Origin of the sequence: Geothrix sp. SG200 (assembly GCF_022808935.1) — a bacterium.
GTDB lineage: Bacteria > Acidobacteriota > Holophagae > Holophagales > Holophagaceae > Geothrix > Geothrix alkalitolerans.
Map to the genome: position 1 here is coordinate 55,321 of NZ_JAKZFR010000004.1, position 227,273 is coordinate 282,593.

The window sequence follows — 227,273 nt, forward strand, 5'->3', positions numbered from 1 at the left end:
TCTGGACGAAGGTCTTGCCCTTCGCGCCCTCCGCCTTCTTCTCGTGGGTGAGCAGGAAGAAGGCCGCGGCCATGATCAGCAAGGCGATCGCATAGAGCTTCGGCAGCATGCGCCAGGCTTCCAGGTTCGCTCCGCCCGCCGTGAGTTTCTTCAGCAGGAAAGGGGCGCCCATGCTGGTGAGGGCCGAGCCCGCGTTGCCCGCGCCGAAGATGCCCAGGGCCGTGCCCTGGCGTTCCTTGCTGAACCAGACACTGGAATAGGCGATGCCCACGGCGAAGGCCGCCCCCGACAGGCCGAAGCCGAGCGATGCCAGGAGGAATCCCTGGTAGCTCTGGACGCTGCCCAGCAACCAGGTGGGCAGGGCGGCCAGCAGGAGGAGGATGGCGTAGACCTTCCGCCCGCCGAAGCGGTCCGTGAGCAGGCCCACGGGCAGGCGCATCACCGAGCCCGTGAGCACGGGGATGCCGATGAGCCACCCGATCTGGGCCGTGTCCCAGCGGAAGAGGCCATTCTCCACCAGGAAGGTGACGAGGACGCCGTTCAGCGTCCACACGGCGAAGCAGAGGGTGAAGGCCAGGGTGCTCATGGCCAGGGCGGTGGCGGCTCGGGATCGTTCCGACATGGACGGCTCCGGGTTTGGAGGAAAAGCGGATTTAAATATCCTAAAATAATTCATGAACTCGATTTGAGATCGTGATGGGGATCACGCGCTCTCGAATATCTATACGGGGGCGGCCACCGCGAGATCCGGGTCCTCGGGCGGCCTGGGGGCGGACCGGGCCGCCTGGAGATCACGCAGCGAGGTCTGGGCCAGGACCCGGGTGAGGAGGGTCTGGAGGACGTCCCAGGCGGGTCGGATGGGGCAATGGCAGTCCTCGCCCACCGCGGCGCGGCCCAGCAGGCAGTCCTCGAAGGGCTCCGGCCCCTCCATGGCCAGCACCACCTCCCGCAGGGTGATGTGCTCCGGGGCGCGGGTCAGGCGGAAGCCCCCCGTGGGACCCCGGAGGGACTCCAGGAGGCCCGCGTGGCAGAGGGTCTGGAGGATCTTGGCCAGGAAGGGGCCGGGCAGGTCCAGCTCCGTAGCCAGGTTCCGGGCCAGCCGGTAGGTGCCGTCCCCGGGCATCCGCACGAGGGCCTGCAGGGCGTAGCGCGTGGGGGCATGGAAGAGGCTGCGCGGGTGGGGACAGCCGGGCTGGGGATGGTTCATGGACCTTCCGGAAGTGAAATAAAAAGAATTTGTAGTCTGAATATAGACCACTCATAAACCGGCGCCATGCCTGAATTTTGCGAATTGGCAATCACGCAGGCGGGGAGCGCCCTCGCCTCGGGATCTCGAGTAAGACGGAGTCTCAAGATTGCGACAAATGTCGATATTCATATTTAATTGCTAATAATAATTATTTTGTTTAAATTTCTGATTTCCACAACTTCTGAGTGAACCCCCCTTGCGCGGTCAGGGGAGGTGGAGCCATACTTGGCCGAATTTCAGAACAATCATTCCTAAAACTGCCGCGCCCCTCGCGCCGGCTGCTCCCTCGAGGAGGTGTTGTGTTCCCCAGGATCACGCCAAGGCAGGTGCTCGCCTGGATCCTCCTCGCCGTCCTGGCTCCGACCTTGGCCCCGGCCCTGGCCGCCCAGGACGCGGAGGCCCAGTTCCGCAAGAGCTGCATGAGCTGCCACACCATCGGAGCGGGCCGGAAGGTGGGTCCCGACCTCAAGGGCCTGGGCCAGCGCCGGCCCCACGAGTGGGCGGCCAAGTTCATCCAGATGCCCTCCGCCCAGCTGGACGGCGGGGATCCCACGGCTGCGGCCCTCCTCCGGGAGTTCAACGGCACGCGCATGCCGGACCTGGGGGTGACCGCCGCCGAGGCCCTGGCCCTCCTCAAGCTCATCGACGACTACACGGCCGCCGGAAGGACTCTCGGCAGCGCGGCCATCGCCCGGGCCGCCACGCCCGCCGACATCCGGAATGGCCAGCAGCTCTTCATGGGCTTCACGCGGTTCGCCTCGGGCGCGCCCGCCTGCATGTCCTGCCACAACGCCCAGGGGCTGGGCGGCTTCGGGGGTGGGCGCCTGGGGCCTGACCTCACCGGGGCGTCCGGGAGGCTGGGCGTGGGTCTCGTGCCCGCCATCGAGAACCCGGCCTTCCCCACCATGCAGGGCGTGTTCCAGAAGACGCCGCTCACAGCGGATGAGGCCTTCCAGGTGGGCAGCTTCATCAAGAGCCTCGCGGCCCAGCCTCCGGCCCGCACGGACATGGCCTTCCCCGTCCTGGGCATCGTGGGCCTCGTCTCCGGGATGCTGCTGGCCGGCCGCCTGGGCCGCCGGCGCTTCCGCGGCCTGCGCCGCAACCTCAAGCCACGCGCCTGATCCGGAAGGAACCGAGACATGACCGAGCGCAAGCAGAGCCACTGGATCACCGACATCGTCGATCCCGAAACCCGCTCCTGGGAGGAGTTCTATCGGAACCGCTGGGCCCACGACAAGGTCGTGCGCAGCACCCACGGCGTGAACTGCACGGGGAGCTGTGGCTGGAACATCTACGTGAAGGAGGGGATCGTCACCTGGGAGATGCAGGTGGTGGACTACCCCCTGCTGGACGAGAAGGTGCCGCCCTACGAGCCCCGTGGCTGCCAGCGCGGCATCAGCTTCAGCTGGTACCTCTACAGCCCCCTGCGGGTGAAGTTCCCCTACATGAGGGGCGCCCTCATGGACCTCTGGGAGGAGGCCAAGGGCAGGCACCAGGATCCCGTGGCCGCCTGGGCCAGCATCCAGGCCGACCCCGAGAAGCGCTCGCGGTACCAGCGCGCCCGGGGCAAGGGCGGCTTCCGCCGGGCCTCCTGGGACCAGGTGGGTGAGCTCATCGCCGCCGCCAACATCCACACCATCAAGACCCACGGGCCCGATCGCATCGCGGGCTTCAGCCCCATCCCCGCCATGTCCATGCTGAGCTACGCCGCGGGCTCGCGCTTCCTCCAGCTCATGGGCGGCACCAACCTCAGCTTCTACGACTGGTACTGCGACCTGCCGCCCAGCAGCCCCGAGATGTGGGGCGAGCAGACGGACGTGCAGGAGAGCGCCGACTGGTACAACGCCAAGTTCCTGGCGGTCATGGGCTCGAACCTGAACATGACCCGCACGCCGGACTGCCACTTCGCCGCCGAGAGCCGCCACAACGGCACGAAGATGGTGGTGTTCAGCCCCGACTTCAACCAGGTGGCCAAGTACGCAGACGAGTGGATGCCCGTCCACCAGGGCCAGGACGGCGCCTTCTGGATGGCGGTGAACCACGTGATCCTCACGGAGTTCCACCACCAGAAGCAGGTGCCCTTCTTCCTGGACTACCAGAAGACCTACACGGACGGGCCCTTCCTGGTGGAGCTGGTGGAGGCCGAAGGCGGGCTCCGTCCCGGCCAGCTCCTGCGGGCCGGGCGCCTCGCGAAGTACGCGGACGAGGAGCACGGCGAGTGGAAGTTCCTCATGTGGGACGAGGCCAGCGGCGTCCCCAAGATGCCCAAGGGCGCCGTGGGCCATCGCTGGGGCACCAAGCAGGGCCAGTGGAATCTCCTGCTCCAGGACGGCAAGGACGACAGCCCCATCGCACCATCTTTGACCTTCCTGGGCGGCGAAGCCGCACAGGTCCAGTTCGACGACTTCGCGGGCGGGAGCACCTGCCTGCGCGGCGTGCCCGTGCGGCGCGTAAAGCTGGCGGACGGCACGGATGCCACGGTCACCACGGTCTACGACCTGCTCATGGCCCAGTTCGGCGTGGCGCGTGGCCTGGGGGGCGCCTATCCCACGGACTACGACGATGCGAACGGCGTCTACACGCCCGCCTGGCAGGAGCGCATCACAGGCCTCTCGCGGCAGAACGTCCTGCGCTTCGCCCGGGAGTGGGCCCGCACGGCGGAGCTGACCCGGGGCAAGTGCACGGTCATCATCGGCGCGGGCATCAACCACTGGTACCACAACAACCTCATCTACCGCGCCGCCCAGCATGCGCTGGTCTTCTGCGGCTGCATCGGCACCAACGGCGGCGGCCTCGCCCACTATGTCGGCCAGGAGAAGCTGGCGCCCGTGGCCTCCTGGTCCGCCATCGCCATGGCCCGGGACTGGGTGCCCGTGAACCGCCTCCAGAACGGCCCGAGCTGGCACTACGTCAACTCGGACCAGTGGCGCTACGAGCGCGAGTTCAAGGCCTACAACACCGTGCCCGACGGCAGCTCATTGGTGGAAGGCCACTGCATGAACATGCAGACTCGCGCCGTGCGCAGCGGCTGGCTGCCCTTCTATCCCCAGTACAACGAAAGTCCGGTGGCCGTGGTGGCCGAGGCCCGCAAGGCCGGGGCCAAGGACGAGGCCGCCATCATCGCCAGCACCGTGGACCGGCTGAAGAAGAAGGACCTCCGCTTCTCTGTGGAGGACCCTGATGCCCAGGAGAACTGGCCCCGGGTCTGGTTCATCTGGCGCGGCAACGCCATCGGTACCAGCGCCAAGGGCCACGAGTTCTTCCTCAAGCACTACCTCGGCACCCACAGCAACACCATCGCCGAGGAGGTGGCCGAGGGCACGCTGAAGGACGTGACCTGGCGGCCCACCGTGACCGGGAAGATGGACCTGGTGGTGGACATCAACTTCCGCATGGACACCTCGGCTCTCTACAGCGACATCGTGCTGCCCACGGCCACCTGGTACGAGAAGACCGACCTCAACTCCACGGACATGCACAGCTTCATCAATCCGCTGTCCGCGGCAGTCCCGCCCTGCTGGGAGTCCCGGAGCGACTGGGACATCTTCAAGGACATGGCCAAGCGGGTGAGCGAGCTGGCCGCCAAGCACCTGCCCGAGCCCATCGAAGACCTCGTCTCCTCGCCCCTAACCCACGACAGCCCAGCCGAGATCGCCCAGCCCCACATCCGCGACTGGATGGCGGGCGAGTGCGAGGCCATTCCCGGCAAGACCATGCCGGGTCTCAAGGTGGTGACGCGGGACTACAAAGCCATCTACGAGAAGTTCATCGCCCTGGGCCCCCTGGTGCGCGAGCAGGGCCTGGGCGCCCACGGCGTCAAGTATCCCATCGAAGACGTCTACGACCGCATGCTGGAGACCCACCCCACCGTGGAGGTCGGCGGCCAGAAACGGCCCAGCCTGGCGGAGGACGTCCACGCCGCCAACGCGCTGTTGCACCTGGCGCCAGAGACCAACGGCGAGCTGGCCTACCGAGCCTACCAATACATGGAAGGGCGCACGGGCCTGCCCCTGAAGGATCTGGCCGAGCCCTACCGGGGTGTGCGGCGCAGCTTCAAGGACCTGCTGTCCCAGCCCCGCCGCGTCATCAACAGCCCCTGCTGGTCCGGGCTGGTGGACGACAAGCGACCCTACTCCGCCTTCACCTACAACGTGGAGCGCATGGTGCCGTGGCGCACGCTCACGGGCCGCCAGCACTGCTACCTGGACCACGAGGGCTACCTGGCCTTCGGCGAGCACCTGCCCACCTACAAGCCCACGCCGCCGGCCCAGGTGCTCGGCGACCTGCGCTGCTCCAAGCGCGAGGGGAACACCCTGGCGCTGAACTTCCTCACGCCCCACGGGAAGTGGCACATCCACTCCACCTACGGCGACACCGAGCGCATGACCACCCTGTCGCGGGGCCAGGATCCCCTCTGGCTCAGCGAGGAGGATGCGGCCTCCATCGGCCTCAAGGACAACGACTGGGTGGAGATCCACAACGACAACGGCGTGGTGGTGGTGCGCTGCTGCGTCAGCGCACGCATCCCGCGCGGCGCCTGCATCCAGTACCACGCCACGGAGCGCACCTACAGCGTGCCCAAGTCGCCCCTGCGCGGCATGAAGCGGGCGGGCATGAACAACAGCCTCACCCGCGCCCGTCTGAAGCCGAACCTCATGGTGGGCGGCTACGGGCAGTTCACCTACCACTTCAACTACTGGGGACCCACCGGCGTGAACCGCGAAACGGTGGTCTACGTCCGCAAGCTCGGCCAGCTGGTCTGGTAGGAGGACCCGACATGGATATCCGCTCCCAAGTGGCGATGGTGTTCCACCTGGACAAGTGCATCGGGTGCCACACCTGCTCCATCGCCTGCAAGAACGTGTGGACGGACCGCAAGGGCGCCGACTACATGTGGTGGAACAACGTGGAGACCAAGCCCGGCACCGGCTACCCCACCCAGTGGGAGAACCAGGAGGAGTACAAGGGCGGCTGGGTGGTGAAGGACGGCAAGCTCCAGCTGCGCCTCACCTCCAAGGGCAAGTTCCTCCAGAAGATCTTCCACCAGCCGTCCCTGCCCACCATGGACGAGTACTACGAGCCCTGGACCTACCGCTACGAGGACCTCTTCAACGGTCCCGAGCAGGACGACCAGCCCACGGCCATCCCCGTCAGCAAGGTGACAGGCCAGTACATCGACATCGAGGCGGGCCCCAACTGGGACGACGACCTGGGCGGCTCGCCCCTCTACGCCCGCAACGACGTGAACCTCTCGGCCCTCAGCGAGGAACAGCGGCTCCAGCTGCTCTCCATCGAGACGCTGGTGATGTTCTACCTGCCGCGCATCTGCAACCACTGTGCGAACCCGGCCTGCGTGGCGGCCTGCCCCAGCGGCGCCATCTACAAGCGGGGCGAGGACGGCATCGTCCTCATCAACCAGAACGTCTGCCGCGGCTGGCGCTACTGCGTGTCCGCCTGCCCCTACAAGAAGGTCTTCTACAACTGGAGCACGGGCAAGTCCGAGAAGTGCCTGCTCTGCTACCCCCGCGTGGAGACAGGCCAGGCTCCGGCCTGCTTCCACTCCTGCGTGGGCCGCATCCGCTACATGGGCGTGCTGCTCTACGACGCGGACAAGATCGAGGCCGCGGGCCTGCGCCCGGACGCCGAGCTGGTGACGGCCCACCGGGACCTGCTGGTCGATCCGAACGACCCCGCGGTCATCGAGTCCGCCCGGAAGAACGGCGTCAGCGAGCAGGTGCTGAAGGCCGCCCGCCAGAGCCCCGTCTACCGCTTCGTGAAGGACTGGGGCCTGGCCCTGGCGCCCCACCCGGAATACCGCACCTTCCCCAGTCTCTTCTACGTGCCGGCCCTAGGTCCTGTTACCTACTCGGTGGAGGACGGCGTGGCCCTGAACCCCACCTCGACGGAGGAGATCTTCGCGCCCCTGGACCAGGCCCGCCTGCCCATGTCGTACCTGGCCAGCCTCTTCGGGGCGGGGCAGGAGGCCCCCGTGCGCTACGCCATGAAGAAGATGCTGGCCATCCGCACCTGGAAGCGCGCCACGGAGGTGGGTGACGTGGACCTGAAGGTGGCCCTGGCGGGCCTCCGCGAAGCGGACTGCGATCCCGAGCAGGCGGAGGCCATCTACCGCCTCACCAGCCTCTGCGGCTTCGAGGACCGCTTCGTCATCCCGGCCTCCCACCGGGAGCAGGCGGTGGAGGTGCTCACCAACCCGCTGGAACGGAAGGGGGCCGCGGGCTTCGGCTTCCGCGAAGCGCCCCAGAGGGGGTTCTGATCATGCGCATTCCGACGCACCTCATCCCCGGCATCGCCGCCCTGCTGCGCTATCCCGACGAACGCACCCAGGCCCTCGCGGCCTCCCTGGCGGACGCGGCCATGGCCACGGGCCATCCCTGCCAGGAACACCTGGAGGCTTTCGCCCTCACGGCCCGCGGCCTGGACCTGCGCGAGCTCCAGGAGCTCTACACCCGCGCCTTCGACCTCACCCCCGAGGGCACGCTGGACATCGGCTGGCACCTCTTCGGCGAGACCTACCAGCGTGGCCAGTTCATGGCCATGATGCGGCACCACCTGCAGCTCCACGGCCTCGAGGAGGGGGGGAACCTGCCGGACCACCTTCCGAACCTGCTGGACCTGGGCATGCGGCTGGAGCGCCAGGACGCCATGGACCTGGTGGACGACTGCCTCCTACCGGCCCTGGAGAAGGTGATCCCGGCCCTCCGGGAGAGCCCCTACCACCACGTGCTCCAGGCCCTCTTCCTCATCTTCACCGTCGATCGAATGCCATCCGAGGGGGACCGCCCGGGCCGTGCGGCCCTCTGCGTCCCCCCCAGCTCCCCCCACGCCCGGCCCGGGCAAAGCCCGGACCAGTCGTCACCTGCGGAGGCGGCCTGTGCTGACTAACTTCCTCTTCGTGGGCTTCCCCTACGTGGCCCTGGTGCTGGCCATCGTGGTCAGCATCCTGCGCTTCACCTGGCGGCCCTTCAGCTACTCCAGCCTCTCCAGCCAGTTCCTGGAGTCCGAATCGCTCTTCTGGGGCTCGGGTCTCTGGCACTGGGGCATCCTCTGGGTGCTGTCCGGGCACCTCTTCGCCTTCTTCCTGCCCGAGGCCATCCTGGCCTGGAATGCCCGTCCCCTGCGGCTCTACCTGCTGGAGATCACCGGGCTCTCCATGGCCCTCCTGGCCCTGGTGGGCGTGGTGGCCCTCCTCGTCCGCCGCTTCACGGACCGGCGCGTGAAGGTGGTGACGAGTCCCCTTGACCTCGTGCTGCTCGTGGTGCTGCTCTACCAGGTGGCCAGCGGCATCGACGTGGCCATCCGCTACCGCTGGGGCAGCGCCTGGTTCTCCACCAACGCGGCGCCCTACCTCTGGAGCCTGATCAAGCTCGCGCCCCGTCCCGAGCTCATCGCGCCCCTGCCCTGGATGGTGAAGCTCCACTTTCTGAGCGGCTTCACCGTCATCCTCCTGCTGCCCTTCACCCGTCTCGTCCACTTCCTCGTGGTGCCCATCTGGTACTACTGGCGCCGGCCCCAGGTGGTGATCTGGAACCGGAAGGGGCTCCGGTGAGGATGCGGACCATCGCCATCACGGGCGCGGTGTCCTTCGGCGCCTCGCTCATGATCTTCGCGCTGAGCCTGGACACGCGCCTGCTCGGGGACCAGAGCGGCTACAAGCCCGCCCAGCCCATCCCCTACTCCCATGCCCTCCATGCCGGCGAGCTGAAGATGGACTGCCTCTTCTGCCACACCTCGGCGGAGAACAGCCGCCACGCGGGTATCCCGCCCCTCAGCACCTGCATGAAGTGTCATGAGACGGTGCTGAACCGGGCGGGCACGCCCGTGGGCAAGTCGGATCCCAGCCCCGAGATCCAGAAGCTGCGGGACGCCTACGCGTCGGGTCGGGGCTTCGCGTGGGTCCGCATCCACCGCCTGCCCGCCCACGTCACCTTCCCGCACAGCCGTCACGTCCGCGCCGGCGTGGCCTGCCAGTCCTGCCACGGCGAGGTGCAAGGCATGGAGCGGGTGGAGCAGGCCATGGCCCTGACCATGGGCGAGTGCCTGGCCTGCCACCGCCTCGAGAACCAGAAGCAGCTCCTGGCCGGCCGCCCGCCCCAGGCGCCGACGGACTGCTCGGCCTGCCATCACTGAGGAGATCCTATGAAGACCTGGAAGAGCCTCGGGGAACGGCGCGGGACGGTGCGGGCGCGGAAGGCGGAGTTCGAAGAGGAGCTGCCCGTGGGCGAGAGCGTCCGGCAGATCAGCCGCCGCGACTTCTTCCGCTTCTCCGGCCTGGGCTTCGCGGCGGGCCTGGCCCTGGGCTGCAAGAGCAAGGTGGTCGAGAAGGCCATGCCCTACCTCAACGCCCGGGAGGGCCTCACGCCCGGTGTGGCCCAGTGGTACGCCACCACCTGCGGCGGCTGTGCCGCGGGCTGCGGCGTCCTGGCCCGCAGCCGCGACGGCCGCCCCGTCAAGCTGGAGGGGAATCCCGACCATCCCGTGAGCCGCGGCGGCCTCTGCGCCATCGGCCAGGCTCAGACCCGGGGCCTCTACGACGAGGATCGCCTGCGCGGTCCGAAGCTGGCCGGAAAGGCCGTGGACTGGGCCGTCCTGGACGCCGACCTCCAGCGCCGCTTCGCCGAGCTGCGTGCTTCCGGCGGTGCCATCCGCGTGCTGGCGGGCACCATCCTCAGTCCGACCCTGCGCGCCACCGTGCAGGGCTTCATCGGCACCTTCAAGGACGGTCGCCTGGTGGAGGCGGATGCCCTCAGCTGCGCGGCCCTGGCCGCTGCGTATGAGCGCACCCACGGACGGCGGATGGTGCCGCACTACAAGCTGGAGGAGGCGGACCTCGTCGTGGGCATCGAGGCGGACTTCCTCGGCACGTGGATGGATCCTGTGGGCTTCACCCGCGCCTACGCCGACCGGCGCGGACCCGACAAGCCCCGGCCCATGTCGAAGCACATCCAGGTGGAGAGCGGCCTCTCGCTCACGGGCAGCAACGCCGATGAGCGCGTGCGCCTGGCGCCCTCGGAGGCCGTGCCCTTCCTGGAGGCCCTGGCTCGGCACCTGGGCCTGTCCGTGGAGGGCGGGGCGCTGCCGACGGCCCTGGCGGCGAAGGCGCAGGCCCTCGCCCACGAGCTGGAGGCGCACCGGGGTCATGGCATCCTCCTCTGCGGCCTCAATGATCTGCGCGCCCAGGAGCTCGTCGCCCGCATCAACTACGCTCTCGGCCACGAAGGCACCACCGTGGATCTGGCCCGCCCCAGCCTCCAGAAGCGGGGGGATGACCGGGCCCTGGAGGCCTTGGTGCGCGAGATGGCCGAAGGCCGGGTCGCCGCCCTCCTGCTGCTGGGCTGCAACCCCGTCTATGAGCAGCCGGCGGTGTTCGGCGACGCCTTCGCCAAGGTGCCCCTGCGGGTGTCCCTGGCCCTCATCGAGGACGAGAGCGCCGCCGCCTGCACCCACCTGGCCCCGGACCACCACTGGCTGGAGGCCTGGCGCGACGCGGAGCCCGTGACGGGCACCGTCTCCCTGGCCCAGCCCCTCCTCCAGCCCCTCTTCGCCACCCGCGACGCCGTGGAGAGCTTCGGCGCCTGGGCCGGGCGGCCCGCGCCAGCGCTCCAGGTGCTGCGCGAGCACTGGAAGACGGCCGTGTTCCCCCGTCAGAAGGCGGTGGGCGACGTCGAGGCGTTCTGGAACGCGGCGCTCCAGAAGGGGGCCGTGCAGGTGGATGCGGGGCCCGCGCCCCGGTACCGCGAGGGCCGCGTGGAAGGCGGGCCGCGCGCCGCGCGCACGGACGGCTATGAGCTGCTGCTCTACGCGAAGGTGGGCCTGGGCGACGGCCGCCACGCCCACATCCCCTTCCTCCAGGAACTTCCGGATCCCATCACCAAGGCCACCTGGGACAACTACGCCCAGGTCTCCCCGGCGGCGGCGGCGCGGCTGGGCCTGGAGCAGGGTGACCTGCTGCGCCTGCGGCCCGAGGGCCATGCCCTGGAGCTGGAGTTGCCCGTGGTGGTGCAGCCGGGCCTGGACGACCGCACCGTGGCCGTGGCCCTGGGCTACGGCCGCACGGAGGGCGGCAAGGCGGGCCTGAGCGTAGGGAAGAACGTCTATCCCTGGCGGACGTTCACGTCAGGCTTCCTGGCCGCCGAGGCCGCACCTCTCCAGGTGCGGCGGGGCCAGGGCCGCGTGGACCTCGCCTGCACCCAGGACCACCACAGCCTGGAGGGCCGGGAGCTGGTGCGGGAGATGGCCCTGGCGCCCTACCTGCGCGATCCCGCCGCGGCCCGTCCCCACGAACAGCCGGGGCCTTCCGTCTACGGCGAGCACCCCCACGGCGCCCATCGCTGGGCCATGGTCATCGACCTCAGCGCCTGCACGGGCTGCTCCGGCTGCGTGGTCGGCTGCCAGGTGGAGAACAACATCCCCGTGGTGGGCCGGGACGAGGTTCGGCGCAAGCGCGAGATGCACTGGCTGCGCATCGACCGCTACTACACGGGCTCCGAGGCCGAGCCCGGCGTCGTCCACCAGCCCATGATGTGCCAGCAGTGCGACCAGGCCCCCTGCGAGAACGTCTGCCCCGTGCTGGCCACGGTGCACAGCGAGGAGGGGCTCAACCAGCAGGTCTACAACCGCTGCGTGGGCACCCGCTACTGCGCCAACAACTGCCCCTACAAGGTCCGCCGCTTCAACTGGTGGGAGTATCCCCACGCCAGCGAGCTGGAGCGCCTGGGCTTCAACCCGGATGTCACCGTGCGCAGCCGCGGCGTCATGGAGAAATGCTCCTTCTGCGTGCAGCGCCTCATGGAGGCCAAGATCACGGCGAAGAACGAGGGCCGCGGGCTGAAGGACGGTGAGGCCCTGCCCGCCTGCATGCAGAGCTGTCCCGCCCAGGCCATCGTCTTCGGCGACATGCAGGATCCGGACAGCCGCATCAGCCAGGTGCTGCGCGATCCCAAGCGCTTTCTGGTGCTGGGCGAGCTGGGCATCGGGCCCGCCGTGAGCTACCTGACCAAGATACGAAACGTCACGCCAGAGGCGAACCGGGGAGGCCACCATGGCGCATGATGCCGACGTGCTGACCGCCGGCGGGATCCCGGCCGCCGAGGCCGAGCGCTACGGCCACAACCTGCCCCTCATCGACGGGAACAAGACCTACCGCCAGGTCACGGAGGAGGTCTTCGCGCCCACGGAGCGCCGCCCACCCCTGCGCTGGTGGCTGGCCCTGGCCATCACCCTCTCCATGCTCTCCCTGGGCGCCTGGGCCGTGGTCCAGACCCTCACCCGGGGCATCGGCACCTGGGGCCTCAACCGCACGGTGGGCTGGGCCTTCGACATCACGAACTTCGTGTTCTGGGTGGGCATCGGCCACGCGGGGACGCTGATCTCCGCCATCCTGTTCCTCTTCCGCCAGCGCTGGCGCACCTCCATCAACCGCGCCGCAGAGGCCATGACCCTCTTCGCCGTCATGTGCGCGGGCACCTTCCCCATCATCCACATGGGCCGGCCCTGGCTGGCCTTCTGGGCCACGCCCTACCCCAACACCCGCGGCTCCCTCTGGGTGAACTTCAAGAGCCCGCTGCTCTGGGATGTGGTTGCCATATCGACCTACTTCATCATCTCGCTCACCTTCTGGTACATCGGCCTCATCCCCGACCTGGCCACCCAGCGTGACCGCGCGAAGACCAAGCTGAAGCGCGCGATCCTCAGCGTGTTCTCCCTGGGATGGAACGGCTCGAATCGCACCTGGAGCCGCTACGAGATGGTCTACATGCTGCTGGCGGGCCTCAGCACACCTCTGGTGGTCTCCGTGCACACCATCGTGTCCATGGACTTCGCCACGTCGGTGATCCCCGGCTGGCACGCAACGATCTTCCCGCCCTACTTCGTGGTGGGCGCCGTGTTCAGCGGCTTCGCCATGGTACTTACCCTCATGATCATCGCCCGCTCGGTGATGGGCCTTCAGGAATACATCACCACCCGCCACCTGGAGGCCATGACCAAGGTGGTGCTGGCCACGGGGATGATCGTGGGCATGGCCTACGCCACGGAGTTCTTCACGGCCTGGTACAGCGGAAACCCCTACGAGCGCTACGTCTTCCTCAACCGGGCCCTGGGGCCCTACCAGTGGGCCTACTGGACCATGGTGGGCTGCAACGTGCTCAGCCCCCAGTTCTTCTGGTTCAAGCGGGTGCGCACCACGCCCTGGATGATCTTCGTCCTCACCATCTTCGTGAACATCGGCATGTGGTTCGAGCGCTTCGTCATCATCGTGACCAGCCTCCACCGCGACTACCTGCCCTCCAGCTGGGCCATGTACCGGCCCACCTTCATCGAGGTGGCCATCCTCATCGGCAGCTTCGGGCTCTTCTTCACGCTGTTCCTGGTCTTCACCCGGGTGCTGCCCATGATCGCGGCGAGCGAAGTGAAGGGAGTCCTCAAACATGGCGACCACTGAGCTCCGCAACTCCCGCTTCCGGGCCTCCTTCACCGATCCGGAGCAGCTCCTCCGCGCGGTGGCGTACCTGCGGGCCGCCGGACACCGCGTGCTGGACACCTACACGCCCTTCCCCGTGCACGGCATGGACGAGGCCCTGGACCAGCGCCCCTCGCGGCTGCCCCGGGCCTGCCTGGCCTTCGCCGCCCTGGGCCTCGCCCTCGCGGCGGGCCTCCAGATCTGGACCTCCGCCGTGGACTACCCGCTGATCATGGGCGGCAAGCCCCTCCTGGCCATCCCTGCCTTCATCCCCGTGGCCTTCGAGCTGACGGTGCTGCTGGCGGGCCTGGGCGTGGTGGCCAGCTTCTTCCTCGTGGCCCGCATGCGGCCGCGGTGGCGCGTGCCAGACCTGCATCCGGGCGCCAACGACGACCGCTTCATCCTGGCGGCGGAGCTGGCCACCGATGTGCAGTTCCCCGCCGTAGCCCGCGACCTGGCGGACCTGGGCGCCCTGGAATCCAGCCTGCTGGTGGAGGACCGCTTCCAGCGGGGCGGATCCTTCTGGGATCGTCCCGCAGGCGTCGGCGCCCTGCTGCTGGCCTGCCTTCCGGCCTTCCTCATCCTGCTCCTGGTGCCTGTGCTCAACCGGGACTTCCAGCGCCGGAACCTGGCCTGGGACGGCGGCATGGGTGCGCCCCTCTCGGCCCAGGCCTTCGACGCCAGCGGCGTGCTGCCCGGCGGGAAGGTGCTCCAGGCCCCGCCGCCGGACACCCTGTCGCGCCGCGGCGAGCCGCCCCTGGCCTACGGGCCGGGCAAGGCCGAGGCGGATCGCGCGGGGCGCGAGCTGCCGAACCCCTATCAGCCCACCCAGGCCCGCTTCAATCGCGGCAAGCTCGTCTTCGAGCGGGTCTGCGCCACCTGCCACGGCCGGGAAGGCGACAACAACGGCAGCGTCATCGTGGCCCGCGGCGCCTTCGCGCCCACGGTGCTCGTCTCCCCCGTGGTGCGGGACATGCCGGACGGCCGCCTCTTCCACATCGCCACCTTCGGCGGCCCCACGAAGATGAAGGGCTACGGCGACCTCCTCAGCCGCGAGGACCGCTGGAACGTGGTGCTCTACATCCGCGAGCTGCAGAAGGCCGCCCGGCCCGGGCCCACCGCCTCGACGCCCGCTTCCACGGGAGCCCAGCCATGAGCCAGACCTTCACCGTTCCCGTCCGCGACCTCACCAAGTCGGGCATCCCCACGCTGGCGGACATCGGCGAGCGTCTCCGGGGCGGCGCCTGGGCCTTCGTGCTGCTCGGCGCGGGGCTTCTGGGCCTGGGCCTGGTCCTCCAGGCGGAGCGGGGCTGGGGGAACCTGCTGCTCACGACCTTCAATTTGGCTTGCGTGGGCCTGGGCGGCCTCTTCCTGCTGGCCATCCAGTCCATCACGGGGGCCCGCTGGAGCGACCCCATCCTCAAGGCCCACCGGGCCATGCCGGCCCTCCTGCCCCGGGCGGGCCTGCTCATGCTGCTGCTCTGGTTCGGGGCCGCCACGCTCTACCCCTGGGCCCGGCCGGACGCGGCCACCCACGAGGCGCTGCATGGTCGCCTGGGCTGGCTGAACCCGCCCTTCTTCTTCGGCCGGGTGGCCCTCATCTTCGGCGCCTGGATCTGGACCGGACGCCGGCTCACCCAGCAGGGGAAGGGCGCGGCCCCCTTCATCCTCGTCTTCGGCCTCACGTTCTCCGTGGCCAACTTCGACTGGCTCATGTCCCTGGAGCCGGTGTGGTCCAGCACCATCTTCGCCATCTACGGCTTCTCGGGGATGTTCCTCCAGGGCATCGCCATCGTCACCATCAGCGCCATCGTGCTGCGGCGCGTGGGCCTGCTCCCGGCGGTGTCGAAGGCCCAGAACCACGACCTGGGCAAGCTGCTCTTCGCCTTCAGCTGCTTCTGGGCCTACATCTTCCTCAGCCAGTTCCTGCTCATCTGGTACGCCAACCTGCCCGAGGAAACCGGCCCCATGCGCCTGCTGCTCCAGGGCCGCTGGATGCCCCTCTTCTACCTGAACCTGATCCTGAACTTCGGCCTGCCCTTCGTGCTGCTGCTGGGGCGGAAGGCCAAGACCAGCGAGGCCGTGCTGCTGGCCACCTGCGCCCTCCTGTTGGCGGGCCGCTGGCTGGACCTCTACCTCCAGATCATGCCCCCCGTGCTTCACGGCCTGACCCCGGCCTTTGGTCTCGCCGAGCTGGGCGGTATCCTCCTCCAGCTGGGCCTGGGCCACCTCTCCTGCTGGCCCGTCTTCATGAAGGACGCCAACCCCGCCCAGGAGCTGCCCCAGGGCGGGTGAATGACCCTCGGGAAAGATCAAAGCCTCCACGAAGGACACGAAGACGCCCCTCGGGCGCAGGAAGAACACGAAGGAGCAGGGCCTTTCGAAAAACTGGAGAGTCCCTGCCGCACTGGCCTTCGTGTCCTTGCCTTCCCTTCGTGTCCTTCGTGGAGATCCTTTCTCCGTTTCTCCGAGCTGCCGATCCCTACTCCTTCGGCCCGTGCTCCACGGTGCTCCGGAAGGCCAGGAAGAGCGCGATGGCGCTGAGGGCCAGGGAGACGAAGAAGGCGCCGGGGAGGACGCTGCGCTGGCCGTCGAGGACGGCGCCCAGGACGGTCTCGAAGAGGTAGAGCTGGATCACCAGCAGCACCAGAATGACGCCCAGGGCGGCGGGGGAGATGCGGACGCGGGAGGTGGGGGCCGGATTCATGCGGTCACCTCGCTCTTGTCGCGGGGGCAGGCCGCGCGGTGGTCCAGGGTCTCCAGGGTGGGCTTGGGCAGCTCGCCCACGGCCCAGAGGCTGCCGTCGGGGCGCACCTCCAGGGCGATGGCGGCCAGGGGCCGGCTGGGCGGGCCCTGCACGGGGAAGCCGCGATCCGGTTCGAAGAAGCCGCGGTGGCAGGGGCACTCCAGGCGCTCGCCCGCGTAGCGCACCGCGCAGCCCAGGTGGGTGCAGGTCTGCCGGTAGGCCCGCAGCTCGCCCTTGGGGGTGCGCAGCAGGATGCAGGCGTCGTGGGCATCGCGGAACTTGAAGAGGCGGCTCTGGCCGGGCTGAAGATCGGCGGCCAGGCCCAGGGCCACGGGCAGTTCGGCGTGCCTGGCCTCGGGATCGGAGGCGCCCTCCAGGGGCGTCTTCCGCCACCAGAGGTAGCCGATGCCGGCGGTGAACCCGGCGCTCACCACGGCCAGGAAGCGGGCGAACTCGCGGCGGGAGAAGTGGCCCTCCTCGGCGAGCTCCAGGGGGAAGGCGCGGCGCCACCAGGTCATCAGAGGCCTCCATCTATAAGCAAAGCCGCATCCAGGTGCAGGGGCGTGTCCGGATCGGGCACCATGATGGCGTTCTTGGTCTTCACCCGCACACTGCCGATGAGGAAGTCACGCAGGGGCTTGTTGTGGCGCAGGTTGGCCACCTCGTCCTTGCGGACGAAGAGCAGGGCCTGGCTGGGGCAGACGGTGGCGCACATGGGTTTGTGGCCCACGGAGGTGCGGTCGTAGCAGAGATCGCACTTGAGCATCTGCTCCAGGCCCGAGAACACGATGGGTACGCCGAAGGGGCAGCTCAGCTCGCAGTTCTGGCAGCCGATGCAGCGGGGTTTCTGGGCCGCGTGCACCACGCCGTCCTCGCTGCGCTTGATGGCGTCCGATGGGCAGACCTGGGCGCAGATCGGATCCTCGCAGTGCATGCAGACCGTGGGCACCGTCTGCGGACTGTCGAAGCGGTCCATCTCGTCCAGGTGGATCATGGAGCGGCCGCGGTGGGTGCCGCACTCGGCGCAGGCGCCCACGCAGGAGCGGCAGCCAATGCAGCGCTGCGGATCAATAAAGAAGCCGTAGTCCTGGGGCACCATCAGAACACCCGCTCAGGCATCTGGGACTGGGTGCTGCGGGCCTCGAAAGCCATGCGCTGCAACTCCGCCAGCTCGGGGGAGAACTGGTCCTTGGTGGTCCTCTTCAGCCGCACGGCGCTCACCTTGAACTCGGGGATCTTCGAGACGGGATCCAGGTGCCGGGCCGTGAGGCGATTGGCCGACAGGGCCCCGGCCCAGTGGTAGGGGATGAACACGGTATCGGGGCGGATGGTCTTCACCACCTTGGCGGGCAGCACCATGGAGCCCCGCCGGGAGGTGATCTCCACGGCATCGCCTTCCGCCAGGCCGTATTTCTCCGCCAGGCGCGGGTGGATCTCCAGGTAGGGGTGCGGGCACTGCTCCACCAGGAAGCCGATGCGCCGGGTCTGGGTGCCGCTCAGGTAGTGGAAGACCACGCGGCCCGAGGTGAGCCAGATGGGGTACTCGTCATCCACCACCTCCGCGGGCGGTCGCCAGGGCGTGGGGATGAACTTCGCCTTGCCGTCGGGGTGGAAGAACTGCCCGCCTTCGAAGAGGCGCGGCGTGCCGGGGTGATCTTCGGTAGGGCAGGGCCAGAACACGCCCATGTTCTTGACGATCTTCTCGTAGGTGATGCCCGCATAGTCCGCGGTACCGCCTTTCGACGCCACCCGCAGCTCGTTGAAGATGTCCTCGGGCGTCTTGAAGTGGTCGAAGTACTTCCCGCGGCCCAGCCGCTTGGCCAGCTCCACCATGATCTGCCAGTCGGGGCGGGCGTCGCCGGGGCAGTCCACGGCCTTGTTAATCTTGATGACGCGGCCCTCGGCGCTGGTGGTGGTGCCTTCATCCTCCTCGTGGAGGGCCGAGGGCAGCACGATGTCGGCGTGCTGCGCGCTCTCGCTGAGGAAGAAGTCCAGGCAGACGAAGAACTCCAGCTTGCTGAGGGCCTCGCGGGTGAACTGCGAGTCCGGCAGCGAGACCAGCGGGTTGAAGCAGAGCAGCAGCAGCCCCTTGATCTCGCCGGCGTGGATGGCGTTCATGATCTCCTGGGCGCTCTGGCCCACGCCGGGCAGCTCGTCGTCCGTGCAGCCCCAGACCGAGCAGATGTACTTCCGGTGCTCGGGGTTGCTGATGTCGCGGTTGCCCGGCAGCTGGTCGCACTTGTGGCCGTGCTCGCGGCCGCCCTGGCCGTTCCCCTGGCCGGTGATGGTGCCGTAGCCGCAGCCGGGGCGCCCGATGCGGCCGGTAGCGAGCACCATGTTGATGCAGCCCAGCACGTTCTCCACGCCCTTGCTCTGGTGCTCGATGCCCCGGGCATGGAGCAGGAAGCTGGTGCGAGCCTCGCCCCAGATGCGGGCGGCCTTCTCGATGGCGTCCACGGGCAGGCCCGTGACCTGGCTGGTCCATTCCGGCGTGCAGTCCTTCACGGCCTCGACGGCCTGCTCGAAGCCGCTGGTGTGGGCGTTCACGAAGTCCCAGTCGATGAGCTTCCACTTGTTCAGCAGGTGCAGGATGCCGTTGGTGAGGGCCGTGTCCGTGCCGGGTTTCAGGGGCAGCACCAGGTCGGCGGTGCGGGCCAGGGGCGTGATGCGGGGATCCACCACGATGAGGAGGGCGCCGCGGTCCCGGGCCCGCCAGATGTAGTCGGTGGTGATGGGCGAGCACTCGGCCACGTTGGAGCCGGCCACCCAGATCACCTCGGCCAGCTCGATGTCAGCCCAGGAGTTGGCGGCGCGGTCGACGCCGAAGGCCTTCTTGTTGCCCGCGCCGGCGCTCACCATGCAGAGGCGGCCGTTGTAGTCGAGGTTCTTCGTCTGCAGGCCCAACCGCGCGAACTTGCCGGCCAGGTAGCTCTTCTCGTTGGTCAGCGACACGCCGGACAGCACGGCGAAGGCGTCCTTGCCATGTTCCTTCTGGATGCGCTGGATTTCGGAGACGGTGCGGTCCATGGCCTCGTTCCAGCCCATGGGCTCGAAGCCGTGCTCCGTGCGCTTCATGGCCTTGGTGAGGCGGTCCGGGTGGTTGCCCTGGAGGTAGCGCTTCACGCCCTTGGGGCAGAGCTTCCCCTGGTTGAAGGGGAACTCCTCCCAGGGATCGAAGCCGATGACCTTGTTGTCCTTCACCTTGAGCTTGATGCCGCACTGCTGGCCGCAGAAGCAGCAGTGGGTCTCCACCACCTTGTCGGGGGTGGGATCGGACAGCCAGCCCCCGGGAGGGGCGAGGTTCAAGTGGGGGCCGAACTGGGCGCGGAGCTGGTCCTGTGAGAGGGGAAGCGTGCTCATGGTCAGGCCTTCAGCGAGGTGGGATCGGGGATGGGCTCGGCATGCACCGGGATGGTGGCGAAGGGATCGAAGGCCCCGTGGAGCCGGTCGCCCTGGGCCTTGGCCACCAGGCGCCGCTTGCACCTGGGGCACAGGTCCAGGTGGTGGACGGACGCACTGTGCCGGGCGCCATCCAGCTCCAGCACCTTCCACAGCTCGCCGAGGTCGCGGCGCTGGTTGGCCCGGATGAAGGGCGCGCCGCAGCCCTTGCAGGCCAGGCGGCCCTCGGCCTCGCCTTCAGCCTTGTAGATCGTCACGCCCAGCTGGGCGGGCCGCTGCACCACGTGGAAGAGCTTGCCGAAGGGCAGGCCCAGCAGCAGGAGGATGACCGTCAGCTCGTGGAGGAAGGCCAGGGTGGCGAAGTTGCGTCCCTGGAGCCACTTCTCCGAGGCGGTGAGCATCAGGCCCGTCATGCTCACGGCGATGAGGAGCACCAGGGGCAGCAGGTCCAGGTCGAAGCGCTGGGTGGCGGTGTCTCCTTCGTCCTGCTTGCGGCGGATGAGGCTCAACACGCAGCCGGCGATGACCATGACGGCGGCCAGGTCGAGGATGTGGAAGCTGCAGAAGGCGATGAAGCTGTCGAGGGGGAAGGAGCCCGCGGGGAAGCCCAGCACCCAGGCCTGGTAGCGGGTGGCGTCCAGGCCCTCGCTGGTGAACCGGACCCAGCCGAAGACCAGCGGGATGGTCACCGCGAAGCCCAGGAGGCAGCCCCAGGCCAAGAGGGCGTGAGCGCCCCAGCGCTTGATGGAACGCTTCTCGATGAACCGCTGGAGGAGGATCTGGTCCAGGGCCAGCAGGGCCATCTTCGGCAAGGCCTTGAAGACCCGGGGCGAGAACAGGGTGCGCAGGGTGTGGCGGAAGTACATCCGCGTGGCGGGCCGCTCGATCCAGGAGACGTAGCGGTAGGCCACGCCGAAGCAGGCGAAGAGGGTGGCCAGCAGGTAGCCCAGGAGGGCCGGATCCAGCCAGCGCCCGCCCCGGCTGCCCAGGGCCACGGCCACGCCAAGGGCCAGGGTGGCGAGGGCGGCTCCCAGCAGGGGCCGGGCTTCGAGGTCGAGTTCGGCGAGGAGGCTCATGGCTGGGCTCCAGGGGCATGCGGGGTGGAAACGGACCGATAAGTCCTAATTTAGGGCAAAACCGGGGCGATTCAAGGCGCAGGATCCAGATCCAGGCCTGAGCTCAGGGCTTCTCGCAGGGCGGCCGGCCCTTGCCATCCTTCTGGTGCCGCAGGTCCATGAGCTGGAGGTCCCGGATGGTGGCCTCGGTCATGGACGTGGCGACCTGGGCTTTCACGGCGCCCCAGGCCTCGTGCAGGGGGCAGGGGTGGTCGCCGCCGCAGGTGGGGAAGCCCATGATGCAGCCGTCCATGGAGTTCGGACCTTCCAGGGCCACGACCACCTCGCCCACGGTGATGCGGTGGGAGGGACGCAACAGGCGGAAGCCGCCCTTGGGGCCCCGCACGGATTCGAGGATCTCCGCCTGCACCAGGCCCTGGAGGATCTTCGCCAGGTAGGGGCCGGGGATCTCCAGACGGGACGACAGGTCCTTGGCCAGGCAGAAGCTTCCATCCTCGGGAAGGGCGGCGAGGGCACGGAGGGCGTAGCCGGTGGCGGTCGAGAAGATCATTCCGGAATATTACTTCCGATTTGTAGCTCAGGAGGGGTGATTCTGGAGTCCATCCCCAGTTGTGATCGAGATCAGAGCAGGGCCCGCCAGAGGAGCAGCAGGCCCAGCACGCTCAGGCCGCCCTCCCGCCAGCCCAGGGTGCGGGCCGGGAGGGGTCGGTAGGGGGCCAGGGCCCGGAGGTAGAGCAGGCCGGTCCAGGCGGTCCAGACGAGCCCGAACGTTCCACGAGGGGCCAGCAGCAGGGTGGAAACTCCGATCAGCAGGAGGTGGAGGACGTGGACGGGAACCCTGCGCCGGTCCAGTTCCTCCGCGGCCAGTTTGTGGGCATGCCCGAGGAGACGCCGCACATGGGCGAGGTTGGCGCCGCCCACCAGGGCCGTCAGCAGCCAGGCCCGGCCGGCTTCGGGAAAGGAACTCCCTCCGGCCGCGAGGATGGCGGCGGCCAGGCCCGCGAAAGCGCCCTGGGCGGCCAGCTCCACGGCCAGGGAACGCACGGCCCGCTGGAGGTCGGCCCGGAGAGCGAGGAAGACCAGGGGGGCCGCGAGGGCGAGGGGAATCAGGAATCGCGGGCCCGAAAGCCAGAGGGCAATCCCTCCGAAGGCCCCTGCGAGGCATCCAAACATCAGCAGAGCACGGACCTGGAGAGGATCCCGCTGCCCCGTGAGCACCCGCCGGAGGGGTGGCCGAGCCAGGAAGAAAGCCAGGGTGGCCAGGCCCAGGCCCAACCCGGCCAGGCTCGGCCGGACCAGAAGCCCCAGCACCAGTGGGAATCCGAGCATGAACCAGCTCCCGTGCTCGGCGGGCAGGAGGGTGCGCATGGGGGGCAGGATTCGGGACATTTCGGCCCTTTCAGGTCCGAAATAGAGTCTGACCTCAGATCCTGCTCCTGGCCATGCCGAAGGTCACAGGAGGGGGATAAAGAAAGAACGGAACGCGAAGGGCGCGAAGAAAAGCGCGAATGACGCGAAATAAGGACCTTGGGCTCTGCGAGGAACCCTCCGTGCCTGGGGCGGCGTGGTGCAGTTCGGGAAGAGGTGTTCACCGCAGGGCGATATCCCTTCGCGCGCTTCGCGTCCTTCTTGGCGCTCTTCGCGTTCCAGCCCTTGTCGTTACTGTTCTGTGGCGATGAGCCGCAGGCCCTCCAGGGCCTCCTCCATGGTGAGGAAGACGGGGAGGCCGGCCTCCCGGAGGCCCTGGCGGTAGGCGTCGTAGATGGCGCCGCCTTCCACGGCCACGCCTACCCACTTGCCGCTCTCCCGGGCCAGCTCGGCCAGGGCCTTCGCGAAGGGGCCGAAGGCCGCCGGGTCGGCGGTGCCCAGGCGGCGGGTGAGAGGCACCAGACCCACCACCACGGCGTCGGCCTCCGACTGGAGCAGCAGCCTGGTGCCGGCCAGGTAGGCGGCCTCGTCGGCCATGGGTGTGAGGTCCAGGGGCAGGCGGGGGCTCACGAGGCCCGTGAGACCGTGGGCCTCGATGGTGGCCGTGAGGGCTGACGTCTCGGCTTCCGTAAGCTTCGCGCCCCGGAAGGGGCCCGTCAGCAGATCCGCCGAGGCCACGGACTCGAAGCCCGCGTTGGTCACGATGGCCACGCGACGGGGTGTGCCCTCGGCGTAGGCCGCCAGCCAGGAGAGGGCCGCGTCGAAGGCCTCGATGCGCTCGGCGAGCATGGCCCCCGAGCGGCGGAGGACGCTGGCTTGCAGGGCGTGGTCGCCGGCCAGGGCGCCGGTGTGGCTGCTGGCGGCGGCCATGCCCTCCTGGCTGCGCCCGCCCTTGTAGAGGAGCACCCGGCGGCCGGAGGCCCGGAGCTGCTTCGCGGCCTCGGCCGTGGCCCTCAGGTCCCCGGGGGCGAAGCCCTCCAGGTAGGCGCCCACCACCTTCACCGCCGGGTCCGAGCCGAAGCCCGCCAGGAAGTCCGAGCAGCGCAGGTCCATCTGGTTGCCGATGGCCACGGCGGCGCGGAGGCCCAGCTCGGGGCGGCGGCTCAGGCGCGTGATGAGGAAGGCTCCGCTCTGGCTCACCAGGGCCGCATGACCTCGGTGGGGCCGCAGGGGCAGCTTCTCGTCGGGGATGAAGAGGGTGTTCAGATCCTGGTCGGGGCTGTAGAGCCCCAGGCCGTTGGGGCCCACCAGGGCGGGGGTCCACTTGCCGGCGCGGCGGTGCTCGTCGAGGCAGGCCACCAGCCGCTTCCCGAGACCCTCGGTGTCCGCACCGTCCCCCAGGCCGCCGGCCACCACGTAGACGACGGTGGCGCCGCCCCCCTGGCGGCAGAGCTGCTCCACCACTTCCAGCGTCAGGGGCGCGGGCAGGGAGAGGATGAGCTGGTCCGTGGGGGCCGTGGCCAGGTCCGCGACCGAGCCGAGGCAGGGCAGGCCCAGGAACTCCGTGGCACCGGGCTTGATGAGGCGGATGGTCCCCGCGGGGAGGGCGGAGCGCTGGACGTTCTCCAGGATGATCCGGCCCACGGTGCCCTCGCGGCTGGAGACGCCGGCGATCACCAGGTCGCGGGGCGCCACCAGGGCCCGGTACCAGGCGGGATCCGGTGTCGCGGGCGGTTCGATCGCGGCCGCCTCGAGGGTGCCCACGCCGTCCAGGGCCGTGGGCAGACCCTCGCTGTCCAGCACCACGGGGTTGAGCTCCAGGAGGGTGACGCCTTCGCGGGCCAGGCCTTCGGCCGCCTTCCACAGGCCCTGGAGGAAAGCCAGGAGCTTCGGTTCGTCCGTGAGCGCCTCGGCGCCCCGCTGGCGGCCCAGCCACGTGCGGCCCAGCCAGTGCTCGCCGAGATCCGCCAGGGCCTGCTCCGGTGTGCAGAGGGCCAGGGGCCAGATCAGGGGCGGGGCCAGGGCGGCCCAGGCGTCGGCCTGGAGGCCTCCGATGCCGCAGACCACCAGCCAGCCGGCCTCGGGATCGCGCTTCAGGGAGACCAGGGCCTCCGTGGGCAGGCCGGCCAGGCGCTTGAACGCGACTTTCTCGCACACCAGCCCCCCGATCCAGGGATGGCCGGAGACACGCTGCTTCATGGCGGCCGCTTCGGCCTTCAGGGCTTCGGGCTCGAAGGTCCCGAAGTGGACGGCGCCCTGGTCGGACTTGTGCCAGAGCTGGTCGGCGATGCCCTTGAGGACGATGGGCTCGCCGGGGGCGAAGGGCAGGGGCCCGGTCTCCAGGAAGCCGTGGCGGGGTACCCGCAGGCCAGCGGCGGCGAGCAGGCCGTAGGCCCGCCCCTCGTGGAGGAATCCCGTGGTCGTGTGCATGTCAGGCTCCTACGGGGTCGTGGATCAGGCCGCGTCCGGCCTCGAAGGCCTCGAGGTTCTTCTCGGTGACGCGGGCGCCCTTGGTCTCGAAGCGCTGGGCGATGACCTCGCGCCATGTGTCGTCCTCGATGGGCAGGAAGCGGGAGGCCATGCCCAGCAGGGCCATGCCTCCGGCCTGGCGGTGGTTGAGGCGCCGGGCCAGGTCCTCGGTGTCGACGAGGTGGGCGCCGCGCACGGCCTTGAGAGCCGCATAGACGTCGTCCAGGGGCGGGTAGCCCGCCATGTCCATCTGGGGCTCCTCCGAGACGACCAGGTGCCCGTCCATGCGCACCATGGACACGTAGCGCAGGGCCTCCAGGGGTTCCAGGGCGATGAGCAGGTCCGCGCCGCCCTCGTCGAGGATGGGCGAGGTGAGGGGCACCTTCGAGTAGCAGACCTGGGCGTGGACGCTGCCGCCCCGCTGGCTCATGCCGTGGATCTCGGATTGCAAGGCGTGAAGGCCGCTGCGGCGCAGGGCCTCCAGCAGGATCTGCGCGAGGGAGAGCACGCCCTGGCCGCCGACGCCAGACAGGACGATGCCGTGAATGCGGGACTCGCTCATGGACGCACCTCCGCGCCGCAGCAGGCGGTTTCCTGCCGGGCCTTCTCCTCCCGGTCGTGTTCCTTCAGCACGCCCCGGCGGATGGACTGGATGCACTCGCGACGGAACACCACCACCGAAGGGCCGGGATGTCGCAGGGCCGCCACCATGGCGGCCACGTTGGCCTCGTGCTGCTTGGGCACGGGCAGCAGCACCTGGAGCTGGTCGTCGGCGATGCCCATGCCGCGCACCATGCGCTCCACCTGGTCGAGGGCCTGGCTGGGCTGCTGGCCGGTCATGCCCACCACGCGGTTGTCGAGGATGACCACGGTGACGTTCACGCCCGCGTCCGCCGCCGTGAGCAGGGCCGGCAGGCCGCTGTGGCCGAAGGTGGAATCGCCGATGACGGCCACGGCCGGGGTCTGGCCTGCCAGGGCGGCGCCCACCGCCATGCTGATGCTGGCGCCCATCTCCACCACCGCGTGGATGGCGGCCATGGGTTCCTGGGCAGCCAGGGTGTAGCAGCCGATGTCCCCGAAGACGCGGGCATCCGGGGCGCCCACATTGGCCAGGGCCTGCTGCACGGCCCCGTAGGCGTCCACATGGCCGCACCCGTCGCAGAAGCGGGGGGCGCGCACGGGCAGGTCCAGGCTGATGGCCGCCTTCCCGGTGGGCGGCTCCAGGTCCAGGGCTCTCTTCAAGAGGCGGGGGGACAGCTCCCCGGTCCGGGGCAGGGCGCCATCCAGGCGGCCCCGGACAGCGGCCGTGCCGCGAAGGCCCAGGCGCTCCTCCAGCACCGGGTAGTCCTCCTCGAAGACCACGACCTCGTCCACCTGGCTCAGGAAGGCCTGTTCCAGGGCGGGGTCCACGGGATAGGCGGCGATCTCCAGGCGGGGCAGGGCGGAGAGCCCGGGGTTCTCGTGCAGCAGCTGGCCGAAGTAGGCCCGTCCCATGCCGGCCAGGGCCACGCCACGACGGACGGTACCGGGAACGAGGCGGTTGAGGGGAGTGGTCTCGGCCATGAGGCGGGGCTGCTTGTCGAGCAGGTCCACATAGCGGCGGCGGGCGTTGGAGGGGATGAGCACCCAGTCCTGGATGGTGGATTCAGGCGCCAGGCCGAGGGTGGCGGGCGGCTGGGTGGCCCGGCGGGCCAGGGTGGCCCGGCAGTGGGCCAGGCGCGTGACGATGCGGAGCATCACGGGCACCTGGAGGGTTTCGGACAGCTCGAAGGCCCGGAACGTGAAGTCGTAACACTCCTGGACGGTGGAAGGTTCGAGGCAGGGCAGCCAGGCGAATTCGGCCAGGCGGCGGCTGTCCTGCTCGTTCTGGCTGCTGTGCATGCCCGGGTCGTCGGCCACCAGGAGGACCAGGCCGCCCCGGACGCCCGTGAGGGCCGAGTTGGCGAAAGCGTCCATGGCCACGTTCAGGCCCACATGCTTCATGGTCACCAGAGCGCGGTGCCCGGTGTAGCTCAGGCCCAGGGCCAGGTCGTAGGCCACCTTCTCATTGGCCGCCCACTGGGCCACCCGGCCGTCCCGGGCGCCATGGATGAGCAGCTCGACGGCCTCGAAGCCCTCTGTGGATGGCGTGCCCGGGTAACCGAACGCGCCCTTGATGCCGGCATCGAAGGCGGCGCATCCCACCGCCTCCACCCCCAGCGCGAGGGTGCTCTGTGTCATTGAAAACCTCCAACCTTTTCCAAGCCGGAAGTATGCAGAGTCGCGCCAGTGCCCGGGGTCACAGGGAGCGTGGTCCGACCAGAGGAAGCAGACCGGATGTCCGGGAGCGGACACTTGGCCCCGTATTCCGCGAACCTGGGGTTCCCATGCCAGAAATCCGGCCTCGAAGGCGGGAACCTTCACCCAGTGGCAAAGGTCACAAGTTTGTCCCAGCAGGGGGATATTCTTGAGGCGTGAATGTTTTTTACAATTTTTTTTTGTTCATGGTGTCGAAACAAACAACAATAAAATCATATTTTAGGATTAAATTGTTGTAGTTATAAACCAAATAAAATAATCATGTAGTCATTAAAGAATTGAACATTTTCACCCTTGAGGTCGCCAGAGTGAGGGCTATAGTTTTGTTTCTGACGCCAGGATCAGCTTTTATGGCGCCGAGGCCCGCGCTGGCAGGCCTTTCGACTGACTCAGGCTCTGCTCCTTCTGCCATTCCACCCCGGTCCATTCACGCCACCGCATGAGGCGAATCATGAAGCCACGAACCCAAGTGGTCCTGCTTGCCACCCTGATGTCTGCCACGGCCTGGGGCCAGGAGGTGAGCCTCTACGGCACCACCATGGCCCAGATGTGGAAGCAGGAGACGCCGGGCTTTGACAAGGCCACCTTCACCCCGGCCACCCAGTACCTGGGTATTGATGCCACCAAGCTGGGCATGGACAACCTGTCCCTGCACCTCTTCGGCTGGGGCCGGACGGATCTCCGTGACGCCAGCAACTTCGACGGTTCGAAGTCCGGCGGCTACCTGAACTACGGCTACCTCCAGTACCGCTTCGACCAGGCGAACGCCGAGATCAAGGCCGGGCGCTTCACCACCAACCAGGCCACCGGCTTCGAGCAGGTGGACGGTGTCAGCGTCCGGACCGACCTGCGGGGTGGCTTCACCCTGTCGGCCTTCGGCGGGAAGCCCGTCTACTACAAGACGGTGGATCCCCGGAACCAGTCGGACTACGAGTACCAGCGGGACTTCATCTTCGGCACCCGCCTCGGCTGGCGCGTCGCCCAGACCGCCGAGGTCGGCGTCTCCTACCTCCAGGATGGATCGAAGGCCGCCAAGGATCTCGACATCCCGTCCCCGACCGATTACACCCGCAAAATGCTGGGCGCTGATGTCCACTTCGGCGCCGGCTCCCTCCTGGACTTCCGCGGGCGGACGGTGTTCAACGTCGCCAACGAGAGGACCAACCTCGCCGAGCACGACTACACCGCCACCGTGAAGCTGGGCAGCCAGGTCACCATGACCGGCAACTATGCCGAGCGGGATTTCGTCAACTACTTCGCCGGGACGAACCTGCCCTCCCTCTTCCGCCAGGACGAGAACGACCTGTTCCGCGGCTTCGGAGGCAGCATCACCTGGAACGCCCCCACGGGCGTCCAGCTGGTGGCCGACTACCGCCATATGCACCGCGAGACCTTCGGCGACGTGAACCGCGCCGGCGGCGAGTTCCGTTGGTCCACCAGCGAGCGGACCTTCCTCGGCGGCATCGGCGCCCACTGGGTGAACGCCGCCAACACCAAGTTCGTGGATCCCGCCACCCCCTACCGGAGCCTGAGCCACAAGGAGGCCCGCATCTGGGGCATGGTCAACCGGGGCAAGCTCTCCGCCAGCCTGGACGGCATTCTCCAGCGCTACGAGAACGATAATCCCTACCTCGTCGGAATCCGGAACCTGTATGAGGTGGTGGGCTCGCTCGGGTACCAGGCCACCTCGAACGTGAAGGTGTCCGGCGATGTCAGCTACGGCAGCACCGCCGTCGCCAAGCACGAGACCCGCGGCCTGCTGCGGGCCGAGTACCGCTTCGGCTTTGCCAAGAAGGGAGGCCGCTAATGGCCCGGAAGACCGTATTCCAGATCATCGGCATCGCCCTGGGGCTCGGCGTCCTGATGGCATGCAGCCTCATCTCGCCCGAGGCGAGCTTCGCGGCGACCCACCCCCAGGAACTGGGCGCGGGCCGTCCCATCTGCTCCGAGTGCCACAGCAACGATGTGGCCAAGGGCGCGCAGAAGCCCTTCGCCGCCTTCGATCACACGCCCACCTTCGTGAAGGACCACCGCTTCCAGGCCAACCAGGATTCCAACACCTGCGCCGCCTGCCATGCCCAGTCCTTCTGCACAGATTGCCACGGCGGCAAGGTGCCCATGAAGCCCGCTACCCGCTTCAGCGACCGGCCTGACCTGCAGTCGCCGCACCGAGGCGACTTCATGACCCAGCACCGCATCGAAGGAAAGATGGATCCGTCGAGCTGCTACGCCTGCCACGGCCGAGCCAACAACGACAAGTGCGCAGCCTGCCACCGGTAGTGATCCGCATCGCGTCCAAGGGGAACACCATGAGCCGAATGAAACTGATGGCCGGAAGCTGCTTCGCGCTGGCCCTCGCGCTCCTCGCCTGGGGCTGCGCCGGGACCGCGAGCAAGGCCGCTCCGTTCAATCCCACCACCGGGCAGCACCCCGCGAACTGGATCCAGGTCCACTACGCGGAATATGTGAAGGCCCCGGACCAGTGCCGAAGCTGCCACGGATCGACCTCCGATCCCGCCCAGGCCGGCGGCATCTCCAAGGTGAGCTGCTTCAGCTGCCACACCAGCGTGGATCATCCCGCCGGATGGGCCGACCCCAGCCAGCACGGACGCCTCGGGGCCCAGGCCGTTCCGGCCGTGACCCAGCTGGCCGGTGGGGCGGTGGTCGATGGCGCCGGCTTCGCCTACTGCACGAAGTGCCACGGCCCCAACTACACCGATGGCCTCGCCGTCTCCTGCAAGTCCTGCCACACCAAGGCACCGCACCCCGATGCGCCCTGGCGCGGTCCCACGTTTGTTTCGCCCAGCCATGTCAACACGAACAGCGGGAATGCCCCGGCGTGCGCCCAGTGCCATGCCAACGGCGCCAATTCCTCGCTGAAGCCCGTGACCCCGGCGCCCGCCGGCACCGCGCCCGGCTGCTTCAACAACACCCTGTGCCACGGCACGAGCTTCCAGTAAGGAGGTGCCTATCCAGCCATCTCTTTCAATGATCCATCCACCGCTCTCTCAACCGAAGTCCAACTCCCTCTAAGGAGAATGCAGCATGCAACACCGACCTCTGAAACAGCTCTGCGGAGCCGTCGCCGCGGCGGCCGTCGCCCTCATGGTGATCGGCTGTAACGGCAAGACCGGCTCCGCCGGCGCCAATGGCATCAATGGCACCAACGGCACCAACGGCACCAATGGCACCAACGGCACCAACGCCGTCATCACCGTCAATGCCGCTCAGCTCACCACTGCCGAGTGGGGCCAGCTCACCCTGGATGGCAACATCACCAGCGTGACCATGGGCGCCAAGCCCGTCGTGAACTTCACCGTCGTCGACGGCAAGGGCACGCCCGTCAGCGGCCTGGGCTTCACCAGCAAGTCCTCCACCGCCTTGGCCGCCAGTTACCCGAACTTCGGGTTCAGCATCGCCAAGCTGGTGCCTGGCACCAGCGGCAGCCCCAGCAAGTGGGTGAACTACATCGTCACCACGATGCCCACCACCACCACCGCTGCGGCCCCCGGCAGGCCCTCCACCGACAACACCGGCACCTTGGTGGACCACGGGGATGGTTCCTACACCTACACGTTCTACCGGGACATCACCGCCACCCAGGCCTTCCTGGACAACTACACCTTCGACGCCACGAAGAACCAGGTCCGCGATGATCTGGGCAACGTGAGCTACGAGCCGAACCTGGTGCACCGCGTCACCATCCAGATCGGCGGCAATGCCCGCGGCACCAGCACCAACACGCCCACCGGCGTCAACAGCGGCGTCACCGGCGTGCCCGTCCTGACCCCCGCCAACATCATCTCTGACTTCGTGCCTGCCACCGGCGCCGCCCCAGCGGCCACGGACGTGCAGCGCAACATCGTGGACACCTCGTCCTGCAACAAGTGCCACACCAAGTTCAACGGGTTCCATGGCAGCACCCGCATCAAGGCCGAGTACTGCGTGGTCTGCCACACCGACCAGCGCAAGTACGGCAACCCCGAAGCCGCCACCACGGCCACCGGCTACACCGGCAACACCAACAAGATCAATGGCCTGGCCGTCGGCGACTTCCCGGCCTTCATCCACCGCCTGCACATGGGCGAGGAACTCTCCAAGACGGGCTACCTCTACGCGGGTGTCCCCTTCAACGAGACCACCTACCCGCAGGACCTGCGGAACTGCTCCACCTGCCACACCGCGTCCATCGCTGCCACCCCCCAGGGTGATGCGTGGAACACCAACCCCAGCCGCATGGCCTGTGGCGCCTGCCACGACGCCATCGACTGGAACTCCGGCGCCAACCACGGCGGCGGCGCCCAGACCAGCGACCTGCAGTGCTCCGGCTGCCACGGCTCCGCGGGCATCAAGCTGAACCACATCCCCGTGTCGCCCCTGAACCCGGCCTTCGCCACCGGCGGCTACGTCAACGGCTCCTACCTGGCCGGCGATCGCAACAACCTGCCTCCGGGCGCCATCAAGATCGACTACGACCTGAAGAGCGTTACGCTGGACGCCACCCGGCACCCGGTGTTCACCTTCAAGTTCAAGCAGACCCTCAACGGCACGACCTCGGACGTGGTCTTCAACACCTACGCGGCCGGCACGGTCACCGAGATGATGGACAACTTCGTGGGCAGCCCCAGCGTCTACCTGGCCTTCGCGGTGCCGCAGGATGGCATCACCGCCCCGGCTGACGTGAACGCCACCGCTTCCGCCTACATCAAGAAGGTCTGGAACGGAACCGCCACCGGCACCGGCGTCGGCACCCTGACCGGCCCCGATGCCAGCGGCTACTACACGCTGACCATGACCGGCGTGGCGATTCCCGCCAACGCGGTGATGCTGCGCGGCGGTCTCGGCTACACCTACAACAAGAACAGCCAGCCCCTGACCCAGACCAACGTGCCGAACCTGGGCACCACCAGCTTCGCCTACGATCCCGTCACCATGTTGGGCGGCTTCAGCGTGCCCGCGCCCAACAAGTTCATGACGGTCACCGGCTTCTCTGCCCGCCGCAACATCGTGGACAGCGCGAAGTGCAACGATTGCCACAAGACTCTGGGCGTCTTCACCGCCTCCGCCTACCACGCGGGCGAGCGCAACAATGCCGAGTCCTGCCACTTCTGCCACAACCCCAACCAGACCAGCAGCGCCTGGAGCGCCAACGCCAGCACCTTCCTGCACGGCATTCACGGCGCCAGCAAGCGCACCGTGGCCTTCAACTGGCACGCCCCGTCCCCGACGGACACCTTCGCCAACGTGACCTACCCGGCGATCCTCAACAACTGCGAAGCCTGCCACGTTCCGGGCTCCTATGACTTCAGCAACAGCGCCAACGCTGCGGCCATCCCGAACATGCTCTTCAGCACCGTCGCCAAGGGCACCTACAACACGGATCCCACCACCAATCCCACGGGCTACTTCTCCATTTCGCCCTACGTGGATGGCACCACTGCGACCAACTACGGCACGGGCCCGAGCTACAGCGCCGCCACCGGCACGCTGACCCAGGACGTCGCCGGGACCAACCTCGTGATCTCCCCGATCACCGCGGCTTGCGCCTCCTGCCACGATTCCTCCGCGGCAGTCGCCCACTTCAAGGGCAACGGAGGCTCCTTCTACGACACCCGCGCCACCGCCCTGCTGAAGGTCGAGCAGTGCATGGTCTGCCACGGCTCCGGCCGCACGGCCGACATCAAGGCCGTCCACATGACCTTCAAGTGATGTCCCCCGCCGGGATGGGGCTCCGGCCCCATCCCGGCGACCTTTGAGCACCACCGAAAGGACCCGGACGCTTCTCGCTCCGGGTCCTTTCCCATTTCCCGCCCTCATGGCCGATTGACATGGCCGCCACCGCGGCCGGAGAATTCGGCCTTCGGTTCACGAGGTCCCCATGAAGCACCCTCTTCTGAAGTTGACCCTGGCCGCCATGGCCCTCCTCTCTCCCGCCCTTCAGGCTCGAGCCCAGGAGGAGACCGACCCGCCGCGAAAGGTCGAATCCAAGAGCGCCAAGGCCGCCAGGGAAGCCAAGACCAAGACCAATGCGGCCAAGGTCAAGGCCCGGGCCAAGGCCAAGGCCGAAGCCGAAGCAAAGGCCATCGACATCAACAGCGCCACCAAGGACCAGCTGAAGACCCTTCCTGGCATCACGGACGCCTATGCCGACAAGATCATCGCGGGCCGTCCCTACCTCTCCAAGGCCTTCCTGGTGACGAAGAACGTCCTGCCGAACGACCTCTTCCAGACCCTTCGGAAGCGCATTGTGGCCCGACAGCCCGGGGTGAAACCCCAGGCCCGCTAGACCCAGGCCTCACCGCCAGACCAGCCCCCGGGGAGGACCCGGGGGCTTTTTCGTGCCCGGACCTCCGAGCCCGATTCATTGTCATGGGCTGTGTGACAGAGGTCACAAGGTCGGTTGACTCTATAAATTACCGGAGGATCCTCATTGACGAAATCCTGATGGAGTAGCTGCTCAGGAGGTGTGTGCTCCTCATGCCACAGACCACCGGCCATGCACTGATCGTCGTCCTCCCCCACCCGGAGGATGGCGGGCGCCACCTGGCCCGCTAGCGCTCCTGGCACCTCGTCCCATCCACGCATCCGATTCACTCAAGGAGGATGAACCATGCAACACCGGCCCTTGAAACACCTCTGTGGCGCCATCGCGGCCACCACCCTGCTCCTGGCGCTGATCGCCTGCGACGGCAAGACCGGACCGGCCGGAGCGAACGGCGCCAACGGCATCAACGGCACCAATGGCACCAACGGCACCAATGGCTCCAACGGCACCAACGCCGTCATCACGGTGAACGCCGCGCAGCTCACCAGTGACCAGTGGGCGAAGCTATCTCTCAAGGGGTCCATCAATAGCGTCACCATGGGCGGCGCGCCTGTCGTGACCTTCACGATTACGGATGGCACGGGCACTCCGGTGAGCGGCCTGGCCGTCAAGAACGCGAGCGGGAACTACCCCAACTTCGGATTCAGCATCGCCAAGCTGATCCCCGCCGCGGCGGCCACGGGAACCCCCAGCCGCTGGGTGAACTACGTCGTCACAGAGACGCCCGCCGCCGGACAGACCGCCGTTCCCCACTTCGCGGAGCATGAGAACGACGGAACCCTAAAGGACAACCTCGACGGCACCTATACCTACACCTTCGCCTTGGACATCACCAAGGTCAAAGGCTACGTGGATGCGGCCACGGTCTACGATGCCACCCACCTCAAGGCTGACCTGGACGACCTGACCTACGACCCGACCCTCACCCACCGGCTGATCATCACGGCGGGCGGGAACCAGCCCGGCACCACGATCCAGACGCTGGATTCCGCCAACCTGGCCTACGACTTCATCCCCTCCACGGGCAAGGCCGTCACCGCCACGGATCCCCAGCGGGTGATTGCCGACCAGGCGGCCTGCAACAGCTGCCATACCAAGCTGTCCTTCCACGCCAACTACTTCCCGCCCATCCATGACGTCCTGCTGTGCGTGGTCTGCCACACCGAGCAGCACAAGTACGGCGCCACCGAATCCCTGCCCGCCACGGGCAACGTCCTTGTCCCCGGCGCCTACGGCATCTTCACCGCGCGACTCCAGGATCGCGCGTTGCCCAACTTCCCCAACATGATCCACAAGATCCACACGGGTGAGCTCCTCACCTACCAGGGCTACAACCAGTTCGGCACCCAGTACAACGAAGTGACCTACCCTCAGGACCTGCGGAACTGCACCAAGTGCCACAGCGCTTCCGCGGCTCCCCAGGGCGGCAACTGGGCCACCACCCCCAGCCGCCTGGCCTGCGGCGCCTGCCATGACGCCATCATCTGGGCCACCGGTGCCAACCATGCCGGCGGCGCCCAGATGAACGACCAGAACTGCGCCGGCTGCCACGGGGCCTCGCAGATGCAGGTCATCCACACCCCGCTGGTGGCCCCCAACAGCAACTGGGGCCCCGGAACCCACACCAACGGGTCGTACGTCGCGGACTACAAGGACATCCTGCCGGCCGGCGCTCACCAGATCACCTACGACCTGAAGAACGTCACCCTGAACAGCAGCGCCCAGCCGGTCTTCACCTTCCGCTTCCTCAAGGACGGCGCTCCGGTGGCATTCAACACCTACGCGGCCGGCGTCACCACGGAGCTCATGGACGGGTACGTGGGCAGCCCCAGTCTCTACCTGGCTTACGGTCTGCCGCAGGATGGCATCACAGCTCCGGCCGACTGGAACGCCACCACGAGTGCCTACCTGAAGAACATCTGGAACGGGACCCAGGCCACCAATACTTCTGGATCCTCGAGCGCCGGGACCTTGACCGGACCTGATGCGGACGGTTACTACACCGCCACCCTCACCGGCGTGATGATTCCCGCCAACGCCACGCAGATCACGGGAGGCATCGGCTACGTCTACAGCTACGGCACCCAGCCCCTGACCCAGATTGACCTGCCGGATGCCATCTTCGCCTACGATCCGGTCACGACCAAGGGCGGCCTGAGCGTTCCGGCGCCCAACGTCACGAAGCTGGTCAGCGGGACCCTGCCCGCCGGCTTCGCGGTCCAGAAGGCCCGCCGCTCCATCGTCTCCAATCAGAAGTGCAACGACTGCCACGCCTATCTGGGCGTGTTCACCGAGAAGGTCTATCACGCTGGCGAGCGCAACGATGCGCCGACCTGCACCTTCTGCCACAACGTGAACCGTGTGAACAGCGGCTGGGGCGTGAACATCAAGGATGCCGTCCACGCCATCCACGCGGCCGACAAGCGGGCCAACAAGTTCTCCTGGGAAGTCTCCGCGGGCGACTACTACTGGGAGGTCACCTACCCGGCCATCCTGAACAACTGCGAGGCTTGCCACGTGGCCGGCTCGTACGACTTCAGCAACAGCACCAACGCCGCCGCGCTGCCGAATCTCCTCTGGACCACCGTGGCCACCGGCACCACGCCCGCGACGATCAACTACGTCAAGGGTGACGGCACCGACGTCCTTCCGGGCACCTACTATTCGCCCTTCGTGACCGCGGCGACCACCTACGGCTCCGGCTACGCGTTCAATGTCAACGCCGGCAACACCGGTGCGAACTACACCAACGCGGCGTCCACGACGCTGGTGAGCTCGCCGATCACAGCGGCCTGCTCCAGCTGCCACGATTCCGCGGCGGAGATCGCCCACTTCCGGGGCAACGGCGGGGCCTTCTATGAACCCCGCGCCACGGCGCTCCTCAAGGTCGAGCAGTGCATGGTCTGTCACGGCCCCGGCCGCACGGCGGACATCAAGGCTGTCCACATGACGTTCAAGTGACATGAGGGGCCAGGCCCTCGGCTCTGGCCCGCCACTCCACCCCTTCCGGGACTCGGCGCCTTCAGGCTTCGGGTCCCGGTTTTCATCTGGTCGACCGGAAAAACCACGCGCCTGAGTCTCAGCGGAGAGTTGGGAAATCTGCTGCCGTGGAGGTCCTCTATGCATCTTATTGCTACATAGGAAGAGATCTATCGTTTCGATGTCCACCATTTGATTTTCCAAACAAGGATTCGGTGGTGACTCGAGTCACAAGGGCGGTTGACTCATTAAATTACCGTTAGATCATCATTGACGAATCCCTGACGGAACATTCCTACCGGGAGGTGTGTGGTGTCCATGTCACAGGCCATCGCCCGTGCGAGGCGCGCCCTTCCCGGAAGGCGTTCTCCAGTGCTCGTGCTCGCAGGAGGCGACGACTGCGCTGATACGACGGAATCCCTTTCCAACCCCTACCCCACAACGCAGCTCGACTCCCTGAAAGGAGCATGAAGCATGCAACAGAGACCTCTGAAACAGCTCTGCGGAGCCCTCGTGACGGCCGCGGCGCTTCTGACGCTGATCGCCTGCGACGGCAAGACCGGTCCTGCCGGCGCGAACGGCCTCAACGGCACGAACGGCACCAACGGCACGAACGGGACCAATGGCACCAACGGCACCAATGCCGTTCCGCTTGTCGATGTCGCCAAGCTGTCCCCTGAGCAGTGGGCCGCCCTCAAGCCGGTGGGCCAGATCACGGGCGTCACCATGGGCGCCGCTCCGGTGGTGAACTTCACGCTCACGGACGCCGCCGGCACGCCCATCGTGGGCCTCGGCGCCGTCACGTCGAAGAGCACCGTCCCCGATCGGAGTGGGAACCTCGCCACGCTGACCGGCTATCCCAACCTGGCCTTCGCCGTCGCGAAGCTGGTGCCTGAGGATGCCACCACCAAGGCTCCCAGCAAGTGGGTCAGTTACATCGTGACCTCCGTGCCGGTCATCAAGGCCTCCACCGGCGCCGCGATCGCGGCCGGCCCCACCACGCCAACCACCGACAACACCGGCACGCTGGTGGACAACGGCGACGGCACCTACAAGTACACCTTCTACCGTGACATCACCAAGACGCAGGCTGCCCTGGACGCGGCGACCTACACCGCTCCCAGCGTCAAGGCCGATCTGGGCGACGTGACCTATGCGCCCACGCTCGTCCATCGCATCACCCTGCAGTTCTCGGGTAACGCCCCCGGCACCGGCAGCAACACGCCTGATGGTGTGACGCTCACTCCGGGTGTCGCGTTGGAGAACCCCATCAACGTGATCTATGACTTCGTGCCTTCCACCGGCGCCGCTGTGGCGGCCGGCACGGACATCCGCGATGTCGTCTCCATCAACCGCTGCAACGAGTGCCATGGCAAGCTGGCCTTCCACGGCGGCGGCCGCGTCGAAGCCCGCTACTGCGTGGTCTGCCACACGGACCAGCGCAAGTTCGGCCGCGCTGAAGCCACCACCACGGCCACCGGCTACAGCGGCAGCACCTACAAGATCAACGGCAAGGCCGCTGGCGACTTCCCCACGATGGTGCACCAGATCCACATGGGCAAGGAGCTGACCAAGACCGGCTACAACTACGCGAACGTGCTCTACAACAACATCGGCTACTCCATCCTCGATGGCGGCCAGAAGATGTGCCTGAAGTGCCACTCGGCCGTGCCCCAGTCCACGAACTGGAACACCAAGCCGACCCGGCTGGCCTGTGGCTCCTGCCACGACCAGGTGGACTTCGCCACCGGTGTGAACCACATGCCCGGGACCAACGTCCCCCTGACCGACGACCAGGCCTGCACCATCTGCCACACGTCCGATGCGATCACGACCTACCACATGGCCAACAACGTGACGCCCAACAACCCGAGCATCCCCGCCGGGCTCAAGAACGTCACCTACGAGATCAAGTCCGCCGCGGCCACCGACACGACCGCGACCGTGGTCTTCAAGGTCAAGGTCGACGGCGCCGACGCGACCTTCCTGGCCCCCGCGGCCGGCATGGCCAACCCCCTGGATGGCTTCACGGGCTCCCCCAGCTTCCTGCTGGCCTACGCGCTGCCCCAGGACGGCGTGGCCGCCCCCGCCGATTACAACAACCTCGGCAGCGGCGCCTCCAACTTCCAGCCGATCAGCGTCTCCATCGCCAACCTGCTAGATCCCAACTACGCCGCCACCCGTGGGACGCTCGCCGGCCCCGACGCGGACGGCTACTACACCGCCAACCTGGTGGGCACGAAGATCTTCCCCGTCGGGGCGAAGATGCGTTCCGTGTCCCTGCAGGGTTACTTCACCCAGGTCATTTCCACGGGTAACGTGGCCCGCCACGCCATCTCGGTCATCAAGCCCGTGACCGGCGACACGGTCCGCCGCACCGTCATCGATTCCGCCAAGTGCGCCAAGTGCCACGAGTGGTTCGAGGGCCACGGCGGCAACCGCGTCTACGAGGTCCAGGTCTGCGTCCAGTGCCACGTTCCCGGCCTGACCACCAGCGGCCGCGGCATCTCCGACGCCGCGCTGAACGCCTATGCGTTCTCCACTTCCGACCAGGCCATCCTCACCGCCTGGCAGTTCGACAAGACCCTGCCGAACGCCGCCCTGGCGTTCCCGCAGGTCACCAACAACTTCAAGGACATGATCCACGGCCTGCACGCCGGGAAGGATCGCAACGACTCCATCAAGATCGCCCGCGATCGGACGCCGTCCGCGATCAACCTCATCGACGGGGCGAACATCGGCTTCCCTGGCATCCTGAACAACTGCCAGAGCTGCCACACCCCCACCGGCTACAGTGGCGTGCCCGCCAACGCCCTGGCCTCCCGCCAGGAAGCAGACAACGGCGTGTTCCTCAACGGCACCAACCGCGCGCCGGCGGACGCCAAGGCCGCGCTGGCCACCAACAACGCCAATGACCTGGTGACCACGCCCTTCACGGCCGCCTGTGTCAGCTGCCACGACAGCACCATCGCCAAGGCCCACATGAACCAGCAGGGCGGGCAGGTCCTGGTGCTCCGTAGCGGCCTCAACCTGGCCGGGGAATCCTGCGGCACCTGCCACGGCGCCGGCGCCACGTTCGATCCCGCCAAGGTGCACTAGACAGCCACCACAGCCTGGAAGGGACGGGTCTCCCGTCCCTTCCACCACCCATTCGACCCGGAATCCGCCAAGGATCCGGGTCGAATTCTTACGAAAGGGGCTGGGGTGGATCTGTGTTTTTTTACAATCTCCATCCAGATGGTGACGAAGATCACAAGGATGGTTGACTCGTTAGATTACCGACGGATCCTCATTGATGAGGCCTCAATACAACCCTCTTCATGGAGGTGCGTGTGCTCCCCTTGTCACAGACCACCGGTTACGCGCTGCGCGCCATGCGATGCCTCCAGGAGCCCGGTGGGCAACCGGTCCTGGTGGAATCCGTGGCGGACTACACCGGCATCCCGAGATCCTACCTCTCGAAGCTGGTCCACAAGCTGGCCAAGAAGGGCCTGGTGACCGCCCGTCGCGGCCATCACGGCGGCGTCGTCCTGGCCAAGCCCTCGGCTGAGATCACGCTGGAGGACCTTTCTGAAGCCATCGACGGCGTGGCCTGGCGCAAGCGCTGCCTGATGGGCCTGGCCGGGTGCACGGAGGAGACGCCCTGCGTGCTCCACGAGTACTGGAAGCAGACCCTGCAGGAGATCCTGGTGCGGCTGCGCTCCGTCACCCTGGCGGACATGGCCCGCCATCAGGATCCAGGCGTGGAACGCTTCCGCGCCGACCATGGCTTCCTGGCCACGGCAGAGGCGGAACGGAATCACGCTCCGGTCTGAAGACCCGGAGCGGATGATTCGGGGCGGGGGATCAGGCCTTCTTCGCGGTGGCCTTCGCGGCCGCGGGCTTCCGGGCCGGCGCCTTCGCCCCGGCCGGCTTGGCGGCCTTCCTGGGCTTGGGCTTGAGCTTCTTCTCGGGGAGCGCATCCGCCAGGCGCCAGGTGCGGCTCTGCTGTTCGAAGGCGCGGATCTCCTCCAGGGAGATGTCCTTCAGGCAGCGATGGATGTGGTCACGCTCGGACTTCCAGAAGGTGTGGGCGGGGCAGGCCCGCTCGTCGCTGCACTCCTTGAAGCCCAGCAGGCACTGATTGCGCCACTCGGAGCCGTCCACGGCCTCGGCGATGAGGTCCAGGGTGATCTCCTTGGCGGCCAGGGCCAGCACCACGCCGCCCTTGTTGCCGCGCTTGGCCAGCACCAGACCCACCTTCGCCAGCTTGTGGATCATCTTGGATAGGTAGGGCCGGGGGAAGCCTGTGCGGGCCGCCACGTCCACCACCAGCGTGGGCTTGCCGCCGGGATCCTCGAGGCAGCTCATGGCCAGGACTGCGTAACCGGAGGACTGGGACAGTGGGAGCATGGTCACCTACGCAGAAATGGAAGATGATTCGATCAAGAATGATAGACGATCTTCAGGTCAATCACATCCAAAGAGTGTGATTTCTTTCACAATGGCCAAGGCCCCCGGATCTCCGGGGGCCTTGTGGGTAAAAGAAGGCACTAGGCCTTCCATCCATTGAGAATCCGCATGTAGTTCGCGCGAGTGAAGGCCTGGGCGCTGGGGCACTTCTGGAGGCTCATGCTGCCGCGGGCCTGGGCCAGGGATTCGTACTCATGTTCGTCCAGCCACTCGTCCAGGGTGGCGCGCGACTGGGCCAGGCGCTCGGGGCCGTGGATGAGGAGGGCGGAGACCATCTGCACGGCGTCCGCGCCTGCCATGACGGCCTTGAGGGCGCCGATGCCGTCGTGGACACCGCCGGTCACCGCGAGGCTGCCCTTCACATGGCTGCGCAGCACGGCCAGCCAGCGAAGCCGCAGGAGCAGTTCCTCGGGGCTGGATAGCTGGAGGTTCGGCTCCGCGGTCAGCTCCTCCACATTGATGTCGGGCTGGAAGAAGCGGTTGAAGAGCACCAGTCCGTCGGCCCCCGCAGCCTCCACCTCGCCGGCGAAGTGGGCCAGGGAGGAGAAGAAGGGCGAGAGCTTCACGGCGACGGGGATCTTCACCTGGGACTTCACGACCCGGATCACGTCGAGGGTGCGCTTTTCCACCGCGGCGGCGGATTCCTTGGGATCCGTGGCCAGGTAGTAGACGTTCAGCTCCAGGGCGTCGGCGCCGGCCTGTTCCATGAGCTTGCTGTAGTGCAGCCAGCCCGCGGAGGTGGTGCCGTTCAGGGACGCGATGACCGGGACTGAGACTGCCGTCTTGATGCGGCGGATCTGCTCGAGGTACTTCTCGGGCCCAAGGCGGAAGTCGTCCGGCTGCGGGAAGTAGGACAGGGCCTCAGCGCTGGAGTGCGAGCTGAGCTGCATGTCCATGATGGTGCCCTCTTCCTCGCGGGTGATCTGCTCCTCGAAGAGCGAGTGCATCACGATGGCGGAGGCACCGGCATCTTCGAGGCGCTTGACCATGCCCATGTCGTCGACCATGGGCGAGGCGCCCGCCATCAACGGATGGGCCAGCTTGAGGCCGAGGTAGGTGGTGGAGAGGTTCATGGATTCCCCCTTCAGCTTTCCTTGCCTTTGATGGAGAGCTTCGCGAGCTGTTCATAGACCGAGAAGCGGTTGGTGGTGTCGTGCTGGGCCTGGGCGAGCAGCTTCTTGAAGTGCTCGGGATTCTGCTGCTCGATCATGCGGTAGCGGGTCTCGTTGCGCACGTACTGGCCGAGCTCGATCTTGGGCGCGCCGGAGTCCATCTGGAGCGGGGTCTCGCCCCTGTCCATGCGGCGGGGGTCGAAGCGGAACAGGGGCCAGTGGCCGGAATCCACGGCCATCTTCTGCTGGTCGGCGCCGTGGGCCAGGTCGTAGCCGTGGGCGATGCAGTGGCTGTAGGCCAGGATGAGGCTGGGTCCGTTGTAGGACTCGGCTTCCTGGAAGGCCTTCACGGTCTGCATGTCGCGGGAGCCGAAGGCCACCTTGGCCACGTAGATGCCGCCGTAGGTCATGGCGATCATGCCCAGGTCCTTCTTGGGCATGGCCTTGCCGGCCATGGCGAACTTGGCGCCGGCGCCCATGGGCGTGGACTTGGAGGCCTGGCCGCCCGTGTTGGAGTAGACCTCGGTGTCGAGCACGAGCACGTTCACGTTGCGGCCGGAGGCGAGGACGTGGTCGAGGCCGCCGTAGCCGATGTCATAGGCCCAGCCGTCGCCGCCCACGATCCAGACGCTCTTGTTGACCAGGTAGTCGGCCAGGTCGTAGAGCATCTTCGCTTCGTAATCCTTTAGGCCCGCCAGCTTCTGCTTGAGGGCTTCCACCCGCTCGCGCTGGGCCTTGATGCCGGCCTCGGTGGTCTGGTCGGCGGTGGCGATGCCGGCGATCAGCTCGTCGCCGAGCTGCGCGGCCAGGCGGTGCATCAGCTCCAGGGCGAACTCCTGGTGCTTGTCCACCGAGAGGCGCAGGCCCAGGCCGAACTCCGCGTTGTCCTCGAAGAGGCTGTTGGCCCAGGCGGGACCCCGGCCGTCCTTGTTGACGGTGTAGGGCGTGGTGGGCAGGTTGCCGCCGTAGATGCTGGAGCAGCCCGTGGCATTGGCGATGAGGGTGCGGTCGCCGAAGAGCTGGGTGAGGAGCTTGATGTAGGGGGTCTCGCCGCAGCCGGAGCAGGCGCCGGAGAACTCGAAGAGCGGCTCCAGGAACTGGGTGCCCTTCACGTCCAGCTTGACCGTGGTGCGGTCGGCCTCGGGCAGGTCGAGGAAGAACTGGAAGTTCGCCGCCTCGGGCTCGCGCAGCGGGGCCTGGGGCACCATGTCGATGGCCTTGTGCTTGGGGTTGCTCTTGTCCTTGGCGGGGCAGACCTCCACGCAGAGCGTGCAGCCCGTGCAGTCCTCGGGGGCCACCTGGATGGTGTACTTCTGGCCCTTGTACTCGGGGCCCTTGTAGTCCACGGCCTTGAAGGTGGCCGGCGCGCCGTCCAGCTCGGAGGGATCGTAGACCTTGGCGCGGATGGCGGCGTGGGGGCAGGCCATGGCGCACTTGTTGCACTGGATGCAGATGGAGGCGTCCCACTCGGGGATCTCCAGGGCGATGTTGCGCTTCTCCCACTTGGTGGTGCCCACGGGCCAGGTGCCGTCCACGGGGAAGGCGCTGACGGGCAGCAGGTCGCCCTTGCCCTCCATCATCACGGCGGTGACGCGCTTGACGAAGTCCGGGGCCTCGTCGGCCACCATGGGCGGGCGCTTGCGGGTGGCGGTGACCTTGCCCGGCACCGTCACCTGGTGCAGGTGGGCCAGGGTCTCGTCCACGGCCACGAAGTTCTTCTGGACGATGGCGTCGCCCTTCTTGCCGTAGGTCTTCTTGATGGCCTTCTTGATCTGCTCGATGGCCTCCTCGCGGGGCAGCACGCCGGAAATGGCGAAGAAGCAGGTCTGCATGATGGTGTTGATGCGCACGCCCATGCCGGTGTTCTTGGCCACTTCGTAGGCGTCGATCACGTAGAGCTTGAGGTTCTTCTCGACGATGGCCGACTGCACTTCAACGGGCAGGGTGTCCCAGACCGTCTCGGCGCTGTTCGGGGTGTTGAGCAGGAAAGTGGCGCCGGGGACAGCGGTCTCCAGCATTTCGTACTTGTCGAGGAAGCTGGTCTGGTGGCAGGCGATGAAGTTGGCCTTGGTCACCAGGTAGGCGCTCTTGATGGGGCGGGGCCCGAAGCGCAGGTGGCTGATGGTGATGGCGCCGGACTTCTTGGAGTCGTAGACGAAGTAGCCCTGGCCGAAGTTCGGGGTCTCCTCGGCGATGATCTTGATGGAGTTCTTGTTGGCGCCCACCGTGCCGTCGGCGCCCAGGCCGTAGAACAGGGCGCGGGTCACGTCGGCGGGTTCCACGTCGAAGTGGGCGTCGTAGGTCAGCGAGCTGTGGCTGATGTCGTCCATGATGCCGACGGTGAAGTGGTTCTTCGGCGCGTCCTTGGCCAGGTTCTCGAAGATGCCCTGGACCATGGCCGGCGTGAACTCCTTGGAGGACAGGCCGTAGCGGCCGCCCACGACGATGGGGTCGAGCTTGGTGTGCCCTTCCTCGCGGCCTTCGCGCAGGGCGGCGATCACATCCAGGTGCAGGGGGTCGGCGGGGGCGCCGGGTTCCTTGCAGCGGTCCAGGACGGCGATCTTCTTCACGGAGGGGGGCAGGGCGCGAACGAACTCGGGGATGGCGAAGGGCCTGAAGAGGCGGACCTTCAGCACGCCGACCTTCTCGCCCTGCTTCATGGCCCACTCGACGTACTCGTGGGTGACGTCGCAGCTCGAGCCCATGGTCACGATCACGCGCTCGGCCTCGGGGTGACCGAAGTAGTCATAGAGGCGGTACTGGCGGCCCGTGAGGGCGGCGAAGCGGTCCATCTCCTGCTGCACGATGGCCGGGAAGGCCGCGTAGTAGGGCGTGCAGGCCTCGCGGGCCTGGAAGAAGGTGTCGGGGTTCTGGGCGGTGCCGCGGATCATCGGGTGATCGGGCGTCAGGGCCATCTTGCGGAAGTTGGCCACCAGTTCGTCGGGCACCATGTGGCGCAGGTCCTCGTCGTTGAGGATCTCGATCTTGGCCACCTCATGGCTGGTGCGGAAGCCGTCGAAGAAGTGGAGGATGGGCACCCGGCTGCGCAGCGTGGCCGCGTGCGAGATGGCGGCGAAATCATGGGCCTGCTGGACGCTCTCGGAGCTGAGCATGGCGAAGCCGGTCTGGCGGCAGGCCATCACGTCCGAGTGGTCGCCGAAGATGCTCAGGGCGTGGGCGGCCAGGGTGCGGGCGGTGACGTGCATGCAGAAGGGCGTCAGCTCGCCGGCGATCTTGTACATGTTGGGGATCATCAGGAGCAGGCCCTGGGACGCCGTGAAGGTCGTCGTGAGGCTGCCGGCCTGGAGGGCCCCGTGCACGGCCCCGGCGGCGCCGCCTTCGGACTGCATCTCGATGACCGAGGGGATGGTCTTCCAGACGTTGGTCTTGCCCTGGGAGCTCCACTCGTCGGCCCACTCGCCCATGTTGGAGGAGGGCGTGATGGGGTAGATGGCGATGACTTCGCTGAGGCGATGGGCGACCGAGGCGGTGGCCTCGTTCCCATCCAGGGTCTTCATCAAGCGCTTGCTCATGGTTTCGCTCCTTCCGGCGTGCTTCTTCGGGGCGCTTCCGGGGATAGGTTTCAGGACAGGCAATCCAGAATCAGGACGGGCAACAAGGCAGGCCCATCATATCTGATGGATCGGTCAATATTCATCACAAGATGGTCCAGTGGTCAGACCGCAGCCTGGGGCTCCCCCATGAGCCGGCGGTGCATGGCCGCGGCGGCCCGGCGGCCCTGGCCCATGGCCAGGATGACCGTGGCGCCGCCCGTGATGACGTCACCGCCCGCGAACACGCCGGGCAGGGAAGTCTCGCCGGTTTCGTTGTCAACGACAACAACCCCGCCCTTGAGGGTCTTGAGGCCCTTGTCGGTCTGGGCAATGAGGGGGTTCACATCGAAGCCCAGGGCGACCACCAGGGTGTCGCAGGGGATCATGATGCGCTCGTCGGTCATCCTGGGGCTGCGGCGGCCGTCGGGGCCGGGCTCGCCCAGCTCCATGACCGCGCACTCGGCATGGGTCATCCAGCCCTTGTCGTTGCCGTGGAGCTGCACGGGCGTGCAGAGGAACTTGAACTCGACGCCCTCCTCCTGCGCGTGCTCCAGCTCCTCCTTGCGGGCGGTGGATTCCTTCACCGTGCGGCGGTAGACCACCGTGACCTTCTCGGCGCCCATGCGGCGGGCCGCGCGGGAGGCGTCCATGGCCGTGTTGCCCGCGCCCACGATGATGACGTTCTTGCCGACGGTCACCGGCGTGCCGTACTCGGGGAAGAGGTCCGCCCGCATGAGGTTGATGCGGGTGAGGAACTCGTTGGCGGTGTAGACGCCCTTGTACTCCTCGCCGGGGATGCCCATCATCTTGGGCAGGCCGGCGCCGGTGCCCATGAAGATGGCGTCGTGGTCCCTGCGCAGGTCATCGAGGGTCATGCTGCGGCCGACGAGGGTGTTCATGATGAACTTCACGCCCAGGCGGCGGAGGGTCCCCACTTCCTGGTCCACGATCTTGTTGGGCAGGCGGAACTCGGGGATGCCGTAGAGCATCACGCCGCCCGGCTTGTGGAGGGCGTCGTAGACCGTGACCTGGTGGCCCTTCTTGATGAGCTCGCCGGCGACCGTGAGACCCGCGGGGCCCGCGCCGATGACGGCCACCTTCTTGCCCGTGGGAGCCTCGACCGGGGGCAGCTCATCCGAGCCCAGCATGGAGTCGGAGGCGTAGCGCTCCAGGCGGCCGATGGAGACGGGCAGGCCCTTGATGCCCACCACGCACTTGATCTCGCACTGCTTCTCCTGCGGGCAGACGCGGCCGCAGACGGAACCCAGCGAGGAGCTCTCCTTGATGATGCGGGCGGCGCCCTGGGGATCCTCGTGGACGATCTCCATGAGGAAGGCGGGGATGTTGATGTTGACCGGGCAGCCCTCGATGCAGGCGGGGTGCTTGCACTGGATGCAGCGGGCGGCCTCGAGCCGGGCCTGTTCGGGCGAGAGGCCCAGGCTCACCTCGTCGAAGTTGCACACGCGCAGCTCCGGCGGCTGGCAGGCCATCTCCTGGCGGGGGATCTTCATCTTCTGGCTGGGCTTGATGGTGTTCAGGTCCAGGTTCTGCCAGTCCAGCTCGGTCACGGGCTCGTTCAGGTACTTGGAGTAGTCCACGGGTCCGGTGGCGGCCACGCGGCCGATCTTGCACTCGGAGGGATCGCAGGCGTCGTGCTCCTCCGACTTGTACCAGTCCTGGCGCATGCGGAGCATGTTGAAGTCCACCTGGTGGCCGTCGAAGTCGGGACCGTCGAAGCAGGCGAACTTGGTCTGGCCGCCCACGCTCACGCGGCAGCCACCGCACATGCCCGTGCCGTCCACCATGAGGGCGTTGAGGCTCACGAGCGTGAAGATGCCGTGGGGCTTCGTCAGGTCCGAAACGGCCCGCATCATGGGCAGGGGGCCCACGGCGACCACCTGGGCGACCTTCTCCCGGGCGATGATGTCCTTGAGGGCGTCGGTCACCAGCCCCTGGCGCCCCAGGGTGCCGTCGTCGGTGGTGACGATGAGCTCCGCGGAGGCGGCGCCCAGCTCGTCGGCCAGCAGCACGCGCTCCTTGCTGCGGCCGCCCAGGATGGTGATGACCCGGCGGCCCTGGACATGGAGCTCCTCGGCGGCGGGCAGGATGGCGGCGGAGCCGTAGCCGCCCGCCATCAGCACGATGGTGCCTTCCTCCACCAGCTCCGTCGGGGTGCCCATGGGGCCGGCCACGGCGAAGAGGCGATCGCCGGCGCTGAGCCTGCCCATGGCCTTCGTGGTGGCGCCCACCTCCTGCATGATGAAGTGGATGTAGCCCTTCTTCGCGTCGCCGCCGGCCAGGGTGAGGGGGATGCGCTCGCTTTCGGGGAAGGGGGCGACCATGAAGAACTGGCCCGGCTTCCGGCCGCGGGCCACCTGGGGGGCCTGCACGATGAAGGACCAGGTCTCGGGCGCGATGAGCTTCTTCTCGAGGATGAGGTAGCCGTCCTGGGTCTCCTCATCGGACCAGTACATGGACCTGCCCTTGAGGAGGGGCAGCATGAGCCGCTCTTCCATCTCGATGTGGTCGCGGACGAGGTCCACGAGCCGCTGCCCCTGCAGCGTGAGGGCCTGGGGCGCCCGGACCTGGCCGTCGTTGATCTCGGACAGCAGCTGGAGGGTCAGGTCCCACATCTGGCGGTGCTCGTCCTGGATGCGCTGCACCAGGGCCTCGGCCCCGAGCTCCTCCAGCAGGGGCAGCAGCTCGCGCTCCTCGGCCTCGTTGTGGGGCTTGAGCTCCTCATAGACCCACCGGGCCCCGAGGTCCACGCGCTTCCAGTCGCCGGCCCCGATGGCCTTGGCCATGTCAGTCAGCTGCTTCTGGGCTTCCTGGTGGGTGGCATGCCAGTGCGGCGCGGGCAGGTTCTCGGCGGTGATGAGCGGGCGGGCCGTGTCGGACATGGAAGCCTCCAGATCCGTTCAGCATGCGATGACCGCCCGGGGAATTCTGTGTCTAAAAACCTAATCGGGGACACTTGTGACTCATGCCACAGGGGCCTGGAATCATAAGGACTTAGCTAGAGTATCAAGCATTCTGTATGGATTATCTGGTTGTTAATATCCGGCCCTCTCCACCAGGCGGCCCCTGACCTCGGGTCAGCAACTGGCGGATCCGGAAGGGCTTCGGGAGAACACCCCCAGGCGGCGGAACAGCGGTGTCCTTTGGGATCTCCGCCTGGTCCCGGTTGTGGAGCGGCCGTGGAGCGGCTGGGGGGATGCGATGGGATCGAGACTCTGAATCGATTCTGTTTCTCAGCCCCCATCCCCAGAGGGACGTGCAGCCGCGGCATGCCGCATGGAATGGCGCCCCGGGAGAGGCCGGGCCTGCGGTAGGGTGGAGGCCCCGGAGGCCTCCCTGTGGACCAGCTCGACGAATTCCTGCCCTACGCCCAGAGCTGCCTGAAGCATGCCTCGGAGCGGGCCCGGCTGGCCGCCATCCTCACCCTCTGGGTGGCCAAGTGGCGGGGGAAGCACCGGGTCTTCGACTACTCCCGCAGCCACCACGGGGCCTTCTTCCACTTCAACCAGCTCATGGACGGCAAGTGGGTCCAGGCCTTCACCTTCGTGGCCACCCGCCGCGAGGGCGTCTGCCTGCGCGGGCCCGATCCCGACCGTACGCGGAAATCCCACAAGCTCCGCCGCAACGCCCTGGACGCCGCACCGCTGGACGCCCTCTTCGAGGCCTGGTCGCAGCACCCCGAGGCCCGGCCCGCCGGCCATGCCGTGGAGTTCTTCCTGGACGAGACCCCCGACGACGTGTGGGCCGCCTGCCTGGCGGAGGCCTTGGCCCAGCTCGGGGCCTGAAAACCAAAGACGGAACGCGAAGGGCGCTAAGAAAAGCGCGAAGGCAGGAAGGGAGTTCTTAATGGACAGAGCATCTGTTCGCGGTCTTCGCGCCTTCATTCGCGCCCTTCGCGTTCCATGGAATCTCCTTGCAGGCCAAGGGCTTTTCCGGCAAGGTGTCTAGACCGTGATGACCGCCGCCCGCGCCTTCTTCTTTAGCTTTCGCACCCCGGGTGCGAGGGTAGGCGGCGTCTAGAACCGGAACCGCTTCGAACCATCGCCCCCGAGACCGCCAGGCTCGGGGGTTTTCGCATTCCAGGAGAACCCCATGACCGAGATCCCGTCCCTCCCCGGCCTCCGCCAAGCCATCGACGCGGTGGACGACCAGGTGCTGGCCCTGCTGAACCGCCGGGCGACCCTGGCCGCGGAGGTGGGCCGCCTCAAGGCCGCGGCCGCGCCCGACGCCCTCTTCCATGCGCCCGCCCGGGAGCGGGAGGTGCTGGCCCGCCTGGAGGCCGCGAGCGCCGGACCCTTCCCCGCCCCGGCCGTGCGCACGGTCTTCCAGGAGATCATGAGCGCCTGCCTCAGCCTGGAGAAGCCGCTGCGGGTGGCCTTCCTGGGCCCCGAGGGCACCTTCACCCACCTGGCGGCGCGCCACCAGTTCGGCGGCTCTGGCCAGGCCCTGCCGCAAGGCACCATCCAGGCCGTGTTCCAGGCCGTGGAGCGCCAGCGCGCCGACTACGGCGTGGTGCCCGTGGAGAACGCCACCGAGGGCGCTGTGGACTCCACGCTCGACGCCTTTCTCGACAGTTCCCTGGCCATCTGCGCGGAGATCCTCCTGCCCGTGGACCAGGCCCTGCTGATGCGGCCGGAACTCGAGGTCGGCGGCGTGCGGCGGGTCTACTCCCATCCCCAGGCCCTGGGCCAGTGCCGCCGCTGGCTGGAGGCGCACCTCCCGGGGGCGGACCGCATCGAGGCGCCGTCCACGTCGGAAGCCGCCCGCCTGGCCCGGGAGGACGCCGAGGGCGCGGCCGTGGCCTCGGAGCTGGCCGCGGACCTCTTCGGCCTGCGCGTGGCTGAGACGAAGATCCAGGACCTGGCCGCCAACGCCACCCGCTTCCTGGTGCTGGGGCCCAGGTCCGCCGAGCCCACGGGCCGCGACCGCACCACCCTGCTGGCCATGGCCCAGGACGGCCCCGGCGCCCTGCTGCGCCTGCTGGAACCTCTGGCCCGCCGGGGCCTGAACCTCAGCCGCATCCAGAGCCGGCCCACCCGGCGCAAACTCTGGGAATACGTCTTCTTCCTTGATGTCGAGGGCCACGCGGCGGATCCGGCGCTGGCGGAGGCCCTGGAGGAGCTGCGGGGCGTCTGCGCCTCGCTGAAGGTCCTGGGCAGCTATCCCCGGGCGCTGGAGGTGGCGCGATGACTGGCCGGACCTGGACCCCCGATTCCTGGCGCGGCCTGCCCGCGGCCCAGCAGCCGCACTACCGCGACGCCGCGGGGGTGGAGGCGGCCCTGGCGGAGCTGCGGGAGCTGCCGCCCCTGGTGGTGGCCGAGGAGGTGGACCACCTCCGGAGCCTCATCGCCGAGGCCGCCGCGGGAAAGCGCTTCCTCCTCCAGGGGGGCGACTGCGCCGAGGCCTTCGCGGACTGCCGTGGGCCGATCATCCAGGACAAGCTGCGCGTCCTGCTCCAGATGTCCGTGCTCATCACCCACGGCGGCCGCACGGGCGTGGTCCACCTGGGCCGCATCGCGGGCCAGTACGCCAAGCCCAGAAGCGGGGACACGGAGCTGGTGGACGGTCATCGCGTGCCCGTCTACCGCGGGGACCTCATCAATGGGCTCGATCCGGCCCAGCGCGAGGCCGATCCCCGGCGACTCCTGGAGGCCTACCACCGCGCCGCGGCCACCCTCAATCACCTGCGGGCCCTGGTGGACGGCGGCTTCGCGGACCTGCACAACCCCGAGCACTGGGACCTTCCCTGGAGCCGCGAGGACGCGGGCCACTACCTGGAGACGCTGGAGCAGGTGCGGGCCTCCCTCGACTTCGTGAGGTGCCTGGGCGGCCTGCCCGAGCACCTGCGCACCGGCGAGCTGTTCACCAGCCACGAGGCCCTGCACCTGCCCTTCGAGACGGCCCTCACGCGCTGGGTGCCCGAGAAGGGGGCCCACTACAACCTGGGCGCCCACTTCCTCTGGATCGGCGAGCGCACCCGCCAGATGGACGGCGCCCACCTGGAGTACATCCGGGGCCTGGCCAATCCCATCGGCCTGAAGGTCGGCGCCGCCATGACGCCGGACCAGCTGCGACAGGTGCTGTCCAAGCTGGATCCGGAGCGCCAGCCGGGACGGCTCACGCTCATCACCCGCTTCGGGGCAGGGAAGGCGGGCCGCGTGCTGCCGGGCCTCATCGAGGCCGCGCGCGCCGAGGGTCATCCCGTGCTGTGGAGTTGCGATCCCATGCACGGCAACGGGCGCACGACCAAAGGAGGGCTCAAGACGAGGGACTTCGGCGACATCCTCCAGGAGCTGCGGGAGGTGGCCGACCTCCACCGCGCCCACGGCTCGAAGCTGCGCGCCGTCCACTTCGAGCTCACCGGCGAGCCCGTCACCGAGTGCACCGGCGGCGTCGAGGGCCTCGTCGAGGCAGACCTCGAGCGCGCCTACAAGAGCGGCTGCGACCCCCGCCTCAACCGCAGCCAGAGCCTGGAGATGGCCTTCCTCATCGCGCAGATGATGCGAAGGGCGTGAGGCTACTGCGCCACGCTCCACGCCATCTGGCGGCGGTAGTCGGTGACGAAGGCCTTCTTCTCGGCGCTGTAGTTGCAGCCGCCGCCGGTGGTGCTGGGGCCGACGGCGACGAGGCCGAGGTCGATGGTGGGGGGGAAGGCCCTGAGGGCGCGGTCCACGGCCTCCTGGGCGGGGAGGCCCCGGGCCAGCAGGTCGTAGGTGGTTTTCGCCACCAGGTGCTTGATGATGTCCTCGCCGTTGCCGGTGCAGGCCACGGCGCCCTTGGGGCCCGCGTAGATGCCCGCGCCGAACATGGGCACGTCGCCCACGCGACCGTAGAAGGTGATGGTGGTGCCGCCGGTGCTGATGGCGGCGGCGAAGTTCCCCTTGGCGTCGCGGGTGACGCAGCCCACGGTGTCCGAGGGTCCCAGCGCTTCTTTCAGCGGCGTGGGGAAGTTCCAGGCCTTCTTCCAGTCGTAGCGCTTCCAGGCCTCGATCTGGCGAGGGTCCGAGCCCTTGAGGATGGCCTGCACGCGCTGGAAGCGGGCCTTGTTCTCGGCGCAGGTGGGGTCGTAGTCGGGAAAGCCCATGGCCCGGGCGAAGCGGGTGGCGCCTTCGCCCACGATGAGGAGGTGGGGCGTGTCCATGACCTTGCGGGCCACCAGCACGGGATTCCTCACGCGCTCGATGGCGGCCACGGCGCCGTAGCCGCCGGTGGCGCCATCCATGCAGGCGGCGTCCATCTGGATGGTCCTGCCGTCCAGGCGGATGTTGGCGCCGGTGCCGGCGTTGAAGCGGGGATCGTCCTCCAGCACCACCACGCCGGCCAGGGCACCGTCCAGGGCGCTGCCGCCGGCCTTCAGGGTCGCCAGGGCCTTCGCCGCGGCCGGATCCGTCCCGTCCATGCGGGCGCGCGGGCTGCCGGCGCCCCCATGGACGACCGCCGCGGGAGGCGCCGCCAGGAGGCCCGCGGCCAGGAGGAGGATCGCGAAGGGGGGGCGGATGCGCATGGGGAGCCTCGGGGATCGGTTCGCAGGCCGGGTGTCATCCCCCCATGCGGGACATTTCCACCTTGGGGAGACCGGGCGTGGCGGCGTGACGGATCTCTGAATAGTGATCGCCCCGCCGCTTCCAGTGGAAGCCCAGCAGGGCCGTCAGGCCCGGATCGTCATGCCCGTTCCGGAGGAACCCCTTCAGGTCGAGACCGTCTCCGGCGAAGAGGCAGGTATAAAGGCGGCCTTCCGCCGAGAGGCGGGCGCGGTCGCAGCCCCCGCAGAAGGGCTGGGTCACGGAGGCGATGAGTCCCACCTCGCCTTTCCCGTCGCCATAGCGCCAGGTGCGGGCCACGGCGTCGCCCTCGGCCTCCACGGGCTCCAGGGGCCAGTGGGCATGGATCAGGGCCCGGACCCGGGAGGCGGGCACCACTTCCTCCATCCGCCAGCCGTTGGTGGTGCCCACGTCCATGAACTCGATGAAGCGCAGGGTGTGGCCTTCCTCGCGGGCGAAGGCGGCCAGGTCGAGGATCTCGTCGTCATTCACGCCGCGCTTGAGCACGCAGTTCAGCTTGACGGGGCCGAAGCCCGCGGCCCGGGCGGCCGCCACGCCCGCCAGCACACGGTCCAGGGGCAGGTCCGTGTCGCTGATGGCCCGGAAGCGGTCGGGGCGCAGGGTGTCGAGGCTGACGGTGATCCGGTTCAGGCCGGCGTCCTTCAGGGGGCGGGCTAGGTCGGGCAGGAGCACGCCGTTGCTGGTGAGAGCGAGATCCTCCAGGCCGGGCAGCGCCGAGAGCATGCGCACCAGGACCGGCAGCTCCCGGCGCATGAGGGGCTCACCGCCCGTGAGGCGGATCTTGGTGACGCCGAGGCGGATGAAGATCCGCGCCAGCCGGGTGATCTCCTCGAAGCTGAGCAGGGCCTCCCGGGCCAGGAAGGGATAGTCCGGCCCGAAGACATCCTTGGGCATGCAGTAGGTGCACCGGAAGTTGCAGCGGTCGGTGACCGAGATGCGCAGCGCCTTGAGGGGGCGGCCCAGGGTGTCGCGAGGCTCCATTCCCCAAGCATAATTTCATTTAATGCGTCAGAATGGACTGTTTGATTGGACCGCTGAATATGGGCTTTTTCGATCGCTTCCGTTCCCGCGCCGACGAGGCGCCCCTGCCGTCGCTGGCCACCCTGCTGGAGACACGGGGCCTGCCAGCCTCCCTGCCGGGACTGGAGGCGCTTGTGCCGACCTTCGAGGCCCATCGCCGGGCGGAGGAGCGTGAGGCCTGGGCGGATGCGGTGGCGGAGACCCACCGGCTGGGCCTGCCCCTCCCGGAGCCGTGGATCGATGCCCAGGACCACCTACTGCCAGAGCTGGTGCCCACCTGGCGGGCCGAGCGCGAGGGCCGCTGGAGCCACGCCTTCATCGATGGCCTGACAACTCGGATCCGGGTGGCTGAGGTGGTGATGCCTGCCGCCTGGCTCCGGATCTGGGACCAGCCCGCCGAGGACGTGCTGGATCTGGCCCTGGACCAGCTGCGTCACCGCAGCGAGGGGGCCTTCGTGCGGCTGCCCTCGGGCATCTACCAGGCGCCCTGGCACGACGGGGCCGACGCGGCCCGCCTGCTGCTGCCCGAGGTCTGGCATGGCCTCTTCAAGGACCAGCATCCCTTCCTGGCCATCCCCATGGCGGACACCCTGCTGGCGGCGCCCCAGATCCTCCTGCCCAAGCTCATGGAGGAAGTGGGCCGGGCCCTCCAGGCCAAGAGCCAAGCCGGGAGCCAGGCCGGCGCTCCGCCCCTCCAGCTCGCAGTGCTGGAGCGCATCGGCGACAAGCTGGTGACCGCCCGGCTCCAGGAGCCCCATCCCATGTCGGCCCCCCAGCGGGAGCTGAAGAACATGGACTTCCTGGAGGCCCTCCGGAACCAGGAGAAGGACCTGGATCCCGAGCTGGGGCGCCCGGCTCCGGTCCTGCTGCTGAAGACCGCCCAGGGCAAGCCGCTCACCATGGCCACCTGGACCGGCGGGGCCCCGACCCTGCTCCCCGAGGCCGACCTCATTGGCTTCGCCGGCCCGGATGGCGAGCCGCTGGGGATCTACTGGCGCCAATCCCTGCCCCGCATGCACGAGGTCCGCGGCACTGCCGTGGACATCTGGGGGCCCCGGCGCGTCCGCTACGAAGGCTTCCCCACCGCCGAGCAGATCGCCCGCCTGGAGCCCTTCGCCACGGCCGAGCAGATGAAGTCCCTCCAGGCCCAGCCTGGGGCCCAGCCAGGTGCCCAGCCAGGTGCCCAGCCGGGGCCCCGGCCCTCCGCGCCGAAGGCAGTGGCCCCCGCCGGCGCCCCGTTCAGCGCCCAGGGCGCGGCGCCCCTGCCGAAGCATCTGCGGGGGGCGGGCCTGGGCGTGCAGGACAAGGACTAGCTTCACCCGCCCAGCGGAAAGATTGGGAACGCGAAGGGCGCTAAGACGCCATGCGGACGCGCGAAGACCGCGAAGAAGCTTCGAGCCATCCTGGGCATCCTTTGGTGGGCTGGGCGCGACCGGGGGGCCGAAGGCCCAGATCCTGCACCGGAGCAATGGAGGCGCCTTCGCGTCCTTGCCTTTCCCCTTCGCGTTCCCGTCTTTCACATTCGGTCAAATCAAAAACGGCGGCGGCCTTTGGGGACCGCCGCCGTCTGCCGACCCCTTCCAAGGGCGTGCAGGTCGATGATGCTTACACTTCCACGGCGGCGCTCTTCATGCCGAGGCGCTCGCGGATGAGGCCTTCCACCTCGTCTGCCAGTTCGGGATTGTCGGTGAAGAGCTTCTTCACGTTCTCGGCGCCCTGGCCCAGTCGGCTGTCCTTGTAGCTGTACCAGGAGCCGCTCTTCTGGATGATCTCCAGCTGGGTGCCCAGCTCCACCAGCTCGCTGGTGCGGCTGATGCCCTCGCCATACATGATGTCGAAGGTGGCGACCTTGAGGGGCGGGGCGACCTTGTTCTTGACGACCTTCACCTTGGTCTTCTTGCCCACCACGGAGGAGTCCTCGTCCTTGGCGGCCACCAGGGGATCGCCCGTGTTGCCCTTGATGCTCTGGATGCTGCGGACGTCCAGGCGCACGGAGGCGTAGAACTTGAGCGCGTTGCCGCCGGTGGTGGTCTCGGGGTTGCCGAACATCACGCCGATCTTCATGCGGATCTGGTTGATGAAGACCACGCAGCTGCGGGTCTTGCTGATGGTGCCGGTCATCTTGCGGAGGGCCTGGCTCATGAGGCGGGCCTGGAGGCCCACGTGGCTGTCGCCCATCTCGCCGTCGATCTCGGCCTTGGGCACCAGGGCGGCCACGGAGTCCACCACGATGATGTCCAGGGCGCCGCTGCGCACGAGCTGGTCGCAGATCTCCAGGGCCTGCTCGCCACTGTCCGGCTGGCTGATGAAGAGGTTGTCCACGTCCACGCCCAGCTTCTTGGCGTATTCGGGGTCCAGGGCGTGCTCGGCGTCGATGTAGGCGGCCAGGCCACCCTTCTTCTGGGCCTGGGCCACCATGTGCAGCGCCAGGGTGGTCTTGCCGCTGGCTTCCGGCCCGTAGACTTCGACGATGCGGCCCTTGGGCACGCCGCCGACGCCCAGGGCGCTGTCCAGGGCGATGGAGCCGGTGCTGATGACCTCGAGGCCCTCGGCGGGGCTCATGCGGTCGCCCAGCTTCATGATGGAACCCTTGCCGAAGGCCCGCTCGATGTCGGCCACGGTGCGGGACAGGGCTTTCAGGCGGTCATCTTGTTCGGCTGCGGCCATGGGGTCCTCCGGAAGGGGTGCTTTCCAGGATGGATTCAAAAAGCGAAAAAAACAAGAAAATCTTTTCGGCCGCCCGCGAGAGGCGGGTCCACCAGCCTAGCGCAGCTTGACGTCTCGCCCACGCCAGTGGTTCACCCCCCGGAGGCGGTCCGCGAAGGCCCAGGCGGTGCCGGCCGTAAAGACCAGGGCGTCCAGGGGCCAGAGGGCCCAGAGCAGGTCCATGGGCCGGCCGGTCATGCGCTGCTGGACGTCCCCCGCCAGGGCCGGCACCAGCAGCCAGAGGAAGAGGGCCAGGCCCGGGTGGCCGGCGAAGGGCAGCCAGAGGGGGGCGAGCATCACCAGGGCCACGGGCGGGAGGAGCAGGGGCAGGAGGCCCCAGGCGGGCAGGGCGGCGGCGTTCTTCCGCATGGCCCGCACCAGCTCCCCCAGGCCGTGGTACATCCGCAGGTGCAGGTCCGGGCCGCCCCGGGCCACTCGGTTCACGAAGCCGGCCCGCTTCATCCGCCGGGCCAGCATCATGTCGTCGATGGCCTCCAGGGGAGCCGCCGCGTGGCCGCCGGCGGCCTCGTAGGCCTCCCGCCTCACCAGGGTGAAGCCGCCCACGCCGCAGAAGGCGGGATGGCGGGGGTTCGGCACCTGGTGGGGGGGCACCAGCAGCTGGAAGGCCGAAGCCGCCAGGGGCAGCACCACCCGCTCCGCCGGGTCGACCGCGTCCACCCCGGGGATGAGGGCCAGGATGTCCGTGGGCTGGGCCAGGGCGAAGGCCACGGCCCGCCGGAGGAGATCCGGCGAAGCCTGCACGTCCCCGTCCGCGAAGAGCAGCCATGCGGCGCCCTGGGCTTCGGGTTGGCGGGCGGCCAGGTCCAGGGCGTGGTTCTTCCCCAGCCAGCCGGCGGGCAGGCTGTCGTTCCGAACGACCCGGAGACGGTCCGGCCGGCCGGCTTCGCGGCCCTGGAGGATCTCGGTGCTGCCGTCCGTGGAGCCGTCATCCACCACGACGATTCGCAGGGCCGGGTAGTCCTGCGCCAGCCAGGAGTCGATGGCGGCCGGCAGCTCGAGGGCCTCGTTCCGGACGGGGATGCAGAGGCACACGGAGGGCGGGTCCGCAGGCAGGGCGGGATCCGGGGTCAGGGCGGGCAGCCGGGCCCAGTGCCGGCGCAGGAGGACCAGCCCCGCGAGAAGCAGGGTGGTGGCGGTCCAGGCGGCAGCATCGATCCAGGGCATGCCTCAGGCTAGCCCGAACGGCCTGGCTGGCGGGGTGGGTTAACCTGAAGAGCCATTTCCGGGAGCGCCATGGACGACCGTTGCCCATCCACCCCCGTAATGCGCCTTCGGACCCCGGGAGACATACCGGGGATCCAGGCCTTGATGACCCGGGTTTATCCCCCACCCCACGGCCCCGAGGCGGTATGGTCCGCAGAGAACCTCATGCGCCACATCGAACGGTTCCCAGAAGGCCAGATGGTGGTGGAGGCCGGGGGGAGGATCGTGGGGACGGCCACCGCCGAGCGAGTGCCGATGGCCGCGGCGCTGGCCCCCCACTCCTGGTCCGAGATCACCGGGCGCGGCAGCCTTTCCACCCACGATCCCGGAGGAGACGCCCTCTACGGCGTGAACATCGCCGTGGATCCGGCCTGGCAGGACCAGGGCATCGGGCGGCTCCTCTACCAGGGCCGCATCGAACTGGGCCGGCGCCTGGGCTGCCGCGCCTTCGTGGCCGGGGCCCGCATCCCTGGCTACCACCTCGAGGCCCACAGGATGAGCCTCGAGGCCTATGTGGAGGCCGTGGTGGCCGGCCGGATCTTCGACTCCACCCTGTCCAAGCAGCTCCGTGTGGGGTTCCAGGTCCGCGGCGTGCTCCGGGACTACGCTCCGGACCCGGAGACCCTGGGCCACGCGGCTCTCATCGTCATGGAACTCTGAGGAGGCGACGGCATGCGATTCAAGGCTCCCACCCCATTCCTGTCCCGTCCCGTGCGGGTCTGCGGCATCCAGTACGCCCTGCGCCCCGTGGCCGACTTTGCCGCCTTCGCCACCCAGGTGGAGAACTACGTGGATGTGGGCGACGACTACGACGCCGATGTCATCGTGTTTCCCGAACTGCTGGCGGTCCAGCTGCTGAGCTGTCTGCGGCCCGGCTTCCCGCCGCCGGAGGCCATGCGGGAGCTGGCGGAGCGGTTCACGGTCGACTACGAGGGACTGTTCCTCCACCTCTCGCGGAAGTACGACCGCATCATCGTGGCGGGCACCCATCCCCGCTTCGTGGACGGGAAGCTGCAGAACGTGGCCTCCATCTTCGTGCCGGGCCACGGGCCGGTCCACCAGCCCAAGCTTCACCTCACCCCCACGGAGCGGAACGTCTGGCGCTTTGAGCCGGGCCAGGAGATCCACATCATCGACACGGACTTCGGCCGGATGGGCGTGTCCATCTGCTACGACGTGCAGTTTCCCGAGGTGGCGCGGATCCAGGCGGAGCAGGAGGTCCAGCTGCTGGTGGTGCCCTATCTCACGGACGACCGGCGGGGCTACAGCCGCGTCACCACCTGCGCCCGGGCCCGGGCCGTGGAGAACCAGATCTACGTGGTGACTGCCGGTATGGTGGGCAGCCTGCCCCTCATCACGGATCTCACGGCGCAGTACGCCCAGAGCGGCGTCTACACGCCCTCCGACTACCACTTCCCCATGGATGGCATCGCCACCGAGGCCGCCCCGAACTCCGAGATGGTGCTGGTGGGGGACATCGACTTGGCCGTGCTGGACCAGACCCGGGCGCGGGGCTCCGTGCTGAACCACCAGGACGCCGCGCGCGACGGGCTTCACGTAACCTTCGAGGGCCGCATCCATGTCCACCACCTGCCCTGGCTGAAGCAGGGCGAGGGAACCGGTACGGCAGAGAGCTGAGGGTGCCCATCCGCTGGTGGTGGCCCGTTGTGGCTCCGGCTGAGCGGGAATGTCCATGAACCGTGGGGTATCCTCGGGTCACACCATTTCCCGAGGTACCGGATGACCCTGGCCTTCCTGGTTCACGACCCCCTCGCCGGCACCCTGATGCTGCTGGCGCTGCTGTGGCTCTCCGCCAAGGTGGGTGGGGAGCTGGCCGTGCGCCTGAAGCTGCCCGCGGTCACCGGCGAGCTGGCCGTGGGGCTGGCCCTCACGGCCCTCCACCGGGCCTGGCCCCTGGTGCCGGAGGTGGCGGCCTCCCCGGCCGCCGAGCTGCTGGGGGGCCTCGGCGTGGTGGTGCTCATGTTCGCCGTGGGGCTGGAATCCACCGTGCCGCAGATGATGAAGGTGGGCGCGGCCTCGCTGCGGGTGGCCTCCATCGGCGTGGTCGCGCCCATGGCCGCGGGCCTGGCGGGGGCCTGGCTCCTGCTGCCCGCGGGCTCGCCCTTCGTGCTCGACCTCTTCATCGGTGCCTGCCTCTGCGCCACCAGCATCGGCATCTCCGCCCAGGTTCTGCGGGAGAAGGGTGCGGCGGATTCCGTGGAAGGCCGCATCATCGTGGGCGCCGCTGTGGTGGATGACGTGCTGGGCCTGCTGGTGCTGGTGGCGGTCTCGGGTCTCGTGGGGGCCTCGGCCACGGGCGGGCTGGGCGGACCAGGCGGATCCCTGGGTTCCGAGCTGGCGAGAACCCTCCTCCTCGCCCTGGGCTTCCTCGCGGCGGCCCTCACGCTGGGTCGCGTCGCGACGCCGCGCCTCTTCCGCCTGGCCAGCCGGTTCCGAGGCGAGCAGGTGCTGCTGCCCCTGGGCCTCGGCTTCGCCTTCCTGCTGGCCTGGCTGGGCAGCCTGGCGGGCCTGGCCTCCATCGTGGGCGCCTACGCCGCGGGCCTCATCCTGGAGCCCGCCCACATCGTGGACCTGGAGCACCGGGAGAAGCACTCCCTCGAGGAACTGGTCCACCCCCTCGTGACGGTGCTCTCCCCCCTCTTCTTCGTGCTCATGGGGGCCAAGGTGGATCCCACGGCCCTCTTCCGACCCAGGACCCTGGGCTTCGCGGCCGTGCTGGCCCTGCTCGGCGTGGTCGGGAAGTACGTGGCGGGCTACACGGGAGGCCGGGGCACCCGCGCGGCGGTGGTGGGCTGGGGCATGGTCCCCCGCGGCGAGGTGGGCCTCATCTTCGTGGCCACCGGCGCTCAGCTCCAGTGGCATGGCACCCCCCTGCTGAGCCCCGACATCCAGGCCGGCATCATCGGCGCCCTCCTGCTCACCACCGTGGCAGGGCCCGTGGGGCTGGGGTGGGTGCTGTCCCGGCAGGCGCCGAAAGCTTGAAACAGCCTTTCACCGCAAAGAACGCGAAGGGTGATCTTCTTCCCTCCGCGTTTTCTGCGGTGAATAGACCGCTCAATCCTGTGGCAGCTCAGGCACCAGGGACTCGACGAACGTGGCCTCCACGCGGAAGACCTGGCGGATGAGGTCGGCGGTGAGGACCTCGTGGGGCCCGCCGTTGCCCACAAGGCGGCCCCGATCCAGGACGAGCACGCGATCGAAGCGATAGGCGGCGCGCAGGTCGTGGAGGCTCACCAGGACGGTGCCGCCGCCGTCCGCCCGGCGTCGGGCCAGGCGCATGACCTCCAGCGCGTGCCGCACGTCCAGCTGAGCCACAGGCTCGTCCCAGAGCTGGATGGGCGCCTGGGTGGCCAGGGCCCGGGCCAGGGCCACTCGGTGGCGTTCGCCGCCAGAGAGACGCGTCGCCGGGCGGTCCGCCAGGAACGTCAAGTCCAGTTCCGCCAGAGCCTCGGCCACACCCGTGGGATCGTCGCCCCAGGCGTAGCGGCCCTGGGCCACCACCTCGCGCACCGGGAAGGCGAACTCGAAGTGGGCCTCCTGTCCCACCCAGGCCAGGCGCCGGCCCCGCTCTGCGGCAGGGATGTGCGACAGCGATTGGCCATTCCAATGGATGGCTCCGTGGGCCGGCAACAATCCTGCCAGGGCCTGGATCAGCGTGGACTTGCCCGCCCCGTTGGGCCCCACCATCGCCACCAGTTCACCGGGGCCGAGATCGAGCGACACGGCATCCAGCCGGCCCGGCACGGACAATCCAGCGGCATGGAGGGCGGGCGTGCTCATGGCGTCGCCTCCGTGTCCGGGCTGAAGACTGAGGACTGTGGACCGGGGACTCGCCTCACCGCGGCCTCCGCAGCAGCCACAGGAAGAAGGGGCCGCCCACCAGGGCCGTGACGACGCCCAGGCGCAGGCCGATGGGGAAGGTGCGGGTAACGAGATCGCAGGCCAGGAGGAAGGCCGCGCCGCCCAGCATGGAATGGGGAAGCAGGCGCCGGTGCGCCGGACCGAAGGCCAGTCGGAGGATGTGCGGCACCACCAGGCCCACGAAGCCGATGACGCCGGCCGTGGCCGTGGCCAGGGCCGTGAGCACCGTGGACAGGGCAATGAGCTGGCGGCGCAGGCGGCGCACGTCCACGCCCAGGCTCTGGGCGCTGTGCTCGCCCAGGCTCAGCAGGTCCATGGCCCGCCCCAGGGGCAGCAGGAGGAGGCAGCCCGCAAGGATGGCCGGCACGCCCATCCAGACGTGCTCCCAACTGCGGCTCTCCAGGCCGCCCATGAGCCAGAAGAGGATCTGGGCGTTCACCTCGAAGTGGCCCACCGTGGTGGTGAGCAGGAAGCTGGTCCCCGCGCCCAGGAGAGCGTTCAGAGCCACGCCGGAGAGCAGGAGCCGCTCGGTGTCCGCGCCCCGCTGGGCGAGCATCAGCACCGCACCCGTCGCACCGAAGGCGCCCAGAACCGAGGCCGCGGGCAGCGCCCACAGCGTGGCGGAGGCGAAACCCAGCATGGGGCCCAGCGCCAGCACCGCCACGGCGCCCAGGGCGCCCCCGCTGCTCACCCCCAGGAGGCCGGGGCTGGCGAGCGGGTTGCGGAAGAAGGCCTGCATGACGACGCCACTGGCGCCCAGGGCCGCGCCCGCCGCCATGCCCACCAGGGCGCGGGGCAGGCGGAAGTCGCGTACCACCGTCCGGGCGATGTCATCGCTGCCGCCGCCCAGGGCGGCCACGACCTGCGAGAAGGACAGCCGCAGCTCGCCGAAGGCCAGCGAGGCCAGGAAGGCCATGACCAGCAGCGTCACGAGAATGGGGATGGCCAGGCGGGTTCTCACCGGAAGCGTTCCGGATGGAGGCCCCTGGCCAACATCTCGTAGGCGTCGATGCGGCGGTGGGAGACGCTGGACATGAGGGCGCCGGGGAGAACCACGAAGCGGCCGGCCTTGAAGGCGGGCAGGACGCGGTAGTGGGGGATCTCCGCCAGGCGGGCGCGCGTATCTGATGCGTCGGCCCGGTCCCCGGAGATCACCAGCACCTCGGCGTTCCAGGTGAGCAGCCTTTCCGAAGGCGTGGGCGCGTGGCCCTTGAGCCCGGCCTCGGCGGCCACGTTGATGGCCCCGGCGTGGTCGCAGAGGTCCTGGAAGGTCGTGCCGGAGCCGGCGGTGAAGGGATAGGCCCCGGCGGTGAGGACGCGGACGGGACGGACGCCCCTGAGGCGTCCCGCGAGGGCCTGCACCCGGCCGCGGCACTGGGCGATGAGGGCCTCGGCGCGGGCCTCCTGGCCCAGTTCGCGACCCAGGATCCTGATGCTGGCGTAGACATCTTCCAGCGTGTCGAAGCGGTCCAGCACCACCAGCCGGACCCCGGCCCGCCGGAGCAGGGCCAGGGTCTCAGGGCGGGTGAAGCTGGCGGCCAGCACCAGGTCGGGCCGGAAGCGGAGCACGCTTTCCGCGTCGCTGTCCTTGAGGGCCGGGAACCGCTGGGCCTCGCTGGCCGCCGCGCTGAACCGCGCGTCCCGGCCGATGTGACTCAGGGCGGCGATCTGGCCGGGATCCGCCAGGGCCAACAGCAGCTCGTCCGTGCCGACCGACTGGCTCACCACCCGCTGGGGTCGCGCGGCGAGCAGGGAGACGGTGGCGATCAGAAGAAAAAGAAAACGTCTCACCGCCAAGACGCCAAGAAGGGCTTTGCTTGGCGTCCTGGCGCCTTGGCGGGGATCCGTTCCGTGTTTCACGCCTCGCCTCCGTCACCACTTCCAGGTCGCGGCCAGGGTCCAGCGGGGGCCGGGGGCGGGGAACCCGTAGACCAGGCTGGCGTCGCCGTCCTGATCGTAGCGTCCGCTGAGCCAATCCTGGACGGTCTGCTTCGGCTCCAGCAGGTGTTCGCCGCGAAGGGCCAGGGTGAGGTGCTTCACGGGCTCATGGCGCAGGCCCAGGCTGAGGTCGCGGTAGGGTCTGCGTGTGGAGAGCACCTGGTACGTGGTGTCGTTCAGGTCGTAGCGGGGGCCCACGCGGGCGAAGCGGAGGTCGGCGCGCCAAGTGCCGGACTGGACGAAGGCCGCCAGGGCAGCCGTGAAGAAGGGGTGGCGCAGGATGGCAGAGGTCTGGGCGCCGAAGCGGTCGGCTTCCGTGTTGTGGTCCAGGTCGCGGGTCTCCTGGCTGCGGAGGATCACGTCCCAGCCGTAGGCCACGGTTTCGCCGCCGCGCCAGCCCAGGGCGCCTTCCAGACTCTGGGCCCGGATGGAGCCCTGGTTCGCGTAGTGCGAGGTGAAGAGAGGCGGAAAGGCGAAGCTGGTGTCGTAGACGTAGCCCAACAGCTCGGACACGCGCGTGCGCTGGGCCTCGAGGCGATACTCCCAGTGGTCGCCGAACTGGCCCGTGGCGCCGAGCTGAACGGTGCGGCTGCGCTCGGGGCGGATCGGGTAGGCCGTGTTGTCCTGGCTTTCCGCCTGGGCGTTCAGGGCGAACTCGGTGGTGTTGGGCATGCGGAAGCCCTGGCCTGCGCTGGCGTAGAGGCGAAGCGCCGGCGCCACCACCCAATTTAGGCCCGTGCGCCAGGTGCCCGCCCCGGCGCTGCCCGCGCGGCTGCGGAGGCCTGTGTCCGAGCGGGTGAGGTCCCGGTGGCCCGCGTCGCGGCGCAGGCCCGCGGTCCAGTCCAGGCCTTCGGCCAGCATCCAGCGCAGCTCCAGCGCTCCGGCAAGGTCCGTGCCCTCTCCCCGGTACTGCACAGCGGTAAAGGTGTCGGGGTCGTAGTAGTTCCGGGCATGGCTGGTGTCCTGGCGGCCCTCCAGCCGGCCGGAGAGGCGGAAGGCGGGGGCTGGTGTCCAGTGCAGCGTGAGCTGGTCCTCCACGCGGCGGAAGTCGCGGTCCGTCTGCTGGCGCTTGGGCCCGCTGGGATCGCCCGTCCGGCCCTCCAGGGCCTGGAGTGTGTTCTCTAGCGCCAGCCCGGGCGCCAAGGCCCAGTGCAGCCTGGCGCCCCAGCTCTCCTGCCGGGCGCGCATCTCGCGCTGGGGTTCGTAGCTGCGGGCCGCGGGCCAGCCGGAGGTGGTGAAAGGGATGGAAGCCGTCTGGCCGCTGTTGCGATAGAAGGCCGTCAGGTCGGCCCCGCCGAGCTTCGTCCCCATCCTCAGGAAGCCGCCGGCCTGGCGGAAGGCGTCGTCGGGGAAGCCGCTCTCCTGCTTCTGAGCTTCGGCGCCGGCGGCGATCCAGCCGCGGCTTCCGGTCACCTGGGCCTGGGCGGAGCCGCCCAGCAGGCTGTCGGTGCCCGCCTTCAAGGTGGCCTGGCCGTGGCAGCCTTCGGCGCCGCGCCCTGTGCTGGTGAGGGCGATGACGCCGCCGATGGCGTCGCTGCCGTAGAGGACGGACGAGGGCCCGAGGATCAGCTCCACGCGCTCGATGCCCACGAGGCTGAGGGCGCCCATGTCAGGCGAGAGAGCCGTGGGGTCGTTGAGCCGCAGGCCGTCCAGGAGCACCACCACGTTGCGGCTGAGGGTGCCGTTGAGGAAGGCGGAGGCCTGCTTGCCCGTGCCGCCGGTGCCCATGACGGCCCCGGGCTGGAGGGTGTCCAGTAGGTCGGCCAGGGTGCGGGCGCCAAGGCGGGCCAATTCCTCGGCCTCCAGGATGCGGACGGGGCCCGGAGTCCGGGTGACCTCCACGGGCTGGGCCTCGGCGCTGACGGTGACCGTGGCCTCGGCGGGCTTGCGGTCGGCCTCCGCGGCCACGGAGAGGGCGGATACGGCCGCCAGGGAGAAGAGAATGCGGGCAGAACCCATCATGCCTCCACGCATGAGGTCGCGGCGGCAGGGCGTCCCGCAGGGGGAAGGCCCGGCCCGTTCCCGCGACGGGGGGTGAGGTGCGGGACCGGTCTCCGGGCTCGCACGCGACAGGAGCCTTTCGGCGCCCTCCGAGCCTTCCCGGGACGATCCCAGTGACTCGGACTTGAGGTCTCACACCCGGTGACACGTGGGCGTGGTGCATACCGTTGCGGGGCAGCGCAGGAGTCTCACCTGCTTCCCGTGCATCCAGCACGAAATTGTCAAACTTCAGAGAACCACGGCGCCGGTGGATTCCGCAAGTACAATGGCCGCATGCGAGCACCCATCGGCATCATCGGCGGCAGTGGACTCTACCGGATGGAAGGGCTCTCCCTCGACCGGACGGAGCTGGTGCAGACTCCCTTCGGTGCCCCCTCGGGGCCTGTGCACCTCGGCGCCCTGGACGGCATCCCCGTGGCCTTCCTGGCCCGCCACGGCGAAGGCCACCGCTTCACCCCCAGCGAGGTGAACTACCGCGCGAACCTCTGGGCCCTGAAGTCCCTGGGCGTCGAGCGCCTCATCTCCGTCTCCGCCGTGGGCAGCCTCCAGGCCCGCCACAAGCCAGGCGAACTGCGCCTCGTGAGTCAGTTCATCGACAAGACCCGCCATCGGAAGGACACCTTCTTCGGCGAGGGGCTGGTGGCCCACGTGAGCTTCGCGGAACCGGTCTGCGCCCACACGACCGCGGCCCTGCTCAAGGCTGGACAGGCCCTGTCCATTCCCATCGAGGGGGGCGCCACCTACGTCTGCATGGAGGGGCCGGCCTTCTCCACCCGCGCCGAGAGCCGCCTGCACCAGAGCTGGGGCGCGGACCTCATCGGCATGACCCAGGTGACCGAGGCCCGTCTGGCCCGCGAGGCCGAGCTCTGCTATGCCTGCATCGCCCTGGTGACGGACTACGATGCCTGGCGCGAGGAGGAGGAGGGCGTGGACGCCGCCTCGGTGCTGGAGGTCATGCACGCCAACGTGGACAAGGCCCAGCGCCTGCTCCGCGCGGCGGTGCCCGATCTTTCCGGGGCCCCGCGGGCCTGCGCCTGCGGCGATGCCCTGAAGGCGGCCCTCTTCACCGCCCCCGACGCGGTCACCGAGGACGCCCGCAAGCGGCTGGACCTGCTGGTGGGTCGGTACGGATACGGGACCCGCGGATGAGTCCGGCCCAGGCCAGCCCCAAGCTCCAGGCCCTGCTGAAAGACTTCCAGCAGATCGCGAGCATGTCGGGCTACCTGAACCATGCCTTCGACCCGCCGCAGCTGCGGCTGTTCTTCACGCTCTACGGCCGCGTGATGGTGGCCTCCCCAGAGGAGGGCCTGTCGCTCACGCCGCGGCTCCAGGCCTGGTGCGAGCGCCTGTCGGTGGACCTTCGGGAGAGCAGCTCCTCGGCCATCATGCCGCCCCAGATCCAGGTCAGCACCCCCCAGACCCTGCCGGACGGCCGCGACTACCTCGTGGCGACCCTGACCTTCAACACCAAGGTCACCGACACCTCGTACCTCCGCGTCCGCACCGCCGTCCTGGCGGCCTATCAGGAGGCTGTGAAGATGCGAGAGGCGGGTTTCAAACTGGAGGACAAAGTCGCCGTGGCTGTGGAGACGGAGCGAGCACAGGTGGAAGTGATTTCAAATTCTGGGGAACCGGACAAGTCTAGTCAGGCTGCAACTGACCCGAATCCTTGAATCCCTGGAATAAGAGGCCAAAAGGGCAACGCAGATGCTCAAGGGCAAAGTCCTATCTGTGATCTGGAGACACCTGGAAGGTGAAATGGGGTATCCCGTTCACGGGCGGAAAAGACTGTTTGTGGATCAAACTCCATCTGGACTGGAACCCTCGATCTCATAAATCATTCCTCGTTGAGACAAGGCTGCTCTCCATCTCCCAGGTGACCAGCTTGCTTAACCCATCGTCAAACCTGGATCCGGCTGCAGGTGCATGGTTTGGTTAGCTCCGTCCGTTAGGTGCCCCCAATGAGTCTCCCCGTTTCAGATCTGAAGCAGCTCCTTCAATGCATGGAGCCCATTCTGAATGAGGGGGCGTTTGTGTTCGCATCTCTGCCGCTTGATGCCGATGTGAGCCCGCTTCAGCCCCTGGCGACGATCCGCGAACCCGAGGGGCTATCGGTGGTCGTGACGGGGGCAACGGCGCAGCGGTACCAGCTGACGCCTTTGTTCGAGGCCGCCTGGATCACCCTCAGGGTCCACTCCGATCTTTACGCGGTGGGCCTAACCGCGGCCTTTGCTGGTGCGTTGGGAGCGGCGGGCATCAGCTGCAATGTAGTGGCTGGTGCCTACCACGACCATCTGTTTGTTCCCGTGGATCGGGCCCAAGATGCCATGACCACCCTTCGGGCTTTACAACACCCTTCTGATTGAGCGCCTCGACCTCCAGTGGATCCGTTGAGGAAGGGGGGTGAGTTGGGAATCACCTTGCAGCATCGGTTACCGCCGGTTGAAGAGCTTCTCCAAGCGGCTCCCTGGCGCCGGCTCGGTCGCCCCCTTCGGTATCCTGGAAACCCAGCCTGTGCGAGGTTTCAGGAATGACCATGATTCGATGCCTTTCCGCCTGCCGCTCCCTGGGCCTGATGGCCGTGGCGATGGCCACCTGGGCGGCGCCGGCGGTGCTTCCCTTCAAGCCCTCGCCGGTGCCCGGCGGCGTGGCGATCGTGACCATCCCAGGCCAGGGCCCGGCGCCCAAAGTGACCTACCACGGGGAGTCGGTGTTTGTGCGGCGCGCGGCCAAGGGCTGGGTGGCGGTGGTGGGCATTCCGTTGGGCGCGAAGCCGGGCCGGCAGGAGATCGAGGTGGGGGGGCGATCCATCCCATTCACCATCCGTCCCAAGCGCTACCCGGAGCAGCGCATCCGCCTGAAGGACGAGCGCCGGGTGACGCCCAACGCGGAGGACGAGGCGCGCATCGCCCGGGAGCAGGCGCTCATGGCGCCGGCCTGGCGGGCCTGGCCCGAGGGCCTGGTGCCCACGCTTCAGTTCCAGCAGCCCACGCCTGGTGGCCTCACCAGCTCTTTCGGCCTGCGTCGGGTCTTCAACGGCCAGCCCAGGGCCCCTCATTCGGGCCTGGACATCAAGGCCCCGGCGGGCCAGGCCGTGCGCGCGCCCGCCGCGGGCGTGGTGGTGCTCACGGGCGACTTCTTCTTCAGCGGCAACGCCGTGTTCCTGGCCCATGGCGAAGGCGTGGTGAGCCTCTTCGCCCACTTGTCGAAGGTCACGGTGACCCAGGGCCAGGTGGTGAAGGCTGGCGACCTCCTGGGCGAGGTCGGCATGACGGGCCGGGCCACGGGCCCGCACCTGCACTGGTCCCTCAGCCTCAACAACGCCCGCGTGGATCCGCGCCTCTTCCTCTAGGCACGGGCCAGACGGTACCCCTTCGTCTGCACCAGGACGACGCCCAGGATGGCAATGGCGCCGCCCAGGATGGTGAGCGGGGAGGGCACCTCGCCGAGCCACACCCAGGCGATGAGGCTGGCCAGCACCGGCGAGAGGTAGAGGAAGCTGGAGAGCAGGGAGGCGGGCATCCGGGAGAGGGCGAGGTTCCACAGCACGTAGGCGATGGCACCGGGGAAGACGCCGAGGTAGATCACGGCCGCCGTCGCCGAAGGCGCGGCCACGGGCATGCGGTGGACCAAGCCCGGCAGGAAGACGAGCATGGGCAGGGTGCCCGCCCAGATGGAGTAGCAGGTGAAGGCCAAGGCGGAATGGCGCCGGAAGCTCCGCTTGGAGAGGATGGAATAGACGGCGGCCACGCCGGCGGACAGCAGGATGAGCAGGGCTCCAGGCGTGAAGCGCAGGCCCCGGCCGCTGCTGAGGGCGATGAGGGCCACGCCGGTGAAGGCCACCAGGATGCCGCCCCAGCCGAGGCGCGTGAGGCGCTCGCCCAGGAAGAGGGCCGAGAGCAGGGCGGTGAACACCGGGCCCGCCGCGATGAGCAGGGAGGCCGCGCCCGCCTGGACCGTCAGCTCGCCGAAGTTGAGGGCCACGTGGTAGACGCTGATGCCCAGGAAGCCGGCCAGGGCGATCACGGGCAGATCGCGCCGTTCCGGCAGCCGCATGCGCGTGGCCAGCGCGTACAGGGTCAAGGCGACGGAGGCCGTGCCGAAGCGCAGCAGGGCCAGCTCGCCGGGGCCGTAGCCATCCAGGTCGGGCAGGCCCGCCGGTGTGATCCGCAGGCCGGCCCGGATGCCTGCGAAGGCCGAGGACCACAGCAGCAGCACACCGGCAATGGCCAGCCAGGTCCGGGGATCGCGCTTCCAGGTCATGCTTCCACGCTAGCGCGGCAACCGGGCCAGCCGCTCCCGCAAGGCCGCGCAGGCCCGGGCGCGGTGGCTGAGGGTGTGCTTGGTCTCCGGGGGCAGCTCGCCGAAGGTCCGGTCGAAGCCGTCGGGGATGAAGATCGGGTCGTAGCCGAAGCCGCCCTCGCCGCGGTGATCGAAGGCCAGGGAGCCCTCCACGGAACCGCTGGCGGTGAAGGGCTCGCCGTGGGAAGGCACGTAGGCCAGCACGCACACGAACCGGGCCGAGCGGTCCGCCCCATCGGGGACCATCGCCAGCAGGCGCCGGTTCTTGTCGCGGTAGGCGGGCAGGTCCGGGGCGAAGCGGGCGGAGAGCACGCCCGGACCGCCCCACAGCGCATCCACGCAGAGCCCCGAATCATCCGCCAGCACGCCATCCACGGGCTCTGAGCCGTGCGCGAGCCACCAGGCCCTTGCGCCCTCCGCCTTCTGCAGGGAGTTGTCCTGGAAAAAGGCGCCCGTTTCCGGCAGCTCCGGTGCCTCGGCCGGCCAGGGCACGAGCGTGACGCCCGACAGCAGCTCCGCGAACTCACGCAGCTTGCCGGCGTTCCTGGAGGCAAGGAGGATCTTCAACATGGGGACATCACCTGTTCGTCAGAGCTAAGGAATGTTGAAAGCGGAGGATAGCTGAGGAGCTGAGGAAAGCGGAGAAAGGAACTCGGGGGCCTCAGCGGGCTACTTCAGGAAGGACCTCTGCTCTCCTCCGCCCCTCCGATCTCCTCCGCTTATCCCAAAGCTTTTCCGCCTCAGCACCCCACGACCTCGGTGTACCAGCTGCGGGCGCGCTCGGGGGTCATGGGGCCGTGGACGAGGGCGCGGCCGTCGGCGAAGAGAGTGATCTCGTCGGGGCCCTCCTGGCCCTTGAGCATCATTCCGGCCTGCCTCCATGGGCTGCGGGTGCGGGTTTCCAGCCGAGTCTTGAGGGTTGCCAGGTCCAGCTTGCCGGGCGGGTTCACGCGGATCTGAACGCCCTCCAGGCCGCAGAGCGGGCTGGCCTTGAGGGTCCAGCGGGCGTCCAGGAATTCGGTGACCTTCTCCGTGCAGAAGCGGCAGCGGGTCTTGGGCGGCTTCAGGAACTGGCGCTCGTCGTGCCAGAAATCAAAGCGGGCCAGGTCGGCATGGGGCGCCTTCCCGGTGAGGACCTTGAGGGCCTCCAGGGCGGCCCAGCTGGCGATGACGCCCACGGCGGGGCCCAGCACGCCGGCGCTGTCGCAGGTGTCCACGTCGCCGCCGGCCGGGGGTTCCTCGATGAGGCAGCGCAGGCAGGGCGTGTGCGGCGGGTTCAGGGGCCAGACGACCCCTTCGCCGCCGATGGCGCCCGCGTAGATCCAAGGCGTGCCTGTGAGGATGGCCACATCGTTGATGAGGAAGCGGGCCTCGAAGTTGTCGGTGCCGTCGCAGATGAGGTCGAAGCCGGACAGCAGCTCCCGGGCGTTGCCGCTGGTGAGGTCGGCCACGACGGCTTTCAGTTCGATGGAAGAGTTGGCTTCGCGCAGCCGTTCCGCGGCCACTTCGGCCTTGGGCCGTCCCAGGTCCGACTCGCCGTAGAGGAGCTGGCGCTGGAGGTTGCTGGCCTCCACCAGGTCCCGGTCGATGAGGGTGAGGTGGCCCACGCCGGCCCGGGCCAGCCAGGGGGCGATGACGGAGCCCAGGGCCCCCAGGCCCAGCACGGCCACGCGCTTGGCGCGCAGGGCCCCGTCGGCCTCGCGGCCGAGAAAGATGCGTTGCTTGGCGTAGCGGTCGGGCAAGGCAGTCCTCGGGGGTCAGTCTTCAGTCCTCAGTCTAAAAGCAACGGCGCCCCGCCGGGGCGCCGCGCTGAGGACTGAAGACTGAGGACTGAGGACTAGTTTCCGCCCTGTCCGGCCTCGGCCATGGCCTTCTCGTACTCGGCCTGGAGGCGGCTGGCGTCGGAGATGGCGAACTTGTAGATGTACTCGAAGCGGTCGGCGCCCTTGGTGAGGGCGATGATCACCTCGTAGACGCCCTCGGCGGTCACTTCGAAGGGAGCCGCGATGACGTTGAAGGTGCCTTCCTTGGCGCCGTCGGGAATCTGCACGTCGCTGTCGCGGATCACGTCCTTGCGGTCACCGGTGGGGCTCACGATGGAGAAGCCGAACTTGAACTGGCCGTCCATGCGGGAGAACCGGGTGTAGAAACACACCTTGGGCAGGGTGAAGGGCACCTGGGGCACCACGATGTGGTGGTCGTACAGGCCCATCAGCGAGGTCTTGCCGCCCATCTCCTGGCGGATGTCATCGCAAAGCAGCGTGAATTCATGCTTGGGGGCCTTGATCTGGACTTCTTGCATGGGGGCTCCGGAAAGAGGGGGCATCCTTGGGTGAAGGGAAAGTTTACCCTTGAAGACGGTCCCATCCAACCACGGGTTGGCGGCCGGTCCCGGAGGCTGCATGCGCCATTGGTTCTGGATCCTGTTGATCGCGCTGGGCCTCCAGGCCCAAGAGGCCCGGATTCAGATTCTTGGAACCACGGACATGCACGGGCACGTGATGGCCGAGGACACCTTCAGCCTCCAGCCCGCGAACCAGGGGTGGGCGAAGATCGCCACGCTGATCCGCCGCCAGAAGACCCTGAACCCGGACACGATCCTGGTGGACTGCGGCGACACGATCCAGGGCGAGCCGCTCAACTATGTGCGGAACACCCTCCGCCGCGATCTTCCGGAACCCAGCGTGGCCATCATGAACGCCCTGGGCTATGCCGCGATGGCCGTGGGCAACCACGAGTACGACTTCGGCCAGGATCTGCTGCGCGAAGTGGAGAAGCAGGCCCGGTTCCCCTTCCTGTCGGCCAACACCCTCACGGCCAAGGGCGGCCAGGCCTTTCCCGCCCACGTCCTGGTGACCGTCGGCGGCATCCGGGTGGCCCTCGTGGGTTTCACTACCCCTCGGACCGCCATCCTGGCGGGACCGCAGAACGGGGCCGGCCTCACCTTCCGGGACATCGTGGCCACCGCCCGCGAGCTGGTGCCCCGCCTCCGCGACAAGGAGAAGGCCGACGTGGTGGTGGCCCTGGTCCACTCGGGCCTGGGGCAGGTCGATGGCAGGGAGGGCGACGAGAATGAGGCGCTCCGCCTGGCGGATCAGGTGCCGGGCCTCGATGCCATCCTCACGGGCCACACCCACCAGGCCATCCAGACCGAGCACAAGGGGATTCCCATCTTGCAGGCCCAAGCCCATGGGCGCGCTCTCGCCGTGGTGGACCTGAGCCTGCGGAAGGAGCGGGGCCGCTGGCAGGTCGTCGCGAGCCAGGGCAGGCTCATCCGGCCGGAGTCAGACACGCCGGTGGACCCGGAGGTGCTGAGCCTGACCGCAGACCTGCGCACGGCCACGGACCGCTACCTCGACACTGCCGCCACCAGTCTGACGGTGGACCTGGACAGCCGCTGGTCCCGCATGGAGGACACGCCCCTGATGCAGCTGATCCACCAGGCGCAGCGGCAGGCCACGGGGGCCCAGCTTTCCGCCGCGGCCAGCCCCGGCGCCAAGCTCTTCATCCCCAAGGGTCCCACCAGCGTGCGGCAGTTCTACGCCCTGTCGCCCTACGAGAACCAGGTGGCGCGCATCCGCATCACCGGCGCCCAGCTCAAGGCCTACCTCGAGCACGCGGCCCGGCACTACACCTACAGCTGGGAGCCGGAACTCTACAACCACGACGTGCCCATCCATGACTTCGACACGGTGGACGGCGTGGGCTATGCGCTGGACCTGGGCAAGCCCGTCGGCAGCCGCGTGGTGAACCTCACCTTCCAGGGCAAGCCCGTGAATCCCGACCAAGCCTTCACCCTGGCCCTCACCACCTACCGGCTGTGGGGTGGGGGCGGCTACATGGAAGCCATCGGCTTCAAGGGTGTTCCGGACCTGGTGACCGAAGCCTCCCAGCGCAATCTGCTGCTGGCCTATGTCCTGGCCCATCCCACGCTGAATCCGACCGTGCCCAACGCCTGGCGGACCATCCCCTACCTGGACCGAGAGCGGGTGCTGAACCAGGCCCGGTAGGTCGAGGCGGGCCCCTCCTATTTGACGGCCACCACCATCAGGCCGCCCTTGGGGTTGACGAAGATCGCGTCCGAATCGAGCACTCCCACCAGGACATGGCTGTCGTCCAGGCCCGTGGGCAGGAAGTCCACGGCGGTCCGCGGGAGGTCCAGTCGGGCCAGCACCAGCCCTTGCAGTGTGCCCCGCTGGGCGGCCGGCACCTGGGTGGCCTTCAGGGCGGCGAAGATCACGCCCTTGCCCACCCAGACCGCCAGGGGGCCGCGGCGGGTGGTGTCGCCCTCGAGGGTCGGAGCGGGGGCCCCGTGGAATTTCAGGGCGGTCTCGCCGATCTTCTGGCCGGTGTTGGCGTCCAGGATGCTGAGGTTCAGGGAGTTGCCGTCGGCCATCAGGATGTTGCCGCTGTCGTCCAGTGCGAGGGGCCGCTGGTTCTGGGGGGCTGGCCCCTCCCTCTTCGAGGGCTTCGCGCCGAAGGTCCAGATCACATCCGCGTTGCGGAAGTCGCGCTTTTCGACATAGGGCTCGGCGGTGCGGTAGGAGAGGATCATGCCCACCGCGTCCCAGCAGACATCGCTCACCTCGGCGTGGAGCTTCACACGGTCCAGGATCCGGCCGGTCCGGTCGAGGCGGGTCAGGGAGGTGCCGTGGGCGACCCAGGCGGTGCTGCGGGGGTCGATGACCCAGCGGTCCGGCTCCTCATCGAGTTTCCCGAGAGGCAGGGTCCCCAGGAGGCCGCCGTCCCGGACCCAGGTGTAGAGGCTGCGCGTGGAGGCGTCGTAGAAGGTGAAGGAATCATCCCGGTCCTGCTTGGCCCAGCTGGTCGCCTTGCCGGCCGCATCCCAGGCCTGGGCGGAAGCCGTCACGGAGGTTAGACAGAGGAGGGCGCCCAGGATGGACGCGTAGATAGGGAATGACCTCACGAGAGCCTCGGGAAAGAACGCGCTGCTACGGCGGGTTGGGACCAACCATAGGAATTCCAGCGATCTTTCGCAAGGTTTTACTTAGATGTCACGGAAGAAATTCCGGATTCTGCCTTCGAGCGCCTCGGGGCTGAGGCCTTCTTCTTCCAGCAGGCGCCTCGGATCGCCATGGTGGATGAGGTGGTCGGCAACGGCGCAGCGGAGAAGGGGTTTGACCAGCCCCGCATCGGCCAGCGACTCGGCCACGGCCCCGCTGAAGCCGCCCGGGGCGCAGCCTTCTTCGAGGGTCACCACCGCCTTGCAGCGGCCCGCCCAGGCATGGATGAGGGCGCCGTCCAGGGGCTTCACGAACCGTGCGTTGATGACGGCGCAGGAGATCCCCTCCCCGGCGAGAACCTCCGCGATCCTCCGGGCCGGCTCGACCATGGCGCCCAGGGCGCAGAGCAGCAGGTCAGTCCCTTCGCGCAGCAACTCGCCCTTGCCCACGGGCAGAGCCGTGATGGGCTCCTCCAGGGTCACGCCCAGGCCGTTGCCCCGGGGATAGCGGAGCGCGGCGGGATGGCCGCAGTAGAGGGCCGTCAGCAGCATGCGCCGCAGCTCGTTCTCGTCCTTGGGGGCCATGAGGATGAGGTTGGGCAGGCAGCGAAGGTAGGCCAGGTCGTAGAGGCCGTGGTGGGTGGGGCCATCGGCGCCTACGATGCCGGCCCGGTCCAGGGCGAAGGTCACGGGCAGGTCCTGGATGCAGACGTCGTGGGCCACCTGGTCGAAGCCCCGCTGCAGGAAGGTGCTGTAGATGGCGCACACGGGCCGCATCCCCTGGGCGGCGAGCCCCGCGGCGAAGGTGACCGCGTGCTGTTCGGCGATGCCCACGTCGAAGCAGCGGTCCGGGAAGGCCTTCTGCAGCAGGTTCAGCCCGGTGCCGTCGAGCATGGCGGCGGTGATGCCCACGATCTTCTCGTCCCGCCGGGCCAGGTCCACCAGGGCCTTGCCGAAGACGCTGGTGTAGCTGGGCGGGGCCGGTTTGGCCGGGTCCCCCTGGACCTTGATGATCTCGCCGGACTCGGCGTCGAAGGCTGTCACGCCGTGCCACTTCAGGGGATCCTGCACGGCGGGCTCGTAGCCGTAGCCCTTCTTGGTCTGCACGTGCAGCAGGACGGGGCCGTCCTTCATCTTCTCCTTGGCTTCGGCCAGGGCCTTGGACGTGGCGTTCAGGTCATGGCCGTTCACGGGCCCGATGTAGCGGAAGCCCAGGTCCTCGAAGAGCAGGCCCGGCACCATCAGGCGCTTGATGCTTTCCTCGCTCCACTTGGCGGCCTTGGCCACGCCCTTGCTCAAGCCTTCCAGGGGAATGGCCTTGATGGCGTGCTCGATGCGGTCGCGCCACCGCTGGTAGTACTGGCCCGACATGATCTGGTTCAGGTAGCCCTGCAGCGAGCCGACATTGGGATTGATGCTCATGTCGTTGTCGTTGAGGATCACCAGGAAGTTCTTCGTCTCCAGGTAGCCGGCCTGATTGAGGCCTTCGAAGGCCATGCCGGCGGTCATGGAGCCGTCGCCGATGACGGCGATGCAGGCGTGGTCCTGCTTCTGGAGGTCCCGCGCCTTGGCCATGCCCAGCACCGCGGAGATGCTGGTGCTGGCGTGGCCGGCGCCGAAGTGGTCGTAGGGGCTCTCGTCCCGCTTGAGGAAGCCCGACAGGCCGTGATGCTGGCGCAGGGTGGGGAAGCGGTCCTTGCGGCCCGTGAGGAGCTTGTGGGGATAGGCCTGGTGGCCCACGTCCCACACGATGCGGTCCTGGAGGAAGTCGAAGTGGTGGAAGAGGGCCACCGTCAGCTCCACCGTGCCCAGGTTGGAGCTGAAGTGGCCGCCGGTCTCGGACACGGAGGCGATGATGAACGCCCGCACCTCCGCCGCGAGCTGCCCGAGCTGCTCCGGGGTGAAGTGGCGGATCTGCTGGGGGGCGGCGAGGGAGTCCAGCAGGGGATAGGGGTTGGCGGGAGATTCCACCTGGACGCCTATTTCGCCCGCTGGGCCAGATACCGGGCCCAGGCTGCCAAGGACGTGCGATTGGGAAGGGTTGCTAGATGACATAGGGCGTTCTCGGTCGCTTCACTCAGGGCTTTGCGGGCGCCGTCCAGGCCCAGGAGGGAAGGGTAGGTGATCTTACCCCTGCCCGCATCTTTTCCGGCGCGCTTGCCCAGGTCCGCGTCGGTGGCGGTGGTGTCCAGGATGTCGTCCTGGATCTGGAAGGCGAGCCCGATGGCTTCGCCGTAGGCCCGCAGCGCGGAGCGGTCCGCAGGGGTCGCGCCGCCCAGCACCGCGCCGATCTCCAGCGAGGCGCGCAGGAGGGCGCCGGTCTTGAGGCGGTGGATGAGGCGCAGGTGGTCCAGATCGTAGCTGTCCAGCGTTTCGCCTTCGAGGTCGAGGGCCTGGCCCCCGGCCATGCCTCGCCAGCCGGCGCCTTCGGCCAGCAGGGCCAGGGCCTCGGACCGCCTCACGGGATCCAGGTCCGCCGAGGCCAGCACGCCGAAGGCCTCGGTGAGCAGGGCGTCGCCCGCCAGGATGGCGTGGCCCTCGCCGAAGACCTTGTGGCTGGTGGGACGCCCCCGGCGCAGGTCGTCGTCGTCCATGGCCGGCAGGTCGTCGTGGATGAGCGAATAGGTGTGGACGTATTCCAGGGCCAGGGCGCCGGGGAGCGCCTGCGCCGCCGTCCCGCCCACGGCCTCGGCGGCCAGCAGGCACAGGACCGGCCGCACGCGCTTGCCGCCGGCCTCCAGGCTGTAGCGCATGGCCTCGCCCAGGCGGGCCGCTTCGCCCTCCTGGAAGGGGGTCGTGAGGCGGGCGTCCAGCAGGGGGAGCAGGCGGTCCAGGTCCGCCTTGACCAGCGAGGCGGGGTCGTTCATCGGCCTTCCCTGCCTTCGTCCAGGGGTTCGGCCCGGTATTCGCCACCCAGGCCCGCCTTGAGGACCTCCACCTTGCGCTGGGCGTCGGCCAGCTGCTTCTGCAGGGCCTGGCTCAGCTGGACGCCTTCCTCGAACCGGGCCAGGGCCTCTTCCAGGCTGAGGCTGCCCGACTCCAGCTGCTGCACCAGGGCCTCCAGCCGGTCCAGGCCATCGTCGAAGGAGGGTTGGGGGCTCATGGGGATTCCGCAAGGAAGGGGCCCGCTAGCTGATCGCTGGGGGCCCCGCCCAGTCTACCGCTTCCCCTTCGCGGCGTCCTTCATCTCCTTGCCGCCGTCCCTCATGGTGTAGCCCGCGGGCAGGGCCCAGGTGCTTTCAGGGATGGCGGCGGTGGAGATCTCCGTGGCCACGGTGGTCACGTCCGTGCCCATGAGCCCGGTGATGTGGGTCTTCAGGGGCAGGCCCTTGAGCTTGGCCGTCTCCTGGTAGACCCGCTTGAAGAGGGCGCCCATGGGTCCCGGGACGCGGTTCAGCATGGCCATGGACTTGGCGTAGTCCTTGATGGGGAACTGGAGGGAGGGGTCGATGCTCAGCTCTTCCACCATCTTGCCGAGGACGACACGCACTTTCTTGCAAGGCCGGCCCAGGACGGCGTCCGGCCCCAGCTGCTCGACCTTCACCTCGGACACGTCGCCGAACATCATCTTGGTCACCATCTCGGGCATCCCGGCCATCTGGTCTTCCAGGGCCTGCATGGCTTCCTGCATGTCCTTGAACGTCATCTTGGTGATGACCTTCTTCCCGTGGTCGATGCTGTAGATCACCTCGTGGCCGTAGTCCACCAGGCTGTCGACCTTCGATCCGGCGTGGTTGATGCGCATCCGGGTGGCGCTCAGGTACTGGACTTGGGAGCCATCCTTGGCTAGGGCGCCCTTGCCCGTGACCTGGGAGGTGATGGTGAGGTCGCCCGCGGCGAGACTGGCCATGGAGATGGCCATTCCGAAGGCAAGAGCCAGAAGGGTTCGCATGGGAATTCTCCGTGGTAAGGGTGCCGAGAGCATACCCTGGGGACTCGCCGGGGGCCAGGTGGGATACCTTCAAGGGTGGGGGTGGCCATGGCCCGAGTCCTCGTGGTGGACGACAGCAAGGAGACCTGCGAGTTCCTGGAGGAGCTGCTGGGGACCATGGGCCTCGAGGTCGCCAAGGCGACACACCCCGACCGGGCCATCGAGCAGCTGCGGAAGGGGGGCTTCGACCTGTTGCTGTCGGACATCAACCTCGAGGCCAAGAAGGACGGCCTGGACCTGCTGCGGGAGGCCAAGCCCCTGGGAGTGGACACCATCCTGCTGTCGGGCTTCGGCACCCTGGAGACTGCCATCGAGGCCGTGCGGGAGGGCGCCTTCGACTTCCTCAGCAAGCCTTGGAACAACGAGGAGCTGAAGGCCCTGGTGACCCGGGCCCTCGCGCGGCGGCAGTCGACGGGCCAGGGTGAGACCCAGGACGCCTCGCCCAAGGCCAAGCGCAGCCTCATGATCGGCTCCAGCCCGAAGATGATGGCGGTCTACAAGACCATCGCGAGCCTCCAGAACAGCCGGGCCACGGTGCTCATCACGGGGGAGAGCGGCACCGGCAAGGAGCTGGTGGCCCGCAGCATCCACCTCTCCAGCGACCGCCGGGATCGCGCCTTCGTGGCCGTGAACTGCGGCGCCCTCACGGAAACCCTGCTGGAATCGGAGCTATTCGGGCACGTGAAGGGCTCTTTCACGGGCGCCGTGGGCGAGAAGCCGGGCCTCTTCGAGGAGGCTTCCGGTGGCACCATCTTCCTGGATGAGATCGGGGAGACCAGCCCCAGCTTCCAGGTGCGCCTGCTGCGGGTGCTCCAGGAGCAGGAGATCCGCCGCGTGGGCGGCAACAAGACCATCAAGGTGGACACCCGCGTCATCGCCGCCACCAACCGGGACCTCCAGCAGATGGTGAAGGCCGGGACCTTCCGGGAAGACCTCTACTACCGCCTCAGCGTGGTGGAGCTGGCCGTGCCGCCCCTCCGGGAGCGGGGGGACGACGTCGGCGCGCTCCTGGACCATTTCCTGGCGGAGTTCGGGCAGAAGGACCAGCAGACCTACCGCCTGCATCCGGAGGCCCGGCGGGTGCTGGAGGCCTATTCCTGGCCGGGCAACGTGCGGGAACTGGGCAATGCCGTGGAGAACCTCACCCAGCTCAGCCGCGGCCGGGAGATCACCGTGGACGATCTGCCGGCCAAGATCCAGGCCGACGTGCTCAAGCGGGCCCTGCTCAAGACCGAGCCTTCCGAGGAGACCCCCTCCCTGGTCGGGGATTGGCCCTCCCTGGACGAGCTGGAGCGCCGCTACATCCAGATCCTGCTGGGCCGCCACAAGGAGAAGCAGCGCATCGCCGACATCCTGGGGGTGGACCGGACCACCCTCTACCGGAAGCTCAAGCGCTACGGATTCCACGACGGGGAGTAGCAGGCTGCCACGAGTGGCAGAATGCAACAGGTTTTCCAGGATTGGCCATTGTCTAAGTGTCAAATTGACTTGAATTAAGATTTGGCCTAGATGATGCAACCCTGACGGCACTTCCGGCCGTGCCGGATCAACCCAGGGAGAACCCCCATGAAGAAGCTTGCTGCGCTGCTCGTCGCCGCCGCTCTGATCAGCCCCGTGTTCGCGGAAGAGGCGAAGAAGCCTGAAGCGAAGAAGGTCGAGACCAAGAAGGCCGAGAAGAAGGCTGAGAAGAAGGCCGAGCCCAAGAAGGAAGAGGCCAAGAAGGCCCTGACCGTCGCCGAGGAGAAGAAGGCCGAGGCCGCTCCCAAGGCCGAGAAGAAGGCTGAAGCTGCCCCCAAGGCCGAGAAGAAGGCCAAGAAGCACCACAAGAAGGCCGAGAAGAAGGCCGAGGCTGCTCCCGCCGCCGAGAAGAAGGCCCTGACCTCCGAGGAGAAGAAGGCCGAGAAGAAGGCTGAGCCCAAGAAGGAAGAGAAGAAGGCCGAGAAGAAGGCTGAGAAGAAGGCCGAGGCCAAGAAGGCCATGACCGCCGAAGAGAAGAAGGCCGAGGCCGCTCCCAAGGCCGAGAAGAAGGCCAAGAAGGCGAAGAAGGCTGCCAAGAAGGCCGAGCCCGCCGCCCCCGCCGCCGAGAAGAAGGCCCTGACCTCCGAGGAGAAGAAGGCCGAGAAGAAGGCTGAGCCCAAGAAGGCCGAGAAGAAGGCCGAGAAGAAGGCCGAAGCCAAGAAGGCCATGACCGCCGAAGAGAAGAAGGCTGAAGCCGCCCCCAAGGCCGAGAAGAAGGCCAAGAAGGCTGCCAAGAAGGCCGAGAAGAAGGAAGAGGCCAAGAAGTAACAGGCTTCACCGGTTCACGAAAGAGCGGGCTTCGGCCCGCTTTTTCGCGTACGGCTTTCCGGCGGGACGCCCCCGGGCCATGATGGGAGCCATGATCGACCCGCTTCTCGACCTCACCGCAGAGATCCGCGCCCGGCTCCAGCCGCTTCCCGAAGGGCGGAGGCCCCAGCTTCTGGGGTGCGTGGAGGGCGCCTGCCTGCTCCACGACCATGCGGGGCTGCACCATCGCACCCAGGCGCAGGCGGCCCTCCCCGCCGGACCCTGGGACCTGTCCCCCCTCATCGACCACACCCTGCTGAAGGCCGAGGCCACGGGCGCCCAGGTGGAAGTCCTCTGTGCCGAGGCCCTGAAGCACGGCTTCGCCTCGGTCTGCGTCAACCCCCTGTGGGTGCCCCTGGCCTCGTCCCTGCTGAAGGGCAGCGCCGTCCGGACCTGCACGGTGGTCGGCTTCCCCCTGGGGGCATCCTCCCTGCTCGCCAAGGCCCACGAGGCAGAAGTGGCCGTGAAGGAAGGGGCGCAGGAGGTGGACATGGTGCTGGCCATCGGCGCCGCGAAGGGCGGCGACTGGGACACGGTCCGCCGGGACCTGGAAGGGCTGAGGGCGGCCGTTCCCGTGCCTGCGGTGCTCAAGGTCATCCTGGAGACCTGCCTGCTCACGGATGCCGAGAAGGAGCGGGCCTCGACGCTCGCGCTGGAGGCGGGTCTCGACTTCGTGAAGACCTCCACGGGCTTCTCGACGGGCGGCGCCACCGAGGCCGATGTCGCGCTCATGCGCCGGACCGTGGGCACGGGCATGGGCGTGAAAGCCTCCGGCGGCATCCGCACCTACGAGAAGGCGCTGGCCATGGTCCTGGCCGGGGCCACCCGCCTGGGGCTTTCCGCCTCCGTGGCGGTGATTCAGGGGGGAGCCGGCTCAGAGGCCTACTGAAAAGTGCTATCCTCACAGATAGCAGTCCCGGCGGAGGTTCTTGTGGCAAAGCTTGATCTCATCATGTTCGAGGAGGAGTACAAGCTCCTCCACGAGATCATCGGCCGCCTCCAAAAGGATGCCTCCGCCAAGGTGGTGTTCCTGGTGGACAAGAACGGCCAGCAGATCGCCGCCGCGGGCGACGTGAAGAGCATCGACGCCACCAGCCTGGCCTCCCTCACCGCCGGCAATGTGGCGGCCACGGACGGTCTGGCCAAGCTCATCGGCGAGAAGGAATTCAGCCTTCTCTTCCACGAGGGCGAGCGGGACAACCTGCACATCTCGATCGTGGGCAAGCGCGGGATCCTGGTGGTCATCTTCGATCAGAATTCCAGCCTGGCGCTGGTGCGCCTGCGGGTGAAGAAGGCCAGCAAGGAACTCCAGGAGATCTTTGACCAGGTGGAACAGCGCGCGCAGAAGGAATCCGACAGCGGCAACCGCTTCGAGAGCCCCTTCTCGGAGATCACCGACGAAGACATCGACCGCCTCTTCGGCGACTAAGCCTGAGGCGCGGACATGACCTTCATCAACTACGCGTCCCGCGAGATCAACTGCAAGATCGTCTACTACGGCCCCGGCCTCTGCGGCAAGACGACGAACATCCAGTGGATCTACGAGCAGGCGAACCCCGACAAGAAGGGCAAGCTGGTCAGTCTCGCCACCGAGACGGATCGCACCCTCTTCTTCGACTTCTTGCCCCTGGACATGGGCACGGTCAAGGGCTTCAAGGTGCGGTTCCACCTCTACACCGTGCCTGGCCAGGTGTTCTATGACGCCAGCCGCAAGCTCATCCTGCGCGGCTGCGACGGCATCATCTTCGTGGCCGACAGCCAGAAGGCCCGCATGGAAGCCAACATCGAGTCCATCGCGAACCTGGCGACCAACCTCAAGGAGAACGGCTTCGACGTTCGCAACATCCCCTACGTCCTCCAGCTGAACAAACGGGACATGCCTTCCGCTGTGCCCGTGGCCGAGATGGAGCGCCTGCTCAGGTTCCGGAGCGAGCCCATGATCGAAGCCGTGGCCAGCCAGGGCACCGGCGTCATCGAGACCCTCAAGGCCGCCGCCCGCCAGATCCTGATGGAGCTCCAGAAGAACTAGGGCGGACGACGAGGATCACAGGTCCCGCCCCTCCCCGCTTGAATCCAGGCCCGCCTCCGGTAGAATGGATGTTCACGCTTTCCGGAGTAGCTCAGGGGTCAGAGCGGGTGACTGTTAATCACTAGGTCGGGGGTTCAAATCCCTCCTCCGGAGCCAGACAAGTCAGGAGTCCTGCGGGACTCCTGGCTTTTTCTGGCTGAGGATCAGGCGGATGTGACCTTCAGGAGGCCTCGACTCTGCGCGGGAGCGCAGCATGGAGGCTTTCGAGCGGCTGGATCAAGATCGGGCGCGCGGCACTGCCTGAGAGGGCGCATGACCCTGCTCGGCCCCTGTTCTTCGACATCAGCCGGGCTGTGATGCTCCAGGCCCTGCGCCGGTCCGGCAGCCCGACCTCTGGGGTTCCCGGTTCGACTGGGAAGAGGTGCCGGCCCTTGGAAAATGGCCTGCAGCGCGGCCAACGCGCCGGGCCGCCTCCTCCTGTCCTTGGCCATGATGGCCCGCCACGCTGATCTTCGACGGCCCGCAAGCTGAGGGGCGACTCCGGGCGTGGCCTCCGGCTCCCACCGGCAGACCTGGTGGCCCGGAGGAGACAGGCTGGTTCCAGACCACCTCCAGACCCAGTGCATCAAGCGCGCTCCTTCCCGTAGACTCGGAGGCTGGAGGTGTCATGATCCGCAGATTCTCCACCCTGGCTGCGCTGCTGCTCGCGCTGCCCTGGGCCACCCAGCCCCTGGCAGCCCAGACCACCGCGCCCGCCAGGAAACGAGCTCAGGCCCCCAGGAACAAGAAGAAGGTACCCGCCATGATCACGACCCTGACCGGCCTCCAGTACGTTGACACCCAGATCGGCACGGGGGCCCTGCCCCAGCGAGGGCAGCGCTGCTCGGTCCACTACACGGGCTGGCTGTCCGACCACGGGAAGAAGGGCAAGAAGTTCGACAGCTCCTTGGATCGCGGCGAGCCGCTGGTCTTTCCCGTCGGCGTGGGCCGGGTGATCAAGGGCTGGGACGAGGGGCTCATGACCATGAAGGTGGGCGGCAAGCGCACGCTGTACATCCCCGCCGCGCTGGGATACGGCGCCCGCGGCGCGGGCGGGGAGATCCCGCCCAACGCCGACCTGATCTTCGAGGTGGAGCTGCTGGGAGTCCAGTAGGCCGCAAGAGCGCCTGCCCAAGCCCCGACGAGGCCACTGGAAGGCCAAGTCCGGGCGTGGTTGCCCGCCCTAAAGCGTGATGCGGGTCCCCAACACGGTCAGGAACTGGGCCATCCAGGCGGGATGGGCGGGCCAGGCAGGGGCCGTGACCAGGTTGCCGTCCGTGACGGCGCCATCGATGGCGATGTCGGCGTATTTCCCCTTGGCCACTTCCACTTCGGCGCGGCAGGCGGGATAGGCGGAGCAGGTGCGTCCCTCGAGCACACCCGCGGCGGAAAGGATCTGGGCGCCGTGGCAGATGGCGGCCACGGGCTTCTTCGCGGTGAAGAAGTGGCGGACGATCTCCAGCACCTTGGGGTTGAGGCGCAGGTACTCGGGGGCGCGGCCGCCGGGGATCACCAGGGCGTCGTACTGGTCCGGCTTGATGTCCGCGAAGGTGGCGTTGAGGGCGAAGCGGTGGCCGGGCTTCTCCGAGTAGGTCTGGTGGCCCTCGAAGTCGTGGATGGCCGTGGCCACGGACTCGCCGGCCTTCTTGTCGGGGCACGCGGCGTGGACCGTGTGGCCCACGGCCAGCAGGGCCTGGAAGGGCACCATGATTTCGTAGTCCTCTCCGAAATCGCCCACGAGCATGAGGATCTTCTTCGCGGCCATGACTGCCTCCTTGGGGTGATGGAACCGCTCCGATGATACGCGTCCGCCCATGGAAAAGCCCCACCTGAGGCGGGGCTTTTCCGTAACGCCTGGCGGTGGGGATCAAGCCTTCTGATAAACCTCCGCACCTTTCTGCACGAACGTCTCCGCCATCTCCTCCATGCCCTTCTTCAGGGCCTCTTCCTCGTTGTAGCCGTGCGCTTCGGCGTACTGCCGCACGTCGTCCGAGATCTTCATGGAGCAGAAGTGGGGGCCGCACATGGAGCAGAAGTGGGCGGTCTTGGCGCCCTCGGCGGGCAGGGTCTCGTCATGGAACTCGCGGGCGGTGTCGGGGTCCAGGGCCAGGTTGAACTGGTCCTCCCAGCGGAACTCGAAGCGCGCCTTGCTCATGGCATCGTCCCAGATCCGGGCGCCGGGATGGCCCTTGGCCAGGTCCGCGGCGTGGGCGGCGATCTTGTAGGCGATGACGCCGTCTTTCACGTCCTTCTTGTTGGGCAGGCCCAGGTGTTCCTTGGGCGTGACGTAGCAGAGCATGGCGCAGCCGAACCAGCCGATCATGGCGGCGCCGATGGCCGAGGTGATGTGGTCGTAGCCGGGCGCGACGTCTGTGGTGAGGGGCCCCAGCGTGTAGAAGGGAGCTTCATCGCACACGGCGAGCTGCTTCGTCATGTTCTCCTGGATGAGGTGCATGGGCACATGGCCGGGGCCCTCGATCATCACCTGCACATCATGCTTCCAGGCGATCTTGGTCAGTTCGCCGAGCGTCTCCAGTTCGCCGAACTGGGCCTCGTCGTTGGCGTCCGCGGTGCTGCCGGGGCGCAGCCCGTCGCCCAGGGAGAAGGCCACGTCGTAGGCCTTCATGATGTCGCAGATGTCTTCGAAGTGCGTGTAGAGGAAGTTCTCCTGGTGATGCGCGAGGCACCACTTCGCCATGATGCTGCCGCCTCTGGAGACGATGCCGGTGACGCGCTTGGCGGTCAGCGGCACGTAGCGCAGCAGCACGCCGGCGTGGATGGTGAAGTAGTCCACGCCCTGCTCGGCCTGCTCGATGAGCGTGTCGCGGAAGATCTCCCAGGTGAGGTCTTCGGCCTTGCCGTTCACCTTCTCCAGGGCCTGGTAGATGGGCACGGTGCCGATGGGCACGGGGCTGTTGCGCAGGATCCACTCGCGGGTCTCGTGGATGTTCTTGCCGGTGCTGAGGTCCATCACCGTGTCGGCGCCCCAGCGGATGGACCAGGCCATCTTCTCGACCTCCTCCTCAATGCTGGAGGCCACGGCGGAGTTGCCGATGTTGGCGTTGATCTTCACCAGGAAGTTCCGGCCGATGATCATCGGCTCGGTCTCCGGGTGGTTGATGTTGGCGGGGATGATGGCGCGGCCCCGGGCGACCTCGTCACGCACGAACTCGGGCGTGATTCGGCTCTTGATGCCTGCGGCCTCGCGGCCCAGGTTCTCGCGGATGGCGATGAACTCCATTTCGGGCGTGACGATGCCCCGCTTGGCGTAGTGCATCTGGGACACGTTCTTCCCGGCCTTGGCCCGCAGGGGCTTGCGGTCGGCGTGGAAGCGGATGGCATCCAGCTCCTGGTCGCGCTCGCGCAGCTTGCGGTAGAGGCTGGTGGCGCCGGGCAGCGCCTCCACGTCGCCCCGGCCCAGGATCCAGTCCTGGCGCAGGGGGGTCAGGCCCTTGGCCACATCGATGGTCACGGCGGGGTCGGTGTAGGGGCCCGAGGTGTCGTAGAGCACCACGGGCGGATTCTCGGTGAGGCGGTCCTGGAAATCCCGGGTGGGCTGAAGCTGGACCTGCCGGAAGGGCACCTGGACGCCCGGGAGGCTGCCGGCCACGTGGATCTTGGTGGAGGCGGGGAAAGGCTTCAGGCAGGCGGTGAGGGCCGTGCCGTCCACGGGGGCGGAACCGGATTGCATGGTCATGAAAACTCCGGACTTGTTGAGGTCGGGCCGGGATTGATCCCTGAATCAGCAAGTTTATCGCGAGGGGGGCCGGGGGGACGAATCCAAAACGCGGCGCACAGGAGAGGTGGAGCGCCGCATCCGCCCGGATGCGCGATAATTGATTACAGGAGGGACCATGCCGCGACGCGTCTTGTTCATCAGCAGCCTGGCCCTGGGGCTGGTGGCCGCCCCGCGGCCCCAGGACGATCCCGTGATGAAGATCCGGGCCGAGCGAGCCTCGGCCCAGGGGATCTCCGAGGGGGATCTCCCGCCGGTGCCCAGAGGCATCGTCGAGCCGCCCCCCCTGCCGCCGCCGGAAGCCCACGTGAAGGACACCCGTAAGGGCCGGCGGGTCAAGGGCAAGGTCCGCAAGCGGAGCAGATCGGCTGCCGCCAAGGGGAAGGGGAGGGGCTCGGTGTCCCGCTCCAAGCTGCCGGCCCACCGGAAGGCGAAATGAGGATTGGCGTCCTCACCTCCGGGGGGGACGCTCCGGGCATGAATGCCGCCATCCGCGCGGCGGTCCGCCAGGCGGACGCCCTGGGTCACGAGGCCTGGGGCATCCGGCGCGGCTACCAGGGGGTGCTGGAGAAGGACTGGTCTCCCATGCCCAGCCGCGCCTGCGCCAACATCCTCCAGAGGGGCGGGACGGTGCTGCACACGGCCCGCTGTCCAGAATTCCACGAGGCGGCCCGGCGCGCCGAGGCCGCGGCGAACCTGCGGGAAGCCGGCATCCAGGGCCTGGTGATCATCGGGGGGGACGGCAGCTTCCGGGCCGCCGAGGCCCTCCAGCGCGAGCACGGCATCCCCTGCGCGGGCATTCCGGGCACCATCGACAACGACCTGCCAGGGACGGATCGCACCCTGGGTTTCGACACCGCCCTGAATACGGCGGTGGAGGCCATCGACCGCATCCGGGACACGGCCTCCAGCCACGGACGGCTCTTCCTGGTGGAGGTCATGGGGCGCAGCTCCGGCATGCTGGCCGTCCACACGGCCCTGGCCTGCGGGGCCGAGGCCGTCCTCTATCCCGAGTCGCCGGACGGCTCCTATCAGGCCCTGGTGGCGCGCCTCAACGCCAACTGGCTGCGGGGCAAGCGCAGCTCCATCGTGGTGGTGGCCGAAGGCGACGGCCTGGGCAGCGCCGTGGCCGTGGGCGACCGGCTTCGTCGGGACTACGGCCTGGACCTGCGCGTGGTGGTGCTCGGCCACATCCAGCGCGGCGGGAGCCCCTCCGCCCTGGACCGCATTTGGGGCTGCCGCTGGGGGGCCGAGGCCGTGCGGCTCCTGGGCGCGGGGAAGGGCGGCTTCTACCTGGGCGAGGTGGCCGGGGCCCTCGCGGTCCAGCCCCTGGCGCGCATCCTTGATTCTCCGCCCGCGCCTCCGGAGGATCTGAGCGATCTGGTGGACATCCTTTCACGCTAGATGGCTTGTGAGGGGCGCCGGGCCCATGTTCCCCTGGAAGGTCGCAGGATTGCAGGAGGCAGGTGATGTCGGATAGCCACAAGGATTCCCTGGTCGCCGTCGTGATGGCCGGGGGGCGGGGAACCCGGTTCTGGCCCCGCAGCCGCAACGCCCGCCCCAAGCAGTTCCTGGCCATCGTGGGCACGGAGACGCTGCTCCACCAGACCGTGCGCCGCCTGGACGGCCATGTGGCTCCCGAGCGCATCTTCGTGGTGACCACGGAGGACCTGGCGGCCGAGACGCGCCGCATGCTGCCGGAACTGCCGCCGGAGAACGTGATCGTGGAGCCCGAGGGCCGCAACACCGCGCCCTGCCTGGCCCTGGCCCTGGTTCAGATCGAGCGGAAGGTGCCCCATGGCGTCATGGCCGTGCTGTCGGCGGACCACTGGATCGGCGATCGGGAGCTCTTCCTGGAGGACCTGGAGACGGCCGTGAAGCACGCCGCCTGGGAGCACGAGCTGGTCACTTTCGGCATCAGGCCCACGTACCCGGAGACGGGCTACGGCTACATCGAATCCGAGGGCCACGGTCCCGTGCAGAAGGTGGTGGCCTTCCGCGAGAAGCCGCCGGTGGAGGTGGCGGTCCAGTACCTCGAATCCGGCCGGCACTACTGGAACGCGGGCATGTTCGTGTGGACCCTGGCCGATTTCCGCGAGGGTCTGGCGAAGCATGCGCCGGAAGTACTGAAGCCCCTGGACGCCTGGGTGGCGGCGGGCGCGGACCCCGCGGCCCTCGGCGCCGCCTACCGCCAGCTGCCCAAGGTGGCCATCGACGTGGCCCTCATGGAGAAGGCCGAGACGGTGGCGGTGGTACCCACCCGCTTCCGCTGGTCCGACGTGGGTTCCTGGCCCGCCGCCATCGAGTTCCAGGAAACAGATCCTGAAGGCAACGTGAGCCAGGGCGAGACCCTGCTCCTGGACACCCGCAACAGCGCCTTCTTCGGGGGCAAGCGCCTCATCGCCGCCAGCGGCGTGGACGATCTCATCGTGGTGGACGACGACGACGCCCTCCTCATCTGCCACCGCGACCGCGCCCAGACCGTCAAGCAGATCGTCGAGCGCCTCAAGGCCGAAGGCCGCGAGGATCTGCTCTAAGCTGAGGACTGAGGACTGAGGACTGAGGACTGACCATGCAGCGACCTGACACCCTCCACGTGGACAAGCCCTGGGGACGGGGCCCCGTCCGCGAACCCAGAGGGTGAGCGGGAGCACGCCACGGGCGTGGCGTGCGATCCGGGGGTAGTCCCGGAGCCCCCCGCGAGGCGAGCCGAGCGGTGATGATGAACGAACCCTTCCAGCGAGCAGAGACCATGCAGCGACCTGACACCCTCCACGTTGACAAGCCATGGGGACGGGGCCCCGTCCGCGAACCCCGAGGGTGAGCGGGAGCACGCCACGGGCGTGGCGTGCAATCCGGGGGTAGTCCCGGAGCCCCCCGCGAGGCGAGCCGAGCGGTGATGATGAACGAACCTTTCCAGCGAGCAGAGACCATGCAGCGACCTGACACCCTCCACGTGGACAAGCCCTGGGGCTCCTTCGACCAGTACGCCCTCAACACGCCCTGTACGGTGAAGATCCTCACCTGCAACCCGGGCCAGAAGCTGAGCCTGCAGCGGCACGCGCACCGCGGCGAGCTGTGGGTGGCCCTGGATCCGGGCGTCGTGGTGGATCGCGATGGCGCGGAGCTGCGCCCCACCGTGGGCGAGGAGATCTGGCTGCCCCAGGGCAGCACCCACCGCCTGCGCTGCGATGCTGGCGCCCTCCATCCGGTGCGTGTGCTGGAGGTGAGCCTCGGCACCTTCGACGAGGCGGACATCGAGCGGCTCCAGGACGACTACGGGCGCCGCTGATGCGGACGTCCCTGCTCTTCGCCGCGGCCCTGCTCTTCGCCGCGGCCCTGCCTGTCCCGGCCCAGAGCCCCGCTCCGGAGGGCGGGGAGATCCTCGGCCGGGTGGACCGCCTGCGCCACCCCTGGCCCGCCTTCACGGTGGAGCTCGCCATGAAGGCGCCGGGTGTGGCCCAGCGGTGGAAGGTGTCGGCCCGCGAGAACGGCGACGCCCGGCTGGACGGGCTCTCCGAGAAGGAGAAAGGCCGCGCCGTGCTGCTCCTGGGTGACGAGATGTGGCTGCTGCTGCCCGGCACGAAGCGGCCGGTGAAGGTCTCGCCCCAGCAGCGCCTCTTGGGCCCCGCCGCGGGCGGGGATGTGGCCCGCACACGGTTCCGCGACGACTACGCCGTGCGGGAGGTGACGGAAGCGTCCCTGGAGGACCGGGCCTGCTGGCGGCTGGACCTGGCGGCCAAGCGGCCGGCGCTCAGCGCCCGCCAGGTCATCCTCTGGGTGGCCAAGGAGGGGTCGCTGCCCCTGAAGGCAGAGTTCCGGCTGGCCTCCGGGCGCCTGGCCCGCACCGCTCGTTTCGGCCCGCCGGTCCAGGCCCATGGGCAGTCCGTACTGTCGCGCCTCGAGATCGAAGAGGCCGGTGGCGGCAAGGCGGAGCTGGCCTTCACGAACTGGACCCGGGGCGGTGTGGCGCCGGGGGCCTTTGACGTCCCGGGCGCCAGGCGGTGATAGACTGGTCGGCGAGGTGCCCGCAAGGGCTTCCCGCCACCAACCGTCCCACCAATCGATCCCAGCCCCGCTCGCGGGGCTCCCGCTGAAACGCCCCACCACTCGAAACCCCGCCAAATCTACCCTCACGAAGCGCCCGTACCTCCGGGCGCTTCCTTTTGGGGCGAGCTTCCGGGCGGGGGCCTGGGCCGCAATCTGTCCTCGGAGCCGGGTGAGGCGGCTGGCACAATGGAAGGATTCGGAGGATTTATGTCCACGCCCAAGCTCGGACCCGTCGGCAGCTATGTGAAGCACCACTTCCGGCATTTCAATGCCGCGGCCCTGGTGGACGCCGCCGAGGGCTACCGGGTCTACCTGGAGAAGGGCGGCAAGATGATGGTGACCCTAGGCGGCGCCATGAGCACCGCCGAGCTGGGCCTCTCCTTCGCCGAGATGATCCGCCAGGACAAGGTGCACCTCATCGTCTGCACGGGCGCCAACCTGGAGGAGGACATCTTCAACCTGGTGGCCCACGACTTCTACGAGCGCGTGCCCCACTACCGTGATCTGACGCCCCAGGACGAGAAGGGCCTCCTGGACCGCCACATGAACCGCGTGACGGATACCTGCATCCCTGAGATGGAGGCCATGCGCCGCATGGAGAAGGCGATGCTCGAGGTGTGGATGGAGGCCGACGCCAAGGGCGAGCGCTACTTCCCCCACGAGTTCTTCCAGAAGGTGCTCCGATCGGGGAAGTACGAGCAGTACTACCAGATCGACCCCAGGCACTCCTGGATGCTGGCCGCCCTCGAGAAGAACGTGCCCATCGTCGTCCCCGGATGGGAGGACAGCACCCTGGGCAACATGTTCGCCGCCGCCGTCATCCGCGGCGACGTGAAGAATGTCCACACCGTGCGTACCGGCATCGAGTACATGACCTGGCTGGCCAAGCACTACCAGGAAGTCACCAAGACCTCGCCCCTGGGCATGTTCCAGATCGCCGGCGGCATCTCCGGCGACTTCCCCATCTGCGTGGTGCCCATGCTGCACCAGGATCTGGAGCTGACCGAGGTGCCCCTCTGGGGCTACTTCTGCCAGATCAGCGACTCGACCACCAGCTACGGTTCGTACTCCGGCGCCGTGCCCAACGAGAAGATCACCTGGGGCAAGCTGGGCATCGACACCCCCAAGTTCATCATCGAGAGCGATGCCACCATCGTGGCTCCGCTGATCTTCGCGTATCTGCTGGGGTGGTAGCGCTCAGCTGTCAGCTTTCTGCTGAGAGCTGACAGCCGGACGCTGATGGCTTCCCATCCATGACCACCGGCCGCTTTGCGCCTTCGCCCACCGGGATCCTCCACCTGGGGAACCTGCGCACGGCGCTGGCGTCCTGGCTGTCGGCGCGCGCGGCGGGGGGGCGGTGGCTCGTCCGCCTGGAGGATGTGGACGGCCCTCGCTGCCGCCGGGACCTGGGCGAGGCGCAGCTGCGGGATCTGGCCGCGATCGGCCTGGTGTCGGACGCGCCCGTGGTCTGGCAGTCCGAGCGCGGCGCGGCCTACCGCGCGGCCCTGGAGACGCTGCACGCGGCCGGACGCCTGTATCCCTGCGCCTGCACCCGCAAGGACTTGCAGCTGCTCGCCTCGGCGCCCCACGCGGAGGACGGCCTGCGGCCCTATCCCGGCCGCTGCCGGGACCGGGCCTGGGAGGGCTTTGACCGGGCCTTGAGGCTGCGGCTGCCGGAAGGTCCGTTGGCCTGGGAGGACCGCGTGCTCGGGGCTCAGACGGACGATCCCGCCGTCTTCACGGGCGATCCGCTCCTGTTCCGCCGGGACGGGTGCTTCGCCTACCACCTGGCGGTGGTGGTGGATGACGGGGCCCAGGGCGTGACGGAGGTGGTGCGCGGCGCGGACCTGCGACCCGTCACCGCCACCCAGGTCCGCCTGCAGGAGGCCCTGGGCCTGCCGCGCCCCGCCTACGCGCACCTGGGCCTGGTGGCCGCACCGGACGGGGGTCGCCTGGGCAAGCGGGCCGGCGCGCTGGGTGTCGCGGCCCTGATGGCCGGAGGGGTCGCCGTGCCCGAGATCCTGGGCTGGCTGGGCTGGAGCCTGGGCTGCCTGGCCCGGCCGGAACCCTGCCGGGCCGAGGACCTCGTCGGCGCCTTCGCCTGGGACCGTGCGCCGGCCGGAGAGGTTCGTGTGCCGGCGGACTGGACTTGATTCAGCGCGCGGCTTCCATCCGCTTCAGCTCGGTCCACAGCCAGTCCCGGGAGAGGACCGTGCGTCCGTCCGTCAGCCGGATCTCGTAGGGCTTGCCGCTCATGGAACTGCCCGTGGCGCAGTACTGGATGAACTCCGGGGCGGTCTTTACTCGCTTTCCGGCATTCCGCCACTTCAGGCGAAGGTGCTCCGCGGCCTGGGCCGGGGTGTGCTCGCTTCCGTTCCAGATGAACACGGCGCCCTGGAGCGATGCCACCGCCTGGATGAGCGCCTCGATCTTCTGGGCCTCGGGCATCGGGGCAGGGGCGGCAAGGAGCAGGAGCGGAACCGGGATCATGCCCCTAGCATGACAAAGGACCCGGCTCTCCGGGTCCTTTGCGCAAGATGGGAGGCTGGTTAGGCCAGGTTGTTCACTTTCTGGGCCAGGCGGGACTTGGTGCGGTCGGCGGCGTTCTTGTGCATGACGCCCTTCCGGCAGGCCTTGTCCACGAGGCCCTGGGTCAGGGGAAGCTGCTTGGCGGCCTCGGCCTTGTTGCCGCCGGCGATGAGGGCCAGGAAGCTCTTGACGGCCGTCTTCAGGGTCGAGCGGTTGCTGCGGTTGCGGAGGCGGGCCTCGGCATCGCGACGGGCCTTCTTGGCAGCGGACTTGTGGTTGGCCATGGGCGGGATCTCCAGCTCCCCTGGAAACCCCGGGAAGCGCGAAAGACCATCCTATCGCAAAAAGCCTGATGGTCAAGGGCAAAAGGCGGGGCTGAAGGCCCATTCGCCCCCTTCCGGAGCGCCCCTCCCCAGGGCATCCTGGTCGGAGGCGAATGGCCTCCCGGGAAGGATGGGGTCATGCCTCAGAAGAAATTGGAGTCCGTCGTGGATCTGGCGGCGAAGGCGAAAGCCCTGCGCCGGGACGTGCTGCTGCAGGTCTACAAGGCCCAGAGCGGCCACCCCGGCGGCAGCCTGAGCTGGATCGACATCGGCGTGGCGCTCTACTTCCACGAGATGACCGTGTTCCCCGAGGACCCCGCGAACCCCGCCCGTGACCGCTTCGTGCTCTCCAAGGGCCACGCCTGCCCCGCCCAGTACGCCCTCCTCGCGGACCAGGGATTCTTCCCAAGGGCCTGGCTGGAGACCTTCCGCCAGTACCCCACGAGGCTCCAGGGCCATGCCGAGAACCACTACACGCCCGGCGTGGAGGTGACGACCGGCAGCCTGGGCCAGGGCCTGCCCCAGGCCGTGGGCATCGCGCTCGGCCTGAAGGTGCAGCAGGCGGCCCAGCGCGTCTACTGCGTGGTGGGCGACGGCGAGAGCCAGGAGGGCGTGATCTGGGAGGCGGCCATGGCCGCGCCCCACCACAAGCTGGACAACCTCTGCGTCTTCCACGACCTGAACGGCCTGCAGATCGACGGCGAGGTGAAGAAGGTCATGAACATCAACCCGGTGGCGGACAAGTGGCGCGCCTTCGGCTGGGCCGTGAAGGAGATCGACGGCCACGACTTCACCCAGATCCTGGAGGCGCTGGCCTGGGCCCGGACTGTGAAGGGCCAGCCCGTGATGGTCTGCGCCCGCACCGTGAAGGGGAAGGGCGTGAGCTTCATGGAGAACCAGGCCGGCTGGCACGGCGTGGCCCCCAAGACCGAGGACTACGAGAAGGCCCTGGCCGAACTGGCGGATTGACTGAGCACTGAGGACTGAGGACTGACCAGAATGGATGCACTGCGGAACACCTTCGAACAGCGGCTGGCGGCGGCCCTTCCTGGCGTGGAGATCACGCTCGAGCGGCCGAAGACGGGCGAGCTGGGGGACCTGGCCTTCCCCTGCTTCCGTGCCGCCAAGCAGCTGGGGAAGAACCCCGTGCAGCTGTCGCAGGAACTGGCGGCTTCCATCGCCATCGAAGGGGCTTCGCTCGTGGCGGCGGGCCCCTACCTCAACCTGAAGCTGGCGCCGGAGACCCGCGCCCAGTCGGTGCTGGGAGCCATCCTCGCTTCTCCCGCGAACCGGCCATTCGGTTCACGGCCTGTCAACGGCAAGAAGGTGATCGTCGAGTACAGCTCGCCCAACATCGCCAAGCTCTTCACCATCGGCCATCTGCGCTCCACCATGATCGGCCACACCCTGGCCCAGGCCCACCAGTTCCTCGGCTACGAGGTGATCCGCCTCAACCACCTGGGCGACTGGGGCACGCAGTTCGGCACGTTGCTGGCGGCCTACACCCGCTGGGCCCAGGCGGAGAACGCGAACCTCGAGCAGGACTTCGACTGGGCGGAACCCGCGCCGGAGAAGCGCCGCACGCCCCTCTTCCGGCTCTTCCAGCTCTACGTGCGGTTCCACGCCGAGGAGGAGAGCGACCCGGCCATGCGCGACGAGGCCCGCGGCTGGTTCCGGCGCCTGGAGGAGGGCGACCTCGAGGCCCGCCGACTCTGGAGCTGGTTCCGGGAGATCTCCCTGCGCGAGTTCCAGCGCATCTACGACCGCCTGGGCGTGAGCTTCGACACGCTGGAGCAGGGCGAGGCCTTCTACGAGGACCGGCTCGTCCCGACCATGCAGCGGCTGGAAGACGCGGGCCTGCTGGTGGAAGGCAACAACGGCGCCCGCATCGTGGACCTGGAGGACGTGGGCATCAGCACGCCCTGCCTGGTGCAGAAGGCCGATGGCACGAGCATCTACGCCACCCGCGACCTGGCGGCGGCCCTCTACCGGAAGGAGGCCTATGCCTTCGACCGCTGCCTGTATGTGGTGGGCACAGACCAGGTGCTGCACTTCCAGCAGATCTTCGCCGTGCTCGACAAGCTGGATCCCTGGTTCAAGGGCCGCATGCTGCACACGCCCTTCGGCATGGTGAAGCTGCCCGAGGGCAAGATGAGCACCCGCAAGGGCAATGTCATCTTCCTGGAGGACGTGCTGGACGAGGCTCGCGAGCGCGTGGCCGCCATCATCGACGAGAAGAATCCCGAACTGGCCAACAAAGCCGAGGTGGCCGAGATGCTGGGCATGGGCGCCGTGGTGTTCTTCGACGCCATGAACGACCGCGTGAAGCCCATCACCTTCACGTGGGACCGCGTCATCGCGCTCGACGGCGACACGGGCCCCTACGTGCAGTACGCCCACGCCCGCATCATGAGCGTGCTGCGCAAGGCCGGTGGTGACTGGGCGGCGAAGGCCCAGACCCAATCGGCCCAGGGTCCTTTCCTTTCCTACTCGGAAGCGCAGCTCCCGAGCGATCTCGCAGGCCTCGACGCACCCGAAGCCCAATCCCTCCTCTTCGAGCTGGCCGGGCTCCCCGGCGCCATCGCCGCCGTGGCAGAAGGCTGCATGGCCACGCCCCTCGCGCGCCAGCTCGTGACCGTGGCCCGCTCCTTCAGCGGCTACTACACCAACTGCCCCATCCTGGCCCCGGAGAATGCGCCGGAAGTCCGCGACGCCCGACTCATCCTCTGCGTCGCAACCGCCCGCGCCCTCCGCCAGGGCCTCCACCTCATGGGCATCCAGACCCCGGAGGAGATGTGACCTTCGCCGAACCCCGTTTCCAGGAGATCCCATGACCAAGTACGTGTTCGTCACCGGCGGTGTGCTGTCGAGCCTGGGCAAGGGGATCGCGGCGGCTTCGCTCGGCGCGTTGCTGGAGGCCCGGGGGCTGAAAGTGACGCTCATGAAGATGGACCCCTACCTCAACGTGGACCCGGGCACCATGTCGCCCTTCCAGCACGGCGAGGTCTTCGTGACCGACGACGGCGCGGAGACGGATCTGGACCTGGGCCACTACGAGCGCTTCACCTCGGTGCCCACCACGCAGAACCACACCATCACGACGGGCCGGATCTACAACACGGTGATCCAGAAGGAGCGCCGAGGCGACTACCTGGGCAAGACCGTGCAGGTGATCCCCCACATCACCGACGAGATCAAGGGGGTGATGAAGAAGGTCGCCAAGGACATGGACGTGGTGATCATCGAGATCGGCGGCACGGTGGGCGACATCGAGAGCCAGCCCTTCCTGGAGGCCATCCGGCAGTTCAAGCTGGAGGTGGGCCTGGATTCCCAGATGAAGGCCAACGCCCTCAACATGCACCTCACCTACGTGCCCTTCATCAAGGCCGCGGGCGAGCTGAAGTCGAAGCCGACCCAGCACAGCGTGAAGGAGCTTCGGGCGCTGGGGATCCAGCCGGACGTCCTGCTCTGCCGCGCGGAGCAGGACATCCCCCGCGACCTGAAGGACAAGATCGCCCTGTTCTGCTCCGTGACGCCGGATGCCGTGTTCAGCTGCCGGGACGCGCACTCCATCTACGAGGTGCCCCTGAACCTGCACCTGGAGGGCCTGGACGCCAAGGTCGCCGCCCTGCTGGGCCTCGGCGAGAAGGAGCCGGACCTGAGCGCCTGGCAGAACCTCCTCCAGCGCATCCGCAACCCCAAGGGCAGCGTCCGCATCGGCATCGTGGGCAAGTACGTGGAGTTCAAGGAGAGCTACAAGAGCCTCATCGAGGCTCTCCACCACGCCGGCTACGGCCTGGAGACCCATGTGGACCTCAAGTGGATCGAAGCCGAGGAGCTGGAGACCCAGGATCCGGCGGCCTTCCTCCAGGACTGCCACGGCATCCTCGTGCCTGGCGGCTTCGGCGTGCGTGGCACCCGCGGCATGATCAAGTCCATCCAGTACGCCCGTGAGCACAAGATCCCCTTCTTCGGCATCTGCCTGGGCATGCAGATGGCGTCGGTGGAGTTCGCGCGGAACGTGGCCGGGCTGGAGGGCGCCGACTCCACCGAGTTCGACGACGCGCCCAAGCACCGCGTGATCTTCAAGCTGCGCGAGCTGGTGGACGTGGAGGAGCTGGGCGGAACCATGCGCCTGGGCGCCTATCCCTGCCGCCTCACACCGGACAGCCAGGCCGCGAAGGCCTATGGCAGCACGGAGATCAGCGAGCGCCACCGGCACCGGTACGAGTTCAACCACGAGTACCGGAAGGTTCTGGAGGACAAGGGCCTCCGCTTCACGGGCATGAGCCCCGACGGTGTCTTCGTGGAGATCGTGGAAGTGAAGGACCATCCCTACTTCCTGGCCTGCCAGTTCCATCCCGAGTTCAAGAGCCGCCCGCTGAATCCCCATCCGCTCTTCACCGCCTTCGTGAAGGCGAGCGCCGCGGCTCGCAGCTGACCTTCCCCCGAACAGGGAAAGGGCGGGCCAGATGGCCCGCCCTTTCTGTTTCTGGGCGCTGGCAGCTACTTCCGTCCGCCCTTGGCTGCCCAATCCTCGAGCATGTCGGTGGTGACAGACTTGGGTCGCTCCAGGGCATAGCCGAGGGCGCGGTCCCAGGTGATGTTGGCCAGCACGCCCAGGGCGCGGCCCACGCCGAAGAGCACGGTGTAGAAATCGTACTCCTTGAGGCCGTAGTACCACTGGATCACGCCGCTCTGCGCGTCCACGTTGGGCCAGGGGTTCTTGGTCTTGCCCTGCTCCGTGAGCACGCCGGGGGCCACCTTGTAGATCATGTTGACCAGCTTGAAGAGCGGGTCGTTGGGCAGGTGGTTGAGGCAGAACTCCATCTGGGCGGTGTAGCGCGGGTCGGTCTTGCGCAGCACGGCGTGGCCGTAGCCGGGGATGACGTGGCCGCTGTTCAGTGTGTCCCACAGGGCCTGCTTGACGTTCTCTTCCGTGGGCTCGGCGCCGTTGAGCTTCTTCTGGAAGCCCATGATCCAGTCGAGCACTTCCTGGTTGGCCAGGCCGTGGAGGGGGCCGGCCAGGCCGTTCAGGCCGGCGCTGAAGCTGTAGTAGGCGTCGGAGAGGGCGGAGGCCACGAGGTGGGTGGTGTGGGCGCTGACGTTGCCGCTCTCGTGGTCGCTGTGGAGGATGAAGTACATCCGGGCCACGTCGTCGTAGGGCTTGGCGATGCCCATCATGTGCGCGAAGTTGGCGCCCATGTCGAGGCCGGCCTTCGGGGCGATGATGTCGCCGTTCTTGTACTTCCAGCGGTAGATGAAGGCCGCGATCTCGGGCAGGCGGGCCACGAGGTTGCTGGCGTCCTCGTACATCGCGTCCCAGTAGTCGGTCTTCTTCGTCTCGTGGTACTTCGCGGCGAACTGGCTCTCCTTCTGCATGGCCAGCACGGCGGTGGACAGCATGGCCATCGGGTGGCTGTCCTTGGGCATGGCCTTCAGGATGTCGAAGACGTAGGCCGGCACTTTGGCGCGGCTCTGGAAGTCGGCCAGCACCTCGTCGGCCTCGGCCTGGGTGGGGATCTCGCCGGTGAGCAGGAAGTACCAGAAGGACTCCACCGTCGGGTACTCGCCGCCCTTGGCCTTCGGCAGCGCCGCGAAGGTCTCGGGGATGTTCTTCCCGCGGAACCGGATGCCCTCCTGGGGATCCAGGTACGAGATGTCGGTCACGAGGCAGCGGACGTCCCGCGCGCCGCCGATGCACTGGTCGATGGTCACCTCGTCGATGACCACTTTCCCGTGTTCCTTCACCAGGGCGGCAGTACGGGGGCGATGCTCCTGGATCTTTTCCAGCAGGCGGGTTTTCAGGCGTGACATGGCTGACTCCATGAAGAAGAGCGGTGGAAGGGGCGCGTTAGGAAGGAACGGGGGGGAATCATCATCATGGCATCATCTATCGCGTCGCGATGCCATTCTTTAATGACCATCAGGGAATGAATCTAGCACCATTCCTGTCCACAGGATCGAGTATGTATGGAGTGCGGGAGGGATGCCGTGACCTTCGTCAAGCCGGGAGTGTTGATTATTTCAATGGTGGCTTTGGGTCTGGGCGCCCAGGAGACGCCTCGGCCCAACCGAGTGGCCTGGTTCGAAGGATTCCCGGAGCCCCTGCCGGAGGGGATGAACGAGCTGGCGCTGGAGGCGACCAGCCAGATGCTGCGTCCGGACTTGGAGCATAGCGCCGATGGTCGCACCTGGGCACGCCTGGATGGCGAGGAGTGGCAGCTGACCTGGGACTGGGCCACGAGGGTGGGGGCCTCGCGGATCAACATCCGGACCCGCGTGGCCTCTCGATCTGGCGGCATCGCAGATCAGGCCATCACGAACTGGCACACCCTCCTGAACCTGCCCCAGGGCGGACGGGAAGACGCACCGAAGAACCGCCTGGTCTACCACCTGGAGCGGGACGGGCGCGTGATCGGCGACCTGACCCGGCCGGGCGTGGCCCTGATGGATCTGGATGTGGCATGGGTGCGTCCCTTCGGCACCGCGGACGCGGGCGGGCGCATCGGCGCGTCGCTCCAGCTGCCCACGGGCAGGCAGTCCGACTTCTCCGGCAGCGGCGGCACCGATGGTCTCGTGGGGGCGGCGGCGTGGAAGCGCCTGGGTCGCATCAAGCTCTTCGGCCAGGCGGAGCGCGTGATGCTGGGGCTTCCCCGGCACAGCCCGCTGCGGGAGGTCATGGACCACACCTCCTTCAACCGGGCCTGGGCCACGGTGGCCTGGCTGGGGCAGGGCCGGGGCCTCATCGATGGCCTTGGCCTTGAGGTCAGCGTGGGCTACGCCGGCAGTCCGTACCGCACGGGCCTGGCCCGGCTGGACCGGGCGGGGTGGCAGCAGCACTGGGCCCTCCGCCACACACGGCTGCCCCGCTGGCGCTTCGGATTCAGCGAAGAGGCCGGCACCTTCACGGCTCCGGACATCTCCGCCTACGTGGCCTACCGCTTCGACGGGAGCTGACCTGCCTGTAAACTAGATGATTCGTGCCGGAGCTCCCATGCAGCCCAACCAGTACCGCGACATCCGCCTTGAGAAGCTCGACAAGCTCAAGGCTCTGGGACTGGACGTCTGGCCGCGGAAGGCGAAGCGCACCCACGGGATCTCCCAGCTTGCGGAGGCCTATGCGGATGCGGAGGCCTGGCCCAACGAGAAGCTCGAGGGCCTGGGGATGACCGTGTCGGTCATGGGGCGCGTGCTCACCATTCGGGAGATGGGCAAGAGCGTCTTCGCGCACCTCACCGAGAACGGCGAGAAGCTCCAGGCCTTCTTCCGCAAGGACGACGTGGCGGAGCCCGGCTGGGACGTGCTGAAGCTCCTCGACATGGGCGACTTCGTCAGCGTCACGGGCCCGCTCATGCGCACCAAGACCGGCGAGCTGAGCGTGCGGGTGAAGGAGGTCCAGTTCCTCAGCAAGGCCCTGCTGCCCCTGCCCGAGAAGTGGCACGGCCTCCAGGACAAGGAGCAGCGCTACCGCCAGCGGTACCTTGACCTCATCTCCAACGGCGACGTGCTGAAGACCTTCCAGACCCGGTCTCGCATCGTGAGCGGCATCCGGCGCTTCATGGAGGGCCAGGGCTACCTGGAGGTCGAGACGCCCATGATGCAGCCCATCCCGGGCGGCGCCACGGCCCGGCCCTTCATCACGCACCACAACGCCCTGGACATGTCGCTCTACCTCCGCATCGCCCCGGAACTGTACCTGAAGCGGCTCATCGTCGGCGGCTTCGAGAAGGTCTTCGAGATCAACCGCAACTTCCGCAACGAAGGCCTCAGCGTCCGCCACAATCCCGAGTTCACGATGATGGAGTTCTACGCCGCGGGCCAGGATCTCCGCGACATGATGGCCCTCACGGAGGACCTGATCTCGGGCCTGGCGCGGGACGTCATGGGCGCCGAGACACTCCCCTGGGGCGAGCAGCCCATCTCGTACGCCAAGCCCTTCCGGCGCCTGACCCTGAAAGACGCCATCGCGGAATACGGCCACGTCGACCGGCACCTCCTGGAGGACGGCGACAGCGTCCGCGCCCTGGCAAAGGCTGTCCACATCGAGGACACCGCCACCAAGACGGTAGGAACCTTGCTAGGCGACCTCTTCGAGCACCACGCGGAGAAGCAGCTCGTCCAGCCCACGTTCATCACGGACTACCCCATCGAGCTGTCGCCCCTCACCAAGACGCTCGAAGGCGACGACCGCTTCGTGGACCGCTTCGAGCTCTTCGTGGGCGGCATGGAGCTGGCCAACGCCTATTCCGAGCTGAACGACCCCATCGACCAGATGGGCCGCTTCCAGGCCCAGATGGCCGAGCGGGATGCCGGCAATGACGAGGCCATGCTGCTCGACATGGACTTCGTCACCAGCCTGGAGCACGGCTTCCCCCCCACCGGCGGCGAGGGCATCGGCATCGATCGCCTGGTGATGCTCCTGACCAACAGCGCCAGCATCCGCGATGTCATCCTCTTCCCCCTCATGCGGCCGACGAAGCCCTCGGAGAGCGAGGAAAAGGAATAATCGCCAGCCGCAGAGAAGGCCCGCTTTTCTCTGCGCCCTCTGCGATCTCTGCGGTTAGGCAGGGGCTTATCCGATCCCCTTCCGATGTGACCGAATCTGGCTTCACTCGCTGCCATACTTGAAAACCTTGATTGGAGGCTCCCATGGCCGTCCCGATGCTTGAGCTTGCCCCGCAGAATGCCGCCGTGAAGGCGAAGGTGCTGGAGGGGCTCTCGGGCCTCATCGACCGTTCCTCGTTCATCCTGGGCGAGAACGTGAAGGGCCTGGAGGCCGAGATCTCCGCCTACGCCGGCGCCGCCCACGCCGTCGCCATGTCCAGCGGCACGGACGCCCTGCTGGCGGCCCTCATGGCCCTGGGCATCGGCCATGGCGACGAGGTGATCGTCCCCAGCTTCACCTTCTTCGCCTCGGCGGGCGTGGTCTCGCGCCTGGGCGCCAAGCCCGTCTTCATCGACCTGGATCCGGCCACCTTCAACGCCACGGGCGCCCTGGTGGAAGCCGCCATCACGCCCCGCACCAAGGCCATCATGCCCGTGCACCTCTTCGGCCAGCTGGCGGAGATGCCCGCCATCATGGCCGTGGCGAAGAAGCACGGCATTCCGGTGCTGGAGGATGCCTGCCAGAGCCTGGGCGCCAAGGGCTGGGGCAAGTCCGCGGGCCAGTTCGGCGACATGACCGCCTACAGCTTCTATCCCACCAAGAACCTCGGCGCCTTCGGTGACGCGGGCATGACCGCGATCCGCGACGACGCGACCCTGGGCGCGCGCGTGCGGCGCATCCGCGTCCACGGCATGGAGCCGGTCTACATGCACCACGAGGTGGGCATGAACGGTCGCATGGATGAGTTCCAGGCCCTGGTGCTCCGCGCCAAGCTGCCCATGCTCGACGGCTGGCACGAGGGGCGCCGGAAGCACGCCGCCTGGTACCTGGAGCGCATGAAGGGCCTGACCGCCGACGAGGCCGTGCTGCCCCGCGAGGTGGTCCCCGACGGCCGCCATATCTACAACCAGTTCACCATCCGGGTGAAGGGCGGCAAGCGCGACGCCCTCCAGGCCCACCTCAAGGAGCGGGGCATCGGCAGCGCCATCTACTATCCCATCTGCCTCCACGAGCAGCCCTGCTTCAAGGACCTCGGCTACAAGACCGGCCAGCTGCCCGAGTCCGAACTCGCCGCCAAGGAAGTGCTCAGCCTTCCCGTCTACCCCGAGATGACGGCGGCCATGCTCGAAGAGACGGCGACGGCGATCCTGGCCTTCTTCGGCAAGAAGTAGCCTCCCGGGGGTTCAGGCCCCCGACCCCCCGTCGGCCGTGACTGTCTCCACCCAGGCGGCCAGCGCCTCGCGGGTGGCGGGGGGCACGTCCTGGAACTGCAGGCCCATCCCCACCTGCTCCTCCGTCTGGCCGCTGGCGGAGTACCCCAGCATGTAGGCCACGGTCGCCGTGATGGGTTGCTTGGGGAGGTCGGGATGGCCGAGCACCAGGCCGTCGAGGGTGGTCCCCGGCAGGAAGAAGCGGGCGGTCCGTCCCGGGACGAGGGCAAAGCAGCCACCCGCGCTCAGGTTCATGATGCGGACTTCACGGAAATCGTAGCCATTCAGGCTGAACGAGATGGTGAATTCAGGGCCGGTGACGACGCGGGCCTCACGGCGGTGATCCTGGCTGTTCATGAACGGAGCCCCCTCGATCCGGAAATCCCTGGTTGGGTATCGGACGATCCGTGGATAAACTGGACTTTCTGATCGGCCTGAACCCACCGGGGGACAGGGCGGGTTCCTGGGAACCCGGCCCTGACGGCGCAGGACGCCGTCTCACCCAAGCGGGGACAACGCGGGCAAGCAGCGCTGGCCGGACCCTCCATCCACCCATTCTATTCCTGGAGTTCCCATGGAAATCCTCCTCATCGAGAACGTGCCCAGCCTCGGCGCCCGTGGCGACGTCGTGAACGTCAAGGACGGCTACGCCCGTAATTTCCTGCTGCCGCGCAAGATGGCCCTGCCCGTCACCGCCGGGAACAAGCGCCAGATCGAGCTCGAGAAGATCCGCGCCGAGAAGCTCCGCGCCAAGGAACTGGCCGATGCCAAGAGCCTGGCCGAGAAGCTCGAGGCCGTGAGCCTCGCCGTGGCCAAGAAGGCCGGCGAGAACGGCCACCTCTTCGGTTCCGTCACCAATGCCGATGTCGCCGAGCTCTTCAAGGGCAAGGGCTTCACCCTGGATCGCCGCGACATCACCGTGCCCCACATCAAGGATGCCGGCACCTATACCGTGGATGTCCGCCTCTACAGCGGCGTGCACGCCAAGGTCAGCCTCGAAGTCACCGCCACCGCGGCCGAGTAGGCCCGCCCACGACCCATCCCCCCACCCGGCCGGCTCCTCGCGGAGGCGCTGGTCCTGCCGGGATTCCGCGCCGTCGGATCCCGCCACACCCCATCCCAAGGAGTCCATCCATGGCGAAGACCACTGCCAAGCCTGAAACCCTCGGCATCGCCGAACTCGCCGCCACCCTGGCGGAGGCCCAGGACCTCTCCAAGGCCCGCGCCAAGGCGATTCTCGACGGCGTCCGCGACCACATCGTGGAGACCCTGCTCTCCGGCCAGCGCGTCAACCTCTTCGGCCTCGGCACCTTCGAAGTGCGCGCCACCAAGGAGAAGATGGGCCGCAACCCCAAGACCGGCGAAAGCATCCAGATCCCCGCCGGCCGGAAAGTCGTCTTCAAGACGGCCAAGGGGTTGAAGGATCAGATGTAATCACCGGTAGAGAACGGTGCAGAAGGCCGCCGCAAGGCGGCCTTCGTCGAATAAGAGAGACGACCTTGCGGCCGTGCAAGGACGTCTTCACCATCCGACCGAAGCATCGCGGAGGGAGGATAGGGCCGCATCGGCACAGCCGATGGCGGGGGCAAAGCCCCGAGGGCCGGAGGCCCGAGCCAGGACGGCGAAGGGGCTGAAGGACCAGATGTAACCGACCGCCGGGTGACGGAGAACGAGCCAGTGGCGCGTTCGGAGTCGGGACCCGGCGAGGAGGTTATGCCACAGACACAGAAGGCCGCCGCAAGGCGGCCTTCTTCTTGATGAAGAGCCCTTCTGCTGCCAGCGAAGCAGGCAGCCCTGCGCCAAACCGCATCGCGGTTTGGCGCCCTCCGAGCGCATGATCAGGTGATGGACCTGATCTACCTCCACGGTTTCTCCTCCGCCCCCAACGGGAACAAGGGGCGCTTCACGCGGATGTGGGCGGAGTCCCACGGGATTGCCTTCCATGCGCCGGACCTGAACCTGCCAACCTTTGAAGCCCTCACGGTCACGGCCCAGGTGGAGGCCGTGGAAGCGCTGGTGCGGAGCCTTCCCGAACCGCCGGTGCTGGTGGGGAGCTCCCTGGGCGGGTTCGTCGCCACGGCGGTGGCGCACCGGGGCAGCCCGCTGCGGTCCCTGCTCCTCCTGGCTCCGGCCATCGGCTTCGCCTCGCGCCGCATGACGCATCCCGCTTGGGCCGCCTACCGGGAGCGCGGGGAGATGGTGGTCTTCCATCACGGCGAGGGACGACCCCTGCGGCTGGGTCCGGACCTGCTCCGGGACCTCCCGCGCTGGCAGGGCGATGAGGCTTGGCGCATTCCCGTGCCCACGGTGATTCTGCACGGCCGGGCGGACGAATCCGTCCTTCTGATGGAGAGCGAAGCCTATGCGGCGCGGAACCCGGGCGCCGTCCTCCACATCCTCGAGGATGATCACGGGCTGCTGGCCCCGCCATCACTGGCCTGCCTGGAAGCGGCACTGGATGGGGCCTTCCACTAGGATCCGAACTCCGCCGGGCTCAGCCCCTGCAGGTAGCGCGTGAGCAGCTTCTGCTTCTCCTGGCTGGCCTTCACCTTCTTCTGGTAGATGGAGAAGCGGTCCTCGGCGGGCCGGATGGCGGGGAAGAGGGCCACGAGGTCGCCCCGCTCCAGCTCCTCCAGCACGCTGTAGCGCGGCACCAGCAGCGCGCCCATGCCTTCCGCCGCCGCGTGGATCATGGCGCGGATGTGGTCGATGGCGATGAACCGCTCCAGCTGGGGCTGGTCCCGGCCGGGGACGGCCATGAGAAAGCGGTTCCACCAGGTTCCGGCCTTGTCGAGGGACAGCACCGGGCACCGCCCCAGGTCGCCGGGGACCCGGATGCGATGCGCCTTGCGGAACGCAGGGGCACAGGCCACCACGTAGGTCTCCCGGAAGAGGGGGGTCTTCTTCAGGGATGGCAGCAGGTGCTCCAGGCAATCGATGATCAGGTCGAGGTCGTCGCGCAGGAGGGGCGCCAGCAGGTCGTGGCTGAGGGTGAAGTCGATCTCCAGATCCGGGTTTGCGGCCAGGAAGGGCTGCATGTGGCGCATGAGGATGCTGCTGCCGAACTCCACGGTGGCGCCCACGCGCAGCCGCCCCTTCGACAGGCTCTGGTGGCGGCGCAGGTCCTCCGAGGCGGCGTCCAGGGTCGCGAAGACCTGCTCGCAGGCCTGGTAGAGCCGGCGGCCCTCCTCGGTCAGGCCCAGGCTGCGCCCCCGGCGTTCCAGGAGGCGGACGCCAGCCAGTTCCTCCAGCCTGGCCATGGCATGGCTGACGGCGGACTGGGTGCGGTTCAGGCGGCGGGCACAGGCCGTGAAGCTGCCGGTCTGGGCCAGGGTGAAGAAGGTCCGGAGCTGGGGGAGATCCAGGAGGGCGTCCATGCATGAATAGTACTCATGAACAGGTTGAATCGAATGAATCACATCATTGACACAAAAAGCGATATGAATGGATGCAGAGGTGGACCATGCAGCAGACCCTGGCATCCCTGGGCCTTTCGAACCTGAATCCCGGCGGCTTCGCGGGCGAGTGGGCGGGAAGTGGAAAGGCCCAGGCCGTGGTGTCCCCCATCGACGGCGCGAAGCTGGCGGATGTGGCCAATGTGACGCCCGCGGAGTTCGAGGCCATCCTGGCCCGCAGCCATGCGGCCTTCGCCTCCTGGAAGCTGGTGCCCGCGCCCAAGCGGGGCGAGGTGGTGCGGGCCCTGGGCGACGAGCTGCGGAAGCACAAGGAGGCCCTGGGCATGCTCGTGAGCCTCGAGATGGGCAAGGCCCTGCGCGAGGGCCTGGGCGAGGTCCAGGAGATGATCGACATCTGCGACTTCGCCGTGGGCCTCTCCCGCCAGCTCTACGGCCTCACCATGCCCAGCGAGCGACGACAGCACCGCCTGCAGGAGCAGTGGCATCCCCTGGGCGTGGTGGGCGTCATCACGGCCTTCAACTTCCCCGTGGCGGTGTGGAGCTGGAACACGGCCCTGGCCCTGGTCTGCGGCGACACCGTGCTGTGGAAGCCCTCCTCCAAGACGCCCCTCACGGCCATCGCCTGCACGAAGATCGCCGAGAAAGTGCTGCGCGACTTCGGCTACGACCCGGCCATCTGCAGCCTGGTGATCGGCAAGGGCAGCGAGATCGGCGACCTCATCAACACCGACCCGCGCGTGGCCCTGGTCTCCTACACGGGTTCGGTCCCTGGCGGCCGCCACGTGGGCAAGCTGGTTCAGGAACGCTTCGGGCGCCACATCCTGGAGCTGGGGGGCAACGGCGCCGTGATCGTCAGCGAGAAGGGCGACCTCGAGATCGCGCTGCGCTCCATCTACTTCGGCGCCATCGGCACCTCCGGGCAGCGCTGCACCTCCACCCGCCGCGTCATCGTCCACGAGTCCGTCTACCCGGCCTTCCGCGACCGCCTGGTGGACCTCTACCGCAAGACGCCCATCGGCGATCCCCGCAAGGACGGGAACCTCATGGGCCCCCTGGTGGACAGAGCCGCCGTGGAGACCATGCTCGCGGCCATCGGGACCGTGAAGGCCCAGGGCGGGAAGGTCCTCTTCGGTGGCGAGAAGCTGCCGAACGCCGGTGGCTGCTACATCACGCCCTGCCTCGCCGAGGTTCCAGGCAACCTGCCCATCGTGAAGGAGGAGACCTTCGCGCCGGTGCTCTACCTCATGACCTACCGGACCATCGAGGAGGCCATCGCCCTCCAGAACGGCGTGTCCCAGGGCCTCTCCAGCGCCATCATCACCAACGATCAGCGCGAGAGCGAGCTGTTCCTGTCTGCGGCCGGCAGCGATTGCGGCCTGGCCAACGTGAACACGGGCACCAGCGGGGCGGAGATCGGCGGGGCCTTCGGCGGCGAGAAGGAGACCGGCGGCGGCCGCGAGAGCGGTTCCGACGCATGGAAGGCCTACATGCGCCGCCAGACCAGCGCCATCAACTTCAGCGGCCAGGTGGAACTGGCCCAGGGCATCACCCTGGAACTCTGAATCCGCCGGCCGGCTTTCAGCAGGGCCATTCCAGGGGCACTCGGGTAGACTCTAGGCAGAATTAACCGTGAGGCTGACCAGTGCCCGGGCCAACCCCCCGTCTCCATCCGTCTGACCCAGCGGCGGCTCCTGTCTCCGCCAGGGGCGGCGGCGGGTTGGCCCGGGCGGCCCGGGGAGCCCTGGTCGCGACCTGGCTCGGCGTCACGCTGGCGCACTTGGCCCTCCCGGCGGCCCAGCGCATCCAGGTATGGCCCCTGGGCTATCTGCTCCTCGAGATCCTGGCCTTCCTGAGTCTGAGCCACCGGGCCTGGCGGGCCCCCTCGGGGGAGCGGATGGCCTGGCTGCTGCTGGCCGTGTCCGCCTTCTTCGAGGTGCCCAGCCTCCTCCTCACCTTCAGCAGCCACGGGCAGGCGGTGCCGGAGATCATCTTCCTGGTCAGCCTCCTGAGCCTGGCCACAGGCATCCTGGCCTTGGCGGGCGTCCTGAGCTTCCCGAAGGAGCCGGGGCCGGGCAGCCTGTTCCGCAGGCGGGCACTGGACAGCCTCATCTTCGCCACGTCCCTTCTCTTCCTGCTCCTCGCGATGGGCGTGCAAGGCTCCCTGCGCGCCTCGAGCCAGGGCATGGGACTGCGGGTCCTGGCGGCCTACCTCAACGCGGCCCTCCTCGGGGGCGGCCTGGTCTTCATGACCTCCTACCATCCCGGTCTCATCCGGGGTCCCCTCGGATGGCTGTCCGCCTCGGCCCTGGCTTGGCTCTCGGCACTGTCCTGCTGGGCCCTGGCAGGCCTGCCTTCCGTCACGTCGCCCCACGCCTGGATCGCCTTGGCAGGAGGAATCCCGTTCTTTCAGGGCCTTGCGGCCTGGTCCCCGCAACCCGAGGTGTCGCGGGCCTCGCGGGCGACCGACGGGAAGCGGTTGGTGCGGCTGTTCCCCTACCTGCCGGTCCTCGCGGCCATTCTCGTCCTGGCCGCCCTCTTGCCCCGGGGGCCGCTGGAGTTGATGCGCGGCGCCATCGGCGCCTTCCTGCTCATGGTCGCCCTCCTGCTCCTGCGCCAGTTCCTGGCCATCCTGGACCTCCGGGCCGCCCGACGGACGCTGGAGGAGCGGGTCCAGCACCGGACGGAGGCCCTCGAGCATGCCCAGGAGGCCCTGCTGAGGACGGAGCGCATGAACACGCTGGCCCTCATGGGCGCCGGGCTGGCCCACGATCTGAACAACCTCCTGAGCGTCCTGAAGAGCTCCGCGGAGCTGGCCCTCATGAACCTGGAGGAAGGCCGGCCCGTAGGTTCGGAGGACCTCCAGAGAATGACCTCCGCCGCCAGCCGCGCCGCCACCCTGACCAGCCGGCTCATGCGGTTCGTGAGCCGCGAGTCCGAGGACCTGGCCCCCGTGGATCTGGGCCAGGAGTTGCGGGACATGGAGGCGACACTGCGCCTCCTCATTCCCCGGACGGTGGAGTTGTGCATCGATGTGGCTCCTGCCGAGGCCCTGATCGTGCAGAGTTCCAGGCTTCGGCTCGAGCAGATGCTGGTGAACCTGGTGGCCAATGCCCGGGATGCCATGCCCGAGGGCGGAAAGCTTGCCATCCGCGCGGGGGCCGACGGGCCGGAGGCGGCCATGGCGCGGATCGACGTGGTCGATTCCGGGATCGGCATGCCTCCGGAGATTCTCGACCGCATCTTCGATCCCTTCTTCACCACCAAGGCCCCCGGCAAAGGCACCGGGCTGGGCCTGCCCTCCCTCAAGGCGCTGGTGGAGGAAGGCGAGGGCCGCATGGAGGTGGCCAGCGAACCGGGGAAGGGCTCCCGGTTCACCATCTTCCTTCCGCGGCTGAACGCTCTCTGAATCAGCCGCCGCTGATGAGGTGGATGACCTTCACCACGGCCCCGTCCGGGACCGTGGTGGTGTCGTAGTCGGCCTTCGCGACCAGGACGTCGTCCACGTGGATGACGAGCATGGGGAAGCGGTAGTTCCGCGCCTTGAGGATGTCCCGCACGGTCATGCCCTCTTGCCATGCCAGCGGCTCTTCATTGACCAGGATCATGCAGGGGCCTTCCTTGGCATTGTCCATCCTGAAGTCATCGGCCGCGGTTGCGGCCGATGACTTCAGGAGAGGTGCTGCTTGACCACATCCACCACTTCCGGGAAGGCGTCGAGGCCCAGCTCCTTCAGGCGCGCCAGGGTGGGCACGCCGTTGGATGTCCAGCCGCGGCGGGCGTAGACGCTGTCCATGAGCTTGGAGAAGCGGTCCGTGCGCCACTGGCGGTGCAGGGCCATCTTCTCCTCCGTGGACTTGCCGGCGGGATCCAGGCCCATCTCCTTGATGATCTGCTGGTCGTAGCGCTCGGCGCGGGACTCGTACTCCTCCTTCGTCACCGGGCCCAGGGAGCGGTAGGGCGCAGCGTCGTGCTCGCGCAGGCCCTTGCCCATGCGGATGTTGAACACGCGCTGGAAGTTGTAGACCTTGGCGGACTGGATGATCAGCTCCTCCTTGTCGATCTTCACGCCCGTGGTGGCACTGAAGAGGTCCACGTAGTTCTGCACGTGCTCGGGCACCTTGTGGGCTTCCGGTTGCTGGGCATTGTCCGCGGGCACCACGTCGTTCCAGGGCAGCTTGCAGAAGCCGTTGAGGCCGAACCAGGTGCGGAACAGGGGGAAGTAGTAGAGGGCTTCCGCCTTGTCCTCGAAGGTGGGGATCTGCTTGTTCACCATGTCCATGAAGATCAGCCAGGCCTCGTCGTGCTGGGGGCCCTTGTTGGTGAGCGCGTAGCCGCCCTGTTGGGCCAGGGACTCCTTCGACATGTACTGGGAGTACTCGAGGCCCTTGTTCTCCATGCCGATGTCGTTGATGAGCTGCGGATCCCCCCAGCCCTGTTTGATGAAGTACTCCTTCATCTTCTTCACGCCCATGCCGGCGATCATGCCGAAGCCCTCGCCGCGGGCCATCTGGTGCATCATCTCCAGGTCGGCCTCGGCGTTGCCCCAGGTCATCTCCAGGCCGCCCGTGCGTTCCTTGTTGAGGATGCCGCGCTGGTAGCACTCCATCACGAAGGCCGTGAGGGTGCCCCAGGTGATGGTGCAGATGCCGTAGGTGTCGCAGTAGAAGTTCAGCTCCAGCAGGTAGTCGGGGTCGAAGACGCCGCAGTTGGAGCCCAGGCCTGCCGCGTTCTCGTACTCGGGTCCGTCCACCGTGACCATGTCGCCCCGGTAGGGACCGGTCTTCAGCACCAGGCCGTCGGCGCCCTTGGCGCAGGCCATGGAGCACCCGTACCAGCAGCCGTCCACCGTGGCCTGGGTGCAGCGCTGCTGCCAGTAGGCGGAGTCGATCTTGTGCACATCCGGGTGCGACCCGTACTGGAAGTTGTGGACGGGCAGCAGGTCGTAGGCGTCCATGATCTCGACGATGTGGGCGGTGCCGTTGCGGCGCATCATGCACTGGCCGCCGTCGTTCTCGCGGATCTCCTTGTGGTACTTGATGCCGGTATTGGCGATGGTTTCGGGGTCCACGGGGTGGTTGAGGTCGCCCGCAACCTTGGGCCCGCGCACCACCAGGGCGCGGATGCGCTTGTCCCGGAACACGGTGCCGATGCCGCCCCGGCCCGCCTGCTTAAAGCGCACGCACTTGCGGCGGCGGTCGTAGAAGGAGAAGTTCAGCATGCCGATGAGGCTGTGGGCCGCGGCGGCGCCGCTGGAGACCACCGAGACATTCGGCAGGTCCTTCTCGTTCTCCGCGTACATGTGCGTGAGCAACTCGGCCAGCACGTGGCTGTCCTCGGGCCCGCCCTCGACTTCCTCGATGCGGATGATTCCCTTCACGCCATCCACGAAGAGGATGACGTCCTTGTCGGCCTTGCCCTGGAGCTCCAGGGCGTCGAAGCCCGAGAACTTCAGCAGGGGGCCGTAGAACCCGCCCACGTTGGAGTCGATGGGGATGTCCGTCTGGGGCGAGAGGCTCACCACCAGGGACTTGCCGGTGCCCGCGTACTGGGTCATGCCGGCCACGGGCCCGGGGCTGATGACGATCTCGTTCTCGGGATCGTTCCAGCGGGTGGTGGGCTTCACGGCGTTCCACAGGTGGTAGAGGCCGAAGCCGCGGCCGCCGATGAAGACATCCTTCATCTGCTGGGTGACGGGCTTCTCCGTGACCTCGAGACTGCCCACGTTCACGTAGAGCGTGCGGTTCGTGTAGCCCTTGTCCGGCAGGCTGGGCTGGAAGGGCACCTCCTTGAGGGTGCGCATCCCGGCGCGGAGGGCCTCGAGCTGGCCGAGGTACTCTGTGCGCTTCGTGTAGTCGATGTCCATCACCTTGCTGGGATCGAAGACGAGCTGGCTCATGGGGACTCCTTCAGATGATCCGGACGGCCGGCTCGGGGACGTCTTGAATGGAGAGGGCCCCGTGGGGGCAGACCTTCACGCAGACGCCGCAGGAGGTGCACTTGTGGGGGACGATCCAGTCCGGGTTGCGCATGAAGGCGTCCTTCTCGCAGAAGCCGATGCACATGTAGCAGCCCACGCAGAGCTGCTTGTCGATCATCACCACGCCCAGCTTGTTGCGCTTGAGGGCCTCGGAGGGGCAGACCACCACGCAGTCGCCGCACTGGTCGCAGAGGACGGCCTTGCCTCCGCCGTCCTCGTAGGCCTTGATCTGGAGGGCGGCCTGGGCGGGGTCGTCCACCTTGAAGACCTTGATGGCGCACTCCATCTCGCATTCGTGGTTGCAGTTGCGACCTGCGTCGCACTTCTGGAAATCGATCACCAGCTGTTTCATGGCTCGGAGGCCTCCGGGTACGGACCTTTGACGACACGCCAATCGGGAGCGGTCGAAACCACCCCAGATGCGAGGCTAGTCCGGGTCCGGACCCCCGGCAATGGACGCGGTCACACTTCGGAGTCGAGACCCTCCCGCCGGATGAGGTGGGCTGCCGTGGCCTTGAAGGAGGCGACGATGGCGCCGCCAGGCTCAAGCCCCAGTTCTGCCAGGGATTGCGCGGTCACGTAGGCCGCCAGGAAGAACCCGCAATCCAGCTCCACCTTGAAGAAGGGTCCCCTGGGAACGACCTTCGTGACGGTCCCCGGGAAGGCGTTCCGGGCGCTGCTGGATTTGTCGGTCTGTAAAGACAGCGCCACATGCTCAGGGCGGATGCCCACCAGGATCGTCTGGCCGGGTCGCGCCTCGCCCACGGCCAGGACCTCGTGCCCGTCTCCGCCCTTGCCGAGGCGCAGGGTGAGGAGACCCTCGCCGCTGGATGCAACCTGGCCCTTGAGCAGGGTCTCCATGCCCACGAAGGCGGCCACGAAGGGGTCCTCCGGGTGGTTCATGACCTCCCGCAAACCCCCGGTCTGGAGGATGCGCCCATCCTTCATCACGGCCAGGCGGTGCCCAAGGCGCGCGGCCTCGCCCTGATCGTGGGTGGAAACCACGGCGGTGCTGCCGGTTTCCGCCAGGATGCGGCCCAGGTCGTCCAGCAGCGCCTCGCGCGTGGGGGCGTCCAGGGCCCCGAAGGGCTCGTCCAGGAAGAGGATCTCCGGCCCCAGGACGAAGGCCCGGGCCAGGGCCGTGCGCTGGGCCTCGCCGCCGGAGAGCTGCCGGGCAGGACGCGCCAGGAGGTGGCCTACGCCCAGGCGCTGGGCCCAGGCGCGCACGGCGGACTCACGCAGGGCGGCGGGGACCCCCCGGAGCTTGAGACCGGCGGCGATGTTCTGGGCCACGGTGGCGTCGAAGAGCAGGGGATCCTGGAAGACCATGGTCATGCGGCGCCGGTAGGCCTCACGCTCCGGCCGCCCGGCCAGCTCCGTGCCCTTGAAGCGGAGGTTCCCCCCGGAGAGGGGCAGCAGGCCCGCCAGGGCCAGCATCAGCGTGCTCTTGCCCGCGCCGTTGGGGCCCATGAGGGCCAGCACCTCGCCGGCGCGGAGGTCCAGGGCGGGCACGTCGAGGACCTGAGTTCCGGCCCGATGGAGCGTTAGGCTCCGCGCCTCCAGGACGGTCGGGCGGCTCATCGGGGGCGGTTCCGCTGCTGGAGGTGCGTGAGCACGGCGTTCACCGTGAAGGCCAGCACGAGCAGGAGGATGCTGAGAGCGAAGGCCACCTCGAAGTTGCCCTTGCTGGTCTCCATGACCGTGGCGGTGGTGAGTACCCGCGTCTGGCCCTTGATGTTGCCGCCCACCATGATGGAGGCCCCCACCTCGGAGATGACGCCGCCAAAGCCCGCCATGACGGCGGCCAACAGGGGCAGGCGGGCCTCCTTCAGCAGCAGCCACACCATCTGGGGCCGGGAGGCGCCCAGGGCCAGGATCTGCAGCCGCAGGCCCGGCGGCAGGTGCTGGAGGGCCGAGAGGCTGATGCCGGCGATGATGGGCGAGGCGATGACGGCCTGGGCCAGGATCATGGCCGTGGGGGTGTAGAGGATCTCCAGGAAGCCGAAGGGCCCGCTGCGCCACAGCAGCACGGTGACGAAGAGGCCCACCACCACCGGCGGCAGGCCCATGCCCGTGTTCAGCAGGGCGATGACGAGCCGCTTGCCGGGGAATTCGTTCAGGGCCACGGGGATGGCGATGCCCAGGCCGATCACCAGGCTGATGAGGGTGGCCAGCCCGGAGACCTCAAGGGAGAGCAGGGTGATCCGGAGGACCTCGGGATCCAGCGTGAGCAGCAGCTCCAGCGCCTTCCGAAGGCCCTCCCAGATCAGGTCCACAGCACTCCTTTATTCGGCTTCGAGGAAGGGGAACCTGATGTCCCGGGGCGGCGTGAAGCTCTCCTTGATGGTGCGCGGAGAGGTCCAGCGGATCAAGTTGAGGAAGCTGCCGGCCTTGTCGTTGGTGCCTGAGGCCCGGGCGCCGCCGAAGGGCTGGTGGCCCACCACGGCGCCGGTGGGCTTGTCGTTGATGTAGAAGTTGCCGGCGGTGTTGGCCAGCACCTCGGTGAGGTGGTTGATCACGTAGCGGTCGCGGGCGAAGATGGCGCCGGTCAGCGCGTAGGGCGAGGTCTCGTCCAGCACCTTCAGGGTCTCGTCCAGCTTCGCGTCGTCGTAGACGTAGAGGGTGACCACCGGCGCGAAGATCTCCTCCTGCATGGTCACGAACTTGGGGTCCGTGGTGACGATGATGGTGGGCTCCACGAACCAGCCCTTGGACTTGTCGCCCTTGCCGCCCACGAGGATCTCGGCATCCTTGGAGGCCTTCGCCAGCTCGATGTACTTCATGGCGTTGTCGAAGGAGGCCTCGTCGATGACGGCGTTGAAGAAGTTGCGGAAGTCGCGCACGTCGCCCATGCGGATCTCGCCCATCAGCTCCACCAGTCGCGCCTTCAGCTCGGCCCAGCGCGAGGCCGGCGCGTAGACGCGGGAGCAGGCCGAGCACTTCTGGCCCTGGTACTCGAAGCCCGCGCGCACGATGGCGGCGGCGGTCTCGTCCACGTCGCCGGAGGCGTGCATGAAGACGTAGTCCTTGCCGCCGGTCTCGCCCACCAGGCGGGGGTAGATGCGGTAGCGGCCGAGGTTGTCGCTGATGGTCTTCCACATGCCGTTGAAGACTCCCGTGGAGCCCGTGAAGTGCAGGCCCGCGAAGTTGGGGTCCTCCAGGGCGATCTTGCCGATCATGGAGCCGCGGCCGGGGATGAAGTTGATGACACCATCCGGCAGGCCGGCTTCCTTGTAGAGCTGCATGAGGTAGTAGTTCGACACCACAGAGGTGGAGGCGGGCTTCCAGACCACGGTGTTGCCCATGATGGCCGGGGCCGTGGGCAGGTTGGCGGCGATGGCCGTGAAGTTGAAGGGCGTCACGGCGAAGACGAAACCCTCCAGGGCGCGGTAGTGGACGCGGTTCCACACGTGAGGGTCGGAGATCGGCTGCTGCTTGTAGATCTCCTCCATGAACTTCGCGTTGTAGCGGAAGAAGTCCGCGGTCTCGCAGGTGCTGTCGATCTCCGCCTGGTAGGCGCTCTTGGACTGGCCCAGCATGGTGGCGGCGTTGAGGATGTAGCGGTACTTCGACGAGATGAGGCTGGCCACCTTGTGGAAGATGGCGGCGCGGTCCTCCCAGGGTGTGGCTTCCCAGTCCTTCTTGGCTGCCAGGGCGGCGTCGATGGCCATGCGGACCTCGGCTTCCCCCGCCTCGTGGTAGGTGGCCAGCACGTGCTGGTGGTCGTGGGGGCAGACGGCCTTCTGCGTCTTCCCGGTGCGCACTTCCTTCCCGCCGATGATGAGCGGGATGTCCAGCACCTGGGCGACCTGGCGCTCCAGCTCGGCCTTCAGGAGGGCGCGCTCCTTCGAGCCGGGTGCGTAGGGGAGGATGGGCTCATTGTGGGAGTCAGGCAGGCTGAAGATGGCGTTGGACATGGGGTTTCCTCCGTCCGGCGCGCCTATTCCGGCTTGCCGGCATCAGGGAAGAATAGCGGTGATCCAAAGGTGCCGATTCCGAATTCTTTGATCAGAGTCTGCACATCTTTCGACACCAGGAAGTCAGCAAAGGCGCGGGCTCCGGGGGTATTCACCTTGGGATGCCGCGCCGGATTGACCTCGATGACATGGTAGACATTCAGGAGGGCGGCATCGCCTTCGCTGAGGATCTCCAGCCCCAGTTTTTTGTGCAGGGCCAGGTAGGTGCCGCGGTCTGACAAAGTGTAAGCCCGCTTTTCGGAGGCCACGGCGAGGGTCTGGCCCATGCCGAGGCCGGTCTGCTGGTACCAGGCGCCCTCGGGCTTGAGGCCCGCCGCAGCCCAGAGCTTCTTCTCCTGGGCGTGGGTACCGGAGTTGTCGCCCCGGGAGATGAACAAGGCGTGGCCCGCTGCGATGGCCTGGAAGGCCGCCGCGGCGCCCTTCCCGCGCAGGTGGGCCGGGTCCGTGGCGGGGCCCAGGAGGATGAAGTCGTTGTGCATGACGATGCGGCGGTTCGCGCCGGAGCCTTCGGCCATGAGGGCCTTCTCCGCGTCCGGCGAATGCACCAGCAGCACGTCCGCCTCGCCCTTCTTCCCCATGGCGATGGCCTGGCCCGAGCCCACGGCGATGGTCTTCACCACGTAGCCCGTCTGCTTCGCGAAGCGGGGAATCAGCTCATCCAGCAGGCCCGAATCCTGGGTGCTGGTGGTCGTGGCGAGGATGACCGCCTTCGTGGCGGGCTGTCCCGCGTGCAGGCCCGCGCAGGCGAGGGACGCCGCGAGCAGCCAGGTCCAGCCGAGGAATCGCGGGATCCGCATGGGGGCCTCCGTCCAATGTGTTCGAAAGGATACAACGAAATGTCCGACTCCAGTGGATTTCCCGCCAGAAAAGAAGAACGCGAATGGCGCGAAAACGCCCTTCGGGCGCGCGAAGGGCGCGAATGGAACTCGACCCACCGCGGACATCCCTTCACGGGCGGCGGCCATGGCGGCCCATGAAAACCGCCCGGAGCCGCCGCCCGTGAAGCAGGCCGCGCAATGCGCGACCTGGGGCCGAAGGCCCGGATGTCCTGTACCGAAACGCCAGTGTTCGATTTCGCGGTCTTCGCTTCTTCCTTCGCGGTCTTCGCGTTCTTCTTTTCGGCTGTGTCCCTCGGTGGAAGGCTCAGTCCAGCAGCCGCTTCCGGAAAGCCCGCACGTCGCCGGCGATGGCCTCGGCGGCCTTGGCCTGGATCTCCCGGAACCGGGTCAGGGCCTCCCGGCCGGTGGGGGTGAGGACCGCCCCGCCACCCCGGTGGCCCCCCTTGGCCGCAGCCACCACGGGCGCGTGGAAGCACTGGTTCATCTCGTCCACCAGCAGCCAGGCCTTGCGGTAGCTCATCTCCAGGTGCCGGGCCGCCGCGGAGATGGAGCCCGTCTGTCCGATGGCCTCCAGCAGATCCGCCTTGCCCTGGCCGATGGCGATGTCGGTGCCGTAGGCGATGCGGATGCGGATGGAGGCGGCTGGGGAGGTGGGCTTGGCCATGGGTACCTCGGGGCGCCCCCATTTCAGCACGGGCGGGAAGGGAATCTGCTAGAAGGGAGGGATGGATGACAGGCGCGCGGACAAGCCGGCCCCTCGCACCCTCCGGGCGCGGCTCTTCCCGGAGCGCCCCCGGTTCTTCCCCTGGGCGCGGCCGGTCCAGCTGGTCCTGCGGAGCGTCCACATCGCAGCCATGGCCCTGGTGGTGGGGGCGCTCCCCTTCGGTGCCAGCCACGAGGCCCTGCGGACCCCCATCTCCCTCACGGTGGCCAGCGGCGCCCTCCTCTTCGCCATCGACCTGGCCCGGGACATGGGCATTCTCGTGCAGGGCAGCGGCGTGGCCGTGCTGCTGAAGCTGGCCCTGCTGGGCGCGGGCCTCCTGCAACCCGCCCACCGCCTGCCCTGGTACCTGGCCGCCACCCTGGTGGCCTCGGTGGGATCCCACATGACCGGGAGCTGGCGCCACTTCTCCTTCGTCCAGTGGAAAGTCCTGAGGTACCCCGACTGATGCCGACCCCCGCTGAAGCCCTCGCCCTGATTCTCGAGCGCGTGGCGCCTCTGCCCCCGCGGCAGGTGTCGCTCCCCGAGGCCCTGGGCCTGGCCGCCGCCGAGGCTCTCGCCTCCGAGGAACAGGTGCCTCCCTTCACCAACTCCGCCATGGACGGCTACGCCGTGCGGGCCGAGGATCTGGCTGCCGCCTCGACGGCACAAGCCATCCGCCTGCGCGTGCTGGGAGACCTGGCGGCCGGCGCCACGCCGGACCAGGCTGTGGTACCTGGCACGGCCTGGCGCATCATGACTGGCGCGCCCCTGCCTGAGGGGGCCGACACGGTGGTCCCCGTGGAGGACACGACCCGCGGCCAGGACTGGGTGGAGGTCTGCGCCCCCCTCCGACGGGGCGTCCACGTGCGCCACGCCGGCGAGGACATCCAGGCGGGGCGGTCCCTGCTGGTGCCTGGCCGCGCCCTGCGCCCCGGCGACCTGGGCGTGCTGGCGGCCGTGGGGATGTCCGCCGTGCCCGCGCATCCACGGGCGCGGGTGGCGGTGCTCACCACGGGTGACGAGCTGGTGGACGCTTCGGAGCGGCCCGGCCCCGGCCAGATCCGCGACGCGAACATCCACTCGATCCGCGCCCAGGTGGCGGCCTGCGGGGCGATTCCCGCGCCCTTCCCCCGGGTTCGGGACGACCGCGCCACGCTCACCGCCGCCCTGCGCGAGGCGCTGACGGCCGATGCCGTCCTCACCACCGGCGGCATCTCCGTGGGCGACTACGACTTCGTGAAGCCCATCCTGGAGGAGCTGGGCGCGCGCCGCGTCTTTTGGAAGGTGGCCCAGAAGCCCGGCGGTCCGCTGGGGTTCTGGATGCTGGGCGGGAAGCCCATCTTCGGCCTCCCGGGCAATCCCGTGGCCGCCATGCTCATGGTGGAGGAGTACGTGCGGCCCGCCCTGCGGCGCCTCATGGGCTTCACGGTGCTGCACCGCCCCGTGGCGGAGGCGGTGCTGGAGGACGGCTGGCGCGGCAAGGCCGGCGATCGCCGCACCACCTTCCTGCGCGTGGTGGCCCGCCACGATGGCGGCCAGCTCCGGGCGCGGCTCACGGGCCCCCAGGGCTCGGCCATCCTCTCGTCCATGCTCGAGGCCAACGCCCTGGCCGTCGTCCCGCCCGGCGTGGACCGCGTGGAACCGGGTGGTACCGTGACGCTGCACCTCACCGAGCTGGCGGAAGATCACTGAAGGAGGCAGCCATGGCCATCCGCGTGGTGCGACTGGGAGCGCCGAGGGCGCCGGGCGAGGGCCTGCGGATCGGCACGGTGCGCCGGCCGCCCCGGGGCGTGCCCAAGGCGGAGTTCGCATCCCGGGACTTCTACGATGTGTGGATGCCCGAGGCGGCGCCCAGCGAGGAGCTGGTGAAGCAGGCCCAGGGCGCCGAAAGCGACAGGGACTGGGCTGCCTTCAAGAAGAAGTACCGGGCGGAGATGGGCCACCCCGAGAAGGCCCGGCTCCTGGACCTGCTGGCGGCCCTGTCGCACGGGACGGACCTGGCCGTGGGCTGCTACTGCGAGGACGAAGCGCGCTGCCACCGGTCCGTGCTGCGGGAGCTCCTGGCGGAGCGGGGCGCCCTCATCCGCTGAGGGCGACGGGATCACGCTGGAACACGCCGGGGGCGAAGCGCCTCCCCGTGCGGGGATTCCGCAGGGTGCGCTTGAGCACGAAGTCGAAGAGGAGCGGGTTGGCCTGCCAGATCTCGTTGAGGGCCCTCCGCTCGGCGCGCGTGATGAGCTTCAACGCCACGAGGCGGCGGGTCCAGATGACCAGATCCACACCCGGCAGGGGATAGTCGCTGCCGTTGAGCAGGCGGTCATCCAGGTCGCGGGCCAGCAGAGTCATCAGTGGGCGCGGCAGGCGGTTGACCTGGGTGATGGCCGAGAGGTCGCCGTAGAGGCGACCGCGGTACTTAGGATCGTCCATCAGCCGCAGGAACAGCTCGAAGTTCGAGGCCGCCTTCCCGGGATGGTCCAGATCCTCGTTGCGGCCCAGGCTGGCGCAGTGGGCCACGATCACCGTGACCCCCAGGTCCAGGGGGCGGCGCAGGCGCAGCGGATTGCCGAGGGCCTGGGCGCCCTTCACGGCCACGGCCTTCTCCTCGCCGGCGTGGGTGAGAAGGACCACGCCCAGCTCCTTCATGCGGCGGTAGAAGGCGTCGTAGCGGGGATCGGCGGGGTCGATCGCCTGGGCGTTGGGAAGCCACTTGAGCAGGCGGACGCCCTTGGCGGCGCAGGCCTCCAGTTCCTGGATGGCGTCCTTCCGGGCGGGGTGGATGGAGGCGACAGGAACGAAGACATCCGGGTATCGGGCGGCGGCGTCCAGGACGTAGGCATTCGGCACGTGGAATTCCGTGCGGGCCGGGTCCGGCGTCCCGTCCGGGTGGTAGGCCCGGTCCATGGCCAGTAGGTAGACCTTCAGGGGCCGCGGGAAGGCCCGGGCGCGGGCGGCCAGGACCTCCAGGTAGTCACGGTCGAAGTGGGCGAGGCCTTTCACGCCGGTGGCCTTCAGGTAGAGGTTCGTCTCCAGGCGCTTGACCGGGTGCCGGGGGCTCAGCTTTTCGGGGTTCACGAAGGTGCCATCGCCGTCCTGCCCAAGGCCGATGGCGTGGACGTGGACATCCACCACGGGATGGTCGGGATCCAGGTCCGCGAAGGCGCGGTCCACGAGACTCTGCGCGGCCGGGGACAGGGGCGGCGCCGCGGCCAGGGAGGCCATGCCCAGGATGAGGGCCAGGGCGAGGCAACATCGGAACCAGCGGGAGGGGCGGGGGGACATCCGCCAGAGATACCAGAATCCGGGGATCGAAGACACCTCGCCATGCGAGACTATCCCGACTCCGAGCCCGACCCCGAGGTATCCATGACCGCCGAGCCCTCCTTCCGCGAGAAGTACGCCTTCCCTGCCAGCTACTGGAACGCCAACCTCACCGAGCTCTTCGAGCGGGCGGCCTACTACTCCATGGCCAGCTTCATCGTCATCTACCTGGGGCGGCTGGGGCTTGGCGACTACTGGCCCAGCACGCTGAACGGGGTGCTCTGGTTCCTCGTCTACTTCCTGCCCATCCTCAGCGGCACCATCGCGGACCAGATCGGCTTCCGGCGCAGCCTGCTCCTGGCCTGCGTGCTGCTGGTGGCCGGCTACTTCCTCATGGGCTACCCCGTGTGGATCGGGGGGCATGTGCTGGCCCTCCAGGCCGGGCGGGAGGTCACGGCGGGGGCCGGCGTGGTGGTGCCAGTCTCCCTGGCCATCCTCCTCGTGGGCATCGGCGGCTCCTTCGTGAAGCCCTGCATCGCGGGCACCGTGCAGCGCACGCACCTGGGCAAGGCCACGCTGGCCTTCGCCATCTTCTACATGGTCATCAACATCGGTAGCGTGTTCGGCCGCCTCACGGCCTTCTTCGTGCGCACCAAGCTCGGCAAGCTCGACACGATCTTCCTGGTGTCCATGGCGGCCTCGGTGCTGGCCTTCCTCGTGGTGGCGCTGCTCTACCGGGACCCCGAATCCGCCGCGGATCCGGCCAAGCCCAAGCGCAGCATCCCCGAAATCCTCCTGGGCATGTTCAAGGTGCTGGGCAGCGGCCGCTTTGCCCTGTTCCTGCTGGTGAGCAGCGGCTTCTACTTCATCTACAACCAGGTCTACAACGTGCTGCCCCTCTACGTGAAGAAGACCGTGGAGCTGAGCCCGGCCATGGACCTCTACACCATGGCGAACCCCGTCACCATCGTGCTGTTCCAGCTCCTCATCACCAAGCTCTTCGGCAAGCTGCCCCCCATCAAGTCCATCATCGTGGGCACGGTGATCATCGGCCTCTCCATGCTCATCAATGTGGCGCCCCTCTTCATGGCGGGCGGCGTCACCGCCCGGGTGCTGCTGCCCGTGGGCAGCCTCTTCATCGTGATGACCGTGGCCCTCATCGCCTTCGGCGAGCTGTTCGCCTCCAGCCGCCTCTACGAGTACATCGGCTCCCTGGCGCCGAAGGGCCAGGAGGGCCTCTTCCTGGGCTACGCCAACCTGCCCATGGCCATCGGCAGCCTCGTGGGCGGCCCCGCCGGCGCCTGGCTCTTCAACCAGGTCATGTGCGCCGGCGCCGTGACGCAGCCTGACGGCCTCCTGAAGCTCGACCCCAAGGCCGCCGCCACCGGCTGGATCATCCTCACCCTCTTCGGCCTGGGCAGCGCGCTCAGCCTGTGGATCTACAACCGCTGGTTGCAGAAACAGGGCTGAAAGAAAAAGAACTGAAATAAGCGGAGGGACACGGAGGAACAGAGGAAAGCGGAGAAAGACAGGCTGATCTTTTCCTTTGCTCTCCTCCGCCCCTCTGCTCTCCTCCGCTTATTGAATTCTTTTTGAGAGATAATGGACCCTCGTCCCCGAGGTTCCCATGTCCAAGAAGGAAACGCCGCTCTTCCCTTTGCGCAAGGGGCTCCACACGCGCCAGGCGCACGTGGACCTGCCCGCGGGCACGTTCGAGGAGGAGCACGCGCGCAACGGGTTCTTCGGGCGCACCACGCACCTCTACCGCCTGCATCCCGTGACGGACTGGACGCGCATCGAAGGTCCCCTGCGGCCCCACAGCTACGACCTGAACGGGCTGAAGCCCTCTGCCGATGAGGCCGTGCGCGCCTCCATGTTCGGCTCCACGGAGCCAGCATTTGCCCCCGTCTGCATCCTCCACAACGCGGATGTGGCCCTGCACTGGGTGGCGCCCTCGAGCATGGACTTCTTCTACCGCAACGCCGACGGCGACGACGTCTACTACATCCACGGCGGCGCCGGGAAGCTGGAGACCACCTTCGGCGCCATCCACTACGCCACCGGCGACTACCTGGTGATCCCGCGTGGCACCACCTACCGCTTCCTGCCTTCAGAAGGCGACCAGCGCTACCTGCTCATCGAGAGCGCGAGCGAGGTCACCATCCCCGACCGCAACCAGCTGGGGCCCAATGCCATCTTCGATCCCGCCATGGTGGACACCCCGGAGCTGGAGCCCTACGACGCTACTGCCCGCGAATGGGCCGTCCACATCAAGCGCGAGAATCAGATCACGAAGGTCTTCTACCCTTTCAACCCGCTGGATGTGGTGGGCTGGAAGGGCGACCTCACGGTCTGGCGCATCAACGTGAAGGACATCCGGCCCGTGCTGAGCGCCCGCTACCACCTGCCGCCCAGCGCGCACTCCACTTTCATCGCGAACAACTTCGTCATCTGCTCCTTCCTGCCCCGGCCCTTCGAGGAGGAGGAGGGCGCAATGCGCGTGCCCTTCTACCACTCCAACATCGACTACGACGAGGTGCTGTTCTACTCGGCGGGCCACTTCTTCTCGAGGGACGGTATCGGCGCGGGCATGGTGACCTGGCACCCCCAGGGCATCCACCACGGACCCCACCCCAAGGCCATCCCCCTCAGCCGCACCAAGGAGCGTACGGACGAGGTGGCCGTCATGGTGGACACTTTCCGGCCCCTGAAGGCCACGCCGGCGGCAGGGCTGGTGGAGAATCTCAACTACTGGGCGTCCTGGAAGTAGGGGGGTGCGTTCCCTCACAAGCGTGATTCGCGCCCTGTGGGGCCCCGCTCCAGGCGCTCCCCCGGAGCGCCTTCCGCGACCCACATGGTTGCGAGGAAGTAGACTGGTGAGGTGATCGCTCTCTTCCTTCAGCCCCTGATCAGGACCGAAGTCCGGCGCTTCGACCATTTCATGGCGTGGATGGACCGGGTGGGCTGGTCGCGCGCGGAGCACCTGCTCATGGTCGGCGCGGCCTGCCTGGCCATCCTGTGGAGCGTGAAGCTGGTGTCCCGCGCCGTGCGCCGGGCCGTGGACGACGGGAACGAGGAGGTGACCTCGGACGCCGAGCGCCGGGCGGAGACCCTGGGCTCCGTGCTCAACAACACCGCCCGGGTGCTGGCGGTGGTCTTCTTCCTCCTGATGTCGCTCCAGGAGTTCGGCGTCAACATCGGCCCCCTGGTGGCCGGCGCCGGCATCGCGGGCGTGGCCCTGGGTTTCGGGGCCCAGAGCCTGGTGAAGGACGTCATCAGCGGATTCTTCCTCCTCATGGAGAACCAGTTCGGCGTGGGCGACATCATCAGTGTGGACGAGAAGCATACGGGCGCGGTGGAGCGCATGACCCTGCGGGTGACCCAGATCCGCGATGCCGAGGGCAAGGCCCACTTCATCCCCAACGGTTCCGTGGTCCGCGTCGTGGTGCTCTCCAAGGAGTACGCCCGGGCCCAGGTGGATGTGGGCGTGGGCTACGGCACGGACATCGACGCGGCCATTGCGCTGCTGGCGCGCATCGGCCAGGACCTGGCCGAGGCCTGGCCCGATCGCGTGCTGGAACCCACCCAGGTGCTCGGTGTGGAAGCGCTGGGGGACAGCGCCGTGACCCTGCGGACCCTCACCAAGACCGCCCCGGCCAAGCAGTGGGAGGTGGCGCGGGAGCTGCGCCGCCGCATCCTCATGGCCTTCCGCGAGGCCGGCATCGATATCCCCTATCCCCAGCGGGTGATCCACCACCGGGGCGGGGCATCGGAAGCCTAGGAGGCCAGGGCCTTCTGGAGGGCGGCGCGGAGGTCGTCGAGGGTGTAGGGCTTCTGCAGGAAGCCGGCCAGCCCCCGCCCCAGCAGCAACCGGGTGGACTCCTGCTCGTTGTAGCCGCTGCTGAGGATCACCCGGAGGTCCGGCCGGATCCTCCGCATGGCCTCGAAGGCGTCGCGCCCGTCCATGCGGGGCATGGTCAGGTCCATGAGCACCAGATCGATGGCCTCCGGTGCCGCCTCCAGGCGCGCCACCGCCGCGAGTCCATCCTCGGCGGTGACGATGTCGAGGCCCATGGAGGCCAAGGCGGCGCCGATGGTCTGCAGGACAGCAGGCTCGTCGTCGACCAGCAGGATGGTGCCTTCCAGGCGGACCTCGCCCTGGCCGTTCCTGGCCGGCTCGGCCAGCGGGCTGCCGGACGAGGCGGGGAAGTAGGCCTTGAAGGTGGAGCCCCGACCCACCTCGCTGGAGACCTGCAGGCCCGCGCGGTGGCCCTTCAGGATGCCGAGCATGGCGGAGAGGCCCAGGCCCCGGCCGGTGGCCTTGGTGGTGAAGAAGGGGTCGAAGATCCGGGCCATCACCTCGGGGCTCATGCCCTGCCCGGTGTCGCCCACTTCCAGGGTGACGTAGGGCCCCGGCAGGAGGGACTGCGTGGGGAAGGTGGCCGCGATGCCGGCCGCTTCGAGCTCGGCGGCGCCCGTGCGGATGGAGATGGTGCCCTCCTCGTCCCCCAGGGCGTCCGAGGCATTGGTCACCAGGTTCATGATCACCTGCTGGAGCTGGGTGCCGTCGGCTTCCAGCGGGGGGAGCCCCTCCGGAAGGTCGAGCCGCAGGCTGGCCTTCTTGGAGATGGACACCCGGAGCAGGTGGGTCATCTCGGAGACCACCAGGTTCAGGTCGTGGAGCGACACCACGAAGCGCCCCTTGCCCGAGTAGGCGAGCATCTGCTTGGTGAGGTCGGAGGCCTTGAGGACGGCCTTCTCGGCGCTCCCCAGGAAGGGGACGGCGGGGGAGGCGGGATCCAGGCTGGCCTGGGCGATGTTGAGGTTTCCCAGGATCGCCGTGAGCAGGTTGTTGAAGTCGTGCGCGATGCCGCCCGCCAGCACCCCGAGGCTCTCCAGCTTCTGGGCCTGCTGGATCTGGGCCTCCAGCTGGCGGCGCTGCGCCTCGGCCTGGTGCCGCTCGGTGATGTCCGTGCTGATGCCCACGATCCGGTGGATCCGCCCTTCGGCATTCCGGATGGGCACCAGCAGGGTCTGGAAGTGCCGCAGGCCGTGACCGAGGTCCGCGGATTCCTCGTAGGTGATCGGTCGGCCCGCCTCCAGGCAGCGTCGGTAGTTGGCGGAAATCGTGTCGGCGAGGGGACCCGGGAGCCAGTCCTCCAGGGGGCGGCCGACGATCTCCTGGGCAGGCCGCCCCAGGGTCCTGGCCTGGGCGGGGTTGAGGCTCTCCACGATGAATGGGCCGTGCTCCGGCACGCCGATCCAGAAGATGGCATCCGGGGAGTTCTCGAAGAGGCCCTGGTAGCGGGCCTCCGCATCGCGCAGGGCGGCCTCGGCGGCCTTCCGGGCCTCGACATCCCGGGCCGCCACCAGCAGCCGGTCCTGGCCGCTCACCTGCGCCCGGCGCATGTTCACTTCCACCCAGAAGGAGCGGCCCGAGCGGTGGCGCCCGCGCCACTCGAAGACCTGGGGTGTTCCCGACGCGGCGCGACGGATCCAGGCCAGCGCCTCGGCCTGGGTGTAGGGAGGGATGTCCTCGCTGAAGGTGGACACCGGGATCTGGCGGAACTCCTCGGGCGTGTAGCCGTACATCTCCGTGGCGCGTGCGTTCGCCTCGAGGATGGCCCCGGTCTCGAGGTCGTGGACGAAGAGGGCGTCGTTCACGGCGTCGAACAGGTTGCGCAGGGTCTGCTCGCCCTGGCGAAGGACCTCTTCGGTCCGCTTCCGGTCGGTCACGTCCCGCCGGATGCCGAAGTGGCCGAGGATCCGATGGCTGGCGTCGAAGAAGCAGATGCAGTCCCACTCGATCCAACGCGGCTCCCCGCCGGGCCAGGTCTCCAGGAGCTCCCGGCGCAGGTGTCCCTGGGCCAGCAGCTCCCGCGTGTCCGATTCCGCCTGGTCGGGAGCACCCCGGTAGAGATCCCGGAAGGTCCAGGCCGCCAGGTTCCCCTCGGGCACACCCAGCTGCTCCGCCAGGGCAGGGTTGGTGCGGGTGAGGCGCTGCCGGTCGAGGGCTGCGGCCACGGCGGCCTCGCGGTCTGTCCCCTCCTCCCAGGCCAGGGGCTCGTCCAGCATCGCGATGTAGTAGGCGTCCCGGGAGCGGGCGAAGAAGAGGTCCAGGCGTCGCTCGCTCTCCCGGAGGGCGACCTCGGCCCGATTGCGCTCGGTCATGTCCTCGGTGAGGCCGATGCCGCCCACCACCCGCCCCTCGGCGTCCTTGATGGGGTAGGTGAGCAGCCGGGACACCACCCGCCGCTGACCCGTGACGGAGAGGTACTCGCCCACGGTCTCGCCGAGCCGGCCCTCCAGGGCATCCTGGATGGCCTGGCGCACGCCGGGATGGACGACCCGCTCCGCCATGGAGAAGGAGGAGAGGGTGCGGCGATCGGCCCCCACCAGATCCAGGAAGGCCTGGTTGCACTCCTGGAGGACCGCGCGGGTGTCGAAGTGGAAGATGCCGATGGGGGCTTCGTTGAAGATGATCCGGTAGTGCTCCTCGCTGGCCCGGAGGGCGGCCTCCGCAGCCTGGCGGGCCTGCTCCCGGGCCAGGAGGGTGGCCTCCATGGCCTCGAAGGCCTGGGCGAGGCGCCCGATCTCGTGGTCCGGATGGGCCAGCCCGGTGGACTGACCGAGCTCCCCGCGCGCCACCCGGTCGAGGTGGTCGGCCAGGGACCGGAGCGGAGCCAGGAGGAGGCGCTGACCCATCCCCCAGCCCACCAGGACCGCCGCCCCCGCGGCCACGGCCAGGACGGCCAGGCTCTGCCCCAGGGTGAGCTGGGCCGGGCCGGTGACCAGGATGATGACCAGCGACGGCCCCACGGCCAGGGCCACCAGCAGGAGGAGGTGGAACCGGAGGGAGCGGGTGGCGGGGGTCGGCATGGAGGTGAATCCGGGGGCTGTATCGGCCCTTGGGGGGGAAGACCCAAATCCCGTGGGGGAGGTTCCTAGCCGCTCCGGAGCCGGAGGGCGGCCAGGCGCCAGGCCTCGTCCAGGTCGCTCCGGGCCAGGGCAGCCTGCAGTGCGCGTTCGAGGGCGTCCGGGGCCTCGGGGTCGCCGGGGTGCCGGGCCATGGCGGCGAGGTCCGGCAGGCCGGGGCTGTTGGCCAGCTGGCCCAGGTCGTTGGCCGTGAGGATGCGGCTTTGCTTCAAGACGTCGGGCAGGGCGTCGTAGCCCAGGGGCTTCCCCGCAGGCTTGGGCACCTGGAACACCGCCGCGCCGCTGGCCCGGGTGTAGAAGGCGCCGCCGTTGCGGCCGATGAGGTCCAGCGCGTCCGGGTGGAGGAGGCCGTCCACGAAGCAGTCCTCACGCACGTGGAAGGCCAGCACCTCGCCGATGAGCATGAGGCCGGAACCGGGGCCCGTGCCGAGCTCCACCACCTGCTGCAGGCGGCACTCCATCTGGAAGGGGCTCTCGGCGACCAGGGCGGGCTGTACGAGCCGCGCGGGCAGCGGCGTGAGGCCGCTCTTGGGGAACTCGTCCACGCCATCGGGCCACTCGGCGCTGGCCACGTTCATGGGGTGCAGCATGGCATGGCTCACGGCGGCGATGACGAACTCCCCCGTGGCCACGGCGTTCAGGTAGGTGTGCTTCACCGTGCCGTCCCTTCCACGCCGGTTGGGCGCGAAGGCCACCGTGGGCGGGTTGGAGCCGAAGGCGTTGAAGAAGCTGAAGGGCGACAGGTTCCGCACGCCCTCCTTCGAGACCGTGCTGGCCAGGGCGATGGGCCGCGGCGCCACGCCCCCGCAGAGGAGGGCGTTGGTCTCGATGGGCGTGAGGTCGCCCGGCAGGATCGTGCGCAGGCTCATGATTTCCCGAACCGGACGGTCTTCTGGCCCGCGTCCGCGGCCTTGAGGAAGCGGATGAGGCCCTCGCAGTAGGTGCGCTGGTCGTCCCACATGGACATGTGGCTGCCGTTCGGGCAGAGCAGGAAGCTGCCGTGCTGCACCTGGGTCGAGACCCACTTCATGTGGGCGGGGTCCATGGTGTCGTAGGTGCCGCCGATGACCAGGGTGGGCATGGCGAGCTTCGGCAGGTCGGCCTTGCGGTCCCACTTTTCGAGACGGCCCGAGGCGCCGAACTCGCTGGGGCCTTGCATGAGCACGTAGATGTCGTTGTTGGCGTGGGCATTGGCCCGCTTGACGGCGTCGGGCCACTCGGGGAGCCGGCACAGGTGCTTGGCGTAGAAGTTCGGGATCAGCAGCTCCATGTAGCGGGGGTTCTCGTACTGCCCCTTGGCCTCGAGCTCCTTCACCTCCTTCACCACCGCCGGATCCATCTGCTTGGCCAGCACCTCGCTGGCGTAGCGGTTGTAGTCTGGGATGCTCATCATCATGTTCGAGATGATCAGCCCCTTGAGGTTCGCGCCGTACTTCAGCGCGTATTCCGCGGCCAGGATGCCGCCCCAGGAGTGGCCCAGCAGGTAGAAATTGTCCTTGGTCAGGCCCAGGGCCTTGCGCACCTGCTCGACCTCCTCCACGAAGCGCTCAGTGGTCCAGAGGTCCCGGTCCTTGGGCTGGTCCGAGTAGGCCGAGCCCAGCTGGTCGTAGTAGATGAACTCGATGCCCTGGGCGGGGAGGTAGCCCTCCAGCGACTCGAAGTACTCGTGGGTGGAGCCGGGCCCGCCGTGGAGCAGCAACAGCTTGATGCGCGGGTTGTTCCCGAACCGCTTGGTCCAGACTTTGAAGGTGCCCTTGGGCGTCTGGATGGGGATGAGCTTCACCCCGCCCTCCCGGACCTTGGCGCTGTCCGAGAAGTAGGTCCTCAGGGTGGGCTTCTGCGCGAGGACAGGGCTCGCGACGGCCAGCAGGCCGAGGAAGAAGGCGAGGGCGCGGCGCATGGTGGCTCCTGGGAGGATGAACCAGTCTAGTCCCCGGCCGGGCCAGAGGGCGTGCCGGCATAGAGGTCGGGCAGCATGCCGCCCACCAGGTGGGGGGGCATGCCCGCCAGCCGCTCGGGCACGTGGGTGATGGTGTTCACCAGCCGGCCCAGGCCCTCGATCTCCAGCACCACCTCGTCGCCGGCCTTGAGCCAGAGGTTGTCGGTGACCTTCGAGCCGTTCAGCTCCAATAGGCAGCCCGTCCCCACGGTGCCGCTGCCGATGACCTCACCGGGGTGCATCTGGATGCCGTAGCTGGTGCGCTGGAGGATCTGGGCGAAGGTCCAGTTCATGCTGTCCGCATTCCCATCGGACAGGCGGTGTCCATTCACCTCGCAGGTCATGCGGGCGTGGAGCAGCTCCCCGGCGGGCGTCTTCTCCAGATCCAGCTCGTCCTTGGTCACCAGCCAGGGGCCCAGGCTGGTGGCGAAGTCCTTGCCCTTGCAGGGGCCGAGGGACAGCTTCATCTCCTCTATCTGGAGCATGCGGGCGCTCCAGTCGTTCATCACCAGGTATCCGAAGATGGCGTCGTCAGCCTCCTCCAGCGTGGCGTTCTTCAGGGGGCGACCTGTGACGATGGCCACCTCCAGCTCGAAGTCCAGGCGCGTCAGGTGGTGATCCTGCACCTGCACCTCGCCGGGGCCCGTGACGGCCAGGTGGTTGGTGAAGTAGGTGACGGGGAAGAGGTCGAACTCGGGGATCATGTCGAGGCCGCGGTTGCGGCGGGCCGTGGCCACGTGCTGGCGGAAGGCGTAGCCGTCGCGCATGGAGACGGGCCGGGGGATGGGCGCCAGCAGGCGCACGGTGCCGGGATCCACCAGGGCCTGGGCCGGCGGGGCCGCGGCCAGGGCCCGGGCCAGGGGCATGAGCTCGTCCTGGCGGCGGATGAGGGTCAGCATGTCCACGGCCAGGCGCGGCTCGGCGGCGGCGAAGTCGAGGATGCGGCCGTCCGCCATGACGGCGCCGATCTTCTCCGCGTCGGCCTTCAAGAAAGTCACCAGCTTCATCGGTCGCTCCAGGGCAGGAAACCCAGTCTACAGCTGGAAAAACACGACTCGGGCATCGTCATTCGGGAGGCGCGGGATCCGGTACACTCAGGCCATGCGCGCCCTCCTCCTCGCCACGACCCTCCTCCTGCCGGGAACCGCCATGACGCCCTCTGCCCCCGCGACCGCCACCCGCCTCGAGCCGCTGCGCCTGGGTCGATTGCAGGTGTGGAAGCTGCAGGACGGCCAGATCTCCCTCGCCGCGTCGCTGCTCAAGGGCCTCGACGCCGCCGAGGCGCGGCGGATGCTGGGCGGCAGGGACGCCGCGGACACGCCGGTGAACGCCTTCCTCGTGCGGATGCCGGGCCACACCGTCCTGGTGGATACGGGCATGGGCAAGGATCCCGAGGAGAACTCGGGCCACCTGGAAGCGCAGCTCGCCGCGGCGGGCGTGGCGCCCGCCGACATCGACCTGGTCCTCATCACCCACGAGCACTTCGACCACATCGGCGGGCTGCTGAAGGCCGATGGCACGCGGGCCTTCCCCAGGGCGGTCCTGCGGGTGGCCCGCCGCGAGCACGCCTTCTGGACGGAGGATCCCGCGGGCCTGCCCGAGCGCCTGCGGGACCGGGCGCCGAAGCTGAAGGCTCTCTTCGAGACCTACGGGAAGGCCGGAGCTTTCCGGCCCTTCGAGGACGGCGAGGAACTCGCCCCGGGCCTCCGCGCCCTCCCGGCCCACGGCCATACCGGCGGCCACACGGTCTACGCCTTCACCTCCGAGGGCCGAGAGCTCTGGTGCATCGGCGACCTCATCCACTTCGGGGCGGTGCAGTTCCAGCACCCGGAAGCGGGCGTGGCCTTCGACCTGGACGGGGACCGCGCCGTCAAGGTCCGCCAGGAGCTGTTCCGCGAAGCCGCCCGCCGGCAGGTGGTCCTGGCCGGTTCCCACCTGCCGCGGATCGTGCGGATCGCGCCGAAGGGCACGGGCTACGAAGCCGTGTCAGTGCCCTGATGCTTCCCGACGTCAAGGCAACAAGAAGAACGCGAAGGGCGCTGAGAAATACGCGAAGAGCGCGAAAAACAAGCTCTGGTGTTACAGCATAGGACCTCCGGGCTGCGCATCGCGCGACCTGGGGCCGGAGGCCCGGATGTCCGATGCCGACGCGCCAGCGCGAACTTTCGCGCCCTTCGCTTCCCTTATTCGCGGTCTTCGCGTTCCTCTTTTCAGGCTATGGGTGATGCCGCATCAGAGCAGCTCCAGCAGGGTCTCGGCGGCCTCGCGGATCCGTGCGGGGGGCGTGCTGAGGGGCGGCAGCAGGTAGAGGCAGTCGCCCATGGGGCGCACCAGCAGCCCGTGCTCCAGGGCGCGGCGGTGGAGGCGCCAGCCGAAGCGATCATCGGTCGGGTGGGCCTCGCCGGTGGCGGGATCCACCAGGCGGCAGGCGCCGATGGTTCCCAGCACGCGAGCCTGGCGCACGGCGGGATGGGCGGCCAGGGCCGTGAAGGCTGCCTTCATCGCTTCGTTCAGGGCGGCGGCGTTGGCCAGCACCGGCTCGTCGTCGAAGAGGGCCAGGCTGGCGCAGGCCACGGCGCAGGCGGCGGGGTTGCCGGTGTAGCTGTGGCCGTGGAGGAAGGCCCGTCCCGAGGCGGGTGTGCCCCAGAAGTGGCCGTAGAGCTCCTCGGTGGCCCAGGTCATGGACAAGGGCAAGGTGCCGCCCGTGAGGCCCTTGGAGAGGCAGAGCAGGTCCGGCGCGATGCCGGCTTGTTCACAGGCGAGGAAGGTGCCGGTGCGGCCGAAGCCCGTGGCCACCTCATCGAGGATGAGGTAGACGCCGTGAGCGTCGCACTGGGCGCGCAGCTCCCGCAGCAGCTCCGGCGGCCACATGCGCATGCCTCCGGCGCACTGGATGAGGGGCTCCGCGATGAAGGCGGCCAGGCGCTCGCCGTACGTGGCGAAGAAGGCGGCCATGGCCTGGCGGGCCGCCTCCAGGCGGTCCGGCCATCCATCCAGATCCGGGGCGAGCTCGCAGCGGGGATCCTCGGGCACTTCCAGCCGCTCGCAGGCCAGCAGCAGGGGCCGGAAGAGGCTGGTCATGAAGTTGTCCAGCTCGCCCACGCCCACGGCGCCCAGCGTGTCGCCGTGGTAGCCGCCGCGCAGGGCGCCGAAGCGGTCGCGGCCCTTCTGGCCCCGCTGGAGCTGGGCCTGGAAGGCCATCTTGAGGGCCACCTCCACGGCGGTGCTGCCGTCGTCGGAGAAGAAGGCGCGGGTGAGGTTCTGCGGCAGCTTCGGCCGCAGCCGTACCACCAGCTCCAGGGCGGGCTCGTGGGTGAAGCCGGCGAACATCACATGGTCGAGTTTCGCGGCCTGACGCTCCAGGGCGCTCACCAGCCTCGGGTGGCCGTGGCCGTGGAGGCAGGTCCACCAGCTGGAGACGCCGTCCAGCACCCGCTCTCCGTTGGCCAGAAGCAGGTCGCAGCCCTCCCCGCCGATCACGGGCGCCGGCGGGTCGGCCTCGTGCACCTGCATCTGCGTGAAGGGGTGCCACACATGGGCGCGGTTCAGGGCGAGGCGGTCGGTCCAGTCGGGGGGCAGGGGCGTCGGCATGGCTCCAGTCTAGGCCAGCCTCAACCTGGCTCCTCCGGGCGCAGGTCCGGATAGAGCCGCCGGGCGCAGTCCGGGCAGATGCCGTGGGTGAAGTCGGCCTCGGTGTGCTCGGAGATGTAGGTCTCCAGCTGGTTCCAGGAGCCCTTGTCGTCGCGGATCTTCTTGCAAGAGGCGCAGATGGGGATGATGCCGTGGAGCGTCTTGATGGTGTCCAGGGCGGTCTGCAGCTCCTGGGTGCGCGTGGCCACCCGCTGCTCGAGGGTGGCCTTCATGTCGCTCAGCTCGCGGAAGGAGACACGGAGCGCGTCAGTCATCTGCCGGAAGCGGTCGTTGAGGTGCTGGGTCTCCCTGATGCGGCTGGGGGGCAGGGTCAGGTCGGTGCCCGGACCCTCCCCGAGGCGCTCGGGAAAGGCGCGGGTGGCTTCTTCGAGGCGGGCGATGGCCGCGGTGAACCCCCGGCTGAGCAGGTGGGCCAGGGCGATGGTCAGGAGGATGAGGAGCAGCAGCGTGCCGAGGCCCCGGATGGTGATCCGGCTCAGGCTCGAGATCACCGGGACCTGGGGGGATTCCACCACCAGCTTCCAGGGGAGCTGCGGGCTCAGGAGGCCCTCCTGGACGATGAAGGACTCGCTCCACCGCTGCATGGTGCTGCGCCCCGGCCGGGCCGGGGGGATGACGTGCCAGACGCCCTCACCGAGTGGGCGGCGCTCGCCGGGCGGCGGCGCGAAGGGTGACATCATGGCCAGGTCCTTCCGGGTGCTGGCGACCACCCGCCCGGACCGGTCGAGCAGGGTCAGCCGGGCGTCGGCGGAGCCGGCGATAATGGCGAGAACCTCATGGATCTGCGTGGCATCCACGATGCCGATGCAGTAGCCGTCATACCGTCCATCCCTGATCACGGGGACCACGAGAGAGATGACCGGCTCCGGCCTGCCGACACGACCCATGACGATGTCAGCCACCCAGGGCCTGAGGGACTGCCGCAGGGTCGGAATGTAGGGCCGATCAGAGAAGTTCCGCCCGAGGGTGGAGTGGCCCAGGTCATCGACCAGGGGGCTGAAGGCGATGACGTCCGCATGGACATCCAGCACGCCGGCCCGCTTGAAGGCCGGCATGGCCGTCCGGATGGCTTCCACGGTTCGCTGCAGATCCTCCCGCCGCTGGTTGGGCAGGGAGGCCAGGCTCGCCAGCGTGGCGATGCTCTGGTGCCGGTCCTCGATCCAGGTCTGGAGCATCTGGCGGCCCACCAGGTCCAGTGCGGCGCTCTGGCGGAGCATGTCCTGCTGGCCCCTGCGGGCCTCCTGGCGGACGATGACCGTCAGGAAGAGAAGGGCCGGGAAGGTCACGAGGGACACGGCCGTGACGAAGACCACGGAACGGAAGGCCGGGCGGACCTCTCCGACCCCGCGGGATCGCGCCCGCCAGGCCAGGTGGAGGATGCAGGCCAACAGGGCGTTGAGAATGCCGTTGATGGCCTGCTTCAGGAAGATCAACCCCGTCGTCTGGGCCGGGACCCGAAGCACGAGGTGGTAGAACACCCAGATCAGGGGGATCCCCAGGGCGCCCCAGAAGAGGAGGTCCGCCAGGAGGAGATCCCACGAGCGACGCCGCACGAGCCAGCCCACGAAGAGGGCCTCGCCCGCAAAGATCACCATGGCCCAGGGATGGTTCCAGAGGATCCAGGTGGCGCTGCCCGCGATGAGGGCCGCCACCACGCCGGGCCCCTCGCCGGCGTGGAGGATTACGAGCATCACGAAGACCGATCCGAAGATGAGGTCCACATTGAAGAAGATCTCGTAGCGCAACAGGTTGACCAGCAGCCCGACGACTCCGAACAGAAGCGGGAGCATCAACCGGCGTCGCAGAGGCGTGGGGGCTGACATCGAATCCTTCCCGGGGGGAATGGGAAAGGCTGAAGGGGTGCTGAACGGCTTTTCAGCCGGGCTCGGAGCATCCGCAAGCGATGGCATCAGAGGGTGCGAGCCGCCTGAAGATAGCGTAGGAATCGGCTCGATGGGCTCTGGATGTTATTTCAGGACATGCACGGGAATGGGAAGGAATCCCTGCAGAACGGTCGCATTCTCGTCTGTTGCTTCCTGGGTCGCGCCATCGGCGCCTGGGTTGAGCAGCACGGCCTCGATCCGCCAGCCGCGGAGCATGAGGGCCTCGGCGCTGAGCAGGGTGTGGTTCAAGGTGCCGAGGCCGCCCAGGGCCACCAGCACGCAGGGGATCTTAAGGTCTGTGGCCCACGCCAGGAAGTGCCGGTTCGGCGCCAGGGGCACCATGAGGCCGCCCACGCCTTCCAGCAGGATGCGGCCATCGGCGGGGCGGCGGCACCATGCGGCGGTGGCCTCGAGGTCGAGGGCGCGTCCTTCCCGCAGGGCCGCGGCCAGGGGAGACAGGGGCGCCCGCAGGAGGACGCAGCTTTCGGCGGTGATGCCGGGGCCGACCACGGCGCTGGCATCAGCCTCGGGGTGATCCGGCCGGTCCACGCCCGTCTGGAAGGGCTTGCGGTAGCTCACGGGACCCGAAGCGGCCCAGGCCCTCGCGATGCGCGAGGACACAAAGGTCTTCCCCACGCCCGTCCCGGTGCCGAGGACCCAAAGCGGGCTGGGGAGGGCGTCCAGGTCGAGCCTGGGAGCGGCCGGAGGCCTCAGCGGGGCGCCGCCCCGGTCTTGAGCTGAGCCAGCAGCTGCCGGGCCTGGACGGCCTGGGGGCTGTTCGGGGCCATGACCAACACCTTGTTGAAGGCCTTGGCCGCTTCATCGGGCTTGTTGAGATCGCCGGCGTACACGATGCCGAGGTTGAAGACGCTGGGCACGTGGGAGGGATTGATCTTGCCGGCCTTCTGGAAGTTGGCGATGGCCTTGTCGAACTGGTTGAGCTGGCGGTACATCACGCCCTGGTCCGTGAGGATGTCGGCGTCATCGGGCTTCAGGGCCAGGGCCTTGGCATAGGCCTCCACCGCCTTCTGCGGCTGGTGGCTGTCGAAGTAGTCATTGCCGAGGCCCACCCAGGCGTCGTGGTTCTTGGGCTCGGCCTTCACAAGGGCTTCCAGCTTGATGATGCGGGCCTGCATCTCCGCGTTGGGGAGGCCCATGCCCGGCGGGATCTGGCCGGGGGCCGGGGCTCCCGCGGCCATGCCGCCGCCCAGGGAGGGCGCCTGCATCACCACGCCCCCTGCAGGGGTGGCGGGGGTGGGGGAGGCAGCATCCTTGGCGCCGCTGCCGCCGACGAGGTAGCCCGCGAGGAATCCCACGGCAAGGCCTCCGACCAAGGCGAACATGGTGTTCCGATTCAAAAGCCACCTCCTGAAGACCTTCCGGTCGCCTGGAATTCTCCCACAGGTTGCATCCAGGGGGCTGGGCCGATGGGCCGCCAGTTGAGCCTCCCGGATCCGGTGGGTTCGTGCCAGGATAATTCCGATCCCAGGTCCAGATCCGAGCCTACATCAATCGAGGTGTCCGTGGCCGACCCCATGCCCAGTCCAGCCGCCCCGGGCCGAGTCCGCGCCGCGCTGGTGCTGGTGGTCGGGGTGATGCTCAGCCTGGTGGGGTATTTCGTGTCCCGGGATGCCTACCACCGCCAGGTGGAGGCGCAGTTCCGCGAGGCGGCCCGGGACCGCGCCGAGAGCGTGGCCCAGGGGCTCCGCCATGGGTTCGAGGACGTCCTCGTGCTGCGGAGCTATTTCGAGTCCAGCGACGACGTGAGCCGGGCCGACTTCGATGCCTTCACGGCGCCCACCCTCGCCATGCACCCCTACATCCAGGCCTTCCAGTGGCTGCCGGAGGTGGGCCCGGAGAACCGTCGCGCCCTGGAGGCCGAGGGCAGGCGCTTCCAGCCGCAGTTCCGCTTCTTCGGGAAGGACGGGAGCGGCCGGAACGTCCCCTTGCGCCAGGACCACCGCTTCTTCGCCATCCAGTTCGTGGCGCCCTACCCGGGGAACGAAGTGACCCTGGGCTATGCGGCAGAGCATCTGGCCACCCGCCAGGAGGCATTGCTCCGCGCGCTACGCACCGGGGATGTCTCCGCCAGCGGCGGGATCCGCCTCATCCAGGAGAAGGGCGAGCAGGCCGGGATCCTGGCCATGGCCGCAGTGAGGGATCGGCGCGGCCGCCCGCTGGGCGTGGTCCAGTGCGTCCTGAGGGCGGGGGACCTGGTCCAGAAGTCCATCGCCATCCTGAAGCCCCGGGGGATGGAGTTGCTCCTGCTGGACGACAGCGCGCCGCCGTCGGAAGGCCTGCTGCATCGGGAACCCTCGCCCCTGCCAGCGTTAGGCCAGGGGAGCCCCTCCCGGCTTCGGTACGCCCTCGGGTTCGACCTCGCCGGACGGCGGTGGCAGGTGGTGGTGACGCCGGCCCCGGGCTACTACGACCTGGCCGCCGGATGGCGGGCCTGGGGCATCCTGGCCGGGGGACTCGTCTTTAGCCTGGTCCTCTCGGGTTATGTCCGCGCCCTGCTGGCGGGCCAGGTGAAGGTCCGGACCCAGGTGGAGGCCCGGACGCGCGAGCTGGCGCAGGAGACGGAGAGCCACCGGCGGGACGCCCAGGCGCTGAGGGAGAGCGAAGCGCGGTTCCGACACCTGGTGGAGGTAATGGGGGAGGGCATGTGGGTGCTGGATCCGGAGGGGAGGACCACCTTCGTCAACCGGCGCATGGCCCAGATCCTGGGCTACGCCCCGGAGGAGATGATCGGCCGGCCCCTGTCCGACTTCATGTTCGAGGAGGATCGCGAAACCTCGGATCGCAACATGGCGCAGCGGAGGAACGGGATCAGCGCCCAGCACGACTTCCGGTTCCGGAGGAAGGATGGCGAGGAGGTCTGGACCATCGTCACCGGCAATCCCGTGATGGACGAGGACAAGCGCGTGGTGAGCGTGCTGGGCATCATCACGGACATCACGGAGCGCCGCCGGGCCGAGCAGGCGCAGCTCCAGAGCCAGAAGCTGGAGAGCCTCGGCGTGCTCGCGGGGGGCATCGCCCACGACTTCAACAACCTGCTCACGGCCATCCTGGGAAACATCAGCCTCGCCCAGATGTGCACGCCGCCCCTGTCCCCCGCGCGGCCCTACCTGGAGAACCTGGAGAAGTCGGTCCACCGCGCCACCGGCCTCACGCGGCAGATGCTGGCCTACTCCGGCAGGGGCCGATTCCTGGTCGAACCCCTGGACCTGAACCAGGCCGTGGAGGAGATGTCCCACCTGCTGGGAGTCTCCATCTCCAAGAAGGTGGCACTTCGGTTCCAGCTCCAGCCGGACCTTCCGGCCCTCATGGCCGAGACCTCCCAGATCCAGCAGGTGGTCATGAACCTCGTCACCAACGCCTCAGAGGCCATCGGCGACGGGGAGGGCATCGTCTCGATCCGCACGGGGACGCAGGCCTACTCGGAGGAGGAGCTGGCCAGGGACTTCCCCGGGCAGGCCATCGCGCCCGGCACTTTCATCACGCTGGAAGTCTCGGACACGGGACAGGGGATGAGTCCGGATGTGCAGGCTCGCATCTTCGAGCCCTTCTTCACCACCAAGTTCACGGGCCGGGGCCTGGGGCTGTCGGCCATGCAGGGCATCGTCCGCGGCCACAAGGGCGGCATCCGCGTCTACAGCGAGGTCGGCAAGGGGACCACGTTCAAGCTGATCTTCCCGGCGGGGCTGGAGATGGAGTCGGGCCCGACCCGAGAGGACGTCACCGCGAACTGGAGCGGGTCCGGGACCATCCTGGTGGTCGATGACGAAGAGAGCGTGCGGAGCGTGGCGGGTGCCCTCCTGCGGTCCATGGGATTCGACGTCGTCGAGGCCAGGGATGGCCAGGAGGGCCTGGACCGGTTCAGGGCCGAAGGCCGCCAGATCAAGGCGGTGCTCCTGGACCTCACCATGCCGCACATGAACGGGGTCGAGACCTTCCGTAGGCTGCGGGCCCTCGACGCCACCTGTCGGGTGGTGCTGATGAGCGGCTACAACGAGCAGGAGGCCGTCCAGGAGTTCCTGGGCAAGGGCCTCGTCGCCTTCGTGCAGAAGCCCTTCCAGCGCGCGGGCCTGATGCAGGCCATGCAGATGGCCCTGGGAGGCTGACCCCCGCCGGGCTTCGCGGGCCGTCAGGTCCCCGAAGCCTCCAAGGCCAGGGCCTCCGCGAGGGCCAGGATCTGCGAGTCCTCCAGGTGGGCGCCGGTGGTGATCCGCAGGCGCGCCGAGCCCTCCGGCACCGTGGGAGGGCGCACGGCCCGCACATCGAAGCCCCGGGCCTGGAGGCGGCCGGCCAGGCGCACCGCTTCCGCATCAGGGCCCACGGGCACCGGGACGATGGCCGAAGGCGCCTGGGCCTGCCCCAGGGCCCGTCGGAGAAGGGTGGCGTGGGCCTGGGCCCGCTCGCGTCGCCAGGGCTCCGCCAGAGCGAGGCGCACGCCTGCCAGGGCCGCGCCGACGACGGGCGGCGGCAGGGCCGTGGAGAAGATGAAACCCCGGGCCGTGTTGACCAGATGCTCGCGCATCAGGCCGTCGCAGCAGATGAAAGCCCCGAAGGACCCCAGGGCCTTGCCGAGGGTGCCCATGACCAGCGGCACGCGGCCGTGGACGCTCTGGTGCTGGGCCAGGCCGGCGCCGTCCGCGCCGAGGAGGCCCGTGGCGTGGGCCTCGTCGACCAGGAGCAGGGCGCCGTGGCGGTCGCACAGAGCCAGCAGGCCCGGCAGGTCCGCCGCGTCGCCATCCATGCTGAATACTGCGTCCGTCGCCACCAGGGCCAGGGCGCCCCCCGGGGCCGAGGCCCGCCAGAGCTCGAGCTGCCGCGCGAGGTCCTCCAGGTCCAAGTGCCTGTAGATGCCCAGGAAGGCGCCTCCGGCCCGGGCCAGGCGGCAGCCGTCCACCAGCGAGGCGTGGTTGAGGGCGTCGGAGAAGACGGCATCGCCGGTGCCGGCCAGGGCGGGGATGAGCGTGGCGTTGGCCTGGAAGCCGGTGTTGAAGAGCAGGCAGGCCTCCGCGCCCTTCCAGGCGGCGAGGGCCGCCTCCAGCTCGTCATGGAGGGGGGTGGTGCCCCGGAGGAGGCGCGCGCCTCCCGCGCCGGCCCCGTGTTCGCGGGCCGCCGACGCGGCGGCCTCGGCCAACCGCGGGTCCCGCCGCAGCCCCAGGTAGTCGTTGGAGCAGAAGTCCACGCCCGCGGGCGGGCGGATGGCCCGGTCGCGGCCCAGGGAACGGCGCCGATCCGCCTGATGCCGGAGGCGTTGCAGCCAGGGTGGGGGGATCACGGAACCTCGGGGTCCTTGGAGGCAGGGTAAGGGTGGGGGGAATGTTAGGATCTGAGGGGGATCCACATGGGTCCCCCTTGGAGCGTGGCATGGATTATCAGCAGTCGTGGCAGGGAGCTTCCACCGGAGCGCAGTCCCGCGTCGATTTTGTCCGAAGCGTCTATTTGTGGCTCATGGGCGGGTTCGCCGTGGCGGCCCTGGGCGCCTTCAGCGCCCCCCTGGTGGGGACCGCGCTGATCTCCGTGGCGGGCCGCTTCTGGTTCTGGGTGCTGTTCGGCATCCAGTTCGGATCGCTGATGTTCGCCTCCCGAGTGAGCCGGCGGAAGCCCCTCAATCGGGTGGCCTACGTCCTGTTCACCTTCATCTCGGGCGTCATCGCGGGCATCGTGGCCCTGGCGCTGGCCCAGGGCGCCGGGTTCATGCCCGTCTTCATGGCCTTCGGCCTCACGGGCGTGGTGTTCCTCACCCTGACGGTCACGGCCTTCGTGTCCAAGAAGGACTTCAGCTTCCTGCGGAACTTCGTCATCGTCGGCATCGCCGTGATGTTCTTCGGCAGCCTGGCGGCGGCCATCTTCCACCTGGAGACCTTCAGCCTGATCATCTCCGGCGTCGCGGTCATCGCCTGCTCGGCCAAGCTGCTCTGGGACACCTCCGCCATGCTCCGCACCAGCGACTTCGGCGATCCCACCGGGTTCGCCCTGGCCCTGTTCGTGAGCCTCTACAACATCCTGATCTCCCTGATGAACCTTCTCGGCGGACGTCGCCGCTAGCGCCTTTCCGGCACCCAAGGAATCCCATGCTCCGTGCTTCCCTGATCTCCATGATCGCCCTCGGTGTCGTCGCACAGGAGCCCGCCAAGGCTCCCGCGCCGGCTCCGGCCCCGGTTCAAGCCCAGGCCCCGGCCCAGGCCGCTGCCCCGAAACCCCAGGTCCCCGCGCCCAAGTCCCAGGCCCCAGCGCCCAAGCCCGAAGAGGTGGTGCTGGCCAAGGTGGGCGGCGAGCCCATCACCGAGGCCGATTTCCAGGCCGCCTTCCGCCTGCTGAACCAGCAGGAGCAGATGCAGATCCTCATGATCCAGGGCGGCAAGGAGGAGTTCGTCAAGCGCATGGCCGAGAGCAAGCTCCTGGCCGTGAAGGCCAAGCGCATGGGGCTGGACCAGACCCCTGCCTTCCATCAGGCCGTGGAGCGCACCAAGGATGACCTGCTCGCCCGCGAGTACCTGGCCAAGGAGAGCGAAGCCCTCCAGAAGAAGCTCGCGGTCTCCGACGATGACGTGAAGGCGTTCTACGAGAAGCACAAGGACCGCTTCAAGCAACCCGAGCTGGCCAGCGTCCGCCACATCCTAGTGTCCGTGAAGCGCGAGGGCGAGGAGAAAGGCCTGAGCGAGGCCGCGGCCAAGGCCAAGATCGCCAAGATCCAGGCCGAGCTGAAGAAGGGCGCCAAGTTCGACGCCCTGGCGAAGAAGTACAGCGACGACCCGGGCAGCAAGGAGAACGGCGGCCTCTACGAGGATGCCGACCCCTCCACCTGGGTGCCCGAGTTCGGCGCCGCCGCCCGCACCCAGCCCATCGGCAAGGTGGGGGCCCCCGTGAAAACCCAGTTCGGCTACCACCTGGTGAAGGTGGAAAGCCGCAAGCCGGCCCGTGAAGTGCCCTTCGAGGAGGCCAAGCAGGTGGCCGAGCAGGGCGCCCAGCGGGAGCGGCAGGCCGCCATCTGGAACGAGCTGATGGACAGCCTCCGCAAGGAGATCCCCTTCGAGCTGACCAAGCCTTCGCCCTCGGAGGCCCCCGCGCCCAAGGCGCCGGCGGCGCCGAAGGCCGAGGATCCCAAGGTCGCCCCCCAGGCCGCTCCCAAGGAAGGCGAAGCGCCCAAGGGAGGTGCCCGTTGAAGGCGCTGAATCCCATCCTCGCCCTGGCACTGCTGGCGCCCGCGGGGCTGTCCGCCGAGGTGCGCGAGGAGATTCTCGTCATCGTCAACAGCCACATCATCACCCGCCGCGATCTGACGCAGGCCGTGGAGCAGCAGAACGCGGCCCTCTACCGCCAGTTCTCCGGCAAGGAGCTGGATGAGAAGCTGCAGACCGCCCGGGAGAAGACCCTGCAGGGGATGATCGACGCCTACCTGCTGGAGGACAAGGGCGACGAGCTGGGCTCGCCCATCACGGACGACTACGTCCGCGCCAGCATCGACGGCATCAAGAAGGAGAACAACTTCGCCACGGACGCCGATCTGGAGCGGGCCCTGAAGACCAGCCTCGGCATCGGCCTCCCCGAGTTCATGAAGCGCCAGAAGCAGCAGGCCACCCAGCAGTACGTCCTGCAGCGGGAGGTGTTCTCGAAGGTGGCCGTGGAGGACAACGAGCTGCGGGCCTACTACGAGGACCACAAGGACGAGTACCGCCTCCCCAGCCGCTTCCGCATCCGGGAGCTGGTGCTGGCCAAGGGCGCCACACCCGAGGAACTGGCGGCGTCCCGCGCGAAGCTGACGGAGATCCAGGCGGCGCTCAAGGCCGGGAAATCCTTCGAGGAGCTGGCCCGCCAGAACTCCGTGAGCCCCAGCAAGGCCACCGGGGGCGACCTGGGCTGGATGAACAAGGGCTTCCTCCGCGCCAGCATCGAGGAGGCTGCGGTGAAGCTCAAACCCGAGCAGGTCTCGGCCCCCATCGAGACGGACAAGGACATCTACCTCATCCAGCTCATCGCCCTGGAGGACGCGCCGGTCAAGGACTTCGCGGAAGTGAAGGCCAAGATCCTGGAGAAGCTCCAGGAGCCCAAGGCCCAGAACGCCATCGAGCAGTACCTCGCCAACCTGCGGATGCGCGCGAACATCCGCTACCTGGTGCCCAAGGAACAGATCCTGAAAGGCTGATGCCGTGCGCCTCGACGCCTTCCTCAAGAAGAGCCTGCTCATCAAGCGGCGCGAGCTGGCCAACCAGCTCTGCGACGAGGGGATGGTGCGCGTGAACAACGTGCCCCGGAAGGCCAGCCACGAGGTCAAGGTCCAGGACGAGCTGGAGTTCCCCCTGTACAACCGCGTGCTGAAGGTCCGGGTGCTATCGCTGCCGGAAGGCAACGTGAAGAAAGCGGACCAGTGGTCGCTCTTCGAGGTGCTGGAGGACAAGCGGCTGCCCCTGGACCTGGGCTACGGCGACGAGGACCCCTTTTCCTCCCCGTCCAAGCCACCGCGCAGTCATTGACAGCCGCTGTCGCATCGGCCGCCCGAGCCTGATGGGACAGAAGGAGAACCGATGTCCGACCAGCCGATCCTCCGGAGCCTGAAAGAAGGCGCGGCCTTCCAGGGCTTCCTCCTGGCCCAGGAGGCCGCCTACAAGGTGAGCGCCAAGGGCAGCGAGTACCTGGAACTCAAGCTTTCGGACGCCTCCGGCGACCTCAAGGCCTTCCTCTGGGACGTGCGGGCCATCGAAGGCGACATGGACGCGGTGCAGCCCGACGCCTTCCTCTGGGTGAAGGGCGCCGTGACCAGCTACAACGGACGCCTCCAGATGAAGCTGGACAAGGTGCGCTTCGCCGCGGACGCGGAGGTGGGCGACTTCTCCCGTTTCTTCCCTGTCAGCGCCCGCCCCGTGCCGGAGATGCTGGCCGAGCTGGACGCCCTCATCGCCTCCGTGGGGGATCCCTGGATCCGCGGCCTGCTGGAGGACCTCTTCGTGGCGGATGCGGACCTGCGGGCGGCCTTCGCCCAGGCCCCGGCGGCCAAGTCCATGCACCACGTCTTCCTGGGCGGCCTGCTGGAGCACACCCTGTCCGTGGCGGGCATGGCTGATCGCGCCTGCGCCCACTACCGGGCCTTGAACCGGGACCTGGTGCAGGCGGGCGTGCTGCTCCACGACGTGGGCAAGACGGCGGAATTGAGCTACCAGCGCAGCTTCGGCTACACGGATGCGGGCAACCTCCTGGGCCACATCGCCCTGGAAACCGACTGGATCAACCGGGCGGTGGGCAAGATCCCCGGATTTCCGGAGGACCTCCGCCTGCAGATCCTGCACATCGTCCTCTCCCACCATGGCCGGCTGGAATTCGGCTCCCCCGTGCTGCCCAAGACCCCGGAGGCCCTGCTGGTCCACTACCTGGACGACCTGGACGGCAAGCTGGAGGTGATGCTCCGGGCCACGCAGGATGAGTCGGACAGCGGGTCCTGGAGCCCCTACCACCGGGCCCTGGACCGCATGGTCTACCGGCGGCGGTGGCCGAAGGCGGGCTCTGTCGAAAAGTGATCAATGTGATGAATTGGCTGGCCACTTCTGGACGTATTTGAACGGATTTGCCGCCCTGTGGGCAGGTCTGGCTCGGCAGAAGGTGAAAGGAAGTCCTGCCTATTCAGATGATGTGCTAAACCTGCCCTGATCGCGGCGCTCTGGCACGCCTCTGGCCCTATCGGAAGATCCCACCCTTCCGAGGTGCGCCATGAAGCTGTCCCGCAAGGCCAAACGCTACGACGAATCCGTGTTGCCCGGCGAATTCCAGGGCTTCGTGCCCTTCCGCCAGGCCGATGCGGAGCTGGACAGCACCCTGGAGGGGTTCCTCCGCCGGGACGACGGCGGCGTGCAGCTGGGCGAAATGGTCCTGGAGTGCCACGCGCCCAAGCGCCTCAGCTTCGCCAAGCTGAAGACGAAGGCCGAGATGCTCTCCGAGAAGGTGGACTACCTGAAGGAGCGTCTGGAGATCGTGGACCATGACCGCCGGGGGATGTACATCCAGCTCCGCAGCCTGCCGCCCTACAAGGACGACACCCAGATCCAGTTCAACGAGATCAGCCTCGGCAAGAACAAGGTGGTGGTGAAGCGCATCGCCTTCTTCCGCAAGGAGGAGGTGAAGCAGCAGGTGCCCCTCAACCTCTCCGAGCTGGAGCTCAAGCGCCTCCTGTTCGATATTCGACAGGCGATTGCATAGATGCGTAAATCTTTTATTTGTTGGCCATAACATCAAAAAGGGCGCCGATGGCGCCCTTTTTGATGTTGCTGCGCCGTTCCGGCGCAGCGCGGACCATGGGAGCGAGGGGCCAACCTGTGTGTGATGCTCTGCTGGACGGGTGCCCGGCTCGGAACGCGGCACTGCCGCGCCCCTCGCCACCCGTCACAGCATCGCCATCCAGCTCCCCGATTCTCCTCGGACCGGGTTCTCGGGCAGGTCGCTCTCCTTGAACAGGAAGTGGCTGCTGTTCCAGCTCCCGCAGCTGTCGCAGCGGTCCACGTAGTCCTGGGTCTTGTGGCCGCAGACGGCGCACTCAAAGCGGAACTTGAGGACGCCCAGGTTCCGCAGCAGCTGACGGTACTCGTTCAGGGCGGCATCCAGGCGTGCGCGCCGGCTGTGGATCTTGGCCATGAAGAAGAACAGGATCGGGCTGTAGACCACCTGGCTGCGCACCTCCTGGAACAGGTCCAGGGCCTCGTCCAGGATCTCCAGGCGGTAGAGCATCTTGCCCAGGAAGAACTTGGCCGTGGTGGCGTGCTTGGAGGTGGCGGCCACCTTGCGCATGACGGCCAGGCCGTCTTCGGGCCGGCCCAGCTGGATGAAGTAGTCCTCGATCTCCTGGAGGAAGGTGCCCTCGCCGGTCTTGCGGAAGCCCTCCAGCCAGATCTCGAGACCCTGGGCCTCCTGGTCCTGGAGGATCATGCAGCGGCCGAGGCTGAGGTAGGCGGGCACGAAGTCCGGCTCGTCCTTGATGACCTGCTGGAAGATCTGGGCGGCATCCTTGAACTGGTCCGCCTCGACCTTGGCCAAGCCGGCCTGGTAGGCCAGGGCCGAGCCCTGGGCCTTCTCGCCCTGGGTGAGCTCCGCGGGGAAGTTCGCCTGCAGCTTCTTGTGGGTCTCCACCGCCTCGTCCCAGCGCTGGGCGTCCATGTGGATGGCCCGCATGCGCCGCAGCGCGCGCAGGGCCTTCTTGGGGTCGTCGGAGGCCAGCTTCTTCAGGACGCCCAGGGCCGCCTCGGGATTCCGCACGGCCATCAGGGCCTCGGCCAGCTGGTAGCGGGCCTCCACCAGATCGTGATCCTCCTCGCAGAGAGCCCGGAAGAGCGTCACCGCCTCTTCGGGGTGGCCCGTCTTCAGGAGCACGTCGCCCATCAGCATGCGGGCCGGCACGTGTTCCTTGCGCTGCTCCAGGATGCCCTCGAGGATCGTCTTCGCCTCACGCGGCAGGCCGTGGGCCACGAGGTCGCGGGCGTCCTGCACGCGCTCCGAGATCCGCTTCACCAGGCGGGTGTCGGCCGATTCGCTCAGACCGCGGATCAGGCGCACCAGCTCCATGATGCCGGTGTAGAGCACGTTCAGCAGGAACCCCAGCAGGAAGGCCAGGAGGATCACGCTCTGGATCTTGATGTCCTCGCCGAAGATGACCACTTCGCGCACCAGCAGGTCGTGGTTCGTGAGGTACAGGTTGCCCAGCACGAAGAGCACGAAGGCCAGGAGCACGAAGAAGAACACGTTCACAAGACGCATGGGCCGACCTCGAAAGCTGGGCCTAGCATGACATGACAGGCTTCAGTCTTCAGTCCTCAGTCTTCAGTCCTTGGTCTTCGACGGCCTTGTCCACCCACTCCTTCGCCGCCTTGAGGTCCTCCCACACGGCGCGGCGCACATCCTGGGTGTACTGGCGCAGCACGTAGGCGGGGTGGAAGGTGGGCATGACGGGGATCTCTCGGTCGCCCACCCGCACGCGCTTCCACTGGCCGCGCACGCGGGTGATGCCCTCGCTGACGCCCACCAGCTCACGCAGGGGCGTGGCGCCCAGGGTGACGATCACGGCGGGCCGGATCAGCTCGATCTGGCGGTGCAGGTAGCCCAGGCAGGCTCTGGCCTCGTCGGGGGCGGGCGTGCGGTTGTCCGGGGGGCGGCACTTCACCACGTTGGCGATGTAGGCGTCCTCGCGCTTCAGCCCGATGGCGCCGATCATCTTGTCCAGCAGCTCGCCGGCCTTGCCCACGAAGGGGCGGCCCTGCAGGTCTTCGTCCCGGCCTGGGCCCTCGCCCACGAACATGAGCCGGGCCTTGGGGTCCCCCTCGCCGAACACGAACTTCAGGCGCCCCGGGCCCAGGGGACAGGCCAGGCAGCCCTGGATGGCCCGCTCCAGGTCCGCCAGGGAGGCTGCGGTGGCCACGGCCTCCGGGGGCGGGCAGCCGATGGGGTCCGTGGGGCGGACATAAGGTGCCGAGGAGGTCGCCGACGGGGCCCCGGGCCGGGGAGAGGCCGCAGCCGGCGGCGGGGTCGGGCGGGAGACAGGGCGAGGCCCCGGGTGGGGGGCCGGGCGCGACACTTGGGTGGCGGGGATCGGCTCCGGGGCGGCCATCGGCTCTCGGACGAGGCCCATCACCCCCAGGTCCTCCAGGGTGTCGCGCCAGGCTTGAAGCGGGTGGTCCGTCACCCTTCCAGCCTAGGAGCCTGTCCAAGTATTCGAAAGCCCCGCGATGGCCCCAGGCGGGAGGCCCAGCAAGGAAGGGCCCGCGGGTCGATGTGGTGGCATCGATCAAGGGCGCTGACGCGGCGGGGCGCCCGCCTGGGGCCATCCCGGAGGGCGCATGACGCCGCGCGTCGCGATGCGGCGTCATGCTCGGATCGCGTAGTGCCCGCTACGCTCACCTCGCCTTCCTGGCCTCGCTCGCGTGGCACCATGCGCGCGGGGCCTTCCAATTACTTGGACAGGCTCCTTGTCCGGAACCTCGCCTCCGGTTCGGGCATCCTAGGGTGTCGGAGCCCCGCATGGAGCAGTCCCCCCAGGAAACCCCGTTCGGCAGCGAGGAGGCCTTTCATGGCGCCTTCGCGGAGCTCTATCCCCGGCTGGTGAGCTATGCCCGCCGCTACGGGGCGGTCTTTCCCGAGGACATCGCCCAGGAGGCCTTCGTCATCCTCATGCAGCGGGAGGAGCGCGTGGAGCATCCCACCGCCTTCCTGTATGGCACCGTCCGCACCCTGTCTCTCACCGAGCGCCGCCCCATGAAGAACCAGAATCTCAGTCTGGAGGCTGTATCCGAGCCCGGCCTGGCCGGCGGCGCGGACGACCTGGTGCTGAACCAGGAAGTCCGGGAGCGGATGCGCCTGCTTTCTCCCACCTTCCGCGAGGCCCTCTGGCTCTTCGTGGTGGAGGGCCTGTCCATCCGGGAGATCGCGGACATCCTCGGCATTCCCGAGGCCACCGTGAAGACCCGCATCCACCGGGCCAAGGCCCAACTCAAAGATCAGCTCAACCCCTCTGGAGGCGTGCATGTCCTGGTCTGATCCCGCCCGGCGTTTCGAACCTGCCGAGGATGTCCAGTTGCGGGCGGAACTCCGCGACCTTCTGGGCCTTGGGCCCGTCGTCGCCAGCGCCCCCGCGGCCCCCACCGCCGAGCTGACCGCCCTGGCCAGCGACCTGCGCCGGGAGGCCCAGCGCCGCCGCCGCACCGAGCGCAAGCGACCCACCTGGGGCCTGCTGGCCGCCGCGGCCCTGCCCCTGCTGGCCGTCCTGACCGGCCTGGGCGCCTGGGGTTTCCAGCAGAAGCAGCGGGCCGACGGGCTCGCGCTCCAGGCCCAGCGCCAGGAGCAGGAGATGGCCCGCATGGCCGCCACCCACGCCGCCGAGGTGGCCCGGGAGCGGCAGGCCAAGGAGGAAGTCCAGCAGCAGCTTCAGTTGGCCTCGAAGCAGGGGGGGCGGAAGACCGAGCCCTACCTGGTCATCCCTGTGGAGAAGCCCCTGAGGTTCCAGGCCGACGACTACCAGCGGGTGAAGGGCAAGCCCTAGCCGGAGCCGCAGTACCGAGTCGATGGGAATGGGGAAAGAGAAGAGCCGGCGTTGCCGGCTCTTCTCTTGGGGGTCCGGGGGTGTTCGCGACGCGAGGGACCCCGGAGACCATTATCCTGCCTGGCTGTGATTCGCCGGGGTCCAGCCGCGCTCGTTGAGGAGCTTCACGCCCTGGATGCGGGTGAGGCGGAAGGCCATCTCCTCCTGGTGGAGGTGGCAGAAGGCCAGCAGGTGGTCCTCCTGGATGGTGCGGGGCGAGACCCGCCGAAGCTGCGTGCGGTGGGCCGCCGGGGGCAGGTAGGTCAGCTCCACCATGAGGGTATGGCCCGCGGCGTATTCGAGGATGCGCTGCACCTCCTCGGCCAGCTGGTCCTCTCCGCCGAGGTGCAGCATGGGGATGCGCCGCTGCACTTCCTGGTAGAGGGCCGGGTCCTCGTCGTGGAGCTTCTGCAGGGCCGAGCGCACCATCTGCTGCACAGGCTCCAGGTGGTGGTTCATGCCCTTCTCGTCCACGAAGGCCAGGGCGGCCAGGGCCCAGAGGTAGAACTTCTCATCCCCGTCTACGCTCAGGGCCAAGAAGCGGCCGGGCTTGGGCATGAAGCCCGCCTGCTTGAGCAGGGCATGGGCGTTGCCGTCGCCGCGCACCTCGAGCACCGTCTCGGACAGCGAGGCCAGCTTGAGCGGGGCCAGCTCGGGGCGCAGCTTCAGCTCGTCCGCCAGATGGGCGGTGCGGGCCCGCACGAGGCGCACGCCCTGGTGCACCTCCACCTCGCCCACGCGGCGGGAGAGATCCTCCAGCAGCTGGAGCAGGGGCTGGGGCAGGGTCTGGGTGGAGGCGCCCAGGCGGCGGCCCAGCTCCTCCAGGGGCACGCCGGCATCCAGGGCGCGCACCAGGGTGGCGTGGGCCACGCGGAAGGTGCCCATGGCGTCCAGGGCCTCGACGTCGGCCAGCTGGGCCAGCTGGAGCAGGCGGTGGGGATTCTGGAGCAGGGGCGTCAGCAGCTCGAGGGTGGGCTGGAGGATCATGGGCTGATCGATCTCCAGCGGCTGCCAGTGGGCGGCGGTGCCCTTGAGGTCGCGCAGCAGGTACTCGTGGGCCAGGGCTTCGCCATGCTCTGTGAGGCGCAGGTGCGCGAAGCCCTCGTCGCCCTGGATGATGCCCATGCGCCCCAGGAAGGGCAGGAACACCGCGCGGGTGCGCTCCTCGTCCAGGGGGTGGAGGGTCTTGAGGAAGGCGAGGAAGGGCTGGACCGCGAGGGCCTGGCCCCGGCGCTCCAGCAGGTGCTGCATGAGGAAGTGGCGGTCCTCCGCCGGGGGCATGCCCCAGGCCTTGAGGTCGTGCTCCAGGAGGCTGGCGAAGGCGCGCTCGGCCACCCAGCGGGGCGGATGGCTCGTCACCGCGGGCAGCAGGGTCTCCACGCGGCCCTCGCGGCTCCACAGCAGGCCCAGGCGGTGCAGCAGGGTGAAGAGCAGCGTGGCGTCCTGCTCTTCGTGCAGCATGGCGTTGCGCTGCATGAGCTGGCCCAGCTCCTTCTTGGCGGGAAGCCCGCCCTTCAGCACGCGCAGGCCCGCCACGCAGCGCAGGAGCACGCTGGTGAGGGCCAGGGAGAACCGGAACGGCTCCGCGGGCCGCAGCTTCACGTCCTCCGGCGCCTGAAAGTTCAGGGCGCCATCATCGAAGTCGTCGAGGGCATCGGCCACGCGCTCGGCCACGGCCCAGTCCTCGCCATCGGGAAGGATCAGCCCGAGGGCGTGGAGGGACTCGACCAGGGGCGGGGCCGGCATGACGCCCTCGCCCGCCAGGTGCTTGAGGGCCACCAGGGACCCGCTGTCCAGGTCCGCGAGGGTGTCCGCCAGGCGCTTGTGATCCTCCAGATGGAACACCATGGTCTTGAGCAGCCGCACGCGGCCCTCGGCCTCATCCTCCCAGCGGAGGGGGATGGGCAGGCGGCGTCGCTCACAGATGGTCCTGAGCTGCTCGTCCGAGCAGTTCGAGAGGAGCTGGTAGTGGGTAAGCGCCATGGACACCTGAATACAGATGATCCTCCAGTGTCCCACGGAACCCTTGCACGCTCACGCGGAAAAAATGTCCGCCACGCTGGATGGTTTTCCCGCGTGAGCGCAGACGCCCTATTCGGGAGCCTTGAGGTGGAGCGTCCGCCCCGCCACGCCATCGCTGAGGACCAGGTCGAAACGCTTCGACCGGGTCGCGAAGCTCTGGCGGCCTCCCGAGAGGATGGCGACGACTTCGCCGGAATCCGCGTTCCGGACCAGGATGGCCGGATGGACCGACACATCCCAGGTGACCTGCATCTTCCCGTTCTGCAGGCGCTGGAATTCGGGCGCCGGCGCCTCGGCGGAGGTGGCGCGGAGGTTGGCGAGGATCCTGCCCTCCTTCACCATCCGCAACCCGGTGATGGCGTCCAGGGTGGCCGCTTCGAGCGGAAGCGCCATGACGAAGTGCCGCTCCCGGCCCTTGGGCCAGCAGCCGAGATCGGTCAGCTCCACGGGCGTGGTGAAGATCGTCTGGTTCTTCCGGTCCACGCATTCCAGCGCGTAGTCCCCCGAGCGGGGCGCGGCAGTGGGAAGCGACCGGGTGCGGAAGGCCGGGAGGAGATCGACCTGCCCGTCCGCGTGGACGATTCCCCGGACGATCAGGCACTCGCGGGCCGTGGACTGGGCCTGGGGAAGCGGGGCATCCTCGTCGGTGCTCCTGATGAGGCCCCCAGGGCCGCTCCTGAAGTCGAGGATCTTCTTGTAGACGTAGTCGCTGACCCAGTTCGGCGAGCAGTAGCCCATGATGTCCTTGTAGGTCGTCGGGGACTTCAGCAGGCCCGCCGTGGTGTCGTAGCCCCAGACGCCGATGGCCCCGCCCGCATAGGGGTAGTCCGGATCGGCGTCGGCGGCGCTGCCGCAGGGGCTGTGGTGGCGGCCCATGTTGTGGCCGGTCTCGTGGGCGAACACCTCGGGGAAGTTGCCCCCGTCCTGGTAGCCGGTCTTGTCCCACCCGATGGCGGTGCGGTACTGGAAGGGGCTGCCGGCGTAGGGCACCCACCCGACGCCGGCCGTGCCGGATCCGTAGGTGACATCCAGGGCGCCGAAGTAGTAGCGGCCGCTGACGGTGGGGTCGATCGCGGCATCGGCCAGGTGCTTGGCCGTGAGCTCGCTGAGCAGCGTATCCCAGCCGGTGCCATCCTCCTTGAGGGTCACCGAGGACGTGAAGGTGGCGCCCACGGCGACGTCCACGCCGGCCACGGGATACATCTTGGCCAGCCGGGCGACCCACGTGGCCTTGTTGGCCTCGGTGATGTTGCCGGTGCCGGTGGAAAGCGCGACCGGGAAGATGGTGGTCCGGAAGATGGGGACGGCGATCCCGCTGAAGCTGCGCACCTGCGTGTTGTTGGATTCGTCGGCTTCGGGGATGGCTCCGGCGGGATCCACCTCGGCGCTGACCAGGTAGACACCGTTGGGTCCCGTGGTGGTGAGGTCCGTCCCGGGAACGACCAGGTTCCAGCTGGAGGTGAGGCTGGATTCATCCAGCGTGGTGGGGACGCTGGTTCGGGCGGGCGCGACGACTTTCGGATAGCCCGGGACGGCCACCGCATTGCTGTCCATGATCGAGATCTTCACGGAGGGGGCCGCGGTGTTGGCCTGGTTGGCCAGCACGAAGACTCGGATGAGGGCATCCTTGCCGGCCACGATGGGGACGGATCCGTTCAGGTCCTGGGTGCTCTGGGTGAGCTGCACGTTCTCCACGTGGAGGTCGAGGGTGGTGCTGGCGGTGTTGACCGCGAAGGGCCGCGTGACTGTCCCGCCCGGGGTGCTGATGATGAGGTTGCCGCTCGCGGCGCCGGCAGGCACCGTGAACGTGATCTGGGCGGGACTGAGGCCGGTGGGCTGGATGGTCTGGCCGCTCAAGGTCAGCGTGGTGCCCGGATAGCCCAGGTAGCTGCCCGTGATGACCACCGGCGTCCCGACCGGGCCTTGGGTCGGGTTCATGCCGGTGACGGTTGGGGCGCCATAGACCACCGAGAAAGGCTGGGCGGAGGCGCCCGTGCCCTGGGCATTGGTCATGAGGATGGGCGCGCTTCCGACGGCGGCATTGGCCGGCAGCACGGCGGCCAGGCTCGTGCCGTCCGTGAGCGTCGGGACCACGCTGGCGCCCCCGATGGATACGCCCGTCACGCCGAAGAAGTTCATGCCCGAGATCTGGACAGTCGCTTCTCCGGGGACGCCGGAGGTGGGCGTGAAGCTGGAGATGATGGGGGCGAGATCCGCGCCCGGCGCCTCGATATCGGCCACGACGTCATCCAGGAGGAAGCTGGTGGCCCGCTGGGAATCCTCCTGGCTCTTGAAGGACAGGCGGAGGATCCGGCCCCTGTAGGGGAGCAGGTCCACGGTATAGGCCTTGTAGTCCGACGCATCCAGGTTCGACTTGGTGAGCAGGGTTCCCAGGAAGCTGCCCGAGGCATCCAGCGCCTCCACGAAGACATAATCCTTGGCCCCGCCCGCACTCGGCTCGGCTGTGACGATCTTCATGTAGAAGGTGGCGGTGGCGCTCAGAGCCGACTGCGGAACATAGAGATCCTGGGTGATCCGATCCGATTGCACGGCCCCGTATCCGCCCAGCCAGGAGAACTGGGTGCCGCCGTGGGGCACCACCTCGGGCTGGCTGCTCGACGCGCCCTGAATCGTGCCGGTGTCCCCCTTCCAGATGACGGGGGAGGCCTGCTCGAAGCCTGTATTCATGAGCACCTGGACCTTGCTGCTCAAGGCGTACGGAGTGGCGGAGGTGGCGGTGCCGCCCGGAGTCGTCACCGTCAGAAAGCCCGCGGTCAGCCCGGAGGGTGCGGTGGCCCAGATGCGGCTATCGCTGCTGACGGTGAAGGCGGCGGCGTCCAGGCCGTTGAACTGGACCCGGGAGGCGCCCACGAAGTGCGCGCCCGTCAGCGTCACCACGGTGCCCGCCTGGAGGCCGGAGGGTGTGAACGAGGTGATGGCGGGGGTCTGGAACGCGTCGACCGTGAAGGCCGGCGAGGTGGCCGAGCCGTTGGCCGTGGTGATCCTGATGGTTCCGGTCGTCGCATCGCCGGGCACCACCGCATCGATCTCGGCGGCGCTCACCACCTGGTAGGAGAACGCCGGGCGGCCGTTGAAGGAAACGGCCGTGGCGCCCAGGAGGTTGGCTCCGGAGAGAGCCACCGTGGTTCCGGGGCTGCCATGGCTGGGATTGACGCCGCTGATGGAGGGTCCCGCGGGCGGCGGGGTGGAGGAGCCGCCCCCGCCTCCGCAGGCCAGGAGGACGGCCAGGGTCAGGAAGCAGGTGCATCGGGCGAGCAGATCCATGGCGGCTCCGGTGCCAAGGCCTCGCGGATTCGGGTTGGCTGGGTCCGGGAGAACCGTGGGGTGATTCGGTTACTGCGTAAGTTGATGCATGAGGCACCTATGATACACGCAGTCAGATCGAGGGCCTCACAGTCATCTACTGGGCAGCGAGGGTCCCCACGGTCACGGTGATGGGGGCCAGGATGGCTCCGGTCCCGTCGATCATCTGGCACTTGGCGCTGTCGGCGCCGAGGGAGACGGCTCCCGGGGGCTGGGAGGCCCGGAGGTCCAGGGCCACCCGCAGCAGGGGAGCGTTCAGGGAGGCGGGGTTGGCGATGCCCTTCTGCGCCGCGGTGACCTGGAGGGTCCCGCCAGAGACTTTGCCCTTGAGAATCTGGGGGGAGGCCCCGAGGCTGAAGGCCGTTCCGTTCTGGACGAAGGTGTTGGCGGGGTCGCCGGCGGCCACATTGGCCCAGGCCACCCGGGTGGCATCGGCACTGAATGTGGCGGTGACGCCGGTGCCCGTGGTGGAGGCGGGCCCCACCAGGTCGAGCACGAGGTGGGTGGCCGAGGAGAGGGCCACGTTCTTCTTGAGCAGGTAGGTGCCGGTGGTCGGATCCGTGTAGGCCAGGCTGCTGGCGGTGGTCGGGGCGGAGGAGCCGCCGCCCCCGCCGCCACAGGCAAGCAGGGCCATCAGCGCCAAGGCAGCGGAACCGGAGAGGAGCTTGGTCGTCGGGATCATGGGCTTCTCCATCACAGACCGCCGAGGAGGATTGCGAGGTCCTTGTCATCCACCGTCCCATCGCCAGTCAGGTCGCAGGTGGGGTTGGTGGTGCCGTAGAACTTGGCGAAGAAGAGCAGGTCCCGCAGATCCGCCACGCCGTCGCCGTTCAGATCGAGAGTCTTCACCGTGACGGATGCGGTCCCGGACGTGGTGCCCGGCCAGATGCTGGTGGCGGTGATGGTGTAGGTCCCGGCAGCGGCTGGGGCCGTGTAGACGCCGCCGGCCGTGATGGTCCCTCCGCTGGCGGACCAGCTGACTCCCTGGCTCGGGGCGTTCGTCACCGTGGCCGAGAAGGTGGCCGTGCCGCCCGCCAGGAGGGACGCCGTGGCGGGGGAGACGGATACGGTCACCGACGCGGGGTTGTAGACCGACACGGTGGCCGAGGCAGAGGCGGAGGGGACTTCGCTGCTCGCGGCGGTGACCGTGTAGACCCCGGGCGCGGCCGGGGCCGTGTAGGTGGCGGCGCTTCCGCTGGCGGTCTGGGCGGGGCTGATGCTGCCGCCCCCGGCGGACACGGTCCAGTTCACCTTGTTGTCGGTGGCGTAGTTGGTCACGGTGGCGGTGAAGGTCGTGCTGGCGGAGGGGTTCACCGTGGCCGTGCTCCTGTCCAGCGACACGCTGACCTGGGCGGCCTGCAGCTCCCACACCCCGCGACCGAAGGTGGCGGCGCGGAGGAAGCTGCCATCCGGAGCGATGTAGAGGTCCTGGGTGGCGACGAGGGGCAGGTTGCTGCCGAACCGGCTCCAGGTGGCGCCCCCATCGCTGGTCATGTAGACGCCGAAATCCGTGCCCACGTAAACCTTGTTGGCCACCAGGGGATCGGCCTTCACCACGTGGACCGGGATGCCGAAGGGGAAGCCGTTGCTGGCGGTCGGGCTGCCGTCGATGGCCGTCCAGCTGCCTCCGCCGTTGGTGCTCTTCCACAGGTGGTTGGCGGTGCTGCTGGGGGCCACCGATCCCACGTACACCGTCGTGGGCGCGGTGCGGTCGAACTCGATGCAGCTGAGGTAGGACGCGCTCCCCGGAAGGGCCCCGCCCTTGGTCCAGGAGCTGCCGCCGCTGGACGTCAGGTAGACCCGCGACTGGTTGGCCGCGATGCCAAGGGTGTTCGGATCGCTGGCGGAGGCCGCCAGGTTGCGGATGAACAATTCCGGGTTGGTAGTATTGGTGGTGGTGGAGGACATGTCCAGCGGCGCCGGAAGGCCGCCGGTGCCTATGGCGACCCAGCTGGCTCCGAAGCTGGTGCTCAGGTAGACCTTCCCGTTGGTGGAGGTGTAGACCGCCGCCGGCCGGGCCGCGTCGCCGGGCGCCAGCTTGGGGGCGAAGGGCGCGAGATCCTTGTTGTTCGCCTCGGTGATGCCCGAGATGGACTCGCTGAAGGATGCGCCACCGTTGGTGCTCCGGTAGATGTCGGTGTAGTAGATGCTGCCGAGCACCTGGGTGCCGTCCGTCGGATGGAAGAGGGTGGCGAATCCGTCGCCGCCGATCTCGTCCTCGAAGGTCCCTTCCGTTCCGGTGAGGGTGCCGCCGGGCGCGGCCGGCTGGCGCAGGCGGGTTCCGTTGTCCTGCATGCCCAGGGAGATCCGCCACTTCGAATCCAAGGGGGTGGCGGCGGCGGTGGAACCCACGTTGTAGACCAGGTGCGAGGCCAGGCCCTTGTTGCGCCGGTTGTCGAGGAAGGATGTGTCAAAGGAGGCGGTGGGGATGGTCACCCGGAAGGGGTCCCGCACCACGGCCAGACCCCCGTCATTGCCGACATAGAGCGTTGCGCCACTGGGCGACCAGGCGGTGGCGTGGAAGTCCGCGTGGGCGTAGACATGGCCGCTGCCGAACCAGTGGGTCAGCTGGACCCAGCTCAGGCCGCCGTCCGTCGAGCGGTAGAGGGCGAGGTTGGCCCCCACGAAGAGCCGCGAGGGGTTGTTGGGATCCACCGCCAGCCCGTGGTTGTACCAGCCCTGGCCGCCGTCACTGCCCATCTGGGGGCCCGAGCCCTGGAAGAGGCCGCCGCTCGCGGTGGGAGCCGCCAGCCAGGTCCAGGTCGCGCCCTTGTCGATGCTCTTGAGGACGCCCCGGGCCACGGTCGTACTGCTGCTGTTGGTGGTGGTGTCTTCCAGGATGGCGTAGGCCGTCGTGCCGTCCCCCGCGGCCCGGATGGTGATGCGGCCGGGCGTGAAGGTGAGGCTGGGCAGGGTGGCCGCGGTCCAGGAGGCGCCGGCATTGGTGGAGTAGTGGATGCTGGCGGTGCTGGTGGAGCCGCTGGTGACCTCCACGGAGCAGAGGAGGTCGGCAGCCGTCACCTTCTGGAGGGACCAGACCTGCCCGGTGACCGGGCCGCCCGTGGCCGCGACGAAGGTGGCTCCCCCGTCGGTGGAGATCCGGAGGCCGGCGTTCGTCGCCCAGAGGATCCGGCTGGCGTCCAGGGGCAGGATGGCGTAGGAGCGGGTGGCGGTGCCGAGGCTGCTCAGGGGGGCGGCGGTCCAGGTGGCGCCCCCGTCCGTGGTCTTGAAGAAGCCGCGGCCTTCGGCATCGAAGAAATCGCCGGCCCCCATGTAGAGGGTATTCGGGTCCACCGGGCTCATGGCCAGGGCGCCCACGGAGACGTTGCCCCCGCTGCTGCTGGTGGGGAGGGCGTCCGTGACTGAGTACCAGGTCCAGTCCGTGGTGGAGGCCGGATCCGCATTGTCGCAGCGGAACACGCCGCCGCCGCTGGTGGCCAGGTAGAGGGTGGGGGCCGTCGGATGGGCCACGATGGCCACGGGGCGCCCGCTGTCGATGTCGGGCGTGGTGCTGGTGAGCTGCGAGAAAGGACCCAGGTTCGTCCAGACGCCCCCGATGCCCGCCGGCCCGGTCGCCAGGGCTGCGGGGGGGGTGCCGGCGGGCGACTGGGCGAGAGGCTGGGCGAGCGGTCCCGCGCCCTGAAGGCGCCGTGGCGCCCAGAGGCGGGTTTGCTGCTCGGCGACCCGGTTCTTGTAGTCCAGGTAGGCCGGGCTGGCCTTTCCTCCGAACCAGAAAAGGTTCCATTCCCGTCGCAGGTCCGCCCGGTCGTGCCCGCCTAGGGCGTGGGGGCTCCGGCGATAGGGCAGGTCCAGGCGACGCTGTCCGGGGTTCCCCTCCTGGGCGGCGAGTCCCGACAAGGAAGCCGATAACAAGAGGAGAGCGAGGAACTTGGTCGCCCGGTGGTTCATGACGTCTCCAGGAAGGACCCCCGGGGCCGCAGTGGAAACGAGATCGGGGGCCTGGGGGATCCCAAACTATACGACAGTCAAAGGCCCGCGCCAGTTGGCTTTTGGCAACGCCGCCAAGGTCTTCTCCGCTGCCTCACGTTGACCCTGTCGCCCGGGGCCCCTAGGCTGGAGGTTTGGGTCTGCCGCCACCGTGATCGCCCTCCGTCCCGACAATCCCCTGATCGTCCAGAGCGATCGCACCCTGCTGCTCGAGGTGGCCCACCCGGCCTTCGAGCAGGTGCGAGACGAACTGGCGCGGTTCGCGGAACTGGTGAAGAGCCCCGAGCACATCCACACCTATCGCATCACCCCGCTGAGCCTGTGGAACGCCTCCGCCTCCGGCGTGGCCTGCCAGGACATGATCGAGACGCTGAACACCTGGTCCAAGTACCCGGTGCCCCAGAACCTGCTGCAGGAGATCGAGGACCACGGCACGCGCTACGGCAAGCTGCGGCTGGTGGCCAAGGGCGACCGACTGGCTCTGGAGATGGACGACCGGGGTCTCTTCTGGGAGCTGGAGAACCAGAAGTCGCTGCAGGGGATGCTGGCGGAGCCCTACCCGGACGAGAAGGGCATCTTCCTCCAGACCGGGATGCGCGGCGAGGCCAAGCTCCAGCTCATCCGCCTGGGCCATCCCGTGCAGGACATGGCCGGCTACAAGCCCGGCGACCCGCTGCCCTTCGAGCTGTCGCCCATCACCAAGCAGAACGGCAAGCCCTTCGGCTTGCGCCACTACCAGCAGGCCGCCGTGGACGTCTTCCACGCTGGCGGTGGGCCCGACGGCGGCGCCGGCGTGCTGGTGCTCCCCTGCGGCGCCGGCAAGACCGTCATCGGCATCGGCTGCATGGGCAGCCTCCAGACCCACACCCTGGTGCTCACCACCAACGGCACCGCCGTGAAGCAGTGGAAGCAGGAGCTGCTGGACAAGACCAGCCTCACGGAAGACCAGGTGGGCCTCTACACGGGCGACACCAAGGAGATCAAGCCCGTCACCATTGCCACCTACCAGATCCTCACCTACCGCAAGAGCAAGACCGGCCCCTTCGAGCACTTCAAGCTCTTCGAGGCCGCCAACTGGGGTCTGGTGATCTACGACGAGGTCCACATGCTCCCGGCACCGGTGTTCCGCGCCGTGGCGGAGCTGCAGGCCAAGCGGCGCCTGGGCCTCACGGCCACCCTGGTGCGCGAGGACGGCAAGGAGGAGGACGTCTTCAGCCTCATCGGCCCCAAGCGCGTGGACGTGCCCTGGAAGATGCTGGAGAAGGACGGCTTCATCGCCACGGCGCATTGCCTGGAGATCCGTGTGCCGCTCCCCACGGACGAGCGCATGGAATACGCCGTGGCAGACCAGCGCCAGCGCTTCCGCATCGCGTCCGAGAACAGCCTCAAGCTGGCGGTGATGGACGAGCTCCTGGCCGGGCACCCCAACGACAGCATCCTCGTCATCGGCCAGTACCTGGAGCAGCTCCGCATCATCGGCGAGCGCCTGAACGCGCCGGTGCTTACGGGGCAGACGCCGGAGAAGGAGCGGGAGGTGCTCTTCCGCCGCTTCCGCGAGGGCGACCTCCGCGTGCTCATCGTGAGCAAGGTGGCCAACTTCGCCATCGACCTCCCGGACGCCAGCGTGGCCATCCAGGTGAGCGGCACCTTCGGCTCGCGGCAGGAGGAGGCCCAGCGCCTGGGCCGCATCCTGCGCCCCAAGGGCGACCGCAACGTGAGCTACTTCTACTCGCTCATCAGCCGCGACACCACCGAGCAGGAATTCGCGAGGAACCGCCAGCTCTTCCTCACGGAGCAGGGCTACCGCTACCTCATCGAGAGCCGGCACTTCGACGAAACAGGGCGGTTGAGCGAGCCCGCCGTGTGGAAGCGGCTGCTGGAAGAAACCGCAGGCTAATGAAAGAAGGTCGATAAGCGGAGGAGAGCGGAGAAAAGATTGGCTTTCCCTCCGCTCTCCTCCGCTCCTCCGCCAACCTCCCCTGCTGGAAATCTTTTCCTTAGATCTTCAGGTGAGCCACCAGCCACCGGTCCAGGGGCCAGGCGATGAGCGCCGCGAGGAGGCCCGCCAACACGTCGTCCGCCACCACGCCCCAGCCGCCGGGCAGGTGCTGGGCGCGGTCCACCGCGCCTGGTTTCCAGATGTCGAAGAGCCGGAAGAGCAGGAAGGGCGCCACCAGCTGCGCGGCCCAGAGGCTCCAGGGCCGCGGCTGGACCGTCCCCGTGAACAGCAGGGGCGTGAGGGCGATCCAGACGCCGGCCCATTCATCGGCCACGACGAACGAGGGATCCTTCTGGCCGGTCTCCCCCACCACGCCATCCGCAGCCCAGACGGCCATCAGGGTGAGGGCCAGGGGCGCCGCGGGGAGCACCCAGGACGGGAGGGCCCAGCCACGGACGATCCACACCAGCAGGAGCCAGGCGGCCAGCCCCGCCAGGCTGCCCCAGGTGCCCGGTGCCGGCCTCAGGTAGCCGCTGCCGAAGCCCGTGGCCAGCCACCAGGCGGGGCGAGGGGCCTTCCTTCCTGAGGACTGGGGACTGATGAGGCCTGAGGCCTGTTTCTCAAACATGTCTCAATGCCTCCACGATGCGGAGCTTCGCGGCCTTGAGGCCGGGGAACAGGGCGCTCACCTGGAGCGTGGCCTGGAGACCCAGGGCCACCGCGAGATAGACGCCGGGCACGAGGTGGATGTCCAGCTCGTAGCCGTGGCTGGTGCCGGGCGGGGCGGGCATCTGGAGGTGCAGGGCATTGAGGCCCGCCCGCAGCAGCAGGGTGGCGACCAGGCCCATGGCGCTGCCGAAGAGGCCGAGGAAAGCGCCCTCCCACTGGAGCAGGGCCAGCAATTGGCCGGGCTGGAGGCCCATGGCCCGCAGCACACCGAACTCGCGGACGCGCTCCATGACGGACATGAGCAGGGTGTTGGCTGTGGCCAGCAGGACCACCAGGAAGAGCACCAGGCCCATGAAGCCGAAGATCGCGTAGTAGAGCAGCTTCACCTGCCGGTAGAAGGAGGCCAGCTCGAACCAGGGCCTTACGGTGGTTTCAGGCAGCAGGGCCTGGAGCCGCGCCTGCTCGGCAGCCGTGTCGGCAGGGCGCTTGAGAACGACCGAGAGCCGCGAGCGGGCCGGGCCCGCGTCCAGCAGCTGGGCGGCCGTGGCGAGGCTCACGGTGAGCACACGGTCGTTCAGCTCCTTCAGCCCCTGGTCCTGGAGGCCCACGACCTCGACGTCCACGGCGTTCAGGGCGCCGTCCCTGGTGGTGGACATGAGGGTGAGCAGGCTGCCCACGGAGGCTCCCAGGCTCCGGGCCAGGCCCGTGCCTAGGATCACTTCACGGACCGCGGGATCGGTGGACAGCCACCGGGAGTCGGCGCCGCCCGTGGCCTTGGCCCCGTCCTTCAGGGCATCGAGGCAGGCCATGTGCTTCGGTTCCAGGGCGGGATCCACGGCGGTGCCCAGGAAGGCCACGCTCTTGGGGCCGCTGCTGAGCAGGCCCATGAAGTGGATGCGGGGAAGCACTTCCGCCACGGCGGGATCCTGCCGCAGCCGCGCCGCCAGCGCCTCGCCGTCCGGCAGGGCCTTCTCCAGGCTCTGGGCTTCGTCACCCTCCAGAGTGCCAGGGGCCATCACCTGGAGATGTCCCAGGCCACCGCGGATGGCGCCATCGGCGAGGCCCTGGAAGGTCTGAGCCATGAAGCCCCCGGCCAGGCTCAGGGCCATGAAGCCTGCCACCACCACCATGAGCGTCAGCGCCGTGCGCCGCCGCTGGCGCAGCAGGTTCCGCAGGGCCAGCCGGGCGAGGATCACCGGTGCTCCTCTTCGATGAGCCGCCCGTCGGCGAGGCGGAAGACGTGGTCGGCCCGGGCGATGACGGCGGGGTCGTGGCTGGCCACCAGGAAGGTGGCACCCCGCTCGGCGGCCAGCTCGGCCATGAGGTCCATGAGGGGGCCACCGTGGGCGTGGTCCAAGCTGGCCGTGGGCTCGTCCGCCAGCACCAGGAGGGGATCGGGGGCCAGGGCGCGGGCGATGGCGGCGCGCTGCTGCTGACCGCCGCTCAGCTGGCCGGGGCGATGGTGCAGCCGGTCCGCGAGGCCCACGCGGTCCAGGGCGGCAGCCGCCCGGCGCCGAGCCTCATCCTCGACCAGGCCCTGGAGCTGCAGGGGCAGCATGGCATTCTCCAGGGCCGTGAGCACGGGAACCAGGTTGAAGGCCTGGAACACAAAGCCCAGCCGGGTCAGACGGAGGCGGCCGCGTTCGCGCTCGGGGAGGCTGGACACCTCCTGTCCATCCAGGAAGACGGCACCCTCGTCGGGCTGGTCCAGCAAGCCCGCCAGCTGGAGCAGGGTGGTCTTGCCGCTGCCGCTGGGGCCCGCCAGCACCGCCAGACAGCCCTTCGGAACCGCCAGCGACACGCCGAACACGCCAGCGCGCTCGCCGCCGAGTTCGTAGGCGCGGGTGACCTCCCTCAGTTCCAGCATCCGCCCAGTGTACCTGTCCCTGGCACCGGCTCATGGATCGAAAAGGAATTCGGAAAGCTGAGGAAAGCGGAGGGGCTGAGGAGAGCGGAGAAAGGTTCTCTCCTCCGCTGTCCTCCGTGTCTCCGCTTTCCTCCGCGTTTAAATTTCCTTTCCCTCGGGAGACCTCTAAAACTGCATGGCGTAGGCCAGCTTGGCGAACACGCCGCGCTCCACCATGCGCTCGGTGGGCAGGATGGCGAGGGGATCGCGCCGCCGCTGGCCGGACCAGCCCAAGTAGGCGTTGGTGAAGGCATTGGGCTGCCACCCCAGGAAGGCCTTGAGGAACTTGTCCACGCCGTCGATTTCGGAGCCGTCGTACCGCACCACGAACGCCTGGGTCTTCAGGTAGAAGAACCGCGGCATCTGGTAGGTGGCCGTGGCCGCCAGCTTCCGCGCCCGCACGAGCCGGAGGTCGTCGGATTCGCGATCCAGCACGGTTCTCTGGGCCGAGAGGTCGTAGCTCAGATCCCCGACCGCGCCGTGGGAGCTGAAGCTGACGGTATGGATGCGCGCCGGGGCGCCAGAAGCCAGGTCGATGGTGCGTCCGCGGACGACCCGCGCCAGCATCTGGGCCCAGCTGAGCTTCTTCCAGCTCAAGGCCATGTTGAGGTTGCGGGTGGCGTTGGAGGTTACCTCGTCATCCGCCCAGGTGCGCCCCGCGATGTCCCAGTCCAGGCTCCAGGCCCACCGGTTGGCGGTTTCCACATAGGTGCTCAGGCCCACGGCGCGATCGAAGGGATTCCCGTCCCACCACACGAGACGGCGCGCGCGCAGGTAGAGGTTCGCCTGGGAGAACTTCCCGCCGTTCCAGTTGCCCTGCCAGCCGAAGGTCCCGGTCTGCTGGCGGTAGCCCCGGAGGTCCGTGAAGCCCGAGACCAGCACCAGGCCGGGGCTGGTGGTCTGGCTGACGGCGCTGGCGAACCAGTGGCGCGTGTTCCAGTCCAGCTCGGCGGAGGTGGAGGTCCCCCGCTGGGAGAGGATGCTTCCATCCGGCTGAGGCAGGTGCGAGGTGGCGGCCATGGCGCTGCCGATGAAGTGGAACTCGGAGCCCAGGTACTGATCCAGGTAGAGGCCGCCGCTCTGGCCGCCGATCAGTCCGCCGGCGGCGTCCGGCCCGCCCTGCAGGCGCTTGTCCGTGCCGAGGACGGAAAGGCCCGAGCCGCGCCCGTCCAGCTGGAAGCGCAGCGCGGCCGCCGTGTCGCGGGTGGGCAGGCCCTCGACGCCCTGGGCGCCGTTGGCGCTCAACATGAGGCCGCCGTCCTCGTCCTTGGCGTGGAGCACGGTCCAGCTGGCCAGGGAGCCCTGGCCCGAGGCCTTGAGGCCGTACAGGGGGCTCTGGATGGAGCGGCTGAAGAACTGCCGCTGGGCCGCGGGCGGGGAGAGCAGGTCCATGCCCTCCAGGAAGAAGGGCCGGCGCTCGGGATAGAACACCTTGAAGCGGCTGTTGATCTGAAGCGGGTCCACGTCCGCGTCCGCCGTGGCGAAGTCGGGACGGTAGGTGCCTTCGAAGGTGAGGGCGGTGGTGGCGTAGCGGACATCCATGCCCAGGCGGGCCTTGGATTCCACGGGCGCCGCCGGGTTGGTCTCCAGCGACTGGGTGCGGGTGTAGGTGGCGAAGGGGATCACCAGGAAGGGCGAGCCGGGCTTGTCCACCGGGGCGCCGGAGACCCGGGCCATCTGGCAGATATCGCACTGCACGTCCTTGCTCATGCGCGGCCAGGAGATGCCGTAGCGCCGCTCCCGGGGGATGATGCGCAAGATGCGGAGGGCCCAATCGCCGGGCCGCCGGCGCAAGCTGCTGTAGGGGATGCGCATCTTCACGACGTAGCCGTCCGGCGTCAGCACGCCGGTGGAATCCCAGAGGCAGTCGTACGAGGCGTTCTCCCCGGTGCTGTCCGTCATGATCTCGTCGATCTGGCCGCCCAGGGGTGTCACGAAGAAGCGGGCGATGCTCTGGCCCTTGCCGGAGGGATCCAGGTCCACGCCCACGAAGTCGAAGTCGCCGTTGTTGGTGTCGCGCATGTGGTGGGCGGCGTGGATCTTCGAGGGCTCGGGATCCTTCGCCTCCACGGCCACGTAGAGGGCATCCGGACCCCAGCCCACATGGACGATGGTGGGCCAGCGGTTCTCGCCCTTGTCGTCCGGCATGATCATGCCGAACTCCGTGATCACCAGGGCCTCCTTCCAGGTGGAGAGGTCCGCGTCCCGGGTCATGGACGGCGCCTGGGCCAGCCGGGGGATGGCCAGGTGCAGCGGGTTGGGTGCCTGGGAAGCCAGGATGGGCAGACAGGCAAAGGCCAAGACCGGATGGCGCATGAAAGATCCCTGAAACGGTTCCTATGGCCTACGAGGGACTTCGGAGATCCGTTTAGAACCCTCGGCCTGAATCCTTGGGGTTCAGCGCTTGGCGGGAGCCGGCGAGGCCGCGGGCTTGGCAGCCTTGCCCCGGGGGTCGTCCGGCTTGGGGCCGATGGCTTTGGGATCCTTGGCCCGGGGATCGTCGGGTTTGGGACCGATGGCTTTGATGTTCTTGCCCTTGGGATCGTCCGGCTTGGGGCCGATGGCCTTGGCCTTGGCCTTGGCTTTGGCCGGGGCCTGGGCGGACAGGGGGGCCGCCTGGAGCGCGGCGGCCACGATCAGGCCGATGGGAAGGGCGGAAGCCAGAAGGGCGGGAGGACGCATGAAAGCTCCTGGGCGGCTGGGTCGGGAGGTCGAGCCCCAGGTTAACCGCATCCAGCGCGGAACCTCGTCAGGTCCGGTTCCGGGCGAGGAACGATTGCTCGTAGGCCGCCGTGCTCGCTTCGAGGCCGCCCTCTTCGACCTCGCCGATGAGGTCGTAGGCGTGGGCCTTCACGATGCGCACCTTCTGGATGGTGTTCACCTGGGGCGTCCCGTCCACCAGCAGCACGTTGCCGTCGATGTCCGGGGCCTGGCCCTGGTGGCGGCCCTTCACGATGAGGTCGGTCTCCTCGTGGGCGCCTTCCACCAGCACGTCGATCACCTGGCCCACCTTCTCCTGGTTCCTCTCGCGGGCGATCTTCTGCTGCAGTTCGAGGATGCGGCGCTTGCGGGCCTCCTTCGTGCGTTTCGGCACGGGGTCGCCCAGGTCGTGGGCGGTGGTGCCCTCCTCGGGGCTGTAGGTGAACACGCCCACGTGGTCGAAGCGGGCCTCCTTCACGAAGGCTTTCAACTCCTCGAAGGTGGCCTCGTCCTCGCCGGGGAAGCCCACGATGAAGTTGGAGCGGATGGCGATGCCCGGCACGATGCGGCGGACTTTTTCAATCAACTTCAGGAATTGGGCCCGGCTGCCGCCCCGGGCCATGGCCTTGAGGATGGCGGCGTCCGCGTGCTGGAGCGGCATGTCCAGGTAACGGGCGCAGTTGGGTGTCTCGGCGATGGCGTGCAGCAGGCCGTCCGTCAGGCGGTTCGGGTAGGCGTAGTGGATGCGGAACCAGCGCAGGCCCTCCACCTTCCCCAGGGCGCGCACCAGCTTTTCGAGCGCGTCCGGATCGCCGAAGTCGCGGCCGTAGTCCGTGGTGTCCTGGCCCACGAGGCTGATCTCCAGCACGCCCTGGGCCACGAGATTGCGGGCCTCGGCCACCACGCTCTCGATGCTGCGGCTGCGCTGGCCGCCCCTGAGCTGGGGGATGACGCAGAAAGCGCAGGCATGGTCGCAGCCCTCGCTGATCTTGAGGTAGGCGCTGGCCTTGGGGGTGGTGAGCATCCGGGGGCTGGCCTCGGTGTAGAGGTAGCCGGGGTTGGGATCCAGCTCGTAGGCCGCGCCGGCGCCGATGACCTCGGCGATCTGCTCGATGTCCCGGGTGCCCAGGCAGGCGTCGATCTCGGGCATCTCGGTCATGAGCTCGTCGCGGTAGCGCTCCACCAGGCAGCCGGCGACGATGAGCTTCTCGCAGGCGCCCTCTTTCTTCATGGACGCGGCCTGGAGGATGGCCTCGACGCTTTCCCGCTTGGCGGCGTCGATGAACCCGCAGGTGTTCACCACCAGCACCTGGGCCTCCTCCAGCACGGGCGTGATCTGGTAGCCCTTCAGGCGCAGGTGGCCCAGCATGACTTCCGAATCCACCAGGTTCTTGGGGCAGCCCAGGGACATGAAACCGACTTTGGCCAATGGACCTCCATCCACCATGCGGTGGAACCTCATAGAATACCGCGCCCGGCCGATGAGGTCAGCAGCCCCATGCTAGACTCACCTCTCCCCGGTCCCCACATGAAGCTCACCCTCCAGGTTGACGGCGCCTTGCATCCCGTGACGCTCACGGAAGAAGGTGTGACCCTGGGTCGGGGCGACCAGGCCACCATCCGCATCCAGGCCAATGCGGTCAGCCGGGTCCATGCCCGGATTTTCCTCAAGGATGGCCAGCCCCACGTCATGGACATGAAGTCCCTGAACGGCACCACGCTCAACGGGGCGGCACTGGCCGAGCCGGCGCCTCTCCATCCCGGGGACACCGTGCTCCTGGGCGAGGCCGTGGTGCGCTGGATGCCCGAGCCGGTGCCGGGATCTCCGACGCAGGGCCTGAACCTGGCGGCTCGCGGCGCCGCCCCGAGGATCTCCCTCGAGGACCGCGCCTTCGATGCCTCCGGCTCGATCCTGGTGCCGCACGCCAGCCTGGAGGCCATGCTGGCCCAGGCCGGCGGCCAGCACCCCGCGGGCGATGCCGTGACCTTGTTCCAGCGCCTGGCCGGCATGGCCGGCACCCTGCTGCGGGCGGCGGGCCTGGCGGAGCTGCTCGAGTCCGTGATGGGCCTGGTGACGGCCCAGATCCCCTGCCAGCGCGGCTTCATCCTGCTGGCGGATGCCAGTGGCGAGCTGGTGCCCGAGCTGGTCTGGGAGGAGCAGGCGGGCCAGAACGCCAATCCCATCAGCCGCACCATCGCCCGCACGGCCATGAAGGACCGGGTGGCCATCCTCACCACGGACGCCCGCATGGATCCCCGCTTCAGCGCCGGCGAGAGCATCAAGATCCACGGCATCACCTCGGCCCTCTGCGCGCCCCTCATCGTGGAGAACCAGGCCCTGGGCGTCATCTACCTGGAGACGAGCCTCAGCAAGGGCGGCTTCAAGCGGGAGGACGAGCACCTGCTGAGTGCCATGGCCAACTTCGCCGCCGTGGGCATCCAGCGCGAGCGGGAGGCCAAGTTCCGCCAGCGCCTGGAGCGGTACCACAGCCCCGCCGTGGTGGACCAGATCCTCAAGTCCAGCCAGAGCAAGGAAGCCCCCGCCCTCCAGGCCCAGCGCTGCCAGATCAGCGTGCTCTTCGCCGACATCTCGGGCTTCACCCGCATGAGCGAGGGCATGGAGCCGCTCGTGCTGGCGGGCATCCTCAACCGGACCTTCGAGGCCATGACGGACCAGATCTTCAGTCGGGGCGGCACCCTCGACAAGTACATCGGCGACGCCATCATGGCCTTCTTTGGCGCGCCCAACCCCGATCCCGACCATGCCCGCCACGCCGTGGAGGCCGCCGCGGCCATGCAGGAGACCCTGCGGGCCCTGAACGAAGCCCGGCCCGAGGGCTACCCCGAGCTGAAGATGCGCATCGGCATCAACAGCGGGGAGGCCTTCGCGGGCGACATCGGCTGCGAGAAGCGCATGGACTACACCGTCATGGGCAGCACCGTGAACCTGGCCTCCCGCCTGGAGAGCGGCGTGGCCAAGCCCGGCCAGATCGTCATCGGGCCCCGGACGGCCGAGCTGCTGGGTCCGGCCCGCCTGCGGCAGCTGGAGGGCTCCCTGCTCAAGGGCATCGAGCATGAGGTGCGCCCCTTCGAGGTGCTGTGGGAAGAGGACCGGCCGACGGTGGGGACGGGAAGGGCCTGAGGTGATGTGGCGGGCCGGGACTGTCCAAGCCCCTGGCCAAGTCCCTGGCCAAGTCCCCTGGAATCCCCTTAGACTGGGCGCATCCCCAACCCCTTTCCGGGTCAGCCCCGGTCTCATTTGCTCCCAGGAGCCCCCATGAACGACTACACGTCTGCCGCGCCGGTGAAGGCCCACCGGGGCACCATGCTGCTGGTGTTCGGCATCCTCGGCCTCCTTTGCTGCATCATCTTCGCCATCCTCGCGTGGGTCATGGGCAGCAACGATCTCAAGGCCATGGCCGAAGGCAAGATGGACCCCAGCGGCGAAGGCCTCACCAAGGCCGGCAAGATCCTCGGGATCATCGGCTGTGTGCTGGGCATCCTCGGCCTCGTCTGGGCGGTGTTCTTCGGCGGCATGGCCGCACTTGGAGCGATGAGCCACCACTGATCCGGAACCCCCGGTGCGGTTCCACTGGGAGCGCTCTTCCCGGCTGCCGCGGCCCCCATGGTGGGCCGCGGCGCTGGTGGGGTGCTGGCTCCTGCTGGTGCTGGGAGGCGTACTGCTGGAACGGCGGGGCGCCCCCACCGTCGAAACCTGCCTGTTCCACCGGTTGTCCGGCCACCCTTGTCCTACCTGCGGCAGCACCCGGGTGGTGATGGCCTTCACGCACCGGGACTGGACCGGGGCCCTGCGCCTGAACCCCCTGGTGGCCCTCGGCCTGGGGCTGGTGTTCCTGTGGCTGCTGACCCGGCTGGCCACGGGGCGGACGCTGCACCTGACCGCGTCCCTGCGGGAACGGGGGGCCCTCCTGGCCGTGGGAGTCACCCTGCTGCTGGCCAACTGGATCTGGGTGCTTCAGACCCAGACCTGATCATTCCTTCACGAAATCCTTCCACAGCATCGACGGCTGGATGCCGGAGTTGCGCTGGTACTTGCCGGACTCGTAGCTCTCGTACTCGCCGCTGACCGTGTGGTAGAAGATCTGGCAGATGCCCACGCCCGCGTAGATGCGCACGGGCTGGATGCAGCTGATCTCCAGGGTCCAGAAGCCGCAGAAGCCGATGTCGCCGAACCCGGCGGTGACGTGCACGAAGAGGCCCAGGCGCCCCACGCTGCTGCGGCCCTCCAGCATGGGCACCATGCCGTGGGTCTCCGTGTATTCCAGCGTGCGCCCCAGGTAGAGCGTGCCGGGCTGGAGCAGCAGGCCCTCGGCGGGGATCTTCAGGAACTCGATGCCGTTGGGCTTGGCCATGTCGAGCTCGCGCTCCGTGTAGACGGCCAGGTCATCTCCCAGGCGAAGGTTGTAGCTGTTGGGATTCAGCTGGCGGTCGGACCAGGGATCGATGCGGATCTTCCCCTGGTTCCGGGCCTCGAGGATCTGCTTGCCGGTGAGGATCACCGTCAGCGATCCACTTTCAGCACTTCGGTCTTGGCCAGCATGTCGCTGAGGCTGATGCGCTCGTCGCCCTTCACGGCCAGGACGATGAGGTTGAGCGCGAGGATGTTGCCGATCTGGCGGAGGATGGCGGGGCCGAACTCGATGCGGCCCTGGGGCTGGCCCTCGGGAACCACCCGGAGTTTCATCATCTTCTTGCCGATGCTGGCGCCGTATTTCGAGACGCACCAGGGAATGAAGAGCCAGTAGTACGCGAGCTGCGCGAGGACGCTGACGGGCACCAGGGCGCAGCCGATCACGGGCACGTGGGACAGGACCATGAAGGCCATGGAGATGAGCACCGCGGGCACGGCATCGATGAGGACGGCCAGGAGGCGGTTCACCAGGTCGCCGCGCTCGCCCACGGTCACGGCGTCATCGGGGATGGAGGGCAGGAGGGAACCGAGGAAGGACTGCTCGGGAGGCCGGGTGGGCGCGGCGGGCCGGGGCGCCGGCGGCGGGGCCACGGGCGGAACGGGCGGCATCACCTTGGCGGGCGTGGGCACGGGCCCGGTGGAGGGCTGGATGGGCACGGCGGGTTCGGCAGACGGGGCCTTCCCGGCATGGATGGCGGCCAGCTCATCCGCGGACATCCGCACGGTGCCGAGCGGGGGCTTGACCGCGCTTTCGCGGTTCACCGCCACCGTGGCGCCGACCTCGGACTGGGGATCCTGGAAGGTGAGCTGCACCTGGCCCAGGGTGATGCGATCCCCATTCCGAAGGGGGGATGACTGCACCCGGTTGCCGTTCACGAGCACGCCGTTGCTGCTCTGGAGGTCCTGGATCTCATAGCCCCCGCTCACCTTGCGCAGGACGCAGTGATGGCGGCTGATGCTGGGGTCCGGGAGCCGCAGGGTGTTGTCCAGCTCGCGTCCCATGTGGACTTCTTCATCCACGATCTCGAATTCGCGGGTACCCGCGCTTTCGTGCACCAGCAGCTTGGCCATGGAAACCCTCGGGGAAGGTGGGATGGCGGGAAGTTTAGCGCATCCCTCCGCCATCGTGGCGGCTCATTGGGGATGGAAGCCTCATATCGGTTCTTTCTTGACGGGTTTCGGTGGACCGGCCAATCTTCCCAGAAGATCACGCGAATGAATCGCGAGGGTGCAGCATGGTGCTTTTCAACGCGGCCACGAAGGAGTTGACGGCGAAGATCGTCTACTACGGGCCTGGCCTCTGCGGGAAGACGACCAACCTCCAGCACATCTACGACACGCTGCCCGGCGAGGGGCGCGGCAAGATGTTGTCGCTGGCCACCCAGACGGACCGCACCCTCTTCTTCGATTTCCTTCCCATCGACCTTGGGACCATCCGGGGCATGAAGACCCGCGTCCAGCTCTACACCGTGCCCGGCCAGGTGTTCTACGACGCCACCCGCAAGCTGGTGCTCCGCGGCGCCGATGCGGTGGTGTTCGTGGCGGATTCCCAGGCCCCGGCCCTGGAAAGCAACAAGGAGAGCTTCCAGAACCTCATCGCCAACCTCAAGGAACAGGGCACCGACCTGTCGAAGATTCCCCACGTCATCCAGTGGAACAAGCGGGACACACCGAACGCGCTGCCCATTGGCACCCTGGACAAGGAGATCAACCTCTTCGGCGTACCCACCTTCGAGGCCTGCGCCATGCGGGGCGAAGGGGTCAAGGAGACCCTCTCGGGGGTGGCCCGCCTGGTGCTGAAGAGCCTCGCCGAGAAATATGGCGGCGGCGTGGTCGAGGAGCCCCAGACCGTCCTGACGGGCGGGACGCCGCCACCGCCACCCCCGCCGCCGACCCCTGCCATGGATTCCAAGCCCCTGGAAGTGGAGGAGCTGTCCGCGGGCGAGCTGCTGGAAGAGATCGACGAATTCCCCGTGGACTCCACCTTCTCCCAGGCCCATGCCCCCGCCCCCACGCACATGCCCCACCGCAGCGTCGTGGAGGTGCCCATCGTGCTGGACCGCAGCCTCTTCAGCGGCGATTCCCCGGTGGAGATCAAGCTGAAGCTCTACATCAAGTAGTCCTCAGTCCTCAGTCTTCAGTCCTCAGGGGGGCCTCGGATTTCCTGAGGACTGAGGACTGAAGACTGAGGACCGATTCGGGCACACTGGAGGTTTGATCCGAGGCCTTCACCATGTCCCGCCAGGTCGTCACCCGCTTCGCCCCTTCCCCCACAGGCATGCTCCACATCGGGGGGGTGCGCACGGCGCTGTTCTGCTGGCTCTATGCCCGCCGGCACGGGGGCCGCTTCATCCTGCGCATCGAGGACACGGACCTCTCCCGCAGCACCGACGACAACATCCGCATCATCGAGGAGGGCATGGCCTGGTGCGGCCTCGACTGGGACGAAGGGCCGGTCACGGGCGATCCCGGCCAGTGGAAAGGTCCCCACGGACCCTACCGCCAGATGCAGCGCATGGAGCTGTACAAGACCAAGATCCAGGAGTTGCTGGACAAGGGCCTGGCCTACCGCTGCCGCTGCTCCAGGGAGGCCCTGGACGAGCGCCGGAAGGCCGTGGAGGCCGCGGGCAAGGTCTTCCAGTACAACCGCGGGCTGGACGCGGGCAAGGGCTGCGCCGACGCGAACCATGACGCCAGCGAGGTCGCGGCCATCCGCTTCCGCATGCCTGTGGACGGCGACATCCTCGTGCCGGATCTCATCAAGGGCGACACCCGCTTCCCCGCGGAGAGCCTCGACGACTGGATCATCGCCCGCACCGGCGAGGCCCCCGGCGAGATCGGCGTGCCCACCTACAACTTCTGCGTGGTGGTGGACGACACCCACATGGAGGTCACTCACGTCATCCGGGGCGACGACCACCTGAACAACACGCCCAAGCAGATCCCCCTGTTCGCCGCCTTCGGCTACGACCTCCCGGCCTTCGCCCACGTGCCCATGATCCTGGGCGCCGACGGCGCCAAGCTCAGCAAGCGGCACGGCGCCACCAGCATCACCGAGTACCAGGCCATGGGCCTGCTGCCTTCCGCCGTTCGGCTGGCCTTGGCCCGCCTCTCCTGGACCCCCAAGATCGACGGCAAGGCCGTGGAGAGCGCCGAGGAGGAGCTGCTCACGGACGAGCAGATGATCCAGCTCTTCGACCTGGCGGACTGCCAGAAGAGCGCGGCCCGCTTCGACATGGACAAGCTCCAGTGGCTGAACCAGAAGCTCATCCAGAGGGCGTCCTGGCAGGAGCTGGAGCCGCATCTCAGGCCCTTCGTGCCAGAGGCGTGGAGGGGGAAGCCCGAGACTTGGCGGGCCCAGGCCATCCAGGCCACGCAGAAGGGCAAGTCGCTGACGGACATGGCCGAGGCGCTGCGCTTCGCCTTCGAGCGGCCCACCGCCTTTGACGAAAAGGCCGTGGAGAAGTTCATGACGCCCGCCGTGAAGCCCGCCCTGCGGGAGATCGCGGCCCTGGCCGACTACACCCACGAGGGCCTGGAGGCCGGCTTCAACGGCATCCTCGAGCGCCACGGCCTCAAGACCAAGGACCTGGCCCAGGCCCTGCGCGTGGCCCTCTGCGGGAAGCCCGTGAGCCCGGGCATCTTCGACACCCTCATGCTGGTGGGCCGGGAGGAAGTGGGCGCGCGGCTGGAGCGGTGGCTCTGATGGATCTCCAGGAGTTCACCCACATCACCCTGGCCGTGCTGGAGGACCAGGGCGCCGCGGCCTATGCGCCCACCATCATCGCGGGCGACGCGGTCCAGGTGATCCAGGGCATTCCGGAGGGCATGGACCACCGGGAGGCCCTCCAGGAGACGGTCCTCCGCCTGGGTCTGGAGCAGGCCGACTTCTACTTCGGCGTGCGCTCGGGACCCGGCGAGATCACCACGGGGTTCCACACGCCGGTCGGCACGCAGTTCCAGCTCATCTCCGAGATGCGGCAGGGCTTCGTGGTCTCGGCCCTGGGCGCCTGCCCCTGGTGGACCCTGGATCAGGGGCGGGACCAGTAGCGGTTTCCATCCGCCGGAAGGTCCGGAGGGGGTATAGTGATCCGCATGATCCACATCCCGGCCATCCACCCGCGCCCTAGCACCTTGCGTGCGGGGGGAGTCGCATGATCGGCTGACCTGGATCCAGGTCCCGCCATCCACCCCCGCCCCCAAGGCGGGGGTTTTCCGTTCCAGGGAGTCTCCATGAGCCGCCATCCCAAGCTCGCCATCCTCGGCTTCGGCACCATGGGCCAGGCCATCAGCGCCGGCCTGGTGGAGGCCTCGGGCTACCCGGCGGGCCGCATCCACGCGGCCACGCGGCATCCGGGCGCCGCGCGGGCCCGGGCCGAGGCCCTGGGCATCGCACTCTCGAGCGAGGCGGACGAGGCTGTCCGCCATGCCGAACTGGTGCTGCTCTGCGTGAAGCCGAAGGAGCTGAAGGGCCTGCTGGCGGGCCTCTCCGCCTCGGGTGCGCTGGACCACCACCCCCTGGTGGTCTCCATCGCCGCGGGCACGACCCTGGACTTTCTCGCGGCCCACACGCCTGTGGGCACGCCCCTGGTGCGCGCCATGCCCAACACGCCCTGCTCCATCCGCCGGGGGATGACGGTGCTGGCACCGGGGCAGGGGGTCACGGAGGCCCAGCTGGCCCAGGCCCGGGCTCTCTTCGAGCCTCTGGGCCGGGTCATGGACCTGGACGAGCGGCACATGGACGCCGTCACGGGCCTCAGCGCCAGCGGGCCGGCCTTCATGTTCGTCATTCTCGAGGCCCTGGCCGAAGGCGGCGTCCAGTGCGGCCTCCCTCGGGCTGTGGCCGTGGAACTGGCGGCCCAGATGACCCTGGGGGCCGCGTCCATGGTGCTGGAGACCGGCCGCCACCCCGCGGCCCTCAAGGACGATGTCACCACCCCCGCCGGCTGCACCATCGCCGGCCTCCTGGCGCTCGAGGACGGCCGCATCCGCTCCGTCGTGGCCCGCGGCATCGAGCGGGCGACGCAGGTGGCGGCGGGGCTGGGATAGTCGCTCCGGGGCTACTCGTGGTAGTCGGTGAGCCCCGCGTTGGTCAGATTGAGGACGTGAAGTTTCTGGGATCCATCGAAGCCGATCCTCAGCAGGGGGGGGTAACTGGAGGTGTAGGGTGCCACGAGGGTCTCGTGCCAACCGTCCAGCGCCTGGTGGTAGGTCTTCACACCCGCGCTGGTGTTGAACACGATCGCCACCCGGCTCTGATCAGGCGAAATTGCGGCCGAAGCTGTGGTGCTCGCGCCATCGTGCACCCGAGACCCCAGGAGCACCGGAGACTGCCATATACCGGCCTTCAACTGGATCACCCATAGGCCGTGTTCAAGAATGTTGCCCCCGACATATTGTTCGAAGAAGATCCATCCGTTGCTGCTGTCGACCCAGGCGGAATCCAGGAAATCGTACCACCCTGCCTGGACGGTCCCTGTGGGTGGGGTCGAGGCAGTCCAGGTACCTGCTCCGGTCAGGACATAGTCGATGGCCGAACCCCAGTTGCCGAGGAGGATGTGGGGTGTGTCAGAACTGTCCAAGGTGATGTGGAATGATCCGATGTTGGACACGGAGGGGGAGAGGCTGGCCAGGGATTCTTCCACCCACGATCCATTCACCTTGTGCAGGTAGGATAGGCTGGCGGTGGAGCCACCGTAGGGCTGGCTGGCGGTCACGTGATCCAGCAGCACGTGGGGCACGCCGGTGGAGTCCAGGTGGTAGGTCCAACCCGAGTTGGCGGAGGACCAGGGAATCGAGGCGGTGGCCATGGTTTCCGAGGCCCAGGCGGTCCCGTTGTACCAAAGGTGGATCAGGTTCAAGGCTGACCCGCTCGAGGCTGGAGTGGCGTAGACCGCATGCGGCCATCCTTGACGGTCCGCTTGGATGAGGGGCGAGGACTCTCGGCTGGCGTCGCCCGGGAAGGTGGCCGGCCAGGGGTCGTTGTTGGAGAGAACCCCGAGGGGTGAGAGGGTGGCGAATGCCCAGCCGCCCGAGGGGCGCAGGGCCGCGTCCGAGGCGGTAGGCAGGTTCAGCCCTGTTGAAATCAGAACCAGGGCACCCGGCGGGTTCAGGGTCGCGGCGGTTGCGTAACCGCTGGGGGCCTCCTGGGTGCTGTTCTTGGCCACCACCATGTAGGTGTAGTAGCCGAGGCTGGTCGCCGGATCCAGGTAGGAACTGGTGCTGGGGGAGAGGATGGCGACGTCGCTGGTAAATCCAGCATTGGGGGTTCTACGGACGACAATCTGGTTGGCCGCGGTGCTTCGATTCTGCCAAGTGAGTTGGAGACCGCTTGCGGTGGCAGACACCTGCAGGTTGACCGGCGCGAGCAGGGGGACTGAGGCGCCGTAGTACATCGTGGAGGGCGTGGTGGTCGTGGTACCGTAGAGGTAGGTCACTCGATAGAGGTAGTAGCCTCCTTCCTGGACGCTCTGGTCCAGGAAGGAGGTGCGGAAGCCGGAGGGCATGGAGACCTCCGTCCAGTTTCCCAAGGAGTTGCCGTAGGCATCACTGTCGGAGCGCTCCAGGCGCACCCCATCCGGCTGGGTCGATGTGCTGGAGCCCCAGCTGACGAGCATGCCACCCTGGGTCGCGTCGTAGGATGCGTTGACCCAGGTGACAGAGACCAGCCCCGTGAACACAGGTTGGGAATTGGTGCTGGGCTGGCTGGCCTGGACTCCCTTGAGATTGGTGATTCGATAAGTGTAATAGAGATCAGGGGATACCCCCCCATCCCGGTAGGTGGAGGCCTGCGGGTCGCTCAAAGGAAGGCTGGTCCAGGTCCCGGTGACGGAACCGTAGGCGGAGCATTCTGCGCGCTCGATTCGGAGACCGTCCGCGCTGGCCGTGTTCCGGTTCCAGTTGAGGACCACGACCGAATTGGCCCAGTCGTAGGTGGCGTTGGCCTGGCTAGGAGCGTTGGGTCTCCGGGAGTAGGTGACTGTATTCGAATAGGGGCTGAACTCGGTACCCCGGGCCGTGCGCAGGCGGAAGGCGTAGTCGGTGGCGTCCGGGGCCGTGGGCGAGAAGGTCAGGTAGAGGTTCGTGTAGGTGGATGGAATGAGGCCGGTGTGGATCTTCGTGAAAGCTCCGTCCCCGATCTTGGATTCCAGTTCGTAGCCGTCGAAAGCCGCGGTCGGCGCGGTCCAGGTCAGCAGAATCTGGTCCAATCCTGTGGCGGTGACGGTGAGGCCCGTGGGCGTGGGGGCAGTGGACGGGCTCGTGGCAGCATTGCCGCCCCCACCCCCACCCCCGCCACAGGTGATGACGGCCAGGCTGAGTACGATGGAAAGAATGAATCGGATGCGCACGGAGAACCTCGAATGAGGTGAGCTGGCCCTTGGGTGAAGATGGGATCGCCCGGGATTCCTTCAGCAGGGAAGGGCCCACATCTACCATGGTTATTGCGAAATTGTCCCGGACCCCGGCCGAAGGGTAGGGTTTCGGGGGCCGAATGGTAGGCCATGGCCCCGCCTGGAGGTCTGAAGCCTCCCCGGGGAGTGCCCCGGGTTATCCTGGTCGTTTGATTCCTGCGAGCCCCGATGTCCCCTGACCTGCCTCTTCCGGAACCCAAGAGCCTCCACTTCATCGAGGAGATCGTGGAGGCGGACCGCGCCTCGGGGAAGCATGGCGGGCGGGTGCTCACGCGGTTCCCGCCGGAGCCCAACGGCTACCTGCACATCGGCCACGCCAAGAGCATCTGCCTGAATTTCGGCCTGGCGAAGGCCTACGGGGGCGCCACGAACCTGCGCTTCGACGACACCAACCCGGTGAAGGAGGACGTGGAGTACGTGGATTCCATCCGGGACGACGTGCGCTGGCTGGGCTTCGACTGGAAGGGCGAGCACTACGCCTCGGACTACTTCCCCTTCCTCTACGAGTACGCGGAATACCTCATCGGGCAGGGCAAGGCCTACGTCTGCGACCTCTCGGAAGCGGAGATCCGCGAGTTTCGCGGGAACTTCCACACGCCCGGGCGGCCCAGCCCGTACCGTGACCGCAGCCCCGAGGAGAACCTGGACCTCTTCCGCCGCATGAGGGCCGGCGAGTTCCCCGACGGCTCGAAGGTGCTCCGGGCGAAGATCGACATGGCCAGCGGGAACATGAACCTGCGCGATCCGCTCATGTACCGCATCCGACGGGCCCACCACCACCGCACGGGCGACGCGTGGTGCATCTACCCCATGTACGACTACGCCCACGGCGTGTCGGACGCCATCGAGACCATCACCCACTCCATCTGCACCCTGGAGTTCGAGGATCACCGGCCCCTGTACGAGTGGTTCCTCGAGCAGGATGTGGAGGGGAAGTTCTTCCAGCGCCCGCTGCCGCGCCAGATCGAGTTCGCCCGCCTGAACCTCACCCACACGGTGATGAGCAAGCGGCGGCTGCTCCAGCTGGTGCAGGACGGCATCGTGCGGGGCTGGGACGATCCCCGCATGCCCACCATCTGCGGCCTCCGCCGTCGGGGCTACACGCCCGAGGCCGTGCGGGCTTTCGCGGAGAAGGTGGGCGTGGCCAAGCGCGACATGGTGGCCGACGTGGGTCTGCTGGAGTTCTGCATCCGGGAGGACCTGGAGAAGCGGGCCCCCCGCCGAATGGCGGTGTTGCGGCCCCTCAAGGTGGTCCTCACCAACATGGCGGAGGCGGACGCCTTCGAGGTGGAGGTGGCCAACCACCCTGACGATCCGGCCATGGGCACCCGGAAGCTGCCCTTCACCAGGGAGCTCTACATCGACCAGGACGACTTCCGCGAGGAGGCCCCCAAGAAGTGGTTCCGCCTGGCGCCGGGCGCCGAGGTGCGGCTACGCGGAGCCTGCCTGGTGACCTGCCGCGAGGTGATCAAGGACGCATCCGGGAACGTGGTGGAGCTGCGCTGCGAGTGGGATCCCGCCAGCAAGGGCGGGAACGCACCGGACGGCCGCAAGGTGAAGGGCACCCTCCATTGGGTGAGCGCGACCCATGCCGTGAACGCGGAGGTGCGGCTCTACGAGGCCCTCTTCACGCAGGAGGACCCCATGGACGTGCCCGAGGGCCGGGACTGGAAAACCCTCCTCAATCCTGGAAGCCTCGAGGTGCTCGCGGATGCCCGCCTGGAGCCGAGCCTCCGCGAGGCGCTGCCCGGGGAGCGTTTCCAGTTCGAGCGCACGGGCTACTTCGCCGTGGATCCCGATTCCAGGCCCGGCAGTCCGGTTTTCAATCGGACGGTGGGGCTGAAGGACAGCTGGGCGAAGATCGAGTCCAAGGGGTAACGGGATAAGGTGATTCCCTCCTCGCCGGGGGCCCGACTGCGCCGAGCCCCCCAGGCTCTGCGCAGTCACCCGGCGGTCGGGAGGCTGTGATCCAGGTCGCATCGGCACCCGGGGATTTCTTTCCCTTCGTGTCGTGAGGGCCGGGGCTCTGATAGGCTCGATGGGTTGGGCCTCCCCGAGGGTGGCCCTGCCGGGAAGCCGCCCATGGACAAGCTCGCAAGCCTGCTGCACACCTCGCCTGCCACCGCTTGGATGGTGGCGAAACTCGTCATCGTCTTCGGCGGCGTCTTTTCGCTGGCGGCCCTCTGGACCTGGGTGGAGCGCCGCGGCGCGGCGATGATCCAGGACCGCATCGGGCCCAACCGCGCGGCCCTCTTCGGCAAGATCAAGATCATCGGCCTGGCCCAGCCCCTGGCGGACGGCATCAAGTTCTTCTTCAAGGAGGACCTGGTCCCCCACGACGCGAACAAGGCCCTCTTCTGGCTGGCGCCCTTCCTGGCCCTGGTGCCGGCCCTCATGGGCTTCGCCGTCATCCCCTTCGGGCGCAGCTTCGTGAGCGGCGGCCACGAGTACCACCTGGCGCTGCTGGACCCCGGCAACGGCATGGGGCTGCTCTACCCCCTGGCCATCGGCGGCATGGCGGTCTACGGCGTGCTGGTGGCGGCCTGGTCCAGCAACAACAAGTGGTCGATCCTCGGCGGCATGCGCTCGTCGGCCACCATGGTCAGCTACGAGATCGGCATGAGCCTGGCGGTGGTCACCATCTTCATGACCGCCGGGGGCTACGACCCCTCCGAGGTGATCAAGGCGCAGGGCCACCTCCCCTGGGCCTGGAACGTCGTCCGCCAGCCCCTCGGCTTCATCGTGTTCTTCACCTGCATGTTCGCCGAGACGAACCGCCTGCCCTTCGACTTCGCCGAGGGCGAGAGCGAGATCGTGGCAGGCTTCAACGTCGAATACGGCAGCATGAAGTTCAGCCTGCTGGCCCTCTCCGAGTACTGCCACCTGATGACGGCATCGGCGCTCATCGCCACGCTCTACTTCGGCGGCTGGCAGGTGCCCTTCGTGCAGAACCCCTCGGTGCTGCTCTCCGTGGCCAGCTTCCTGGTGAAGATGCTCTTCTTCGCCTGGGTCTTCGTCTGGATCCGCTGGACGCTGCCGCGGTTCCGTTATGACCAGCTCATGCATCTCGGATGGAAGGCGATGCTGCCGATGTCCATGGTCAACCTGGTCTTCCACGCCTGGCGCATGAGCCAGGGCCACTGAGGAGTAGGCGATGGGTGTCGTCGTCAAGAAGGTCGAGCTGAGCTGGCTGGACCGCACCTATGTCTGGCCGGTGATGAAGGGCATGGGCATCACGCTCAGGCACTTCTTCAGGCAGCTCTTCACGCCCACCGCCAAGCGCTACACGATCCAGTACCCGGACATGAAGAAAGAGATGCCCGAGGGCTACCGCGGCCTCCACGAGCTGAAGCGCTTCGAGGACGGGGCCATCAAGTGCGTGGCCTGCTTCATGTGCCAGGAGGCTTGTCCGGCCCGCTGCATCAGCATCGAGGCCGAGGAGTTCAGTGAGCTCAACATCACTCAGGGCTTCGAGGAGAAGCGCCCGGCCAAGTTCAGCATCGACATGCTGCGGTGCATCTACTGCGGCATGTGCGAAGAGGCCTGCCCCAAGGACGCCATCTGGCTCCGCAAGGACTACGAAGTGGCCGCCTACGACCGGCTCGCCATGCAGTACGGCAAGTGGGACCTGATGAACACCTACGCCAAGGCCGACGGCAAGGAGAACATCTCCGGGGATCCCACCCCATCCGTGCCGCGCCGCACGATCGCGATGTAAGGGAGCGGCCATGTTCATCACCTTTGCCCTCATCACCCTCCTGGGCGCCCTGGGGATGCTGCTGCAGAAGAACGTCGTCGTGGCGGGCCTCTGCATGGTGGCTGCCTTCTTCGGCGTGGCCGGGCTCTTCGTGCTGCTGGCCAACCCGGTCGCCGCCGCGCTCCAGATCATCGTCTACACCGGCGCGATCATGGTGCTGGTGCTCTTCGTGATCATGATGCTGAGCAGCCACCAGGAGGAGGAGGCCGCCGTCTCCCACCCTGTCCAGCGCTGGCTGTCCGTGGCCCTGCTCGCGGTCCTGGCCTTCGGCGCCGTGAACCTGGTGCTCGCCTCCCCCGGGGTGAAGGCCTTGGCGGTGAAGGGGGCGGAGATGCCCCAGGCCATGACCCTGCAGACGGTGGGAACCAATCTCTTCGCCGACCACCTGCTGGGCTTCGAGGTGGCCGGCCTCGTGCTGTTGGCCGCGATGATCGGCGCCGTGGCGCTGACGAAGAGGAACCTGTGAGGAGCCAGCGATGACCGGCATGGATGCGATCCATCAGATCCTCAACGGCGGCCTCCAGGGGTACCTGGTGGTGGCGCTGCTGCTCTTCTTCCTGGGGCTGGCGACGGTGCTGCTGCGCCGGACGCTCCTCCTCCAGTTCATGGGCGTGGAGCTGATGCTCAACGCCGCCAACGTGGTCCTGCTGGCCTTCGCCCGCTTCCGCGGGGGGGACGCCCAGGCCATGGTCTTCTATCTCTTCATCATCGCCGTCGCCGCCTGCGAGGCGGCCATCGGCCTGGCGCTGATCATCGGCCTCTACCGCCACCGGGACACCACGGACTCGGACCGGGCCGCCAGCCTGAAGCAGTGAGGATGTGATGAACAAGTACTACTGGCTCATTCCGATCCTTCCCCTGCTGGGCGCGGCCTTCAACGGCCTGCTGGGCAAGCGCGCGGGCAAGGGCGCCGTCACCGTCGTGGGCGTGGGCGTGGTCCTGGCCTCACTGCTGGTCGCCACCTCCGCCTTCTTCGCCATGAAGGGGATGCCCGACCACCGTCTGGTGCTGGACTACGGCGAGTGGATGCTCACCGGGTCCATGTCCGTCCCCTTCGGCCTGGTGATCGATCCCCTTAGCGGCACCATGATGCTGATCGTCGCCGGCGTCGGGTTCCTCATCCACCTCTACTCCGTGGGCTACATGCATGCGGAAGAGGGCTACGCCCGGTTCTTCAGCTACCTGAACCTCTTCGTGTTCTTCATGCTGACCCTGATCCTGGGCTCGAGCCTGCCCCTGATGTTCGTGGGCTGGGAGGGCGTGGGCCTCTGCTCCTACCTGCTCATCGGCTACTACTTCGAGACGGACTTCGCGCCCCAGGCGGGCCTCAAGGCCTTCCTCTTCAACCGCGTGGGCGACCTGGGCGTGTCGATCGGCATGCTGGTGCTCTTCGCCGCCTTCGGCACCCTGACCATCTCCGACATCCTCACCCAGGCGGGCCATCTGGCTCCCGAGGCGAGCTTCGGCATCCTCACCTTCGCCACCCTGATGCTCTTCGTGGGCGCCACGGGCAAGAGCGCCCAGATCCCCCTCTACCTCTGGCTGCCGGACGCCATGGCGGGCCCGACGCCCGTCAGCGCCCTCATCCACGCGGCCACCATGGTGACCAGCGGCATCTACATGATCTGCCGCCTGGCCCCCCTCTACACGCTGACGCCCATCAGCCTCGACGTGGTGGCCTGGGTGGGCGCGGCCACGGCCCTCTTCGCCGCCACCATCGGCCTCTTCCAGCGCGACATCAAGAAGGTGCTGGCCTATTCCACCGTCTCGCAGCTGGGCTACATGTTCCTGGGCCTGGGCGCGGCGGGCTTCGCGGCCGGCTTCTTCCACGTCTTCACCCACGCCTGGTTCAAGGCCCTGCTCTTCCTCGGCGCCGGCAGCGCGATCACCGCGATGCACCACGAGCAGGACCTCTTCAAGATGGGCGGCCTGAAGAACAAGACGAAGATCACCTTCCTCACCATGGTGGCCGGCACCGTCGCCATCATGGGCTTCCCCGGCACCTCCGGCTTCTTCAGCAAGGATGAGATCCTCTACCTGGCCTACCTGAAGTCCCCGGCCCTGTGGGCGGTGGGCGTCGTCGCGGCCTGCTGCACCAGCTTCTACATGTGGCGCCTGATGGCCCTGGCCTTCTGGGGCGAGCCCCGCGACCACCATGCCTACGAGCACGCCCACGAGAGCCCGCTGTCCATGACGGTGCCGCTCATGGTGCTGGCGGTGGGCTCGCTGCTCTGGGGCTTCTGGGGCGTGCCTGAGGCCTTCGGCGGCCACTTCGCCGTTGGCGAGTGGCTGAAGCCGGCCCTGACTTACGGACAGACCCACGCCGCCCACGGCCACCACGAGGGTCCGGCGGTGCTCCTGGCGGCGATCTCCACGACCCTGGGCCTGGTCTTCGGCTTCCTGGGCTGGTCGAAGTACAAGAACGGCCCGGCCTGGGAGCTGGCCTTCGCCGAGAAGTTCCCCACGGTCCACCGGGTGCTGGTGAACAAGTACTACGTGGATGAGGGCGTGGAACTCTACCTGCTCCGGCCCATCCGCTGGTTCGGCAACCTCATGTGGAAGCTCTTCGACGTCATCATCATCGACGGCGTGGGCGTGAACCTTCCGGGTGCGCTGGCCCGGGTTTCCGGGGATTTCACGGCGCTCTTCCAGACGGGCCGGGTGCGGAACTACGCGCTCAGCATGGCGCTGGGGGCCGCGATCCTCCTCTATGTCTTCCTGAAGTAGGTGAGGCGATGACCTGGCTGAACCTCCATCCCCTCACCTTCCTGGTCTTCGCGCCGACCGTCCTGGGCTTCCTCCTCATGGCCCTGCCGCACGCGCTGGGCAAGCTGGCGCGCCTGCTGGGCTTCCTGGGCGCCCTGGCCATCTTCGTCCTGAGCCTCGCCTGGCTGCTGGGCCACGCGCCCGCCGCGGGCGGCACGGTCATGGCCGAGCGCACGCCCTGGTTCACGCTGGTGGGCCTGCCCGTGGACTACGCCCTGGCGGTGGACGGCCTGAACTTCTGGCTGGTGCTCCTGACGACCTTCCTCGTGCCCCTCACCATGCTGGGCACCTGGAACAGTCTCAAGGACCGCATGGGCACCTTCGCGGCCCTGTTCCTCCTCCTGGAGACGGGCATGCTGGGCGCCCTGGTGGCCCAGGACCTGTTCGTGTTCTACCTCTTCTGGGAGGCCATGCTGATCCCGATGTACTTCATGATCGGGGTCTGGGGCGGTGACGAACGCCGCTACGCCGCCAACAAGTTCTTCCTCTACACCCTGAGCGGCTCGCTCCTGTGGCTGGTGGCGCTGCTCTACCTGGCCAACAAGGCCGGCGGCTTCAACCCCGCCGTGATGGCCCAGGCGGCCTCGGCGCTGCCCTTCGGCGTCCAAGGCTGGCTGTTCATCGCCTTCGCCGTGGCCTTCGCCATCAAGGTGCCGCTGTTCCCGCTGCACACCTGGCTGCCGGACGCCCACGTGCAGGCGCCCACGGCCGGTTCCGTCATCCTCGCCGGTGTGCTGCTGAAGCTGGGCGGATACGGCTTCATCCGCTTCGCCATCCCCATGTTCCCGCAGGCGGCGATGCACTACGCCAAGCCCATCGCCCTGCTGAGCGTCATCGCCATCGTCTACGGGGCCCTGGTGGCCATGGTCCAGCGCGACATCAAGAAGCTGGTTGCCTACTCCTCCGTGAGCCACATGGGCTTCGTGATGCTCGGCCTGGCCTCCATGACCGTCATCGGCACCCAGGGCGCCATGCTCCAGATGCTGAACCACGGCATCAGCACCGGCGCGCTCTTCCTCCTGGTGGGCATGCTCTACGACCGGGCCCACACCCGCATGATCGCCGACTTCGGCGGCGTGGCCGTGAAGATGCCCATCTTCACCACCTTCTTCATGATCGTGACGCTCAGCTCCATCGGCCTGCCCCTCACCAACGGGTTCGTGGGCGAGTTCTGGATCCTCAACGGCACCTTCCTCTCCGGCTTCCCGTGGGGCCGCCTCTATGCCGCCCTGGCCACCTCCGGCGTGCTGCTCGGCGCGGTCTACATGCTGTGGATGTTCATGCGGGTCTTCTGGGGCCCCGAAAACAAGGACGAGGACAGCGGCACCCACCACCTGCACAGCGACCTGAACGCCCGGGAGATCGCGGTGATGCTGCCCATCGTCGTGCTCATCGTCTGGATGGGCGTCCACCCGAAGACCTTCGTGGCCGCCAGCGAGACGCCCGTGACCGCCCTCCTCCAGGAGGTGAAGGCGCCGGCGCCCCGGACCTTCGTCCTGACCCCCGCCGTGCATGAGGTTACCGGGGCCCATGAGGCTGCCGGTGCCGCAGGCGCCCACGCCCCCGAAGCTCCCGCCGCCCACGAGGTGAACCAATGAGCCTCACCCCCAGCCAGTGGGCGGCCCTGCTGCCGCTGCTCATCCCCGTTTTCGGCGCCTGCCTGGTCACCCTGATGTCCATCGACAAGGACCAGGCCACCACCAAGTGGATCCGGGGCGCCATGTACGGGACGGCCCTCCTCGCCGTGGGCGCCAGCTTCTGGTACCTGACCGATCTCTGGAGGACCGGCAGCCAGCCGGCCTTCTTCCAGCTCCACATGGATCGCCTGGCCCAGTTCACGGGCATCTTCGTGGCCGTGGCCGCGGCCCTCACCATCCTGCAGAGCTGGGACCACTTCCACCAGGAAGGCTGGGTGAAGGGCGAGACCCTCGCCCTGCTGCTCTTCGCGGTGGTGGGCATGGTGCTCTTCGCCTCCACCACCCACTTCGTGGTGCTCTTCCTGGGGCTGGAGCTGTTCAGCCTCCCCCTCTACGCCCTGGTGGGCACCGTGCGCGCCCGCTCCGAGAGCGCCGAAGGCGGCATGAAGTACTTCCTGACCGGCGCCGTGGCTTCCAGCTGCTTCCTCATGGGCGGGGTGCTCATCTACGGCCTGAGCGGGACCTTCGACCTGGCCGCCGCGGCCTCCATCCTCACGGTCCAGGGACTCACCCTCGATCCCCTGGTGCTGGTGGGCGCCGCCCTGATGCTGCTGGGCTTCCTCTTCAAGGTCTCCGCCGTGCCCTTCCACCAGTGGACGCCGGATGCCTACGAGGCCTCGCCCCATCCCATCGCCGGCTTCATGTCTGTGGCCACCAAAGGCGTGGCCTTCATCGCCCTCCTGCGCGTCTTCCCCGGCAGCTTCGGCTCCCTGGGCCCCGTGGGTGCGAAGATGCAGTCCGTGATGGCTGTGCTGGCCGTCGCCACACTGGTGCTCGGCAACCTCACGGCCCTGGTGCAGTCCAACGTGAAGCGCATGCTGGCCTATTCCAGCATCAGCCACGCGGGCTACCTCATGCTGGGCTTCGTGGCCGGCACCCCGGCCGCCTACACGGGCGTGCTGTTCTACCTGGTCATCTACCTGGCCATGAACATGGGCGCCTTCGGTCTCCTGACGGCCTTCGGCCTGGTGGGCGAGCAGACCACCTTCGAGGACCTACGGGGCCTGGGCTGGAAGCGCCCGGCCATGGGCTTCTCGGCCGCCGTCTTCATGCTGAGCCTGGCCGGCATTCCGCCCCTGGGCGGCTTCTACGGCAAGTACATGATCTTCCGCGAGCTGGTGGGCACGGGCCATGTGGGCCTGGCCATCCTGGGCGTCCTCGCGAGCCTGGTGTCCGCCTACTACTACCTGCGCTTCCTGGTGGCCCTCTTCCTCCAGGCCCCCAGCGCCGAGGCCGAGCGCCTCGCCTCGGACCGGCCGGCTGTCCGCGCCCCCCTGGCGGGCGCGGCCGTGCTGGTGTCCGCAGCCATCGTCCTGGCGGGCGGCTTCATCCAGTACGCCCTGGCGGACGGGTTCGCGAAGCGGGCCATCACGGAAGGCCTGGGGCTGCTCCGATAGTTTTCCGGTTTTCCGGCTTCAACCGGGAACCTTCCCTGGTGGTCCATACATCGTTATGCGAAGGTACAGGGCTGGGCCCCTGTTCGGACCCTTGAGAAGCGGAGCGCGGCGTCATGAAACGGAACACCTGGATCGGCCTCGGCATCGGCGTCGTGGTGGTGGCAGGGGGGGCGACCTACCTGCTGACCCGGCCCAAAGAAGAGATCAAGTGGCGCTCAGCCAAGGTGGACCGCGGCAACATCATCCAGCGCATCAATGCCACGGGCGCCGTGAACCCGGTGGTGCAGGTGGCCGTGGGCACCCAGGTGTCCGGCGTGATCTCGGCCCTCTACGTGGACTACAACAGCATCGTGAAGAAGGGGCAGCTCATCGCCCAGATCGACCCGACCGTCTGGGACACCCAGCTCCAGGATGCGCAGGCCAGCCTGCTCCGCGCCCAGGCCGCCTACGACTTCGCCAAGGCCGACCATGACCGCAGCAAGCGCCTGGCCGCGGACAAGCTCCTGGCGGACCAGGATCTCGACACCAAGGAGACGGCCCTCAAGAACGCCCGCGGCAATCTGGAGTCCGCGCAGGCCTCCCTGGCCCGGGCCAAGGCCAACCGCGGCTACTGCGACATCACCGCTCCGGTGGATGGCGTGGTGATCTCCCGGCTGGCCGACGTGGGCCAGACCGTGGCCGCCAGCTTCAGCACGCCGAACCTGTTCCAGATCGCTCAGGATCTGTCGAAGATGAAGGTCCAGGTGTCCATCGGCGAGTCGGACATCGACGAGGTGCAGGTGGGCCAGCGGGCCATGTTCACCGTGGACAGCCTGCCGGACAAGCAGTTCGCGGCCACCGTGAGCCTGGTGCGGCAGGAGCCCATCACCACCAGCAACGTGGTGAACTACGTGGTGGAGATGGTGGTGCCCAACGAGCCTCTCTCCGGGCCCGGCGGCGATCCCGCCACCTCCGGGGCCCCGGGGGGCGGCGCGCGGGACCCCGAAAAGGCCTGGGAACGCATGAAGGAGCGCATGGAGGCCCAGGGCGTCACCAAGGAGCAGTTCCTCAAGCGGTTCAAGGAGCGCCAGGCCGCGGCGGCCACCGCGGCGGCCCGCCCGGCGATGAAGCCCAGCGCGGTCCCGGCGGACCGCATGGCCCTTGCCCGGACTCCCGGCGGCGCCAGCCTGCTGGGCGGCCCCAAGTTCACGGGCGACCTGGCCCTCCGGTCCGGCATGACGGCCAACGTCACCATCATCACCAACCAGAAGCGGGATGTGCTGCGGGTGCCGAACGCAGCGCTCCGCTTCAACCCCGCCGCCTTCCTCAAGGAGGAGAAGAAGGCCGAGGGGCCGCGGCTGGGCGGGCCCATGATGATGGGGCGCCCCCGCCAGGGCGCTCAGAGCACCACGGGAAGCAAGGGCGGCGTGGTGGCCAAGCGCGAGGACCGGGTCTGGGTGCTGGAGAACGGGACACCCAAAGCGCTGGTCGTGAAGGCCGGCATCTCCGATGGCCAGTTCACGGAGATCACGGGGGAGGGCCTGCAGGAGGGGATGATGATCCTCACCGGCGTGGAGAACACCAAGCAGGCCAACGGCGCCTCCGGCGGAACGAACGGCGGGCGGCGGTAGCCGGGGGGGTCCATGCGATTCCTGGAATTCCTCAAACTCGCCCTATTCGCCATCACGCGGAACAAGATGCGGGCCTTCCTCACCATGCTCGGCATCATCGTGGGCGTGGGAGCGGTCATCGCCATGATCGGCATCGGTGAGGGGTCCAAGCGCGCCTCCATCGCCCTCATCCAGAACATGGGCTCCAACATGCTCACCATCTTCCCGGGGGCCGGTGGCAATCGGTTCGGGCCCTCCGCCTTGGGCAGCGCCGACATCCTGCTGGAGAGCGACCCCCCCCTGATCCAGCAGGAACTCGCCCAGAGCAGCGTCGTGGCGGCCACGGCCCATGTGCAGACCACGAGACCGGTCATCTATCAGAACAGCAACTACGTGACCCAGATCCAGGGCACGGGTCCCGAGTTCCTCCAGATCCGCGGATGGGAGGTGGAGAACGGCCGCTTCTTCACCGACACCGAGGTGCGCGGCATGGCCAAGGTCTGCGTCATCGGCCAGACCGTGAAGGACAATCTCTTCCCCAACGGGGAGGATCCCGTGGGCCTCACGGTCCGCATCGGGGCCCTGCCGTTCCAGGTGGTGGGCGTCCTCGAGAAGAAGGGCGCCGGCATGTGGGGGGACCAGGACGATCTCATCGTGGCGCCCTACACCACGGTCATGCGCAAGATCATGGGCCGCGACAAGATCCAGCGCATCATGGTCAGCGCCCAGGAGGGCAAGGCCGAGCTGGCGGAGGCCGAGATCACCGCCCTCCTGCGCCAGCGCATGAAGGTCGCCCCCAAGGACGACAACCCCTTCCAGATCCGCAAGCAGGACGACATCGTGCAGATGCAGACCCAGCAGGCGGGCATCCTCACGGCCCTGCTCGCCGTCGCCGCCAGCATCTCCCTGGTGGTGGGCGGCATCGGCATCTCCAACATCATGCTGGTGAGCGTCACCGAGCGCACCCGGGAGATCGGCATCCGCCGGGCCCTGGGGGCGACGCAGCACAGCATCCTCTGGCAGTTCCTCATCGAGGCCATCGTGCTGTCCGTGCTGGGAGGTCTCATCGGCATCGCCTTCGCGTACAGCGCGGTGTTCATCCTCCAGAAGTTCGCCGTGCCCGCCGTCACCGAATCCTGGGCCGTGGCCCTGGGCCTGGGTTTCTCCGGCCTGGTGGGCGTGGCGGCGGGGTTCCTGCCGGCCGTCAAGGCCGCCAAGCTGGATGTGATCGACGCCCTGAGGTACGAGTGATCCAGCGTGTCTGACGCGGCGGCGACGCACGATCCCTATGCCGCCCTGAGGGACGGGAACTACCGCTGGTTCATCGCGACCATGGGGCTCGTCACGTTGGGCCTCCAGATGCAGGGCGTGGTGGTGGGCTGGCAGGTCTACGACCGCACTGGCGATCCCCTGGCCCTGGGCCTGGTGGGCCTCTCCGAGGCGCTGCCCTTCCTGGCCACGGCCTTGTTCGGCGGCCACGCGGCGGACCGGGCGAACCGCCTGCGCCTCTGCATGGCCGCCACCCTGGGCCTCGCCCTCTGTTCGGGCCTGCTGTGGGCCTTCACCTGGCGGTGCTCCACGGGCCCGCTGGCCCGCGCCGTGTGGCCCATCTACGGCGTCATCTTCCTCACGGGCCTGGTGCGGGCCTTCTACCGTCCCGCCAACGTGGCCCTGGGCACGGACCTGCTCCCCAAGGCGCTCTACGCCAACGGCTCCACCTGGCGGGTGTCCGTCTTCCACACGGGCATGGTGGTGGGCCCCGCGCTGGGCGGGCTCGTCTACGCCTGGCGGGGCCCGGCCCTGGCCCACTTCATGGTGATGCTGCTCCTGGCCTGCGGCACGCTGGGCCTCCTCTTCATCCGCTACGCGCCCCGCCCTGTGGCGCCGCGGGCGGGCTCGGTGCTGGCGAGCCTGGGCGAGGGCCTGCGCTTCGTGTTCTCCCAGCGCCTGCTGCTGGGGGCCATCAGCCTCGATCTCTTCGCCGTGCTCTTCGGCGGGGCCGTGGCGGTGCTGCCCGTGTTCGCCAAGGAGGTCCTGAAGGTGGGCCCCCAGGGGCTCGGCGCCCTGCGCGCGGCACCGGCCGTGGGGTCGGTGCTCATGGGGATCACCCTGGCCCACCTGCCGCCCCTGCGGCGGGCCGGGCGCACCCTGCTGCTTTGCGTGGCGGGCTTCGGCGCGGCCATGATCGCCTTCGCCCTGAGCCGGAGCTTCGCGCTCAGTCTGCTGCTGCTGGCCGCCAGCGGAGCCGTGGACAATGTCAGCGTGGTGCTGCGGGCCACCCTGCTCCAGACCCTCACGCCGGAACACATGCTGGGCCGGGTGTCCTCGGTGAACCAGGTGTTCATCGGCTCCAGCAACGAGATCGGCGCCTTCGAGAGCGGCCTGGCGGCCCGGCTGCTCGGCCTGGTGCCTTCGGTGGTCTTCGGGGGCTGCATGACCTTGCTGGTGGTGGCGACCACCGCCTGGAAGGTGCCCGGGCTCCGGCGGATGGACCGCATCGGGTGAAGGGCCTGAATAAACCGGCCGAGCTGGTGATCTTGATCAAATAACTACCCGCGAGTCCCCTGAAGGAAGCCAAAGCTTCCACACTGGTGGGATCTGCCGCGACCGGCCCCGGGTGACCCATGATCTTCGACCTCCTCCACGTCCGCATCCGCATCAAGCTGCTCGGCCTGGTGCTCCTCCCGGTGGTGGGCGGCGCCCTGCTGTCGGGGCTGGTGGTGGCCAACCAGACCCGGCTGCTGGAGCGGATGCAGCGCCTGCGGGCGGCCTCGAGCCTCTCCGTGGAGGTGGGCAACCTGGTTCACGCCCTCCAGGCGGAATCCTCGGGAACGGCCCTCTTCCTCGGCAGTGAAGGCGTTCTCCAGGCTCCCATGTCGCGCGGCCGGGATGCAGTGGAACGGGAGCGGGCGGCCCTGAACGGCATCCTCTCGGGGACCGAGCCGGAGCTCAAAGCCCTGTTCCCGGCCCAGGTCCGGGATGGGGTCCGCATCAAGGAGCTCCGGCGCCGCACGGACCTGCGCGGCGCCAGCCTGGAGATGATCGACGGCTACGCCCGCGAGGTGGACGCGCTGCTCCGGATCCAGAACCAGCTCATGCTGCCGGCCGCTGGAACGCCGCTGGAAAGCCGCTTCCAGGCCTTCGGGACCCTGATCCGGGCCAAGGAATCCGCGGGCCTCGAAGGCGCCCTCCTCTCCAACGTCTTCTCCCACGGCACCATGGACGTGGCCACCCAGGAGCGCTTCCTGGCGCTGCTGGACGCCCAGAAGGCCCAGGGCGAGGCATTCCTCTCCGCGGCCCCGGAGGCGGCCCGGGAGGACTACCGGAAGGCCCTGGCGGGGCCCTTCGCCTCCGAGCTCCAGCGCATGCGCGACCTGGTCCAGGCCGGGCGGGTGATCGAGGATCCGGAGGCCTGGGCCAAGGTGGCCTCGGAAGAACTCCAGGCCCTCAAGGGCGTCCAGGACCGCATGAGCGGGGATATCCTGGCCGATGCCCAGGGGCTGGAGCGGGGCGCCCGCACCAAGAGCTGGCTGCTGGCGGCGGGGTTCAGCCTCTTCGGCCTTGTGGTGCTGCTCTGGACCTGGCGCGCCACGGTGCTGCTCACCGAGCCCATCCACGCGCTCGCGGACGGCATGGCCCGCATGACCAACGGCGATCTGCGCGTCCAGCTGCCGGTGCGCAGCTACGACGAGACGGGCCGGATGACCGAAGCCTTCAACGCCATGAGCGCCCACCTCCGGGAGCTGGCGCGCACCCTCCAGGTCCATGCCTTCCGCGTGTCCACCGGCGCCACGGGGCTTTCCGCCAGCGCGGAGCAGGTCTCCGCCGCCACGCAGCAGCTCGCGAACAGCAGCAGGGTCCAGCGCCAGGCCTCCGAGGACGTGGCCTATGCCGTCGCCCAGCTCCAGACCTCGGTCCTCCAGGTGCGGGCGAGCCTGGACGCCATGATGGACGATGGGCAGGCCGCCGGCCTGGAAGTGAAGGGCGCCTGCGGCCGCGCCCAGACCCTGGTGGACCTCCTGCAGGCGCTGAAGACGCGCTCGGACGCCTCGCTCCACCCGATGATCAGCGAAGGTGAAGGCCAGGCAGCGGCCATCCTGCAGGTGCTGATGCGCGTGCAGGAGACCCTGGGAGCCGTCGAGGCGGTGGCGTCCGAGATCCATCAGGCGGCGGAGGAGCAGTCCAAGGTCAGCGGCGAGGTGAGCCGGCGGATGCAGGCCAGCCAGGCATCCGCGGGTGAAGTCCAGCTCGCTGCCGCCCAGCTGGCGAACACTGCGCCGGAGGTGGCCATCACCACCCGGGACCTGGCCGGCGTCGCCCAGTTCCTCAAGGCCACCGCCGCCACCTTCCAGGTGGAATAGAAAAGCGGCCCCGAAGGGCCGCTCCCTGAAGCCTGGGGACTGAAGCCCGGGGACCCCCTACAGCACCGCCAGCGCGGCGTTGTAGTCGGGCTCCTGCGCGATCTCGGGCACCAGCTCGGTGTGGATCACCTTGCCGGCGCCGTCCACCACCACCACCGCGCGGGCGAGCAGGCCCTTCATGGGGCCATCCGTCAGGGTCACGCCGTAGGCCTTGCCGAAGTCGGGGGCGCGGAAGACGGAGGCGGGCACCACGTTGTCCAGGCCCTCGGCGCCGCAGAAGCGCTTCTGGGCGAAGGGCAGGTCTGCGCTCACGCAGAGGATGGTCGTGTCGGGCTTCTCGTTGGCGCGGGCGTTGAACTTGCGCACGCTGGCCGCGCAAGTGGGCGTGTCCAGGCTGGGGAAGATGTTCAGGACCACCCGCTGGCCGGCCAGGTCCTTGTTCGAGACTTCGGAGAGGTCCGTGCGCACCAGGGTGAAGGCCGGAGCCGCCGAACCCACCTTCGGCAGATCGCCGGCGGTGTTGAATGGATTGCCTTTGAGGGTGACCTTGGCCATGGGGACTCCTAGGTGAAGACCCTCAGCTTAACGCCCTTGCTGGCTGGGGTGGGCCGGACCCGATTCCAGAGATCCGTCAACTGGGCTGGAGCCCCGTGCTCGAGGCGGGTCCGGAGTTTTTCAGCAGATTCCGGACGCACTGGGCCAATGACGCGGGGTCCTTCACCAGAAGGGGGCCGGGGATGGGGCAGGTCCCTCCCACGAAGAAGGCCGTGCCGTTGTGGGCCAGTGCCCAGCGCATGGCCACCAGGTCGTTCGTATCGTCTCCCGCATAGACCAGGTTGATCTGATGGGGATCGACCTGGAGGAGCCGGCAGAGGTTCTTCATCCCGAAGGCCTTGTCGATCTCCGGCAGGAGGGGGATCTCGAAGACCTCCGGGCCCCTGAAGGCGTTCATGGGCTCGGCGGCCATCCAGGCTTCGAGCTGCTGCCTGGCGCCGGAGGAAGCGGCCCGGAAATGGATGGCAATGGACCACTGCTTGTCCTCGATGTCGACCCCAGGGAGGCGCGCAGCCCGATCCAGAAGGGGCCGGAGTCGGGCCCTCGCCGCGTGGAGGCGATTCCGTCCGCCCGGCGGGGGCATGTCGCGGCGTCCGTCCGGGGTCTGCCACGCCACGCCGCTTCCCCCTCCGAGCAGGATCCCCGGGACGGGCACCCTCGGGGCGAGATCCTCCAACTGGCGGCTGGAGAGGATGGCTGTCCGCTCGTCCCCGATGGCCGTCAGGTCTCTCAGCAGCTCCAGGCAGGACGGGTGCAGCCGGGCCGCCTCCCGGTCCGGGACCAGAGGGGCCAGCGTTCCGTCGAAATCGAAGATCCACAGACGTTTGAACGGCCCCGCCGCTGAGGCTGGACGGCCCACCGTTTCCTCAGCCCCCATGCTCGCGCCCGTGGTTGAGCCGCGCCGTGAGCCGCTCGCGGCGCCGGATCCTGGCGGCGTCCAGCAGCATCCTCCCGGCCCATCGGTAGACATTGAAATCCCGGATCAGGGCCCGCATGCTCCGCATCCGCTCGGCCTGTTCCTGGGCCGGCATGGTGAGGGCCTGGAATAGGGCGGCGGCGGTCTGCTCGATGTGGTACGGGTTGACGATGAGTGCCTCGTGCAGCTCGTGGGCGGCGCCGGTGAACTGACTGAGGACCAGGACGCCCCGCTCGTCCTCCCGGGCGGAGACATACTCCTTGGCCACGAGGTTCATGCCGTCGTGCAGGCTGGTGACCATGCAGACGTCCGCGGCCCGATAGTAGCGGTTCACCGCCTCCGGCTCATGATGCTCGACCTTCAGCACGATGGGCTGATAGGACCCGGTGGAAAACCTCTGGTTGATGCGAGTGGCGAGGTTCCGGACGCGGGCTTCAAATGCCTGGTAGTCCTCGAGGGCGGACCGGGAGGGGGCCGCGATCTGGATGAAGGTGAAGCGGCCGATCATCTCGGGGTGCAACTCCAGCATCCGCTCCACGGCCCTGAGCCGTTCCAGGATCCCCTTGGTGTAGTCCAGCCGGTCGACACCCAGGCCCACGAGGTGATCGGGGGAGAGTCCATGCGAGGCCAGGATCTCGCGCCGGCACGTCTCGACGCTGGGCAGGGTGTCCCCCCAGGGGGACGGCCACTGGACCGAGATCGGGTAGCTTTCCACGAGGGTGAGATTGCCGTGGTAGGAGATGGTCGAGGACTCGTGCTCGATGCGGGTTTCGAGGTACCTGTCCACAGTCTCGAGAAAATTCTTGCAGTGATAGGGGGTGTGGAATCCGAGGATGGTGCTTCCGAGCATCCCTTCCAGCAGCTCCGTTCTCCAGGGGCAGATGCCGAAGGATTCCGGATTCGGCCATGGGATGTGCCAGAAGGTGATGATCGTGGCCTTCGGGAGCGCGGCCCGCACCATCGCGGGCAGCAAGGCGAGGTGGTAGTCCTGGACGAGCACCACGGGATCCTCGGAGTCGGCTTCCTGGATCACCGCGTCGGCGAAGCGCTGATTGATCGCCACGTACTGCTCCCAGTCCCCGTTCCGGAAGATCGGGCGCACGTGTGCAATGTGGCAGAGGGGCCACAGTCCCTCGTTTGAGAAACCGTAGTAGTAGCCGGCTTCCTCTTCCTTGGTCAGCCAGATGCGCCGCAGCGTGTATTCCTCATGTCCCGGCGGGACCGGAACCCGGTCGTGGCGGTCAACGGATTCCCGGTCCGCGTTGCCGCTTCCATGGGCGATCCAGATGCCAGAGCAGGCCCGCATGACGGGTTCGACGGCCGTGACCAGGCCGCTGGCCGGGCGCTGCACCTCGGTGATCCCATGCGCCTTGGCGTGGATGTAGGGCTCCCGGTTCGAGACGACGATGATGCGCTCACCGGTCAGTTCCTGGCGGAGCAGCCGGCGGAGGGCTTCTGGATTCCATGAGAGGGTGATGTCGTCCGCGAACCTCCGCTCACTATCCAACCTCCGCAGCAGGGCCCGGAGGTCCCCCACGAGGGGCTGCAGCTCGGCGCTCCTCGCCGGCTGCTCAAAGGGTCGGAAGATCCCTTCCCCGCGCAACATGGCCTGGACGCCCTTCATCCAGCCGCGCCAGCTCAGGTGCGCCACCAGCACGGTGATCAGGGAGACGACGATGCCCAACACGGCGAACAGGACGATCACGTAGGTCCGGGTCTCGTCGCTGCGCCGAGCGACGAAGCTCATGTCGTGGACGAGGATGAGGTAGCCGATCCTCTTCCCATCCGACTCGACGGGCCAGGTCGCCACATGGACGGGGCCCTGGGGAAGGGTGATCAACCGCTCGAATTTCAGGTCATGGGAGGCGGAGATGGTCCGGTTGAGGGAGGCGGGGAAGGTGGAGGTCTTGTAGAGCAGGTCCCCGTTCTCGTCGCGAAAGCCCACGGCCAGCAAGCGCTCGTCCTGGATGGCGCGGAGGAACATCGCGTCGATCCGTTCCCGGTCTCCGGTGTTGACGAGTTCCACGAGGGAGTTGTTCAAGGCGCTGGCGATGATGCGGGACCGCATGTCCAGGTCCCGCACAAACCAGCGAACCGTCAGGCCTCCGACGAGCGGCAGCACGGCATAGGCGAGGAGGACCAAGGCCACCGCGAGGGGTAGCACAAAGCGAAGCGAAAGGCGGATGGACCGCAACGAAGCCATGGCGCACTCCGATGTTCTGACCTGTTGCTGGCGGCGACTGTGAGTCTAGGAGATTCCATCCACGGCGGCAAGGCTGCCGCGCCCCGGAGGCGAGGCAGGATCTCTTGGTCACCTCGACTTGACGCTCCACGGGGGTGGGCTCGCTGGTAGCATAGCGACCCCATGGCTTCAGGGGCGGTACCCCATGAACGATGCATTCCTTGAGTCGGTGATTCGACAGTGGCTGACGCCCGCGCTTTCCATCGCCGTCGCCCTGGTCGTGGCTGCCGTCGCGTTCCGTGCCGGATTCGCGGTTCTCCGGCGGCTCTCGCGGGCCAAGCCGGTGCCCACTGCCTTCGTGAGGGCCGCGGAAGGTCCGGGGCTCGCGGTGGTCGCGCTCGTCGTGCTGCAGCCCATACTCCAGGCCGCCCCCGACGGTCTCCGCGGGATCCGGGGGGTGCGCCACGCCGCACTGCTCCTCTTCATCTCCGCCGTGACCTGGTTCGCGGTCCGGATGATCACGGCGGTGGCGGATGTGGTGGCCCTCCGCTTCCCCATCGATGTTTCCGACAACCTGAACGCGCGCAGCATCCAGACGCAGACCCGGCTCATCACGCGGACGGTCGCCTCGACCGCTATGCTGGTGGGTGTCGCGCTCGGTCTCCTCACGTTCCCGGGAGTCCGCAGCATAGGCGCGAGCCTGCTCGCCTCGGCCGGCATCGCTGGCCTGGTGATCGGCATCGCGGCGAAGCCGATCTTGGGCAACCTGCTGGCGGGACTGCAGCTCGCGCTCGCCCAGCCGATCCGCCTGGACGACGTAGTCGTGGTCGAAGGCGAGTGGGGTCGGATCGAGGAAATCGGAAGCGCCTATGTGGCCGTCGCGCTCTGGGATCAGCGGCGGCTGGTGCTGCCGCTTCAGTATTTCATCGAGAAGCCGTTCCAGAATTGGACCCGGACCACGAGCGAGATCATCGGAACTGTGTACCTGTGGGTCGACTACGGCATGCCGCTCGAACCCCTGAGGGCGGAGCTGCGACGGATCTGCGAAGCCTCTCCCCTCTGGGACCGCCGGATCGCGATCATCCAGGTCACCGATGCGAGCGAGCGGGCCCTTCAGCTGCGTGCCCTGGTGAGCGCGGCGGACTCAGCGCGGTCCTGGGACCTGCGCTGCGAGGTTCGGGAGGGTCTGGTCAAGTTCATCCGCCAGGACCACCCGCAGTTCCTGCCCCGCCTGCGCACCGAACTTCCGGGCGCCGCGGACGACACGCCCCTGTCGCGCTGAGGAAGGCTCCCCGGCGATCAGCGCGGCGGGAACTTGGCCAGGATGTCGTGCACGGCCCTGGGCACCACCTCGTCGGCGTCCTCGGGGTTGTTCAGGCCCGTGAGCGCGCCGGCGGCCGCGCCCTGCCAGATCATCTGGTTGGTCTTGAAGTCCACGATCTCGATGACGATGGTGCCTTCCTGGTAGGTGTGGACCTGGCTCATGCTGGTGCCCACGCTCCCGTAGAAGGGCCGGTAGCCCCAGCCCCATCCCCAGCCCATGTGGGTGGTGGTGCGGTACCTGCGCTCATGGACGATGGGGTAGTAGGTCACGAGGAAGTCCGGATCCGCCTTGGTCTCCATGACGAAGCCCTTGGCCTGGAGCTCCTTCTCGACGGCCGCGCGGACCCGCTTGTCCATGAGGTTGGTGGTGCCGCCGGTGCCCTTCTTGGAGGTGTAGTAGTCGAAGGTCTTGTAGCGGGCGAACGAGGCGGTCACATCGTAGTCGTAGTTCACGCTGTAGCCCGTGCAGGCACCCAGGAGGAGGAGCGAGAGCAGGGCGGCGGGCAAGGCAAGGCGGCGCATGGAACCTCCGGTTCACCATTATGGACGCCCCGAAAAGGCCATGGTTGAGCTTGGGGTTGAGCCTGGGGGGGAGCCTCGGGGACCGGTCTAGGGTGGTCTGGGAGATGGCCCGACTCCCCGCCAGCCCGGCACATGGTCTGTTCTGGGCTGCGAAATCCATCGTTTTCACCCGCCAAATGACCGATCCTGATGGGGATGGTTCTCGATCCCTCCCTCGACCCGGGCGCCTCCAGCCCCTTGTATCTCCAGCTCCAGCGGCGGCTGAGGGGGCTCATCCAGGAAGGCGAGTGGCGGCCGGGATCGCGCCTGCCCGCAGTGCCTGAGCTGGCCCAGCGCTGGGGCGTGCACCGCCTGACCGTCCTGAAGGCCCTGGCTGGCCTGAAGCGCACGGGCTGGATCCAGACCGTGCAGGGCCGGGGCAGCTTCGTGGCGCCCCGCCTGCCCGAAGCTCCGGGCCTGCGGGCCACCAGCGAGTTCCCCTTCGAGGGCTCGCCCATGCTGGTCCACGATGGCGAGCTGGGCTCCTGGCTGGGCGAGACCCTGGAGCGGGTGCAGGACCGCCACCTGGTGAGCTTCTCCGCCGGCTTCATCCCCTCCGACCTGCTGCCGGGCGAGCACCTGCGCCGGATCACGGCCCAGGTCCTCAAGGAGATGGGGCCCGAGGTCTGGGTCTACGCGGCGCCGGCGGGCCATCCCCCCTACCTCGAGGCGGTCTCCCGCTGGCTGGCTTCCGAAGGCGAGCCCATCGACGAGGGCTGGGGCATCCGGTCCCTCCCGGGGGCCCAGTCCGGCCTGGCCCTGGCGCTGGAATCCTTCACGGTGCCCGGCGACCGCGTGCTGGTGGAGAGCCCCTGCTACGTCGGCATCCTGGCGCTCATCCGCGCCCTGGGCCGCGAGGCCGTGCCGGTGCCCGTGGACCGCCAGGGCCTGGATCCCGATCGCCTGGCCTCGGCCCTCCAGCGCAGCGAGGCCAAGCTGCTCTTCACGGTGCCCAGCTTCCACAACCCCACGGGCATGACCCAGTCCAAGGTGCGCCGGGAGCGGGTGCTGGCCGTGGCCCGGGCCCACGGGGTGATCGTGGTGACGGATTCCGCCTACGGCGACCTGCGCTTCTCGGGCCACTCCCTGCCGCCCTACCGGCGTCTGGAAGGTGCCGACAACGTCATCCACCTGGGGAGCTTCTCCAAGTCCCTGGCGGCGGGCCTGCGCCTGGGCTACCTCATCGCCAAGGAGGACCTGCTCCGGCGCATGGCCCTCATCCAGGAGGTGCAGACCATCGGCCAGCCGCCGCTCCTGCAGGCGGTGGTGGCCCGCTTCCTGGACACCGGGGGCTTCCGCCGCCACCTGGCCCGCCTGCGCCGCGCCCTCAAGGAGCGCCGCGACGCCATGGTGGAGGCCCTGGCGGAACACTTCCCCCCCGGCACCCAGGTCTCCGAGCCCAAGGGCGGCATGCACCTCTGGGTGGTCCTGCCCGAGGGCTACTCCGCCCTGGACCTGCACCGGGACGCCCTGCAGCACGGCATCGGCTTCGCGCCGGGCCCGCTCTTCTTCGCCGACGGCCGCGGTACCAACTGCCTCCGCCTGAATTTCTCCACGCACGACCCAGCCACCACCCGGGACGCCATCGCGCGCCTCGGACACCTGGTCCGCCGGGCCTGACTTCATCTCCAAGGAGCGCCTGTGAATCCCGCGATGTCCACCTCCACCCTCGAGATCCACCCCTCGGACCACGCCGCCAGCCCCGAGCAGCGCGCCAAGCTCATGACCAATCCCCGGTTCGGCCAGGTGTTCACCGACCACATGGTGGTGATCCCCTACAAGGAAGGGCAGGGCTGGGGCAAGGGCGAGCTGAAGGCCTACGGGCCCATCGAGATGTCGCCCGCCTCCTCCGTGCTGCACTACGGCCAGGCCATCTTCGAGGGCTTCAAGGCCTACAAGCAGAAGGACGGCAGCATCGCCTCCTTCCGCCCCGAGGCCAACGCCCGCCGCTTCGCGACCTCCGCCACCCGCCTGGCCATGCCCGAGCTGCCCGAGGAGCGCTTCCTCGAGGCCGCCAGGGCCCTCATCACCCAGGACCAGGCCTGGGTGCCCGGCGCCGTGGGCGAGAGCCTCTACATGCGTCCGCTCATGATCGGCACCGAGCCCGCCCTGGGCGTCCACGCCAGCAACGAGTACCTCTTCATCCTCATGGCCAGCCCCAGCGGCGCCTACTTCTCCGGCGGCGTGAAGCCCGTGACCGTGTGGATCTCCGATGACTACGTCCGCGCCGCGCCCGGCGGCACCGGCTTCGCCAAGTGCGCGGGCAACTACGCCGCCAGCCTCGTGGCCCAGAGCCAGGCCAAGGGCGAGGGCTGCGACCAGGTGGTGTGGCTCGACGCCATCCACCGCGAGTACATCGAGGAGATGGGCGGCATGAACATCTTCTTCGTCTACCAGGAGAAGGGCGAGACCGTGGTGGTCACCCCGGAGCTCACGGGCACCCTGCTGCCCGGCATCACCCGCGACAGCCTGCTGCAGCTGGCCCGCGAGCTGGGCTACCGGTCGGAGGAGCGGAAGATCAGCGTGGCGGAGTGGAAGGCCGCCGTCGCCGAAGGCCGCATGACCGAGACCTTCGCCTGCGGCACCGCCGCCGTCATCACGCCCGTGGGCCGCGTGAAGTCCCGCAGGGGCGAGTGGCTCGTGAACAACGGCGAGACCGGACCCGTGGCCGCCAAGCTGCGCGAGTCCCTCCTCAACCTCCAGCACGGGCTCATCCCGGACACCCATGGCTGGATGAAGAAGATCGTCGGATAATCCGGACAGACATTCCGGAGGGGGCCATGCCCACCGTCCGCAGCGGGAGACCCGCCTGGAGAGTCCGCCTCTCCGCGGGTCTCCTTGCCGTACTGGCCTGGGGCTGCGCAACCCCGCATCCCCTGGCCTACACGCCCGCCGTGCCCGAGCCGGTCCGGCGAGGAACCGTCGCCGTGGCAGTGGTGCCGGTGCCGCCGGAGCCCGGCACCCAGGCCCAGCTCGGGGGCGAAATCGGCAAAGGGCGCGCGGCGGGGAAGGGGGCTGCCTCGGGGGCCGCCACCGGAGCCACGGCCGGCTTCCTGGCCTCCCTGCAGACCGGCCCCTTCTTCGTCATCCTCGCCCCCATCCTCGTGCCCGCGGCGACCGTGATCGGCGGCGCGAGCGGGGCGGCGGTGGGCTACGCCCACGGCATGCCCACCAAGGACGCGGCGACGGCGAAAGCGGTCCTGGTGCGCAATCAGACCGATCTGTCGGCCGAGCTGGCGAAGCGGGTGGTCCAGCGCCTGCCCGGGACGGGGAAGGTCCTGGCCGCCTCCGGCGCCGCGCCGGACCTTCGGGTGGAGGTCTCGGCCCTCTCCTGGGGTCTGTACGGCGGAGCAGGCTCTCATCCCGTGGCCGATTTCGAGCTGACGGTCCTCTACCGGGTGCTGGATTCGAAGGGGACCCTCCTGCTGGCCCGGCGGTTCTCTGTCGGCGGGCCCCGGCGTCCCCTCCAGGAATGGGGCACCGAGGACGGGAAGCCGCTGCAGGAGGCCGTGGACGCCACGCTGGACTCGGCGGCCGAGGCCATCGCCGATTCCGCCTTCCTGGTCCAGGACTTCTTCATCTTGAAGGAGCTGGGCCCCGCGACCTGCGGGCTGCTGCCCCGCCAGCCCCGGCCAGTCCTCCCCCTGACGTTCCTCCCCTCCGGCGGGGCCTCGCCCCAGGTCGAAAGCCTCCGCCCCGTCCTGCAGTGGGAGGCCTTCCCCCGCCGCGAGGACCTCGAACACGATGTCGGCGGCCTGTTCGGGCGCATCACCGACGTCCGATATGACCTCCGGATCTGGGCCTCCGTGGGAGGCGGTCCGGGCCCGCTGGTCTACGAGCGGACCGGATTGCGGCTGGAAGCCCGCCGGGATCCGGTGGGGGCCACGCCTCCTTCCGAAGGTGAGCTGCCGCCGCCGCCGGTGGATAAGGCCTTCGTGGAGCACGGCCTCGAAGCCGCCCTGGCTCCGGCCACGGAGTATCTGTGGTCCGTGCGGGCCCGGTTCCGCCTCGACGGGGAGGAGCGCGCCTCGCGCTGGTCCATGAACCAGGCCCAGGATCCCCGGGCCCGCCCCGCCACCGGGCGCTGGTTCTCCCCGCCGATGTCGGCCCGCGGTCCGTGCCTGCATGACGGCATTCCACCCCTGCACCACCACCGCTTCCACACGCCCTGACCGCGGGTTTCCAATCTTGACCTTCGGGTTGGATGAAGTGTCCGCCGCGCGCGCGTAGCCTGGAGGCCTCTTCCAAGGAGGAAGCCATGGTGCTGATCCGTCCTGTGGTGGTGGCCCTCATCGCGTGCGCGATCTCGAGCGCGGCTCCGACCCGCATCGGCGCCGCGGCCTGCAAGATGTGCCACAAGGTCCAGTTCGAGTCCTGGAGCGCCTCGGCGCACGCCAAGACGAAGCCCGTACTGGACTGCGAAGGCTGCCACGGCCCGGGCAGCGAGTACAAGGGCATCCGGGTCATGAAGGATCCCGCCGCCGCGAAGAAGGCCGGCCTGATCATGCCGGACAAGGCCCAGTGCGCCACCTGCCACGGCAAGAAGAAGGTCTCCCCCATGACCGATGCGATGTTCGCGAAGGTGCACACCCACAAGCCGAGGACCTGACCGACAGAGACAGAGCGCCCTGCGCCGGAGTGTGCGACGCTACGGGGAGACCCGACCCATGTCCCACTTCCTGCGCCGCGCCCTTCCTCTCGGCCTGCTGCTGGCCGCGCTCCTTTGGCTGGCGGGCGGCGCCGTGGACCGCGCCTGGTACGACGGGGCTTCCCGCCTGCTGCGGTCCCACGGAGCCGCGGAGGCACCCGTCGCCCTGATCGGATTCGACGAGGTGAGCGAGCAGGCCTTCCCCGAACCCATGGCGCTGTGGCACCGGCACCTCGGCGCCGCCATGGAGGGCCTGGCCCGGGCTGAACCCCGTGCGGTGGGACTGGACCTCAGCCTGCCCATGCGCAGCTTCGACACCGTGGCGCCGGGCGGAGACGCGGCCCTGGTGCGCGGCATCCTGCGCCTGCGCCGGACCTGTCCCCTGGTGCTGGGCCTCACGGTGGATGGGGCGGGCCGCCCCAGGCCCATCCACGGCCCCTTCCAGGCGGCGGCCGGCGAGGGCGGCACGGCCTTCGTGCTCTGGGAGGTGGATCCGGATGCCACTGTGCGCCGGTTCACGGAGCACGTGGGCGGCTCGGCCGAGGCCCTGCCCACCCTCGCGGGAACCCTGGCGCGCGCCCTGGGCCGGCCCGTGCGGGAGGGCTGGCTGGACTACCGCGGCGCGGCGCCCGTGCCCTACGTTCCCTTCCACCAGGTGGTGGCCTGGCAGCGCGAGGGGAATGCCGCCGCTTTGCAGGCTGCCTTCCATGGCAAAGTGGTGCTGCTCGGCAGTGTGTTCCCCTTTGTGGACCGGCACCGGCAGGCGGTGGACCTCAACGGCTGGGGCGAGGAGACCGGCCGCTTCGCGCCGGGGGTGCTCCTGCACGTCCAGGCCCTCCGCAACCTCCTGGGGCGCGGTCCCCTGCGGGAAGTGCCGTCGGGCCTCGGCGCCCTCCTGGCCGGGGGCTGTCTGGGCCTGGGCTGGGTCCTGGGCGGTCGGCCCCGGGCGGGAAGCCTGGGGCTCCTCGCGGCGCTGGGGCTGGGCGCCCTCGGCATCCTGGTCCTCCAGGCGCGGGGTTGGTTCCTGGGCTTGTCGTGGCCGGCCGGCGGCCTGGTGGCGGGATTCGCGGCCCGGGCCGGCGAGGAGGCCCTGTCCCGGCTTCGGGAGCGCCGCCGCCTGCGCGCCGTCTTCGGGGGCTACGTCAGCCCCGCCATCCTTTCCGAGATCCTGGATGGCCGCCTGGAGCCGGGCCTCCGCGGCGAGCGGCGCGCGCTGTGCGTCCTCTTCTCCGATATCCGCGGCTTCACCACCCTCAGTGAAGGCCTCGAGCCGGAGGCGGTCATCGCCCTGCTCAACCGCTACTTCCAGCGCATGGCCGAGGCCATCCACGCCCACGGCGGCACCCTGGACAAGTTCATCGGCGACGGGATCATGGCCTTCTTCGGCGCCCCCGCCGCCCAGGAGAACCCCTGCGAGAGCGCCTTCCGCTGCGCCCGGGCCATGCTGGCCTCCCTGGGCGAGCTGAACGCGGAACTGGCGGCCGAGGGGCGCGCGCCGCTGCGCATCGGCATCGGCCTCCACTTCGGCGAGGCCGCCGTCGGACACGTGGGCGGGGCCTCCCGCCACGAGTACACGGCCATCGGCGACGTGGTGAACACCGCCTCCCGCGTGGAGGGGCTCACCAAGGAGGCTGGCTTCCCCCTGCTGGTGACGGAGCCGGTGCGGGCGAGGCTGGGGGAGGCCGCAGGCTTCACTCCCCTGGGCGAGCAGCCCCTGAAGGGCCGGGCGCCGATGGCCGTGTTCGGCTGGCCGGAGCGCTAGGATGAGGAGTCTTCCGAACCCAGGAGCCACCCCATGATCCGGCCTTCGTCATGGTTTCTCGCCCCCTTGCTGGCGGTCGCCGCCGCGTCCCTGCAGGCCCAGGCCGCGGTGGCCATGGTGGCCGACCTCGCCGGGACCGCCACCGTCGAGGGGGGCGGCGCCCTGGGGATCACCGCGGAGATCCCCGCCCAGCGGACCGTCGCGCTGGGGCCGGGCGGTCGGCTGGTGCTCATCCGCATGGCCACCGGCGAGCAGTTCGTCTTCGTCGGCCCCTGCAAGGTGCGCTTCAGCGCCCAGGGCCAGCCCGAGGGCGCCCGGCCCGCCGAGACGAAGGACCTCCCCCTCCTCCAGCGGGGCCGCACGCCAGTCCGGCTGACGCACCTTGCGCAGGCGGGGATGGTGATGCGCGAGAAGCAGATGCCGCCTTCCGGGCGGGAGCTCCGGGAGGAGGAACCCAGCCTCGGGGCCGAGCTGGAGCAGCTGCGCCCCAAGGCGGGTGCGCCCTTCGAGGAACGGGTGGTCTATGCTGCGCTGGTGGCGCGGTTCGGCCCCCCCGGGCAGGCGAGGAGCCTCTGGGAGGCGCTGGCCCGGGAGCGGCCAGGGGATGCGGTCCTGAAGGCCCTGGCGGAGCGCTGAAGGCGGAGGCTCCCTTCAACCCATCATGGCGTGCTTGGCGAGCCAGGTCGGAAGCGAGCGCAGCTTGTAGTAGGCACCGAGGTTGTAGAAGCAGGTGGACGAGCAGTGCGGGAGGCAGATCGCCTTGGCCGCCCGCAGTGCCTCGGGATCGAAGTCCGGCTCCCAGATGCGCCCCCAGTCGCGGGGATGGGTGATGAGGTCGAAGCACGGGGCGATGGATCCGTCGGGCTTGACGAGCGCGGCGTTGCGGCCGGCGCGGCAGTCCCAGGGCTCGATGCGGCCCCGCAGGCGGTCCTTCATGGCCCGGAGGTGCTCGGGCGCGTTGACCATGCACCAGCCCTCGCCCTGCTTCTCGATGAGCCAGTCCAGGAGCGCGTCCACCTCTTCGTACTGCTCGGGCCGGATGCGCAGATCGTTGTCCGGGTGGGCGTAGTGCCCGGTGTCCACCGTGGCCTGCGGGTCCTCCAGCAGGTGGTAGTCGGTGCCGATGCCGTTCTGGTGCGCGATCTCCGTGAGCATCCGCACGTCGCGGAGATTCGGGCCGCAGATGTTGATGTTGAAGAAGAGGATGTAGCCGTGCTTCTTCTGCTGGGCCACGAGGTAGCGGAACTGCGGCTCGATGGCCAGGAGCGCCTTCGGCAGCCCCTTCCGCGGCGCCACGCCGTCCACCGCCAGGTTGATGGCGGTGACGCCGGCCCGGCCCGCGGCGTCAATAAAGGCCGGGTCCATGAGGGTGCCGTTGGTGGGCAGGTAGACGAAGAACCCGTTCTCGGCGCCGTAGCGGATCACGTCCAGGATGAAGTTCTTCCGCACCAGGGGTTCGCCGCCCATGATGGCGAGGACCCGGCAGCCCACCGTCTTCAGCCAGTCGATGGCGGAGCGTGCCGTCTCGAGGGACATGCCCGGCCGGTGGTTGTCGTACTGGAAGCAGTAGTGGCAATCCACGTTGCACTTCCAGTCGGTGAAGAGATAGCAGAGCAGGGGCCGGAAGTCGTCCGGCCGCAGCCGCGACCCGACGTAGGGAACGGCCCAGCGCCGGATGGCGCGGGCCCCGTTGAGGCCCCGGTACCGAAGCGTGTCCAGCATCGCTTCCTCCTTTCTCGCCCCAGCCAGATGAGGCCGGCAGGGGAACCAGGAAGACGCCTTGAGCAAGATCGATTCAGCGCGTTCGCCATCCCCTTCAGGGGCACGGGGGTGGATTCGACCATCCATGGTACGGCGGATGGCCGGGATTGGATCCTGTTTTTTCTTGATTCAACCCTTGAAGGTCAAAGTGTTTTTAGTGATGTCAAACGAGTCTTCTTCGCCGCAAGCGTTCTCCCCGCGACAAGGCGCCCCGTGCATTCAGGGCGCTTGCGTGGTGGAAGTCTGGTCGTCCCCTCCGACCGCACGAATCGCACATCTCTCTGTCCCGGGTCCGACAGCCCCCCGGGCTGTCTCCCCGAGCCAGAACGAGAGCCGGCGATTCTGTGATTTCGAATCCCTCGCTCTCCGCAAAAGCAAAGCCGCCATTCGGCGGCTTTGGTGGCGGAGAGAGGGGGATACCCTCCGGGGCCGCCGCGGCGCGGCGTCCCCTCCAGCCGCACGAATCGCTCGGCTCTCTGTCCCGGGTCCGACAGCCCCCCCCGGGCTGTCTCCCCGAGCCAGAACGAGAGCCGGCGATTCTGTGATTTCGAATCCCCCGCTCTTCGCAAAAGCAAAGCCGCCATTCGGCGGCTTTGGTGGCGGAGAGAGGGGGATTCGAACCCCCGGTACTGGTTTACCCAATACACTCGCTTAGCAGGCGAGCCCGATCGGCCACTCCGGCATCTCTCCAAGGCCCTCCAGATTACCGTTGGGGGCGGTTCGGCACAAGGCTTCTTGCCCGGGGCCGCGCCCAGCCTTCAAGATGGAGGCATGGAGGGATGGCCGAGCGGTTTAAGGCAACGGTCTTGAAAACCGTCGTGGGTGTGAGCTCACCGCGAGTTCGAATCTCGCTCCCTCCGCCACATCAGCGCCCCGCGTCGCGGGGCGCCTTCATGTAAGTGCGGTGGGAGCGGGATTCGAAGTCACTGAATCGCTGGCAGGTAGCCGCAGGTCCCAACAGCCTGGGGGGCTGTTGGGGCCGTCAAGAGGCGTGCCAGCGATTCGTGCGGCTGGAGGGGACGCCGCGTAGCGGTGGCCCCGAAGGGAATCTTGCTCCCTCCGCCACATCAGCGCCCCGCGTCGCGGGGCGCCTTCATGTACATGCGGCGGGAATGGGATTCGAAGTCACTGAATCGCCGGCCTCGATTCGGTTCGGGGAGGCGGAACCTGTCATTCCGTCAATCCTGGCCGGAATTTCTGTCTGCACACGTATAGTCGGGGACCAGCGGTGCGGAGGTTGTGGTGCGGATGCTGCTTGCCTTGATGATCCCTTCTCTCCTGTGGGCGGCCCAGCCGGCCCAGCCGGCCCAGCCGACATGGTCGGTCCACGACCACTACGACCGCCACCTGGCGCTCCGCATGGTGCCCCTGCTGTCCGAGGTGATCCGCTTCCCCACGGTCGCCGGAAACACGAAGGCCTGGGCGGACCAGAAGACCTGGATCCAGCAGCTCGCCAGAGACCTTGGCTTCGAGGTGCGGGACGCGGGCAAGGTGATGGAGGTGGACCTGCCGGCCACAGGCGGGCGGGTCGGGGCGCCGGTGCTCGGTCTCCTCGTCCATGGCGATGTGCAGCCCGTGGACGACCACTGGAGCATCCCGCCCTTCTCGGGGACCGTGAAGGATGGGCGGGTCCTCGGCCGCGGGGCCGCGGACGACAAGGGCCCGATGATCCAGGCCCTCCTGGCCATGAAGGCCCTGAGGGAGGCCGGCCCCGCCCGGACCAGCACCATCCGCCTCCTGGTGGGAAGCGATGAGGAGAGCACCAACACCGACATCACGGACTACCTGAAGGCGAACCGGCCGCCGGACTTCAGCCTCGTGCTCGACTCCGCCTTCCCCGTGGTCGTGGGCGAGAAGGCCTGGAACGCACTCACCCTCGCGACCCAGCGGCCGACCGCTCCCACGGCGGACCGTCCCTGGGCCGTGGCGGCCCTGGAAGCGGGCCTGGCCACGAGCATCGTCCCCGATCTGGCGGTGATCCGTCTGGCCTCCCCTGCCGGGAAAGACCCCCTGGTCGCCCTCCGGCATCGTCTGGAGCGCCGTCCGCTGGACCCCGGATGCCGGGTGGTCTTCAACCTTGCGCCGGAGGGGGCCGGGGCTGCGCTGACCATCACGATCCAGGGGAAGGCCGCCCATGGCGGCATCAACCTGGAAGGGGGCCGCAACGCGCTCGTGGCCCTGGCGCGGCTGCTGGACGGCGAGCTGCCGCCAGGCGGGGCGGACGACCTCCTGGCCTTCGCGCGGCAGGCGGGCAGGGACCTGTACGGGACCGGGCTGGGGCTCACGGAATCCGGACCGCTCTGGGGCCGGTGCGCGGTGAACGTGGCCACCCTCAAGCCGGAGGCCGACGGCGGTCTGAAGCTCACCCTCAACATCCGCGCGACGCCGAAGCGCTACGGGCCCGCGCTGGAGGCGCACCTCCGGCAGGTGGTCGCCGAGTTCGCGGCCGCCCGGCAGGCGACCTTGAGCTTCGGAGGCTTCTTCGGAGATACCCCATTGGCCTTCGACCCCCAGTCCCGGCTGGTGAAGCGCCTCATGGCCGACTACGGGCGCGCCACCGGGAGGGCCGATGGACCGGCCATCTCCGGGGGCGGCACCTACGCCAAGCGCATGCCCCACGCCATCGCCTTCGGCATGTGGTTTCCCGGCCGGCCCTATCCGGGGCACGACGTGGACGAGCAGGTGCCCATCGAGGATCTGCACCGCGGCGCCCACGTGCTCATCGAGACCCTGGCCGACCTCGCTTGCGGCAAGCCGCTGAAGGAGCCGTTCAAGCCCTGAGGCTTACCCTCGCTGGTCCCACCCTTCGGCCGCCCGGAAGCTGTGGTAGCGCTCGTGGCCGAGGATGAGGTGGTCGGCCAGGGGCACGCCCAGGGATTCGCCCGCGGCCTGGAGACGCCGGGTGAGCTGGATGTCCTCGCGGCTTGGCGAGGGGTCGCCGCTGGGGTGGTTGTGGAAGGCCAGGGCGGTGCTGGCGCCGTAGCGCAGGGCCTCGCGGAAGAACTCGCGGGGGCTGATGAGGGTGGCGGTGGCCGTGCCCTGGCTGAGGATGCGCTCGGCCAAGAGGTCGCCCTTGGCGTTGAGGGCCAGGAGGCCGAAGCGCTCCTCCGTCCAGCCCTGGCAGCGGGGCAGCAGGTAGCTGCCGGCGGCGCGGGGGCTGGTGATGCGGGGACGGTCGGAGCCGCGCTGGGCGCGCCGGGAGAGCTCCAGGGCGGCCCAGAGCTGGCCCGCCTTGGCGGGGCCGAGGCCCGGCTGCTCCAGCCAGTCGTTCAGCCCCAGAGCCAGGAGGCCCGCCAGGCCGCCGGTGCGGCCGAGCACCACCTGGGCCAGTTCCACGGCGCTGTGGCCCCGGAGTCCCGTGCCCCAGATCAGGGCCAGGAGGTCCGCGTCCGAGAGGGTTTCGCCGTGGCCGGCGAGCAGGCGCTCCCGGGGACGCTGGTCGGGGGAGAGGTCGAGGATGCGCATAAGGTTGCCCCTAGGCGACTGGAGGACGGGACGACAGGTCAGTCCGGAGACATGAAGGAGAGGTCTGAGCCGCGCAAGCGGCGAAGTGGATGCGCATCAGGCCCTCACCCACTTCCGGCGATCCTGGCGCCAGCGCAGCACCTGGAGCTTTCCTTGGCCGGAAAGGCGCATGCAGAGCGCCTCCTGGCCGTCGTTCAGGAACCAGGTGCTGGCCAGGGCCGTGTGGCGCGGCGTGACCGTGAGGATGGGGTGGGCCTCGCCGGTGAGGGTGGCCACGCTGGGGGGATCCATGTCCGGTGGCAGGGGGATGGCGCGGGGCTTGCCCCACCGGATCCCCCGGGGAAGCTCCACCCGCAGGTGCTCTCCCGCGCCGCCGGCCCGGCCCAGGGCCACGGTGACGTTGGAACCCCGGGCCCGGGCGAGGCTGAAGGCCTGCTCCAGGCTGCCGCGGATCTCGTGGTGGGCCACGGCGAGCTCGGCGCTGCCGGTGTCCCACTGGGCCAGGCACACCACGGTCATGGCGGCGGCCACGGCCATGGAGACGGTGACATCCAGCAGGGAGGTCCCCTGCTGCGAGCGGCGACGGCGCTGGAGCATGGTCGGCCCCCTACTTCGCGGAAGCCGCGGGACGCGGCGCGGCGGTGGCCAGGTAGGGCTTGAGCTTGGCGTAGGACTTCTCGCCGATGCCCTTGACGTTCATGAGCTCTTCCGGGCGCTGGAAGCCGCCGTGCTGCTTGCGGAAGGCCACGATGCGCTCGGCGGTCTTCTGGCCGACGCGGGGCAGCTGCATGAGCTCGGTGACGGTGGCCGTGTTGAGGTTCACGGGCCGCTGGGGGGCCCGGGGCGCGCGGCCGGCCGCGGCGGAGAGGGGAAGGGCCAGGGCGAGCGCCAGGGCCAGGGAAGTGAGGGGGTTGGACATGGTTGCCTCCTTTCAGGCAGCCATGTCAGTTCGAGGTTTGTGCCAGTTGTTAAGTGTTGATAATAATTGGCTAAAGTATTTTATTTTGAAAAATATTGTAATTAAAAAATGACAAAATTTATAAATAAACAATTAAAATAAATTATTTCAAATTTTAAATTTGATTAAAAAATTACGAAGAAATTTTACGTGGTGACAGTTTTGAATCACGAGCCCATTCCCACCCACCTCATCCCTGTCGCCACCGCTATCCTGGAAGGGTCCGAGGAGCGCTGCAGGACCCGGCAGATCGGCTGTGCGGGATCTCAGGCTCGGACCCATCCTTCCAGGAACGGCGCTCACCTCAACCCTGAACCGGGGCGATGGGGTGGACGCACCCTCCTGTCGATCCGGCCCTTCGTGGAGGTCCCATGACCGTCGCCACCACCGATTTCATCGTCGCCGATCTCGCCCTTGCCGCCTGGGGCCGCAAGGAGATCGCCATCGCCGAGGGCGAGATGCCCGCCCTCATGGCCATCCGGCGCCAGTACGCCGCGCAGCAGCCGCTGAAGGGCGCGCGCATCGCCGGCTCGCTGCACATGACCATCCAGACCGCCGTGCTCATCGAGACGCTGAAGGCGCTCGGTGCCGAGGTGCGCTGGGCCAGCTGCAACATCTTCAGCACCCAGGACCACGCCGCCGCCGCCATCGCCGCGGAGGGCACGCCGGTCTTCGCCGTCAAGGGCGAGACCCTGGCCCAGTACTGGGAGTACACGCACCGCATCTTCGACTTTGAGGGCGGCGCCAACATGATCCTGGACGACGGCGGCGACGCCACCCTGCTGCTGCACCTGGGCGCGCGGGCCGAGCAGGATATCCACGTCCTCGATCATCCCGACAGCGAGGAGGCCACCGTGCTCTTCGCGTCCATCCGGAAGCGGCTGGCCGAGCGGCCGACCTGGTACTCCACCCAGCTGGCCAAGGTCCAGGGCGTGACGGAGGAGACCACCACGGGCGTCCACCGCCTCTACGAGATGGCCAAGAAGGGCGAGCTGAAGTTCCCCGCCATCAACGTCAACGACAGCGTCACCAAGAGCAAGTTCGACAACCTCTACGGCTGCCGCGAGTCCCTGGTGGACGCCATCAAGCGCGCCACGGACGTCATGGTCGCCGGCAAGATCGCCGTTGTCTGCGGCTACGGCGATGTGGGCAAGGGCAGCGCCCAAGCGCTCCGTGCACTCAGCGCCCAGGTGTGGGTGACCGAGATCGATCCCATCTGCGCCCTGCAGGCCGCCATGGAGGGCTACCGCGTGGTGACCATGGAGGAGGCCTGCGAGCAGGCCGACATCTTCGTCACCTGCACCGGCAACTTCCATGTGATCACCCACGACCACATGAAGCGGATGAAGCACAATGCCATCGTGTGCAACATCGGCCACTTCGACAGCGAGATTGATGTCGCCAGCCTCGAGACGTACGCCTGGGAGGAGATCAAGCCCCAGGTGGACCACGTGATCTTCCCCGACAACAAGCGCATCATCCTGCTGGCCAAGGGCCGCCTGGTGAACCTGGGCTGCGGCACCGGCCACCCCAGCTACGTGATGAGCTCCTCCTTCGCCAATCAGACCCTGGCCCAGATCGAGCTGTGGACGAAGAAGGGCGAGTACCAGGTCGGCGTCTACACCCTGCCCAAGCACCTGGACGAGCAGGTGGCGCGGCTCCAGCTGGTGACCCTGAACGCGAAGCTCACGGCCCTGCGCCCCGACCAGGCCAAGTACATCGGCGTGCCGGTGGAAGGGCCCTACAAGGCCGACCACTACCGCTACTAGGCTGAGACGCTTCGCGTTTCAAGGAACAGGGCGCCTTGCGGCGCCCTGTTCGTTTCGGGCGAAAGCCCCGTCAGGTCGGCATCTCGGTCGGCAGCGGTGCCAGGTTGGGGGGAACCTCCACCGCCTTCATCACCGCATGGCGGGTGACGGCTTCGCAGTCGAGCTGGGGTGTCTGGGTGAAGTGGGCGGCGCTGAGGTCGGAACGGATCTTCGCCAGCACCTTGGCCCGGGTGAGGTGATTGCCGCTGGCCCTCGCCTCGCGGCAGAAGTGCCAGCTGAAGGCGCCGTGCCAGTCGCCCTGCATGAAGGCGTCCGCGGCGGTCTGGCTCTCCTTGCAGGCGGTCCAGAGGATGTGGTGCGACAGGCCCTTCTCCAGCAGCTTGAGGTGCCCAGGGCGGGCCCGGCGGTACTCGATGTCGCGGAAGGCCTCGATCGAGGGCGGCGGCAGGTAGCGGGGCTTGCGGTCCATGAGCAGGTCCGCCGCCCGAAGACCCGCGCCGCTGTGGCAGGTGTCGAGGAGGATTTCCAGGATCACGCTCTGGGGAAGCTGCACGAACAGGTCGTGAAGCTCGTCGTCCACGATGAGGTGGTCGCGGTCCCACTGGGGGCCGCTCTGGGCCAGGTCATGGGGGCAGAAGGCCTCGTCGGCCCGGTCGAACTCATCGAGGTTCAGGTCCGGCACCTGGGTGCCGTGCCCCGAGAACGTGAAGACCAGGTGGTTGTAGCGGCCGGCCAAGGCGCCTTCCACCATGCGTCGCAGCTCGCGCATGATGTTGGCCTTGGTGGCGGCTTGGTCCGTCAACTGGGTGATATCGGAATCCTCGAAGCCCAGCAGATCCTTCAGCAGCGAAGCCATGTCGTGGGCGTCGTTCACGCACCCGTTCAGGTTGGCCGCGGGGAAGTTCTGGTACTGGTTGATCCCGATGCAAAGCGCGGTGCGGTGCAGCATGGGAGCCTCCTAGGCTTTGCTTGGGAACGTGGGGACGGACGCGCCGAGCCCGCCCCCGGTGAAGGGCGGCGGATCCTGGTCGGATCGGAGGAGGACTGCGACATTCGGCGCACATCCCGGAGGACTCCAATCCTTCACGATAGGCTCAAGTCCCGCCGGTTCAAGCAACGGGGCCTTTTTCCGTAGAATGGCTGGTGCCAATTGCGGCGGAGACCCATGAGCGACGACAAGAAAGAACCCTGGCTGAACCTGCTGGCCCTGACGACCGTGATCCTCGCGGTCTGCGCCACCTTGGCAACCTTCAAAGGCGGCGGCCACTCCACCCGGGCCGTGCTGAGCCAGAGCCAGGCCTCGGATCAGTGGGCCTACTACCAGGCCAAGGGCATCAAGGGGAACCTCTACGAGCTGGAGGCCATGCGCCTGCGCCGGGAGCTGGAGCTGGCGCCGAAGACGGCCGTGCCCACCCTGGAGAAGAGCCTTGCCGACGTGGAGAAGAAGGTGACGAAGTACGACGGGGAGAAGGCCGAGATCCAGAAGGAGGCCCGCCGCTTCGAGGAGGTCAAGACCGAGGCCCAGCGGCACGGCGCGGCCTTCGGCCTGGCGGTGATCTTCCTCCAGATCGGCATCCTGCTCTCCTCCATCGCCGCCCTGCTCAAGCAGAAGCCCGTCTACTACCTGGGCCTGCTGGTGGGCGTGGTGGGAATCGTCTACTTCATCAACGGCTTCTACTTGTTCCTGGCGGCCTGATGTGGGCCCTCACCGTCGCCGCCGTCATCGAGCGGAACGGCCGCTTCCTCGTGGTCGAGGAGACGGACGGCTCGCCTGAGCGTGTCTTCAACCAGCCCGCGGGGCACGTGGAGCCCGGCGAGGGCCTTCTCGACGCCGTGCGCCGCGAGGTGCGCGAGGAGACGGGCCTGGCCTTCACGCCGGAGGCCTTCGTGGGCATCTACCAGCTCCTGGCGCGGAATGGGAAGGACTACTGCCGCATCTGCTTCCGGGGCAGCGTGCCCGAAGACGCGGAGGCGGCCCCGGAGGATCCGGACATCCTGGGCTGCCGCTGGCTCACCCGCGACGAGCTGGCTGCCGCGCCCCTGCGCTCGGGTCTGGTCCTGCGCTGCGTGGACGACGTCATCGCCGGCGCGGCCCACCCGGTCTCCCTCGCCGCGGCGCTGAGGCAGGAGCGCTGAGGCAGGCCCGCCGACAGTCCCTACGCACCCGTGGTGGGATCTTCCTCGTGAGGAGGAGCCTCCGCAGGCGGCATGGCCGCCGACGGCCTGCGCCGGTGATACTTCACCGCGGCCGCCAGGGACGTGACCAGGCCCGTGATCCAGGTGCCCAGGGCCCAGGAGAAGGCCCGGCCCAGGGAGGTCTGCATGGGGCCCTTGGCCTTCATCACCGCCTCGATCTGATCGGGGGTGAAGCCCTGTTGGACCATCTTCAGGCGGCCCAGGGCCTCCATCTCGGCGAAGTAGCTGGGGAACACCACCAGGGTGAAGAGAAGGCTGCCCACGAAGATGACGGCGGAGGCGATGAGGGTGGCCCCCACGCCGTCCTGCACCTGGCGCAGGTAGCCCTGGCTCGAGGCGGTGCGGCGGAGGGCCAGGATCAGGATGCCGATCTGCAGGGGGATGGCCAGCCAGAGTAGGAAGAACAGGCTGGGATGGCGGTACCAGCCCGTGAAGCCCATGACGAAGGTCCAGAGCACCACCAGGATGCCGAGGACGAGACCGGTGCGAAGCGCCGCCATGAATGCTCCTAGAAGGTGTGCCCGCCGCCGTTCACGGGGAGGGTGGCGCCGGTGACGAAGCCGGCCTGCAGCAGGCCGACGACGGCCTCGGCCACGTCCTGGGCCAGCCCGTTGCGCCGCAGGGGCGTGTGCTCCGCCGCCGCCTGCTTGTGCTTCTCCGGCAGGTCCGCCGTGGCGTCCGTGAGCGTGAGGCCGGGTGCCACGGCGTTCACGCGGATGCCCATGGGGCCGAGCTCGAAGGCCAGCGCCCGCACGAAGCCTTCGAGGCCCGCCTTGGCCGCGCTGTGGGCGGAGAACCCCCAGCCGGGATTGCGGGCGAGGCCGCTGGTGATGGCGATGATGGCGCCCTTCTTCCGCTCCAGCATCTGGGGCACCACCGCCCGGCAGCCGTGGAAGGCCGCCCCCATCTCGCCCAGCACCTTGGCCTCGAAGGCCTCCCAGGGGTACTCGAGGATCCCCTTCATGGGAAAGCCGACGGCGGCGTTGAGCACCAGGATCCCGATGGGGCCCAGCTCTGCCTTCACGGCCGCGGCCATGGCCTCCACCTGGGCCCGGTCGCGGGCATCGGCCTTCACGGCCATGGTCCGGCCTCCCCCGGCCTGGATCTCGGCCACCACGGCCTTCGCGGCGGCCTCCGAGCCGAAGTAGTTCACGGCCACCGCGGCGCCCTGGGCCGCGAGCGCCTTGGCCACGGCGGCCCCGATGCCGCGGCTGGCGCCGGTGACCAGCGCGACGGAACCATTCAGGGACATGGACCCTCCTTCAGGCATCATGCCCGATTCTCCGCCGGCTTCCAGGATGGCTCAAGGCTCCGCGAGGTCCTGGATGGCCATGCCGCCGGCGCTGGCGGCATCCCCCGTGAGCACCCGGCGCAGGTATCCGACCTGGCCGAGATGGAAGGCGAGGTGGGCCTCCAGGTGCAGGAGGAAGCGCCGGGTGGACACCTGGTGCCCTCCGATGGGGGTGGGGAAGGGCGCCTGGAGGGAGGCGTCCGTCTGGGCCGCCAGGCCCGCCTCCACGGCGGCGATGGCGGCTTCCAGCCCCGCGGCGACTTCGGCCCGCGTGCCTTCCCGCTGGGCGAACTCCCGTTCCCGCTGGCGCACGTAGCCCGTGGCGCCCAGCACGGCGCCGACGAAGTGCTGGAGGTTGCCCGCCACGTGCAGGGCCAGGTTCCCGGCGCTGTTGGCGATGCCCGGCACCGTGCGCCAGAGCACCACATCATCGGGGAACATCTCCACTTCGCGGACGAGGCAGCGCAGGTCACGCTGGAACAGCGGGAGGAGGTCGGCGGCGAGGGGCGTCATGGCGACCATCCTATACCCACGGCTCCTGTGGGATTCTGGAGGCATGGACCTCCAAGCCCTCCTCGACGACCTGGCGGTGGAAGCCGCGCCCCTGGCGGCGCAGGGGAAGGTGGCGGACTACATCCCGGCCCTGGCCTCCGTGCCCGCCGCGCGCTTCGGCCTGGCCCTCGCCACCACGGATGGCCAGCTCTTCGGCACCGGCGACTGGCGCACGCCCTTCTCCATCCAGAGCGTGTCCAAGGCCTTCTCCCTGGCCCTGGTGCTGGCCCGGGACGGCGAGGCCCTGTGGAAGCGCGTGGGCCGCGAGCCCTCGGGCAACCCCTTCAACTCGCTGGTGCAGCTGGAATACGAGAAGGGCATCCCGCGGAACCCGTTCATCAATGCCGGGGCCCTGGTCCTCATCGACCGCCTGCTCACGCTCACGGGCGATTCCCTGGGCACGCTGCGGGACTTCCTCCGGGCGGAAAGCAGCAACCCGGCCCTGGACGTGGATGCAGAGGTGGCCGCCTCGGAGGCCTCCCACGGCCACCGCAACGCGGCGCTGGCCCACTTCATGGCCAGCTGCGGCAACCTGGAGAACCCCGTGGACCGGGTGCTGGACCACTACTTCCGCCAGTGCAGCCTCGCCATGAGCTGCGCGGACCTGGCCAAGGCCGGCCTCTTCCTGGCCAACCACGGCCTGCGGGCGGACGGCTCGCGCCTGCTCTCCCGCAGCGAGTCCAAGCGCATCAACTCGATCATGCTCACCTGCGGCACCTACGACGCCGCCGGCGATTTCGCCTACCGCGTGGGCCTGCCGGGCAAGAGCGGCGTGGGCGGCGGCATCCTGGCCGTGCTGCCCGAGCGCGGCGTCCTCTGCGTCTGGAGCCCCGCCCTCGACCCCCACGGCAACAGCATCGCCGGCGTCGAGGCCCTCGACCGCTTCACGACGCGGACGGGGTGGTCGGTGTTTTGAGAACAAGATGGACAGGATCGACAGGATTAAAAGATTGGATTAACAGGTTTAAAGCCTTTAAATTCTGTTGATCCAGCCTTTCATCCCGTTGACCCTGTCAGCGCTTTTCCTCGGTTTTCCCGCGTCGCAGCAGCCACGCGGCCCAGGCCGTGAACGCCGCCACGGCGCCGAGGATCAGGGCCAGGCGCAGCCAGGGCTCGTCGAAGGCCAGACGCTGGCGGATGCCCTGGGCCAGCGTCCACAGCCACACCAGGGCGCCGAAAGCCAGGACCCAGCGGACCGTGGCCTGGGCGGCGGGCCTCGGGATGAAGAGTGGCACCAGGAGCGCCAGGCAGAGCAGCACCAGGAGCAGCTCGCCGGAGCGGAGGAAGTGCGCCCCCAGCATCAGCAGGGCGAACAGGGCGGGGAGGCGGCGGACGGCGAACATGGGGACTCCGGCGACGGATAAATCATACCGATTTGTCCGAAACCTTGGATCACAACCCATCCCACCAGGCCCTCCGGGCCTCGGGATCCAGGAAGGTCCAGGCCACGAAGCGGCTCTGCTTCTGGCCCTGGGCCATGGGCACCGTGCGGACCTCCGCCGCCCCGGCCTGGCGGAGCGCCCGCTGGAGGGCCGGCAGATTCGCGGAGCTGGAGACGAGTGTGGTGAACCAGCGGACCTGGGCCTGGAGGTCCACGCTTTCCGCGATCATGCGCCGGACGAAGGCCGCCTCGCCGCCCTCGCACCACAGCTCTGCCCCCTGGCCGCCGAAGTTGCGGGCCGCCCCGGCGGTTCCCCGCCCCAGCTTCCGCCACTTGGCCTGGGCGGCTTCCCGGGCCTCTCGCAGCGAGCCGTGAAAGGGCGGGTTGCAGAGGGTCAGGTCGAAGCGCTCGGCCGGTCTCACGACATTCCGGAAGATGGCTTGGGGATCGGGCTGCCGGCGCAGGGCGATGGCCGCCTCCAGGCCGGGATTGGCCGCCAGGACGCGGGCCGCCGAGGCCAGCGACGCGCCGTCGAGGTCCGAGGCCACGAAGGACCAGCCGTACTCCCGGTGGCCCAGCAGCGGGTAGATGAGGCTGGCGCCGGTGCCGATGTCCAGCGCGCGCACGGCGGCGCCCCGGGGGATGGGTCCGCCCTCCGCCAGCAGGTCCGCCAGGTGGTGCAGGTAGTCCGCGCGGCCGGGGATGGGCGGGCAGAGGGCGCCGCGTGGCAGGTCCCAGCCGCGGATGCCATAGGCTTCCAGCAGCAGGGCCCGGTTCAGGGCCTTCACCGCCGCAGGATCCGCGAAGTCGATGGTGGGCCCGCCATGGGGGGCGCGCCGCACGAAGGGCCCCAGCTCGGGGCTGGCGGCGACCAGACGCGGGAAGTCGTAGCCGTCGCCGTGGCGGTTGCGGGGGTGCAGGCCCGGCTTGGCGGGCCGACGGGCCGGGGCTGGGGATTTCGGCGCCTGGCCCGGTGTCTGGCCCGGCGTCTGGCCCGGTGTCTGGGCCCGTGGCTTCGAGGCCATGTCAGCGGCCCTCCCCGTCCGGGGCCAGGCGGGTGGCCACGAACCAGAAGCCGAAAGCGAGGAGGAGCGTCAGGACGGCCACGGTGGCGGCCAGGGAGCGGCCCTGCCAGAGCCCCTCGAACCAGCGCCGGAACTCCGTGACCAGGACGTTCAGCTTCCCTCCGTAGACCTCCAGTTCCCGCAGGTATTTCTTGGTGTCCTCGGGCTCGTAGCCCAGGGGGTTGGCCATCCGGGGCGTGGCCCGCAGGTAGATCAGGGCGGCCCCGCCAAGGCCCGCCGTCAGGATGCCTGCGATGACGCGGCGGATGCGGTGCTTCCGGACGAGCGGGTCCGTCCCCAGCAGGCGGCCGGCCTGCGAGGCCTGCCGTGCCTCCCGGGACCGGAGCGCTTCCCGCACCCGCGCCAGGTCGGCCTCGGGAATCGCCGCCCCCCGCCGCCCCAGCTCCGCCAGGGCGGCCTCCACGGCCTCGGTCTTGTAGCCATGGGGATGTTCCAGGTAGCGGCGCAGCTCGGCGTCGGCCAGCGTGGGGATGCGCGCGAGGAACGAATCGGTCATGTCCCCAGCATAGTTCGTGTGCCGGGCCTTAGAGCCAGCGCCGGACGCTCCGCAGGTAGGCCTGGTAGTCCGCCCCGAAGCGGGCCGCGAGGTGGCGCTCCTCCCGGGCGATGACATGAAAGCGGATGACGAGCAGGACGGGCAGAAGCATGAGCGCGGGCCAGAGCGCATTCGCCAGCAGGGCCGTGCCGGCGTGGAGCAGCGAGAGGCTGAGGTACAGGGGGTTCCGGGTGAAATGGAAGGGCCCCGCGGTGAGGAGCGCCGAGGCGGGGCGATCGGGTCGCACCGTGGTGCGGGCCCGGCGGAAGGTGAGGAAGCCCCAGAGCGCCAGGGCTGCCGAGCCGAGGACGAGCACGCCGCCCAGCAGCCGCGGAAGGGGGTTTTCCGGCGCGGCGAAGGGCAGCGGGCAGCGGCGCTGGAGCAGGAAACCGAGGCCCAGCCCCGCGATGAACACGAGGGGCGGCGGGAGGCGGACCCCGGGGCCGGTGCGGTCCGCGTCCATGTCAGGCCCGGCCGAGGCCGATGCAGGCCTCCGCCCTCATGACGGGCATCCCGCGGCGGGACCGGGCGCGGAGGGCCTCGATGTACTCGCGCCCCACGGCTTCAGTGGCCTCGGGTCCGAGCTGGCTGAACAGGTGGGCCAGGGGCGGCGCCGACCGCGTGAAGCCCGACCAGTAGGCCTCCGGCTCGTCGATCTCCTGCACGGCCGTGGAGGTCACGACCTCCACCTCGCGGAAGCCGGCCGCTTCCATGCGGGCCTTCAGCGTCCCGGCGCCGCTGAGCCTCGCCCACACGGGCGGCGCGGCGGGGGGCTGAAGCCCCGGGACCACCTTCTGGACCGCCTGACGCACCAATGTCATCAGCTGCAGGTTGGCGGGATCGCGCCAGCAGACAATCGCGGCGCGCCCGCCTCCGCGCAGGGCGCGCCGAAGCTCGGCCAGGCCACGGTCGATGTCCGGGAAGAAGATCAGGCCCAGCACCGAGGCGCCGGCGTCAAAAGCTCCGTCGGGAACGTCCAGGGCCTGCCCGTCCATCACCTCGGCGGAGATGCCCGAGAGCTGTTCCTCGGCGATGCGCTCCCGGAGCCGGTCCACCATGCCCGGGGCGAAGTCCGTCGCGAGGACCTTCGCCCCGGCCCGCGCGGCCATCAGGCCGAAGATCCCCGTGCCCGCGGCCACGTCAAGGACGCGTTCGCCCCGCCGCAGGCTCAGCAACCGCAGTGCGTGCGCCGCGAACTGGCCGCTCAGACCCTCGAAGGCCCGCTCATAGTCCGGGGCGATGGCGCCCCAGTTCCCGGCCACCTGGTCTGGACTCAGCTCGGCCATGGGGAAGCTCCCGGGAGGGACCCGGCGGCGGTCAGGCCGGATCCGCGATGTGAGATCGAGACTGCATCTGCATGAACGCTGCAGGGATGAAGATAGCCCGGTTCCCCCATGACGCCAGGGCCGGTCGCTTGGCAAAAAGATGGCGTTTTGTTCTGCCCGGAGGCTGGCGGGCGGAGGGTCAGGCCGTGGTGAAGAAGGCCGGGTGATGCGTGACGAGCCCACTCGGGACGTCCCCGGTGAAGGGAAGGCACATGACATATTCCGGAGGCACCTCGTGGATGCCGAGCGAAGGGACGTGCCTGAATCCGAAACGGGTGTAGTAGGCCGGATCGCCGACGAGCAGGCAGCCGTTCGCCCCGAGGGAGCGGAGGCCATCCAGGCCGGCCCTGATGAGCGATGCGCCGATGCCCTGCCTCTGGTGGGAAGGCAGGACAGCCACGGGGCCGAGCGTGTACCAGCCGAGGTCTTCGCCCTGGATGAGGGCCGGGGAGAAGGCGATATGGCCCACCACCTGGCCCTGCCGTTCGGCCACGAGGGATAGGGTGAGGGCGCCGGAAGCCCGCAAGGCCCGGACGATGAGGTGCTCTGTCTGGCGGCTGTAGGGGTGGTTCTGGAAGGCTTCCAGGTTGATTCGATCGATGGCGGGAATGTCCGCCGCTGTTTCGGGCCTGATGATCAGGGGAACCCCCATGGCAGAGCTTGGTGATGGATGCCGTCCATGGTCGACCCGCGATCCATCTGCGGTCAACCTGCGCGGCTTTCCCGGTACAGCATCGTTGCCAGGGCTCCGCAGAACAGGAATGCCGCCAGGCTCATCCAGGTGGGGATGAGGGCCCGGCCGATCTGGACCTCCAGCCCGAGGATCACCCGCACCAGGTGGGCCAGGGCGACGATGCCGAGAAAGGCCGTGGCGAGGAAGGAAGCAGGCTTCATGGGCACCTCCGCATGGCTCCGGCGCCAGGCCCAGGATCAGGCTCCAGGGACGGGCCCGCCACCTTCCCAGGGATCCGACCGGCTCCTCCGTCAGGGTCTGAGTCTCCCCCGCAAGGTGAATGTTCCCATGGCAGAAGACGAGCCCGTCCACGCCTCGCGCCCGGGGAGGAAAATCCGGTATCCGGCCCTTTCCGCTCGGAGTTATGATCGTCCTTCTTCTTCGTCACGGGACAGGCCGAGGAGGTGGCCATGTTGCGCACCAGGGTGATCCGGGATCTGGATGAGATGCGCGGCCAGGCCTTCCCGCCGCCGTACACGCTCATGGAAACCCTCGAAACCACCGAGGCCCGCGGCGAGGCCTGGTGGGTCCTCGTCGCCTACGAGCAGCACGGAACCCAGGCAAGGTGGGTCGCCGTGTTTCCCGAGGCCGGGGAGGCCAGGTTCTTCACGGATGGCGACGAGCTGCGGGGGCGCTGGGACGCGGACCACGAGATCTTCATCCCGGGCGATGGCTCGCCCCTGGATCTTCGGGGCAATCCCGTGTCCCTGGCGGCCATCGAGGAGGAAGAAGAGGAAGAGGATGCCGAGGCCGAGGAAAGACGGCGATAGGGGGCTCGAATCCCCGGACGCCTGCTCGCGGCTGCCAAGGCGCTGCCAGGCGCACCCGGTCCAGCCGGGGCCTGTCTAAGGCCGCATCATCGATCCGGCGTGACGACCATGACGATCTTGAGCACCCCGTGGCTTCCACCCTGGAAGAGGCTGTCGAACTCGTCCTTGGACATCACAAGGGTGGAGCTGTCGGACCTGTATTTCTTCTCCTTGGCCGAGATCTCCTGCTCCGTGAAGGCCGCCAGCGGCTGTCCGGAGCGGAGGACCGAATAGCGCAGGACCACCTTCCGGTCGAAGGAGGGGCGCACGTAGGCCGTGGACTGGATCTTCAGCTCCACCTGCTTGGCCTTGTCATTCACGGTCTTCTTCACCACGACCAGGGGAAGGGACACGTCATCGCAGACGAATGTCCCCTGGTCCGTGAACGAGTACATGTTCGCGGGCTCCGCGACGTTGAGCCTGTCCATCGGCAGCTCGAGGACCATCGGGGACGAGAACTCGCTCTGACGCACATCCGCCACGGTTCCCTGCCGGGCGGCCACCTGTCCCATCAAGGGCAGGGCCAGCAGCATCACGCAGGCGCACTTGGTTTCCAGGCTCATCACGGCTCCATGAATGGCAGAAGAAAAAACGCGTGGAAGCCCCGGGTGGGAAAGAGCAGCCACGGATATGGGGATCGCTGCATCATTCTGCCCAGGCGAGAACGGATGCGGAAGGCCGTGCCGATCGGGTCCAGGGTGGCCAGGGTCAGTCCCGCAGGCTCTTGAGGTAGACGTGCTGGGTCTTCCTGCGGAGGTAGCCGAGCGACTCGTAGAACCCGTGAGACTCGGGCCGCAGGACATTCGACCTGACACCGAGGCCCGTTCCCGACTGATCCAGGACCCACTGTTCCGCGGCTTCGACCAGCGCCTTGCCGATCCCGGACCGTCGGGCCGTCCCATCCACGACCAGGCCCACGATCTCGAACTTGGTTCCCGATTCAAGGGTGACGCGACGCTCCGCAGCCAGCCAGCCGAGGAGGCCGCGGCCTTCGAGCGGTTCTGCCACGAGCACCAGGTGAGAAGGATTGGGCAACAGCAAGGTCAGCCGCCGGGCGATCTCCTCGCACCCCGCGGGATATCCGAGGGTGCCGGAGAGGCGCGCGATGTCAGAGGCATCGGACAGGTCGGCCGATCGGATCCGGTGGCTCATGGGCTGCCCGTCGAACGAAGTGATGGGGGGGCGGATTGGTGCCGAGCTCAACGAATGGAGCTGGCGGCCCGTTCAGGCTTGCGGCTTCGCGAGGCCAGCACAGCCACGGTGCCGTTGAGGATGAAGAGATACGCGACAAACGCTGTATTTTCAAAGGTGTGGGCCTGGATCGACAGGAAGCTGATTCCGAAGCCGAGCGCGCTGACTGCGTAGGCGACCCAGCTCTCGGAATGGGGATGGCGATACGACTTGATGAGGGTCGGTAGGCCCGCCAGCATGTCGGCCAGCAGCGAGAACAGGATGGCCAGGTTCGGCTTGTCGGTCATGGCCCAGAGGACAATGCCGATGATGGCCGCTGCCATCAGGTAGTAGTCGCGCGGTTCGGTTTTCCAATAGGCCTTCTTGTTGAAGAAAGACGCCGCAACGATCAGCAGGGGCGTGAACCCGGCGGCAAACGACGCCCACGACAAACCCTTCACATCCTGCGCCCTTTGCGCCACGAAAATGATCATCGGCAAGATTCCCCAAAGCAGCCACGTGATGCGGTTGGGCTGGGTTTTGCCGACGATGGTTTCGTACAGGTAATAGAAGCCGCCGAGCGAGCCGACGATGGCACCGATCATGGCGAAGGACTCGGGAAGCATGGGTGGCCTAACCATTGGCGTCACCCGGGCACGCCTGCGTCGAAGCGCCAAGCGGAGCCGAGGAGGCAGGGGGCTGGGAGAGCGTGGAAGGCAAGGTCGGAGAGGTCCGGATTGAGGGGGAGGCAGGCGCGCCGCTGCCTTATCCTACTCAACATCTTCGAAGGTGCCTGACACCATCACAGTAAAGGCGTTCATGGACGCTGGTTCCCGTGTCCGGTGAATCGCGCAGAGGGTCGACGAGCGTCATCGGCACGACCCCGGCAGGCCGCTGCAACGCCGGGGTGGGCTTCGTGGGCCGGCTAACCGACTCGCCTGCACCGAAACGGTGAGCGGGGTCGAGGAAGCAGGGAAATGAAGCAGAGCAGAAGGGAATGCAGGCGGGGTCCGAGGTGAGCGAGAGGTTGGTCCGGGCTATGTGCTGCATTAAAAATTGAATTGAGTTTGAACTCGTGGTGGGTTCTTTAACGTTTGTTGGACTACGCAGCAGTATTCCGAAGCGGCGCTCAACTTTTTCAACAATTCCGGGTTCGTACCTTCTTTCGCTTTCAGGTTCACTTCGCATCGGATGGATTGAAATCCAACAGGAACATCCTTGCTTAGCCCGAGGGTTCCTCGCACATCCACCTCAGCAGTGACTCGGACCTCAAGGAAGGAAAGTTCTATTCCAAGAAGATTGGCAACCATGCGCACTGATGAATCTTGGCACGCAGCGAGAGCCGCACAAAGAATGTCGCCCGGGGTAGGCGCATCATGTGGACCACCAACAGCCTGGTGAACTCCTACTGGAATGACGACGCCACATCCATCCATTGGTTCGACTCTTGAATGGAATGGATCGGAGTGGTCACCAGAAGAGGCGATGGCATGATCAAGAACCATCGAACTATCTGGCGAATCCTTATATTTGACTCTAAGCGGGGCCTGGGCCTCATTGACAGAACCGCGCATACATTGACTCCTGAGTTGGGCCTAACGAAGGAAGCTGAGCGGCTCCGCCTGCACCGAGGCGACGAGCGGAACGGAGGAAGCGGGAAGCCGAGAGAGAGCGGAAGCCAATGCAGGCAGGGTCCGAGTTGAGCTAGGGGTTAGGCATCGTGGGAATCGATTAGGTCATGGCCGTACGAGTTGTCGATAGAGCAAAGCCATTCGCCGGAAGCGGTGCGTTTGAAGACATATGTTGCTTTGCGTTCAGTCTCTGGAAGATTGGC

At 68.3% G+C, this 227,273-nt stretch carries 199 protein-coding genes, 3 tRNA genes, 1 pseudogene and 2 riboswitches (2 of these 205 only partly in view); of the genes and pseudogenes, 105 read left to right on the plus strand and 98 right to left on the minus strand.

Annotated features, from left to right (window positions below; all coding sequences use genetic code 11):
• Both ML539_RS09505 and ML539_RS09510 read right to left on the minus strand, forming a co-directional pair.
• Window positions 1-622 carry the beginning of an MFS transporter gene (locus ML539_RS09505; RefSeq protein ID WP_243322827.1) on the minus strand. Its footprint begins 905 nt before the window's first position, so the window shows 622 of its 1,527 coding nt (coding positions 1-622); its start codon is at window positions 620-622; its stop codon lies off the left edge, out of view.
• 99 nt (window positions 623-721) lie between these two features.
• Window positions 722-1,207: an Rrf2 family transcriptional regulator gene (locus ML539_RS09510; protein ID WP_243322828.1), complete on the minus strand. Its 486-nt coding sequence runs from the start codon at window positions 1,205-1,207 to the stop codon at window positions 722-724.
• Between the two features lie 341 nt (window positions 1,208-1,548).
• Here ML539_RS09510 and ML539_RS09515 point away from each other — a divergent pair, with 341 nt between their 5' ends.
• Genes ML539_RS09515 through ML539_RS09560 form a run of 10 tightly spaced genes read left to right on the plus strand, consistent with a single transcriptional unit; the run spans window position 1,549 to window position 16,022 of the window.
• Entirely contained in the window at window positions 1,549-2,370 is an 822-nt protein-coding gene (locus tag ML539_RS09515) for a c-type cytochrome (protein ID WP_243322829.1), read from the plus strand.
• A gap of 18 nt (window positions 2,371-2,388) precedes the next feature.
• Window positions 2,389-6,015, plus strand: a complete 3,627-nt coding sequence (locus tag ML539_RS09520; protein ID WP_243322830.1) for a nitrate reductase subunit alpha — start codon at window positions 2,389-2,391, stop codon at window positions 6,013-6,015.
• An 11-nt stretch (window positions 6,016-6,026) separates the two neighbouring features.
• The gene (gene narH, locus ML539_RS09525; RefSeq protein ID WP_279341597.1) at window positions 6,027-7,523 is read left to right on the plus strand and encodes a nitrate reductase subunit beta; all 1,497 of its coding nucleotides are present in this window, start codon (window positions 6,027-6,029) and stop codon (window positions 7,521-7,523) included.
• Between the two features lie 2 nt (window positions 7,524-7,525).
• On the plus strand, window positions 7,526-8,152 hold the full coding sequence (locus ML539_RS09530; RefSeq protein ID WP_243322831.1) for a molecular chaperone TorD family protein: 627 nt from the start codon (window positions 7,526-7,528) through the stop codon (window positions 8,150-8,152).
• Complete coding sequence (gene narI / locus ML539_RS09535; protein ID WP_243322832.1) at window positions 8,142-8,816, plus strand: respiratory nitrate reductase subunit gamma; 675 nt, start codon at window positions 8,142-8,144, stop codon at window positions 8,814-8,816. Before ML539_RS09530 ends, narI begins: the two co-directional genes overlap by 11 nt.
• 2 nt (window positions 8,817-8,818) lie before the next feature.
• Window positions 8,819-9,397 carry a cytochrome c3 family protein gene (locus ML539_RS09540; protein ID WP_243322833.1) on the plus strand — a complete coding sequence of 193 codons (579 nt, stop codon included), beginning with the start codon at window positions 8,819-8,821 and terminating at the stop codon, window positions 9,395-9,397.
• A gap of 9 nt (window positions 9,398-9,406) precedes the next feature.
• Entirely contained in the window at window positions 9,407-12,319 is a 2,913-nt protein-coding gene (locus ML539_RS09545; RefSeq protein WP_243322834.1) for a TAT-variant-translocated molybdopterin oxidoreductase, read from the plus strand.
• Complete coding sequence (gene nrfD, locus ML539_RS09550; RefSeq protein ID WP_243322835.1) at window positions 12,309-13,709, plus strand: NrfD/PsrC family molybdoenzyme membrane anchor subunit; 1,401 nt, start codon at window positions 12,309-12,311, stop codon at window positions 13,707-13,709. Before ML539_RS09545 ends, nrfD begins: the two co-directional genes overlap by 11 nt.
• The gene (locus ML539_RS09555; protein ID WP_243322836.1) at window positions 13,696-14,883 is read left to right on the plus strand and encodes a quinol:electron acceptor oxidoreductase subunit ActD; all 1,188 of its coding nucleotides are present in this window, start codon (window positions 13,696-13,698) and stop codon (window positions 14,881-14,883) included. Before nrfD ends, ML539_RS09555 begins: the two co-directional genes overlap by 14 nt.
• Window positions 14,880-16,022 carry a hypothetical protein gene (locus ML539_RS09560; protein ID WP_243322837.1) on the plus strand — a complete coding sequence of 381 codons (1,143 nt, stop codon included), beginning with the start codon at window positions 14,880-14,882 and terminating at the stop codon, window positions 16,020-16,022. Before ML539_RS09555 ends, ML539_RS09560 begins: the two co-directional genes overlap by 4 nt.
• Before the next feature lie 187 nt (window positions 16,023-16,209).
• On the opposite strand, the gene ML539_RS09565 is transcribed toward ML539_RS09560, so the two are convergent.
• From ML539_RS09565 to ML539_RS09610, 10 genes are all read right to left on the minus strand, one after another.
• Window positions 16,210-16,434 carry a DUF6755 family protein gene (locus ML539_RS09565; protein WP_243322838.1) on the minus strand — a complete coding sequence of 75 codons (225 nt, stop codon included), beginning with the start codon at window positions 16,432-16,434 and terminating at the stop codon, window positions 16,210-16,212.
• Window positions 16,431-16,991 (minus strand): Rieske 2Fe-2S domain-containing protein, encoded by a 561-nt coding sequence (locus ML539_RS09570; protein WP_243322839.1) that lies wholly within the window; start codon window positions 16,989-16,991, stop codon window positions 16,431-16,433. The genes ML539_RS09565 and ML539_RS09570 overlap by 4 nt, the downstream gene beginning before the upstream one ends.
• On the minus strand, window positions 16,991-17,572 hold the full coding sequence (locus ML539_RS09575) for a 4Fe-4S dicluster domain-containing protein (protein WP_243322840.1): 582 nt from the start codon (window positions 17,570-17,572) through the stop codon (window positions 16,991-16,993). The genes ML539_RS09570 and ML539_RS09575 overlap by 1 nt, the downstream gene beginning before the upstream one ends.
• Complete coding sequence (locus tag ML539_RS09580; RefSeq protein ID WP_243322841.1) at window positions 17,572-19,833, minus strand: molybdopterin oxidoreductase family protein; 2,262 nt, start codon at window positions 19,831-19,833, stop codon at window positions 17,572-17,574. Before ML539_RS09580 ends, ML539_RS09575 begins: the two co-directional genes overlap by 1 nt.
• A gap of 2 nt (window positions 19,834-19,835) precedes the next feature.
• The gene (locus ML539_RS09585) at window positions 19,836-20,948 is read right to left on the minus strand and encodes a hypothetical protein (RefSeq protein ID WP_243322842.1); all 1,113 of its coding nucleotides are present in this window, start codon (window positions 20,946-20,948) and stop codon (window positions 19,836-19,838) included.
• A 103-nt stretch (window positions 20,949-21,051) separates the two neighbouring features.
• Window positions 21,052-21,498: an Rrf2 family transcriptional regulator gene (locus tag ML539_RS09590; protein ID WP_243294635.1), complete on the minus strand. Its 447-nt coding sequence runs from the start codon at window positions 21,496-21,498 to the stop codon at window positions 21,052-21,054.
• A gap of 71 nt (window positions 21,499-21,569) precedes the next feature.
• Window positions 21,570-22,316 (minus strand): YwiC-like family protein, encoded by a 747-nt coding sequence (locus ML539_RS09595; protein WP_243322843.1) that lies wholly within the window; start codon window positions 22,314-22,316, stop codon window positions 21,570-21,572.
• A gap of 291 nt (window positions 22,317-22,607) precedes the next feature.
• Window positions 22,608-24,746 (minus strand): acetate--CoA ligase family protein, encoded by a 2,139-nt coding sequence (locus ML539_RS09600; protein WP_243322844.1) that lies wholly within the window; start codon window positions 24,744-24,746, stop codon window positions 22,608-22,610.
• A gap of 1 nt (window position 24,747) precedes the next feature.
• On the minus strand, window positions 24,748-25,347 hold the full coding sequence (locus ML539_RS09605; protein ID WP_243322845.1) for an indolepyruvate oxidoreductase subunit beta: 600 nt from the start codon (window positions 25,345-25,347) through the stop codon (window positions 24,748-24,750).
• Window positions 25,344-27,005, minus strand: a complete 1,662-nt coding sequence (locus ML539_RS09610; RefSeq protein WP_243322846.1) for a thiamine pyrophosphate-dependent enzyme — start codon at window positions 27,003-27,005, stop codon at window positions 25,344-25,346. The genes ML539_RS09605 and ML539_RS09610 overlap by 4 nt, the downstream gene beginning before the upstream one ends.
• A gap of 529 nt (window positions 27,006-27,534) precedes the next feature.
• Between ML539_RS09610 and ML539_RS09615 the strand changes: the two genes are divergently transcribed.
• From ML539_RS09615 to ML539_RS09650, 8 genes are all read left to right on the plus strand, one after another.
• On the plus strand, window positions 27,535-28,890 hold the full coding sequence (locus ML539_RS09615) for a hypothetical protein (RefSeq protein WP_243322847.1): 1,356 nt from the start codon (window positions 27,535-27,537) through the stop codon (window positions 28,888-28,890).
• Window positions 28,890-29,363: a hypothetical protein gene (locus tag ML539_RS09620; RefSeq protein WP_243322848.1), complete on the plus strand. Its 474-nt coding sequence runs from the start codon at window positions 28,890-28,892 to the stop codon at window positions 29,361-29,363. Before ML539_RS09615 ends, ML539_RS09620 begins: the two co-directional genes overlap by 1 nt.
• A 29-nt stretch (window positions 29,364-29,392) precedes the next feature.
• A complete protein-coding gene (locus ML539_RS09625; RefSeq protein ID WP_243322849.1) occupies window positions 29,393-30,043 on the plus strand; it encodes a hypothetical protein in 651 nt (216 codons plus the stop codon).
• A gap of 85 nt (window positions 30,044-30,128) precedes the next feature.
• Window positions 30,129-32,792: an OmcA/MtrC family decaheme c-type cytochrome gene (locus ML539_RS09630; protein ID WP_243322850.1), complete on the plus strand. Its 2,664-nt coding sequence runs from the start codon at window positions 30,129-30,131 to the stop codon at window positions 32,790-32,792.
• A gap of 169 nt (window positions 32,793-32,961) precedes the next feature.
• The gene (locus ML539_RS09635) at window positions 32,962-33,369 is read left to right on the plus strand and encodes a helix-hairpin-helix domain-containing protein (RefSeq protein ID WP_243322851.1); all 408 of its coding nucleotides are present in this window, start codon (window positions 32,962-32,964) and stop codon (window positions 33,367-33,369) included.
• A 324-nt stretch (window positions 33,370-33,693) separates the two neighbouring features.
• On the plus strand, window positions 33,694-36,369 hold the full coding sequence (locus ML539_RS09640) for an OmcA/MtrC family decaheme c-type cytochrome (RefSeq protein ID WP_243322852.1): 2,676 nt from the start codon (window positions 33,694-33,696) through the stop codon (window positions 36,367-36,369).
• A gap of 492 nt (window positions 36,370-36,861) precedes the next feature.
• Window positions 36,862-39,486, plus strand: coding sequence for an OmcA/MtrC family decaheme c-type cytochrome (locus tag ML539_RS09645; RefSeq protein ID WP_243322853.1), 2,625 nt, complete (start codon window positions 36,862-36,864; stop codon window positions 39,484-39,486).
• Window positions 39,487-39,719: 233 nt separating this feature from the next.
• Window positions 39,720-40,202 (plus strand): Rrf2 family transcriptional regulator, encoded by a 483-nt coding sequence (locus tag ML539_RS09650; RefSeq protein WP_243322854.1) that lies wholly within the window; start codon window positions 39,720-39,722, stop codon window positions 40,200-40,202.
• Window positions 40,203-40,233: 31 nt separating this feature from the next.
• On the opposite strand, the gene ML539_RS09655 is transcribed toward ML539_RS09650, so the two are convergent.
• From ML539_RS09655 to gltA, 4 genes are all read right to left on the minus strand, one after another.
• Window positions 40,234-40,779: an Rrf2 family transcriptional regulator gene (locus tag ML539_RS09655; protein ID WP_243323611.1), complete on the minus strand. Its 546-nt coding sequence runs from the start codon at window positions 40,777-40,779 to the stop codon at window positions 40,234-40,236.
• A 140-nt stretch (window positions 40,780-40,919) separates the two neighbouring features.
• Window positions 40,920-41,912, minus strand: a complete 993-nt coding sequence (locus ML539_RS09660) for a dihydroorotate dehydrogenase-like protein (RefSeq protein ID WP_243322855.1) — start codon at window positions 41,910-41,912, stop codon at window positions 40,920-40,922.
• Between the two features lie 11 nt (window positions 41,913-41,923).
• On the minus strand, window positions 41,924-45,484 hold the full coding sequence (gene nifJ / locus ML539_RS09665; RefSeq protein ID WP_243322858.1) for a pyruvate:ferredoxin (flavodoxin) oxidoreductase: 3,561 nt from the start codon (window positions 45,482-45,484) through the stop codon (window positions 41,924-41,926).
• A gap of 143 nt (window positions 45,485-45,627) precedes the next feature.
• Window positions 45,628-48,405 carry an NADPH-dependent glutamate synthase gene (gltA, locus tag ML539_RS09670; RefSeq protein ID WP_243322860.1) on the minus strand — a complete coding sequence of 926 codons (2,778 nt, stop codon included), beginning with the start codon at window positions 48,403-48,405 and terminating at the stop codon, window positions 45,628-45,630.
• 456 nt (window positions 48,406-48,861) lie between these two features.
• Here gltA and ML539_RS09675 point away from each other — a divergent pair, with 456 nt between their 5' ends.
• The 3 genes from ML539_RS09675 (at window position 48,862) to ML539_RS09685 (ending at window position 52,038) form a co-directional block, all read left to right on the plus strand.
• Window positions 48,862-49,308, plus strand: a complete 447-nt coding sequence (locus tag ML539_RS09675; protein ID WP_243322862.1) for a hypothetical protein — start codon at window positions 48,862-48,864, stop codon at window positions 49,306-49,308.
• 307 nt (window positions 49,309-49,615) lie between these two features.
• On the plus strand, window positions 49,616-50,713 hold the full coding sequence (gene pheA, locus ML539_RS09680; protein ID WP_243322870.1) for a prephenate dehydratase: 1,098 nt from the start codon (window positions 49,616-49,618) through the stop codon (window positions 50,711-50,713).
• A complete protein-coding gene (locus ML539_RS09685; protein WP_243322873.1) occupies window positions 50,710-52,038 on the plus strand; it encodes a 3-deoxy-7-phosphoheptulonate synthase class II in 1,329 nt (442 codons plus the stop codon). The genes pheA and ML539_RS09685 overlap by 4 nt, the downstream gene beginning before the upstream one ends.
• A 2-nt stretch (window positions 52,039-52,040) precedes the next feature.
• Here ML539_RS09685 and ML539_RS09690 read toward each other — a convergent pair whose 3' ends face one another.
• Together ML539_RS09690 and moaA are read right to left on the minus strand one after the other, a co-directional pair.
• Window positions 52,041-53,027, minus strand: a complete 987-nt coding sequence (locus ML539_RS09690; protein ID WP_243322875.1) for an isoaspartyl peptidase/L-asparaginase — start codon at window positions 53,025-53,027, stop codon at window positions 52,041-52,043.
• A gap of 34 nt (window positions 53,028-53,061) precedes the next feature.
• Window positions 53,062-54,066 (minus strand): GTP 3',8-cyclase MoaA, encoded by a 1,005-nt coding sequence (moaA, locus tag ML539_RS09695; protein WP_243322884.1) that lies wholly within the window; start codon window positions 54,064-54,066, stop codon window positions 53,062-53,064.
• Window positions 54,067-54,125: 59 nt separating this feature from the next.
• Between moaA and ML539_RS09700 the strand changes: the two genes are divergently transcribed.
• Window positions 54,126-55,418 (plus strand): hypothetical protein, encoded by a 1,293-nt coding sequence (locus ML539_RS09700; RefSeq protein WP_243322886.1) that lies wholly within the window; start codon window positions 54,126-54,128, stop codon window positions 55,416-55,418.
• A 292-nt stretch (window positions 55,419-55,710) separates the two neighbouring features.
• Here ML539_RS09700 and recA read toward each other — a convergent pair whose 3' ends face one another.
• Window positions 55,711-56,772 (minus strand): recombinase RecA, encoded by a 1,062-nt coding sequence (gene recA, locus ML539_RS09705; RefSeq protein ID WP_243322905.1) that lies wholly within the window; start codon window positions 56,770-56,772, stop codon window positions 55,711-55,713.
• A 96-nt stretch (window positions 56,773-56,868) separates the two neighbouring features.
• Window positions 56,869-57,996 (minus strand): glycosyltransferase family 2 protein, encoded by a 1,128-nt coding sequence (locus ML539_RS09710; RefSeq protein ID WP_243322913.1) that lies wholly within the window; start codon window positions 57,994-57,996, stop codon window positions 56,869-56,871.
• Window positions 57,997-58,140: 144 nt separating this feature from the next.
• On the opposite strand from ML539_RS09710, the gene ML539_RS09715 reads away from it, so the two are divergent.
• From ML539_RS09715 to ML539_RS09725, 3 genes are all read left to right on the plus strand, one after another.
• Window positions 58,141-58,695, plus strand: a complete 555-nt coding sequence (locus ML539_RS09715; protein ID WP_279341608.1) for a GNAT family N-acetyltransferase — start codon at window positions 58,141-58,143, stop codon at window positions 58,693-58,695.
• A 12-nt stretch (window positions 58,696-58,707) separates the two neighbouring features.
• Window positions 58,708-59,673: a carbon-nitrogen hydrolase family protein gene (locus tag ML539_RS09720; protein ID WP_243317740.1), complete on the plus strand. Its 966-nt coding sequence runs from the start codon at window positions 58,708-58,710 to the stop codon at window positions 59,671-59,673.
• Between the two features lie 102 nt (window positions 59,674-59,775).
• Complete coding sequence (locus tag ML539_RS09725) at window positions 59,776-61,038, plus strand: cation:proton antiporter (RefSeq protein WP_243322923.1); 1,263 nt, start codon at window positions 59,776-59,778, stop codon at window positions 61,036-61,038.
• 72 nt (window positions 61,039-61,110) lie between these two features.
• Here ML539_RS09725 and ML539_RS09730 read toward each other — a convergent pair whose 3' ends face one another.
• The 4 genes from ML539_RS09730 to ML539_RS09745 form a co-directional block, all read right to left on the minus strand.
• Window positions 61,111-61,836, minus strand: coding sequence for an ABC transporter ATP-binding protein (locus tag ML539_RS09730; protein ID WP_243322925.1), 726 nt, complete (start codon window positions 61,834-61,836; stop codon window positions 61,111-61,113).
• A gap of 55 nt (window positions 61,837-61,891) precedes the next feature.
• Window positions 61,892-62,878, minus strand: coding sequence for an iron ABC transporter permease (locus tag ML539_RS09735; protein ID WP_243322927.1), 987 nt, complete (start codon window positions 62,876-62,878; stop codon window positions 61,892-61,894).
• Window positions 62,875-63,708, minus strand: a complete 834-nt coding sequence (locus ML539_RS09740; RefSeq protein WP_243322930.1) for an ABC transporter substrate-binding protein — start codon at window positions 63,706-63,708, stop codon at window positions 62,875-62,877. Before ML539_RS09740 ends, ML539_RS09735 begins: the two co-directional genes overlap by 4 nt.
• 81 nt (window positions 63,709-63,789) lie before the next feature.
• Window positions 63,790-65,817, minus strand: a complete 2,028-nt coding sequence (locus ML539_RS09745; protein WP_243322932.1) for a TonB-dependent receptor — start codon at window positions 65,815-65,817, stop codon at window positions 63,790-63,792.
• 65 nt (window positions 65,818-65,882) lie between these two features.
• Window positions 65,883-66,112, minus strand: a riboswitch (cobalamin riboswitch).
• A gap of 17 nt (window positions 66,113-66,129) precedes the next feature.
• On the opposite strand from ML539_RS09745, the gene mtnP reads away from it, so the two are divergent.
• The 4 genes from mtnP (at window position 66,130) to ML539_RS09765 (ending at window position 69,208) form a co-directional block, all read left to right on the plus strand.
• The gene (gene mtnP, locus ML539_RS09750) at window positions 66,130-67,005 is read left to right on the plus strand and encodes an S-methyl-5'-thioadenosine phosphorylase (RefSeq protein ID WP_243322964.1); all 876 of its coding nucleotides are present in this window, start codon (window positions 66,130-66,132) and stop codon (window positions 67,003-67,005) included.
• A complete protein-coding gene (locus ML539_RS09755) occupies window positions 67,002-67,529 on the plus strand; it encodes a hypothetical protein (protein ID WP_243322966.1) in 528 nt (175 codons plus the stop codon). The genes mtnP and ML539_RS09755 overlap by 4 nt, the downstream gene beginning before the upstream one ends.
• Window positions 67,530-67,817: 288 nt before the next feature.
• Window positions 67,818-68,222 carry an ACT domain-containing protein gene (locus tag ML539_RS09760; RefSeq protein ID WP_279341598.1) on the plus strand — a complete coding sequence of 135 codons (405 nt, stop codon included), beginning with the start codon at window positions 67,818-67,820 and terminating at the stop codon, window positions 68,220-68,222.
• Between the two features lie 170 nt (window positions 68,223-68,392).
• Window positions 68,393-69,208, plus strand: a complete 816-nt coding sequence (locus ML539_RS09765) for a M23 family metallopeptidase (protein ID WP_243322970.1) — start codon at window positions 68,393-68,395, stop codon at window positions 69,206-69,208.
• Here ML539_RS09765 and ML539_RS09770 read toward each other — a convergent pair.
• From ML539_RS09770 to ML539_RS09785, 4 genes are all read right to left on the minus strand, one after another.
• A complete protein-coding gene (locus ML539_RS09770) occupies window positions 69,205-70,119 on the minus strand; it encodes a DMT family transporter (protein WP_243322972.1) in 915 nt (304 codons plus the stop codon). The genes ML539_RS09765 and ML539_RS09770 overlap by 4 nt on opposite strands.
• Before the next feature lie 9 nt (window positions 70,120-70,128).
• Complete coding sequence (locus ML539_RS09775) at window positions 70,129-70,728, minus strand: non-canonical purine NTP pyrophosphatase (protein ID WP_243322974.1); 600 nt, start codon at window positions 70,726-70,728, stop codon at window positions 70,129-70,131.
• A gap of 170 nt (window positions 70,729-70,898) precedes the next feature.
• On the minus strand, window positions 70,899-71,900 hold the full coding sequence (locus ML539_RS09780) for a ThiF family adenylyltransferase (protein WP_243322975.1): 1,002 nt from the start codon (window positions 71,898-71,900) through the stop codon (window positions 70,899-70,901).
• Window positions 71,901-71,995: 95 nt separating this feature from the next.
• Window positions 71,996-72,460, minus strand: a complete 465-nt coding sequence (locus ML539_RS09785) for a hypothetical protein (protein WP_243294677.1) — start codon at window positions 72,458-72,460, stop codon at window positions 71,996-71,998.
• Between the two features lie 100 nt (window positions 72,461-72,560).
• On the opposite strand from ML539_RS09785, the gene ML539_RS09790 reads away from it, so the two are divergent.
• Entirely contained in the window at window positions 72,561-74,168 is a 1,608-nt protein-coding gene (locus ML539_RS09790) for a bifunctional UDP-sugar hydrolase/5'-nucleotidase (RefSeq protein ID WP_243322978.1), read from the plus strand.
• Between the two features lie 17 nt (window positions 74,169-74,185).
• Here the strand turns inward: ML539_RS09790 and ML539_RS09795 are convergent, their stop codons facing one another.
• The 5 genes from ML539_RS09795 to ML539_RS09815 all read right to left on the minus strand — a co-directional run bounded on the left by ML539_RS09795 (window position 74,186) and on the right by ML539_RS09815 (window position 79,013).
• Entirely contained in the window at window positions 74,186-75,085 is a 900-nt protein-coding gene (locus tag ML539_RS09795) for a hypothetical protein (RefSeq protein ID WP_243322980.1), read from the minus strand.
• A gap of 81 nt (window positions 75,086-75,166) precedes the next feature.
• Window positions 75,167-77,092 (minus strand): 1-deoxy-D-xylulose-5-phosphate synthase, encoded by a 1,926-nt coding sequence (dxs, locus tag ML539_RS09800; protein ID WP_243322982.1) that lies wholly within the window; start codon window positions 77,090-77,092, stop codon window positions 75,167-75,169.
• 8 nt (window positions 77,093-77,100) lie between these two features.
• Window positions 77,101-77,988 carry a polyprenyl synthetase family protein gene (locus tag ML539_RS09805; RefSeq protein ID WP_243322984.1) on the minus strand — a complete coding sequence of 296 codons (888 nt, stop codon included), beginning with the start codon at window positions 77,986-77,988 and terminating at the stop codon, window positions 77,101-77,103.
• The gene (gene xseB, locus ML539_RS09810; protein ID WP_243322985.1) at window positions 77,985-78,224 is read right to left on the minus strand and encodes an exodeoxyribonuclease VII small subunit; all 240 of its coding nucleotides are present in this window, start codon (window positions 78,222-78,224) and stop codon (window positions 77,985-77,987) included. The genes ML539_RS09805 and xseB overlap by 4 nt, the downstream gene beginning before the upstream one ends.
• 54 nt (window positions 78,225-78,278) lie before the next feature.
• Window positions 78,279-79,013, minus strand: coding sequence for a hypothetical protein (locus ML539_RS09815; protein ID WP_243322988.1), 735 nt, complete (start codon window positions 79,011-79,013; stop codon window positions 78,279-78,281).
• Window positions 79,014-79,100: 87 nt separating this feature from the next.
• On the opposite strand from ML539_RS09815, the gene ML539_RS09820 reads away from it, so the two are divergent.
• The 7 genes from ML539_RS09820 to ML539_RS09850 all read left to right on the plus strand — a co-directional run bounded on the left by ML539_RS09820 (window position 79,101) and on the right by ML539_RS09850 (window position 84,559).
• Window positions 79,101-80,471, plus strand: a complete 1,371-nt coding sequence (locus ML539_RS09820) for a sigma-54 dependent transcriptional regulator (RefSeq protein ID WP_243322998.1) — start codon at window positions 79,101-79,103, stop codon at window positions 80,469-80,471.
• A 147-nt stretch (window positions 80,472-80,618) separates the two neighbouring features.
• Complete coding sequence (locus tag ML539_RS09825) at window positions 80,619-81,338, plus strand: hypothetical protein (RefSeq protein ID WP_243322999.1); 720 nt, start codon at window positions 80,619-80,621, stop codon at window positions 81,336-81,338.
• 91 nt (window positions 81,339-81,429) lie between these two features.
• Complete coding sequence (gene deoC / locus ML539_RS09830; protein ID WP_243323001.1) at window positions 81,430-82,266, plus strand: deoxyribose-phosphate aldolase; 837 nt, start codon at window positions 81,430-81,432, stop codon at window positions 82,264-82,266.
• 42 nt (window positions 82,267-82,308) lie between these two features.
• Window positions 82,309-82,806 carry a roadblock/LC7 domain-containing protein gene (locus ML539_RS09835; RefSeq protein WP_338028454.1) on the plus strand — a complete coding sequence of 166 codons (498 nt, stop codon included), beginning with the start codon at window positions 82,309-82,311 and terminating at the stop codon, window positions 82,804-82,806.
• 15 nt (window positions 82,807-82,821) lie between these two features.
• Window positions 82,822-83,406: a GTPase domain-containing protein gene (locus tag ML539_RS09840; RefSeq protein ID WP_243287104.1), complete on the plus strand. Its 585-nt coding sequence runs from the start codon at window positions 82,822-82,824 to the stop codon at window positions 83,404-83,406.
• Window positions 83,407-83,486: 80 nt separating this feature from the next.
• Window positions 83,487-83,562: transfer RNA gene (locus ML539_RS09845), tRNA-Asn, on the plus strand.
• A gap of 646 nt (window positions 83,563-84,208) precedes the next feature.
• Entirely contained in the window at window positions 84,209-84,559 is a 351-nt protein-coding gene (locus ML539_RS09850) for an FKBP-type peptidyl-prolyl cis-trans isomerase (RefSeq protein WP_347710757.1), read from the plus strand.
• Between the two features lie 69 nt (window positions 84,560-84,628).
• On the opposite strand, the gene ML539_RS09855 is transcribed toward ML539_RS09850, so the two are convergent.
• Together ML539_RS09855 and thiC are read right to left on the minus strand one after the other, a co-directional pair.
• Window positions 84,629-85,210: a DJ-1/PfpI family protein gene (locus ML539_RS09855; protein WP_243323005.1), complete on the minus strand. Its 582-nt coding sequence runs from the start codon at window positions 85,208-85,210 to the stop codon at window positions 84,629-84,631.
• A 102-nt stretch (window positions 85,211-85,312) separates the two neighbouring features.
• Window positions 85,313-87,142: a phosphomethylpyrimidine synthase ThiC gene (thiC, locus tag ML539_RS09860; RefSeq protein ID WP_279341599.1), complete on the minus strand. Its 1,830-nt coding sequence runs from the start codon at window positions 87,140-87,142 to the stop codon at window positions 85,313-85,315.
• Between the two features lie 157 nt (window positions 87,143-87,299).
• Here thiC and ML539_RS09865 point away from each other — a divergent pair, with 157 nt between their 5' ends.
• The 7 genes from ML539_RS09865 to gluQRS all read left to right on the plus strand — a co-directional run bounded on the left by ML539_RS09865 (window position 87,300) and on the right by gluQRS (window position 93,384).
• Window positions 87,300-87,620 carry a hypothetical protein gene (locus tag ML539_RS09865; RefSeq protein WP_243323011.1) on the plus strand — a complete coding sequence of 107 codons (321 nt, stop codon included), beginning with the start codon at window positions 87,300-87,302 and terminating at the stop codon, window positions 87,618-87,620.
• Window positions 87,617-88,585 (plus strand): ATP-dependent 6-phosphofructokinase, encoded by a 969-nt coding sequence (locus tag ML539_RS09870; RefSeq protein ID WP_243323013.1) that lies wholly within the window; start codon window positions 87,617-87,619, stop codon window positions 88,583-88,585. Before ML539_RS09865 ends, ML539_RS09870 begins: the two co-directional genes overlap by 4 nt.
• A 65-nt stretch (window positions 88,586-88,650) precedes the next feature.
• Window positions 88,651-89,718, plus strand: coding sequence for a sugar phosphate nucleotidyltransferase (locus tag ML539_RS09875; RefSeq protein WP_243323015.1), 1,068 nt, complete (start codon window positions 88,651-88,653; stop codon window positions 89,716-89,718).
• Window positions 89,719-90,113: 395 nt separating this feature from the next.
• A complete protein-coding gene (locus ML539_RS09880; protein WP_243323025.1) occupies window positions 90,114-90,473 on the plus strand; it encodes a phosphomannose isomerase type II C-terminal cupin domain in 360 nt (119 codons plus the stop codon).
• Entirely contained in the window at window positions 90,473-91,189 is a 717-nt protein-coding gene (locus ML539_RS09885; RefSeq protein WP_243323026.1) for an outer membrane lipoprotein-sorting protein, read from the plus strand. The genes ML539_RS09880 and ML539_RS09885 overlap by 1 nt, the downstream gene beginning before the upstream one ends.
• A gap of 249 nt (window positions 91,190-91,438) precedes the next feature.
• Complete coding sequence (locus ML539_RS09890) at window positions 91,439-92,425, plus strand: deoxyhypusine synthase family protein (protein ID WP_243323028.1); 987 nt, start codon at window positions 91,439-91,441, stop codon at window positions 92,423-92,425.
• Window positions 92,426-92,484: 59 nt separating this feature from the next.
• Window positions 92,485-93,384, plus strand: a complete 900-nt coding sequence (gene gluQRS, locus ML539_RS09895) for a tRNA glutamyl-Q(34) synthetase GluQRS (RefSeq protein WP_243323029.1) — start codon at window positions 92,485-92,487, stop codon at window positions 93,382-93,384.
• A 1-nt stretch (window position 93,385) separates the two neighbouring features.
• On the opposite strand, the gene ML539_RS09900 is transcribed toward gluQRS, so the two are convergent.
• Together ML539_RS09900 and rpsT are read right to left on the minus strand one after the other, a co-directional pair.
• Window positions 93,386-93,721, minus strand: a complete 336-nt coding sequence (locus ML539_RS09900; RefSeq protein WP_243323039.1) for a DUF5329 domain-containing protein — start codon at window positions 93,719-93,721, stop codon at window positions 93,386-93,388.
• A gap of 59 nt (window positions 93,722-93,780) precedes the next feature.
• On the minus strand, window positions 93,781-94,044 hold the full coding sequence (gene rpsT, locus ML539_RS09905) for a 30S ribosomal protein S20 (RefSeq protein ID WP_026853326.1): 264 nt from the start codon (window positions 94,042-94,044) through the stop codon (window positions 93,781-93,783).
• 177 nt (window positions 94,045-94,221) lie between these two features.
• Here rpsT and ML539_RS09910 point away from each other — a divergent pair, with 177 nt between their 5' ends.
• The 3 genes from ML539_RS09910 to ML539_RS09920 are packed head-to-tail and all read left to right on the plus strand — an operon-like array spanning window position 94,222 to window position 98,524.
• Window positions 94,222-95,052, plus strand: a complete 831-nt coding sequence (locus tag ML539_RS09910; protein WP_243323048.1) for a transketolase — start codon at window positions 94,222-94,224, stop codon at window positions 95,050-95,052.
• A 30-nt stretch (window positions 95,053-95,082) separates the two neighbouring features.
• Complete coding sequence (gene argS, locus ML539_RS09915; RefSeq protein WP_243323050.1) at window positions 95,083-96,882, plus strand: arginine--tRNA ligase; 1,800 nt, start codon at window positions 95,083-95,085, stop codon at window positions 96,880-96,882.
• Between the two features lie 31 nt (window positions 96,883-96,913).
• Complete coding sequence (locus ML539_RS09920; protein ID WP_243323052.1) at window positions 96,914-98,524, plus strand: CTP synthase; 1,611 nt, start codon at window positions 96,914-96,916, stop codon at window positions 98,522-98,524.
• 65 nt (window positions 98,525-98,589) lie between these two features.
• Here the strand turns inward: ML539_RS09920 and ML539_RS09925 are convergent, their stop codons facing one another.
• Window positions 98,590-99,900 (minus strand): citrate (Si)-synthase, encoded by a 1,311-nt coding sequence (locus ML539_RS09925; protein ID WP_243323055.1) that lies wholly within the window; start codon window positions 99,898-99,900, stop codon window positions 98,590-98,592.
• Between the two features lie 177 nt (window positions 99,901-100,077).
• On the opposite strand from ML539_RS09925, the gene ML539_RS09930 reads away from it, so the two are divergent.
• From ML539_RS09930 to ML539_RS09940, 3 genes are all read left to right on the plus strand, one after another.
• The gene (locus ML539_RS09930) at window positions 100,078-101,043 is read left to right on the plus strand and encodes a DUF3187 family protein (protein WP_243323057.1); all 966 of its coding nucleotides are present in this window, start codon (window positions 100,078-100,080) and stop codon (window positions 101,041-101,043) included.
• Between the two features lie 37 nt (window positions 101,044-101,080).
• Complete coding sequence (gene lysS, locus ML539_RS09935) at window positions 101,081-102,592, plus strand: lysine--tRNA ligase (protein ID WP_243323068.1); 1,512 nt, start codon at window positions 101,081-101,083, stop codon at window positions 102,590-102,592.
• 143 nt (window positions 102,593-102,735) lie between these two features.
• Window positions 102,736-103,863, plus strand: a complete 1,128-nt coding sequence (locus tag ML539_RS09940) for a DegT/DnrJ/EryC1/StrS family aminotransferase (protein WP_243323077.1) — start codon at window positions 102,736-102,738, stop codon at window positions 103,861-103,863.
• A 12-nt stretch (window positions 103,864-103,875) separates the two neighbouring features.
• Here ML539_RS09940 and ML539_RS09945 read toward each other — a convergent pair whose 3' ends face one another.
• The gene (locus tag ML539_RS09945; RefSeq protein WP_243323078.1) at window positions 103,876-104,259 is read right to left on the minus strand and encodes a PilZ domain-containing protein; all 384 of its coding nucleotides are present in this window, start codon (window positions 104,257-104,259) and stop codon (window positions 103,876-103,878) included.
• Between the two features lie 217 nt (window positions 104,260-104,476).
• Here ML539_RS09945 and rplI point away from each other — a divergent pair, with 217 nt between their 5' ends.
• From rplI to ML539_RS09960, 3 genes are all read left to right on the plus strand, one after another.
• On the plus strand, window positions 104,477-104,926 hold the full coding sequence (gene rplI / locus ML539_RS09950) for a 50S ribosomal protein L9 (RefSeq protein WP_243287079.1): 450 nt from the start codon (window positions 104,477-104,479) through the stop codon (window positions 104,924-104,926).
• A gap of 110 nt (window positions 104,927-105,036) precedes the next feature.
• The gene (locus ML539_RS09955) at window positions 105,037-105,336 is read left to right on the plus strand and encodes an HU family DNA-binding protein (protein WP_026853313.1); all 300 of its coding nucleotides are present in this window, start codon (window positions 105,037-105,039) and stop codon (window positions 105,334-105,336) included.
• Between the two features lie 411 nt (window positions 105,337-105,747).
• Complete coding sequence (locus ML539_RS09960; protein ID WP_243323080.1) at window positions 105,748-106,377, plus strand: YqiA/YcfP family alpha/beta fold hydrolase; 630 nt, start codon at window positions 105,748-105,750, stop codon at window positions 106,375-106,377.
• On the opposite strand, the gene ML539_RS09965 is transcribed toward ML539_RS09960, so the two are convergent.
• Complete coding sequence (locus ML539_RS09965) at window positions 106,374-107,279, minus strand: LysR family transcriptional regulator (RefSeq protein ID WP_243323083.1); 906 nt, start codon at window positions 107,277-107,279, stop codon at window positions 106,374-106,376. The genes ML539_RS09960 and ML539_RS09965 overlap by 4 nt on opposite strands.
• 86 nt (window positions 107,280-107,365) lie before the next feature.
• Here ML539_RS09965 and ML539_RS09970 point away from each other — a divergent pair, with 86 nt between their 5' ends.
• On the plus strand, window positions 107,366-108,880 hold the full coding sequence (locus ML539_RS09970; protein ID WP_243323085.1) for an aldehyde dehydrogenase family protein: 1,515 nt from the start codon (window positions 107,366-107,368) through the stop codon (window positions 108,878-108,880).
• Window positions 108,881-109,035: 155 nt separating this feature from the next.
• Window positions 109,036-110,724, plus strand: coding sequence for a HAMP domain-containing sensor histidine kinase (locus ML539_RS09975; protein WP_243323087.1), 1,689 nt, complete (start codon window positions 109,036-109,038; stop codon window positions 110,722-110,724).
• 1 nt (window position 110,725) lies between these two features.
• Here the strand turns inward: ML539_RS09975 and thiS are convergent, their stop codons facing one another.
• From thiS to ML539_RS10015, 8 genes are all read right to left on the minus strand, one after another.
• A complete protein-coding gene (gene thiS, locus ML539_RS09980) occupies window positions 110,726-110,923 on the minus strand; it encodes a sulfur carrier protein ThiS (RefSeq protein WP_243323089.1) in 198 nt (65 codons plus the stop codon).
• A 62-nt stretch (window positions 110,924-110,985) separates the two neighbouring features.
• Window positions 110,986-113,118 (minus strand): aldehyde ferredoxin oxidoreductase C-terminal domain-containing protein, encoded by a 2,133-nt coding sequence (locus ML539_RS09985; RefSeq protein ID WP_347710758.1) that lies wholly within the window; start codon window positions 113,116-113,118, stop codon window positions 110,986-110,988.
• A gap of 106 nt (window positions 113,119-113,224) precedes the next feature.
• Window positions 113,225-113,647 (minus strand): 4Fe-4S binding protein, encoded by a 423-nt coding sequence (locus ML539_RS09990; protein WP_243323093.1) that lies wholly within the window; start codon window positions 113,645-113,647, stop codon window positions 113,225-113,227.
• 110 nt (window positions 113,648-113,757) lie between these two features.
• Window positions 113,758-114,876, minus strand: a complete 1,119-nt coding sequence (locus ML539_RS09995) for an ABC transporter ATP-binding protein (protein ID WP_243323100.1) — start codon at window positions 114,874-114,876, stop codon at window positions 113,758-113,760.
• A complete protein-coding gene (locus tag ML539_RS10000) occupies window positions 114,873-115,571 on the minus strand; it encodes an ABC transporter permease (RefSeq protein WP_243323101.1) in 699 nt (232 codons plus the stop codon). Before ML539_RS10000 ends, ML539_RS09995 begins: the two co-directional genes overlap by 4 nt.
• Before the next feature lie 9 nt (window positions 115,572-115,580).
• Window positions 115,581-117,212, minus strand: coding sequence for an L-glutamate gamma-semialdehyde dehydrogenase (gene pruA, locus ML539_RS10005; protein ID WP_243323103.1), 1,632 nt, complete (start codon window positions 117,210-117,212; stop codon window positions 115,581-115,583).
• A 23-nt stretch (window positions 117,213-117,235) separates the two neighbouring features.
• Complete coding sequence (locus tag ML539_RS10010; protein WP_243323106.1) at window positions 117,236-118,069, minus strand: substrate-binding domain-containing protein; 834 nt, start codon at window positions 118,067-118,069, stop codon at window positions 117,236-117,238.
• A 346-nt stretch (window positions 118,070-118,415) separates the two neighbouring features.
• Entirely contained in the window at window positions 118,416-118,775 is a 360-nt protein-coding gene (locus ML539_RS10015) for a LysR family transcriptional regulator (RefSeq protein ID WP_243323109.1), read from the minus strand.
• Between the two features lie 61 nt (window positions 118,776-118,836).
• On the opposite strand from ML539_RS10015, the gene ML539_RS10020 reads away from it, so the two are divergent.
• The 3 genes from ML539_RS10020 to ML539_RS10030 are packed head-to-tail and all read left to right on the plus strand — an operon-like array spanning window position 118,837 to window position 120,904.
• The gene (locus ML539_RS10020; RefSeq protein WP_243323111.1) at window positions 118,837-119,280 is read left to right on the plus strand and encodes a hypothetical protein; all 444 of its coding nucleotides are present in this window, start codon (window positions 118,837-118,839) and stop codon (window positions 119,278-119,280) included.
• Window positions 119,280-120,506 (plus strand): gephyrin-like molybdotransferase Glp, encoded by a 1,227-nt coding sequence (gene glp / locus ML539_RS10025; protein WP_243323112.1) that lies wholly within the window; start codon window positions 119,280-119,282, stop codon window positions 120,504-120,506. Before ML539_RS10020 ends, glp begins: the two co-directional genes overlap by 1 nt.
• Before the next feature lie 11 nt (window positions 120,507-120,517).
• On the plus strand, window positions 120,518-120,904 hold the full coding sequence (locus tag ML539_RS10030; protein WP_243323120.1) for a DUF488 family protein: 387 nt from the start codon (window positions 120,518-120,520) through the stop codon (window positions 120,902-120,904).
• Here the strand turns inward: ML539_RS10030 and ML539_RS10035 are convergent.
• The gene (locus ML539_RS10035; protein ID WP_243323122.1) at window positions 120,894-122,093 is read right to left on the minus strand and encodes an amidohydrolase family protein; all 1,200 of its coding nucleotides are present in this window, start codon (window positions 122,091-122,093) and stop codon (window positions 120,894-120,896) included. The two genes, ML539_RS10030 and ML539_RS10035, sit on opposite strands and share 11 nt — an antisense overlap.
• A 42-nt stretch (window positions 122,094-122,135) precedes the next feature.
• Here ML539_RS10035 and ML539_RS10040 point away from each other — a divergent pair, with 42 nt between their 5' ends.
• The 3 genes from ML539_RS10040 to ML539_RS10050 all read left to right on the plus strand — a co-directional run bounded on the left by ML539_RS10040 (window position 122,136) and on the right by ML539_RS10050 (window position 125,853).
• On the plus strand, window positions 122,136-123,542 hold the full coding sequence (locus ML539_RS10040; protein WP_243323132.1) for an MFS transporter: 1,407 nt from the start codon (window positions 122,136-122,138) through the stop codon (window positions 123,540-123,542).
• A gap of 157 nt (window positions 123,543-123,699) precedes the next feature.
• Window positions 123,700-124,842 (plus strand): homogentisate 1,2-dioxygenase, encoded by a 1,143-nt coding sequence (locus ML539_RS10045; protein ID WP_243323147.1) that lies wholly within the window; start codon window positions 123,700-123,702, stop codon window positions 124,840-124,842.
• A gap of 111 nt (window positions 124,843-124,953) precedes the next feature.
• Entirely contained in the window at window positions 124,954-125,853 is a 900-nt protein-coding gene (locus ML539_RS10050) for a mechanosensitive ion channel family protein (protein ID WP_243323149.1), read from the plus strand.
• Here ML539_RS10050 and ML539_RS10055 read toward each other — a convergent pair.
• From ML539_RS10055 to ML539_RS10070, 4 genes are all read right to left on the minus strand, one after another.
• Window positions 125,850-128,951: a PAS domain-containing protein gene (locus ML539_RS10055; RefSeq protein ID WP_279341600.1), complete on the minus strand. Its 3,102-nt coding sequence runs from the start codon at window positions 128,949-128,951 to the stop codon at window positions 125,850-125,852. The two genes, ML539_RS10050 and ML539_RS10055, sit on opposite strands and share 4 nt — an antisense overlap.
• Before the next feature lie 65 nt (window positions 128,952-129,016).
• Window positions 129,017-129,877 (minus strand): flavin reductase family protein, encoded by an 861-nt coding sequence (locus tag ML539_RS10060; RefSeq protein WP_243323151.1) that lies wholly within the window; start codon window positions 129,875-129,877, stop codon window positions 129,017-129,019.
• On the minus strand, window positions 129,874-130,908 hold the full coding sequence (locus tag ML539_RS10065; RefSeq protein WP_243323160.1) for a proline iminopeptidase-family hydrolase: 1,035 nt from the start codon (window positions 130,906-130,908) through the stop codon (window positions 129,874-129,876). The genes ML539_RS10060 and ML539_RS10065 overlap by 4 nt, the downstream gene beginning before the upstream one ends.
• A gap of 26 nt (window positions 130,909-130,934) precedes the next feature.
• Window positions 130,935-131,954: a fumarylacetoacetate hydrolase family protein gene (locus ML539_RS10070; protein WP_243323162.1), complete on the minus strand. Its 1,020-nt coding sequence runs from the start codon at window positions 131,952-131,954 to the stop codon at window positions 130,935-130,937.
• A 94-nt stretch (window positions 131,955-132,048) separates the two neighbouring features.
• Here ML539_RS10070 and ML539_RS10075 point away from each other — a divergent pair, with 94 nt between their 5' ends.
• Window positions 132,049-132,945 (plus strand): MBL fold metallo-hydrolase, encoded by an 897-nt coding sequence (locus ML539_RS10075; RefSeq protein ID WP_243323170.1) that lies wholly within the window; start codon window positions 132,049-132,051, stop codon window positions 132,943-132,945.
• 234 nt (window positions 132,946-133,179) lie between these two features.
• Here ML539_RS10075 and bioA read toward each other — a convergent pair whose 3' ends face one another.
• The 4 genes from bioA to ML539_RS10095 all read right to left on the minus strand — a co-directional run bounded on the left by bioA (window position 133,180) and on the right by ML539_RS10095 (window position 137,824).
• Window positions 133,180-134,538, minus strand: coding sequence for an adenosylmethionine--8-amino-7-oxononanoate transaminase (gene bioA / locus ML539_RS10080; protein ID WP_243323172.1), 1,359 nt, complete (start codon window positions 134,536-134,538; stop codon window positions 133,180-133,182).
• Between the two features lie 20 nt (window positions 134,539-134,558).
• The gene (locus ML539_RS10085; RefSeq protein ID WP_243323174.1) at window positions 134,559-136,388 is read right to left on the minus strand and encodes a cache domain-containing protein; all 1,830 of its coding nucleotides are present in this window, start codon (window positions 136,386-136,388) and stop codon (window positions 134,559-134,561) included.
• 177 nt (window positions 136,389-136,565) lie between these two features.
• Window positions 136,566-137,195, minus strand: coding sequence for a dethiobiotin synthase (bioD, locus tag ML539_RS10090; RefSeq protein ID WP_347710759.1), 630 nt, complete (start codon window positions 137,193-137,195; stop codon window positions 136,566-136,568).
• Complete coding sequence (locus ML539_RS10095) at window positions 137,192-137,824, minus strand: tetratricopeptide repeat protein (RefSeq protein WP_243323184.1); 633 nt, start codon at window positions 137,822-137,824, stop codon at window positions 137,192-137,194. The genes bioD and ML539_RS10095 overlap by 4 nt, the downstream gene beginning before the upstream one ends.
• 180 nt (window positions 137,825-138,004) lie before the next feature.
• Between ML539_RS10095 and ML539_RS10100 the strand changes: the two genes are divergently transcribed.
• Complete coding sequence (locus ML539_RS10100; RefSeq protein ID WP_243323195.1) at window positions 138,005-140,605, plus strand: PAS domain S-box protein; 2,601 nt, start codon at window positions 138,005-138,007, stop codon at window positions 140,603-140,605.
• Window positions 140,606-140,628: 23 nt separating this feature from the next.
• Here ML539_RS10100 and ML539_RS10105 read toward each other — a convergent pair whose 3' ends face one another.
• Window positions 140,629-141,771, minus strand: a complete 1,143-nt coding sequence (locus tag ML539_RS10105) for an 8-amino-7-oxononanoate synthase (protein ID WP_243323198.1) — start codon at window positions 141,769-141,771, stop codon at window positions 140,629-140,631.
• Window positions 141,772-141,860: 89 nt separating this feature from the next.
• On the opposite strand from ML539_RS10105, the gene ML539_RS10110 reads away from it, so the two are divergent.
• The 6 genes from ML539_RS10110 (at window position 141,861) to ML539_RS10135 (ending at window position 146,681) form a co-directional block, all read left to right on the plus strand.
• Window positions 141,861-142,541, plus strand: a complete 681-nt coding sequence (locus tag ML539_RS10110; protein ID WP_279341601.1) for a Bax inhibitor-1 family protein — start codon at window positions 141,861-141,863, stop codon at window positions 142,539-142,541.
• A gap of 26 nt (window positions 142,542-142,567) precedes the next feature.
• Window positions 142,568-143,659 carry a peptidylprolyl isomerase gene (locus tag ML539_RS10115; RefSeq protein WP_243323226.1) on the plus strand — a complete coding sequence of 364 codons (1,092 nt, stop codon included), beginning with the start codon at window positions 142,568-142,570 and terminating at the stop codon, window positions 143,657-143,659.
• Entirely contained in the window at window positions 143,656-144,639 is a 984-nt protein-coding gene (locus ML539_RS10120) for a peptidylprolyl isomerase (protein WP_243323229.1), read from the plus strand. Before ML539_RS10115 ends, ML539_RS10120 begins: the two co-directional genes overlap by 4 nt.
• A 4-nt stretch (window positions 144,640-144,643) precedes the next feature.
• Window positions 144,644-144,967: an RNA-binding S4 domain-containing protein gene (locus ML539_RS10125; protein ID WP_243294742.1), complete on the plus strand. Its 324-nt coding sequence runs from the start codon at window positions 144,644-144,646 to the stop codon at window positions 144,965-144,967.
• A gap of 51 nt (window positions 144,968-145,018) precedes the next feature.
• Window positions 145,019-146,005: an HD domain-containing protein gene (locus ML539_RS10130; RefSeq protein WP_243323238.1), complete on the plus strand. Its 987-nt coding sequence runs from the start codon at window positions 145,019-145,021 to the stop codon at window positions 146,003-146,005.
• Between the two features lie 190 nt (window positions 146,006-146,195).
• On the plus strand, window positions 146,196-146,681 hold the full coding sequence (locus ML539_RS10135) for a hypothetical protein (protein WP_243323240.1): 486 nt from the start codon (window positions 146,196-146,198) through the stop codon (window positions 146,679-146,681).
• Between the two features lie 183 nt (window positions 146,682-146,864).
• On the opposite strand, the gene ML539_RS10140 is transcribed toward ML539_RS10135, so the two are convergent.
• Both ML539_RS10140 and ML539_RS10145 read right to left on the minus strand, forming a co-directional pair.
• Window positions 146,865-148,229, minus strand: a complete 1,365-nt coding sequence (locus ML539_RS10140) for a tetratricopeptide repeat protein (protein ID WP_243323242.1) — start codon at window positions 148,227-148,229, stop codon at window positions 146,865-146,867.
• 49 nt (window positions 148,230-148,278) lie between these two features.
• On the minus strand, window positions 148,279-149,151 hold the full coding sequence (locus tag ML539_RS10145) for a uracil-DNA glycosylase (protein WP_347710754.1): 873 nt from the start codon (window positions 149,149-149,151) through the stop codon (window positions 148,279-148,281).
• Window positions 149,152-149,486: 335 nt separating this feature from the next.
• Here ML539_RS10145 and ML539_RS10150 point away from each other — a divergent pair, with 335 nt between their 5' ends.
• Together ML539_RS10150 and ML539_RS10155 are read left to right on the plus strand one after the other, a co-directional pair.
• Entirely contained in the window at window positions 149,487-150,002 is a 516-nt protein-coding gene (locus ML539_RS10150; protein WP_243287041.1) for a sigma-70 family RNA polymerase sigma factor, read from the plus strand.
• Window positions 149,989-150,504, plus strand: a complete 516-nt coding sequence (locus ML539_RS10155; protein ID WP_243323245.1) for a hypothetical protein — start codon at window positions 149,989-149,991, stop codon at window positions 150,502-150,504. The genes ML539_RS10150 and ML539_RS10155 overlap by 14 nt, the downstream gene beginning before the upstream one ends.
• Before the next feature lie 111 nt (window positions 150,505-150,615).
• Here the strand turns inward: ML539_RS10155 and ML539_RS10160 are convergent, their stop codons facing one another.
• From ML539_RS10160 to ML539_RS10175, 4 genes are all read right to left on the minus strand, one after another.
• Window positions 150,616-152,526 carry a helicase-associated domain-containing protein gene (locus ML539_RS10160; RefSeq protein ID WP_243323627.1) on the minus strand — a complete coding sequence of 637 codons (1,911 nt, stop codon included), beginning with the start codon at window positions 152,524-152,526 and terminating at the stop codon, window positions 150,616-150,618.
• A gap of 108 nt (window positions 152,527-152,634) precedes the next feature.
• Complete coding sequence (locus ML539_RS10165) at window positions 152,635-155,850, minus strand: IPT/TIG domain-containing protein (RefSeq protein ID WP_243323247.1); 3,216 nt, start codon at window positions 155,848-155,850, stop codon at window positions 152,635-152,637.
• A 136-nt stretch (window positions 155,851-155,986) separates the two neighbouring features.
• The gene (locus ML539_RS15525) at window positions 155,987-156,571 is read right to left on the minus strand and encodes a hypothetical protein (protein ID WP_279341602.1); all 585 of its coding nucleotides are present in this window, start codon (window positions 156,569-156,571) and stop codon (window positions 155,987-155,989) included.
• An 11-nt stretch (window positions 156,572-156,582) separates the two neighbouring features.
• Complete coding sequence (locus tag ML539_RS10175) at window positions 156,583-159,798, minus strand: hypothetical protein (protein ID WP_243323249.1); 3,216 nt, start codon at window positions 159,796-159,798, stop codon at window positions 156,583-156,585.
• Between the two features lie 190 nt (window positions 159,799-159,988).
• On the opposite strand from ML539_RS10175, the gene ML539_RS10180 reads away from it, so the two are divergent.
• Entirely contained in the window at window positions 159,989-161,734 is a 1,746-nt protein-coding gene (locus ML539_RS10180; RefSeq protein ID WP_243319056.1) for a DNA repair helicase XPB, read from the plus strand.
• A 100-nt stretch (window positions 161,735-161,834) separates the two neighbouring features.
• On the opposite strand, the gene ML539_RS10185 is transcribed toward ML539_RS10180, so the two are convergent.
• The 6 genes from ML539_RS10185 to rimO all read right to left on the minus strand — a co-directional run bounded on the left by ML539_RS10185 (window position 161,835) and on the right by rimO (window position 168,480).
• Window positions 161,835-162,404, minus strand: coding sequence for a phosphatidylglycerophosphatase A (locus ML539_RS10185; RefSeq protein ID WP_243323257.1), 570 nt, complete (start codon window positions 162,402-162,404; stop codon window positions 161,835-161,837).
• Window positions 162,397-163,641 carry an FtsX-like permease family protein gene (locus ML539_RS10190; protein WP_243323259.1) on the minus strand — a complete coding sequence of 415 codons (1,245 nt, stop codon included), beginning with the start codon at window positions 163,639-163,641 and terminating at the stop codon, window positions 162,397-162,399. Before ML539_RS10190 ends, ML539_RS10185 begins: the two co-directional genes overlap by 8 nt.
• Complete coding sequence (locus ML539_RS10195) at window positions 163,638-164,312, minus strand: ABC transporter ATP-binding protein (RefSeq protein ID WP_243323262.1); 675 nt, start codon at window positions 164,310-164,312, stop codon at window positions 163,638-163,640. Before ML539_RS10195 ends, ML539_RS10190 begins: the two co-directional genes overlap by 4 nt.
• A gap of 165 nt (window positions 164,313-164,477) precedes the next feature.
• Entirely contained in the window at window positions 164,478-166,667 is a 2,190-nt protein-coding gene (locus ML539_RS10200) for a DUF5916 domain-containing protein (protein ID WP_243323264.1), read from the minus strand.
• A gap of 81 nt (window positions 166,668-166,748) precedes the next feature.
• A complete protein-coding gene (locus tag ML539_RS10205) occupies window positions 166,749-167,033 on the minus strand; it encodes a hypothetical protein (protein ID WP_243323275.1) in 285 nt (94 codons plus the stop codon).
• A gap of 67 nt (window positions 167,034-167,100) precedes the next feature.
• On the minus strand, window positions 167,101-168,480 hold the full coding sequence (rimO, locus tag ML539_RS10210; protein ID WP_243323297.1) for a 30S ribosomal protein S12 methylthiotransferase RimO: 1,380 nt from the start codon (window positions 168,478-168,480) through the stop codon (window positions 167,101-167,103).
• A gap of 99 nt (window positions 168,481-168,579) precedes the next feature.
• Here rimO and ML539_RS10215 point away from each other — a divergent pair, with 99 nt between their 5' ends.
• The 3 genes from ML539_RS10215 to ML539_RS10225 all read left to right on the plus strand — a co-directional run bounded on the left by ML539_RS10215 (window position 168,580) and on the right by ML539_RS10225 (window position 171,043).
• Complete coding sequence (locus ML539_RS10215; RefSeq protein WP_243323307.1) at window positions 168,580-170,193, plus strand: adenylate/guanylate cyclase domain-containing protein; 1,614 nt, start codon at window positions 168,580-168,582, stop codon at window positions 170,191-170,193.
• A 135-nt stretch (window positions 170,194-170,328) separates the two neighbouring features.
• Window positions 170,329-170,619: a DUF4190 domain-containing protein gene (locus ML539_RS10220; protein WP_243295031.1), complete on the plus strand. Its 291-nt coding sequence runs from the start codon at window positions 170,329-170,331 to the stop codon at window positions 170,617-170,619.
• Window positions 170,620-170,632: 13 nt separating this feature from the next.
• The gene (locus ML539_RS10225) at window positions 170,633-171,043 is read left to right on the plus strand and encodes a DUF2752 domain-containing protein (protein WP_243323308.1); all 411 of its coding nucleotides are present in this window, start codon (window positions 170,633-170,635) and stop codon (window positions 171,041-171,043) included.
• Here the strand turns inward: ML539_RS10225 and dcd are convergent, their stop codons facing one another.
• Together dcd and ML539_RS10235 are read right to left on the minus strand one after the other, a co-directional pair.
• Window positions 171,044-171,571: a dCTP deaminase gene (gene dcd, locus ML539_RS10230; RefSeq protein WP_243287026.1), complete on the minus strand. Its 528-nt coding sequence runs from the start codon at window positions 171,569-171,571 to the stop codon at window positions 171,044-171,046.
• 2 nt (window positions 171,572-171,573) lie between these two features.
• Window positions 171,574-172,554, minus strand: coding sequence for an FHA domain-containing protein (locus ML539_RS10235; RefSeq protein ID WP_243323311.1), 981 nt, complete (start codon window positions 172,552-172,554; stop codon window positions 171,574-171,576).
• A gap of 164 nt (window positions 172,555-172,718) precedes the next feature.
• Between ML539_RS10235 and ML539_RS15700 the strand changes: the two are divergent.
• The 4 genes and pseudogenes from ML539_RS15700 to proC form a co-directional block, all read left to right on the plus strand.
• Window positions 172,719-173,282: pseudogene (locus ML539_RS15700) on the plus strand (gliding-motility protein MglA); the annotation flags it as partial.
• Between the two features lie 434 nt (window positions 173,283-173,716).
• Window positions 173,717-175,189, plus strand: a complete 1,473-nt coding sequence (gene gltX / locus ML539_RS10245; protein ID WP_243323320.1) for a glutamate--tRNA ligase — start codon at window positions 173,717-173,719, stop codon at window positions 175,187-175,189.
• A complete protein-coding gene (locus tag ML539_RS10250) occupies window positions 175,189-175,533 on the plus strand; it encodes a hypothetical protein (RefSeq protein ID WP_243323322.1) in 345 nt (114 codons plus the stop codon). The genes gltX and ML539_RS10250 overlap by 1 nt, the downstream gene beginning before the upstream one ends.
• 183 nt (window positions 175,534-175,716) lie before the next feature.
• Window positions 175,717-176,532 (plus strand): pyrroline-5-carboxylate reductase, encoded by an 816-nt coding sequence (gene proC / locus ML539_RS10255; protein ID WP_243323331.1) that lies wholly within the window; start codon window positions 175,717-175,719, stop codon window positions 176,530-176,532.
• Between the two features lie 11 nt (window positions 176,533-176,543).
• Here the strand turns inward: proC and ML539_RS10260 are convergent, their stop codons facing one another.
• The gene (locus tag ML539_RS10260; protein ID WP_243323334.1) at window positions 176,544-178,832 is read right to left on the minus strand and encodes a fibronectin type III domain-containing protein; all 2,289 of its coding nucleotides are present in this window, start codon (window positions 178,830-178,832) and stop codon (window positions 176,544-176,546) included.
• Window positions 178,833-179,063: 231 nt separating this feature from the next.
• On the opposite strand from ML539_RS10260, the gene ML539_RS10265 reads away from it, so the two are divergent.
• The 12 genes from ML539_RS10265 (at window position 179,064) to ML539_RS15535 (ending at window position 194,462) form a co-directional block, all read left to right on the plus strand.
• Window positions 179,064-180,773 carry a glutamine--tRNA ligase/YqeY domain fusion protein gene (locus ML539_RS10265; RefSeq protein ID WP_243323345.1) on the plus strand — a complete coding sequence of 570 codons (1,710 nt, stop codon included), beginning with the start codon at window positions 179,064-179,066 and terminating at the stop codon, window positions 180,771-180,773.
• 204 nt (window positions 180,774-180,977) lie between these two features.
• The gene (gene nuoH, locus ML539_RS10270) at window positions 180,978-182,039 is read left to right on the plus strand and encodes an NADH-quinone oxidoreductase subunit NuoH (RefSeq protein WP_243323354.1); all 1,062 of its coding nucleotides are present in this window, start codon (window positions 180,978-180,980) and stop codon (window positions 182,037-182,039) included.
• A gap of 10 nt (window positions 182,040-182,049) precedes the next feature.
• Window positions 182,050-182,613 carry an NADH-quinone oxidoreductase subunit I gene (locus ML539_RS10275; RefSeq protein WP_243323362.1) on the plus strand — a complete coding sequence of 188 codons (564 nt, stop codon included), beginning with the start codon at window positions 182,050-182,052 and terminating at the stop codon, window positions 182,611-182,613.
• A gap of 10 nt (window positions 182,614-182,623) precedes the next feature.
• Window positions 182,624-183,118: an NADH-quinone oxidoreductase subunit J gene (locus ML539_RS10280; protein WP_243323363.1), complete on the plus strand. Its 495-nt coding sequence runs from the start codon at window positions 182,624-182,626 to the stop codon at window positions 183,116-183,118.
• A gap of 19 nt (window positions 183,119-183,137) precedes the next feature.
• On the plus strand, window positions 183,138-183,467 hold the full coding sequence (gene nuoK / locus ML539_RS10285; RefSeq protein WP_347710760.1) for an NADH-quinone oxidoreductase subunit NuoK: 330 nt from the start codon (window positions 183,138-183,140) through the stop codon (window positions 183,465-183,467).
• A 7-nt stretch (window positions 183,468-183,474) separates the two neighbouring features.
• On the plus strand, window positions 183,475-185,379 hold the full coding sequence (gene nuoL / locus ML539_RS10290; protein WP_243323367.1) for an NADH-quinone oxidoreductase subunit L: 1,905 nt from the start codon (window positions 183,475-183,477) through the stop codon (window positions 185,377-185,379).
• Window positions 185,380-185,387: 8 nt separating this feature from the next.
• Window positions 185,388-187,016, plus strand: coding sequence for an NADH-quinone oxidoreductase subunit M (locus tag ML539_RS10295; protein ID WP_243323369.1), 1,629 nt, complete (start codon window positions 185,388-185,390; stop codon window positions 187,014-187,016).
• Entirely contained in the window at window positions 187,013-188,512 is a 1,500-nt protein-coding gene (locus ML539_RS10300) for an NADH-quinone oxidoreductase subunit N (protein ID WP_243323372.1), read from the plus strand. The genes ML539_RS10295 and ML539_RS10300 overlap by 4 nt, the downstream gene beginning before the upstream one ends.
• Window positions 188,513-188,625: 113 nt before the next feature.
• Complete coding sequence (locus ML539_RS10305) at window positions 188,626-190,122, plus strand: efflux RND transporter periplasmic adaptor subunit (protein WP_243323374.1); 1,497 nt, start codon at window positions 188,626-188,628, stop codon at window positions 190,120-190,122.
• 12 nt (window positions 190,123-190,134) lie between these two features.
• A complete protein-coding gene (locus ML539_RS10310; protein ID WP_243323377.1) occupies window positions 190,135-191,352 on the plus strand; it encodes an ABC transporter permease in 1,218 nt (405 codons plus the stop codon).
• 6 nt (window positions 191,353-191,358) lie between these two features.
• On the plus strand, window positions 191,359-192,606 hold the full coding sequence (locus ML539_RS10315) for an MFS transporter (protein ID WP_243323378.1): 1,248 nt from the start codon (window positions 191,359-191,361) through the stop codon (window positions 192,604-192,606).
• A gap of 119 nt (window positions 192,607-192,725) precedes the next feature.
• Window positions 192,726-194,462, plus strand: coding sequence for a nitrate- and nitrite sensing domain-containing protein (locus ML539_RS15535; protein ID WP_279341604.1), 1,737 nt, complete (start codon window positions 192,726-192,728; stop codon window positions 194,460-194,462).
• 57 nt (window positions 194,463-194,519) lie between these two features.
• On the opposite strand, the gene tpx is transcribed toward ML539_RS15535, so the two are convergent.
• From tpx to ML539_RS10345, 3 genes are all read right to left on the minus strand, one after another.
• Window positions 194,520-195,017: a thiol peroxidase gene (gene tpx, locus ML539_RS10335; RefSeq protein ID WP_243323380.1), complete on the minus strand. Its 498-nt coding sequence runs from the start codon at window positions 195,015-195,017 to the stop codon at window positions 194,520-194,522.
• Between the two features lie 76 nt (window positions 195,018-195,093).
• A complete protein-coding gene (gene otsB / locus ML539_RS10340) occupies window positions 195,094-195,876 on the minus strand; it encodes a trehalose-phosphatase (protein ID WP_243323388.1) in 783 nt (260 codons plus the stop codon).
• 7 nt (window positions 195,877-195,883) lie between these two features.
• The gene (locus ML539_RS10345) at window positions 195,884-198,136 is read right to left on the minus strand and encodes a trehalose-6-phosphate synthase (protein WP_347710755.1); all 2,253 of its coding nucleotides are present in this window, start codon (window positions 198,134-198,136) and stop codon (window positions 195,884-195,886) included.
• A 184-nt stretch (window positions 198,137-198,320) separates the two neighbouring features.
• On the opposite strand from ML539_RS10345, the gene ML539_RS10350 reads away from it, so the two are divergent.
• Entirely contained in the window at window positions 198,321-199,397 is a 1,077-nt protein-coding gene (locus ML539_RS10350; protein WP_243323392.1) for a mechanosensitive ion channel family protein, read from the plus strand.
• Between the two features lie 17 nt (window positions 199,398-199,414).
• Here ML539_RS10350 and ML539_RS10355 read toward each other — a convergent pair whose 3' ends face one another.
• Window positions 199,415-199,960, minus strand: a complete 546-nt coding sequence (locus ML539_RS10355) for a DUF4136 domain-containing protein (RefSeq protein ID WP_243323403.1) — start codon at window positions 199,958-199,960, stop codon at window positions 199,415-199,417.
• Window positions 199,961-200,155: 195 nt separating this feature from the next.
• Here ML539_RS10355 and ML539_RS10360 point away from each other — a divergent pair, with 195 nt between their 5' ends.
• The 6 genes from ML539_RS10360 (at window position 200,156) to ML539_RS10385 (ending at window position 207,045) form a co-directional block, all read left to right on the plus strand.
• Window positions 200,156-201,619, plus strand: coding sequence for a PLP-dependent aminotransferase family protein (locus ML539_RS10360; protein ID WP_243323413.1), 1,464 nt, complete (start codon window positions 200,156-200,158; stop codon window positions 201,617-201,619).
• Window positions 201,620-201,652: 33 nt separating this feature from the next.
• Window positions 201,653-202,753, plus strand: coding sequence for a branched-chain amino acid aminotransferase (locus tag ML539_RS10365; protein ID WP_243323422.1), 1,101 nt, complete (start codon window positions 201,653-201,655; stop codon window positions 202,751-202,753).
• A gap of 26 nt (window positions 202,754-202,779) precedes the next feature.
• Window positions 202,780-204,171, plus strand: coding sequence for a hypothetical protein (locus tag ML539_RS10370; RefSeq protein ID WP_243323425.1), 1,392 nt, complete (start codon window positions 202,780-202,782; stop codon window positions 204,169-204,171).
• Window positions 204,172-204,257: 86 nt separating this feature from the next.
• Complete coding sequence (locus tag ML539_RS10375) at window positions 204,258-204,608, plus strand: multiheme c-type cytochrome (protein WP_243323428.1); 351 nt, start codon at window positions 204,258-204,260, stop codon at window positions 204,606-204,608.
• A 58-nt stretch (window positions 204,609-204,666) separates the two neighbouring features.
• Window positions 204,667-206,409 carry an adenylate/guanylate cyclase domain-containing protein gene (locus tag ML539_RS10380; protein ID WP_243323430.1) on the plus strand — a complete coding sequence of 581 codons (1,743 nt, stop codon included), beginning with the start codon at window positions 204,667-204,669 and terminating at the stop codon, window positions 206,407-206,409.
• Between the two features lie 33 nt (window positions 206,410-206,442).
• Entirely contained in the window at window positions 206,443-207,045 is a 603-nt protein-coding gene (locus ML539_RS10385) for a hypothetical protein (protein WP_243323432.1), read from the plus strand.
• A gap of 15 nt (window positions 207,046-207,060) precedes the next feature.
• On the opposite strand, the gene ML539_RS10390 is transcribed toward ML539_RS10385, so the two are convergent.
• Both ML539_RS10390 and ML539_RS10395 read right to left on the minus strand, forming a co-directional pair.
• Entirely contained in the window at window positions 207,061-208,131 is a 1,071-nt protein-coding gene (locus ML539_RS10390; protein ID WP_243323434.1) for a radical SAM protein, read from the minus strand.
• A gap of 636 nt (window positions 208,132-208,767) precedes the next feature.
• Window positions 208,768-208,860: transfer RNA gene (locus tag ML539_RS10395), tRNA-Ser, on the minus strand.
• A gap of 83 nt (window positions 208,861-208,943) precedes the next feature.
• On the opposite strand from ML539_RS10395, the gene ML539_RS10400 reads away from it, so the two are divergent.
• Window positions 208,944-209,033, plus strand: a tRNA-Ser gene (locus tag ML539_RS10400).
• A 400-nt stretch (window positions 209,034-209,433) separates the two neighbouring features.
• Window positions 209,434-210,951 carry a Sapep family Mn(2+)-dependent dipeptidase gene (locus ML539_RS10405; RefSeq protein WP_243323443.1) on the plus strand — a complete coding sequence of 506 codons (1,518 nt, stop codon included), beginning with the start codon at window positions 209,434-209,436 and terminating at the stop codon, window positions 210,949-210,951.
• A 3-nt stretch (window positions 210,952-210,954) separates the two neighbouring features.
• On the opposite strand, the gene radC is transcribed toward ML539_RS10405, so the two are convergent.
• From radC to ML539_RS10420, 3 genes are all read right to left on the minus strand, one after another.
• Complete coding sequence (gene radC / locus ML539_RS10410; protein WP_243323445.1) at window positions 210,955-211,635, minus strand: DNA repair protein RadC; 681 nt, start codon at window positions 211,633-211,635, stop codon at window positions 210,955-210,957.
• A 96-nt stretch (window positions 211,636-211,731) separates the two neighbouring features.
• Complete coding sequence (locus tag ML539_RS10415; protein ID WP_243323462.1) at window positions 211,732-212,232, minus strand: hypothetical protein; 501 nt, start codon at window positions 212,230-212,232, stop codon at window positions 211,732-211,734.
• Window positions 212,233-212,242: 10 nt separating this feature from the next.
• Window positions 212,243-212,554, minus strand: coding sequence for a helix-hairpin-helix domain-containing protein (locus tag ML539_RS10420; protein ID WP_243323472.1), 312 nt, complete (start codon window positions 212,552-212,554; stop codon window positions 212,243-212,245).
• Window positions 212,555-212,812: 258 nt separating this feature from the next.
• Window positions 212,813-212,901: riboswitch (S-adenosyl-L-homocysteine riboswitch) on the plus strand.
• A 63-nt stretch (window positions 212,902-212,964) separates the two neighbouring features.
• Between ML539_RS10420 and ahcY the strand changes: the two genes are divergently transcribed.
• A complete protein-coding gene (gene ahcY, locus ML539_RS10425) occupies window positions 212,965-214,362 on the plus strand; it encodes an adenosylhomocysteinase (RefSeq protein WP_243323474.1) in 1,398 nt (465 codons plus the stop codon).
• A 70-nt stretch (window positions 214,363-214,432) separates the two neighbouring features.
• Here ahcY and ML539_RS10430 read toward each other — a convergent pair whose 3' ends face one another.
• Window positions 214,433-215,311 carry a caspase family protein gene (locus ML539_RS10430; protein ID WP_243286996.1) on the minus strand — a complete coding sequence of 293 codons (879 nt, stop codon included), beginning with the start codon at window positions 215,309-215,311 and terminating at the stop codon, window positions 214,433-214,435.
• Between the two features lie 216 nt (window positions 215,312-215,527).
• Between ML539_RS10430 and ML539_RS10435 the strand changes: the two genes are divergently transcribed.
• Together ML539_RS10435 and ML539_RS10440 are read left to right on the plus strand one after the other, a co-directional pair.
• Entirely contained in the window at window positions 215,528-216,058 is a 531-nt protein-coding gene (locus ML539_RS10435; RefSeq protein WP_243323482.1) for a DUF4337 domain-containing protein, read from the plus strand.
• Window positions 216,058-216,498 (plus strand): NUDIX hydrolase, encoded by a 441-nt coding sequence (locus tag ML539_RS10440; protein WP_243323483.1) that lies wholly within the window; start codon window positions 216,058-216,060, stop codon window positions 216,496-216,498. Before ML539_RS10435 ends, ML539_RS10440 begins: the two co-directional genes overlap by 1 nt.
• A gap of 20 nt (window positions 216,499-216,518) precedes the next feature.
• Here the strand turns inward: ML539_RS10440 and ML539_RS10445 are convergent, their stop codons facing one another.
• From ML539_RS10445 to ML539_RS10455, 3 genes are read right to left on the minus strand one after another with little or no spacing between them, the layout of a single operon-like run.
• Window positions 216,519-217,058, minus strand: coding sequence for a DUF4199 domain-containing protein (locus ML539_RS10445; RefSeq protein WP_243323484.1), 540 nt, complete (start codon window positions 217,056-217,058; stop codon window positions 216,519-216,521).
• A gap of 8 nt (window positions 217,059-217,066) precedes the next feature.
• Window positions 217,067-217,810 (minus strand): SDR family oxidoreductase, encoded by a 744-nt coding sequence (locus ML539_RS10450; RefSeq protein WP_243323486.1) that lies wholly within the window; start codon window positions 217,808-217,810, stop codon window positions 217,067-217,069.
• A 51-nt stretch (window positions 217,811-217,861) separates the two neighbouring features.
• Window positions 217,862-218,362, minus strand: coding sequence for a DinB family protein (locus ML539_RS10455; protein WP_243323488.1), 501 nt, complete (start codon window positions 218,360-218,362; stop codon window positions 217,862-217,864).
• 43 nt (window positions 218,363-218,405) lie between these two features.
• Here ML539_RS10455 and ML539_RS10460 point away from each other — a divergent pair, with 43 nt between their 5' ends.
• The gene (locus ML539_RS10460; RefSeq protein WP_243323490.1) at window positions 218,406-219,317 is read left to right on the plus strand and encodes a glutaminase; all 912 of its coding nucleotides are present in this window, start codon (window positions 218,406-218,408) and stop codon (window positions 219,315-219,317) included.
• 97 nt (window positions 219,318-219,414) lie between these two features.
• On the opposite strand, the gene ML539_RS10465 is transcribed toward ML539_RS10460, so the two are convergent.
• The 7 genes from ML539_RS10465 to ML539_RS10495 all read right to left on the minus strand — a co-directional run bounded on the left by ML539_RS10465 (window position 219,415) and on the right by ML539_RS10495 (window position 223,621).
• Window positions 219,415-219,744 carry a hypothetical protein gene (locus ML539_RS10465; protein ID WP_243323492.1) on the minus strand — a complete coding sequence of 110 codons (330 nt, stop codon included), beginning with the start codon at window positions 219,742-219,744 and terminating at the stop codon, window positions 219,415-219,417.
• A 49-nt stretch (window positions 219,745-219,793) separates the two neighbouring features.
• Window positions 219,794-220,807, minus strand: coding sequence for a 23S rRNA (adenine(1618)-N(6))-methyltransferase RlmF (gene rlmF / locus ML539_RS10470; RefSeq protein ID WP_243323494.1), 1,014 nt, complete (start codon window positions 220,805-220,807; stop codon window positions 219,794-219,796).
• Between the two features lies 1 nt (window position 220,808).
• The gene (locus ML539_RS10475; protein WP_243323502.1) at window positions 220,809-221,363 is read right to left on the minus strand and encodes a hypothetical protein; all 555 of its coding nucleotides are present in this window, start codon (window positions 221,361-221,363) and stop codon (window positions 220,809-220,811) included.
• Window positions 221,364-221,391: 28 nt separating this feature from the next.
• Window positions 221,392-221,865 (minus strand): isoprenylcysteine carboxylmethyltransferase family protein, encoded by a 474-nt coding sequence (locus ML539_RS10480; protein ID WP_243323510.1) that lies wholly within the window; start codon window positions 221,863-221,865, stop codon window positions 221,392-221,394.
• 1 nt (window position 221,866) lies between these two features.
• Entirely contained in the window at window positions 221,867-222,688 is an 822-nt protein-coding gene (locus ML539_RS10485) for a methyltransferase domain-containing protein (protein ID WP_243323518.1), read from the minus strand.
• Window positions 222,689-222,866: 178 nt separating this feature from the next.
• Window positions 222,867-223,367: an N-acetyltransferase gene (locus tag ML539_RS10490; protein ID WP_347710761.1), complete on the minus strand. Its 501-nt coding sequence runs from the start codon at window positions 223,365-223,367 to the stop codon at window positions 222,867-222,869.
• Between the two features lie 65 nt (window positions 223,368-223,432).
• Entirely contained in the window at window positions 223,433-223,621 is a 189-nt protein-coding gene (locus ML539_RS10495; protein ID WP_243323523.1) for a hypothetical protein, read from the minus strand.
• 249 nt (window positions 223,622-223,870) lie between these two features.
• On the opposite strand from ML539_RS10495, the gene ML539_RS10500 reads away from it, so the two are divergent.
• Window positions 223,871-224,230 carry a hypothetical protein gene (locus ML539_RS10500; protein WP_243323534.1) on the plus strand — a complete coding sequence of 120 codons (360 nt, stop codon included), beginning with the start codon at window positions 223,871-223,873 and terminating at the stop codon, window positions 224,228-224,230.
• 86 nt (window positions 224,231-224,316) lie between these two features.
• Here ML539_RS10500 and ML539_RS10505 read toward each other — a convergent pair whose 3' ends face one another.
• The 5 genes from ML539_RS10505 to ML539_RS10525 all read right to left on the minus strand — a co-directional run.
• Window positions 224,317-224,832, minus strand: coding sequence for a hypothetical protein (locus ML539_RS10505; protein ID WP_243323536.1), 516 nt, complete (start codon window positions 224,830-224,832; stop codon window positions 224,317-224,319).
• 145 nt (window positions 224,833-224,977) lie between these two features.
• Window positions 224,978-225,421, minus strand: a complete 444-nt coding sequence (locus tag ML539_RS10510; protein WP_243323545.1) for a GNAT family N-acetyltransferase — start codon at window positions 225,419-225,421, stop codon at window positions 224,978-224,980.
• Between the two features lie 47 nt (window positions 225,422-225,468).
• The gene (locus ML539_RS10515; RefSeq protein WP_243323553.1) at window positions 225,469-226,044 is read right to left on the minus strand and encodes a hypothetical protein; all 576 of its coding nucleotides are present in this window, start codon (window positions 226,042-226,044) and stop codon (window positions 225,469-225,471) included.
• A 444-nt stretch (window positions 226,045-226,488) separates the two neighbouring features.
• A complete protein-coding gene (locus ML539_RS10520; RefSeq protein WP_243323561.1) occupies window positions 226,489-227,013 on the minus strand; it encodes an OsmC family protein in 525 nt (174 codons plus the stop codon).
• A gap of 137 nt (window positions 227,014-227,150) precedes the next feature.
• On the minus strand, window positions 227,151-227,273 hold the final stretch of the coding sequence (locus ML539_RS10525) for an SgcJ/EcaC family oxidoreductase (protein WP_243323563.1). It continues 264 nt past the right edge of the window; only the last 123 of its 387 coding nucleotides appear in the window; its start codon lies beyond the right edge, outside the window; its stop codon occupies window positions 227,151-227,153.

Bases quoted from the DNA above. Each gene is read 5' to 3' on its own strand.
- ML539_RS10165 (WP_243323247.1), bottom strand. From the start codon at position 155,850: ATGGATCTGCTCGCCCGATGCACCTGCTTCCTGACCCTGGCCGTCCTC.
- ML539_RS10185 (WP_243323257.1), bottom strand. From the start codon at position 162,404: ATGTTTGAGAAACAGGCCTCAGGCCTCATCAGTCCCCAGTCCTCAGGA.
- argS (WP_243323050.1), top strand. From the start codon at position 95,083: ATGGATGCACTGCGGAACACCTTCGAACAGCGGCTGGCGGCGGCCCTT.
- ML539_RS10430 (WP_243286996.1), bottom strand. From the start codon at position 215,311: ATGCTGCACCGCACCGCGCTTTGCATCGGGATCAACCAGTACCAGAAC.
- radC (WP_243323445.1), bottom strand. From the start codon at position 211,635: ATGCGCATCCTCGACCTCTCCCCCGACCAGCGTCCCCGGGAGCGCCTG.
- ML539_RS10365 (WP_243323422.1), top strand. From the start codon at position 201,653: ATGTCCACCTCCACCCTCGAGATCCACCCCTCGGACCACGCCGCCAGC.
- ML539_RS15535 (WP_279341604.1), top strand. From the start codon at position 192,726: ATGATCTTCGACCTCCTCCACGTCCGCATCCGCATCAAGCTGCTCGGC.
- ML539_RS09850 (WP_347710757.1), top strand. From the start codon at position 84,209: ATGATCACGACCCTGACCGGCCTCCAGTACGTTGACACCCAGATCGGC.
- ML539_RS10310 (WP_243323377.1), top strand. From the start codon at position 190,135: ATGCGATTCCTGGAATTCCTCAAACTCGCCCTATTCGCCATCACGCGG.
- ML539_RS09885 (WP_243323026.1), top strand. From the start codon at position 90,473: ATGCGGACGTCCCTGCTCTTCGCCGCGGCCCTGCTCTTCGCCGCGGCC.
- ML539_RS09770 (WP_243322972.1), bottom strand. From the start codon at position 70,119: ATGACCTGGAAGCGCGATCCCCGGACCTGGCTGGCCATTGCCGGTGTG.
- rplI (WP_243287079.1), top strand. From the start codon at position 104,477: ATGGAAATCCTCCTCATCGAGAACGTGCCCAGCCTCGGCGCCCGTGGC.
- ML539_RS10030 (WP_243323120.1), top strand. From the start codon at position 120,518: ATGGCCATCCGCGTGGTGCGACTGGGAGCGCCGAGGGCGCCGGGCGAG.
- ML539_RS10115 (WP_243323226.1), top strand. From the start codon at position 142,568: ATGCTCCGTGCTTCCCTGATCTCCATGATCGCCCTCGGTGTCGTCGCA.
- ML539_RS09685 (WP_243322873.1), top strand. From the start codon at position 50,710: ATGACTGGCCGGACCTGGACCCCCGATTCCTGGCGCGGCCTGCCCGCG.
- ML539_RS10035 (WP_243323122.1), bottom strand. From the start codon at position 122,093: ATGTCCCCCCGCCCCTCCCGCTGGTTCCGATGTTGCCTCGCCCTGGCC.
- ML539_RS10095 (WP_243323184.1), bottom strand. From the start codon at position 137,824: ATGTTCGCCTTGGTCGGAGGCCTTGCCGTGGGATTCCTCGCGGGCTAC.
- ML539_RS09990 (WP_243323093.1), bottom strand. From the start codon at position 113,647: ATGAAACAGCTGGTGATCGATTTCCAGAAGTGCGACGCAGGTCGCAAC.
- ML539_RS09585 (WP_243322842.1), bottom strand. From the start codon at position 20,948: ATGAGCCTCCTCGCCGAACTCGACCTCGAAGCCCGGCCCCTGCTGGGA.
- ML539_RS09815 (WP_243322988.1), bottom strand. From the start codon at position 79,013: ATGCGAACCCTTCTGGCTCTTGCCTTCGGAATGGCCATCTCCATGGCC.
- ML539_RS10520 (WP_243323561.1), bottom strand. From the start codon at position 227,013: ATGCGCGGTTCTGTCAATGAGGCCCAGGCCCCGCTTAGAGTCAAATAT.
- ML539_RS10350 (WP_243323392.1), top strand. From the start codon at position 198,321: ATGAACGATGCATTCCTTGAGTCGGTGATTCGACAGTGGCTGACGCCC.
- ML539_RS10510 (WP_243323545.1), bottom strand. From the start codon at position 225,421: ATGAGCCACCGGATCCGATCGGCCGACCTGTCCGATGCCTCTGACATC.
- ML539_RS09760 (WP_279341598.1), top strand. From the start codon at position 67,818: ATGAGTCTCCCCGTTTCAGATCTGAAGCAGCTCCTTCAATGCATGGAG.
- ML539_RS10195 (WP_243323262.1), bottom strand. From the start codon at position 164,312: ATGCTGGAACTGAGGGAGGTCACCCGCGCCTACGAACTCGGCGGCGAG.
- ML539_RS09530 (WP_243322831.1), top strand. From the start codon at position 7,526: ATGCGCATTCCGACGCACCTCATCCCCGGCATCGCCGCCCTGCTGCGC.
- ML539_RS10135 (WP_243323240.1), top strand. From the start codon at position 146,196: ATGAAGCTGTCCCGCAAGGCCAAACGCTACGACGAATCCGTGTTGCCC.
- ML539_RS10460 (WP_243323490.1), top strand. From the start codon at position 218,406: ATGGACCTCCAAGCCCTCCTCGACGACCTGGCGGTGGAAGCCGCGCCC.
- ML539_RS10475 (WP_243323502.1), bottom strand. From the start codon at position 221,363: ATGACCGATTCGTTCCTCGCGCGCATCCCCACGCTGGCCGACGCCGAG.
- ML539_RS09900 (WP_243323039.1), bottom strand. From the start codon at position 93,721: ATGATCCCGGTTCCGCTCCTGCTCCTTGCCGCCCCTGCCCCGATGCCC.
- ML539_RS09590 (WP_243294635.1), bottom strand. From the start codon at position 21,498: ATGATCTTCTCGACCGCCACCGGCTACGCCCTCCGTGCCCTCGCCGCC.
- ML539_RS09615 (WP_243322847.1), top strand. From the start codon at position 27,535: ATGAAGCCACGAACCCAAGTGGTCCTGCTTGCCACCCTGATGTCTGCC.
- ML539_RS09790 (WP_243322978.1), top strand. From the start codon at position 72,561: ATGCGCCATTGGTTCTGGATCCTGTTGATCGCGCTGGGCCTCCAGGCC.
- ML539_RS10375 (WP_243323428.1), top strand. From the start codon at position 204,258: ATGGTGCTGATCCGTCCTGTGGTGGTGGCCCTCATCGCGTGCGCGATC.
- ML539_RS10085 (WP_243323174.1), bottom strand. From the start codon at position 136,388: ATGCTCCCGCTTCTGTTCGGAGTCGTCGGGCTGCTGGTCAACCTGTTG.
- ML539_RS09560 (WP_243322837.1), top strand. From the start codon at position 14,880: ATGAGCCAGACCTTCACCGTTCCCGTCCGCGACCTCACCAAGTCGGGC.
- ML539_RS09970 (WP_243323085.1), top strand. From the start codon at position 107,366: ATGCAGCAGACCCTGGCATCCCTGGGCCTTTCGAACCTGAATCCCGGC.
- ML539_RS09595 (WP_243322843.1), bottom strand. From the start codon at position 22,316: ATGCGCACCCTCCTGCCCGCCGAGCACGGGAGCTGGTTCATGCTCGGA.
- ML539_RS10515 (WP_243323553.1), bottom strand. From the start codon at position 226,044: ATGATCGGTGCCATCGTCGGCTCGCTCGGCGGCTTCTATTACCTGTAC.
- ML539_RS10345 (WP_347710755.1), bottom strand. From the start codon at position 198,136: ATGGCTTCGTTGCGGTCCATCCGCCTTTCGCTTCGCTTTGTGCTACCC.
- pruA (WP_243323103.1), bottom strand. From the start codon at position 117,212: ATGTCCAACGCCATCTTCAGCCTGCCTGACTCCCACAATGAGCCCATC.
- ML539_RS10250 (WP_243323322.1), top strand. From the start codon at position 175,189: ATGGATCTCCAGGAGTTCACCCACATCACCCTGGCCGTGCTGGAGGAC.
- nuoL (WP_243323367.1), top strand. From the start codon at position 183,475: ATGAACAAGTACTACTGGCTCATTCCGATCCTTCCCCTGCTGGGCGCG.
- ML539_RS10160 (WP_243323627.1), bottom strand. From the start codon at position 152,526: ATGGCGCTTACCCACTACCAGCTCCTCTCGAACTGCTCGGACGAGCAG.
- gltX (WP_243323320.1), top strand. From the start codon at position 173,717: ATGTCCCGCCAGGTCGTCACCCGCTTCGCCCCTTCCCCCACAGGCATG.
- ML539_RS09575 (WP_243322840.1), bottom strand. From the start codon at position 17,572: ATGGTGCCCCAGGACTACGGCTTCTTTATTGATCCGCAGCGCTGCATT.
- ML539_RS10500 (WP_243323534.1), top strand. From the start codon at position 223,871: ATGTTGCGCACCAGGGTGATCCGGGATCTGGATGAGATGCGCGGCCAG.
- gltA (WP_243322860.1), bottom strand. From the start codon at position 48,405: ATGTCCGACACGGCCCGCCCGCTCATCACCGCCGAGAACCTGCCCGCG.
- lysS (WP_243323068.1), top strand. From the start codon at position 101,081: ATGCAGCCCAACCAGTACCGCGACATCCGCCTTGAGAAGCTCGACAAG.
- gluQRS (WP_243323029.1), top strand. From the start codon at position 92,485: ATGACCACCGGCCGCTTTGCGCCTTCGCCCACCGGGATCCTCCACCTG.
- ML539_RS10445 (WP_243323484.1), bottom strand. From the start codon at position 217,058: ATGGCGGCGCTTCGCACCGGTCTCGTCCTCGGCATCCTGGTGGTGCTC.
- ML539_RS10020 (WP_243323111.1), top strand. From the start codon at position 118,837: ATGGATGACAGGCGCGCGGACAAGCCGGCCCCTCGCACCCTCCGGGCG.
- thiS (WP_243323089.1), bottom strand. From the start codon at position 110,923: ATGATCCTGGTCAATGAAGAGCCGCTGGCATGGCAAGAGGGCATGACC.
- ML539_RS10220 (WP_243295031.1), top strand. From the start codon at position 170,329: ATGAACGACTACACGTCTGCCGCGCCGGTGAAGGCCCACCGGGGCACC.
- ML539_RS10440 (WP_243323483.1), top strand. From the start codon at position 216,058: ATGTGGGCCCTCACCGTCGCCGCCGTCATCGAGCGGAACGGCCGCTTC.
- ML539_RS10355 (WP_243323403.1), bottom strand. From the start codon at position 199,960: ATGCGCCGCCTTGCCTTGCCCGCCGCCCTGCTCTCGCTCCTCCTCCTG.
- ML539_RS10480 (WP_243323510.1), bottom strand. From the start codon at position 221,865: ATGGACGCGGACCGCACCGGCCCCGGGGTCCGCCTCCCGCCGCCCCTC.
- ML539_RS10065 (WP_243323160.1), bottom strand. From the start codon at position 130,908: ATGCGCCGCGCCCTCGCCTTCTTCCTCGGCCTGCTGGCCGTCGCGAGC.
- ML539_RS09700 (WP_243322886.1), top strand. From the start codon at position 54,126: ATGGGCTTTTTCGATCGCTTCCGTTCCCGCGCCGACGAGGCGCCCCTG.
- glp (WP_243323112.1), top strand. From the start codon at position 119,280: ATGCCGACCCCCGCTGAAGCCCTCGCCCTGATTCTCGAGCGCGTGGCG.
- ML539_RS10175 (WP_243323249.1), bottom strand. From the start codon at position 159,798: ATGAACCACCGGGCGACCAAGTTCCTCGCTCTCCTCTTGTTATCGGCT.
- rpsT (WP_026853326.1), bottom strand. From the start codon at position 94,044: ATGGCCAACCACAAGTCCGCTGCCAAGAAGGCCCGTCGCGATGCCGAG.
- ML539_RS10370 (WP_243323425.1), top strand. From the start codon at position 202,780: ATGCCCACCGTCCGCAGCGGGAGACCCGCCTGGAGAGTCCGCCTCTCC.
- ML539_RS10280 (WP_243323363.1), top strand. From the start codon at position 182,624: ATGTTCATCACCTTTGCCCTCATCACCCTCCTGGGCGCCCTGGGGATG.
- ML539_RS09920 (WP_243323052.1), top strand. From the start codon at position 96,914: ATGACCAAGTACGTGTTCGTCACCGGCGGTGTGCTGTCGAGCCTGGGC.
- ML539_RS09875 (WP_243323015.1), top strand. From the start codon at position 88,651: ATGTCGGATAGCCACAAGGATTCCCTGGTCGCCGTCGTGATGGCCGGG.
- deoC (WP_243323001.1), top strand. From the start codon at position 81,430: ATGATCGACCCGCTTCTCGACCTCACCGCAGAGATCCGCGCCCGGCTC.
- recA (WP_243322905.1), bottom strand. From the start codon at position 56,772: ATGGCCGCAGCCGAACAAGATGACCGCCTGAAAGCCCTGTCCCGCACC.
- ML539_RS09955 (WP_026853313.1), top strand. From the start codon at position 105,037: ATGGCGAAGACCACTGCCAAGCCTGAAACCCTCGGCATCGCCGAACTC.
- proC (WP_243323331.1), top strand. From the start codon at position 175,717: ATGAGCCGCCATCCCAAGCTCGCCATCCTCGGCTTCGGCACCATGGGC.
- ML539_RS09635 (WP_243322851.1), top strand. From the start codon at position 32,962: ATGAAGCACCCTCTTCTGAAGTTGACCCTGGCCGCCATGGCCCTCCTC.
- ML539_RS09890 (WP_243323028.1), top strand. From the start codon at position 91,439: ATGTCCACGCCCAAGCTCGGACCCGTCGGCAGCTATGTGAAGCACCAC.
- ML539_RS10110 (WP_279341601.1), top strand. From the start codon at position 141,861: ATGGATTATCAGCAGTCGTGGCAGGGAGCTTCCACCGGAGCGCAGTCC.
- ML539_RS10295 (WP_243323369.1), top strand. From the start codon at position 185,388: ATGACCTGGCTGAACCTCCATCCCCTCACCTTCCTGGTCTTCGCGCCG.
- ML539_RS10305 (WP_243323374.1), top strand. From the start codon at position 188,626: ATGAAACGGAACACCTGGATCGGCCTCGGCATCGGCGTCGTGGTGGTG.
- ML539_RS09600 (WP_243322844.1), bottom strand. From the start codon at position 24,746: ATGCACACGACCACGGGATTCCTCCACGAGGGGCGGGCCTACGGCCTG.
- ML539_RS09710 (WP_243322913.1), bottom strand. From the start codon at position 57,996: ATGCCCTGGATCGATGCTGCCGCCTGGACCGCCACCACCCTGCTTCTC.
- ML539_RS09745 (WP_243322932.1), bottom strand. From the start codon at position 65,817: ATGATGGGTTCTGCCCGCATTCTCTTCTCCCTGGCGGCCGTATCCGCC.
- thiC (WP_279341599.1), bottom strand. From the start codon at position 87,142: ATGACCATGCAATCCGGTTCCGCCCCCGTGGACGGCACGGCCCTCACC.
- ML539_RS09985 (WP_347710758.1), bottom strand. From the start codon at position 113,118: ATGCGCACCCTCAAGGAGGTGCCCTTCCAGCCCAGCCTGCCGGACAAG.
- ML539_RS15525 (WP_279341602.1), bottom strand. From the start codon at position 156,571: ATGATCCCGACGACCAAGCTCCTCTCCGGTTCCGCTGCCTTGGCGCTG.
- moaA (WP_243322884.1), bottom strand. From the start codon at position 54,066: ATGGAGCCTCGCGACACCCTGGGCCGCCCCCTCAAGGCGCTGCGCATC.
- ML539_RS10060 (WP_243323151.1), bottom strand. From the start codon at position 129,877: ATGAGCCTGCGCACGATCCTGCCGGGCGACCTCACGCCCATCGAGACC.
- ML539_RS09765 (WP_243322970.1), top strand. From the start codon at position 68,393: ATGATTCGATGCCTTTCCGCCTGCCGCTCCCTGGGCCTGATGGCCGTG.
- tpx (WP_243323380.1), bottom strand. From the start codon at position 195,017: ATGGCCAAGGTCACCCTCAAAGGCAATCCATTCAACACCGCCGGCGAT.
- ML539_RS09940 (WP_243323077.1), top strand. From the start codon at position 102,736: ATGGCCGTCCCGATGCTTGAGCTTGCCCCGCAGAATGCCGCCGTGAAG.
- ML539_RS09655 (WP_243323611.1), bottom strand. From the start codon at position 40,779: ATGCTCCCACTGTCCCAGTCCTCCGGTTACGCAGTCCTGGCCATGAGC.
- ML539_RS10155 (WP_243323245.1), top strand. From the start codon at position 149,989: ATGTCCTGGTCTGATCCCGCCCGGCGTTTCGAACCTGCCGAGGATGTC.
- ML539_RS09555 (WP_243322836.1), top strand. From the start codon at position 13,696: ATGGCGACCACTGAGCTCCGCAACTCCCGCTTCCGGGCCTCCTTCACC.
- ML539_RS10150 (WP_243287041.1), top strand. From the start codon at position 149,487: ATGGAGCAGTCCCCCCAGGAAACCCCGTTCGGCAGCGAGGAGGCCTTT.
- ML539_RS09625 (WP_243322849.1), top strand. From the start codon at position 29,393: ATGAGCCGAATGAAACTGATGGCCGGAAGCTGCTTCGCGCTGGCCCTC.
- ML539_RS09870 (WP_243323013.1), top strand. From the start codon at position 87,617: ATGAGGATTGGCGTCCTCACCTCCGGGGGGGACGCTCCGGGCATGAAT.
- nifJ (WP_243322858.1), bottom strand. From the start codon at position 45,484: ATGAGCAAGCGCTTGATGAAGACCCTGGATGGGAACGAGGCCACCGCC.
- ML539_RS09910 (WP_243323048.1), top strand. From the start codon at position 94,222: ATGCCTCAGAAGAAATTGGAGTCCGTCGTGGATCTGGCGGCGAAGGCG.
- pheA (WP_243322870.1), top strand. From the start codon at position 49,616: ATGACCGAGATCCCGTCCCTCCCCGGCCTCCGCCAAGCCATCGACGCG.
- nrfD (WP_243322835.1), top strand. From the start codon at position 12,309: ATGGCGCATGATGCCGACGTGCTGACCGCCGGCGGGATCCCGGCCGCC.
- mtnP (WP_243322964.1), top strand. From the start codon at position 66,130: ATGCGAGCACCCATCGGCATCATCGGCGGCAGTGGACTCTACCGGATG.
- ML539_RS09820 (WP_243322998.1), top strand. From the start codon at position 79,101: ATGGCCCGAGTCCTCGTGGTGGACGACAGCAAGGAGACCTGCGAGTTC.
- ML539_RS09785 (WP_243294677.1), bottom strand. From the start codon at position 72,460: ATGCAAGAAGTCCAGATCAAGGCCCCCAAGCATGAATTCACGCTGCTT.
- ML539_RS09565 (WP_243322838.1), bottom strand. From the start codon at position 16,434: ATGAATCCGGCCCCCACCTCCCGCGTCCGCATCTCCCCCGCCGCCCTG.
- ML539_RS10450 (WP_243323486.1), bottom strand. From the start codon at position 217,810: ATGTCCCTGAATGGTTCCGTCGCGCTGGTCACCGGCGCCAGCCGCGGC.
- ML539_RS10385 (WP_243323432.1), top strand. From the start codon at position 206,443: ATGATCCGGCCTTCGTCATGGTTTCTCGCCCCCTTGCTGGCGGTCGCC.
- ML539_RS09880 (WP_243323025.1), top strand. From the start codon at position 90,114: ATGCAGCGACCTGACACCCTCCACGTGGACAAGCCCTGGGGCTCCTTC.
- ML539_RS10360 (WP_243323413.1), top strand. From the start codon at position 200,156: ATGGTTCTCGATCCCTCCCTCGACCCGGGCGCCTCCAGCCCCTTGTAT.
- ML539_RS09805 (WP_243322984.1), bottom strand. From the start codon at position 77,988: ATGAACGACCCCGCCTCGCTGGTCAAGGCGGACCTGGACCGCCTGCTC.
- ML539_RS09825 (WP_243322999.1), top strand. From the start codon at position 80,619: ATGAAGAAGCTTGCTGCGCTGCTCGTCGCCGCCGCTCTGATCAGCCCC.
- xseB (WP_243322985.1), bottom strand. From the start codon at position 78,224: ATGAGCCCCCAACCCTCCTTCGACGATGGCCTGGACCGGCTGGAGGCC.
- ML539_RS10075 (WP_243323170.1), top strand. From the start codon at position 132,049: ATGCGCGCCCTCCTCCTCGCCACGACCCTCCTCCTGCCGGGAACCGCC.
- ML539_RS10405 (WP_243323443.1), top strand. From the start codon at position 209,434: ATGATCCCTTCTCTCCTGTGGGCGGCCCAGCCGGCCCAGCCGGCCCAG.
- ML539_RS10045 (WP_243323147.1), top strand. From the start codon at position 123,700: ATGTCCAAGAAGGAAACGCCGCTCTTCCCTTTGCGCAAGGGGCTCCAC.
- ML539_RS09645 (WP_243322853.1), top strand. From the start codon at position 36,862: ATGCAACAGAGACCTCTGAAACAGCTCTGCGGAGCCCTCGTGACGGCC.
- ML539_RS09520 (WP_243322830.1), top strand. From the start codon at position 2,389: ATGACCGAGCGCAAGCAGAGCCACTGGATCACCGACATCGTCGATCCC.
- ML539_RS09660 (WP_243322855.1), bottom strand. From the start codon at position 41,912: ATGAACCTCTCCACCACCTACCTCGGCCTCAAGCTGGCCCATCCGTTG.
- ML539_RS10455 (WP_243323488.1), bottom strand. From the start codon at position 218,362: ATGACGCCCCTCGCCGCCGACCTCCTCCCGCTGTTCCAGCGTGACCTG.
- ML539_RS09570 (WP_243322839.1), bottom strand. From the start codon at position 16,991: ATGACCTGGTGGCGCCGCGCCTTCCCCCTGGAGCTCGCCGAGGAGGGC.
- ML539_RS09580 (WP_243322841.1), bottom strand. From the start codon at position 19,833: ATGAGCACGCTTCCCCTCTCACAGGACCAGCTCCGCGCCCAGTTCGGC.
- ML539_RS10040 (WP_243323132.1), top strand. From the start codon at position 122,136: ATGCGAGACTATCCCGACTCCGAGCCCGACCCCGAGGTATCCATGACC.
- ML539_RS09540 (WP_243322833.1), top strand. From the start codon at position 8,819: ATGCGGACCATCGCCATCACGGGCGCGGTGTCCTTCGGCGCCTCGCTC.
- ML539_RS10215 (WP_243323307.1), top strand. From the start codon at position 168,580: ATGAAGCTCACCCTCCAGGTTGACGGCGCCTTGCATCCCGTGACGCTC.
- ML539_RS10465 (WP_243323492.1), bottom strand. From the start codon at position 219,744: ATGTTCGCCGTCCGCCGCCTCCCCGCCCTGTTCGCCCTGCTGATGCTG.
- ML539_RS09965 (WP_243323083.1), bottom strand. From the start codon at position 107,279: ATGGACGCCCTCCTGGATCTCCCCCAGCTCCGGACCTTCTTCACCCTG.
- ML539_RS09945 (WP_243323078.1), bottom strand. From the start codon at position 104,259: ATGAACAGCCAGGATCACCGCCGTGAGGCCCGCGTCGTCACCGGCCCT.
- ML539_RS09925 (WP_243323055.1), bottom strand. From the start codon at position 99,900: ATGTCACGCCTGAAAACCCGCCTGCTGGAAAAGATCCAGGAGCATCGC.
- ML539_RS10055 (WP_279341600.1), bottom strand. From the start codon at position 128,951: ATGCCGACCCCCGCCACCCGCTCCCTCCGGTTCCACCTCCTCCTGCTG.
- ML539_RS10380 (WP_243323430.1), top strand. From the start codon at position 204,667: ATGTCCCACTTCCTGCGCCGCGCCCTTCCTCTCGGCCTGCTGCTGGCC.
- ML539_RS10015 (WP_243323109.1), bottom strand. From the start codon at position 118,775: ATGGCCAAGCCCACCTCCCCAGCCGCCTCCATCCGCATCCGCATCGCC.
- ML539_RS09840 (WP_243287104.1), top strand. From the start codon at position 82,822: ATGACCTTCATCAACTACGCGTCCCGCGAGATCAACTGCAAGATCGTC.
- ML539_RS09545 (WP_243322834.1), top strand. From the start codon at position 9,407: ATGAAGACCTGGAAGAGCCTCGGGGAACGGCGCGGGACGGTGCGGGCG.
- ahcY (WP_243323474.1), top strand. From the start codon at position 212,965: ATGACCGTCGCCACCACCGATTTCATCGTCGCCGATCTCGCCCTTGCC.
- ML539_RS10010 (WP_243323106.1), bottom strand. From the start codon at position 118,069: ATGCGGATCCCGCGATTCCTCGGCTGGACCTGGCTGCTCGCGGCGTCC.
- ML539_RS10415 (WP_243323462.1), bottom strand. From the start codon at position 212,232: ATGCTCCAGCGCCGTCGCCGCTCGCAGCAGGGGACCTCCCTGCTGGAT.
- ML539_RS10390 (WP_243323434.1), bottom strand. From the start codon at position 208,131: ATGCTGGACACGCTTCGGTACCGGGGCCTCAACGGGGCCCGCGCCATC.
- ML539_RS09620 (WP_243322848.1), top strand. From the start codon at position 28,890: ATGGCCCGGAAGACCGTATTCCAGATCATCGGCATCGCCCTGGGGCTC.
- ML539_RS10300 (WP_243323372.1), top strand. From the start codon at position 187,013: ATGAGCCTCACCCCCAGCCAGTGGGCGGCCCTGCTGCCGCTGCTCATC.
- ML539_RS09855 (WP_243323005.1), bottom strand. From the start codon at position 85,210: ATGGCCGCGAAGAAGATCCTCATGCTCGTGGGCGATTTCGGAGAGGAC.
- ML539_RS10275 (WP_243323362.1), top strand. From the start codon at position 182,050: ATGGGTGTCGTCGTCAAGAAGGTCGAGCTGAGCTGGCTGGACCGCACC.
- ML539_RS09995 (WP_243323100.1), bottom strand. From the start codon at position 114,876: ATGAGCCGCCCGACCGTCCTGGAGGCGCGGAGCCTAACGCTCCATCGG.
- ML539_RS09715 (WP_279341608.1), top strand. From the start codon at position 58,141: ATGACCCGGGTTTATCCCCCACCCCACGGCCCCGAGGCGGTATGGTCC.
- ML539_RS09610 (WP_243322846.1), bottom strand. From the start codon at position 27,005: ATGACACAGAGCACCCTCGCGCTGGGGGTGGAGGCGGTGGGATGCGCC.
- ML539_RS10205 (WP_243323275.1), bottom strand. From the start codon at position 167,033: ATGCGTCCTCCCGCCCTTCTGGCTTCCGCCCTTCCCATCGGCCTGATC.
- ML539_RS09720 (WP_243317740.1), top strand. From the start codon at position 58,708: ATGCGATTCAAGGCTCCCACCCCATTCCTGTCCCGTCCCGTGCGGGTC.
- ML539_RS09630 (WP_243322850.1), top strand. From the start codon at position 30,129: ATGCAACACCGACCTCTGAAACAGCTCTGCGGAGCCGTCGCCGCGGCG.
- ML539_RS10130 (WP_243323238.1), top strand. From the start codon at position 145,019: ATGTCCGACCAGCCGATCCTCCGGAGCCTGAAAGAAGGCGCGGCCTTC.
- ML539_RS10235 (WP_243323311.1), bottom strand. From the start codon at position 172,554: ATGGCCAAGCTGCTGGTGCACGAAAGCGCGGGTACCCGCGAATTCGAG.
- ML539_RS09725 (WP_243322923.1), top strand. From the start codon at position 59,776: ATGACCCTGGCCTTCCTGGTTCACGACCCCCTCGCCGGCACCCTGATG.
- ML539_RS10265 (WP_243323345.1), top strand. From the start codon at position 179,064: ATGTCCCCTGACCTGCCTCTTCCGGAACCCAAGAGCCTCCACTTCATC.
- bioA (WP_243323172.1), bottom strand. From the start codon at position 134,538: ATGCCGACGCCCCTGCCCCCCGACTGGACCGACCGCCTCGCCCTGAAC.
- ML539_RS09775 (WP_243322974.1), bottom strand. From the start codon at position 70,728: ATGTTGAAGATCCTCCTTGCCTCCAGGAACGCCGGCAAGCTGCGTGAG.
- ML539_RS09960 (WP_243323080.1), top strand. From the start codon at position 105,748: ATGGACCTGATCTACCTCCACGGTTTCTCCTCCGCCCCCAACGGGAAC.
- ML539_RS09510 (WP_243322828.1), bottom strand. From the start codon at position 1,207: ATGAACCATCCCCAGCCCGGCTGTCCCCACCCGCGCAGCCTCTTCCAT.
- ML539_RS10420 (WP_243323472.1), bottom strand. From the start codon at position 212,554: ATGTCCAACCCCCTCACTTCCCTGGCCCTGGCGCTCGCCCTGGCCCTT.
- ML539_RS09690 (WP_243322875.1), bottom strand. From the start codon at position 53,027: ATGCGCATCCGCCCCCCCTTCGCGATCCTCCTCCTGGCCGCGGGCCTC.
- ML539_RS10485 (WP_243323518.1), bottom strand. From the start codon at position 222,688: ATGGCCGAGCTGAGTCCAGACCAGGTGGCCGGGAACTGGGGCGCCATC.
- ML539_RS09730 (WP_243322925.1), bottom strand. From the start codon at position 61,836: ATGAGCACGCCCGCCCTCCATGCCGCTGGATTGTCCGTGCCGGGCCGG.
- ML539_RS10140 (WP_243323242.1), bottom strand. From the start codon at position 148,229: ATGCGTCTTGTGAACGTGTTCTTCTTCGTGCTCCTGGCCTTCGTGCTC.
- nuoK (WP_347710760.1), top strand. From the start codon at position 183,138: ATGGATGCGATCCATCAGATCCTCAACGGCGGCCTCCAGGGGTACCTG.
- ML539_RS09640 (WP_243322852.1), top strand. From the start codon at position 33,694: ATGCAACACCGGCCCTTGAAACACCTCTGTGGCGCCATCGCGGCCACC.
- ML539_RS09865 (WP_243323011.1), top strand. From the start codon at position 87,300: ATGCCGCGACGCGTCTTGTTCATCAGCAGCCTGGCCCTGGGGCTGGTG.
- ML539_RS09755 (WP_243322966.1), top strand. From the start codon at position 67,002: ATGAGTCCGGCCCAGGCCAGCCCCAAGCTCCAGGCCCTGCTGAAAGAC.
- ML539_RS10505 (WP_243323536.1), bottom strand. From the start codon at position 224,832: ATGAGCCTGGAAACCAAGTGCGCCTGCGTGATGCTGCTGGCCCTGCCC.
- ML539_RS10435 (WP_243323482.1), top strand. From the start codon at position 215,528: ATGAGCGACGACAAGAAAGAACCCTGGCTGAACCTGCTGGCCCTGACG.
- ML539_RS10495 (WP_243323523.1), bottom strand. From the start codon at position 223,621: ATGAAGCCTGCTTCCTTCCTCGCCACGGCCTTTCTCGGCATCGTCGCC.
- ML539_RS09605 (WP_243322845.1), bottom strand. From the start codon at position 25,347: ATGAGCGAGTCCCGCATTCACGGCATCGTCCTGTCTGGCGTCGGCGGC.
- rlmF (WP_243323494.1), bottom strand. From the start codon at position 220,807: ATGGCCTCGAAGCCACGGGCCCAGACACCGGGCCAGACGCCGGGCCAG.
- ML539_RS10200 (WP_243323264.1), bottom strand. From the start codon at position 166,667: ATGCGCCATCCGGTCTTGGCCTTTGCCTGTCTGCCCATCCTGGCTTCC.
- nuoH (WP_243323354.1), top strand. From the start codon at position 180,978: ATGGACAAGCTCGCAAGCCTGCTGCACACCTCGCCTGCCACCGCTTGG.
- ML539_RS10070 (WP_243323162.1), bottom strand. From the start codon at position 131,954: ATGAAGCTGGTGACTTTCTTGAAGGCCGACGCGGAGAAGATCGGCGCC.
- narH (WP_279341597.1), top strand. From the start codon at position 6,027: ATGGATATCCGCTCCCAAGTGGCGATGGTGTTCCACCTGGACAAGTGC.